Source organism: Litorivivens lipolytica, from assembly GCF_014191715.1.
Classification (GTDB): domain Bacteria; phylum Pseudomonadota; class Gammaproteobacteria; order Pseudomonadales; family Spongiibacteraceae; genus Litorivivens; species Litorivivens lipolytica.
This window is the reverse complement of sequence record NZ_JACHWY010000001.1, coordinates 1,037,101-1,267,786: the sequence shown is the minus strand read 5'-3', so window position 1 is coordinate 1,267,786 and position 230,686 is coordinate 1,037,101. Positions and strand designations below refer to the sequence as shown.

Sequence of the window (230,686 nt, the reverse complement as noted above, 5' to 3'; positions counted from 1 at the left end):
CCGCAGCTGATGGCGCGCACAGGCAAAGTCTGGGTCGGTGCGGAATTGGCTGAGGAATACGGGGTGGTGGATATTGACGGCAAGCAACCGCCGTCACATCGTCCTATGCTGGGAGATGTAACGACCTTCAGTGATGCCGTCATTGAATAGGAGGGCCGTATGGCTGCCTTGACCTTTACCAGTGAATCCATTTCATCAGCCGCCGCCTTGAGGCTTATCGAAACGGCGCTCGCCAAAGCCAGCGACATGGAGGTGGCGGTGGCCATTGCCGTGGTCGATACCGACGGTATTCTCAAGGCCTTTCACCGCATGGACCACACACCGGTCATTGCTGTGGAAGCGGTTCCTGCCAAAGCTCGGGCGGCCCTGATGGGGCTGAGCACCGAAGAGCTGGCCGAAGCCCTGAGCAGCAATCAGGCCAACCTGTTATCGATGGTGACCATGAAAGATGTGACGCTGCTCGGCGGCGGTTTGCCCATTCGTCACGGCGACAAGATCATTGGCGCTATAGGAGTCGGTGGCGCGCTGACCGAGCAAGATGTCGCTATTGCAGAAGCGGCGTTGGCGTCACTGCAGTAGCCTGCACAAAACGTAAATCTCAGGTCAGGCAGCCCGGCGCAATCGACGCGGCTTTGCTGGCGCGGTCGGCTGAGGGCGTGACTCCCGCTGCAGTAAATCCAGAATCGCCTCCCGTAAACGGGCATCGCCACCGGGAATGCCCTGATTGCCGAACAGGCGATTAAATTCCAGTACATAGGGATGGTTGCCGACCATCGCGATATCAAAGCCCGCGTGATTGATGTTCAGTGAGCGCGCCAGATGCAGAGCCAGTTCCACCGCCTGCGCCGGAACCGGGCTGTAATCCACTTCGCCGCCCTTGGCCACGTTGTTGTAAAACCCTCGCGGCGCCTGTTTGCGCCAGTAGGCGGCGAGGACCGTGTCGCCGACGATGACGACGCGAATATCACGATCAATCGGCAGGTATTCCTGCACATACAGCGTGTCGGTTTTCTCGCGATAAGTGCGCCAGTCAGCGGCACTTTCAATCAGCCACACACCTTCGCCCATTGAGGCCTTGGGTTGTTTAGCGACAAAGGGCAGGGTCATTGTCGACCACAGGCGTTCGGCCTCATCGTCGGTATTGGCGGCGATCAGGGTGAGCGGTGTGTTGGCCGGTGCAACCACTTCGAAGGCGCGGGTCATTTCCACCTTGTTGTGACCAAGCCGATAGCTGGCTTCACTCGGAAAAGTTTTGGCGTTAAGACCGTATAGCAGCGAATTAAGCTGCCAATAGGGCGGGAATAGCACCCATTCAGCGGCGCTAATGTCCTGCTTGTGGCGGAACAGCTGTTCCGCTTTGAGAGTCACTGTGTCCGGAAAGCCGAGAGTGCGAAAAACGTCGAAGGAGATCCATGCCATACAAAATTGCATGCCAAAAAAAGATCGCGCTTTTTACGCCGGCCTTCGAATTTGGTCAAGCAAAATGTTGGGGCCAGGAGGGGAAAGTTTAAAGGCGGCAATCGCGCCAGCGCAGGCGGCCGTCGGCAAAGGCAGAACCCTCATCGATCAGGTGATTCAACTGGCGTTGATAGCCCGAGCTGCCGACGGGGAAACTGATTTTGCCGGCGGCATTGACCACCCGAAACCAGGGCAGGCGAGTATCCGCCGGAAGCTGGCTCAGCACCCGGCCGACCCTGCGTGCCTGCCTAGGTAAGCCGGCCAGCTCGGCCACCTGACCGTAGCTGGCCAGCTGGCCGGGAGGAATGCTGGCAACCACGCGGTAAATGGCTTCTGCCGCGCTTTCACCATTGCTCTTTTGGTTGCCGTCGCGCTTACCAGTAGGCACTGCTGTTTTTGCCCGTGTTCTGCTCCAGCCACTGCTCGTCTGACTCGTCGGAGATGCCTTCGAACAGGAAGGTCGACATATAGCGCTCACCAGTATCGGGCAGCATGGCTAGAATCACGCTGCCTTTATCGGCTTTTTCGGCAACTTTCATGGCGGCCGCGACCGTGCCACCGGCAGAAATGCCGCAAAAGATGCCTTCTTCCTGAGAGAGGCGTCGAGCGGTGTCGCGGGCTTCCTGGTCGGTAACGGGCAGGATCTGGTCAGCGACCGATTTATCCAAGACCTTGGGTAGAAAGTCCGGCGTCCAGCCCTGAATCATGTGTGGCGCCCAGTCCTTGCCGCCCATTAGTTGCGCGCCCTCGGGTTCGGTAGCGATGATTTTCAGGTCAGGCCGGGCCAGCTTGAGCATCTGGCCGGCGCCGGTCATGGTGCCGCCGGTGCCCCAGCCGGTCACCCAGTAATCCAGCCGCTTGCCGGCAAAATCCCGCAGGATCTCGGGGCCAGTGGTGTTGCGGTGATAGGTGGGGTTGGCTTCGTTTTCGAACTGGCTTGCCCAGAACCAGCCGTTGTCTTCGGCCAGCTTTTTCGCCAGCTCGACCATGCCGGTACCGCGTTTTTCCTTCGGAGTCAGAATGACTTTGGCACCAAGAGCTTTCATGATTTTGCGACGTTCTACCGAAAAGGTTTCCACCATGGTCGCCACAAAGGGGTAACCCTTGGCCGCACAGACCATCGCCAGCGCGATGCCGGTGTTGCCGGAGGTGGCCTCGACCACGGTCTGGCCGGGTTTGAGCACGCCGCGCTTTTCCGCGTCTTCGATAATACCGATGGCGAGTCGGTCCTTGACCGACGACAGCGGGTTAAAAAATTCGCACTTTACGTACATCGTCACATGGTCAGGGGCGATGCGGTTCAGTTTGACGACGGGGGTGTGGCCGATGGTGTCGAGGATGGAATCGTGAATCATGGTGCGCTCCAGTTTTGTGACATCGTGTCGGAAATCGCTAAAGACTACGCCTTTCATCGCCGGATTTCGACAGCCCTTTGCTACCATGAGCGATATCAAATCGAGACAACAGCTGGATGTATGGTCTTTACAAAAATCAATAACACCCCTTTCCCCGACGCATTGGAAGCGGAGGCGATTGGGCTCAAGTGGCTGCGCAAGTTGCTGCCGGCAGATGTGGTGTCAGTGCCTGAGGTTTACGCGGTAGACGACACGCAAATGAAGATGCAGCAAATAGACGCTGTCGGTCAGTGGAGTGATCAAAAGGCCAAGTTGTTAGCGGAAGGTCTTGCAGCCATGCACCGCATGCCGCAACCCTACTACGGCTTTGAAGAGAGCAACTACATTGGCTTGAACCCGCAATACAACCAGCGCCATTGCAGCTGGGGAGAGTTCTTTTTGGGTGAGCGGCTGCAGGTTCAAGTCAGCATGATCGAGGACAAGGAAAAGCATCGCTATTGTGAGATCAGCCTTGGGCATATGGGCCAGTGTCTGACTGACTACCTGAATGAACACTGTTCTCATCCGAGCTTGGTTCACGGCGATCTTTGGCGGGGAAACTGTCTGCTAGATGCCGAGCGCGTGTGGCTGATTGATCCCGCCGTCTACTTCGCGGATCGGGAAGTGGATATCGCCATGACGGAGTTTTTCGGTGGCTTTCCATCTGCATTCATAGAGGCCTACAATCGCCACTTCCCCTTGTCGTCGGAATATGAAAACAAGCGGGATATCTACAACCTCTATCACGCGCTCAATCACTACAACCTGTTTGGCGACAGTTATTGGGGAGAATGTGAGCGCGGTTTTGATGCAATCAACAGACTGTAGGAAAGCATAATGGCTCTGACACTGGATACCGAGAACAGCACCGCCACACTGACTATGGCAGAGGAGGGCAAGTTCAATCCGGATAGCCTTGCTGCGTTTAATGCTGCCCTGGATAAGGTTGTTGAAGATAGCTCTGTCACTCTTCTACTGATTACCGGGCGCGACAAGAACTTTTCCCAGGGGCTGGATCTCGAGTTTCTCGACAGTGCGGAGCCGGAAGCCGCCATTGGTTTTGTTAAAGATTGCATGCATATGGTGGCGCGTCTGCTGCAGTTCCCGGTTCCGGTTGTGTCGGTGATCAACGGCCACGCCTTTGGCTTGGGCTTTATGATTGCCATTGCCAGCGACTACAGCGTCATGTGCGCTGATAAAGGCTTTATGTGTCTGCCGGAAATCGATCTGGGCATGACGCTGGAAGCGGGCATGAATGCGCTGGTAACGGGCAAGCTGCAGGGGCGGGTATTGCGCGATGCCCTGCTGACCGGTAAGCGCTTTGGTGGCGACGAGGCAGCGCAAGCGGGAATCGTGGATGCCGCCACGACGGTCGATCAGTTGATGGCGCGGGCCGAGGAATTGGCCCAGCCCATGCGTGGTAAGGATCGCAAAACCCTGTCGGGGTTGAAGGCCGACATTCATCACCCGATACTGTCCGTAATCGAACAACCGGTCGCTCTCTAAACCGTTAGTGACCAAGCTTCCTGTAATAACTCGTGCTTCGGCCATTTTTCGCAAGAGGCTTGCCATTGATGCGAGCCCTTGGCATGGTGGCCGACCCAATTCCCTGAGCTAACTCATGCGTTTTCTGTTCCTGCTCTTTGTCGGTGTTCCGATTCTGGAAATGTGGCTACTGATCGAGGTTGGCAGTCGCATCGGTGCCTTGCCGACGATCGCTCTGGTGGCCCTGACGGCTTTTATTGGTGTCAATCTGCTGCGCCAACAGGGCTTTTCTACCTTAACCCGTGCCCAGACCCGGCTGAACGCGGGCGAGGTTCCGGCTACCGAAATTCTCGAAGGGCTCTTTCTGGCGGTGGGCGGCGCCCTGCTGCTGACGCCCGGTTTCTTTACTGACACGGTAGGCTTTTGCTGTCTGATCGGGCCTATTCGGCGCCGGATCATTGACCGGATGCTTAAATCCGGACTGGTGCACGCGCATACCCAGGGCGGATTTCAGGCCGGCGGTTTTAAGGCGGGTGAGTCAAAGCCCGAGCAATATCCCCCGCAAACCCGCGTCGATCGCGATGGTCACGTAACCATCGACGGCGAGTATAAGCGCGAAGAATAAAAAAATTGTCCTTGGACCCTTGAAAGCCCCGAAAGCGACCCCATTACCCTATCCGCAGGTGCTCCATCGTTTCTTCTTGACTGGGGGTGCTTGCGGCCTATTATTAGCACTCTCGCTGGTAGAGTGCTAAACCGGCTGCGCCGCAGGCCAAACGCAGGCCCGGCTGGTCATACTTTAATCTTAACACTAAGACCTTGATTTAAAGGGAGATTTGGCAAATGAAAATTCGTCCGTTATACGATCGCGTTGTCGTTCGTCGCAAGGAAGAAGAGCAGACATCGGCTGGCGGTATCGTGCTGCCGGGCTCCGCAAAAGAGAAGCCGAACCAAGGCGAGGTTGTCGCCGTGGGTGAAGGCAAGCTGCTGGAAAACGGCGAACTGCGCCCGGTTGGCGTAAAAGCGGGCGATCAGGTGATCTTCGGTCAGTACTCTGGCAGCACCGTTAAAGTTGACGGCGAAGAGCTGATCATCCTGAACGAATCTGAAATTTTCGGCATCGTCGAGTAATTCACGTTCACCCGAAATCGCATTAACGAATACGTAAAAGGACTAAGAAAATGGCTGCAAAAGACGTCAAATTCGGAGATAGCGCCCGCCAGAAAATGCTGAAAGGCGTAAACACCCTGGCCGACGCGGTTAAAGTGACTCTGGGCCCCAAAGGCCGCAACGTGGTACTGGACAAGTCTTTCGGTGCCCCCACCGTCACTAAAGACGGTGTGTCTGTTGCCAAAGAAATCGAGCTGAAAGACAAGCTGGAAAACATGGGCGCGCAGATGGTTAAGGAAGTTGCTTCCAAAGCCTCTGACGAAGCGGGTGACGGTACTACTACTGCAACCGTTCTGGCTCAATCCATCCTGAACGAAGGCCTCAAGTCTGTGGCTGCGGGCATGAACCCGATGGACCTAAAGCGCGGTATCGACAAAGCTGTTGCGGCGGCGGTTGAAGAAATCAAGAAAATGTCGATCCCCTGTTCCGACAACAAAGCGATCGCTCAGGTTGGCACCATCTCTGCCAACAGCGACGAGCAAGTGGGCAGCATCATCGCCGAAGCGATGGAAAAGGTTGGTAAAGAAGGTGTAATCACCGTTGAAGAAGGCCAGTCTCTGCACAACGAACTGGACGTCGTAGAAGGCATGCAGTTCGACCGCGGTTACCTGTCTCCTTACTTCGTGACCAACACCGACAACATGGCTGCCGAGCTGGATAACCCCTTCATCCTGCTGGTTGACAAGAAAATCTCCAACATCCGCGAAATGCTGCCCCTGCTGGAGCAGGTTGCCAAAGCCAGCCGTCCGCTGGTGATCATTGCTGAAGACGTTGAAGGCGAAGCCCTGGCGACTCTGGTTGTGAACAACATGCGCGGCATCGTTAAAGTGGCTGCCTGTAAAGCACCGGGCTTCGGCGACCGCCGCAAGGCCATGCTGGAAGACATCGCCATCCTGACTGGCGGTACCGTGATCTCTGAAGAGATCGGCATGGATCTGGAAAGCGCCACGCTGGATCACCTGGGTACTGCCAAGCGCGTAGCCATGGACAAAGAGAACACCACTATCGTTGACGGCGCTGGCGATGCCAAAGCCATCGAAGCGCGCGTGGGTGAAGTGCGTGTTCAAATCGAAAACACCTCTTCTGACTACGACCGTGAAAAACTGCAAGAGCGCGTAGCCAAACTGGCTGGCGGTGTTGCGGTTATCAAGGTTGGCGCTGCCACTGAAGTAGAAATGAAAGAGAAGAAAGCCCGCGTTGAAGACGCCCTGCACGCGACTCGTGCGGCTGTTGAAGAAGGCGTGGTACCTGGCGGCGGTGTTGCTCTGGTACGTGCGGTATCCAAGATCACTGGCCTGACCGGTGACAACGAAGACCAGAACGCCGGTATTGCTGCGCTGCTGCGTGCAATGGAAGGCCCGATGCGTCAGATCGTTGATAACGCCGGTGACGAAGCCTCTGTTGTCTTGGATAAAGTGCGCAACGGTGAAGGTAACTTCGGTTACAACGCTGGTACCGGCGAATACGGTGACATGATGGAAATGGGTATCCTCGACCCCGCCAAAGTAACTCGTACTGCGCTGCAGGCTGCTGGCTCTATCGCTGGCCTGATGATCACTACCGAGTGCATGGTAGCGGATGCCCCGGAAGACAACCCTGCACCTGCAATGCCTGATATGGGCGGCATGGGTGGTATGGGCGGCATGGGCGGCATGATGTAAGCCGGCCTGCTTCTCGCATCCGAAAACCCCGCCTAGTGCGGGGTTTTTTATTTTTCTCAGCGCTATTGCGCCGGTTTTCTCCCGGTTTCGGGGCCCAAATTCGGCAGCGGAGCTGTGCTAGACTCTTTTCCTTTTGCTACGGATATACCATGACCCTTCGCCCACGCCGTTCCGTTTTGTATATGCCCGGTTCCAATGCTCGCGCGCTGGAAAAAGCCCGCAGCCTTAATGCCGACAGTCTGGTTCTCGATCTTGAGGATGCGGTTGCACCGGATCAAAAGGCGGCGGCCCGCGAACAGGTGTTGGCGGCGGTGAACAAGGGCGGCTACGGTGATCGCGAGCTGGTGGTGCGGGTCAACGGTTTTGATACGCCGTGGGGTCGTGATGACATCGTCGCCTTCGCCAACGCTCCGATCGCAGCGCTCTGTCTGCCGAAAGTGGAGTCAGCCGGTGAAGTGAATGCCGTGGTTCAGCTGCTGAAGCAGGAAGGTTCGAACCTGAAATTGTGGCTGATGGCAGAAACCCCGCGTGGCGTTCTCAATATCGACGAAATCTGCGGTGCGGACAAGCGCAATGAAGTGATCGTGATGGGAACGTCGGATCTGGCCAAAGAGCTGCGGGTGCCCCATACACCGGATCGCTTGGGTATGCAGGTGTCACTGCAAATCTGCATGCTGGCTGCGCGGGCTCACGGACTGGATATTCTCGATGGGGTCTATCTTGATATCAAAGATGAAGCCGGCTATGCGGCGGCCTGTGAGCAGGGCGTGGTGCTTGGCTTTGATGGCAAGACTCTGATTCATCCAAGCCAGATCGAGCCGGCTAACAGGGCCTTTGCTCCCTCAGCGGAAACGGTAGATCGCGCCCGCAGAATTATCGAGGCTTGGGAAGCAGCCAAAGCCGAGAAAAAAGCCGTTGCGGTGGTGGATGGCAAGCTGGTCGAAGTGCTGCACTTCGAAGAGGCCAAAAGGCATCTTGCGATTCACGAGGCGATTCAATCCCGCGTTTAAGCCGTTCAGCTGAGGACTTCGAGGGTGCGCAGCAAAATCACCGGTATCTGGCGATTATGTTCAGCCTGCGCATTGTGCCAGTAGTGCACGATCCGCGGGTTGATTTCCGACATGGCATCCCAGTACTGCAGTCGCTCCTGCTCTGAAATCTGTTCAGCTCTTACGCGGCGTTTCTCGCGCTTGAACTGAATGTCGAATTCTGGGTGAGCCCGCATATTGTAATACCAGGCTGGCATTTTCGGACCGCCGTTGTTGGAGGCGAGTACCAGCAAGCCTTCAGGGTGGGGGTAGCAGGCAACCGGAATGCTACGGGTCTCTCCGCTTTTGGCGCCGATGGTGTGCATCATCACCATGGGTATGCCCATCAGGCTGCCGCCCAGTCGGCCATCCGTGGCCTTGAAAACGGCCTTATGTATTCGAGTTACCCATTGCCAGTCTGCCATCGTGGCCTCCGCTCAGGTCGGGTTAAACAGCTCCAGTAAACGCTGGTCAACCCAGCTATCCAGTTTGAAGTTACTGACATAGCCACAGTGCCCGCCAAAGGCGGTACTCTCGACCGTAAGATTAGAATGTTTTGCCAGATTCGGTAAATCTTCGGCGCCGCAAATGGGATCATCTTCTGCGGCAATGATATGGCAGGGAGCCTGTAGGTTGCTTAAGGCGTCGCCAATAATGGCGTAGGCGAGCAGGTAAGTTGGTGCGTCTTTGAACTGGGTGAAACGCGGCACGAAAAAGTGGTTCATTTCACGCAATGAGCGCAGCGTCAGAAGGTCTTTTTCGTAGCCCAGTTCGGGGAAGTGCTTGAGTTTGGTTTTCAGTGAGCGTTTCCATTTGCGCACGAAATATTTCTCATACACCCACCAACCGCTATCCAGTGCCTCCATGGTGTTAACCGGATTCAACACCGGGCAGACCGCCACGACCTGATCCAGAGAAATCTTGCGGTCTTCAATATTGGCCGCCACCCTCAAGGAAAAGTTGCCGCCCAGAGAGAATCCCGCCAGATAGTTGGTTTCATGGGGGAACTCGGCCTGAATCCATTCAATCGCGCCCAATACATCGCTGAGGCGCGTGGAATTAAACAGTTCGCGATTCAGATGATGGCTCGGCCCATGGTCGCGCTGATTCAGACGGAACACGCTGTAACCGGCCTGATACAGTGCGCTACCCGCCGACAGCATATAAGTTGATTGCGAACTGCCTTCCCAGCCGTGAATCAGGATCACCAGCCCTTTGCTTTCGCCCTGTGCCTCGGCGTATTCGCCCACCAGCCGGGTTCCGTCGGCGCATTCCACCAGCACTTCGCGGCTGGCCTGTTGCAGCAAACGGGCACGTGGGCCAATGCGCAGTTTGCGCAGTCGGGTTGAGGCCAAAATGGATTGGAGGTGGGCGTTTCGCAGCAGGCGGGGTGGATGGAACGAAGTCATGGGCTCTGAGAAGTCAGTACAATGCGGCTACCTTAGCCTAATCCAAGCGAGGTAGGAAGGCGGTGGATCGCTTGATTTGCCGGGGGTCTTTCAACAAAATTAGCCGATTTTTACACAATAGAATAATTGCAGGGAAAACTCATGGAGAAATTCACCAAGCTTGTGGCCATTGCCGGCGCCGTGGCGCTGACGCCGCACGTGTCGATGGCGCAGCAGCGCAGTACCCAGTTGGAGGAGGTCGTGGTTACGGCCCAGAAACGGGAAGAGTCACTGCAGGATACGCCGATTTCACTGGCCGCTTTCTCTGGAGATCAGCTAGACCAGTTCGGTATCGATGATCTGGGCGACATTACGGCCCGCACTCCGAACGTCGATATCACGCCTTTTCCGAACAGCCGCAGCTCGCTGGTGATCTTTATGCGCGGTGTGGGCAATAACGATTCCCAGACCACGCAGGATCCCGCAGTTGGTGTGTATATCGATGGGGTTTACGTTGGTCGCAGTGTGGGTTTGACCAGCGATGTCGCTGATTTGGCGCGGATCGAAGTCCTGCGCGGCCCACAGGGCACCCTGTACGGCCGCAACACCACCGGTGGTGCGATTAATATGATCAGCGCCCGCCCCGATGAAGAATTCGGTTTCAAATCCGTTCTGGCCACAGGCAATCGCGATTACCGAAAAGCTACCTTCCAGTTGGATACCGGCGCCATGGCCGGACTCAGCGCCAAGATCTCTTACTCAACGTCGGAAAAGGGCCCCTGGGTCGACAATATCAATGGCAGCAATGATTTTGTCGAGGAAGAGCGCGAAGCAGCGCGCTTTGTTTTGCGCTGGGACATCAGTGACAACCTGTCGCTGGATTACGCCTATGATATTTCCGAAATTGTTGGTCCCCAGCCTTACTACCAAGTGCTGCGAATCAACGAAGATCGCGCGGTGACTGCTCAGGATGTAACTGATGCGATTGCCGGCGGCGCGTCGCAGGATGACATCAACACCCTGCAGGCCGATCTGATCGTTACCAACCTGTTTACTCCCCAGTTCCGTGAACGCGCCAGCGAGAAGCGCCTGAGCAAAGGCGAGTGGGATGTGCCAGTTGAAGATTCTGAAACTGAAGTCAGTGGCCACGCACTGACCTTCACCTGGGATTTGCCCATCGGCACCCTGAAATCCATTACTGCTTACCGTGAAGTGTCAGAAGACGTGGTGATGGACTACGGTGCCGGTGTCGAGTGGTTTGATGTAGTGGTTAATATTGATCAGGATCAGACTTCACAGGAACTGCAGCTGGTCGGTGATATTGGCGATAACTTCAGCTACGTGTCAGGCCTGTATTACTTTGAAGAAACGGGCTACGAGCGCGAAGTGGATACCGTGGCCGGTTCCGTCGCTGAGAACCGTATCATCGACTCGGAAAACGAAGCCTGGGCTGTTTACGGTCAGTTGACCTGGGATGCAAGCAGCGACTTGAGCCTGACCTTCGGAGCACGTTATACCGAAGACGATCGCTGTGCGGAGAAGTTCAGTATCAATTTCAGCAACTCCCCCAATAATACCCAGCAGGCCTGTGACAGCTGGAGCAACTTTAACCCCAGCCTGACCGTGTCCTATGACATCAATGAGCAGGTGAACACCTACGCCAAGGTGGTTACCGGTTACAAGTCAGGCGGTTTTAACGTGCGCTCTACCGAAGCCGGTTTTCAGCCCGCCTTTGATGAGGAAGAAATGGTCAGCTATGAGCTGGGCATCAAGTCGACCCTGTTTGATAACCGCGTTCGTTTGAATGCTGCGACCTTCCAGAGCGACTACACCGATATGCAGATTCAGCAGATTCTGGATAACACGGTGGTGTTCCTGACCGACGTGTTTAACGCCGGTAAAGCGGAAATTCGCGGTTTTGAAGCGGATCTGACGGCTATTCTTTCCGAAGGCCTGACCCTGAATCTCGGTTACGGTTATACCGACGCCGACTTTGTTGAGGTGATTGAGAACAACCCCAATTCACCCAACTTCCAGCAGGACGTGAGCAGCAACTACATCATGCCCTACGCGCCGGAGCACACCTATAGCGTGGTGGTGGAGTATCAATTCCCCTATTTCGGGATCGGCAATCTGCGTGCGACCGTGGATTACACCTGGCGCGATGAGCGCTTCGGTACCGCCAGTAACGACGACATCGAAGGCTTCTTCCTCGACGATTACGGCCTGCTGGGCGCGCGCCTGAACTGGTCCGAGATTGATCTGGGCGGTGTTGAAGTGGCTGTGGCCCTGTGGGGTAAGAACATGGAAGACGAGGAATATCTGGTGCATGACATCAGTCAGGCCTACTTCCACAGTGGCTACTTCGGTGAGCCTGCGACTTACGGTCTTGACCTGACGGTTCAGTTCTAACTGATTATTCGGAACAAACAAAAAGCCCCGCACATTGGCGGGGCTTTTGCGTTTCTTAGGCCGGGCTTAGCGCTTCACAATCACCGACGAGCCATGCCCGAACAGGCCCTGATTCGCGGTAATGCCAACCTTGGCGCCTTCCACTTGTCGATCTCCTGCCTGACCGCGTAACTGCCAGGTCAGCTCGCAAACCTGAGCGAGTGCCTGCGCCGGAACGGCTTCGCCGAAGCAGGCCAGACCGCCGGAGGTATTTACCGGCAGTCTGCCACCCAGTTTGGTTACGCCTTCGCGAACCAGTTGAGCCGCTTCACCGCGGGCGCAGAATTGTAGATCCTCGTACCAATCCAGCTCCAGGGCAGATGACAGGTCGTAGACTTCCGCTACGCTGACATCTTCCGGACCAATGCCGGCTTCTTCATAGGCTTTGACCGGCAGCGAGGCGCGGAAGCGATGGGCTTCGACACCGGCGGCTGCGGCAGAGTCTGTCGCAATATCTGGCATCTCAACCACTTCGCTGGCGAAGGTCGGTGTGACTGTGGAAATAGCCGCTACTTTGACCGCATCGGCTTTGCCCATTTTCTTCGCGTAATCCATGCTGCAGACAATCATCGCCGCACCGCCATCGGAGGTGGCGCAGACGTTCAGAAGGCGCAGAGGATCGGCAACCATGGCCGATTGGGCGACGTCGTCGAGCGTGAACTTTTTCTTGTAGCGCGCGTTGGGATTGGTGAAACCGTGCTCACTGTTTTTCACCTTCACCAAACCGAAGTCTTCTTCGGTATCGCCGTAAACGTCCATGCGGCGACGGGCGTAGAGGGCAAAGTAGGTGGGGTTGGTGATACCCAGATAAAAACGCACCCAGTCCGGGTCTTCCGGGCGGTAGCCTTTGGCTGGCGCCAGAAAGCCCTTGGGTGTGGTATCGGCTCCTACAACGAGTGCCACTTCGCACTCACCGCTGAGAATTTTGGCGCGTGCAGCGGCAAGCGCCTGTGAACCGGAAGCACAGGCGGCGTAGGAGGTATTCACTTCCGCGCCTTGCCAGCCCAGCGCCTGGGCAAAGGTGGCGCCGGCCACGTAGCCGGGGTAGCCGCAACGCATAGTGGCTGCGCCGGACACAAAGCCCACGTCTTTCCAGTCGATGCCCGCGTCGGCGATTGCAGCGCGCGCGGCGGCCACGCCGTATTCCACAAAGTTATGACCCCACTTGCCCCAGGGGTGCATGCCGACGCCGAGAATGGCGATATCGTTACTCATAATCTGTTTGCTCCCTTACGCAACGGGTTTCCACTTCCACGTGACCTTGGTGTCTTCCTCGGTCTCGTGCAGGGTTTCCAGCACCAGCTCAACGTCCATGCCCACTTTCAGCTGGTCCACATCAATACCTTTGACGACCTGACCGAGCACGATCATCTGCTCTTCGGCCAGCTCTACCGCCGCAATGGCATAGGGCACGAAAGGATCGTCGGCCACAAAGGGCTCCGGCGGCTTGTAGCACGCGTTGGTGTAAGACCAGATCTTGCCGGTGCGGCTTAAGGGGACTTCGCTGAAATCCGAGCTGTCGCAGCCGGGGTTGCGGCAGTACTTCAGCATTTTCGGGAAATAATAGGTGCCACAGCTGTCGCAGCGGCTGCCCAGCAATTGGGGCTTGTCAGTGTCGAGAGTATGCCAGCCTTCAATGGCGGCATTTACGGGTTTTGCACTCATTCAGAGGGTCTCCGGGCGAGTTTTTAGCAATAGGCGACCATACTAGCCCACGGTACTCGTGGAACAACAGCGAATCCGGCCAGTTTACTGGCCCAATACGCCGTTTGGGTGAAAGCTTTGGCCAATTCGCCTTGATTGGATATGTCAGTGCTTTGAAAGGATTCGTTATTGTGCTGGTCTGGCCAAGGCCTATGATGGTGCTTTCTCTGGCTCACGAGGACAAGCAATGAAGGTCGAATTTACGCCGGAACAGGAGGCGCTGCGCACAGAGCTGCGGGCTTACTTCAAAGAATTGATGACGCCGGAGCTGACGGCGGAATGTAACCGCGATATGGGCGAGGGTGGTGGCCCCCTGTGGCGCGAAGCCCTGTTGAAAATGGGCAAGGACGGCTGGATCGGCGTGGGCTGGCCCAAGGAACTGGGCGGTAAGGGCTTGAGCCCAATCGAACAGTTTATTTTCGTGGAAGAGATTATGCGCGCCGGCTACCCCTTCCCCTTCCTGACCACGGAATCCGTAGGACCGCAGTTGGCCGAGCACGGCAACGCGTGGCAGAAAGCCAATATCGTTCCCAAAATTCTTTCCGGTGAATGCCTGATTGCGATTGGTTATTCCGAGCCGGGCGCCGGTACGGATCTGGCTCGCCTCAAAACCACTGCCGTAAAAGAGGGCGATGAGTGGGTGATCAACGGTCAGAAAATGTGGACCTCGCTGGCCCATTTCTGTGACTACGTATGGCTGGCCTGTCGCACCGATCAGAACGCGGAAAAACCTCATAAGGGGATTTCCATGTTTCTGGTGCCGACCTCTGATCCGGGCTGGAGCAGCACGCCTGTCGTGACCCTCGGCGGTGTGCGTACCAACGCCACCTACTACGACAATATTCGCGTCAATGACGATGCCTTGGTCGGCGAGCTGAACAAGGGCTGGAAGCTGATTACCGGCCAGCTGAACCGCGAGCGACTGAGCCTTGTGAACTGTGGTCCGACTCAGCAGCTGTTTAACGGGGTGGTGAAATGGGCGCAGGAAACCGAACTGCCGGAAGGTGGCAAGCTGATCGACCAGCCCTGGGTACAGATGAATCTAGCCAAGGTGCGCGCCGGTGTCGAAGCCCTGAAACTGGTTTGCTACAAACAGGCCTGGGCCATGACCGAAGGCAATCTGGAAATGGCCGATGCGTCGGCGGCGAAAGTCTACGGTTCTGAATTCTTTATCGAGGTATATCGCGCACTGGGTGAAGTGATGGAACAGATGTCACTGGTCAGCGAGCACTCGCCTCAGGCGCAGGAACATGCGGCTCGAGTCGAGCGTCTATACCGCACCGCTTCCATCATCACGTTTGGTGGTGGCACCAACGAGATTCAGCGCGACATTATTTCGGCAGCGGGCCTGTGGATGCCCCGCGCGGCACGCTAAGCGAGGACTGTGATATGAATTTTGGATTCAGCGAAGAACAACGCGAAGTACAGAACCTGGCGCGGCAGATTTTTACCGATCTGGTATCGCCCGAAAAACTGAAAGCCAGCGACGATTACGCAGGTGAGCGTTTTGACGAAGCCTTGTGGGGAAAATTGGCAGAAGCTGGTCTGCTGGGCGTGGCCCTCGAAGAACAATACGCTGGCATGGGCTTTGGTTTTACCGAGCTGGCCTTGCTGGTGGAAGAGGTTGGCCGCAGCATTGCCCCGGCTCCTGTGATTCCCAATCTGGTGTCCGGCGCCTTGCCGGTACAGCGGTTTGGCACCGATGAACAGAAGCAGCGCCTGTTGCCCGGCGTCGCCGAAGGCAAGCTGATGCTGACCGCGGCTTTAATGGAAAAGCACAATGAAAACCCCGCCAGCCCGCGGCTAACCACAGCAGTGGCGAAAGATGGTGGTTACAGCGTGAGTGGCACCAAGCTGTGTGTGCCCTTTGCCCATCGCGCCGAGCGCATGATTGTGTCCGCCAAGACTGACAATGGTGTTATAGCGCTTTTGGTCGATCCGAAAGCTGACGGGGTGACGTTGAATGAAATGAAAGTCACCACTTACGAACCTCAATACGAAGTCGCACTGAAGGATGTATCGGTTGCGGCTGAGGACGTGTTGGCGGGTGCCGACAAGGGTGCTGAGGTAATGCAGTGGCTGACCGAACACACGACCGCAGCATTGTGCGCCCATCAGGTAGGTGTGACCGATTGCGCCATGCGTATGACGGCCAGCTACACCGCCGAGCGCAAACAGTTTGGTGTGCCGGTGGCGACCTTCCAGGCCGTGGGCCATCGAGCAGCGAACTGCTTTATCGACGTGGAGTGTCTGCGACTGAATACCTATCAGGCGGTTAGCCGTTTGGCAGGTGGTCACAACGCTACCAACGAAGTTCAGATTGCCAAGATCTGGGCTGGCGATGTAGGACATCGCGTCAGTTATGCCTCGCAGCATCTCCACGGTGGAATGGGGATCGATCGTGACTACCCGCTGTGGCGCTACTGCACCTGGATGCGTCATAACGAGATGATGCTGGGCAGTTCTGCAAAGAACCTTGCCGCACTCGGCAAGCGCATCGCCGCAGGTGAGGCCTACTGTCAGTAGGTCATTGCGAGGAGGAACGACGAAGCAATCTCATCACGCTTGCGCCACAAGCCAAAAGATTGCTTCGCTACCACAATCATCCATGATGCGGCTGTTCCGTTGAGCAGGCAGTTATGACGTGAGTCGCACAGCCCTGTGAACCTCGCCGCATTACCAAACTCCTTCCTTGCTCCTGTTGTGCTCTGTGTGCTTCCATCACGGTTTTCACACTGAGCCGTAACTATCTCATGATGCGAAATTTCAGCGCTGCCTTTTTTCGGGGCTTGATGGTCCTGTTACCGGTTGTTATCTCCATTCAGATCACGATCTGGGTTTTCCGCACGATGGAAACCTGGATGGCGCCGCCCCTTAAAGCGGTGTTGGGTGGTATTTACTTCCCCGGCATGGCGATCATTCTGGTGGTCGTGCTGACAGCCGTGATTGGTTACAGTTCGCGCTGGCCGGCAGCAGATTTCTTCTGGGGCTTGCCGGGCCGCTTGCTTGAGCGCTTGCCGGTTCTGAAACAGATATACGGTGCCCTGAAAGAAGTGATGGATATCATGGGCGGCAAGAAGTTTGAGGAAGAGTCGGTAGTGATGGTGGAGCTGCCGGGAACCGACAGCAGTCTGATTGGGATTGTGACTGTCAATAAAAAAGGCAATGGCAATACCATCGCCAGTGAGCTGAAAGATGATCAGATCGCTGTGTTTTTGCCGATGAGTTATCAGGTCGGCGGCTACACATTGATCGTCCCGAAAAAATATACCCGCCCATTGGATCTATCACCGGCCGATGCCCTGCAGCTGGTGTTGAGTGGCGGCGTGCTGTCCGAAGATGATGAGAAACGCTCCAGTCGGAACAAGGATTAATTCGACTTCAATTTCTGTTCGATAATATTCTGGTAATTGCGAATCCGCTGCACATAGAGCACCGGCTCAATGCCCCGGGCGTAGCCATATTTCAGTTTGCGGTAGTACTTCTTCTCCGACATCAGCGGTAACACGCTTTCTATATCTGCCCAGCTATAGGGATTTTTGTTCAGCTGCCGTGCCAGCGTCTGTGCATCGTGCATGTGCGCGCGCCCCAGATTGTAGGCGGCCAGAGCAAGGTAGGTGCGATCCGGCTCAGGAATGTCTTCTTTGAAGCGCGAGCGCATTTTGGCAAGGTAGGCTGCGCCAGCGGGAATCGCCTGTTCCGGATTGAGCCGGTTCTTTACCCCAAGAGATTTCGCCGTATTGCGGGTTAGCATCATGATACCTTTTACCCCGGTGGGGCTGGAGGCTTTGGGATTCCAGTGCGATTCCTGATAAGCCTGCGCCATCAACAGGGTCGGTGACAGTTTGTGTTTTTGGGCGGCGGCTTCGAACAGTGCGCGGTATTTGGGCAGGCGACTATCGATACGCCTCACTAAAGCTCGGGTATCGACAAAATCAAAGGTATCGATGTAGCTGTAGTAGCGGTCTTCGATCTTTTGCAGGCGGCTGAGCCCGGCATCGCTATTCAACCACGAATTGACGGAACGCTTAAGCCCGGTGAGTTCCTTGGGCATGGCCCATACCAGCTGGTCATCTTTTGTCAGATCAAACATCACCAATAGCTCGGGTAAGTAGCGACGGTTCACTGCAACGATGTGGGAATCAGCGACGGTGCAATCGATCTTTTTCTTCCACACCCGGTGCAGCAGGGTTTCGCTATCGGAATCGACGCTCTCCCAAGTAAGTTCTTTGTGTTTCTGCTGGAGTGCCAGCAGTCGTTGTTCGTAACTGCTGTTTTTGACGACGGCTAGCTTGATGTTCTTTAGCTCGCTGACGGAGCGCGCCTTCTTGCCTCCGCGACGGCAAACAACCTGCTGTTGGGTGCTGCGATAACTGCGTGACAAGAGAAAGCGTTGCTCGCGTTCTTCGGTCTTGCTTAAGCCGGCGGCGGCCAGGTCAGCCTTGCCGTTTTCCAGCGCGTCGAAAACCTCCGTTAGCGTGTCCACAACCAGAAACTCAATGTCACGATCCTGTGCTTTGGCAAACGCCGTGGCTAAATCGTGCTCGGGGCCGGTCGCTTTTCCATCCTGACTGAAAAAATAGGTAGTGGGCGAATTGAGGGTGACAACCCGCAAGGTACGATCGCTTTCCTCCGGCGCATCGCTGCAGGCTGTGAGCAGAATCAGGCTGCACAGTAGGGCCCACCGGTGCATCTTAGCTGCCCTCGCCATGCCGACCGGCACCGCCAACAAATCGCGCGACACCGTCTGCAAACCCCCTAGATTGCAGGTAGTCCCAGCCGAGCTTGCCTTCTATCGCCATCGCATCATTAAAAGGCTGGCCGGCGGCTTTCTGCACACAGCGTCGATCAGACAGCATGCAGGCCTGAGGACTTGATGCAATCTGTTCCGCCATGGCAAGGGCTGTACTCAGGGCTGTGCCATCAGCGCAGCGCCGATTGGCAAGCCCGATACTGAAGGCTTCCTCCGCGTCCACACTGCGCCCGGTCAAAATCATATCCATGGCGCGGCTTTCGCCAATCAGGCGCGGCAGGCGCACGGTGCCGCCATCAATCAGTGGTACACCCCAGCGGCGGCAAAAGACACCAAATACGGCGCTGTCTGCGGCGACCCTCAAGTCGCACCACAGTGCCAGTTCCAGACCGCCCGCGACGGCGTAGCCTTCGACAGCGGCAATAACGGGTTTGGAGGGGGTATGCCAAGTCGGGCCGAGTGGGCCGTGGCCGAAGTCTGGGTTCCAGCTGACGTCGTTGTTCAGGGCTTTGAGATCGGCGCCAGCGCAGAAATGACCACCGGCGCCGGTAAGCACGGCAACCCTCAGGGCGTCATCTGATTCGAAGCGTTGTACTGCCTCGAAGAGAGCGACGCCGGTTTCTGTATCGATGGCATTGCGAAAGTCCGGGCGATTGAGCGTGATAATCGCCACGTCGTTATGTGTTTCGTAGTCAACCATGCGCTTACTCCAGCCAGTGATCAATAAAAGCGGCAATGCGCTCGCAGCCCACCGAGCATTCGGGTGCCAGTGCGCTAAGACCGTGATAACCGTGAATCATATGAGGGGCGAGATCGAGCTCGCTGTGCACACCGTGCGACAAAGCCTTGCGATGCGCACGGCGCGAATCATCGCGGGTAATATCCTCGCTGCCGGTGGCGAAGAAAAGGGGCGGCAGCCCGCTGAAATCTGCATGCAGCGGAGACAAGCGCGGGTCGCCCGGTTCAGCGCTGCCCGCATAATCGAGGCCGCGTTGGCGAATCCAGGGCGCGCACACAAAAGGGTCTTCGCCGCGGTCCTGCATGGCGGCATCTCCGGTCATTTCCAGATCGAGCCAGGGGCTGAGGCCGGCGTATGCTGCGGGCAAGGGTAAGTCGCTATCGCGCAACCGGCACAGCAGGCTTAGCGCGATACCGCCTCCACAGGAATCACCGATGATGGCGAGGCGCGATGGGGTAAAGGTCTCTAACAGCGAGCGGTAGACCGCTTCACTGTCGTCCAGCGCGGCGGGAAACGGATGTTCCGGTGCGAGCCGGTAATCGAAGATGATGACCTGACGTTTGAAATAGCGCGACAGCGCAGTGGCGTAGGGGATGTAGTGAGGGATTTGCGTGGAGACAAAGGCGCCACCGTGAACCATCATTACCGCACTGTCACGATTCGTCACGGCGGGGGTTTGTACGCTGACTGTACTGACCGGGTAATCGTGAAGGGTCTCTACCGTCGCATCATCGGGGATCTCGGTAGGATGAATAGCGTGCATTTTCTGGCGCACTTCCTCGAGGCTGTCGTCAGGATTGGCCAGTCCCGGTGTCAGCGCGGCGCGCAATTGTTGGTAATTTTCGCTGAGCGTCATTCGCAATTCTGGGCTATTTTTTTATAACGATAATAGGTGAGTACAGCACAATGGGGTCGAATCTGAAAGGTCAGTACGGGCCGTGGGCGCTGATCGCCGGCGCGGCGCAGGGTATCGGTCGCGCTTGGGCCGCGGGTCTGGGCGCGCAGGGGCTAAATCTGGTGTTGATTGATCGCAATCGTGAATTGCTGGATCAGGCATGCCTCGAGCTTGAGCGAGAAACTGGCGCAAGTTGCCACCCGATCGTTGCCGATCTGGGCAGTGCCGAGAGTCTTGGAACGATTGTCGAAGGCGTTGGCGCCCGCGAGATTGGGATGCTGGTTTACAACGCTGCGCTGGCCGATGTCGGGCCCTTTTTCAAAGCCGATCTCGGGCTGGACTACGAACTCACCAAAGCACAGGTCAATATGCTGTCGCCACTGGTGCTGGTGCATCACTTTGCGCAACCGATGCTGGCCCGCAAACGCGGAGGTATTGTGCTGATGTCCTCCGGCTCCGGCTTGCAGGGCGCGCCTTTCTATTCTCACTACGCGGCGACCAAGGCCTACAACATTGTGTTGGCCGAATCGCTCTGGCATGAATTCAAACCCTATAACGTTGATGTCATGGCGTGTATCGCCGGGATGACCTTGTCACCCGGGGTGGCGTCGGCGGTAGAGCGGGGCGAGGGGCAGCACAGTATCTACCAGACGCCGGAAGAGGTTGTTGCTGAAGGGCTGCAAGCCCTGGGCAGCGAGCCCAGCCATATCTGCGGTGTGCACAATCGCGACAATCAGGCGGCACTCAACGGCCTGCCGCGAGGGCAGGCGGTAGCAGCCATCGCCCAGCATGCTATTCGGAATTTTCTTGATAACCAGATTCCTGAACAGCAGCTGGATTTAAACGAGAAGGAAAGTGCCTGAACACGGCGATGAGATTGAACAACCCTGCGTGCGCAACTGCTGTCTTGATGAAGCGGATGTGTGTATGGGCTGTTTTCGCACGCTGAAAGAAATACTCGCGTGGCATGGCGCAACGGCAGAAGAAAAACGAGAAATCCTTCGGCGCTGCGAACAGCGCCGCAGCGCTGAGCAGTCCTAGCGGAAGGCTAGACGCTCTTCACAACGCTTGCCCTTAGGCGCCCGTTTGTACCAGTCGGCGCCGCGCCCATTGGCGTATTCCTCAAAGCGGTTTTCGCCGTTTTCGTCGTCCACCACAAACCCCCAGGGCTGAACACGGGGGATGGTGTGCCAAAACACCGTCCAGGTCTCCGGTTTGGCTTCAACGATGCGGTGCAGGCAATCGGCGTCAATGCGATTGAGGTGGCCGGCCTTGAGCTGGCGCGATTCGATGCTCAATTGGCGATAGTCATCGGTGCCCCGACGACGAGAAATACATTCGCGATAGCCGCCGGTGAGCAGGAACGAATTCGATTTTTTCCAGGGATGGTTATGCAGGGCCTCATCCACGTCGCCGCCGAGAAAGCGGTGCAAATAAAAGCGCCGCCCCAGCACGGAGCAGAGGTAATAGCGTTCCAGATAAGGGTGTTCCTTATCACCGCGAATGATTTTGCAGGGCAGGTGATCACTCACAAAATACAGAAGTCTCGTGAATTTCAGCATGCCGTCCTTTCAGTGGTTTTTGGTGATCAGATTTCCAGCCCAGCGTTTTGCCGCCGGGTAATGAGCGCTGTCGAGGACAAATTCCTGACCTCGGGCCGCCGCTTGCAGCTCGCACCAGCGGGGTTTTAACTGCCAGCGCTCAGGGCGCCGATGATAGCTCAAAGGCGGCTTGTCTTGCGAGGGATAAAACCAGCGCGGCAGGCGCCATTGGGATACGGTGCGGGCCTTCGGCGCAGTCAGTTTCAGGGTTGGCTTGAACCGGGGAAAACAGCCTGCCCCCGGCAGCGCGTCGGTCAGCCCCGGCAGTTCCAGTTGACGGCGGGCCACATAGAGAGTGTTCCCCGGCAGGTCGGAGCGGCCAGCGTGGGGATGATTTTGGGCCCAGACGGGGAGAGTCTCTGCAGGTGTCAGCGGCCACACCTCATCTATCTGGAACCAGCCCCACAGCACGTGGCGGGCTGGTGTGGCCTCCCATTGCCAGCGGCCGTCAGCGAATGCCACCTGCCGGAACAGGCCAAAAAATAAAAACAGGTCGCCCGGGCCGACGTTGTGGTTGCGCAGGTGGCTCTGGGCCGCGCCGAACTGCCCGAACAGTGGGCGCCAGCCTCGTTTACGCTTTATCGCGCCAGCGTCGATATCCGGGTCGAGATGAGCTCCGTTCTGATCACCTAGCCGTTCGCGGGTAAGGTCCCGGATTAGCCCGTTTGGCAGATTGATAGCACCGTAGGTGGTCGTTGAGTGTGCATCGGGAATGGGCAGAGACAACAGGCGACCATCGGGCAATATCGGGCTGGGGCAACCGCCGGCACTGGAATCAAAGCCTTTTCGGCTGAGGACAATCTTCACGGAAACAGTTTGGCTAACAGGGTAGGCACGGCGCTTTCGACGCGCAGGATACGCTCGCCCAGCGACATGGTCTGCATGCCCGCGAGCAGGAGTTTTTCAACTTCGTAGGGAATAAATCCGCCTTCCGGGCCGACGGCCAGAACCGTGGGCTCGGTGATGGCCTCAGTAGGGATCGCGTCGCCATAGGGGTGGGCCAGCAGGGCTCGCTTGCCCTCAAGCAGAGCGGGCAACCGGTCCTCAACGAAGGGTTTGAAGCGGTTTTCTACAATGAGTTCCGGCAGCACGGTATCGCCGGCCTGTTCAAGACCTTCCAGAAAATAGGAGGCGATGCGTTCGGTCTGAACCAGCGGGCTCTGCCAGTAAGACTTCTCGACCCGATAACTGTTCAGCAGAATCAGTTTTTCAATGCCCAGCTCGGCGGCGGTGCGGCAAATACGGCGCGCGGCTTTGGGGCGAGGCAGGGCGAGGATGAGTGTCAGCGGGAGTTTGGCAGGGGGCGGCCGAGTGCAGACTAGATCGCTCAGTATGGAGCGCTCGGGAGTCGTTTCTTTTAGTGTGGCCGAACCGATGTTACCACCGAGCATGCCTACCTTCAGGGTATCGCCGGGCGCGCTGTTGAGTACCGTGCGCAGGTGGTGGTGGCGGCGATCTGCCAGGGTAACGCAGCCCTCCGCTGTGACTTCCTGTGGCTCAAGCAGCAGCAGGTTCATACTCAGGCCGCGCTGGGTACGCCCCAGAGGTCGTATTCGTCGGCGCCGACAATATCGACCAGCAGGGCGTCGCCCGGTTGCAGGTCGGTGATGCCGTCGAGGTAGACCTTGCCGTCGATTTCGGGGGCATCGGCGTAGCAGCGGCCGATGGCGCCTTCTTCATCCACCACGTCGATCAGGACTTCCAGCTGCTGACCAATGCGCTCCTGCAGGCGGGCGGCGGAGATGCGTTGCTGGGTTTCCATAAAGCGCTCCCAACGCTCCTGCTTGATCTCGTCAGGTACCGGGTCCGGCAGGTCATTGGCCGTCGCGCCGTCAACGGGCGAGTACTGGAAACAGCCGACCCGATCGAGTTGGGCTTCTTCGAGCCAGTCGAGCAGCATTTGAAAATCGTCTTCGGTTTCGCCGGGAAAGCCCACGATAAAGGTCGAGCGAATCACGAGGTCCGGGCAGATTTCACGCCAGGCTTTAATCCGCTCCAGGGTTTTTTCCTGATTGCCGGGGCGCTTCATCAGCTTCAGTACGCGGGGGCTGGCGTGCTGAAAGGGAATGTCGAGGTAGGGCAGAATCTTGCCTTCCGCCATCAGCGGAATGACCTTGTCCACGTGGGGGTAGGGGTAAACATAGTGCAGGCGGACCCACACGCCCAGTTCACCCAAGGCCACCGCCAGATCCTGCATGCGGGTTTCCAGCGCATTGCCGTCGACAAAATCGAGTTTGTATTTCAGATCCACGCCGTAGGCGCTGGTGTCCTGTGAAATAACCAGCAACTCGCGGGTTCCGTTTTCAACCAGCTGTTTTGCTTCGGCAACCACATCGGCGATGGGGCGGGATACCAGGTCGCCGCGCATGGACGGAATAATGCAGAAACTGCAGCGGTGGTTACAGCCTTCAGAAATCTTAAGGTAGGAGTAGTGCCGCGGCGTGAGCTTGATGTTAGGTACCAGATCGATATGCGGGTTGTACTCGGTTTTCTTCTCGCTAGGCACATACTGATGCACCGCGCCGACCACCTGCTGATAGTCTGCTGGGCCGCTAACGCTGAGCACGCCGGGGTGGGCCTGTTGGATGGTTTCCGCATCCTTGCCCTTGCCCATACAGCCCGTCACAATCACTTTGCCGTTTTCGGTCATTGCCTCGTTGATGGCGTCGAGGGATTCCTGTTTGGCGCTGTCGATAAAGCCGCAGGTGTTGACCACAACAACGTCGGCGTCTTCGTAACTGGGCACTATGTCATAGCCGTCGAGGCGCAGTTGAGTAAGAATGCGCTCGGAGTCGACCAGGGCTTTGGGGCAGCCCAGACTGACAAAGCCGACTTTGGAATTGGACATAAAAACCTCGGGTTGAGCAAAATGCGTAGCGCGCCAGCGGCGTGGGGCCGCCATTCTACCTGAGCGGAACCGCGACAGCCACGGTACCGCTCCCCGAGCCACGCAGGAGAACCTTCGTGTTCCGAACCTTACAACACCTTCTTTTCGCAAGCACCGTGCTGCTGGTGTCCGCCTGCAGCAACTTGGTAATACAGGACGATCCCGGCCGTGAGCCGCCCAAAGGGCCCTTTCAGGCGCCGTACTTAAGTGTGACGGCCGAGCAGGCCATTACCCTGGAGACGGCGTATCGGCATCAACGCCGTGCGGTGCTGGAAGCCCTTGATGGTCGCTCGCCCGTTGGCTTCAAAGCCGGTTTGACCAGTGTCGCGGGGCAGCAGCGCTTTAACCTGCGTGAACCCGTTGCCGGGGTGCTGTGGCCTGATTCGGCCTTGCGTTTTGATGGCGATAAGGCTGTGATCAAACGTGCTGATTTCCGCAAACCCATGCTGGAGATGGAGTTGGCCTTCCGTGTGAATACGCTGATTCCCGAACCGCTGGCTGATGTGTCTGAAGTGCAGTATGTGGTGGCTGAAGTGATGCCGGCGTTGGAAATTCCCGATCTCGGTTTTGACAGTACAGTGGGTATGACCGGCGAGGCGATTGTGGCGGCAAACGCCGGCGCTCGCGCTTTTCTGCTGGGCCCCGCGCTGGATCCGGAGTCCGTGGATATTAATGCGGTTCGCGCGCGTCTGCGCCTTGATGGCAGCACCCTGCAGCGCGGGGACGCCACTCAGGTCATGGGTAATCAGTGGAAGGCGCTGTTCTGGTTAATCAACACGCTGGTGGAGCAGGGGTGGGTGATTCAGCCGGGACAGGTGCTCCTCACCGGCGCGATGGGCAATATGATTCCGCTGGAAACAGGCGTTTACGAAGCCCATTTCAATGGGCTCGGTTATCTTCGTCTGCAGGTGGAATAAGGGCGTCAGGCCTGCCAGCTGTCATGATGGCTGTAACCGCGGGTCGCCAGTCCCAGGGTTCGCAGTGTCGAGATTAGTTGCTGACTATCTTCCCGGGTCAGAAATTCCCCGATTTCCACCTGGCTGCTACCCTGGCACAGACTGATACACAGCGGGCTACTCAGGTCGTCATCGGATACGTGAAGGGCGACTTCCTCCACCGGCCATTGCCAGCTTTGGCTGGGCCAACGGTAGCCTTTTTCTATGCGCAGTAAGCCCTGTTCCAGCCACAGGATGTGACGGTGATGCTGGTGCCGGTTAACCCAGTATAGAGCGCTGCCAAGGGCCAGCATTTCCAAGCCCGCAAAGGGCAGGATCAGCCATGCACCGATGGCCGCAAAACCCAGCGCAACCACGGCGCTGACCAGCCCGACGGCCAGAATAATCTGCCGGTTCATCTGCCAGTCTGCCGAGCAGTTGGGTTGGAGAATAAGACAGTAGCCCTTATTGTTTTTCTTTAGCTCAATCACAGAGGAATGCCTCCACTGTCAGGTTGATTGTCTTTTGTCGTAATCGCTCGGCCGGCTAACCCGAGATGGCCAACCGGCTGATGATCAGGCCAAAGAAACTGTCCTGATCGTGATTTTCGTAATACCAGCCCATATGTTCGTGACATTCGCTGCAGGTGGCGTACTGCCAGTAAAAGGTACGGAACCAGCTGAAAGCGGGGGTGGGAGGACCGCTGATAGTGCAACCCGGTGCGACCTCAAAACAGGCCAGCTGAAAAGTGATGTTGTGGGGGTTAACGACGCGGTGTTCGTGGGCGCCCTGTACGCTGAGGCGCGCCTGCTTGTGGGTAATAGGCGACAGACAGAGGCTGCAGAGGATGTAGTCCTCCGGTCGGCGCTCTTCCTGCTGGAGGCACTGGTCCAGCCAGCCGGGCAGTATCGTGTCTTCAGTGGCCATTGTCGTTACAATGCTCCGCTGCTCAGGGTGAGCCTTGTCACCCGGTCTACGATACTCAGTATAGGATGAGTGTAATTGTCCCGCCAATATCAGAACACGGAATTAACCCGGTGTGTGGAGCGCTCGGTGCGCGGAGCCCGTATTGAGGCCACACCGCTGCCGCTGGTGCCGGAAATTTCACTGTTTCTGCTAAACGAAGATTATCCCCAGCATGGCCTCACCGATGAGGAGGTTCGCTGGCTTATGGACAACCCCGCCTACTGGTGCTTCTGCTGGGCCAGTGGCCAGGTGCTGGCGCGTTTTGTGCTGGATAACCCTCAGTGGGTGGCGGGCAAAACGGTGATGGACTTTGGCTGTGGTTCCGGGGTGGTGGCCATTGCCGCGGCGATGGCGGGTGCTAGGCGGGTAATCGCCTGCGACCTCGACGGCGATGCTCTCCGTGCCACTGAGTTAAATGCCGAGCTGAATGGCGTAGTGCTCGAATGTATCGATGATGCGGATCATTTCAGCGAGCACTGCGATCTTTTGATCGTGGCGGACGTGCTCTACGATCGGGCCAATCTGCCCTTGCTGAAAACCTTTCTTGAGCGCGCCGATGATGTGCTGTTGGCGGACTCCCGGATTCGGGATTTCTCCGAGCCGGGCTATATTCGCCTTGGCGGAGAGCGAGCCTTCACGGTGCCGGATCTGGCTGAGTCCGAAGAATTTTCCCATGTCAGTCTGTATCATGGCGGGCTCACGGTGCAGCAGGCAGGCTCAGGATGAAGCCTTTTAACACAACGACAGAAAATCACGGTTGGGCAAAAGCAGATGAATGACATCACGCCGGAGGGAACCCGCGAACGCCTGATACTGACGGCGGAACAGCTGTTTGCGAGCAAGGGGATTGAATCTGTCTCCCTGCGCGAAATTGCCCGCACCGCGGGTCAGAAAAACGTCGCGGCGATGCAATATCACTTTGGTGATCGCGAGGGCTTGTTCAGCGCGATTCTCGAATATCGCATGCGGAATATTGACGCCTTCCGCACTCAGCTGCTGCAGGCCTGTGATGAGGCCGGTGAGGGCGAGCAGTTGCCCGCATTGCTGCGCTGTCTGGTGGTGCCGTTTGTGGAGCATATTCGACAGGCGGGGCTGGATAGCCACTACATTGAATACCTCGCTCGGCTTCAGGTGAGCTATCCGGAATTTCTTGCAGAGGCGAGCCTGACGCGACCTTGGCAGGCGAGTGTGAAAGCGATCAGTCAGCGTATTCACCACCTGATTCCCGGCCCGGAATCCCTGCGCAACCAGCGTCAGCTAATGATCGGCATTTGCATGATTCACAGCGTAGCCGCCTTTGAGCGCGGCTTGCGGGAAGGGCGATACCAGTTGAGCGAGCTGGAGGCCTTTACCGACAACCTGATCGATGCCCTGTGCGGGATCGTGCTTCCTCCACAGGGCTAAGCCAATTTATTCTTCAAACCCCTGTTCATAGAGGGTTGAGTAGTAACCTTTCTGTTCGAGCAGCTCGGCGTGGGTGCCGCGCTCGACAATTTCACCACCGTCCATAACCAGAATCTGATCCGCGTTGACGATGGTCGACAGCCGGTGAGCAATGACCAGTGTGGTGCGATTCTTCATAAACTCGGTCAGGGCCGTCTGAATAGCGCGTTCGGACTCGTTATCGAGCGCCGAGGTGGCTTCGTCGAGTACCAGCAGTGGTGTGTTTTTCAGCAGGGTGCGTGCAATGGCGATGCGTTGGCGTTGGCCGCCGGACAGCTTCACGCCGCTTTCGCCGACCATCGTTTCAAAACCTTCCGGGAGGCTTTCGATAAAGCCGGTGGCGTGGGCGGCATCGGCGGCGCGGCGGATGGCTTCCATGTCACCGAAAGCGGCATTGCAGCCATAGGCGATATTGTTGGCGATGGTGTCATTAAACAGCACCACGTTCTGGGTGACGATACCTAGCTGGGAGCGATAGTCGTAGAGGTCGTAGTCGCGAATATCGACGCCATCCACTCGTATCTCCCCGACTTCATAGTCATAGAAGCGGGCAATCAGTGACGCCAACGTTGATTTTCCGCTGCCGGAACGGCCGACCAAGGCGGTGACCTGACCTGGTTTGGCAGAGAAATTGATGTCGCGCAAGGCGGGCGTTTCCGGGTTGTAGCCAAAGCTCAGGCCACTTACCTCGATTTCGCCGCGCAGGCTTTCAACGCGCTTGGTCCCGGTGTTTCGCTCAGTCGGTAGATCCAGCATGGCGAAGATATTGATGGCGGCGGCAATGCCTTTCTGGATCATGGCATTCACACCGGAAAGCTGGCGCACCGGTTTGGGTATCAGGCCAATGGTGGTGATATAGGCGACATACTGACCGGTGGTCATCTCTGACAGGAATTCCGGAGCGAGAATCAGAAACACGATCACGCCCATCGCAGCGACAATGATCAGCTGCATCACCGGCGTATTGAGCGCCTGGATTTTGACCATTTTCATCTGTTGCTTGTAGTTTTTCTCGTTCACATTTACGAAGCGCTCGGTTTCACGCTCCTCACCGAGAAAGGTCTTCACCATGCGGTTGCCGACAATGGCTTCCGAGCAGACCTGGGTGATTTCGGCGACGGAGTCCTGAACCTTGGTAGAAAGCTTGCGCAATCGCTTGCCAACATTAACTACGATAAGGCCGATAAAGGGCGCCACCGCAAAAAAAATCAGCGACATTTTCCAATTCAGGTAAAAGGCGTAAGCGAGCAGGCCGATGACCGTAAAACCTTCGCGAATCAGGGTGCGAATGGCGTCGGTCGCCGCGCCGGTGACCATGCCGGTATTGAATACCGTACGGGCAATAATCTGGCCGCTGTTCTGTTCGTCGTAGTAATTGACCGGCAGTCGCATCAAGTGGCTGAAAATTTCAGTGCGCAGGGTGGTGACAATGCGCGTACCCACCATCGCCATAAAGTAACTGCCGAGAAAGGTACCGACGCCGCGAATCAGATACAGGCCGGCAATGGCCGGTGGAATCCAGTAGCGCGCGTTGTGATCCTTGTTTTCAATCGCGTCGACCAGCAATTCCAGCAATTTAGCCTGACCCGGTGTGGTGGCGGCGAAAATCATGAAACCGACGATACTAATGGCGAAGGCCGGCAGCAGGGGTTTCAGGTATTTCAGCAGGCGGAGGTAAATCTGCCAGCCCGTTTCCTGCTGTTCTTGCGTAGTAGCCAATTGACGTCTCCACTGGCTTGCGACCGCCGCGACGGGCTGTCTGAAAATGTGGTGCCCCGATCAGGATTCGAACCTGAGACCTGTCCCTTAGGAGGGGACCGCGCTATCCAGCTGTGCCACCGGGGCAGGCAAAGGCGGCTATTCTAGCTTGTGTGCCCTGCGGGGCCAACCGCGGACTTGGCAAACCACTCATGGGCCGCAATACTGCGCCAATCTGAAGTCATTTCCACGTTGCAGTATGTAAATCACAGGGAGACATTGTGCCGCCTACCTTGTCCATTGTTATGCCGGTTTTAAATGAGGCGCAGCAGCTCGCGTCGATGAGGCCGTGGAGCAAAGGCGCCGGTGATGTTGAGTGGATTGTGGTCGACGGGGGGAGTCGCGATAACAGTGTTGCTCTGGCCATGAAAACCGGAGCAAAAGTGATCGAATCCGTGGCGGGCAGGGCCCGGCAGATGAATGCCGGCGCAGCGGTGGCAATGGGTGACTATCTGCTTTTTCTGCACGCGGATACGGTATTGCCCGATAATCTGGATCAGTTTTTAGCGACATTAAAAGCAAAAAAGCCTACGTGGGGATTTTTCCGGGTGTGTCTGCAGCCGTCTGGCGGTCTGTTGAACATTGTTGCGGGCGCTATGAACCTGCGTAGTCGCCTGACGCGGGTTGCGACCGGTGATCAGGCGCAGTTTATTCGTCGTGCCGACTTTGAGCGTATGAAAGGCTTTGCAGATATTCCATTGATGGAAGATGTGGAAATCAGCAAGCGACTGCGCCGTCAGGTCCGGCCGATGATTTGGGCGCAGCCGGTAATAACCTCGAGTCGCCGCTGGCAAAAGCACGGTGTGCTGAAAACCATCTTGCTGATGTGGAGCCTGCGGCTGCAGTACGTGCTCGGCGTATCCCCCGAGATATTGCACAAACGTTATAGCGGAGAATCTGTTGACGCTCAGTGACAAGGTAGCGGTCTGCCTGTTCGCCAAGGCCCCGCAGTTGGGGCGGGTGAAGACCCGGATGCAGCCGCATCTGACGGAACAAGAAAGTCTGGCTCTGCACTGCGATTTGCTGGACCTATGCTGTAGCCAGCTGGCGGCACTGGATCGTGGCGCTTTTCAGGTTGAGCTGCATGTGACCGAGCAACATGCGTTTCTGGATCAGTTGGGAAAGAAATACCACTTGCCGATTCAGCTGCAAAACGGCGCGAATCTGGGGGCGCGCATGAGTCATGCGGTTAGACAGGCCTTGCAGCGGTATCGGAACGTCATATTGGTTGGGGCTGATTGTCCGTCGATGAATGCGAGGGAAATCGAACGCTTGCGTCATGCGCTAAGTCACCATCAGGCTGTCATGGTGCCGGCATTGGACGGGGGGTATGTGGCGTTGGCGCTCAAGCAGCACGCGCCGGAGTTGTTTTGCAATATGCCATGGGGTGGCGACACGGTTGCGGCTGAAACGCTTGAGCGGCTTGAAGCGCTACAGTGGTCTTTTGATTGTATGCCTGCACAGACGGATATCGATCGGCCGGAAGATTTGAAAACGTTGGCAGGGCAGCTCCGTCAGTGGGCTGAAAAATCGCTCTAACGTGAACGATCAGGCGACGGCCAGTTCCGCCCGATATTGATTCAGCCAGCCGCTGAACTGGCGTTCACGTTGGCGTTGGCTTTGGTCCTTGGCGAAGCATTTGAACCACAGTTGACCCAGTTGTGCGGCATCGCAGAGTTGCGGCAGCACGATTTCCTCACGCTGGTATATCAGCCAGGCAATGGCCGTGGCATAGCTTAAATTCCAGCTCAATTCACTGTCGGGGTCTTCGAGAAAGCGGTGTTGGCTCGCCAGTCCGCGAACCTTGCTTGCGAGGTCAGGTTTAAAGGCGAGGTAGGTGTCCCAGATTTGCCGATGTTGTTCAGGTGTAATCTGATAGATGCCGAGGCCGGCATCGTCTTTGTGCAAGGGGTTGAGTTCGGACTCCAAAGCGGCAGTTCCCAGCAGCAATTCCTCAGCGACGCTGGATTCAACCCCGAGATAACGCAGGGTGGGGCCGATGATCTGATCTCTAAGCTCGAATGCGTTCATCATTGCTCGGACTCTCCGCGCCAGAAGCCTTTTGTGCGAGGCCACTCTCGCAATTGGAGGGCGCTCTTGTAATTATTGACTTCAGCAATCGCACGTTTACTGCAACCGGAGAACGTAACTTCTCCGCTCTCTTGAGTGTACAGATAGCCCAATTTTTAACCAAAGTCAAAAAGTTTCGTATTTTTAGTGGATTAGATCACTTTATTTAGGGTAAATAGCGAAAGTCTAGCTAAGTGATTCTACGTATTGATCTTGTGAGATTTTCGCCTTAATCGCTAAGTTATTGTTTTTTAATCATAAGTCGCTATTCTAGGGCGATAGCTGATAATTGGCTTGCGGTGTTCTATGGCGATTCAGGAGAGGGGAAAGGCATGACAGAAACGGGAGTGGTTTTGCCTTGGTGGCTGCTGAGCCTGTTCGCCGGTGTCCTCCTGACCGTTGGGGTATGGCGCCAGGAAAGTCTTCGGCGCTGGTGTGCACAGCGCCTCTCCGGTGCTGCCGAACAGCTGCATCGCTGGTGCAATCGGCTGGAATTACATTTGGCGCGCCTGCACATTCGAACCGATGATGCGTTTGCCTCGTTTGCGACTTATCTTGCCGCCATGCGTTATCAGATGGCCGTAATAGACTTTAATCGTTTGCTGACAACCCGCTGGCAGCGCACCGAAAATCTCTGCACCGATAGTGATGGGCTTATTGCCCAAGCCGCGCAGGAGCTTGAAAACGCCAAGCTGGAACGACCCGATGCGCCGGAATGGGTGGTGGCAGCTGACGCGATTGGTAAATTACCCGCAGGGAATAGCCAGCCCGCCACATCCAAAATACTGGAAGCCATGTTATCCGCGGCCAATACTCAGCATGAGGAAGCCTTGCGGGAGTTCCGCTGGGCTGCCGCAGTGCGGGCTCGAGCTTTGCTTGCCAGCGCAGCTTACTGGCGAAAACTCAATGCGCGACTGGAAGCGATAGAGGCGTATTGGTGTGATATCCGTAATTCTAGCCAGCATCTAGCAAAAGCCGGCGCCTATGCCGAACAGTCAGAGCGTGAGTCTCGCCGCCGTCGTTTGGTGCGGGGTGTGGGCAATGGGCTGGTGGCGACGGCATTGCTGGCGGTGTCTGCCTGGGTGACTGTGTTTCTGCTCGGACATTTTCGTGAATCCCTGAGCGCTGCGGGCAGTCAATGGCCGGGCGCATGGTCTGCGTTGTACCTGATCGGCCTATTGTTGCTGGGATCGCTGGTGATTTGCGCGCTTCGCTGTTCCGATGTATTTCCCGGTGTCGCCGAGCTGCCGGCCCGTTGGCGGCGAAGTCTCGTCGCGCTCGGGCTGGCCTTGCTGGTCGCCACAAGTATGTCGAGCATGGAGCTGGTCGCGGCTGACCTGTTTACCGTACAGGTGGCTGCCGGGTGGAGTGAAGGCAGCGCTCGCTGGTTGTCCGGATTGCTGTATCTGATGCCGCTGCTGTTGGCCAGTCAGCTCTGCTTGCTGGCACACTGGTTGCGTTCAACCAAGCCGCTGTCCTTGCTGGCACTGGAATCGGTCATCCGCATGCTGACGCTGCTCCTGAAAGGTGTGGAGTGGCTGGCGAGAGCGGCTTATCGCGTGGTCGCCCTAAAAGGGCAGATGACCCTGCCAGCAGGGGCTGAACCTATTAAGCTGGTGGCAGACAACTCAGGCAAACGGGCGAACAGTTAACCGCCCGCGAGCTTCACGGTAAAACCTTCTTTCTCCAGCAGGGGTTTGAGTGCGACGCGCTGATCCCCCTGGAATTCCAGGACATGATCCTTCACGCTGCCGCCGGTGCTGAGCTTTTGGCGCAGGGTTTTGGCGAGCACCTTAAGTTCTTTCTCCGCCAGCGGAATACCGGTGACCAGCGTCACGCCCTTGCCCTTGCGGCCCTTGGTTTCCCGCTGGATGCGGACAATGCCGTCGCCGGCCGGCGCTGCCCGATCAGAGCTGCAGCGGCATTGATCGATGGCCTGGTCACAGCCCGGGCAAATGCGGCCTTGGTCGGTTGAATATACGCGGCTCATATTCCTGACTCCCGCGGGTCAGTATAATGCCCGCCACTGTGGAGGAATGATTGTTGAAGACACTGGAAATGGAGGAGTTGCTGCAGGATCTGCAGACCCGTTACGCCTATCAGGAGGATCTTTTGAACAGCCTGAATGCGGTAGTGGTGGCGCAGGGTCGGCAGATAGAGCAGTTGGAGCGGCAGTGTCAGCACCTGCAGCAGGTCATCCGCGATATGGCGGATGACGTGGAACAGATGCGACCGGCTAGTAATGAACGCCCTCCGCACTACTGATCAGACGGCCCGCACGTCCTCGGCTTGCGCGCCTTTTTCGCCTTGGGTCAGCACGAATTCCACCTGCTGACCTTCCTGCAGGCTGCGACGGCCCTTGCCGCGAATCGAGCGGAAGTGCACGAATACATCATCACCATTATCGCGGGTGATAAAGCCAAAGCCCTTGTTCGCGTTAAACCATTTTACTTTGCCGGTTTCGCGCTGCGGGGTCATCTTTTCCATCATTACCGGCAGCCAGGGGCTGACCAGGAACGAGACCAGACTCACCAGAAAAAAACCGCCGAAGGTGTTGAGCAGGGTCGCATCAAAGGCCGGGGTGTCACTGCCCAGCAAGGAGATGGCTGTGGCAATACCGCCAAGAGCAAGGGCGGCCAGAAGTTTTGTAATAAATACCATGGGTCTCTCTATAAATACACGTTAAATCAGGGTGTTAGCGCGCGACCGCAGGAATGTAGGCGGCGCGCGGCGCAAAAGTTTACCACGTCAACGAGAGAGGCTCTAATCCGATTAGAGTTTCGTGAGACCGAAGCGTTTGCTGAGGATGCGATCCAGCACCCGATGCGGCAGGCGACTCAGGTTATAAAGCTGGCGGGCGCCCGATGCGACCTTGATATAGGGTTGTTGGGGGCGCTGGATAGCGGCGTTCACAATCTGATCGGCCACCTCCTCGGCAGGGCTGCCATTTTTCTGGGACAGCTCCGCCCGCTCCTGAATATGGCTGAGAATTTTGCGATAGCGGGATTGCTCCGAAAAGGTTCTGTCCAGCTGCTCACGGGCGGTCTTTCCAAAATCACTGCGGATACCACCGGCCATCACGCACTGAACCTTGACGCCAAAGGGCGCCAGTTCTCTGCGGATGGCGTCGTTCAGACTGTGCAGTGCACTTTTCGAGGCGCAGTAGCCACCGGCAAAGGGCGTGGTCAGGTGGGCGGACACACTGCCGATATTGACGATGGTGCCACCGGTTTCAATCAGTTGCGGTAGGAGCGCCTGGGCGAGTGCCAGTGGCGCGACAGTGTTGGTATGCAATTGCTGCTGGAGTACCTTCCAGTCCAGTTCGATGGCAGGACCCATCTGGCCGTAGCCGGCGTTGTTGAACAGTAGTGAAACAGGGCCGGCTAGCACCTGCCAGCGCTCGGCTTCTGCGGGGAAGCTGTCCGGGTCGTCGAGGTCCAACGCGACTTTATGCAGGTTGGGGTGGTGCAGTGGAATGCGTGAAGGTTCGCGGGAAGTGGCGATTACTCGGAAATCGCGTTGCAGCAAAGCGTCGGTCAACGCAAGGCCCAGCCCGGCGCTGGCGCCGGTTACCAATGCAGTTCGTGTCATCCGTCCCTCGGTAGGCAGCCTGAAAGCCGATTACCTTAACGCGATGTGAGGCGTGGGTGAATACGCCTTACACTTTGAGGACGTCTTCCGCCTGAAACCCCTTTGGGCCTTCAACCAGATTGAACTCGACCGTCTGGCCTTCATCCAGCGTTTTGTAGCCATCGCCTCGGATGGAGCGAAAATGCACGAAGACATCATCGCCGCCTTCCTGGGTGATAAAGCCAAAACCCTTGGCATTGTTAAACCATTTGACGGTACCGGTCATACGGTCACTCATGGGACTTCTCCAGATAGCATTCCCGCAACCGCACAAACGCAACGCGACCGTGGCCGCATAGTGCAGATTGAAAAGCAGCGGGAGTTTGGAGGCAGAAGGTACTGCCTACTTCAGAAAGCCGATATAAGGCGTCGTTATTTTTATATGTTGGCACTGGATCACAGACTAATGCTTCAGTTACTTGTCCATACTATAACCAGTGCCTGTGGCTGTCTACTACCTGAAAAATCTTTCTGAAACAGATGCTTACAGTTTTTTTAATAGTGTAAACTTGGCGGCCGCCGGGAGCCGGCGGCCTTTTGCACCTCACAGAGCGGCGATGCGGTCTTTCTGCTCACGCATTTTTTGCAGTGATTGTTCCTGTGCCGCGAGCTTTTCCTTCTCTTTGTTTACGACCTCTGCAGGTGCCTTGGCAACAAAACCCTCATTGCCCAGTTTACCGGCCAGACGCTGCACTTCTTTTTCCAGCTTGCCGATTTCCTTTTCCAGACGTGCTAGTTCGGCATCCTTGTCGATCAGGTCGGCCATCGGTACCAGCAGTTCCATCTCGCCAATCAGTTGGGTTGCTGACATGGGCTTGTCGGCCTCGCTGCTCAGCACAGTAATGCTTTCGAGTTTGGCCAGTGTGGTCAGGAACTGGCGATTCTCGTCGATGCGTCGCAAGTCGTCTGCGGAGCCGTTGTTGAACAGCACGGGAATTTGCTTGCCGGGTGGAATATTCATTTCACCGCGAATGGTGCGGATGGCAACAATCACGTCTTTCAGCCACTCAACGTCGGCGTTAGCTTCCGGGTTGAGTTTGCTCTGATCGGCTTCGGGGTAGGGCTGCTGCATAATGCTGTCGCCTTCAACACCCGCTATTGGCGCTACCTTTTGCCAGATTTCCTCAGTGATAAAGGGCATAAAGGGGTGGGCCAGTCGCAGCACCGCTTCCAACACTTTGATCAAAGTGCGGCGGGTGCCGCGTTTAGCGTCGAGGCTGGCGTTGTCGTCCCAGAGCACAGGCTTGGACAGCTCAAGATACCAGTCACAGTATTCATTCCAGACAAACTCGTAAATTGCCTGGGATGCCAGATCAAAGCGGTACTGAGCCAGCGCTTTTTCAACGGCGGCTTCGGTTTCCTGCAGCTGGGAGATAATCCAGCGATCGGCGAGGCTCAGGGTGACTTCGTCATTGAGTCCGCAATCCTCGCCTTCGGTGTTCATCAGCACATAGCGCGCCGCATTCCACAGTTTGTTGCAGAAGTTGCGGTAGCCTTCCAGACGCTTCATGTCCCAATTGATATCGCGACCGGTCGAGGCCAGCGAGTACAGGGTAAAACGGAGGGCGTCGGTGCCGTGGGCGCTGATGCCTTCCGGGAAGGCCTTGCGGGTGCGCTTACCGATTTTCTCGGCGAGCTGGGGCTGCATCATATTGCCGGTGCGCTTTTCAACCAGATCGTCCAGTTCGATGCCGTCGATCATATCCAGCGGGTCGAGCACATTGCCCTTGGACTTCGACATTTTCTGGCCGCTTTCGTCCCGGATCAGGCCGGTCACGTAAACGGTTTTGAAGGGCACATGAGGTGTGCCGTCTTCGTCTTTCATAAAGTGCATGGTCATCATCGCCATGCGCGCCACCCAGAAGAAAATAATGTCGAAGCCGGTCACCAGCACATCGGTGGGGTGGAAGGTTTTTAGGCGTTCGGTCTGCTCAGGCCAGCCGAGGGTGCCGAAGGTCCACAGGGCAGAGCTGAACCAGGTGTCGAGTACGTCTTCATCCTGATTCAGTGCCACGTCGTCTGACAGCTTATATTTGCTGCGCGCTTCCGCTTCATTGCGGGCCACGTAGACATTGCCCTCATTGTCGTACCAGGCGGGAATGCGGTGGCCCCACCACAGCTGGCGGGAAATACACCAGTCCTGAATGTCTCGCATCCAGGAGAAATACATGTTTTCGTACTGCTTGGGTACGAACTCAATACGGCCATCTTCAACGGCTTCAATGGCGGGCTTGGCCAGGGTTTTGGCGTCGACAAACCATTGATCGGTCAGCAGGGGTTCGATAACGAGGCCGGAGCGATCACCGCGGGGTACTTTCAAGGCGTGGTCGTCGATCTTCTCCAGCAGACCGGCACTTTCAAAATCGGCAACGATCTGCTTGCGCGCTTCATAGCGATCAAGCCCGGCATAGGCAGCAGGCAGGCTGGCTTCGAGCTCGGTGTTTTCGCTGCCATCGCTGTTAAACACTTCGGCAGTGTCGCGAATCGCCGCGTCGATGGTCATGATATTGATCATCGGCAGCTTGTGGCGCTGACCAACCGCGTAGTCGTTAAAGTCGTGGGCCGGGGTGATTTTTACGCAGCCGCTGCCGAATTCGCGATCTACGTAATCGTCGGCAATTACCGGGATGCGGCGGTTGACCAGTGGCAGAATGACGAACTTGCCGATCAGGTCCGCATAGCGTTCGTCTTTCGGGTTTACCGCAACGGCGGTATCACCCAGCATGGTTTCCGGGCGCGTGGTGGCGACCACCAGATAGTCTTTGCCGTCGGCGGTTTTGGCGCCGTCAGCCAGCGGATAGCGGAAGTTCCACAGATGGCCCTGTTCTTCGGTGTTTTCCACTTCCAGATCGGAAATGGCGGTGTGCAGTTTCGGATCCCAGTTGACCAGTCGCTTGCCGCGATAGATCAGTTTGTCGTCGTAGAGGCGAACAAATACTTCCTGTACGGCTTTGTAAAAGCCGTCGTCCATGGTGAAGCGTTCGTTGTCCCAGTCTACCGAGGCGCCGAGGCGGCGCAGCTGACGGGTGATGGTTCCACCGGATTCGGCCTTCCAGTCCCAGACCTTTTCCAGAAATTTCTCGCGGCCCAGATCGTGGCGGGTCTTGTTTTCCTCGTGGGCCAGTTTGCGTTCCACCACCATTTGGGTGGCGATGCCGGCGTGGTCGGTGCCCACCTGCCACAGGGTGTTGCGGCCCTTCATCCGCTGGTAGCGGGTGAGGGCATCCATGATGGAATCCTGAAAGGCGTGACCCATATGCAGGCTGCCGGTGACATTCGGCGGCGGGATCATGATGCAGTAGGAATCGCCCTCACCAGAGGGGCGAAAGTAACCCTTGTCTTCCCATGCTTTGCCCCAGTGGGCCTCGATCTTGCCTGGTTGAAATGTCTTGTCCATAAATCCAATCGTTACAACGTGAGGGGAACGGCGGCAACCGTGCGTAAAAGGCGGTCAATTATACTGGAATTGCCTGGTGAGGCCACCGGCGATGCCTGTGTAATCAGGCGATCTTGTGGGTATTGAGCGGGTAGCCGCGATCTTTGTAAAAGCGGTAGCGGTCACGACTGGGTGCGAGCCAGTCATTGGCCTGACAGACAATCTCTCCGAGCCTTGCAAAACGGCTGAAAAAGTCCGGGATTTCGGGGGCGAAATTGATAAACAGGTCGCCGCCCTGAGGCGCTTCCTTGTCCCAGGCAATCACCATGCTGTCGTCAGTGCCTGCGGATTTCAGGGCGTGAGGCACAAAACTCTGGGGCGAAAAACTCCAGAGAAGGTCATCGACCATCCGTCCCTGCGCCTCGTCGGCGCAGTGCAGGTAGATCGACATGCCGCGTTTGTGGGCCTTTTCCGCCAGCCGGCAGCCGTAGAGCAGGGCATCTTGCGGCTGGGCCGACTGGAGAATGTAGAAATCGACCTGCGTCATATCAGCTCGCGCAATCGAGCAGGTATTGCATCAACAGGCCAACCGGGCGACCTGTGGCGCCTTTCGGGGCGGACAGCCAGGCAGTGCCGGCAATGTCGAGGTGGGCCCAGGTCATATTCTTGGTGAAGCGCGACAGGAAGCAGGCGGCAGTGACGCTGCCCGCTTCCGGGCCGCCGATATTGGCGATATCGGCAAAATTGGAATCCAGCTGGCCCTGGTATTCGTCCCACAGTGGCATATGCCAGGCACGATCGCCGCTGCGCTCGCCCGCATCCAGCAGTTTTTCCGCAAAGGCATCGTCGTTGCTGTAGAGGCCGCTGGCGTGTTTGCCCAGCGCCACAACGCAGGCGCCAGTGAGCGTGGCGATATCGATCACCGCTGCGGGTTTGAAACGCTCGGAATAGGTCAGGGCGTCACACAGCACAAGACGGCCCTCGGCGTCGGTGTTAAGCACTTCAATGGTCTGGCCTGACATGCTGGTCACAACGTCACCGGGTTTAGTGGCGCGCCCGCTGGGTAGATTTTCGGCGGCGGCGATGATGCCGACCACATTTATCGGCAGGCCCAGCTCGGTGACGGCAGTCATGGCGCCCATCACGCTGGCAGCGCCGCACATGTCGAACTTCATTTCATCCATTTTGGCGCCCGGTTTGATGCTGATGCCGCCGCTGTCAAAGGTAATGCCCTTGCCGACCAGTACCTGGGGCTTGTCGGATTTTTTGCCACCCTGATATTCCATCACAATCAGCTTGGCGGGCTCTTCGGAACCAGCAGTAACCGACAGTAGCGAGCCCATGCCCAGCTCGCGCATTTTCTTTTCTTCCAGCACGCTGACTTTCAGCTTGTCGCTTTTCCGGCCCAACGCTTTGGCTTCTTTTGCCAGAAAGCTCGGTGTGCAGTAGTTGCCGGGCAGGTTGCCCAGCTGGCGAGCGACGTTGATGCCCTTGCCGACAGCCTGACCTTGGGCCAGTGCTTTTTTGGCAGAGGCATTGTTGGCGGTCAGCAGGTTCAGTTTTTTCAAGCCGGGGTCGGCTTTCTTGCTTAGAGAGGTTGTGTATTGGTAAGCACTGGTTTCAGCCAGTCGCGCCAGCGCGCTGATTTGAGCTTCGCTGCCTAATACGCGGCTGTTGATTACTACCGCAGCGTCGCTGAGTTTGTGCGCCTTGAGGGCGTTGAACAGCGCGCTTGCCGTCTTGTCATAGCTTTTCGCATCGACGCTATCGGCTTCGCCCAGGCCCACCAGCAATATCCGCTCCGCGCTGACACCGTCGCACCAAGGCAACATCAGGGTCTGGGCTAGCTTGGCTGCAAAGTCACCGCGTTGAGTAACCCGTTCGATCGCACTGTTCAGCGCCGCATCGCCGGGCAGGGCCTTGAGATCATCTGCTGTAAGCGGCAGAACAAGGCAGGCGCTCTTCTGGCGACTAAGGGTCGAAGGGGCTTTCAGGCTGATTTGCATGTTTGGCCTCGCGAAGTGGGTGCAAAGTAAGGATAATGATGCGTTTTACTGGGCACACAGTGTACTGCGTGCCCCATCATCAGGAAAGTTTCACAGGGTTAAGCTGTCTTGATTCTTTACCGCTACATTGCCAGTGAATTGCTCAAGTCGATGTTTGCCGTCACCTTCATTCTGTTGGTGATCATTATGAGCGGTCGTCTGATCAAATATCTGGCCGATGTGGCCGCCGGTGAACTGGCGCCAGATTTTCTGTTTTTGATCATGCTCTATCGTCTGCCAAACTTTCTTGAGGTGATACTGCCGCTGGGCATGTTTATTGGCATTTTGCTCAGTTACGGCCGGCTGTACGTCGATTCGGAAGTGGCGGTGATGAATGCCTGTGGTATCAGCCGGCTACAGCTGCTGAAGTTGGCAGCGGCGCCCATCCTGCTGGTCACCGTCGGTGTCGGCCTGCTCAGTACCGTGATTACCCCCGCCGGGATTCGCGCCTATGAAGCCTTGATTGTCGAGAGTAAAGCCTCAGAGGGCTTGCGCGCAGCGGTTGAAGCGCGGTTTCGACTCGACGAGCGCAGTGGCCGGGTCACCTATATAGAAAAGCTCAATCGCGACAACGATGGTATGTCAGGGGTGTTTATTGCCCAGCCTATGGAAACCGACAAGGGGCGGGACCTGATTGCGGTTATCGGTGCGGACCAGGGCTTTTTTGAACTCGATGAGCGCAGCGGCCAGCGCTATCTGGTTCTGGATAACGGCGTTCGCTACGTGGGCGAACCGGGCGAGCTGGACTATCAGGTGGCGCGCTTCGAGCGCTACGGGCAATGGCTGCAGGATAAAACCCAGAGCCGGGGGCGAAAGGCTGCTGATGGTAAAAGTACTGGCGAATTGTGGGCTTCGGATCGACTTGAAGATCGCGCCGCTTTGCAGTGGCGCCTGTCGCTGGCGCTGCTGGTGCCGGTGGTGGCGCTGCTGGCGGTGGCCTTGAGTAAAACCGATCATCGCAGCGGCCGTTATTCAAAAATGTTTCCGGCCTTTATGCTTTACATGCTGTATCTGATTGCCTTGAATGCCGGGCGTGAAGGTTTGGCTAAGGGTGATCTGCCGGTATTGCCCGGACTTTGGGGTATTCACGTCGGCTTTCTGTTGTTTGGCTTGCTGTTGCTGCTGGGCCCTGACTGGTTGCGACGCTGGCGAGCGAGGGCAGCCACATGATCAAGCTGGATGCCTATGTTGGACGAACGGTCACAGCTGCCATTCTGCTGGTGCTGCTGGTCATTGTCGGTATTGATTTGCTCACGGCTTTAATCGATGAACTCGAAGATGTCAGTGAAGACTACACCTTCCTTCGCGTCGCCAAGTATGTCTTGCTGACCACGCCTTCCAGTCTCTACGAATATCTACCCTTTGCGGCACTGGTTGGCTGTCTGGCGGGCTTGGGTTCGCTGGCGGGGACGAGCGAACTGGTCGTTATGCGCGCGGCGGGTATCAGCACCCGGCGCTTGGTCTGGTCGGTGATCAAGCCGGCGCTGATGCTGACTCTGTTGGGTTTGTGTATTGCCGAGTTTGTGGCACCCCGCTTTCAGCAGATCGCGGAAAGCGGTCGCGCCATTGCGCTGCAGGAAGAGGGTAAGGTGCATTCCGAATATGGTATGTGGCACCGCGAGGGCGACAGCTATATGCACTTTAACGCCGTAGAGGCGGGCGGTATTCTCCACGGCGTGGTGGTATATCAGTTTGGCGAGGGACGGGAACTACAGCAGGTGCTCTACGCCGAACGCGCCAGTTTCAGTGCCGGCAAATGGCTGCTGGAAGAAGGTTCGGTGTCCTATTTCTCGTCAGAGGGCGCTACCAAAGAGCTGTATTCCCAGCGCGCCTGGGATACCGAATTGACACCTGAATTGCTGAATATACTGGTGCTGGAACCGAGTGATCTGTCCATCAGCGGTATTTGGCGCTACGCAAATTACCTGCAGGAGCAGGGGGTAAGCGCGGCGGAATACGAGCTCGCCTTTTGGCAGAAAATCCTGCAGCCGCTGGCCATACTGGCCTTGGTGCTGGTGGCGATTTCGTTTGTGTTTGGGCCCTTGCGTCAGGTGACGATGGGCTTTCGCGTGTTCACCGGGGTGATGGTGGGAATTGTCTTTCGCACCATGCAGGACATGCTTGGCCCCGCCAGTCTGGTGTTTGGCTTCGAGCCCTTGGTGGCCACCCTCATTCCCATCGGTCTGTGCCTACTGTTTGGGGCGGCCATGATGATGCGCCGGGTCTAGCCCTTTTTCGCTTTTTTGGGCAGGCGCATTACGCGTGTACCCGTCAGTCGGTCGTGCCAACTGCAGTTTTCCCTGTCGATCCAGATCCAGAAATAGCCGAGAAAACCCGGAGCAATGGAAATCACCGCCGCCAGACAGCGAGCGATACAGCGCAGCCAGCCGGGCTTGTCACCGTGTTGGGTCTGCACCTGAATACGCCATGCCTGCATTCCCAGTGTCTGACCATTCTTACGCCAGAACAGGCAGTAGAAGCCAATAACCACGGCCACCAGATAAAGCTGGAAACCCAGTCCGGCCAATAGCGGGTCAGCTTCGTGCATGACCTTGCTGCTGGCTTCCGGAATGTTCGGGTCCAGTTTGCCCATCACCATTACCGCCAGCAGGGTCGCCATGCAGAGCAGGGCGAACAGCAGCATGGCATCGTAAAGCATGGCCATCAGTCGGGGCAGAACACCGGCAGGCACCAGAGGCTGTTCGGTAGTGGCATTGGTCATGGCGAAGGGCTGATCTCGTGTCTGAATTTGCGGCGCGCATTGTAGCATGATCCACCGTCAGGCTTACGATCGTGTAATGGCGGTGGGCGAGCGCTGACACCGACTGCGGTTTAGTGCTAATCTCGCTTCAAATCGCGCCGTCACTGTGAGTTTTCGCCCTCGTGATGGTGGCTATTCCAATAAGACCCAACAGGATCTGCGCATGCGTGTTCTGGTAATTGAAGATGACGCCACGGTGGCGGACTACATTGTCAAAGGCCTCAAGGAAAGTGGATTTAATGTAGACCATGCCGCCGACGGTAAAGTCGGCCTGGTAAAAGCGACCACAGAAAACTACGACGTAGCTATCGTCGATCGCATGCTGCCCCATGTGGATGGTCTCACCATTATTCAGACGCTTCGCGCCTCAAATAACACCACGCCGGTGCTTATTCTCAGCGCACTCGGTGATGTGGACGACCGGGTGAAAGGTCTCAAGGCGGGCGGCGACGACTATCTGGTCAAACCCTTTGCCTTTGCCGAGCTGCTGGCGCGCATTGAGGCGGTGCTGCGACGTCAGGAATCCACGGCGACCCAGACACGGCTCAAGGTGGGCGATCTGGAGATGGACCTATTGGCTCATAAAGTGACGCGAGCCGGTGAGGTATTTAATCTCCAGCCGCGTGAATACAAGCTGCTTGAATACCTGATGCGTCATGCCGGTCAGGTTGTGACCCGCACTATGTTGCTGGAAAATGTCTGGGACTATCACTTTGATCCGCAGACTAACGTCATTGATGTGCATATCAGTCGTCTGCGCCAGAAGATTGATAAAGGCTTCGAAAAGCAATTGCTGACTACCGTACGCGGCGCCGGATACATGCTGGATGATCCTCAGTAAAATATTCAGCAGTTTCACCTTCCGCTTTATGTCCGGCTATGTGGCCGGGCTAAGTATTACGGTCTTTCTCGTTCTCGCGGCGATCTACACGCTGATTTCCCGTGACTATTTCACTCAGGTACACAACACGATTCAGCAGGAACTGGATGCACTCACCGAAACCTATCAGGAAGGTGGTGCCAGCGCCGTTGAAAAGTTTGTGGATGTCCACGCCGGGCCGGATCGCCTGATCCGCTTTTTCTTTCTGGTTGTCGACGAAAATTATGAACCTATCGCGGGTAACCTTGATCGTTGGCCTGATCCGAAACAGTACCGCGACGGTTGGTTGGGTTTTGATCTGAAACTCTTATCAGGAGAATGGGACGAAGTCGGTACCGAGTTTGTGGCGCGCTCACGCACGCTGCCTACCGGCGAAACCGTGATGGTGGCGCGACATTATGCTGACGTTATTAACAGCGCGAAGCTGGTCAGTGGTGCGCTTACCCGATCATTGGTCGCGACCATCATTCTCGGGATTATTGGTGGTGCGATTGTTGCCGGCCGTCTGGTGCGGCGTATCGATGACATGAACCAGAGCCTTAACCGCATTATGTCGGGCGATCTGACAGAACGCGTGGAGTTGCACGACAGTCACGGTGATTTTCGGCGGATGGCGGTCAACCTGAATAAGATGCTCGACAAGATTGAGCAATTAATGCTCGGTATGCGTCAGGTATCCGACAATATCGCCCATGATTTGCGCACACCGCTGACGCGGTTGCGCAATAAACTCTCAGACCTCCAGCAGTCGTCTAACGAGCCGGAAAAGGTTCAGGCCCTGATTGATGAAGCCGACGGTTTGCTCGCAACGTTCAGTGCCCTGCTGAGGATTGCGCAGGTGGAGTCGGGCAATCCGCGCTCTGGCTTCACTGAGATCGATATCAAAACCATTCTGCTGGATGTGATTGAGCTCTACGAACCGCTGGCACTCGAAAAAGAGCAGCAGGTCGAGACCGATCTGGCGACTGTGCCCGCAACCCGCGGAGACAAAAACCTGCTGTTTCAAGCGATCGCCAATCTGGTCGACAACGCCATCAAGTACACTCCAGACGGTGGCAGGGTCATGGTGCGGTTGTGGGCGCAGCAGAACCAGATCGTTATTGAAGTCTCAGACTCCGGGCCCGGTGTGTCGCCGGCGGAGCGCGAAAAGGTCTTGCAGCGTTTCTACCGGGTGGAAGCCAGTCGCAGCCAACAGCCCGGCAATGGTCTGGGGCTGAGTCTGGTGAATGCGGTGGTGAAGCTGCATGGCGGCAGTGTGCAGCTGGCCGACAATTTCCCCGGTCTGCGCGTCAGCCTGCGCATGCCCGTTCAATAATAAGCTCGCCTATAAGAAGGGATTCCGTTTTTCCAGCTTGATGTGATCGGTATCGGGTGCCGGTGGAGCGGGTTTTGGTTTGGCGCCTAGACGTGCGCCGGGCTCATCCAGCGACAGAGCGCTGGTGTCTGGGTTCAGTTTTTCGCGAGTATCCGGCAGGGTGTCGATCACGGCGCCGGCTTCGGCGAGCCCAAAATCCGGCGGATCGAGCTCCGGCATTGCTGGCCGTTCTTCGCCCTCCCAGGGTTCCATTTCAGCCAGACTATAAGAGGATAGATCCAGCGCCGGGGCGACTACGTTTTCACGTTCACCCTCGGTTAAAACCGGTGTTCCTTCGGGGGCGAGTGAAATCGCGTTGCTGGCTTGATCGGGCGGCGGAGTGCTGGCGCTTGCCGCAGGCGCATCCACATCCACGCGTTTAGCGACGGTCTGCAGACCGGCTTTGGTCAGTGCGCCCTTGAACTTTCGGGCTACGTCTTCCGACACGGCCTTTTTGATCCGGTGGGCTTTACCGTCAACCAGCTGGGCGGCATGGTTCGGACTGGTGTTAAACAGCTTGGCCAGTCGCAATGACGCCTGATTCTGGCTGGTCCCGTCGAGCAGTTTGCCGGTTATTATGATGTCGTAACGTGCATCACTCATTTTAGTCACCTGAGCTTTTCCCCAACTTAGCAGAGAACGCGGGGCAATGTTAAGATACCGGCTTCTTTCCCTTGCGAAATTGACGACCAGACCACTGAATGGACGCCGACACGCTTCCCACGAAATTTGCGAAATCCCTGCTCAGCCTCGCTGAAGAGCGGGGATACGACTATCGCCCCATTCTCGACGTCGCGGGAATTGATTTTAATCCGATGGAGCCTCGATCGCCCGGTTACCAGCCACAGATCTCTGCGATCCAGTATACCCGCCTGTATCAGCAGGTGCTGAGCCTGCTGCAGGATGAAACCTTCGGTCTGATGAAGGGGAGTGGTGTAACCCCCGGGGCTTTCCGGATGATGTGCTACTGCATTTTGAGCTGTGAGAATCTCGGTAAGGCAGTAAAACGCGCCTGCGAGTTCTACCGAACCTTTTTCAGCAGTGAGGCGCAGATCGTTTTTAATCTGGAAGGCGAGATGGCCTCGGTAGGCTATTCCGGTGCCCGCGATCGCTCGTTAGCCGAGACAGAGGTGGAAGCCGCGGACATCTATGGACTCTCGATTTGGCACCGTTTCTATTGTTGGCTGGTCGGTACGCCCATTGAGTTGAGCGAAGTGCATTTTGCGCGCCTGGCGCCTGAAAATAAGGAACGGCGTGGCAAGTATGAGCGCCTGTTTGGCTGCACGGTGCTGTTCGGACAGCATCGGGATGAAATTCTGTTTCACCGTCGTTTCCTCGACTACCCGTTGGTGCAATCAGAGGAATCCCTGAAAAAGTTCCTCAAGACCGCGCCCTATCCGTTGATGGTGCTTTCCAACGGGCGCAAGGACAATGGCCTGGTGGCTCGGGTGCGTGCGCTGATCGGCCATGATTTCAGTCAGGGCTCGCCCAGTTTCGATCGCATTACGCAGGCTCTCCATATGTCGGCACCCACCCTGCGTCGTCGCCTGAAAAAAGAAGGCACCAGCTTTCAGATTTTGAAAGATGAATGCCGCCGCGACGCGGCAATCAACTACCTCAGCAATTCTGAACTCTCTATCAACGCCATTGCTGCGTTGATGGGCTTTACTGACCCCAGCGCGTTTCATCGCTGTTTCAAGAAGTGGACGGGCTCCACGCCGGGGGAATTCCGGCAGCGAGAGCAGCGAGCCGCTGATTGATATAACCCTCTGTTTTTAAAGGATTTAAAGAGTCTTTGTCAGTCTGATTGACCGCAATTGTTATTGTGTTTCCAGCGCGCAGAGTTAGATTGTGCACGTTTAATACGCGGGCCTTAAGCCCGCTGCTGTCTAACGTACACAGGAATCACTATGGCTACCGAAGCATTTATCTACGAAGCGATTCGTACGCCGCGGGGTAAGGGCAAGAAAGGCGCGGGTTCACTCTATGAAGTGAAGCCGATTGATCTGGTTACCAATCTGCTGGAAACCCTGAAAACCCGTCTGGATCTGGATACCACTCAGGTTGAGGATTTCATTCTGGCGACCGGCGAGCCGGTGGGTGAGCAGGGTCAGGATCTGGCCAAGGCAGCTCTGGTGTATTCCAGCTGGGATGATGTGACCACAGGCGCCCAGCTTCACCGTTTCTGCGCGGGCGGTCTGGATGCGGTCAACATGGCAGCGGCCAAGGTTGCGTCCGGCTTTGAAGATCTGGTTGCCGCCGGTGGTGTGGAATCCATGTCGCGCCTCGGTATTGGTGCCTCTGGTGGCGCCACCGGTGACCCCTGGGTTGCCATGAAAAGCTACTTTATTTCACAAGGTCTGGGCGCTGACATGCTGGCGACACTCGACGGCTTCACCCGCGAAGACGTGGATGCCTACGCCGTGCGTTCACAGCAGCGCGCCGCTCACGCTCGCGACAATGGTTACTTCAAATCGCTGGTGCCGGTGAAAGATCTGAATGGAGTAACCATTCTCGATCACGACGAATTTATCCGCCCCGATACTACGATGGAGGGGCTGGCCAAGCTTAAGCCCTCATTCCAGATGTTTAACGATTTCGGTCACGGCGGCGTTGCCAAGCTGAAATACCCGCAGCTGGAAAACATCAACTGTGTACACACCCCGGGTAACTCCTCCGGCATCGTCGATGGTGCGGGTCTGGTGCTGATCGGTAACGAGAAAGCCGGCAAGGATCAGGGACTGAAGCCGCGTGCACGGATTGTCTCCTGCGCATTGGTAGGTACTGAGCCGACCATCATGCTGGCTGGCCCTGCGCCCGCGACTGAAAAAGCCCTGAAAAAAGCCGGTCTCACGGTAGATGATATCGATCTGTTCGAACTGAACGAGGCGTTTGCCTCGGTGGTACTGCGCTACCAGAAATTACTGGGTATTCCCGACGAGAAGATTAATGTGAACGGCGGCGCAATCGCGATGGGTCACCCCATTGGCGCGACCGGTTCCATGATCCTTGGCACCCTGCTGGATGAGCTGGAGCGCCGCGATCTCAAGCGCGGTGTCTGCACCCTGTGTGCGGGTGGCGGTATTGGCATCGCGACAGTTATTGAGCGCGTGTAATTCGAAGCCCCTCACCCTGTCCCTCTCCCAATGGGAGAGGGAACCGAGTAGCCGAATCTGGCGCCCCCTCTACCTGAGGGCGAGGGCCGGGGTGAGGGGGAAAGCAACAGAATTTGAGAGAGCAGAACAATGGGATATATCCGTTTAGAAAAAGACAGTGACGGCATTGTCGACCTGATTTTTGACCAGCCCGGTAAAACCGTAAACACGATGGGCGCTGAGTACGACGAGGCCATGCGTGCCGCCGTCACCGAGCTGAAAGACATGGTGGAAAAGGGCGAGTGCAAAGGCATCTATATTCGCAGTGGCAAACCCGGCCAGTTTTTCGCCGGCGGCGATATAAAAGAGTTGCTGGAGATGGACCTCAAACCCAGCGATGAAAAGAAAGCCGAGATGTACAACGGCGTCATGCAGACCAAGGCACCGCTGCGTGAACTGGAAACCCTAGGTGTACCGGTTGCGGTGGGCATCAACGGCGCCTGCCTCGGTGGTGGTTTTGAAATTTCGTTGGCTTGTCACTATCGCGTTGCGATGAACGGCGTGCAGGTGGGTTTGCCCGAAGCCATGATTGGCCTGATGCCCGGCGCTGGTGGTGTGGTTCGCATGACCTATCTGTTGGGTATGCAGGAAGCGATTGGTTTGATCAGTCAGGGCAAGCGTCTGGCCGCAGAGAAAGCGCAGGCCAAGGGTTTGATTCATGAGCTGGCCGAGTCTGAAGAAGAGCTGGCCGCGAAAGCCAAAGCCTGGATCAAGGCTAACCCGGAAGCAAAACAGCCTTGGGATACCGAAGGTTACAAAATCCCCGGTGGTTACCCCGCTGACGAAGCTAATCAGGGTCTGACCTTCTTTGGCCCATCCAATGTGATGGTGCAAACCAAAAACCTGATGCCGGCGCAGAATGCAATTTTTGCTTGCGTGGTGGATTGTGCGCGGGTTGATTTCGATACAGCCCAGAAGATCGAAGGCCGCTACTTCATGCACCTGTTGCTGAACCAGATTTCGCGCAACATGATGACCGCCTTCTTTGTGCAGATGGAAGCGCTGAACAAAGGTGCGAGCCGCCCGGACGGCATCGACAAAACCAGTGTTAAGAAGCTGGGCATTCTCGGCGCTGGCCAAATGGGTGCGGGTATTGCGACCGTTGCAGCTCAGAAAGGTATCGAGGTTGTTTTGAAGGATATTTCGCTGGCCAATGCCGAAAAGGGCAAGGCCTATGCCGAGAACTTCTACAACAAGCGCATTGAGAAAAAGCGCCTGACCGAAGAAGCCAAAAGCGAGTATTTGGCGCGCATCAAGGCCACCGAAGATTACGCGGATATGGCTGACTGTGATCTGGTGATTGAAGCCGTGTTCGAAGATCGCAAAATCAAGGCTGCGGTGACCAAAGACACCGAAGCGGTTCTTAAGGCAGACGGTGTTTTTGCCTCTAACACTTCGGCACTGCCCATCACTGAGCTGGCTGAAGCCTCTTCACGTCAGGCCAACTTTATCGGTATGCACTTTTTCTCGCCCGCTGAAAAAATGCCACTGGTGGAAATCATTCGCGGTGCCAACACCTCGGACGAAACCCTGGCGCGCGCCTTTGATCTGGCCCAGCAGTTGGGTAAAACCCCGATTGTGGTGAACGATGCGCCCGGCTTCTTCACCACCCGCGTTATCGGCAAGACCGTCTCTCAAGGCGCGATCATGCTGGAAGAGGGAATCAACCCCGTGCTGATCGAATCGGCTGCCCGCGACAATGGCTCGCCCATTGGCCCGCTCGGTGCCATCGACGAAATCAGCCAGGAAACGGCCTATAAAAATGGTCAGCAAGCCAAGGCCGATGCCGAAGCCCAGGGCCAGAAGTGGGAAGATAATGCAGCCTCACGAGTTCTCGATCGTATGGTCAACGAGTTTGGCCGCAAGGGCAAAGTGCATGGCGCCGGTTACTACGAGTATCCGGAAAATGGTCAGAAGCACATGTGGCCCGGCCTGAAAGATGCTTTTGCTCCGAACGGTTATAAGGAAATCCCCTACGAGGATATCAAGGATCGTCTGGTCTACTCCCAGTGTCTTGAGGCAGTTCGTGCGATGGAAGAAGGCGTGATCGAGAATGTGGGTGACGGCAATATCGGTTCCATTATGGGTATCGGTTTCCCGGCTCAGACGGGCGGCGTATTCCAGGCTATTAATGCCATCGGCCTGCAGGCGTTTGTTGAGCGTGCCGAGTATCTGCACCAGCAGTACGGTGACGACTTTGCCGTGCCGCAGTTGCTGAAGGATCGCGCAGCGAAGAATGAACTCTTCCTGTAAGGGCTAATCTTCAAGCCTGTGCAGGCTGTTGAATAGAAACCGGCGTATACACAGTGTGCGCCGGTTTTTTTCTATCTGCGATCCAGTTCAGCCAGTCTGCCATCCCTTCGCCGGTCGTTGCTGACAGCACGAGAATGGGGCAACGGGCGTTGATTTCCGCGACATTCCGTTTCAGCAATTCCACATCAAACTGCAAATGCGGCAGTAGATCGGCTTTATTGATGATTACCAGATCCGCCGAGTGAAACATATGCGGGTATTTCAGGGGTTTGTCCTCGCCCTCGGTCACTGAGGCGATGACCACTCTGGCATGTTCGCCCAGATCAAATAGCGCCGGGCACACCAGATTGCCGACGTTCTCGATAAATACGGTGGCGCCTTTCACGGGCTGTAATTGCGCCAGCGCCTGCTCGACCATATCGGCTTCAAGGTGGCAGCCGGTGCCGGTGTTCACTTGCAGGGAGCTGGCACCAGTGGCGCGGATTCTATCGGCATCGTTTGTTGTCGCCTGATCGCCTTCGATCACATAACTTTGACCGGAGAGTTGGCGCAGCGTTTTCTCCAGCAAGGTGGTTTTACCCGCCCCGGGTGAACTGAGCAGGTTCAGGGCGAGGATGGTGTTTTGCTGAAAATAGCGGCGGTTGGCCTGTGCCAGATCCAAATTTTTTTGCAGTATCTGCACTTCCAGCTGACGAGTTTCCGGGCTTTGCTCGCTGTGCAGAGTAGAGGTGAACTCCACGGGCTTGTGAAGTTGTTGTGGGGGCGTCAGAGAAAATTTACCGCCACCATCGCAGCCACAGGTTATACACATGTTTGACTCCTCTCAATATTCTCTAATCAGGCGAGTTCGAGCTCGCTGACGGTCAATTCATCACCACTGACACAGATCAGCTGGCGTGCGCCGCAGTCGCAACTTGCGCGTGGTGTGCTGCTGCGCAGTCGCTGATTGCAGGCACTGCACAGGAACTCGCCGGGGACGCACTGTATATCCAGTGTCGCCCCTTCCGCAGCGGTGCCTTGGGTGCAGCTGTCGAAACAGAAACGCAAGGCGTCGGGCATCACACAGGACAGCTCACCGACCTTAACTTGTATTCGCAGCACGCGACGGCCTTCGCACTGCTGTTCAGCAATGGCCACGATATTGCGACTGATGCTCAGTTCGTGCATAACAGCTACAGTTTCCACAGGCGGCAGTACCAGTGAGCTTCCACTGGCAAGGGTAACTCCGGTAAATCGCACCATTTGCGGCGTGGCAGGTAATAAATACATTCCTGGCAGCGCAGGACCATCTGGCCGTCTTCCATTTCGCCGCTCTCTCCAAGCGACTGGTCGGCGAAGCCACTCAGTTCCAGCAAGGGGAGCAGATCATTGCTCGGCGCTGCTTTCAGGGCATCTACAATGATTTGCCATTCACGATCTGTGTTCGGGAGACTGGTGTCAGTTTGAATGCCTTGCTTAAGGATCTGTCCGATTACCTCGCGCAGGATATCTTCGCCCAGGTCGCGTAGTACTTTGGTAACTTTGCTTAAAGCGTTTGCTGTACATGGGCCGGCTCCGGTCAGGACACTGGCGGGCATATAGGGTATATGCAAAGCGCAGATAAACAGGTCGCCTGAGTTGCCAGATAGTCGCGATGTGGCATTCTCCAGTAGGGCTTTCTCTGAGGAAAAAACAAGAAGGTCTTCGTCGGGCAGGAATTGAATTGCCCATCGCGCCTCGGCGATATCCGTTTTTTTCTGCAGGTTTTTTGCCAGCGATTCGACTTCAGAGTGCGCGCTTTCTCCCTCAACGAGGCAGGTATCGGATTGCAGTGACAGTGTGAGTCCAACCGCCGTTAGATCGCTGTGGTCAGCCACGGCCGTAGACAACAGATTGCTCAGCCAATTGTGATCTAGCTGAACCTGTTTGAGTCTGTTGTCCGTCATGGTTGCCTCCTAACAGATTCTCGGCAGCAGCTCACCGCGCGGCATATCCAATAGTCGCGTTGCACCAAAGGCGCTTTCCAGTTCGACCTTGCCGGGGCGACGGTCGGTTATTTCGCCTATCGCGGTGGCGTGCAAACCGTGTGGGTGACGCCGTAGTTCTTCCAGTGCGGAACCTGCGGTATCGGCTGCCAATACCGCGACAAAGGTGCCTTCGTTGGCCAGGCTTAAGGGATCAAAACCCAACAACTCGCAGGTGCTGCGCACCGCAGGGCGTACCGGGATAGCGGTTTCTCTTACCCGCACGCCCTGTTGACTGCTTGAGGCTATTTCATTTAATACGGCGGCGAGCCCGCCGCGCGTAGCGTCCCGTACGAAGCGCACACCTCCGTGGGCAAACAATAATTCGGTGAGCGGTGTTATCGCCTTGCAGTCGCTGGTCACATCGATGTCTAGTTGCAGATCGCTGCGCGCGCCGAGAATGGCGGTACCGTGATCGCCGATAAAACCGCTGACGATAACCGTGTCACCGGTTTTCAGGCGATCAATGCCGGGCTGACGGTCTGACGGAATTACTCCGAGGCCGCTGGTATTGATGACCAGTCCATCAATGGCACCACGTGGCATGACTTTGGTATCCCCGGTGACGATGGTGACCTCAGCTGAGTGTGCTGCTTGTTGCAGTGACTGTAGATAAAAGCGCAGCTCTTCAAGCGCAAAACCTTCTTCGATAATCAGGCTGAGAGACAAGAAGCGGGGAATGGCACCGGAGCAGGCCAGATCGTTCACGGTGCCGTTCACTGCCAGAGCACCAATGTCGCCACCGCGAAAGCGCAGTGGCGAAACGGTATAGGTATCGGTGGTAAAGGCCAGTCGGTCCCCACTTTGGGCGAGGCTGTTCAGGGCAAAGGTCGCCGCGTCGTCCCGTTGCAGGCTTAAGGGGTCGAGGTACTGATAAATAACATCATCCAGCAGGCGTTGCATGTCGCGGCCACCGGCACCCTGCGACAGGGTGATATGCTCAGGCACACTGATCACGAGGCACTCCGTAATTGTAATAGGCGGCGCAGGCGCCTTCTGACGATACCATCAAAGCGCCCTGAGGTTGCTCGGGGGTACACTGGTTGCTATAGAGTTTGCATTGAGAAGGTTTCAATACGCCCTTGAGTACTTCGCCACATTGACAGTGAGACGGGTCAGGAATTTTCTGCTGGCCAAGGTCAAAGCAGTGCTCGGCGTCAAAGGCCCGATAGGCCGCTCGCAGCCGCAGGCCGGATTGATCTATCGCACCCAGCCCGCGCCATTCAAAAGACTCGCGGACTTCAAATACCTCGGTAATCGCCTGCAGTGCGACTGCATTGCCGTGATCGCGTACCACTCGGGTGTATTGGTTCTCCAGCGCAGGTGCGCGGTTGAGGTGCTGATTCACAATCATCGTGATCGACTGGAGGATATCCAGCGGTTCAAAGCCGGCGACCACAAAGGGAATGCCGAAGCGTTCCGGTACAAAGCGAAACACCTCAGTACCGATAATCATGCAGGCATGACCGGGGCCGAGAAAGCCATCCAGTCGCATGTCTGGCGACTGTAGGATGGCGCGAATGGTAGCGAGAATGGTGATGTGGTTGCTGTAGACCAGAAAGTTATCAACCGAAGATGCGCGTGCCTGTTGCAAGGCCAGCGCGGTCGCGGGCAGGGTGGTTTCAAAACCCAGCGCAAAAAATACGACGGTTTTATCCGGGTGCTGACGGGCAAGGTTCAAGGCATCGAGCGGCGAGTAAACCACGCGCACATCGGCGCCTTCAGCGCGGGCCTGCAGCAAACTTTTTTTGGCGCCGGGTACGCGCAGAGCGTCGCCAAAGCTGGCCAGAATGGTATCGGGCGCAGTGGCAATACGCAGGCAATCGTCGATCACTCCCTTGGGTAAAACGCAGACCGGGCAGCCGGGTCCGTGCACCAGTTCGATGCTGTCGGGCAGCAAGTCGTGCAGACCATAGCGGAAAATACTGTGCGTATGGCCGCCACAGACTTCCATAATTTGCAGGGGTTTCTGGCGCTGTTGGCTAAGCCGATCGCACTGATCGTGAAGCGTTTCAAGTAGCTGCCTGGCCAGCGCCGGATCGCGAAATTCATCGAGGTAGCGAAGCCCTTCTTCAGTATTTGAGATTGTGCTCATAAGCGCTTTGCCAATAGGCTATGTACCACATCCCACAGGCAGTGGTAGGCCAGTACATGGCTTTCCTGAATACGGTGAATATTGTTGCCGGGCACGCAGAGAATATGGTCGACGCCCAGCGCTCGCAGCTTGCTGCCGTCACCCCCGATAAAGGCCACGGTTGTCAGCCCCATATTTTTGGCGGCGGTAAACGCCTGGCAGAGATTTTCTGATTCACCGCTGGTCGATAATCCCACCAAGGTATCGCCCGCCCGTCCCAGCGCCATAACCTGACGCTGAAAAGCGAGTGCATAGCCTACGTCGTTGCTGGTAGCGGTGAGCATAGCGGTGTCGGCGGCGAGGTTCACGGCAGGCAAAGGTGGGCGCCCGACAGAGACCGGATGATTAAATTCCACCGCCAGATGGGAGGCATCGCAGCTGGAACCACCATTGCCCATGCAAAGCAGTTTGCCGCCGGCGGCAAAGGTTTTGGCCATTGCTTGAGCTGCGTCGATTAGTGTCTGTCCGTTTTGTTCGATAAAGGCCAGCTTGGTTTGTGCGCTGTGCTCGGCTTTTTCCGTCAGGGCTTGAAGTAAACTTTCATTGTCAGGCGACTTGTCTGTCGCGCCTGAGTCTTCCGAGAGAAACGGGTAGAGCTGTTTCAATGCATCCTTCGTCATAGCCGCGCTCCTTGCGTCTCTGCTTGCAATTCACCCAGCTCATTAAGCAGGGTGAGGGTTAGTTCCGCCTCTGCTTCATCAATCAAGGCCATGGCAAAACCGACGTGAACCAGCACCCAGCAACCCACCAGCTCGGTGGGAGACTGCGCGTCTTTGCAGACACAGGCCAGATTGATTTCACGGCGCACGCCGGCGATCTCCACGATGCCGAGTTTTGCAGCCTCGTTGCTGATAGTCTTAACCTGTGCGGGAATGCCTAGGCACATCAGTGTGGCCCTCCCAGTGCGGTGGCCGCCGCAATGCAGGCCTGACCCAGTGCCAGCCCGCCATCGTTGGCAGGGATGTCTTGGTGAGTCAGTACCGTGATGTTGTGGACATTCAATACCGTTTCGCACAGACCGCTCAGTAAAGCATTTTGGAATACGCCGCCGCTGAGTACGACGCAGCGATCCAGTGTCGGGTTTTGTGCGAGCAAGCGCACGGCATTGTCGGTAATCAGGGCCGCGAGGCTGTGATGAAACTTGAGAGCGATGTGTTCGCGAGATTGGCCCTCGTTTAGCTCAAGCAGTATGTCTTGCCAGAGTGTAGGGAAATACAAGATGCTCTGGTTTGTTTGCCAGCCATAACGCTCTGTTATGGTGTCTGCGCACTGTTCCGCAAGGGCTTGTAGCTCAATGGCTGGTGCTGCGTCATAGGCGGCCTGTTCGCAGCCCAAGGTGGCGGCAACCGCATCAAACAAACGTCCGGCGGCGCTACTGATGGGGCTGTTGATGCTGCGATCGATCATGCGGCTGACCGTCTCGCAGGGTTTTTCGCGAAGCACCGCAAAGCCGCGCATCTGTTCCGCTTCCCAGCCAGACTTATGGAGGGCGGAGAGCAAGCAGCGCCAGGGTTCACGCATCGCATTTTCGCCACCGGGCAGGGCCATTGCCGGCAGGTGGGCCAGACGTTTGAAATGGCGGTAGTCGGCCTGCAGAAACTCACCGCCCCACAAGGTGCCATCAGGGCCAAGACCGTTGCCATCAAAGCAGATTGCCAGCACTGGCTTTGCCGACAAGGGGCGGCCGTGGCCGGCAAGACAACTGGCAGCGTGAGCGTGGTGATGCCAGATGGGTTCTGTCGGACGGCCATCGGCAAGGGCATTTGCGATTTGTGTGCTTGCATAATCGGGGTGGGCGTCGTGACAAATTTGCTGTGGTGCGATCCCTGTGAGTGTTTGGAAGCGGGATACTTCGCGCTGGAAGGCCTCTTGTGCTTCGAGGCTATCCAGATCCCCTAACCACGGTGAGAGAAATGCTTCCCCTTGCGCGGTCAAACAAAACGCTGCTTTTTGGTGGGCACCGAGGGCCAAAATCGATGGCGCCTTTTCCAGCCCTGCCGGCAGGGGAAGGGCGGCGGGTGCATAGCCTCTGGCACGGCGCAAACTGTGTGTAGTCGCTCCCATACATTGCACCACGGAATCATCGATACGCCGAACGATGCGACGGTTGTGATCCAGTATCGGCAGATTGCGGCTAAGGTTTTCCGGGAGTTCTCGGCAATCGGTGGGTGAAGGCTGGCCGGGTGCGTTGGCGCTGGTCACAACGAGGGCCGGTACCGACAGGGCGTGCAGCAGGTGTTGAAGCGGTGTATTGGCCAGCATGATGCCCAGACGGCCGGTGCCCGGCGCCAGTCGATTCGCCAGCACCTGATCACGTGCTTTCAACAAAACAATCGGCGCCGAACTAGACTTCAGAGTTTCGCACTCGGTGGTTGATAGATCAGCCAGTGCCTCGGCAATATCAATCGAAGCTACGGCCACAGCCAGCGGTTTGTGCGGGCGATGCTTCAGGGCGCGCAGTGTGGCAACTGCGTCGTCAGAGTTGGCATTGCACACTAACTGGAAACAGCCGTTTCCCTTTTTGACGATGACTTCCCCCTGCAGGAGTTTTTGCGCTGCACCCAGTAGCGCGTCGCGACCCGACAATACCGGCTGGTGAGGTGGAGATAAGGTCAGGTGCGGACCGCAGTCTGGGCAGGCACTGGCCTCTGCATGAAAACGCCGATTGGTGTGGTCGTGATATTCCGTTTCGCAGCTCGGACAAAATGGGAAGTCTCTCAGGCTGGTATTGGCCCGATCCCACGCTGTGTGCTCAATGACGCTGTAGCGTGGCCCACACTCGGCGCAGTGAGTGAAGGGGTAGTGAAAACGCACGTTGCTTTTGTCGAAGAGCTCTTTGCGACACTGATCACATAGTGCCCGGTCCGGGGAAACATGTTGTGGCCCGGGGGCGGTATGGCTTTCACTAATCTTGAAATCACGACGTGCGGTTGCAGCAATGGTTTGCCGCTGAATCTGTTCAATGCGGGCACTGGCAGGCCCCTGAGTTGTTAGGCGGTGAAGCGCCTGCGAAATGGTTTGTGCGGAGCCGCACCATTCAATCGTCACATCGCCACCGCTGTTAAATACTTCACCGCCCAGCTGCAGTTCGGCGGAAAGATTGGCGAGAAAGGGGCGCATGCCGACCCCCTGCACCAGACCGCGCAGGGATATCCGCTCGCAGTGGACAGTCAATGGGCCTCCTGCTGCCGCGGATCGACAATCTGTACAATCTGCACCTGATGTTCCTGAGATAGGGGGCTATTGCTGAAGCGCACAGTTTTAAGCCAGCGACAGGCGCTCTTCAGTGTGCTTTCTATCTGGCTAAGTTGTGCCGCTGAGGCAGGCTCACCCTGCCAGGTGAGTTCTACGCTATCTGGCAGGACAATATGTTGCAGGGCGATATCGCTGCCCCGCGCGGCCAGTTCGGGGCGCAGTGTTTCCAGCGCGTCGAGCACGCTCTCCTGCGCTGAGGGCTTGACCAGATTATGCCGGCGCAGCATGGCGTACACCTCGGGTTTGGCCATCGCTTCGCGCAGTCTGCTTGCGCAGTGAGGGTCTTCAGCAAGGCTTTGCAGCAGACTGCTCAGCCCTTTGTGGTGAAAGTTTTCAATATCGTTTACCAGAGCCTCTGCCGTTTTACGCTCGCTTTCAGGCAGCGCGGCGATGTCTGTCAGCAGCTGGTCTATGCTGGCCGCGAGCGTTTCGGGACTGACTGAGGGTGTTGAGGACAGATCAGGCATGGATACCTTCCTTTGCTGCAAGTTCAGTAAGCAACTGCTGAATCAAATGGTCCGCCGTTTGTCTGACGGGATCGCTCAAACTCAGCCCGAGCTGTAATTGCAGGGCTTCAATCAGGTACACGTCGACAAAACGCGGGAAGTGCTCACGATATATTTTCTGTCCTGCATACAAAGCGTTTTGCCAGCGAAAACCGTGCAGATTCAGGCCGGGATCAGGCAGGCACGCCAGCTCTTCACCTGGCACTCGATACAAAGCGCCGGGTCGCCCCGTGGGGGTGCAGGCATCGATCACAATCAGCCGGTCGCAACCGCGCGCCTTGAACATGACTTCCATGCCGTTGGTGCCGGTATCGTGGCATTCAACGTTCGCCTCATCTTTTAGCGCATGGTGTAGAGCGTTAACGACATAACTGCCGACGCCATCATCACTCCGATTGGCATTGCCGCAGCCGATAATGGCAGTTTTCATAAGCGTATCCATCAGGCCACCCGGAAGCGGGACAATTCCTTGCCGCTTTTTGCGTCGTGGGCGTGGACGGTGCAGACCATGCAGGAATCAAAGGAGCGTGCCACATGGCCGACTTCAACCGGATCGCGAGGGTTAGCGATGGGGGTGCCGATTAAGGCCTGTTCCAGCGGACCGCGATTGCCTTCGCTGTCCCGGGGCCCAATATTCCAGGTGGTTGGTGAAACGATCTGGTAGTTGTCGATCTTGCCATCGCGCACACGAATCCAGTGCGATAGGGCACCTCGCGCCGCTTCAGTGGCGCCAAAACCTTCGCCATCTTTCTCGCGCGGTTTGAGATACCACTCGTCTTGCAGGCGGAATTCACGCAGGCAGTGCTCCGCTTCCCGGTATAGTTTGACCGTTTCATGCATGCGCGCGAAATGCCGCAACAAAAGGCTGGGGCCGCCGAGTGAGCGCATCATATTGAGTACCAAGGGGTCGTGAATTTGCCAGTCTTCGCCTGCCTCGGCGTAGGCCATACTGCGCGCCAACGCACCGGTTTCCAGTCGGCCAAGGCCTTCATATAACACCGCACTGCTCCAGGAATAGCGGTCTTCGTGATCCACGCTGTTGTCCTGACTCGGCCGAGTTTCCCGATCGAGTGGATAGACATCCGCATCGCCTTCGTCGTACCAGGCATAGCGGGTATTTTCCCTGACATTTTTTTCGTTGACGCCATGGCGCGCGTTCGTGTGAAAGTCATAGATTCCAGAGCGCAAGCGCAGACTGTCGCTGCGCGTTTCGACCGTGGGCTTTTGATAGCGATCTTCGTGGGGCAGGCAGCCCCAGGCCAGATAGCGACCATTGCCCTTGCCGAAGGTGTGCAGACCAATATCTTGTCCCATTCGCCAGTAAAGCCCCAGATCGGAGTTGGCGTGTGCGGGGGATTCATCGAGCCAGGCGAGAAAATCGTCATAGCTGCGAATTTGCTCGTAGCGCTCCAGCGAACAGCCGAGCCAAACCGGTTCCAGCCAATCGCGCCGAAAGTTTTCCAGAATGGCCCATGCACGTGTAACGTCGGTTAGTGCCGGCGCGCACATCACACCGCCGGGCACCATGTAACTGGAGTGAGGCCACTGGCCACCGAACAGGGCGTAGATTTCGACGGGCCGGCCGGAGATCGTGATACCCAACTCATAGTGGGTGCCGGTGTAGGCCGACCAGCGTTTTACAGCCTCGTCGTAGAAGGGGCTGTTTTTATAGTTTTCATGGGTGAAGTCAATTTGAAAAAGGCCGTAGTGGTGACGCACAAAGCTTTGAATGCTCTCGGCCAATAGGCCGAGATTGCGGGCGAGGATCGCGTTGCGCGGCACTTCGGTCTGCCAGGCAGTGTCCAGTGCCCATGCAGCGCAGGTGAGGTGGGAGGCACCGCAGATGCCACAGGCGCGGGGAGTGATAATCAATCCCGCTTGTGGGTCTTTGTCCCGCAGAATGACCTCGAGTCCGCGGAACAGTTCGGCGGTAGTCCAGGCGTTAACCACCTGACCATCCTGAATATCCACCCGCACATCCAGATCGCCTTCTACGCGGCCAACGGGTGAGATATCGAGTCGTTTGATATCGCTCATACTGCTCCTTAGATCAGGAAAATGTCTTCTTCTGCCCACTCTGGTGCAGCGATTTTTGCCGCGGCCGTCAGTCTCATATAGCCCATTTTGTCTATGCCTTCCGGTAAGTCTTTGGGAAAGCCCATTTCGGTCTGACTTTTAAAGACCGTGCCCGGCGCCAGCTCATAAAAGGGAAACTCGGGTTCGGTGCAGCCAATGCAGGGCATGCCGGCACGGGTTTTTGACGAGTGTCGGTTCCACAAAATGCGGTTACAGGATGAGCGGGTAACCGGGCCGCGACAGCCAAGATCGTAGTAGAGGCAACCCTTGCGCTGTGCGAATTCGGTGGAGGCGATCTTGTAGGTAAAGTGCATGTTGCGGGTGCAACCGGTTTGGGTGAAGGTCGAGAAAAAAGTCTGTGGCCTTTGCAGCTCGTCCAGGCCGATATCGTTACCCCGGCCGGTAGCGATCGCGACGAGAACCTGGGTAATCCAGTCCGGATGGGCAGGGCAGCCGGAAATATTGATAACGGGAAGGCCAGAGCGGGTCACAAAGTCCGGGCCCAGTGCGCCGCCGCGTTTTTTCTTCAGGTATTGCAAGCCCTCACTGTCAGTCGGGTTGGGGGCGGTGGCCGGGATGCCGCCCCAGGCTGCGCAATCACCTACTGCAACAATGTATTTTGCAACATCGGCGAGATCGTTCACCCAGTCTTTCATGGGTTTGCCGGCAAATCGGTTCCAGCGGCCGCTGCCGTCAGGGCCATTGATTACGGTCCCTTCAAACACCAGCACATCCAGTGGAATTTTCTCGTCACAGCAATCGTTGAGCATCGATTGCACCGCATCCCCGAGCTCCGGGCTGAGGGACGGATGCCAGAGAATGTTGATATCAAATTCGCGCACTAATTCCACAAAGCTCGGTTGCTGAGCATTGAGAAACGACATGGTATTACCGGAGCAGGCGCCACCCTGCAGCCACAACAGGTTGATCATGTGCTCTCCCGATACTGAAGAGGAATAGACAAGGTAAACGTGCTGCCCTGTTCGGGTTGACTGCTGACTGCGATAGAGCCGTGCAGTGCCTGCCGGACAAGGTTGTACGCAAGGTGTAAACCGAGGCCGGTAAATCCCTCGCCGCGCCGCGTGGTAAAAAAGGGATCAAAGACCTTGTTTACTGGATCGGTCGAAATGCCACAGCCTTGATCGGATACGGCCACGTTTAGGTTATCGTCCTGCGCGCTCAGGCTGAGTTGAATATCGCCACCTTTACCCGCATAGCCATGTACCGCGGCATTCATGATCAAAATCCTCAGAACTTGATACAGAGAAACCCGATTCATCTCTAGCTCACCGCTGAAGACTTGGTCGAGCGTCAAGGTGCAGTGATACTTCTGGAGTTCCAGCCCAACCGAAAATACAAGATCATCCAGAAACGAATCGACATCAAATGTGACGGTCTCCTGCTTGTCCTGACTGATCGCCAGTGCTTTAAAACGGCCTATTAGTTCGGTTGCGCGATCGACGTTGCGGGTAAGCAGGTCCGTGAATTCTGTGGTGCGTTGAAAAAAGGCTGTCAGTTGGCTGCCGGTGAGTTTGCTTTCCTGATAAGCCTGTTTGGTTTCGAGGGTGGAGCGAGTCAGACCCGAAGCGGCAGTGACGCAGATGCCCAGTGGCGTATTGATTTCGTGGGCGACGCCCGCAACCATGCTGCCGAGGGCCGCGAGTTTTTCTGATTCAATCAGCTCGGCTTGAGTAGATTCAAGAACCTTCAATGCTTGCGTCAATTTTCGGTTGGACTGTTTTACCAGTTCGTGTTGTTCGGCAATTTCCTGTTCCTGCTTCTTGCGCTCCGTGATGTCGTGAACGACTCCTACAAAGGCATCTTGGCCGTCAATTTTGAGGCTGTTGACGGCCAGCTCCATCGGGAATTCCGAACCGTCTTTGCGCAAGCCGACAACCTCTCGACCGATACCGATAATTTTGGCCTGACGCGTATTAAGATAATTTTTAAGGTAGCTGTCGTGGTGCTCACGATAGGGAGAGGGCATCAGAATATTGACGTTACGGCCAATCATTTCGTGGGCGTGGTAGCCAAACTGCTTCTCCGCCATCGGGTTGACTGCATTGATATTTCCCTCTGCATCAATGGATATGATGCCATCCAGCGCGGTATCGATTACCGCTCCCAGTTTGCTGGTGCTTTCCTCCAGCTTTTTGAAATTCTGTTTTTCGGCGGTGATATTGGTCGAGATCACGACCGAGCCTACGTTATCCCGCGCATTGCCGTCCATTTTTATGGGGTGAACCGAAAGGTATACATCAAGCAGTTCCCCATTGCGGGTTACACGCTTGCTTTCGTAGGGCGATACACTGCGACCGCGCGCCAGTTTGGTCAGTACCTTGTTTTCGGTGCCGCGTAAATTTTCTGGAATCAGTTTGTTCCAGTTTTCACTCAGCATTTGCTCGCGTTCGTGACCAAACAGGACTTCGGCGCCGCGATTCCAGCTGAGAATGTCGCCGTGGATATCCATCGCATAGACAGCTACTCCAGTTGTCAAATGCAACGCCTGAAGGATGTGCTCGTCGAGCACAGGATGTACGCTCAGGCTGTTCTGATCGTTGGGAGCTGAAGGCATAGTGTGGTGCCATAAGGTGAGTTTGGTTGCGCCCAGATGCTGCCGCCGTGCAATTGCATGATGCGTTTGCAAACCGCAAGGCCGATGCCATAGCCTTCTATGTTGTTGGTTCGCTCATCGCGTTTGAATGGCAGAAAAATTTTCTCAATATTTTCCTCGCTGATCCCCTTGCCATTATCCGAGATCGTCAGTGTGACCGTTGGATGCTGGTGAATGGAGGCGATATTTATCGCTAGGGGGCGATCCTCCGATTGATACTTGCTGGCATTTTCCAGCACATTTAAAAGGACATGTTGTATCAGCGCTGGATCGCAGAACACCGGTTGGTCGGTATGCTGTTCCTCGCTCACAACCACTTCTGGGTGGTTGGCCATAAAGGTACTCACCGCATCGCGAATCAGACTGCTCGTTTTGCAGGCGCGTACATCAAGCGTCTGCGCGCCCGCCCGAGCCAGTTCCAGCAAACTGTTGATCAGGCTGTTGAGTTCGCTGCTGGCTTTTTTCATGGCACCAATCAGTTCTTCCGCATCATTGCTGACCGTGGAGCATTCGTCGTGCAGTAAATCAACCAGCGTAGAGATACCTCGTGCAGGGGATTTGATGTCGTGGGCAATCGCATCGGTAAACAGGCGGTTGTCGGCGTTGACCAATTCCAGTGTGCTGTAGGCTTGCTTTAACTCGCGGATGAGCCGGTAGCTATCGACTGCCATGCAGACAATGGCAAACAGCCGGTCGCTGGTCAGCGCCGCCTTCGGTTCGTAGTAGTTGATGCTGCCGTGCATCGCCACGGCACTTTCGGAGTGGTTTCCGGGGTGACCGGTGCGGATTATCAGACGGGTATCCGAATTCTTCAGTTCGTGGCGGATATAATCGGCGACCCGGAGGCCCGCATCGTCAGTTTCCATGACAACGTCGAGCAGAACCACCGCAATGTCGGAGCGGCTCGCCATAATGTCCATGGCTTCGCGGGCAGAATAGGCGTCCAGCAACTCAAAGGTCTTTCCCTGAAAGAGCTGGTTGTCGAGCACAACACGGCTGACGCTGTGCACATCCGGTTCATCATCGACAACCAGAATCGTCCAGCGTTCTTCTACCGCTACCGACTCTATGGAGTCAGTTGCTAGATTTAAGGGTTCATCGCCTGAGTCTGTCATCGTCCATGCTACATACCGTGATCCGTGTTAGTGAAGCAAAGGTCGAGAAGTAGGCATTTATACATACTATCGGTTCACCCCATTCGGCCTATACGTAGTTGCCGCAATTGTGATCGACCCGGAGGATATCGGCTTATTTAGCTAAATACTTGAAAATCAAGGCTTATAGTCGGTAAAGCTGTGTTGACGGCCCTGTTCTAGGTCTTTAAAGTTCTGCCTCGCTAGAGGTCACCTGATTCAGTATAGGTGGTAAACGGGAAGTCGGTAGTCAATACCAAGCCGACGCTGCCCCCGCAACGGTAGGTGAGAGTCGCTGAATCGCTGATCAAGGAATCGGTGATGGGTCGAATAACAATACTCACGAGCCCGGAGACCGGCCTATAGCGAACCGCGAAAACGTTGCGGAGGGCAGCGCGTGGAAAGGCCGTTGCGCCCTTTCTTCGAAGCTATCCTGCGTTTTATCAGGCTACACACTGACAGGGATAGCACGTTGACTGCCAAGCTCATGATTCTCGCCTCGCCGGGTAGTAACCACGGCAAAACACTCCTTAGCGCCGGATTTGCAAAAGCCCTGTTGGATCGGGGTGACAGCGTAACCTTGTTCAAAATGGGGCCGGATTATCTGGACCCGAAATTTCTGCAGAAGGCCACCGGCCTTGACGTGCGTCAGATCGATTACTGGATGTTGGGTGCCGACGGAATTGCCGCTGAACTGCAGCGGGCTGCACAGCACTCGGAGTATATCCTGATCGAGGGGGTGATGGGGCTGTTCGACGGCAGCTTTCCTGTGTCAAAGCTGGCCGTGGAATATGGCATCCCGGTGACACTGACGGTAGAGGCTGCGGCGATGGCGCAGACCTTTGGCGCGGTTGTGCATGGTCTGGCGACGTATGACCCGCAGGTGAATGTCAGTGCGGTGCTGGCGAACCGGGTTGGCAGCGACAATCACGGCGCCATGCTGAAAGACAGCGTACGTGCGCCGGTCAAATACCTAGGCTGGTTGAAGCGCGACCCGCGTTTGCAGGTGGAAGAGCGTCATCTGGGCATCAGCAGTAGTGAAGAGCAGGCGCAAGACTGTGCCGAACTCGTGGCGGAAGTCGTCGCTCCAATGCTCGATGATATTGAGTGGGGGCAATTGGAAAGCCTGCCACAGGCTGAAATCGTTCCCGCTAAAAAAGCCCTTCAGGGCCTGAAAATTGCGGTTGCCAATGATGTTGCCTTTAATTTTCTCTATCACGCCAACATCGATTTTCTGCGTGAGCAGGGTGCGGAGCTTATCTTTTTCTCGCCTCTGAATAACAGTCAGCTACCCTCCTGTGACGCACTGTATTTACCCGGCGGGTATCCTGAGCTCCATCTGGAGAGGCTCTGTGATAATGAAACCATGGCTGACCATATCCGCGAGCATATTCTTTCGGGTAAGCCCTGCGTTGCGGAGTGCGGTGGTATGCTGTACTTGCAATCGTCGCTGACCTACGAGGGGAATCAGCATACGCTGCTGGGGTTGCTGCCGGGTAACGCGGTGGTGGGTGAGCGCTTGGCCGCCATTGGTTATCAACAGGCGCCCAATGAAAAATTAAAGGGGCACACCTTTCACTATGCGGCTATTCCCGATGCACGGACCGACGAGCGGGCCCGTTTTCACGATGGTCGCGAGGGCGAGTTTATCTGGCGTCGCGATGCGCTTGTCGCCTCTTTTGTGCACTGGTATTTCCGCTCTGATCCGGACACGGTTTGTGCCTGGTTTCGGGGCGAGCCCGCCTGATGCCATGCTGAGGCGCATTGCTCGATGATGGAAGCCTTGCTGGTGATTGTTATTGCCGTGTTGCTGGACGCCCGTTTCGGTGAAGTGCGTCGTTGGCATCCGCTGATCGCTTTTGGCAACTTGGCCAAAGCTCTCGAAAAGCGTTTGAACGGCGGTCGGATGAGACTTTTGAAAGGGCTGTTGGCCTTGTCACTGGCGCTAACTGTCCCACTGCTGTTGCTGTGGCTTTTGCATGGACTCTTCGCTTTCTCGATCGTGCTGTTATTTCTGCTGGATGGTGTGGTGCTGTATTTCGCTATTGGCAGGCGCAGCTTGCGCGAACATGCGCTGGCGGTGCGTGACCCTTTGCTGACCGGTGATCTTGCTGCCGCGCGTCTGGTAACGGGGCGTATTGTCAGCCGCGATACTGAACAGGCCAACGAACAGGAACTAGTTACCGCGGTGGTGGAAACCAGCCTGGAAAATACCAACGACGCGCTAGTCGCCTCGCTGGTCTGGTACGCGCTGGGCGGTAGCTTTGGTGTGGTATTGCATCGCTGCAGTAATACGCTGGATGCGATGTGGGGATATCGCACCGAGCGTTTTAACCACTTTGGTCGTGGCGCGGCCCGGCTCGACGACGCGCTGGCTTTTATTCCGGCGCAGCTCCTGAGCGCGCTGTATGTCATTTGTGCCCAGGCGGGGCAGCGCGTGGCAGCCGCGCGAATGTGGTTTATACAGGGCTGGCGTTGGAAAAGTGTAAATGCCGGTTCGGTCATGGCGAGTGGCGCAGCCGCCTTGGGTATACGCCTGGGTGGCAGCGCCTGTTATAGCGGCCAGCACAGCGAACGCCCCGTGCTGGGAGAGGGGCGAGAGCCCTCGCTGGCTGATATCGATGCCTGTTTTGCACTGCAAAACCGCGTACTCTGTGTGTTTTTGTTCACGCTGTTTATTCTTGGAGTGGCGTAGTGCTGGACGCTCAGCGGGCCCTGAAACTTCTGACCACTCATGGTGGCAATAAACCGGCCCTGTGCGAACTGCTGGGCATAGACGAAGGCGACCTGCTGGATCTCAGTTCGGCGGTCAGCCACAAAGCCTATCGCTTGCCTGAACTGCCGCAAAAATTGCTGACCGAACTTCCCTATGAGAGCGCCGAGCTACGAAACATAGCGGCGGACTATTACGGTGTTCTCCCCGCTCAAGTGCTTGCCTGCGCTGGTTCTCAGGCCGCGATTCAGGCCTTGCCGCGTTTGCGGGCAAAGTCCAAAGTCTTGTTGCCGGAGGTGGGTTACGCCGAGCATCGCCAATGTTGGGAGGCCGTGGGGCATGAAATCTGCTTTTACGATGGCGCAAGCCGTGACGCAGTTAGCGAGGCGCTAACCAAACATCAGCCAGAGGTGCTGGTGTTGATTCATCCCAATAATCCGACGGCGGACATTGTTGCGGCGGAGGATCTTAAGTACTGGCATTCCCTGTTGCCCTCCGATGGACAGATTGTGGTCGACGAAGCCTTTATCGACCCTACGCCCGGACACTCTCTGACGTCCTGTCTGCATCTGCCCGGTCTGGTGATCCTTCGCTCCGTGGGAAAGTTTTTTGGACTGCCGGGGCTCAGGCTGGGTTTTGTACTCGCTGAGCCTGCCTTGCTAAGACCATTGCGGGAGGCCTTCGGGCCGTGGCCGGTTTCCTCGCTGGCGCAATGGGCGGGTTGCCAGATGTTGGCAGACCGCGTCTGGCAGCAATCTATGATCCGGGAACTTCAGGTGCAGAGTGAGCGGCAGGATAGTCTGCTGCGGGCCACAGGGCTATCTCCTCGATCGACTCCCTTGTTTACCAGTCTTTGTCTGCCCCACGAACAGGCCGAGAACCTTGCACTGGCGCTGCTGGAGCGGGGTATTGCGCCGCGTTACTACCATCAACACCCCGAGTGGGCCTGGCTGAGGTTAGGGCTGGCACCCGCAGAATCCATGGGCAGGCTCGAGCAGGCACTGAAAGATATTCAAGAGGGTTTACCAAGGCGAGCAATTTGATACTCGCTTGAGCAGGATCACCAATTGCCTAGTCTGGCGTTGGTGTCTATAAAAGCGCCTACACTATAAATATCTTTTATTTTGGGGGAGCGGCATGACAAAGCGCGTCTTGCTGACCGGGGCCTTTGGCAACATTGGTACCTACACCATCGACTACCTGTTGGAACGCGGCCACGAGGTGGTTTGTGTGGATCGCAAACTGCCGGGTACGGAGGCCGTCGCCCGGCGCTATGATCAGCGCATTAAAGCGGTGTGGGGTGATATTACTCAGCCGGCCTTGTGGGAGGAGGCCCTTGTTGGCGTCGATGTGGTGATTCATCTTGCCGCCGTTATTCCACCGGTGACTGAAACCAATCACGCTCTCGCTAACAAGGTGAACGTTGAAGCGACCAAAAACCTGATTGCGGCGATGGAAAAGCAGGGCGTCAAACGCTTTATCTTTGCGTCCAGTGTTGCCGTCTACGGCAAATTACAGGATCGTGAGCCGCCGCTGACGGCCGATAGCCCTTATCGGCCCGATGATCACTACGGCGAAACCAAGCTGGCCTGTGAAAAAGCCATCCACGCCTCGTCGCTCGACTGGAGTATTCTGCGGATCAGCGTTGCGCCGCCGATCGAAATAAAATTTGTGGGCGGCAATCATGATTTTGAAATGATCTTTGATATTGCCGTTGATACCCGTATTGAATACGTGCACCCGGCGGACTGTGCGCTGGCTTTTGCGAACGCGGTCGGCTGTGATGAAGCCATCGGCAAGCATCTGTTGCTGGGTGGCGGACCAAGCTGTCAGTGCACGGGCAAGGAATTCAACGACGCTATTCTTGGTGCCTATGGCATTCCGCCGCTGCCCAATCATATTTTCAAAAAGGGTACACCGGCATTCTACGGAGATTTTCTCGATACGGAAGAAAGTCAGCGTCTGCTGAAGTTTCAGCGTCACAGCCTTGAAGAGAGCCTGTCGCACAGCCGCAAGAGTGTTGGTGTGCTGTACTACGTTATCAAACTGTTCGGCCCGCTGATTCGGCCGATTATGGCCTCGCGTTCACCGTACCGGTAACACCTACGGCAAAAAAAGAGCCCGCGGGGGGCGGGCTTACAGGCTGGATGGGGAAAACAGGCATCCACTATTGATGGATGCCATTTTTCATTGTGCCCAGTTTACGTCGGACGCCCTTTTCACAATACGCCTTAAACCACCGATCTTATTGTCCTAATCGACCGATTCGGCGCCATCTGCGCCGAAAATGTTTATGAATTCTGGCGTTTTTGTGGTTTCTGCAAGCGGATTCCCTTCCTACTATGCTTTGCAAAACAAGGGAGATATTCCATATGGGAACCTACGCTATGACCGGTGGTGCCACAGGTATCGGCGCCGCTATCCGCAAACACCTCGAAAATGCCGGCCATCGCCTGATTGTGGTGGACCTGAAAGATGCGGATATCAATGCCGATCTTTCAAGCGAAGCCGGTCGCGCTGAAGCCCTGAACGGAATTAAATCCCAAGCCGGCGAGGGACTGGATGGTTTTATCGCCTGTGCCGGTGTGTCCGGTTCGGTGCCGGTAAAGCCGCTGATTCCGTCAGTGAATTACTTTGGCGCGGTTGAACTGGTCGAGGGGCTTCGCGAATTGCTCGCTGCCCGTCGTGGCTCGGTCGTTTTGATCTCTTCAAATTCAGCGCCAATGGACACCCGCGCCGACTACGTCGATACCTTATTGGCCGGCGACGAAGCGGCTGCGCGCACCGTGGCCGAGGACACCGACGGCCACGCGCTTTACAGCGGTTCCAAGCAGGCACTGGCGCGCTGGATGCGGCGCAATACCCAGGCCTATGCCGCTGAAGGAATCCGTTTAAATGCGGTGGCGCCCGGTTATACCCGTACGCCGATGACGGAAGCTGTCGCCAAAGACCCGGCCTACGCCGATGCAATCCAACAGTTTCTCGACAGCATTCCCCTGAAACGTGCGGGCGAACCTGAGGATATGGCAAAGGCAGTCAGCTATTTGTTGAGCGACGACGCCAGTTTTGTGTGTGGTTCTGTTTTATTCGTGGATGGCGGTCACGACGCCATGCTGCGCCCGGATTCATTCTGAACAGGCAAACACTCATGACGCAAACACGCCGAAACTTTTTAAAGCGCTCTTCTCTATTGGCTGCGGCATCGTCATTGTCTGGCTGCGCATCTCTCGATTCATCGGGTAGCTATGAGGATTGGGATGCCACGCAAATGGCTTACCTGGTTCGCACCGGTCAGGTCACACCGACTGACTTGCTGAATGAGGCTCTGCAACGCACGCGGCAATGGACCCCCTTGCTGAATGCGATAGTGATGGAGCACACGGAGTTTGCGCGCCGCGAAATTGCGGGTGGCGTCAGCGGCCCGCTGGCAGGTGTGCCCTTTCTGCTAAAAGATCTGAATACCTATCTCGAAGGCACGGTGACCACCGAGGGCAGTCGCTTCTTTGCGGAGGCCGTGGCGGCGCGTGACAGCTATCTGGTAGAGCGTTATCGGCGAGCGGGTCTGGTGATATTTGGTAAAACCGCCACGCCGGAGTTTGGCAAAAACACGACCACGGAAACCCTGTTGTGGGGCGAAACCCGCAATCCGTGGAATCCGGATTACATTGTCGGTGGCTCTTCCGGTGGCTCGGCAGCCGCCGTGGCGGCCGGTATTCTGCCTGTGGCGCACGGCAACGACGGCGGTGGTTCGCTGCGTATTCCCGCCTCGGTCTGCGGCCTGTTTGGTTTGAAGCCGAGCCGTTTTCGCACACCACTCGGCCCGGCCGGGGGTGACGGCAACGGCATGTCGACCCAGCATGTGATGAGTCGCAGCGTTCGCGACAGTGCCTTGCTGTTGGATGTTAGTCGGGGGCCGGAACCCGGTGGTTATGGTTCGATTCGCGCCCCCGAGCGGCCCTATTTTGAGGAAGTTGGCCGCGCTCCCGGAAAGTTGCGCATCGGCCTGATGAAAACCCCGGTGATTGACGTACCGGTGGACCCGGAATGCATCGTGGCGCTGGAAAAAACAGCGCGACTCTGCGAATCGCTCGGCCATCATGTTGAAGAGGTTGAGCTACCAATTAACGGGATGGAAGCCTATCTGGCGGCAGGCAAGCTTTTGTCGCTCAGCAGTAACCTAGCTATTCAGGCGCGTGAGAAAGTGCTTGGACGCAAGGTCACTGAGCAGGATATCGAGCCGATAAACTGGGTACGCTATCACCAGTACAAAAAAGTAAGTGGCGAAGAGGTTCTTGCCGCGCGCAGTCTGCAGGTGAAAGTACACTGGCAGATGGCCGAATTCATGAAGAACTACGACGTGATTCTGTCGCCAACGCTGCCAGTGCTGCCGGCAAAGATTGGTCAGATGGGGCCGAAGCAGCCTATGAAGCAGGTCGAACAACTGGCCTCGATGTACAGCCTGTTTACGCTCCTATACAACTTTACCGGTCAGCCGGCGATGAGTGTTCCATTGCACTGGAGTGCGAATGGCCTGCCTGTTGGGGTGCAGTTTGCCGGGCGGTATGCGGACGAAGATGTGCTGCTGCGCTTGGCGGCTCAACTGGAGCAGGCTGCTCCCTGGAAGGATCGACGGCCGGTCTTGCCGGTCTGACTTATTCGGCATCCCCGTGACTTCGAAACTGTTTCGGCGTCATTCCGGTCCAGCCTTTGAACGAGCGAATAAATGAGCTGGGCTCCAAAAAGCCCAACATTTCCCCGATCTCGTGAATCTTCAGTTTTTCATCGCGCAGGTAGCGAATCGCCAGATCGCGGCGGTAGCGATCTTTCAGCTCCTGATAGCTGGTTCCCTCTTTTTGTAGGCGACGACGCAGGCTCGAGGGCGAGAGGTGCAGGTAATCGGCCATCGCCTCAAAGGTGGGTGGCGCGCCAGTTGGCGATTTGGCCAGCAACGATTTGATCGCCGCACCGGTGCTGGCCGGTCGACTGTCCTGCACAATCAGGGTATACACCGCATTGTCGAGGAATTCATCCAGCGACTCCGGGGTATGCACCATGTGGTTGTCCAGTTGCTCGGCGGAGAAATACAGCGCGGTAAGTTCTGCGTCGAAATCCACATTGACCTGGAATACATTGCGCAAGCTGTCGGCATAGGGCTCGGAAATATTGGGTGCGGAGATGGTGGCTCGGTCCAGATCGATATTGCGGCCAATCAGCCAACCCATAAACACGTACCAGATTCGCAGACCGGAGGCCTTGGCGACGGTATCAATGTAGGCCGTGCGGTCCCATTCTTCCGGGGCGTAGGTGCGGTTGGCCGCGTCACTGTTGATAAGGTAGTGGAGGGCGGCCATGTCCCCTTCTTCAATCAGTTCCACCTGGTGCCCAGTTTGGGGCTGCATCATGCGCTCAAAGCGGGCCGCCCGGTGCAGGGCTTCGCGCAGGGTGTGGCAGGTAATCACGCTGTAGCACATAAAGCGGAAAACATCGGTGCCGATACCGGCGCCCCAGGGCAGTGACATATCCATGCGCTGCATGTCTTGGGCAGCGCTCTCATACAAACGGGAGTAGCGGTAGCTGGATAGCTCGGCATGCTTGTCGAGGGCGTCGACTTCTGCCCGGTTGAGGCCGGCGGACTGGGCCAGCGCCTCCGCATTCAGGCCAATCTTTTCCAGATAATCGAGCAGGCGCTGAAATTTGCCTGCCGGTGTTACATGTTCCTTGCCGTTGCTCATGCCAGCCTTTTTTCCAGTGTTATGAATGACTTGCCGCAGCGAACTTAAATGCCGGTGAAAATGCGCCAATTTGTGCTATTGGGTAAATGTGCCTCTACTACACTGTGTGCTATGACAATAACTTGCCGAAAGGGGCTGACACAATGAGCACACAGTTTGCTGCGCAGGTGCGCCACGAGGCCGTGACTAATGGTATCACCAATTGCTTTTTTAATGGCGTGATTGCCTGGTTGCTCGTCCGTGCGAAGGAGGCAATTCCGGTCTGGGGTGGCCACGGTCTATTGGTGGATTTTTTTGCCACCGGCCTGATTCTGCTGTTCATCGTGACCCTGATTGTTGTGCCGCTGTCCCGCCGCAAGGTGCGACAGGGCAAGCTGGAGCCGGTAGCGCTGTCTGACAACAGTTATGGCCAGCTGATCCGGTTTCTTGCCCGCCGTCATCTGGCCTTGAGTGCCTTGCTGCTGGGCTTGTTGGGCGCGGCTCTGTTTGTTCCCCCCACAGCTGCTGTCTTTGCGCTCATGCACATAGAGAACCTGTCTCCTCTGCAGTTTGCGCTTACCAAAGGGGTTTGGGCGGGACTCGTTGCCGGCTGCATGGTGCCGCCTATGGTGCATATGGCCGTGTGTGTTGATGTGAACGACTATCAAGTACAAGAGAGTTAAAGCATGTCCGGATTACTGGAGAACAAAGTGGCCTTGGTGACGGGCGGCGGTTCGGGGATTGGCCGCGCCATCAGTCAAACGCTGGCCCGTGAAGGCGCCAAAGTTGCCGTTGCTGATTTTAATGAAGCCTTCGGTCAGGAATGTGTTGAACTGATTAAGGCCAGTGGTGGCGAAGCCGTCTTTCTGAAGGTGGATGTGACCCAGGAAGATCAGGTCAAACAGATGGTAGAAGGTACCGTCAGTGCGTTTGGCAAACTCGATGTCGCTTGCAACAACGCCGCGGTCAGTCGTGGCAGTGGCCCGATCCATCAGTTCACCAAAGACGTTTTTGATCAGACACTGGAAATGTGCCTGACCAATACCTGGCTTTGTATGAAACACGAGATCGAAGCCATGCTGGCGCAAGGTGGTGGCGCGATCGTGAATATCTCCTCCAACGCCTCGCTGCGCGGCCAGGCCTATAACACGGCCTATGCTAGTGCCAAGGGTGGCGTGAATATTCTGACCAAGAGTTCTGCCGCTGAGTACGGCAGTCAGGGCATTCGTATTAATGCCATATCGCCCGGTGTGATTCGCACCCCGGGTTTGGAAAAGTATTTTGAAGAACAGCCAAAAATGGCCGAAGGCTTGAAAAAAGTTGCGGTGATGAATCGACTGGGTGAGCCGGAAGAAATCGCGGAAGCCGTCGCCTTTCTGGCATCGGATCGAGCGTCATTTATCACAGGCCAACTGCTGTCGGTAGACGGTGGTGGTGCGGTACGAGGTTAAACCATGACAACACGTGTTCCCCTGCCCATGCCTTATGGCTGGTTTCAAGTGCTTTATTCCCATGAGTTGGCTGTCGGTGAATCCAAGCCTTTGGAATACTTTGATACCGAATTGGTGATCTTCCGAACGGAATCCGGTGAGGCCAAAGTACTAGATGCCTATTGCCCACATATGGGAGCGCATCTGGGTTATGGCATTCGCGATCAGGCGGGCGGCGGTTCGCAAGTGAATGGCGAGAGTATTGTCTGCCCCTTTCACGGCTGGGAATACAATGGCGATGGCGAGTGCACCAAGGTACCTTACGCAAAAAACCTGCCCCCCAAAGTCGCGCGCTGCGAGAAGGTGATTAAAAACTGGCAGGTGCGCGAACTGAACCAGTGCATCTACGTGTGGTATCACCCCGAGGATATTGCGCCGACCTTTGAACCGGAGCCTATTCCCGAAGCCGCCGCCGATAACGCCGACTGGGGCGAAATGAAAACCTACCAGTGGGAGATCAATACCCACATGCAGGAGATTGGCGAAAACGCCGTCGATCCCGCCCACTTTTTCTTTGTGCATGGCACTGCTGATGTTCCTACACCGACGGAGATGTCGTTTGACGAGCACAAGCGTTATGGCTTTCTGAAAACGGAAATGCATACGCCCAAGGGCACCGTGCACGGCAGTATTGAAAACAGCAGCATTGGCCCGGGCATCGCTCTGGTGAAGTTCAGCGGTATCTGCGACACGGTTCTGATGGCCAATATCTCGCCCATCGGCCCGGAAAAGTCGGTCGCAAAATATGCCTTTATTCAACGCGCTGATGCGGGAAAAACCGCCAGTCGGGTAGGGCAGGCAATCATCGATGATATTCGCAAGCAGATGGATGAAGACCGGATTATCTGGGCTCACAAACGCTATCTGGAAAAGCCCATGCTGTGTGATGGCGATGGCCCCTTTAACCGCTTTCGTAAGTGGTATGGCCAGTTTTTAACAGCCTCTCCCTCTGGGAGAGGGCAGGGGTGAGGGGGTAGTCGTCACGATGTTCAAAAACTACAACTACCTGCTGCAGCCCGGCCGCATTGGTTCATTGAACCTGAAAAACCGTATGTTCGTCACGGCGATGGGGGTGAACCTTGCGGAAGCTGATGGGCATTGCGGCGAACGTATTCGCGCCTTTCACGAAGAGCAGGCCAAGGGCGGTGCGGCGCTGGTGACTCTGGGCGTGGCCGGTGTGGCCTGGCCTCACGGCGGCAATATGCCACGTCAGGTCGCGATCTCTGACGATAAATTTATTCCGGGTTTGCGTGACCTTGCCGATGCGGTACATCGTCACGATGCCAAAATCATTTCCCAGCTCCACTTTGGTGGTTTGGTCGGCGTTGAAGATATGAAGCATGGCCGGCCGGTGTGGATTCCGTCGATGCCAGTCTTCAAGCAGAGTGACCTCGAAGCGGGCATGCTCAAGGACGAAATCGCCCGCTCGGCAACCTCACAAAAACTCGACGTGAAACTGCACCCGATGACGAAAGAGGACATCGAGGTACTGGTGCAGAAGTTTGCCGATGGCGCACGCCGTGTGCGTGAAGCGGGCATGGATGGCTTGGAAATCCACGGAGGCCACGGTTACCTGATCTCTGAATTTCTGTCGCCGCTGACCAATCAGCGTGATGATGAATACGGTGGCTCGGTTGAAAACCGTGCGCGCCTGTTGATGGACATTATTGCGGCGGTGCGCAAAGAAGTCGGTCGCGACTTTCCGATCTGGTGCAAGCTGGATTCTGAAGAGTTCGGGCAGGCCGATGGCATCTCACTGGAAGATGCCAAAATCGTAGCGCGCATGGCGCAAGATGCCGGCATGGACGCGATTACCGTGAGCGCCTATCACGACACCTCGCGCGGCGCTCTGCACTCGGAATCCAATATTCCCCATACGCCGGAGCGTTTGGTTGCCAACGCCACGGCGATTAAACAGGTATTGGATATCCCGGTTATTACTTCCGGTCGTATTGAACCGGAACACGCCAGTAAACATATTGGTGAAGGTCACTTCGATTTCTTCGGTATGGGCCGCAAATTGCTGGCCGATCCCCATCTGCCGCGCAAGCTCGCAGAGAACCGCGCCAAGGATATTCGACCCTGTGTTTACTGCTATTGCTGCGTGAGTCAGATTTATCTGGAGTCGCCGGTGAAATGTGCGGTCAATCCGGATACGGCGTTTGAAACCGATAACCTGCTTGCGCCAGCGGACAAGCCCCGTCGTATTGCGGTGATTGGTGGCGGCCCCGGCGGAATGGAAGCTGCGCGCAGGTTGACGCTGCGCGGGCACGATGTGGTTCTGCTTGAAAAAAGCCACGTGCTGGGCGGTACTCTGCAATTCGCTGCAATTGCCTATGAGCCCAATGGCAAATTACTCGACTGGCTGAAAGGGCAGATTCGGCAGCTGCCGATAAATGTTCATTTGAACACCGAAGCGACGCCAGAGTTACTCAAGCGCCTTGGTATCGAGGAGGTTGTGGTCGCAACCGGCGCTACGCGCTCCATGCCGGCCATACCCGGAGCCGATAAAGACTTTGTGTTCAGCGGCGATGAAATGCGAGCGATGGTGCTCGGTGAAAAACTGGGCTCCCTGCGCGACAAACTCGACGGCTTTTCCCGCTTTATGCTGTCAGCCGGTTCACTGACCGGCGCCAGCCAGCGTCGTTCTCTGGTGAATCTCGCAACCCGTCACTGGATGCCGCTGGGCGATAAGGTGGTCATTATTGGTGGTGAACTGGTCGGCCTGGAGCTGGCAGAATACCTCGCCCATCGCGGCAAGCAGGTTACCGTACTGGAGGAAAGTTCACGTCCCGGCGCTGGCTTGTATCTGGTGCGTCGTCTGCGCCTGCTGGACGAACTGCGCGAAGAAGGTGTAACGCTAATCAGCAAGGCCAGTGAAATTGCCATCGGCGATCAACAGGTGGCTTATCGCAACTACCGCGGTCAGATTCGTCATCTTGGCGCTGACCATGTTGTGGTCGCAAAAGGCGCCGAAGGCAACCTGAGTTTGGCTGACAAGCTGAGCCATCAGGGCTTTTCCGTGCATACTGTAGGGGACTGCAGTGGTGTGACCTACATTGAAGGCGCCATGCACGACGCCGCAAGGGTGGCGGCGACTATTTAGCGCCGCCCGGCTGTGGTAATTTAGCGCGCCTCGAACCTAGGGGGCATTACTGTGCTCAGCTACCAACATCACTACCATGCCGGAAATTACGCCGATGTGCTCAAGCACTGGTTGCTATTGGAGTGCGTTGCCCACCTGCAGAAGAAAGATAAACCCTTCGACTATATCGATACCCATGCCGGGGCGGGTTTGTACCGGCTGGATTCCGATGCGGCGCGCAAGACCGGTGAAGCGGTAAAGGGTGTGTTAAAACTCGATTGGGATGCCATGCCGGAGCTTTCGCTTCTGCAGGATAATCTACGGGATGATTTAAAAAACCAGCGCTATCCCGGCTCCCCCTTACTGGTTTCCCGTTTGTTGCGACCGGGCGATAAAGCCTGGTTGTGCGACCTCCACCCCTCAACGCTGCGCGAACTCGAGCAGCACTGCGGCCAGCGCAAGGGTAACTACGTGCGTAAAGAGGATGGCTTTAAAGCGCTGCCGGGGCTCTTGCCTACAGCTAGCCGCCGGGCTCTGGTCTTGATTGATCCCTCCTACGAAGTCAAAAGCGATTACCAGACGGTGGTCAAAGTCGCCACTAGTGCGCTGCATAAAATGGCCCAGACCCAGGTGCTGATCTGGTATCCGGTGGTGGATCGCGAGCGCATAAATCAACTGGAAAAGGACGTAAAACGCGCCGGACTGCGCAATAGTCATCTCTTTGAAATAGGCGTTGCCGACGATGATAAGCCGGGAATGACGTCATCGGGCTTAATTGCCGTCAACCCATCGTGGACGGCGCCGGAGCGTTTCAAAACGCTTGCGCCAAAACTCTCCTCTACTCTTACCGAAGATGGCAAAGCCCGCTGGCGCTATCAGGTGCTGGTGCCAGAATAAGCAGAGGATCGTAGTTCAGATGATGTCGCTTGGGATCTAACGACGTAAACCGGTATTTTTGCGCCAAGCCTTCGGCATCACTGTTCACTGACAGATAGGCTGTGTTAGAACTTCGTTAAATCGCTTGGTCAGGATAGGTGACGATGAAATCGACTACGGCTCTAATGCGGCTCTTGTTATCCACGCTACTAGTTGGCCTGCTGAGTGCCTGCAACAACGCAACGGCAGATTTTCGCGCCGAGTTGGTAACGGATGGCGTTCGCTCGCCCTGGGGTGTGGCCTGGTTGCCCTCCGGTGACATGCTGATCACCAGTCGTCGGGGCGAATTCTATCGCTTGACCGCCCATGGAAAACTTCAGGCAATCGCCGGTTTGCCAGAGGTAGATGTGAATGGACAAGGCGGCTTATTGGATGTGGCGGTGCATCCGGACTATGCCGACAACGGCTGGATTTACCTCTCCTACTCCAGTCCAGCCGGCGAAGGGCGGGGCAGCAATACAGCCGTACTTCGGGGCCGCTTACAGGATAAAACTCTGGTCGACAGCAAGGTGTTGTACAAGGGCGAGCCGAACTCCGGGCGGGGCCAACACTACGGCAGTCGTATCGTTCTGGACGGCAAGGGTCACCTGTATTTTTCCATTGGTGATCGCGGCGCGCGGGATGAAAACCCCCAGGATCTTTCCAAAGATGGCGGCAAGATTTACCGGCTTACGGACGACGGTCAGGTACCTGATGACAATCCTTTTGTGGTGCAGAAGAATGCGCTCCCAGCGATATATTCACTGGGCCACCGCAACCCTCAAGGTATGGCGTTGAATCCGAAAACGGGTGAGCTATGGTTGCACGAACACGGCCCGCGTGGCGGCGATGAAATCAATATCGTCAAAGCTGGTGCCAACTATGGCTGGCCGATTCTGAGCTATGGTGTCAATTACAGTGGCACCCGGTTTGCCGAAGGCCAGACCCGAGAGGGTTACGAATCGCCCATCCACTATTGGGTGCCATCGATTGCCCCCTCTGGTATGACCTTTGTCACCAGCGAGCATTACCCCGAGTGGCAGGGGCATTTGCTGGTGGGCTCATTGAAATTTGGCTATGTGGTGCTCTGTCGCCTAGACGGTGATCGGGTGGTCCGCACCGAGCAGGTGCTGGAAGGTATTGGTCGCGTTCGCGATATCAAGCAGGGGCCGACCGGCTTGATTTACGTAGTGACTGAGAATAATGGCATCTTCAGGATTCCTTCCCGCAAGGGCTAGAAGGCGCTTTTGCCGGTTGCCAGTATCTGATAGCTGTCGATGTTGTAGCGTTCACGCAAGGGCACGGCAATATCGAGGTGCACTACTTTGTCCTTGCCGGCCTTGCTTGAACTGAAGCGAAGACCAAAGCCTACGTTCGCGAGGTTGGTGGTATTGTTTATCTGGGGCGTTTCCGTGTCCCGCGTGCGGCCCACATCGATATAGGCGACTGCGCCGACCCTGAACAGATTAAAGATATGCCAGTCGGTAAAATGGCGCCGCTCCACCGTGAGCAGCCAGCGCTGGTTCCCGCGCTGGGTATCATTGGGGTAGCCCCTCAGGTTGTCGTTGCCGCCACTGGTCAGTTGTTCGTTTTGCTCAATATTGCGGCCCGCATCCAATCGCAGGCGCGCGTACCAGCGGTTTTTCTGATCAATAAAATGAAAATATCGGGTTTCAAAGTTTGCAAAGGTGCTTTTGGCCTTATCCGTATTGGTGTTGTAGCGACCATCAATGCCCGCATAAAACTGCATGATGTGATGCCTGCCCACACTGAGTGTGTATTGGTGTTGAAGGCTGTATAACACCGCATCTTCGCTGCTCCCCCAATTTTCACTGGCGTAGCCCATGCGAGTAGACCAGTAAGCGCCCAGACGAATGTCCTCCTGCCGGCCAATCTGATTGATATTGGTCGTCGTCCAGAAACGGTCTTCAATGTATTCCCAACCCATCCACGGGTAGCGCAATTGCCTATCTTCGGGCGGGTCAATAGCGCTGTCCGGGAGATCTGTGTACACGGTAGAGGATTCGGTAATGCCGACCGTCCAGCGCTGGCTCACATTGTCGATCAATCCACGTGACCAGCCGCCGTAGACCTCATAGAGCTCAATCTCAGTTTTGAAGGTATTTAGCCGTTCCTGAGCCGTATCAATATCGTCGATGCGATCTTCCTGCAGTGCATACACACCGTAGGACCAGGGCGTATTGAGAGAGTAGAAGGGGCGGGCAATGCCGGCCTCTTTAACCGAGCCATCAGACGTTTCGGAGTAGGTCAGATCGAGTTCGGTATGGTTGCTAAACAATTGGTCGTGTCCGTAGCTGACACTGTAGCCACTGCGGTCATCATTGCGGAAATAACCTAGCGCCAGCGACTGCCCGGTACCCAGCAGGTTAGATTCGCTGATACCGACGCTGCTTTTGTTCTCGCCACCGGTGCGGGAAAACGACGTCGATGGCGTCAGCGTCCAGATATCTCGCACCACCGCCAACAGATCGACTTCATCGCCGCAAGCCCGGCGAGGTACCAGCATGGCATCAGCCAGGTAATCATTCTCCCGTAGCAGGCGTTCGTTCTCGGCTACCAGCTTTGCCTTAAGAGGTTTGCCACTTTCAAGAGTAAGCTGGCGCGAGATTGTAAACGGGCGAGTATCGATGTGAAGGGTATTGATCAGTCGGTAAAGCCGGTTAGATTCGTCCGGATCGTTCTCATTGAAAATAGGTAGCACGACCGGCTCGATCTCACCGATAGTCATACCATCAAAGGCGGAGTAATCAATCGATTTGCGAGTATCCACAAAATCGAATAAGCGCGGATCATTGCGGGTGTAGAAGGCCTGACACCCTGAGTCTGCTTCTGCTGCCGCTAATCCAGACAGAGTCAGCAGCAGAAAAGAGGTTGCCCACTGGGTCCTCATACACTGATTGTATCCCCGTTGTTCCTCCGATCAGGTTAAGGGTACGGAGTGTAAAAAAGGCGGGCAATGGAAAAGGGAATATTTGGGTAAGGTTTCACCTAGAAGAGAGAGCTTCCTTTGAGGCTCAAGAGATGCCTTGTCTTCATGCGACGTATGATAAGCACAGGGCGACGAGCCTTCGTAATCTAGTCTCCGTCACTTAAGTCCACGGCATAGTACAGCAGTCAGTATAAGTAAAAACCACAATAGCTCTTGCTTTGCATAATGAGCAATAGTTAGCGCTAACCTGTCCGCGGAGTGGTTATGACCGTTGTTACTGCACTAGACAGCGAGTTGGCCGCGGAGTCTCAAAGTGGTCGCAAGCGCTATCTCACAGTCGCGACTCGACTCGCGTTTATGCTTGTATTTGCGGCGCTGTGGATGGGTGGAAGTCTATATCTTGCTATTCCATGGATTAACGCACTCGCCAACGATATCGGGCTCGTGGCAGCGTGGCTGGTTGTCGCCGGTATCGCGCTGATTCCCGGTTATATCAACGCTTTTCTCATCGCTGGTTTGCTTTTCGACTGGCGTCCCAAGTTCAAACCGTTAGAACAAGCGCCGGGTTTAAGTATCCTGATTGCTGCCTATAATGAAGAAGATTCTATCTATGGCACACTTGGGTCAATTTATAGTCAGAATTACCCCGGTCCTCTCCAGATTGTTGTTATCAACGATGGCTCACAGGATCGCACAGCTGAGATCGTCAGGGAGTTTCAGGTCTTGGTTGAGCGCTTGCAGGTGCATTACACGCTTGAGCTAATCGATTGTCCAAAGAATGCGGGTAAAGCGGCGGCCTTGAATCAAGGCTTAATGCAAGCAAAATACGATCTCGTTGCTACAGTTGATGCGGATTCCATGCTTTTTGGTGAAGCACTTCTGAATATCGTAACCAATCATGTTCGTAGCCCAAGTCGGACGGCTTCTACCGCAGGGTGTGTTCTTGTCCGTAACTCTCGAAAGAATATGCTCGCAAAGTTGCAGGAGTGGGACTATTTTCTGGGCATTTCCGTCGTCAAACGCATTCAGTCACTATTGCAGGGGACGTTAGTCGCGCAAGGCGCATTTTCGGTTTACAACAAATCTGCGCTCGAAGAAATTGATGGTTGGCGGGATACGGTTGGGGAAGATATTGTCCTTACATGGAAGATTATCGAAAAAGGATATAGGGTCGGGTTCGCCGAAAATGCTTTTGCGTTTACTAATGTGCCCGAAGATTACAGGACATTCTACAATCAGAGAAAGCGTTGGTCGCGCGGCTTGATTGAGGCTTTTAAACGCTCTCCTCGTGTACTGATTCAGCTGCGTTTGAATACGCCGTTTGTTTGGCTTAATGTTCTTTTCCCCTATCTGGATTGTATTTATCTTTTTATTTTCCTGCCCGGTGTTCTGGGCGCGATTTTCTTTAAATACTACGCCGTGGCTAGTATCGTGACATTGCTCTTACTGCCATTGATACTTATCCTGAATTTGCTGATGTACGTGAAACAAGTGTCAGTATTTAACCAATATGGACTCAAAGTGCGTCGAAATATACTGGGAGCGTTAGTTTTCATGCTTGGGTATCAGGCAATCCTAGCTCCCGCTTGCATCGTTGGTTATGCATCTGAAATGTTTAACCTGAGGAAAAGTTGGTGAGGTTTTGCATCGCCGTCTTTCTCGGTGCTGTGTTGGTCGTGCCGAATTTTTCTGTTGCTCGTGAGCGCCTGACTATAGATACAAATATTGCTCGCGATTCAGATCGTGCAAAACATGATAGCTACTACTTGAAGTATCGTTATGACAGGGGGACGCGAGAAAGCCCGAGCTATTGGGGTTTCGGTGTTGGGAGCCGCCAGATACGGGATCGTCAGGGTGAATCTACTTACAGTGGCGTGGCTGTAGAGATGCAGCAGCCACTCAATCAGGCAGTCGTCTTGCGTGCACAGGCTGCCAAGCTGTTAGACACCGATTGGTCGCCGTGGACCGGAAGCACTGCTTTAGTTATTACACCCAACCCCAGGCTTTACGCGGAAGTGTTTGCTGAGCGAGATATCGTCGATACCACGCGAGCAATTGAGCAAAATCTTTGGGTTAAAACTTTCGGTATATCGTCTGACTATAAATTGCATCCCGAGCTGACATTGGTAGGCGCATTCTTCGGTCAGCGATTCAGTGACCATAACTCGCGAACAGGCAAAGTAGCACGCATGCTTTGGGAGGTTACTTCCGTACCTTGGTTTATGGCGGAATTACGCTACAAGGTTCTAACGGCTGAATTTAATGGTGATGGTTATTTCAGTCCGGATAGGCTCACAGAGTCACTTGCATTGGTGACTTTTCGAGGTACTATTTTCGAGGAAAGTCATGCGCTGAGTTTGCAGCTAGGGGCAGGGAAGCAGGAGGTAAACCGAGAATTTTCTCAGGACCTGTATTTGGCTGAATTTAAGGCGCGTGGTTGGTTTACCGACAGCGTCGGACACGAATTGACGCTGGGCTGTAAAAACACCGGCGATGTCAGCTTTGCCGCTCAAGCCAGTGACTACCGATATTGCTACTCCAGACTGCAACTGCACAAAGTATGGTAGCTTTTGTTTAAAAGCTCTGGGCATTGCGTCATTACGGTGTGTGCCTTTCTAGGAAATCCGCCAGATGCCCCAAATATGCCCCCAGGTGTACCGAATTCCCTCGGAATATGGGGGCTTATTAAAGCAAAAACCCCGCATTTGGCGGGGGTTTCGGTCTTCTTCGGAATGTCCTGGAAGGGTAATTGGTGGAGCCGGGGGGATTTGAACCCCCGTCCGTCAGCACTCTGCCGAGAGCTCTACATGCTTAGTTTCCGTTTATTGATTTAGCCTCACACAGCCCAACGGTCAGGACGTGGTCGGCGAGCCTGCTTAAAGTTTAACAGCTCCGTGACAGGCACACTTTGCTGCGATCCCATTCTATATGACAGTCAATAACGCGGTATGGGCACCTTGCTATCGACCGCTAGCGGGGTTTAGGCCGCTAGAGCGTAGTTGTCGTCGTTGGCAACTATAAGATAACAGCTTTGGATTAACGTGATTCGCTGTCATCACGGCATGCACTCACGGTTTTGTTACCGGCGTCGAATCCAAATCGGCCCCAAAACCTGAACCCGTATTGTAACTGACTGTTGCTGTGGCGTCATGGTTTATACGGCTTCTATGTTGAGTTGGACGCCTGCGAGGGCGATGAGTTCCTGTTCGTCGTCCAAATCGGCGCGAGTTAGGGGGTTTTGATTCAGCCAGCTTTCCGGGGCAGTGAGGGTCAGAGCTTTCTTGCCGGTGGCGTTTAGCGTCACTTCTTTCGGGATGCTGCGGCTCTGGCGGCGACGGTGAAGGATGCAGGCGAGACGAAACAGGGCGACCAGCAGCCAGTCGGGTTTCAGGCTGGAGGGGGCGTCGCTGATTTTCGGTTTACGGCGGTGATTGAGTACAAGAAAGGCCAGCCGCGCCTGCTCCTGTCGGGAGAAGCCGGGCATGTCGGCGTTGTTTAAAATATAGGCGCCGTGCTTGTGGTAGCCGCCGTGGGCAATGGCGAGGCCAATCTCATGGAGGGCAGACGCCCAGCGCAGCTGAAGCTCTGCCTCAGTCGGTTCGGTTTTGAGCTCTTTTTTTACACCCGGCAACCAGCGAAGTGCTAGCTTGCAAATGCGCTGGGCCTGCGAGGTGTCTACATGATATTGCCCGACCAAGTGGTTGATGGTGCTTTCGCGGGTGTCGTGGTGGTGCAGGCGGCCGGCGAGGTCGTGAATAATGCCTTCGCGAATGGCGTAATCGGAGGTCTGCATCTGGTTGATGTCGAGTTCCTCAAACAGGGCAAGCAGAATCGATAGCCCTCCAGGTAGCACGCTCTGGCGTTCGTTGCTAAGGCCTTTGAGGTCGACGTCTTCGCAGGATTTAAACTCGAGCAGGGTATCGCGAAGGGCGGTAAGGCTTTTGCGGGTGATAACGCTGCTGTCGCCGAGGGCATTATCTCGCACAATGCGGCCAATGGTGCGAATGGTGCCGGAGGCACCAACCGCTTCGTCCCAGGTGCCGCGAAAGGCTTCTATGTATGGGGCGAGTTCGCGGGCTGCTGCGTTGTGGGCTTTTTTGAAGGCGGACTCACTGAGCTTGCCGTCCGGAAAGTAGCGGCGGCTGAAGCTGACGCAGCCCATATCCAGACTTTCCATCAGTTGCGGTTTCTGTGCCCCAACCACGAGCTCGGTGGAGCCGCCGCCGATATCGACTACCAGTCTCCGCGAATCGCCGGGTGAAAAATCATTCGCCACTCCCAGGTAAATCAGACGGGCCTCTTCCGTACCCGAGATAATATTGATCGGGGAGGGCAGAATGTTCTCTGCCTGTGAAATGAAGCTCTCTGCATTGATGGCACTGCGCAGCGTGTTGGTGCCTACAATACGGATGTGGTCTGCAGGCACTCCGCACAGGCGCTCGGCCATTTTTTTCAGGCTGGCGAGGGCGCGTTCAATGGCCTCGTCCGACAAGGTATTGTGTTTATCCAAGCCGGCCGCAAAGCGAACCATGTCTTTGTGAGTGTCAATAATGATCAGTTTGCTTTGGTCGAAGCGAGCAATCAGCAGGTGAAAGCTGTTGGAGCCCAGATCCAGGGCGGCATAGACTTCCGGCTTGTCGTCAGATGGCATGGGGTTCCGCAAACTCCGGTTAAGCGGCAGGGCAAAGGCTTTTCTGCAGTGTAGCGGCAGCCTTTAGGGATTGCGACCGCCCTTGGAAGCTATCGCAGGAAATATGTCGCAAGACCTCTTTTCGGCAATCTGCATTGCTGTCATAAAGTCGACATAAACGTACTATAGGCTGGTGCTGGACACTGTGTTTTGTGGATGGAGTATTGAATGACTGACTCAGGTGTGCGGGATAACTGGATCCCGAAGGAGTTGAGTTGGCTATCATTTAATGAGCGCGTACTGCAGGAGGCTGCAGACGCGTCGGTACCCATTATTCAGCGGGTGCGCTATCTCGGCATCTTCTCCAATAACATGGATGAATTCTTTCGGGTTCGCGTGGCTGATGTGCGCCGACTGGCGGCCTTTTCTACGCCCTCCAAGCAGGAAGAATTCAAACAACTACTGGAAAAAATCCAACTCAGAGTGGTCGAATTGCAGCGCCGCTTCGATCAGATTTATCTCGCCACGCTGAAAGACCTGCGCAAGCGCGGTATTTATCTCGTTAGCGAGCGCCAACTGGACGATCACCAGCGCGAGTTTGCCCGCAATTACTTTTTCGAGCACATTCAGCCGGAGTTGGTGCCTATCATTCTGGATGATAACTACCCGTTGCCTGAGCTCAATGACGCGTCTATTTATCTGGCCATCAAGTTGGTATCGGCAGATCAGGTGCGCTATGCCATTCTCGAAGTGCCCACGAATCGCCTGAGCCGTTTTATCAGTATCCCGTCGCGCAAGGGCAAGCGTGGCAAGGTCATGATGGCGCTAGAGAACCTGATTCGGGTTTGTCTGCACGATGTATTTCGCGGCATTTTCCAGTTGGATAGCGTTGAGGCCTACACCATTAAGCTGACTCGAGATGCGGAGCTGGAGCTGGGTGAGGAGGTCACAGAAAGCTTTTTTGAGCGGATGGAGCGCAGCCTAAAGCGACGCCGTAAAGCCGACCCAGTGCGTTTTGTGTACGACAGTGATATGCCCGAAGACCTGCGCGACTATCTGGCGCGCCGCCTTGGCCTCGGTCGTCTCGACTCCGTGTTGCCGGGCGGGCGTTACCACAATTCAAAGGATTTTATGGGCTTCCCTAACCTCGGGCCAGCCTATCTGGAATTGAAGCCATTGCCGAAAATTCCGGTGCCGGCAATTGATGCTCACGACAATATTTTTGATGCCATTGCCCAGCAGGATGTGCTGCTCTACTACCCTTACCACAGTTTTACCTACGTAATTAACCTGCTGCGTACGGCGGCGATTGATCCAGCGGTGCGTTCGATTTCTGTGAGTCTGTATCGGGTGGCGTCGAACTCTCATGTGGTAGATGCACTGATTAACGCCGTGGCCAATCACAAAGACGTGACGGTGGTGGTTGAGTTGCAGGCGCGTTTCGATGAGGAGGCCAATCTGGCGTTGTCCCATCGCCTGCAGGAGGGTGGGGTAAACGTGATTTTCGGCGTGCCGGGGCTGAAAGTGCACGGCAAGCTCATCTCCATTACCCGCCAGGAAAATAACACGGCCCGTTATTACACCCATATTGGCACCGGAAATTTCAATGAAAAGACCGCGGAGGTCTATACGGATTTCAGTCTGCTGACCTACGATCAGGAAATTGGTGAAGAGGCCGCCAAGACCTTCGAGTTTATTCGCTACAACTATCGTCGTCCGGACTACAAACATCTGGTTGTGTCGCCGATCAACAGCCGTGAACGCCTGTTGGGCATGATTGATCAGGAAGTCGAAGCCGCGAAGGGGGGCGAGGACTCCGGTTTGACCTTTAAGTGCAACAACCTTGTGGATTCTGACTTGATCGATAAGCTCTACGAAGCGAGTCAGGCAGGTGTGCCGATCCGGCTGATTGTGCGTGGCATGTGCTCACTGGTGCCCGGTATCAAAGGCGTTAGCGACAATATTGAAGCGATCAGTATCGTCGATCGTTTTCTGGAGCACCCGCGCGTGTACATGTTTTATAACGGCGGTGACCCCCGATACTTTTTGTCATCGGCGGATTTGATGACGCGCAATATTGATTACCGGGTAGAAGTGATGTGCCCGGTCTACGACCCGGTGGCGAAGAAAACCCTGCAGGATATTCTCGATATTCAGTGGGCAGATAACGTAAAGGCGCGGGTGCTGGAGTCGAATCTGGTCAATCGCTTGCGTTTGCCGCGCAAAAAGAAAACCAAGCGTATTCGTTCGCAAGAGGCTATTCACCGCTACCTGAGCAAGGGCCGCCTACCGCGTCTGCGCAAGCTTAGCTATCGCCCGCCAAACGGTGACTAGGTTTTTACGACAAGCAGATTGCCGGTGACCTTGCGCGGCTTGCTGATGTCGCCGTCAAGCAGTTCGCCACCGAAGTCTTTAGCGCAGCGTTTGGCGAGCTCCAGAAAGGGTGGGCGACCGGGGTCTGCAATAATAATCGTGCCGACTTTGGCTTTAACGGACCTTTTTACCAGGCTGTAGAGTGGCTCGATCAATTCATCCCAGAAACAGATATCGCCGCCCAGCACATAATCAAAGCCTTTCAGGTCTTTGACTTTCAATTCTTCATAACGCGCAACGACGGTTTCCACTTCGACATCATTGAGCAGACTATGAGTTTCCAAAAACGGGAACACGTGTGGGTCGGCGTCGGTCGCCGTGACGTTTGCTTCAAAGTGTTTGGCGCAAAATATCGAAAGCAAACCCCAACCGGCGCCGACTTCAAGCATGTCCGCGCCCAGTTCCGGCTCGTTTTTCTTCAGATAGTCCATGATCATAAAGCTGGAGCCCCAGACTTTGGTGCCGTGAATCTCAGGTGTCGGCAGCTCGTCGGTGATGTGCTTGATCAGGTGGTGCTTTTTTTTGAGGATGATTAGATCGTTGAGGTAGTAATAATCTTCAGTAGCCATGCGCACTCGTATTATTCAGTCTGCCTGAACCCCAGTGTGCCAGCGTTAGATGACAGTTTCAGGCGGGTAGATCTTTGGGCGAATCGAAGTGTATCAGGTCGGCGCAGCCCGCGCGTATTTGATCCCAGTATTCCACTTTAAGCTGCAGCTCGGCAAAGCCGGCGGTGGGGAAGTGGCGGTGACCCTGGCCTGTCAGCACTTCCAGCAGATCTTCCAGTGCCGGATTGTGGCCAACCAGCAGAATACATTGCAGGCGTGTGTCGCGGTCTTTTAACCAGTTCAGCAAATCATTGTGATCGAAGCTATAGAGCGCGTCGTCGAGCGTGAGCTCGCCCGAGGGGGCATCGAGTGCGTTACGTACACGTTTGATGGTGCTGCGACAGCGCTTGGCTGGGCTGCTGAAAATATGTTCAACCGCGCTACAGTGCTTCTCGATAACGCTGGCCACCGCGACTGCGTCGCGCTTGCCGCGTTTCGACAGCGGACGGTCGAAATCATCGAGAGAATCGTCGTCGTGGCTGGATTTAGCGTGTCGTAGTAAGTAAAGCGTCTTCACTTGTTGTGTTCGCGCAGTACGCGCTGCTTCTGCCGATCCCAATCGCGCTCTTTTTCGGTATCGCGTTTGTCGTGCTGCTGTTTGCCCTTTGCCAAGCAAATCTCGGCTTTGATCAAATGCTTTTTCCAGTAGAGCGCAGTACACACACAGGTATAGCCTTTTTGCTGTGTGGCTTCAAGCAATCGGCTTAGCTCCTTGCTGTGCAGCAAGAGCTTGCGGGTGCGGGTCGGGTCCGTCACATAGTGAGTGGACACCGTTTGCAGCGGAGTGAACTGGGCTCCAATCAGCCAGGCCTCGCCATCCCGAAGAAAGACGTAGCTCTCGGTGATCTGTGCCTTGCCGGCGCGGGCGCTTTTCACTTCCCAGCCCTGCAGGGAGACACCGGCCTCGAACTTGTCGGTGAGATGATAGTCGTGACGCGCACGTTTGTTCAGTGCGATCGTCGAACTCGGTTGTTTGGGTTTCTTGGCAGCCATGGGCGCGCATTATAGGGCTTCTCACTGGTAAAGCCTACGGAGCTGAGCCAAAATGCCAGCAGATCAGCTATTTATGGGGAACAGCATTGCAACGAGACACCCTGCAGGGAGTTTGGGTCAGTCGCTGGACATTTGTGGCGGCGGCTTCAGGGCTGGCTATTGGCCTCGGCAATTTCTGGCGCTTTCCCCATGAGGTTGGCCACCACGGCGGCCTGCTCTACATCCTCGCGTATTTGGCCTTTCTTTTGATATTGGCAACCCCCGTTATGCTGGCCGAAGTGGTGATGGGCTCGCGCGGTCGCGCCAACCCCGAAACCGCTATTCAATTTCTTAATCTCGAATCTGGCAGTCGCCCTGAATGGCGGCTGGTGCCGGTATTGGCAATGGTCACGGGCTTGCTGATTCTGGTGCATATGTCAGTGATCGCGGGGTGGGTTAGCAGTTATGCCTATTATTTGGGTGATCACAAATTGGGCGCTATCAGTATTGAGTTTGCCGCTGAATATTTCGGCGATTACGTTCAGTCGAAAGAGGAAATGCTGAAGGGTTTCACGGGTTTCATACTGATTCTGCTGCCTTTGGCGATGATGCGAATGACGCTCGCGACGGGGCAGATTCTGCGTCTGCTGGTCCCCATCATTCTGATTGCCCTGCTGTGTATGGCCTATGCCGCGTCCCAGATGGGGAATTTCCCGGCAGGCCTGTCCTGGATGCTGGCAGTGCGGCCCGAGGATTTCGGGCCTGACGCGATTGTTTCGGCGCTGGGGCAGGCTTTCTACTCGCTGGGTATTGGGGTGGGGGCGATGATGATTTACGGGGCCTATTTCCCCGACGGTCGCTCGATTTCCCGCCAGGTAGGTGCGGTTGCGATCATTGATACGGTGGTGGCGCTGGTAGCGGGGATCAGCATCTATGCGCTGGTGTTGGATTACAATATCGAACCGGGCAACAGTGTGCCTCTGCTCTTTATCAGTCTGCCCTATGTATTTGGCAATCTGCCCTTCGGGGATCTATTGGGCGGAGCATTTTTTATTCTGGTAGGGCTGGTAATGCTTTGCAGTGCGCTGGCACTGCTCGAGCCGGCACTGGCCTGGGCGGTGGAGAAAACACCGCTGCCGCGCTGGGCTGCGGCCTTGGGATTAGTGTTTGCTGTATGGCTTGCGGGTGTTTGGCTCATTGATGATGTAGCGGCGCCAGGCGCTGCAACCCGGCTGTTTTTTCTCAATCGCCTGACCTCGGAACTGCTGTTGCCGCTCAGTGCGCTCGGCCTTGCGCTGTATGCGGGCTGGGTGCTGCGCGATGTGCAGGCTCGGGACGAGCTCTACTACTGTAAACCGCGCACATTTTGGATTTGGCGAATACTTTTGCGGTATATTGCGCCCCCCGCCATTGTGGCGGTTTTGATACTGGCCAATTTTCCCCAGCTGTGAACGTGCCATGACAACTATCAGTCGCAGTGCCTTGCTGCCATATTCCGCTGATCAGGTTTTTGAACTGATCAATGATGTCAGTGCCTATCCGCAATTTATGGATGGCTGCGTTGGTGCCGAAGTCCTTTCAGAAAGCGCGGACTCGATGGTGGCTCGTCTGGATCTGTCTCGCGCAGGTGTGCGGCAGAGTTTCACGACGCGCAATGCCTTACAGCGTCCCACGGAAATCAAGCTGGAGCTGGTGGATGGTCCCTTTGAGGCGTTTACCGGGCGCTGGACGCTGCTGGTATTAAATGAACAGGCCTGCAAGGTCTCATTGTTTTTGAGTTTCACGCTAAATAGCAGTGTATTGAGTGCTGCGGCGAAGCAGCTGTTTAATGGCGCCGCTAACTCGCTAGTGGATGCTGTGGTGAAACGAGCGAAATCCGTTTACGGCTGATTGTGCCGGGGTTGTGGAAAGATGAGTGAACAGATGATTCATGTGGAAGTGGTATATGCCACGCCGAAAAAACAGCAGATCGTTGAGCTTGAGCTGCCTGCCGGCACCAGTGTTCGCGAGGCTGCGTTAAAGTCCGGGCTCGACGCTCAGTTTGACGGATTGGATCTGGCGAAGGCGGATCTGGGAATCTTCGGTAAGGCGGTACCCAAGGCCGACAGCACTGAGCTAAAGGACGGCGATCGCGTTGAAATTTACCGTCCGCTGATTGCGGATCCGAAAGAAGTGCGCAAGCAGCGAGCGGCTAAGGTGAAAGCGCGTCAGGAAGCAGAAGGTCGCCGCTGAGTTACTGAAGTTGTTCTTCTTCGGGCTCAAACTGGCCGGGCTCGGCTGGCTCGAGGGGTTCCACGGGTGGGTTTTGTTCGGTCTTGGCAACGACTGTGCTCTCATAATGACTGAGTAGCCCATTGTCGAAGTAAACGGTCAGGCGCTGCTTCTCAACCGTGTCGTCTGGCTTGCGCAACACGTAAACGTAGTCCCAGCGATTACTGGAAAAACTGTCGCGAATGAGCGGCGTCCCCAACACAAATTCAACCTGTCCGGTCGACATGCCGGGTTCGAGCTGCTGAACCATTTCTTCGGTGACGATATTGCCCTGTTCAATCGGCAGCTTGTACACGCCGGGGAATTCCAGATTGCTGCAGGCGGCGAGCGGCAGAAGGACAAAAAGCAGGGCTAGAGTTTTACGCATCTTCGGGTACTTAACTTTCATCAGCGGTAAAGGCGTGGGATAATAGCGCATTACGTAAACCAACGCTAAGGGATAAGCCATGTCCTCCGAAAATCAGGAACTCAAGAAGGCTGGGCTGAAAATCACCCTGCCGCGCGTAAAGATTCTTGAGCTGCTGGAAACCGCCGAAAGCAACAATCAGCACCTTAGCGCAGAAGACGTGTATCGCACGCTGATGGAATCCGGTGAAGATGTGGGTCTTGCCACGGTCTACCGGGTTCTGACGCAGTTTGAATCGGCAGGCTTGGTCACTCGGCATAACTTCGAAGGCGGTCACTCGGTTTTTGAATTGGCTAAGGGCGAGCACCATGACCACATGGTTCGCTTGGACAATGGCGAGGTCATTGAGTTCTGTGACGAGGTGATTGAAAAGCGCCAGCGCCAGATCGCCGACGAAATGGGCTTTGAGCTGATCGATCACAGCCTGGTGCTGTACGTGAAACCGAAGAAAAAATAATCTGTTTTGATTGCAGAAAAGCCGGCCTCAGCGCCGGCTTTTCTGTTTCTGGCGGGCTGGCAGCAACAATCAGTGAGCGGTTGCTACCATCTCGCGGGCATGGGCCAGTGTGTTGTCGGTTATGGCTACGCCGCCCAGCATCCGCGCAATTTCCTCGACTTTTTCGTTGTCGTTCAGGGCCACCAGCTGGGTTTTGACTGACTTCTTGTCTGACTGCTTGCTGACCTTGATGTGATGATCTGCTTGACTGGCGACCTGAGGCTGGTGGGTGACACACAGTACCTGTGTGGTTTGGCCGAGCTGCTGCAGCAGGGTGCCGACGATCTCGGCGGTGGCGCCGCCAATGCCCACATCCACTTCGTCAAAGATAATGGTTGGTACAGTGACCGCTTGTGCGTTAACCACGTGAATGGCGAGGCTGATGCGGGACAATTCACCACCGGAGGCGATCTTGTTCAGCGGACCCGGCTTGCTGCCGGGATTGGTGCTGATCAGAAATTCGACGTCTTCCTGACCTTGATTACCGAGCGTGCCTGCCTCAACCGGCTCCAGATGGATCTGGAAGCGGCAGTTGGCCATGGACAGGTCAGCCAGATGGGCTTCTACCTTCTTGCTGATAGAGGTCGCTGCTTTCTGCCGTTTTTTGCTCAGGCTGTCTGCCGCTTTGCGATAGTCCTTTTCCAGCCTTACCAGCTCGGCGCTCAAGCCTTCAATGCTGCCGGCACCGCCCTGCAGGCCATCGAGCTCCTGTTGCAGGCGCTCCTGAACCTCCAGCAGTTCGTCGCCACGGCAGTGGTGTTTGCGCGCGATTTGATAAATCACATCGAGGCGTTCTTCCACCTGATGCAGGCGTTCCGGGTCCAGTTCGGCGCGATCCAGATGATGCTGCAGCTCGCGGCTGGCTTCTTCCACTTGAATCAAAGCGGTTTGCAGCATGTCTTCGGCGCTGCTCTGCTGCTCAGCCTTAACCGGGCTGCCCCGAAGCGATGACAGGGCCTGATGCAGAATGCCGAGGGCGTTGACTTCGCCTTCCTTACACAGGTTTAGCGCGTGATTGCTGGCGTTGAGAATGTGTTCGGCATTGGCAAGCGCCTGCTGCTCTTCTTCCAGTGCCTTCACTTCGCCGGGCTGAAGTGCCAGAGCCAGCAGTTCATCAAGCTGGTACTGGAGCAGCTGGGCACGGGCGGTGCGCTCGTCACTTTGCTCGGTGAGGGATTTCAGTTGCTGGCTGGTCTTGTGGTGCTGGCGGGCGAGGACGGCCACATCGCTGGCAAGATCCGTCGCCCCGGCGCAGATATCGAGCAGCTCGCGTTGGTAGTCTTTTTTCAGCAGGGATTGGTGTTCGTGCTGGCTGTGAATGTCGACCAGATACTCGCCGAGGGCGCGCACATCCTGCAGGGTTGAGGGCTGGCCGTTGATGTAGGCGCGAGAGCGCCCTTCGGCAGTGATTACTCGGCGCAGCATCAATTCGTCGCCGTCCAGCAGATCGCGACTGTCGAGCCAGCTTTTGGCGGCGGGCAGGGCGGTAATATCAAACAGTGCGTGGACTTCAGCTTTGTCGGTGCCGTGGCGCACGATACCGGCGTCGGCCCGATCACCGAGGGTTAGGCCGAGGGCGTCGAGCATGATGGATTTACCGGCACCGGTTTCTCCGGTGAGGGCTGTCATGCCGGACTGGAGGTCGATATCCAGATTTTCTGCAATAGCATAGTTGCGAATACAGAGATGGGTCAGCATACCGGGCACCTGTTTAAGCTTGTGGTCTGTAACTGGTTAATTGTATAGGTGTGGCTATTTATACAGTATAGGGCTGGCGGCCGGCAAGCCCCTGTTCACGCGGTGGTGTAAAAATATTCGGGGGCTGGCTAGAATGCTCGCGGGGTAGTTGTATTGGTAACAACAATAATGGTCGCAGACGGTTTGAATGAGCGCGCGCAAACGCTGCTCAAAGTGCTTGTAGAGCGGTATATCCGGGAAGGTCAGCCGGTAGGGTCCCAGACACTGCTGCAGGACAGCGGCTTGCCGGTCAGTGCGGCTACCGTGCGCAATATCATGGCCGAGCTTGAGGATCGCGGCTACGTGGCCTCTCCCCACACTTCTGCCGGGCGGGTGCCGACCCAGCAGGGCTACCGCTTGTTTGTGGATTCCCTGATTACTGTATCGCCGCTGGAAGGGCGAATTCTCAAAAATCTGAAATCCGAGCTTGATGCCGAGAAGCCCTCGGATGAGCTGATTGCCTCAGCGTCTCAACTGCTGTCATCGCTGACCCGTCAGGCCGGGCTGGTGACCTTGCCCAGTCGTCATCGCCTCAACCTCCGGCAAGTCGAGTTTTTACCGCTATCGGATAACCGTATTCTTGTGATTCTGGTGGTAAATCAGCGCGAGGTGCAGAATCGCGTTATTCGCACAGATAGGCCTTTTGATGAAGCAGAGCTGAAACAGGCGGCCAACTATATCAACCGCCATTTCGCGGGCAAGGATCTGGATACGATTCGCGATAACCTGCTGGCGGCAATGCGCTCGGATAAAGATGATATCGACCGCTATATGGAGGCATCTCTCGATCTTGCGGCCCGGGCACTGGACGTGGGGGAGGGCGATGACAGGCCTTCGGAGTACGTGCTGGCCGGCGAAAAGCAGCTGTTGGATGCGGCAACCCCGGATAACCTCGACAAAATGCGCGAGCTGTTCAGTGCCTTTGAGCGCAAAAAAGACATCTTGGATCTGGTGGATCGCTGTCTGCTGGCCGATGGTGTGCAGATCTTTATCGGCGAGGAATCCGGCTACAAGGCCTTCGGCGATTTCTCCGTGATTACCGCACCCTATCAGCTCGGTGACGGTCGCCCCCTGGGCGTGCTCGGGGTGATTGGTCCGACTCGCATGGCCTATGAAAAGGTCATTCCGATGGTGGATGTGACCGCCCGTATGCTCAGTGTGGCGCTGCGTTCAGGTTAGCCCCAAGCCTCTGTTTTTACTGGTTATTTAATAAAATTCCCGGTCTGCCCTTGAATTCGGCCGGTGTGGCCCCATTGTTTGGCTGCACGGGGTTGGTCTCGTGCCGGATAAAACGATGGAGTAGCAAAGCGTGGCTGAGGAAAAACAGAACGACCAGCAGGAAGCCGCAGAAGCAGCGCAGGCCGAGAGCCAGCCCGAGGCGGTAGAAACCCAATCCGCTGAGGCGGGTGCGAGCGATGCCCTGCAGGCCGAGATTGAGGCTCTGAAACAGGAGCTGGCTGATACCAAGGATCAGGCGCTGCGTACCGCCGCAGAAGCCCAGAATATTCGTCGTCGAGCGGAAATTGACGCCGACAATGCCCGCAAGTTTGCGGTTGAGCGCTTTGCCAAAGACCTGCTGCCAGTGGTGGATAACCTCGAGCGCGCGCTTGAGTCGGCGCCTAAAGATAGCACCGATGACGCCGTCAAGGCCGTGCTGGAAGGTGTCGAGCTGACCTACCGCAGCTTTGCCGACATGCTGGAAAAGCACAACCTCAAAGCCATTAACCCCGAAGGCGAGCCCTTTGACCCGCAGTTGCACGAGGCCATGTCCATGGTTGAGGCGCCGGGTGCCGAGCCGAATTCGGTGATTCAGGTGGTGCAGAAGGGTTACACCCTGAACGAGCGCCTGCTGCGCGCGGCGATGGTCGTCGTTTCAAAGTAATTGTTTCTAGGTAAAAGTTTCCAAGTAACTGATTTTTTAAGTGCCGGCCTTGAAATCAACACAACCGGGCCAATATAGAAAACAGAACGCATTGTAAGTGACCCGCAAGTCGGGCCAAGTGGAGAGATAGACATGGGTAAAATCATTGGTATTGACCTCGGTACCACCAACTCCTGTGTTGCCATCCGGGATGGTGACAAGGTCAAAGTCATTGAGAACGCCGAAGGCGCGCGTACCACGCCTTCTATCGTTGCCTACACCGAAGACGGTGAGGTGCTGGTCGGTCAGAGCGCCAAGCGTCAGGCCGTTACCAACCCTCACAACACCCTCTACGCGGTTAAGCGCCTGATCGGTCGCCGCTTTGAGGACGATGTTGTTCAGAAAGACATCAAGATGGTGCCTTACAAGATCGTCAAAGCCGACAATGGCGACGCCTGGGTTGAAGCCCGTGGCGAGAAAATGGCACCGCCGCAGGTGTCTGCCGACGTTCTGAAAAAGATGAAGAAGACCGCCGAAGACTATCTCGGTGAAGAAGTGACCGAAGCGGTTATTACCGTACCGGCTTACTTTAACGACTCCCAGCGTCAGGCGACCAAAGATGCCGGCCGCATTGCCGGTCTGGACGTCAAGCGCATCATCAACGAGCCGACGGCGGCTGCGCTGGCTTACGGTATGGACAACCTCGAAGGTGATCGCACCATCGCGGTTTACGACCTGGGTGGTGGTACCTTCGATATCTCCATCATCGAGATCGCCGAAGTCGATGGCGAGCACCAGTTTGAAGTACTGGCCACCAACGGTGACACCTTCCTCGGTGGTGAGGACTTCGACCTGCGCCTGATCGATTATCTGGCGAGCGAGTTCAAGAAAGACAACAGCATCGACCTGAAAGGCGATCCGCTGGCGATGCAGCGTCTGAAAGAGGCCGCAGAGAAAGCCAAGATCGAGCTGTCTTCCAGCCAGCAGACTGAAGTGAACCTGCCCTATATCACTGCAGACGCTTCCGGTCCGAAACACTTGGTCGTGAAACTGACTCGCGCCAAACTGGAGTCGCTGGTAGAGGATCTGGTCGAGCGTTCACTGGAGCCCATGAAAGTGGCTTTGAAAGATGCCGGTCTGTCGGCTTCTGAAATTGGCGACGTGATTCTGGTCGGCGGTCAGACCCGTATGCCAATGGTTCAGAAGAAAGTGGCCGAGTTCTTCGGCAAGGAAGCGCGCAAGGACGTGAACCCCGACGAAGCGGTGGCCATGGGTGCTGCGATTCAGGGCGCGGTTCTGGCCGGTGACGTAAAAGACGTACTGCTGCTGGACGTTACTCCGCTGACCCTGGGTATCGAAACCATGGGCGGTGTTGCGACGCCGCTGATCGAGAAGAACACCACGATTCCGACCAAGAAGTCGCAGATCTTCTCAACGGCTGAAGACAACCAGACCGCGGTAACCATTCACGTGGTGCAGGGTGAGCGTAAGCAAGCTGCCCAGAACAAGTCTCTGGGCCGTTTCGATCTGACCGACATTCCGCCGGCACAGCGCGGTATGCCTCAGATTGAAGTGACCTTCGATATCGATGCCAACGGTATCCTGCACGTGTCTGCCAAAGACAAGGCGACCGGCAAGGAGCAGTCCATCGTGATCAAGGCCTCTGGCGGCTTGAGCGATGAAGACATCGACAAGATGGTGCAGGAAGCGGAAGCCCACGCCGACGAAGACAAAAAGTTCGAAGAGCTGGTAACCGCACGCAATATGGCCGAAGGTTTGGCCCACGCCACTCGCAAGACGCTGGCAGATGCCGGCGACAAGGCGAGCGACGAAGAGAAGGCCGCCATTGAAGCCGCGCTGGCCGAAGTGGACGAAGCGGTGAAAGGCGATGACAAGGAAGCCATCGACGCCGCTGCCCAAAAACTGGGTGAGGCCTCCAACTCTCTGGCCCAGAAGATGTACGCCGAGCAGGCGGCTCAAGCTGAGGGCGGGGAACAGCCCGATGGCGATGCCTCCAGTGCCGACGACGTCGTGGATGCAGAGTTTGAAGAAGTTAAGGACGACGACAAGAAGTAATAGAGCGTCTAACGTCGGGCTCCGTATGACGGGGCCTGATGCATGACGGAAGACGCCGGGCCTTAGTGTCCGGCGTTTTGGCTTAAGCTGGTGGTACGGACAACAACATGTCAAAACGCGATTATTACGAAGTATTGGGTGTCGAAAAGGGCGCTTCGGATCAGGAAATCAAGAAGGCCTATCGACGTCTGGCCATGAAGTTTCACCCGGATAGAAACCCGGATGATGAAACGGCCAAGGCGCGTTTTCAGGAAGCCAGTGAAGCCTACGAAGTGCTGTCTGATGAAGAGAAGCGCAGCGCCTACGACCGCTTTGGCCATCAGGGTGTTGATGGTATGGGCGGCATGGGTGGCGGTGCCGGTGGTGGTTTCGGCGGCGGCAGCTTCAGCGATATCTTCGGTGACGTGTTCGGCGATATCTTTGGTGGTGGTGGCGGTGGCCGCGGCCGGGGTGGCCCGCAGCGCGGCTCAGATCTGCGCTACACCCTGGAAATCGATTTGGAGCAGGCTGTTCGCGGCACCACTGCCAAGATCAAGATTCCGACGCTAGTCGCCTGTGAGCCCTGTGACGGTTCCGGTGCCAAGCCTGGCAGCAAGCCAGTGACCTGTGCCACCTGTGGTGGTGTGGGTCAGGTGCGCATGCAACAGGGCTTTTTCTCGGTGCAGCAGACCTGCCCGGCCTGTCATGGCAAGGGCAAGACCATTTCAGATCCCTGTAGCAGCTGTCATGGTCAGGGTCGGGTCGAAGAAACCAAAACCCTGTCGGTTAAAGTGCCGCCCGGTGTCGATACCGGTGACCGCATTCGTCTGGCCGGTGAAGGTGAAGCCGGTGCTGATGGCGGTCCGGCGGGCGACCTTTACGTGCAGATGGCTGTTAAGGCGCACCCGATTTTCGAGCGCGATGGCAAGCATCTGTATTGCGAAGTGCCTATTTCCATTGCCGATGCGGCCTTGGGTGGTGAGCTGGAAGTACCGACCCTGGATGGGCGCGTAAAACTCAAGATCCCTGCTGAGACGCAAACCGGCAAACTGTTCCGTCTGCGTGGCAAGGGCATCAAACCCGTTCGCGGTGGCGCGGTCGGCGACTTGTTGTGCCGTGTGGTGGTGGAAACTCCGGTCAACCTCAACAAGAAACAGAAAGAGTTGCTGGAAGAGTTTCAGCGTTCGCTGGAAGGGGATTCCCATTCCCCCCGCCGCAAAAGCTGGTTTGACGGCGTTAAAGATTTCTTTGACGATCTGAAAATCTGACAACCTGACTGATAACGGACAAAACAATGACCACCCGAATTGCAGTAACCGGCGCCGCTGGCCGCATGGGCAAAACCCTGATTGAAGCGATAAATCTGGCTGAAGGCTGCGAGCTCACAGCGGCACTTGAGCGCCCGGATAGCTCGCTTGTTGGTGCCGACGCGGGCGAATTGTCTGGCCTTGGCAAAAATGGCGTGAAGGTCTCGGGCAGTATCGATGAGGTCATCAATGACTTTGATGTGCTGATCGATTTCACCGTACCCGCAGCCACGCTGGCTAACGCCAAAGCCTGTGGTGCCGCCGGCAAAAAAATCGTGATCGGAACCACAGGTTTCAGCGTAGAGCAAAAGGCTGAACTGGATGCGGCCGTTGCCGAGATTGCGGTTTGTCAGGCATCCAATTTCAGTACGGGCGTGAATCTCTGTTTCAAGCTTTTGGAAATGGCTGCTGGCGTGCTGGGTGACGATGTCGATATCGAAATCGTTGAAGCTCATCATCGTCATAAAATCGACGCGCCGTCTGGTACCGCGCTGAGCATGGGGCAAGTGGTTGCCGACACCCTGGGTCGTAATCTGCAGAAGGTTGCGGTCTACGGTCGTGAAGGTCAGACCGGCGCCCGTGAGCGCGAAACCATCGGCTTTGCTACCGTCCGCGGCGGCGACGTGGTCGGTGATCACACGGTCAGCTTCTTTGCCGAAGGCGAACGAGTAGAAATCACGCACAAGGCCAGTTCTCGTATGTCCTTTGCCCGCGGTGCGGTCAGGGCGGCGAAGTGGTTGGCGGATCAGGGCGCGGGTCGTTACGACATGCGCGACGTATTAGGTTTTAACTAGGCGGTATCAACAACCGCCTCAGGGAGGGGCGGTTGGATATTATCGATCTTTGCGAGCGGGGCTTTATTCCCGACGCGTTGGCGCGTGCTGGCATGCGCCGCTTGATTGCTCAGCGATTGGTTGACGAAGCCAACGGCGACGGCGAAGCGCGCAGTGAGCGCTTCAATCACTTCATCGATGAGCTGCGCAACAGCCCCATCGCGATCAATACCGACGATGCCAATGAGCAGCACTATGAAGTGCCGGCAGAGTTCTTTCACGGCCATCTCGGTTCCCATCTCAAATATTCCTGTTGTCTTTATCCGCGCGGCGATGAAAGTTTGGATGAGGCAGAGCGCTTGATGCTGGAGTTATATGCTGAGCGGGCAAAACTTCAGGACGGCATGCGCATTCTCGATTTGGGCTGCGGCTGGGGTTCCTTGTCGCTTTGGCTGGCTCAGCGCTATCCCAACGCGGAGATTGTCGGTTTGTCCAACTCCCACGGGCAGCGCGAATTTATTCTCAATCAAGCGAAAGCGCGTGGTATTGATAATCTGACCATCTATACCGGTAGTATTGTCGAATTCGAAATGCCCGCCGACGAAGCTCCTTTTGATCGCGCCCTGTCGATCGAAATGTTTGAACATATGAAAAACTACGGCGCGCTGTTGGAGAAACTGCGGCCCTGGTTGAAAGACGATGGTCGCCTGTTTGTGCATATTTTCATCCACAAGCTGCTGGCCTACCACTTCGAAGACAAGAGTCGCGATGACTGGATGACTCGCTACTTCTTTTCTGGCGGCACCATGCCCTCGGAGCATTTGCTTTATCATTTTCAGCGGGATTTCACGGTTGAGCGACACTGGTGGGTGAGCGGGCAGCACTATGAAAAAACCGCTAACCAATGGCTGGAAAAGCTTGATAGTCGCCGTCGGGAGCTAATGCCCGTGCTGGAGGCTTGCTACGGTGCCGATGCTGCGATCTGGTTTCAGCGCTGGCGGATGTTCTACATGGCCGTGGCTGAGATGTTTGGGTTTGATGGTGGCAATGAGTGGGGGGTTGGTCACTATTTATTGGCTCCAAGTTAAATAGCACCAAGGCAAATAGATTTCGCTGCGCTTGCCCGCCCGGGGCGTGCTCACTATCATGAGGCGCCTCTGATCGGCCGTCGCCGATAGCTGCCAGGAAGTCCCTACGTGTCACGAGTCTCAATCGCCCTGCCCGAAACCTTTCAATACACCACCGAGCTCCCTGTACTGATCAGTCAGGTTAATAGTGGCCGTCACTTGGGTAATGATGCGGTGGTCAGTGTTTTGAATGAGGTTCGGGCGCGCTTTACTCGCCAGCAAGGGTTGCTGGAAAATGACCCGGAGCGGGGCCTCATGATGGTTAATGCCGATCTCGCGGTGGTCTATCAGTCGGAAGCCCACTACGGGGATATACTTATTGCCTCAATCGCCGCGGTGGACTTTCATCGGTGTGGATACGATTTCGTTTACCGGCTGACGGACAAGGCGAGCGGGCGCGGTATCGCTGTGGCGAAAACCGCCCATATCCTGTTGGATCAGACAACGGGCAAGCCGCTATCCGAACCTGCTGGCTATTTCGACTGTCTGCGCTGAGCTTTTTCTCCGCATACGCCGCTGAACGTTGATTCTCAACCATCTGGCAGGGAGGGCTTTGCGATGGCTTGGAAAATACTGGTGGCACTGTTTGGTGCTGTGCTGCTCGGCCTTGAATTAGCGGGGCGTACGCTTGCTTCGAATTCGGCGGGCGGCATCCCGGCTGTGCTGCATGCTGCTGGCGATGCACAACTTTCTCTTCCTGTTCTCTTAGTTGCCTTATGCCTCATCGTGGTTTTGGTCGCTGCGGCGCTCTATGCCGCGCTGGTCAAGCCGATCAAAGATATCGCTGAGGGTGTTGGCCGAGTCCATCCGGGTCGCGCCGATGTCTCATTGCCACATCAGGGGAGCAGCGGTGTGCTGGGCGCGCTGGCGAATGCTGTGGCTGAGCTTGTCGAGCGGCAGTCTCGAGAATTGGCGGAAGCGCAGACCGCTGGACAGCAGGCGGCTAGGCAGGTTGAGACTCTGGAGTTGCGGCTTGCGGACAGGGAGCGTGAATTAGAGGCCCTTAGGGAGCACTGTGCGACATTGCAGGGGGTCGATGAAGCGACGGATTTGCCGAATCGGGCCGCCTTTGATGCCGAGTTGGATCAAGAGCTGTTGCGGATAAAAAGAAACGGCAATCCACTGGCAATTGCCCTGTTTCAAGTGTCTCAGCTGGAATTGCTGAATTCCCGCATGGGAGCCAATCAGGCGAATATGATCATGCGGAATATTGGTCAGACTATCCGTCAGTCTGTGCGCATTACTGACTACGTGGCTCGCTATGACGACCATACCTTCGTGCTTATGCTGCCTGAGACACCGGCTCGCAGTGCCGCCACGGTTGTAGAAGACATTCATCGTTTGCTGGGGAGTGGGGAATACACCTTGCCGGTAGGAGTGGGGCCGCTGAAAATTGCGGCTGGACTGGCTTCAACTGACGTTGATCCTAACGTCCTTGAGGCAATTCCCACCCGGCTGGCGCAAGCAGTATCGCGTTCACTGGAAAATGAAGGACGGCAAGTTGAAGTTGCCTGAAAGCTTTTTCGCGACTTGGGTGGACAAATTTAGGTAAGTTCGCGTAAAATCGCGCGCCAGAATCCTGTGGCCGGTGAAGCCGGTGAGCCGATTACGGTATACCGAAAGCGAGATGGGGCCCTCATCTCGCTTTTTTGCGCGCGCCCACTTTATCCGTCCGTGTTCTGGCCCTTTCAGGGGGCTTTGTAACACGGCAGTCTGTTACCCAAGGAGGTTTGCTTGACGGTTCCAGCTATACTCGCCCTCGCCGATGGCAGCATATTCAGGGGTATCGCAATAGGGGCCGAAGGCCACTCCGTCGGCGAGGTGGTGTTCAACACTGCCATGACCGGTTATCAGGAGATCCTGACCGACCCCTCCTATGCGAAGCAACTGGTTACCCTGACTTACCCGCACATCGGGAATACCGGGGTCAATGAGGAAGACGAAGAGGCCGCAGAAATCTGGGCTTCCGGTCTGATCATTCGCGATCTACCGATGTTGGCGAGCAATTTCCGCAGCCAGCAGAGTCTGTCGGACTACCTCAAGGCCAGAAATATCTGCGGCATAGCCGATATCGATACCCGTCGTTTAACCCGTATTCTGCGCGACAAGGGCGCTCAGAACGGTTGCCTGATGGCGGGCGAGATTGACGAAACTAAGGCCCTTGAGTTGGCAAAAGGCTTTGCCGGGCTCAAAGGTATGGATCTGGCGCAAGAAGTCACCACTCAGAGCAGCTACGCCTGGCGTGAAGGCTCCTGGGAGCTGGGTAACGGACACCCGACCCGCGACGAAAGCGAGCTGCCCTACAACGTTGTGGCCTACGACTTTGGTGTGAAGCGCAACATTCTGCGCATGCTGACCGATCGCGGTTGTCGCCTGACGGTGGTGCCGGCCAAAACCCCGGCGGCCGACGTGTTGGCGATGAAGCCCGGCGGTGTCTTCCTTTCCAATGGTCCTGGCGATCCGGAACCCTGTGACTACGCGATTGAAGCGATCCGCGAGATCGTCGATACCGGCATCCCGGTATTCGGCATCTGTCTCGGCCACCAGCTGTTGTCGTTGGCCTCTGGCGCCAAGACTATGAAAATGAAGTTTGGTCACCACGGTGCCAACCACCCGGTGCAGGACCTGAGCACGGGCGTGGTACATATCACCAGCCAGAACCACGGTTTCGCGGTAGATGAAGACACGCTGCCAGCTAACCTAAAAGCGACCCACAAATCGCTGTTTGATGGCAGCCTGCAAGGCGTGCACCGCACCGACAAGCCGGCCTTCAGCTTTCAGGGGCACCCGGAAGCGAGCCCCGGCCCGCACGATATTGCGCCGCTGTTTGATCACTTTATCGAGCTGATGCAGGCCCACAAGGGCGAGTAATCGCCCGCACGCATCACTGCACGGGGCAGCCTGCGGGCCGCCCCAGAACTCAAGAACACTGGATTCGGACGGTTACGATAACGCCATGCCAAAACGCACAGACATACAATCCATTCTTATCCTCGGTGCCGGCCCCATTGTGATCGGGCAGGCCTGTGAGTTTGACTACTCCGGTGCCCAGGCCTGTAAGGCGCTGAAGGAAGAAGGCTTCCGCGTCATTCTGGTGAACTCCAACCCAGCCACCATCATGACCGACCCGGCCATGGCCGATGCAACCTACATTGAGCCCGTACAGTGGACCACGGTTGCCAAGATTATTGAGAAAGAGCGCCCCGATGCGGTGCTGCCTACCATGGGCGGTCAAACAGCGCTGAACTGTGCGCTGGATCTGGAGCGTGAAGGTGTCCTGGAAAAATACGGCGTTGAGCTGATTGGTGCGACCGCCGAGGCCATCGACAAGGCGGAAGACCGCCAACTGTTCGACCAGGCCATGAAGCGCATCGGTCTTGAAACGCCGCGCGCGGCGCTGGCACACAGCATGGAAGAGGCGCTACAGGTGCTCGACTCCATCGGTTTCCCGGCCATTATTCGTCCCTCCTTCACCATGGGTGGCAGCGGTGGTGGTATCGCCTATAACCGGGAAGAATTCGTTGAGATCTGTGAGCGCGGTCTGGATCTGTCGCCCACCAACGAGCTGTTGATCGACGAATCCCTGATCGGCTGGAAAGAGTACGAGATGGAGGTTGTCCGTGACAAAAATGACAACTGCATCATCGTTTGTGCCATCGAAAACTTTGACCCGATGGGCGTACATACGGGTGACTCCATTACCGTCGCCCCGGCTCAGACCCTGACCGACAAGGAATACCAGATCATGCGCAACGCCTCCTGTGCGGTGTTGCGTGAGATTGGCGTTGAAACCGGCGGTTCGAACGTACAGTTCGGTATCGATCCTAAAACCGGCCGGATGGTGATTATCGAGATGAACCCGCGGGTGAGCCGCTCTTCGGCGCTGGCGTCGAAAGCCACCGGTTTCCCGATCGCCAAAGTCGCTGCCAAGCTGGCAGTGGGTTACACCCTCGACGAGCTGCAGAACGACATTACCGGCGGTGCAACACCGGCCTCCTTTGAGCCGGCCATCGATTACGTGGTCACCAAGATTCCGCGCTTTACCTTTGAGAAATTTGGCGAAGCCCAGCCGCGCCTGCACACCCAGATGAAGTCGGTGGGTGAGGTGATGGCGATTGGCCGCTCTTTCCAAGAGTCCGTACAGAAAGCCCTGCGCGGTCTGGAAGTCGGCTCCTCCGGTTTTGAACACAAGATTGATACCGATCGCAGCGATGCCCGCGAAACGCTGGTGGGCGAGCTGACTAACCCCGGTCCCGAACGTATCTGGTACGTGGGTGATGCCTTCCGTATGGGGATGAGCGTGGATGAAGTCTACGATTACTCCGGCATTGATCCCTGGTTCCTGGTGCAGATCGAAGACATCATTAAAACCGAAAACAGCCTGAAAACTGTGAAGCTGGAAGAGATTGATGCTGCGCATATGTTCCAGCTGAAGCGCAAGGGCTTTTCCGATCAGCGGCTGGCGGTCTTGCTGGGCGTTGGCAAAACTGCCGTGCGTGAGCATCGCCATGCGCTCAACGTGCGCCCGGTATTCAAGCGCGTTGATACATGTGCTGCCGAATTCGCCACCTCTACGGCGTATATGTACTCCACCTACGAGGAAGAGTGCGAAGCGAACCCGTCTGACAAAGACAAGATTCTGGTTATAGGCGGCGGCCCCAACCGCATTGGTCAGGGCATCGAGTTTGACTACTGCTGTGTGCACGCGGCACTGGCCATGCGCGAAGACGGTTACGAGACCATTATGGTCAACTGTAACCCCGAAACAGTTTCTACGGATTACGACACGTCTGACCGCCTGTACTTCGAGCCGGTAACGCTGGAAGACGTGTTGGAAATTGTCGACAAGGAAAAACCCAAGGGCGTTATCGTTCAGTTTGGTGGTCAGACGCCATTGAAACTGGCCCGCGCGCTGGAAGCGGCTGGTGTGCCGATTATCGGTACCACGCCGGATGCGATTGACCGCGCTGAAGACCGCGAGCGCTTCCAGCAAATGATCAACAAGCTGGGCCTGCTGCAGCCGCCGAATGCGATTGTGCGCTCAGTTGAAGAGGCGATGAAAGTTGCCGAGCAGATTGGCTACCCGCTGGTGGTTCGCCCGTCTTATGTGCTGGGTGGCCGCGCCATGGAGATCGTCTACAAGGAAGACGAGCTTGAGCGTTACATGGTGCAGGCGGTTCATGTCTCCGAAGATTCACCGGTACTGCTGGATCACTTCCTGAATGCCGCCGTTGAGGTGGATATCGATGCGGTATCTGACGGCAAAGACGTGGTCATCGGCGCCATCATGCAGCATATCGAGCAGGCGGGGGTTCACTCGGGTGACTCGGCCTGTTCACTGCCGCCTTACTCGCTGCCGGCCGATGTGCAGAACGAAATGCGCGAACAGGTCAAGGCGATGGCCGTTGAGCTGGGCGTAAAAGGTCTGATGAACGTGCAGCTGGCCTGGCAGGACGGCAAGATATACGTGATTGAGGTGAACCCGCGTGCCTCGCGTACCGTGCCCTTTGTGTCCAAGTGTATCGGTGTGTCTCTGGCTAAAGTGGCGGCGCGCTGTATGGCCGGCACCACATTGGCCGAGCAGCAGTTCACCGAAGAGGTTGTACCGAGCTATTTCAGCGTGAAAGAAGCGGTCTTCCCCTTCAATAAATTCCCCGGTGTTGACCCGATCCTCGGCCCGGAAATGAAATCTACCGGTGAGGTTATGGGGCTGGGCGAAAGCTTTGCAGAAGCCTTCTCCAAAGCTCAGCGCGGTGCGGGCGAGAAGCCGCCCAAACCCGGTCTTGCCTTTATCAGTGTGCGCAATCCTGACAAACCTGGCGCCATTGAGGTGGCCCGTAAGCTGGTAAGCTTCGGCTTCACCCTTTGCGCGACTCGCGGCACGCACCAAGTGTTGACTGAAGCCGGTCTTGAGTGCAAGCGCGTTAACAAGGTGAAAGAAGGCCGCCCCCATATCGTAGATATGGTGAAAAACGGCGAGATCAAACTCATCATCAACACCACTGAAGGTAAGCAGGCGATCGCGGACTCGTCCACCATTCGCCGCTCGGCACTGGCGGGCAAAATTCCCTACACCACAACGCTGGCAGGTGCAGAAGCGATTTGCATGGCCATTGAATTTGGTGAGGAGAAAGTGGTTCGCCGCCTGCAGGACGTACATAGAGGGATTTTGCAATGAGCCAGGTGCCGATGACCGTAGAAGGCGAGGCCAAGCTACGGGAAGAACTGAAGCGACTGAAAACCGAAGAGCGTCCGCGCATTATTCAGGCCATTGCCGAGGCTCGCGAGCACGGCGACCTGAAAGAAAATGCGGAATACCATGCGGCGCGCGAGCAGCAGGGTTTTTGTGAAGGTCGTATCAAGGAGCTGGAAGGCAAACTGTCGGAAGCGCGCGTTATCGACGTCAAGCAGTTGCCCAATACCGGTAAGGTGATCTTCGGTGTAACCGTTAGCCTTGTGAATTGCGAAACCGACGAAGAAGTGCGCTATCGCATTGTCGGAGAAGATGAAGCCGACGTAAAAGCAGGCAAAATCTCGGTCACTTCACCCATTGCCCGTGCTCTGATCGGCAAGGTAGAGGGTGACGTGGTGGTCGTTCGCGCCCCCGGCGGGGAAGTGGAGTACGAAATCGACAAGGTTGAGCACCTCTGAGGTGCTCTTACCGTAGCTGATCTGATCGTGTGACTTAGCGCAGCGCGTTTAACGTAACAGATTCGACAGTCGCGGATTCGGCTTTTTCGCGGCGCGATAAAGCAACAGCACTTTGCCGATGGCTTGCACCAGTTCCGCTTTATGAGTCTCACAGAGGTGCTTGGCAACCAGTTTGCGGTCTTCGGGCTCCGGGATCGCCAGTTTCACCTTGATCAGTTCATGATCTTCCAGCGCACGTTCCAGCTCGGCCTCAACCCCTTCGGTGACACCGCGTCCCGCAATCATCACCACTGGCTTGAGTTTGTGGCCAATAGCGCGCAGCTGTTTGCGTTTTGCTGTATCCATCTGGTCTTGATCCGAGTGCTGAAAAGGGCGCGTATTGTACTCAAAAGGTATACTGTGCGCGACCAGATTGACCAACCAACCTTTAATCAGGGCAAGTTTCTTGGCTAAAAAACGATCGGCGTCCAGTGGTGCCTGGCTCAGAGAGCATTTTGATGACCACTACGTAAAACAGGCCAAACGCGAGGGTTACCGCTCGCGTGCCTGCTATAAGTTGCTGGAAATACAGGAAAAAGACCGGCTTTTAAAGCCGGGGATGAGTGTGCTCGACCTGGGCGCAGCGCCCGGTGGCTGGTCGCAGGTGGCGGCGGAGATCGTCGGTGAAAAGGGCCGGGTAATCGCCACCGATATCCTGGAAATGGATACGCTGGCCGATGTGGAGTTTCTGCAGGGGGATTTCACTGAAGATTCGGTATTTGAGGAACTGCTGAGAATTATCGGTGACCAACCGCTAGACCTTGTAATTTCCGATATGGCCCCCAATATGAGTGGTATGAGTGCCGTTGATCAGCCGCGTTCCATGTATCTGGTCGAATTGGCTCTCGATATGGCCCGTCGGGTTTTGCGTCCCGGCGGGGTCTTTCTCAGCAAGGCCTTTCACGGTGAAGGTTATGAGGAATTTTACCGTGACATGAAGGGCAGCTTTGAGTCTTCTGTTACCCGCAAACCCAAGGCCTCGCGGCCCCGCTCCAGAGAGGTTTATGTGCTGGGTAAGGGCTTTAAGGGCTAGGTCAGTTTTCATGGCCGCTCCATCGGTTCTGTAGTAGAGTGGATGGTTGAAATAGTGAGGGAAAGGCGTGTTTTCAGCGCCCGAACCAGAGAGGTTTCCTTTTGAACGATATGGCAAAAAACCTGTTGTTGTGGCTGATCATCGCGGCCGTTCTGCTGTCGGTGTTCAACAACTTCAGTGTTAAACCCAATCCCGATACGCTGACCTATTCCCAGTTTATCCAGGAAGTTCGCAACGACCGCATCGAGAAGGTGACGGTTGATGGTCTCGTGATCCGCGGTCTGCGCCGCGACAATTCCGATTTCGAAACCGTGCGCCCGATGATTGAAGATCCCAAACTCATGGATGATCTCTACAATCACAATGTTGAGGTGCGCGGTACCAAGCCGGCTGAACAAAGCATCTGGTCGCAATTGCTGATCGCCAGCTTCCCCATTCTTATCATCATCGCGGTGTTCATGTTTTTCATGCGCCAGATGCAGGGTGGTGCCGGCGGCGGTGGTCGCGGCGGCCCCATGGCCTTTGGCAAGAGCAAGGCGCGCCTGCTGAGCGAGGATCAGATCAAAACCACCTTTGCCGATGTGGCGGGTGTGGATGAAGCCAAAGAAGACGTGCAGGAACTGGTTGAGTTTCTGCGCGATCCGGGCAAATTTCAGCGCCTCGGTGGCCGAATCCCGCGCGGTGTGCTGATGGTGGGTTCACCCGGTACCGGTAAAACCCTGTTGGCGAAAGCCATTGCCGGTGAGGCCAAGGTGCCGTTTTTCTCGATCTCGGGCTCTGACTTTGTCGAAATGTTTGTGGGCGTGGGTGCTTCCCGGGTGCGCGACATGTTCGAACAGGCCAAGAAGCAATCGCCCTGCATTATCTTTATCGATGAGATCGACGCGGTCGGTCGTCATCGTGGCGCCGGTTTGGGCGGTGGTCACGACGAGCGTGAGCAGACCCTGAACCAGCTGCTGGTTGAAATGGACGGTTTTGAAGGCAACGAAGGCGTTATCGTTATCGCTGCCACCAACCGCCCTGACGTGCTGGACCCTGCGCTGCTTCGCCCCGGTCGTTTTGACCGCCAGGTTGTGGTCGGACTGCCGGATATTCGCGGTCGCGAACAGATTCTGAAAGTGCATATGCGCAAGGTGCCATTGGCGGACGACGTGAATCCGTCACTGATTGCGCGCGGTACGCCCGGTTTCTCCGGTGCGGATCTGGCTAATCTGGTTAACGAAGCTGCCCTGTTTGCAGCGCGAGCCAACTCTCGGGTTGTCGGGATGGATCAGTTTGATCTGGCCAAAGACAAGATCATGATGGGCGCCGAGCGCAAATCCATGGTTATGTCCGACAAGGAAAAGCTCAATACCGCCTACCACGAAGCGGGTCACGCCATTGTGGGGCGCATCGTGCCCGAGCATGATCCGGTCTACAAGGTCAGCATCATTCCGCGCGGTCGTGCGCTGGGTGTGACCATGTTCCTGCCGGAAGAAGATCGCTACAGCCACAGCCGCCGCCATATTGTGAGCCAAATCTGCTCGCTGTTCGGTGGCCGGATAGCGGAAGAAATGACGCTGGGGCGTGATGGCATTACCACGGGTGCGTCCAACGATATCAAGCGAGCCACCGAGCTGGCGCGCAGCATGGTGACCAAGTGGGGCCTGTCCGAGAAGATGGGGCCACTTTTGTACGATGAGGGCGAAGAGGAGGTCTTCCTCGGTCGCTCGGCCACTCAGCACCATAAGAGCGTGTCTGAGGAAACCGCGCGCGAAATCGACGAGGAAGTGCGCAGCATCATCAACGAGTGCTACGCCCGCGCCGAAAGCATTCTGAAGGAGCACCGCGACAAGCTGGATGTGATGGCTGATGCCCTGATGAAGTACGAAACCATCGACTCGCACCAGATTGATGACATCATGGCGGGTCGTCCGCCGCGTGAACCTTCGGATTGGGGCAACAACAACCCGCCCAAGGGTGGCGACGGTGTGAAAGCCGACAGCGATAAAAAGGATGATCCGAAGGAAGGCCCGATTGGCGGTCCGGCGAGTAATCATTAAGTCGCAACACAAAACCATTTTTCATGTCAGATAAACGATTGGCTTCCGCGCAGTCTCTGGACTGCGCGGGACGCCTGATAGACCTGTCCTTTCCCCATGTCATGGGGGTTCTGAACGTTACTCCCGACTCCTTTTCCGATGGCGGCCAATTCAACGCCAGCCTTGACGATGCCCTGCGTCGCGCCGAGGCCATGGTAGCCGAAGGTGCCAGTTTTATTGATGTAGGCGGGGAGTCCACCCGGCCGGGCGCTGTCGAAGTTAGCGTTTCCGAAGAGCTGGATCGAGTGATTCCGGTCGTTGAGGCCTTGTCGCAGCGAGTAGATGCCGTGATTTCGGTGGATACGTCAAAGGCTGCAGTCATCGAGGAGTCGGTTCGCGCGGGTGCCGGGTTGATCAATGACGTCCGCGCCCTGCAGGAACCGGGTGCGCTGGACGCTGCCGCAGAGTCCTCCGTCCCAGTCTGCTTGATGCATATGCAAGGCAAGCCAAAGGATATGCAGAAGGCTCCTCAGTATGAGCGCGTTATTGATGAGGTTTTGGCATTTTTACAGGCGCGGATCGCGGCCTGTGAAACTGCAGGCATTGAACGCAGTCGTATCGTCGTAGACCCGGGCTTCGGTTTTGGTAAGTCGCCTGGGCACAATTTAACCCTGTTGAATTGTCTGGATGAGTTTCAGGGCCTCGGCTTGCCGATTCTGGCGGGACTGTCCCGTAAATCGCTGTTGGGGCAAATTACCGGGCGCCCGGTAGACCAACGGCTCATTGCCAGTGTGGCAGCGGCCACCCTCGCAGTTTATCGAGGGGCGCGTATAATTCGCGCCCATGATGTTGCGGCGACACTGGACGCCGTGAAAGTCGCCCAGGCAACGATAAGAGAGACACTGGATGAGTAGAAAATATTTTGGCACCGATGGCATTCGTGGCCGCGTTGGGGAAGGCAATATCACGCCAGAGTTTGTACTGCGGCTCGGTTGGGCGGTAGGCAAGGTGCTGGCCAAGGCGCCGGGCGATAAGGTTTTAATTGGTAAAGACACCCGTATCTCAGGCTACATGTTTGAATCTGCGCTCGAGGCCGGATTGGTAGCCGCGGGCGTGGATGTCCGTTTGCTCGGCCCCATGCCGACACCGGCAATTGCCTATCTGACGCGTACGATGAAAGCCGATGCGGGCATCGTCATTAGCGCCAGTCACAACCCTTTTGAAGACAACGGTATTAAGTTCTTCTCTGGCAACGGCTGCAAGCTTCCCGATGAAGTTGAGTTGGCGATTGAGGCACAGCTGGAAAAACCCATGGAGACCGTGGACTCGGCTCGCTTGGGTAAGGTTTCCCGAATTAATGATGCGCCGGGTCGTTATATTGAATTTTGTAAGCGCGCTATGCCCATTGGTTGTTCGCTGGATGGTCTTTCCATCGTTGTTGACTGCGCCCACGGTGCAACCTATCAGGTCGGGCCGCAGACGCTGAGCGAGTTGGACGCGCGTGTTATCGCTATGGGCGTCTCTCCTGATGGATTGAATATCAATAAAGGCGTTGGCTCGACCGCACCGCAGGCGCTTGCACAGCGCGTCGTAGATGAGGGAGCGGATTTAGGTATAGCCTTCGATGGTGATGGTGATCGGGTTGTCTTTGTCGATCATACGGGCGAAGTCGTGGATGGCGACGAATTGCTGTTTATCATCGCCCAGCATGAAATGCAGCGTAGCGGTACCGTTAGCGGTGTTGTCGGCACGCTGATGAGCAATATGGGCTTTGAGCTCGCGCTGAAAGATCTGGAGATTCCGTTTGCCCGCGCCAAAGTTGGCGATCGCTATGTGAAAGAGTTGATGGAGTCGCGTGGCTGGCAGCTGGGTGGCGAAAATTCCGGCCACATTATCTGCTCTGATATCACCAGCACCGGCGATGGCATAATTGCCGCACTCAAGGTGCTTCATGCGGTTGTCGATTCGGGTAAATCACTCGCTGACCTGAAATCCGGCATGAGCAAGTTCCCGCAGATTATGGAGAATGTGCGGATCAAGCCCGGTTGTTCGGTGATGGAAAATGACGATCTCAAGGCTGCTATAGCGCAAGTCGAAGAAGAATTGGGCTCGCGTGGCCGGGTTCTGTTGCGCCCTTCAGGCACGGAGCCTGTGATCCGTGTGATGGTGGAAGGCGAGTGTCGCGATACAGTGACCCGCCTCTGCAAAGGTCTATCGGAAAAGGTGCAACAGCTCGCGGTATAACACACGATTCGTTCTTGTGTACCCTCAGCACTTTCTGTAACATTGGCGCCCGTTCTGGGGGTAGGGAATAACGATGCGGCAGAAGCTGGTTGCAGGGAACTGGAAGATGCATGGCGACAGCCAGAGTATCCGAGAGTTGCTGACTGCGCTGAAGCCGGCCGTAGCAGAAAGTGCTGCGGAGATCGCGGTGATTCCCCCTCTGGTGTACGTTCCACTGTGTGCAGACTTGCTGGCTGGCTCCTCGATTGCGTTGGGTGCTCAGACTGTCAGCGAGCAGCGAAACCCCGGTGCATTTACCGGTGAAGTTTGTGCTGACATGCTGGCAGACAGTGGTTGTCGCTACACCTTGGTTGGCCACTCCGAGCGCCGTTCACTCTACGGTGAAAACGATGCGCTGGTAGCCGCCAAAACGGAAGCTGCACTCGCTGCCAATGTGCTCCCCATTGTGTGTGTCGGGGAGACCAAAGAGCAGCGCGAAGCGGGCGCGACCCTGGATGTGGTTGGTCAGCAGATTGATGTGGTGCTGTCGACACTGAACAGCGGCCACGACAAAATCACCGTTGCTTACGAGCCGGTGTGGGCTATTGGTACGGGGCTGACTGCATCGCCTGAACAGGCTCAGGAAGTACACGCGTTTATTAGAACGCGCTTGGCGGCGCACAGCGCCGAACTGGCTGACACCGTGCGTATTCTTTACGGTGGTAGCGTAAAAGCGGCAAATGCCGCAGAATTGTTCGCCCAGCCGGATATCGACGGCGGTCTGGTGGGTGGTGCATCTCTGGATGCTGAAGAGTTTGCAGCAATCTGCAACGCCATTGGTTAGGTTATGGAACAGCTGATACTTATTTTTCATGTGCTGGCAGCGATCTGCATCGTCGGCCTGATCCTGATGCAACAGGGCAAGGGTGCCGATATGGGTGCTTCTTTTGGCAGCGGCGCGTCGCAGACATTGTTTGGCGCCGGTGGCAGCGGTAATGCCCTGACACGTGCAACAGCGATTCTTGCAACACTGTTTTTCTGCACCAGTCTTGGTCTGGCCTATGTCGCCAAGCAAAAGGCGGGTGGCGATGATCTGGGCTTCGAGGAGCAGATTCCTGCACTCGAAGAGAGCCGCGATGTGGCGCCGGTCAACGAAGAAATTCCCGAGTTTTCCAGCGACGAGAACACGGCAGACGAAATACCTCAGTAAGACCTCTTTAGCCGAAGTGGTGGAATTGGTAGACACGCCATCTTGAGGGGGTGGTGAGCATAGCTCGTGGGGGTTCAAGTCCCCCCTTCGGCACCAAATAAAGGAAGCGCCCAATCGGGCGCTTTTTTTATATGTGCCTTCGGGGGGACTGCGTCCCCCGTTGGCTCGCGTGTTGCGCTCGGGGCTTTGCCCCTGCGGCTTGTTGCCGCAGCCCAAACGATGAGGCTGTTTGTCGGCACCAATAAAGGAAGCGCTCAATCAGGCGCTTTTTTTATATGTGCCTTCGGTGGGACTGCGTCCCCCGTTGGCTCCTCTCCGATTTGACCTTCCTTACCAATCAGCGTTTCATCCCGGTTTCCCTTTCTTGTTTTGGGAGTAGCTTGCATGTGTGGGGCGTTTGAACAGCATCATCGTTCGGTGGTTGCGTTGACGCGATTGTTGAAGGAGTGGCCCAGCGATGCGGAGCGACGGCGTAATATTCGGCCGACGATGATGGCTGGTACGGTGGATGCTGAGGGTTATCGGGAGCGTTCCTGGTCGTTAATCCCTCGCTGGGCGAAGGAGCCCAAACTCAAATACAGCACATTTAATGCCCGGGCCGAATCCCTTTCAGAAAAAGCGACTTTTCGTGATCCCTGGCGGCGGTCACAGCGTTGTGTGGTGCCGGCTTCCGCCTATTTTGAATGGCCGGTGCTGGAGGGTAAAAAGCAGGCTTTTCGTTTGCGCCGTGCGGATGGAGAAGTTTGGTTAATGGCGGGCTTGTGGGAGAGTTGGGAGCAGGGCGATGAGAAAAGGGAAACCTTTACCGTGATTACCACGACTCCGGCTCAGCAGATAGAATGGGTTCACAACCGTATGCCGTTGATGATTGATCCCAAGGATCTGAATTGCTGGCTGACGGGCTCCCCAGAAGAAGCAAAACAGTTGTTGGATAAAAAGCCGTCCGTCGATATTGAGGCGGTGCCGGGTCATCCAACTGATCCCGTCGACGACGATTGAAGGTGGCGTTTCCTATGATGCGGGCAGGTAGCGCTTGCGATAGTCTGCGAACAGGGCGCCATCATTATCCTGATCCAGGCCGTAATCATCGGCCTGGTAGTCGTGACGGCCGTGTTTATCGCGTGGTCGGTTGTCCAGATAGTTCTGCATTTTCTGTTTCAGTTCATCGCTGAATTCAAAGCCAAAGTAGCGGTACATCGATTCGATCACAGCGAGCGGGCGCTCCAGAATATCTTCAAATCGAATATCAAAAAACTGCTGGGAATGTTTGTCCGCGAGTCGTGTGCGAGCCTCCATGCCACGTTGCAGATAAAGCTGCCAGTTCTCGACTTCGTCGCGACCGATAGCCACCGGATCGATATGGTCACTAGCCAGCGAGCGCAGTGAGGCCGTCAGGCTCGACAGGGACGCGAGTACCTGCATTGGATCGCGATGGGTTTGAATTATGCAGGCATCCGGATACACCTTCAGAATGGTTTCCAGATAGCCAACATGCGGGGGTGTTTTCAGCAGCCAGCGCTTGCCCTCGCCAAAACCTGATTGCATCAGTTGAAGGCAGCGTTTGTGCCATTTGTAGGCACCGGTGAAATCCTGCTGCATCAACCAGCGGCGAAATTCCGGCATGTTATAGGAAACGATCCACTGCTCGCTCATAAAATGCGAGGCGAGAATGGCAACGCATTCCTGAGGCAGAGTCGCTCCCATTTCGTGAATGGCTTTGAAACCCGGTACCAGCTTTTCGACCTGGTCGAACTGGTCGTTGACCTGCTCTATAAGCGGATCGTTGAAACGCTGTTCTTCAGTGGCAGGAGGCACCGGGCATTCAACTTCCCAGCTGATGGGGAAGCGGTGATTGCTGTCCTGCGACAACAATTCAAACAATATCGTCGTGCCGGTACGTGGCATGCCCGCAATAAACACGGGCCTAACAATTTTCTGATGCTGAACCTCCGGGTGCTGCTTGCCGTAGTCAACGATATCCAGGCGCCGCTGCAACAGGTTGAGCAGACTGCTGCGAGCGATTACACGACCAAAAGTATTTAGCTCCGCTTCATTTTCCAGAGAGTTGCAAAGATGTTCCAGTGCCGGAATAAAGTCGGTGCCGCCAAAATCATGCAGACCGCGTTTCTGCATGGCCAGTTGCATCAGCTCGTCGGCGCGGAGTTCTCGCTTGAAACCCAGTTTGCGTAGGAGCTTGCCGGCGGTATTAAACGCGGCGATGGGGAAGGGTCTCTTTATACTGGATTGGGGCATGCTCGGTCCGGGTTTATTTTTCTATCGAGTGTAGGCCGCGCGGAGTCGGCATGGTTTATACACTTCTGTCATGATCGGCCATCCATTTGGGTGGTGCTGCCGAATTGAGGCTATCCTAGCATGTGACCACAATAATGCATGAGTCAGCAGAACACAGGAGCGGGCATGTTACTTAAAGACAAGGTGGTGATTGTTTCGGGTATTGGACCAGGGTTGGGTCATGAGCTCGCGCTTGAGGCGGCCCAGCAGGGAGCGAAGTTGGCGATCTGTGCGCGCACGGCCAGTAAGCTGGATGCGGCCGAACAGGAGATTCGTGACGCCAGCCTTGATACTCCGATTCTCAAAGTGCCCACCGACATTGCCGACAAAAGCCAGTGCCAGAATCTGGTTGCCAAAACCATCGAAGCCTATGGCCGCATAGACGCTCTGATCAATAGTGCCTACAACCCGGGCGCCTTTGATCTGGTCGAAAATGCGGATCTGGATGGCTGGCGTGCGGCAATGGAGGTCAATCTATACGGCACGATGGCTCTCACGCTCGAGGTCGTCCCACATATGAAGAAGCAGGGCGGTGGTGCCATTGTGATGATCAATACCATGGTAACCCGGCGCCCGCTGCAGACGCAGGCGGGATATGGTGCTTCCAAGGCAGCGCTGGCCAGTGCGACTCAGCATCTTGCACTTGAGTTGGGGCCCTACAACATTCGGGTGAACTCGACCTACATGGGCTGGATGTGGGGGCCGCCGGTAGAGGGCTACATGCAGCAGCAGGCTGAAGCCACCGGTGTTTCTGTGGAAGATCAGAAAGCGGCTGTCGCACAGAATATTCCCCTGCGCGTTATCCCGGAAGACGGTGACTGCGCCAAGGCGGCGATTTTTCTGGCCTCGGACTATGCGCGCGCTATTACAGGCGCTGCGCTCGACGTCAATGGCGGTGAATACCTGCCCCACTGAAGTGGGGCAATTTCCCTTCTCTAGCCCCGTAAAATTCGTTACGCTCACCCTTATATTACTTAAGGGGGTGAGTGGATGCGTGTATGGCCATTATTGGCGCTGCTACTGCTGGTCGGCTGTTCCGGCTCCAATGAAAGCCAATCGGAGGCGCAGGTGCAGAGCCGGCAGTGCGAAAATCCACGCCCGCAATTCTGTACTCGCGAATACCGACCCGTTTGCGGCCAGCGTGATACGGGTGTGCGCTGTGTGACTGAGCCCTGTCCTAGCCTTGAATTGAACACCTATGGCAATGCCTGTGATGCCTGTAGCGATGAGACCGTCGTGGCATACACCGAAGGGGCTTGCTCATCGGAGGGTGACGTCGATGGTTGACTCTCCTGATGGCGCTCAACGGCGTCGGCATTTTCGCTTGCCTTACCCAACGTCCGATCAGCCGGTACTGGAAGCTGGCGACGTGCAGCATCGGGTGATTGAAATTGCCGAAGGCGGTATCCGGGTCATACTGAAACCCAGTACGCAACTGCAGCTCGATGAAGAGATCAGTGGCGTGATCCAGTTTCGAGGTGAACACGCCGAAAACGTCAGCGGGCATGTGCTGCGGATCGATATCCAGCATGTTGTAGTGCAGCTGGACAAAGGCATCAGTCAGCAGCGAGTGATGCAGGAACAGGCCTACCTGCGCAAAAAATACCCGAACTTTCTGAGAAATCCCCGAACTTGAAGCGTCAGGCAATATGCTTCAGCGTGGTTCGGCAAACAATAATAAGGAGAGTGTAATGTCTGAAAACACGATGCCTAAAGACGCGATGCCTAAAGACTATGAGCGCTTTATGCAGGAGTTTGTAGCGGCCTGGTGCAACAAGGACCTTGAAGCTCTCATGGGCTGCTTTACCGACGATGCGGAATACAACAACGTGCCCATGCCGCCCATCAACAAGGGCAAGGATGAAATCCGCGCCTTTATCGAAGGTTTTCTCGGCAGCATGGACTCGATTGAGTTTGTTGTGCACCGACAGGTGGTCAACGGCGATACGGTGATGAACGAGCGTACGGACCACATCGTACTGAATGGTAAAAAAATCGCCCTGCCAGTTATGGGCGTGTTCGAGTTCCGCGAAGGCAAGATTGCCCGCTGGTGGGATTACTTCGATATGGGGCCCTTTAGCGGCTGAGCCTGATACAATCGGATCATCGCCAGAGCAGTAGAACACCAGTAGGCCATGTCTTGAGTCGCAGCAAATACCAGATTTCCCCGGAATTGGATGCCCTTATCCGTGCCGCCTATCGTGGCCCATTGGAGGAAACCCCTTGGCAGAGTTTTCTCAATGACTTTCGCGAGGCGGTAAATGGCAACTATGCGACGCTGATCCTGCGCCCACCGCGCGAAGGCGATGCGGGGGTTGTGCTCAACGCCATTGTCATGTCGCCGCATATTTTCAATTCCTACAACGACACCTATTTTTCGATGGACCCCTTCGTCAATCTGCCGTCCGGCGAGGTGTTTACGGTTTCTGAGTTTGTCGGTGAAGAAGAGTTTTTCAACTCCGACTATTACCGCGAGTACATCACCCCTTCCGATGTGCGTCACATTATGGGAGCCGATCTGGTTGGCCCCGACGGTCTGACCGCCCGATTGCGTATCACCCGGCCCAAGGCGCGGGAAAACTTTGGTGAAGCCGACAAAGCCCTTTGCCGTCAGCTGCTGCCGCATCTTGAGCAGGCGATCGAGCTGCATTCGCGCATACTGCGGACGGAAAGTGAGCGTGCGTTCTACGAGGACGCGATCGACAAGCTGTCGATGGGCGTTGTCATCCTCGATCGCAAGGCCAAGGTGCTGCGGAAAAATCAGGCCGCTGATCGACTGCTGCAGGAAAAGCGCGGTTTACAGCAGGTTGCCGGCACACTGCAGGTCGGCGACAGTCAGGAAAACCGAGCCTTTCGTGCCTGCCTGGAAGAGGTGATGGAAGCCCACCGTCAATTCAAGCCGGGCTTCGTGCGCGCCTTTCGGGTCGCTGATAGTGGTTCCATGACCGGGCTGGGTTTGCTGGTGCGACCTTTGCCCCCGATCGAGGGTTCGGACGGCAGCAGTAATCCGACGGCGGCGATTCTGGTAAGTGATCCTTACCAGCCCCGACAAGCACCGAGCGATATTTTGATTGAGTTGTTCGGCTTTACGCCGGCCGAGTCAAAACTGGCCCTGCGTCTGGTCAATGGTCTGACGCTTGATGAAGCATCAGAAGAATTGGGCATTTCCCGCAACACCGCCAAATCCCATCTTAGCTCGGTTTTCTCCAAAACCGGGGTGGCGCGTCAGACGCAACTGATTCAGCTGATACTCAATTCGGTCGCGACCTTCGGCGGCGACAGCTGAATCGTCGTTTACAGTCTCACCAGTGTACCGTTCAGGTGCGGGCGATTGCCTTGGGCATTGCGCAGTGAAAACACGATTCCTCCATCGCTCTCACCGTACTGCAGCGAAACGTTCGCCGGCAGAAACAGCGGTGTTTTGAAATCCACGTCAATGGCAAAGGCCTCGCTGCCCAGCTGTGGCTGCAGGGCGGCCAGACAGCGCGCCTTGCTCCACATGCCGTGAGCGATATGACGCTTGAAACCGAGCAGTTTCGCGCTGGCCGGGAACAGGTGGATGGGGTTGTAGTCTCCTGACACCGAGGCATAGCGGCGACCCAGATTGGCGTCCAGCTCCCAGGCTTCGCTGTGCTCAAATTCCTGAAGCGGGGCGCGCTTGCGGCCGCCAGCACCGCCATTGCTCTTTCCGCGTTTGAGTACAGTGGTGAGGTCGGTCCATACGGTTTCATCGCCTGAACGGGCCTCGGTGATGATGTCGACTTCCAGGCCGGCCGCCACCTCGCGGCTGTCACTGATGGATGCGTGCAGGCTCAGGGGCTCATCGGCTCGCAACGCGCGGCGTTGCTCGATGCGGTTACGGGTATGCACAATGCCCATCGGCGAAAAGGGGAATGCCTTGTGCAGGAGCATTTCCATATGCAGGCTGAAAGCTGCGATGTGGGGGTAGGTGGCGGGCAGCGTGTCGGTGTTAGCCGAGAAGCCGCAGACTTCATTGTAGCGGCGCAGTTTGCCGGGGTTGATCGTTAGCTTGGCAAGGCTGGCAGAGATCTCCGGAACCGCGGTGATATCACCGGATTTGCGAGCGACCGCCGCGCGCAGCAGCAGTGAGGGCATGGCTGGAGTGCGATCAAAGTGCAATTCTGTCGACATGGCTATCTTCCTTATCTGCAACAGCTCGGCAACGCAAAACTATAGGGCGAGACTCCGGGCGGGTCATTTGCCGTGTCGGCAGCTTAGCACGGCGTTCCGGTCAATGGCGCGTTGAAGGGGAGCGTTTAGTCATTGGCTTGCCGGGGCCAGACTGGCACAATTCACGTCAAATCTGGCGAATAATGAGAATGACTGACACCGCCCTTGATCTGCAGGATTCCTCCTTTGTTGTGCAGCTGGTCTACCCTGCGCTGATTGCGCTTGGGCTGGATATTGATCAGATTGCCGAGCGCTGCAATATCACCCCTGATCTCCTCCAGACCAGTCAGGCGCGCTATCCGCACGCCGCCCAGCAGCGCTTTTGGCAGGTAGTGGAAGAGATTAGTGGCGATCCGCTCATCGGGCTACATTTGGCGGAAGTCATGTCGCTGCATAAGGGGCAGGTTTGGGAATATCTCTTTCTCAGCAGCCCGACCTTCGGTGATGGCCTGCAACGTGCGCTGAATTATCAGCGGCTGGTGTCTGATGCCTCGCGCTGGGAGTTGCGCCTTGAAGGCGATACGGCGTGTCTCGATTTTACCTTTAATCACGAACCCACCCCGGAGCAGCGCCACTTTGTTGAGGCGTCTGCGCTTTATCTGATTCGCTACTTTCGCGCGCTCACTCACGATAGTTTCGCGCCGAGGCATCTCGCCTTCAGTCACGAGGCGGCAGCGTCTATAGACGATTATCGGGCGGTAATGGGCTGCGACGTCGCCTTTGCGCAGCCATCGACCACGCTGACCTTCGATGCAAAGGTCATGGAGTTGCCCTCAAGCCGGGCTGAGCCGGAGCTGCTGAAATTGCATGAGCAGCTTGCGAATGAGCGATTGGCCCGCCTGCAGAAACAGGACATTGTGGTCGCCGTGCGAACCGCGATTGCCGAAACCCTGGAGCAGGGGCAGCCGGAACTGAATGAGGTGGCACAGCGTTTGGGGCTGAGTGTGCGGGTGCTGCGGGCGCGTTTGACCGAGGCGGAAACCAGCTTTAATCAGGTGCTGGCAGATTACCGCTGCTATCTGGCCAAGCGCCTGTTGTCGCGTACCGAAGAACCCATAGCCGATATCGTCTATCTCACGGGGTTTTCCGAGCCGAGCACGTTTTATCGGGCCTTTAAGCGTTGGACGGGGATGACCCCTGTAGAGTACCGCGACTACAAGCGGACGCAGCTCAAGGCTGCGCCCTGATCCGCTTACGCGCCGAGCCAGCTCTGGCCACAAACCCGGATAATATTCCCAGTGATGCCGGCGGCCTGCGGGCTGGCAAAGAAGGCGATGGTTTCTGCCACGTCCTCCGGTTGCCCACCCTGTGACAGGGAGTTCAGGCGCCGACCCACTTCCCGGGTCATCACCGGAATGGCTGCGGTCATCTGGGTTTCGATAAAGCCCGGAGCCACCGCATTGATGGTGATTCCCCGTTCCTTCAGCTGTGGTGCCATCTGCTCCACGTAGCCAATCACACCCGCTTTGGACGCGGCATAGTTGGACTGTCCACGCTGACCGGCAATGCCGTTCATGGAGGACACGCCCACGATACGGCCGCCACGATTCAGCGCCTCCGCTTCAAACAGGGCGCTGTTCAGACGCAGCGCCGCCCCCAGATTGATGTCGAGGGTGAGATCCCACCAGTGTTCGGGCATATTGGCCAGCGTTTTATCGCGGGTGATACCGGCGTTGTGCACCACAATATCCAAGCCGCCGCGGGCCTTGGCGATTTCCAGCACCTTCGCGGGAGTGTCATCAGCGGTAATATCCGCGATCAGTGACTGCCCGCCCAGCTTGCTCATCAGGGCCTCAAGATCAGTCTTAAGGGGTTCCACATCCAGTCCGATAATGGTGGCACCATCGCGAGCCAGGGTGCTGGCAATAGCAGCGCCGATACCGCGACTGGCACCGGTCACCAACGCGGTCTTGCCGGCGAGGGGTGAGGCGGTATCGGTCGCAGGCAGGTCGGCGTTACTGACCCGGAAAACCTGCGCATTGACGTAGGCTGAGCGGTTTGACAGTAAAAACCCCAAAGGACCTTCCAACGCGCCTTCGGCGCCGGCCTCTACCGTCACGATCTGGGCTGTAGTGCCGCGCTTTCCGGATTCCTTGGCCAGTGATCGGGCCAGACCTTCCAGTGCTCGCTGGCAGGCTGCGGCTTCGGGTGTGGCTTGATCGCGGTGAGGGCGAGACAGGATGATAATACGCCCGCAGCTGGACAAGGATTTCAATGCCGGCTTGAAAAAGTCATAGGCCAGATTCAGATCGCGGGTGTCTTCGATGCCAGTGCCATCAAAGACGAGCGCCTGGAGTTTGTCACCGGGCTGATCCTCGCTGGTGGCCCAGGTGCCGATACCTTCAATCGCTTCCGCGCTGGCGCCGGAGGCGCTGACCGGGCGGCAGAGGCTTAGATTCTGACGGCGGCAGAACGCCGCGACCGTCGGCAAGCAGTCGGCATTGGCACCGCCACCCAGCAAAACTGTGCCGGTAAACGGTGTATTGGCGCGCTTCAGTTCTGCGGGTTTGCCCAGCCCGAGGTTGATCAGGGTCTCTACTATCTGGCTCATTCTCGCGTATCCTGCATCAGTCTTTAGATTTCGGTGTATTTCTAAATTCCGGTGTATTGTAGTCAGCCTTGGCCGCGCGTGAATTGACGGCAAAGCCGGGGCCTCGCGGCAGCTCAGCCAATGCTGCCAGATTCTGCCGGATTATACTGCCCGCAACTTAATGGAGGTTGCCATGACTCAGACTGTTCGCCGCGTTGCCATTATTGGCGGTAATCGCATTCCCTTTGCCCGCTCCAACACGGCCCTGTTCGGTGCCAGCAATCAGGATATGCTGAGCGCTGCGATAGAGGGTCTGGTACAGCGCTACAATCTGCAGGGCAAGCGTATCGGAGAGGTCACCGCCGGTGCCGTCATGAAGCATGCCCGGGATTTTAATCTGGTGCGTGAATCGGTGCTCAGTACCAGCCTTGATCCAAGTACACCCTGTGTCGATGTTCAACAGGCCTGTGGTACCGGCCTGCAGGCGCTGAATATTGTGGCCAATAAAATCGCCTTGGGTCAGATTGACTGCGGTATCGCCGGCGGCACGGACACTACGTCTGATGCTCCTATCGCGGTTAATGAAGGTTTCCGCAAAGTGCTGCTGGAAATCAATCGATCCAAAACCTTGGGTCAACGCCTCAAGCAAGTGTTCCGCCTGCGCCCGAGTCATCTCGTACCCGCTATCCCGCAAAACGCTGAGCCGCGCACCGGCTTGTCGATGGGCGGCCATACGGAAGTTACTGCCAAGGCGTGGAATATTGCCCGCGAAGATCAGGATGCGCTGGCCTTGAGCAGTCATCAAAAGCTGGCGGCTGCTTACGATCGCGGCTTTTTTGACGATCTGATTACGCCGTACAAAGGGCTGGAGCGCGACAACAACCTGCGCGGTGATACCACGCTGGAAAAGCTCGCCAGTCTGAAGCCGGCGTTTGATCGCGAGAACGGCACGCTTACAGCCGGGAACTCTTCAACCTTGACCGATGGTGCCTCGTGCGTGCTGTTGGCCAGTGAAGAATGGGCGTCTGCCAATGACCTGCCGGTGCGTGCCTATCTGACGATGGTTGAGGCGGCGGCCGTGGATTTCACCGGTCAGGCCGGTGAGAAGGAGGGCCTGTTGCTGGCACCGGTGTACGCGGTACCGCGCATGCTCGATCGCGCCGGATTGTCGCTGCAGGATTTCGACTTCTATGAAATTCACGAAGCCTTCGCGGCGCAGGTGCTGGCGACACTCAAGGCCTGGGAAGACGATGACTATTGCCGCACCAAGCTCGGCCGCGACGGCGCGCTGGGCAGTATTGATCGCAGTAAGCTCAATATTAATGGCTCTTCCATTGCCACGGGGCATCCCTTTGCGGCAACCGGTGGGCGGGTGGTCGCAACACTGGCCAAAATACTGGAAGAAAAGGGCAGTGGTCGTGGACTGATCTCAATCTGTGCTGCGGGCGGCCAGGGTATTACGGCCATTCTAGAGCGTTGAGTCTTTTTACAGCGCGGAGGGGTCTTACCGAGAGCTGAGGGCTCTTACTCAGCGCTGAAGGCTCCTCTCTAACGTTGAGCTGATGGATTTACGATTGGGTGATTCCCTCGTCATTTGATAGGCTAGGTATCTATTATTCATGGCAAATGGAGCCTGGCCTTGAAAACCATCACCCTGCGAACCCCGTCCGGCAATATGCCAGTCTACCTCTATGAAAAAACGCAGTGCGCGCCGCTGGTTATTCTGCTGATGGACGCTATCGGGGTGCGCGACGAGCTGCGAAACCTTGCTCGAGATCTTGTTCGTGAAGGCTACTCCGTGGTCCTTCCCAACCTGTATTACCGGGATGGTCACCATGAAGATATGGATTTTAGTAACCCGAAAATCCATGAAACGGTGATGCGGCTCTACAGTAGCTACAGCCACGCCAAAGCCAAAGAGGATATTGGCGCCGTATTGGAGAGTTTTTCTGAGCGCCCGGTGGGGCTGCTGGGTTTTTGCATGGGTGGCGCTAATGCGCTGTATCTGGCGGGCACCTTTCCAGACGATATCGCCGCAGCAGCAGCGATTCATCCGGGGGGGATTGCGACAGACGCTGAAGATTCGCCCCATCGCGTAGTAGTGAAGGCGAAGGCCGAGCTCTATATAGCCATTGCCGACGAAGATCCTTATGCCGATACCGAGCAGGTGGCAGAACTACAGTCTGCGCTGGAAGGTGCACAGATCAGTCATCAACTCGAGGTGTACGAAGGCGCCCATCACGGCTTCGCCTTTGCGTCGCTGCCATCGTTCAATTACGACGCGCAGCAACGCTACTGGAAAGCCAGTAAAGCCCTGTTTAAACGCTGCCTGCGTGATCAGCTATAGCGTTTAATCCAATCCTCGTAAAACGCCGGCATATCCTTGCTGGCGCTGCTACTGAAATTGGCGTCACGTTTTTCCAGAAAGGCGCTGATGCCTTCCTTGCCATCTTTCTGTGACGCGTAGAATACGGCCAGTGAATCGATCTTATGTGCCGCCAGCGGATGTGGCTCAGCGGCATTGCGGTAGAGCATCTGTCGGGTCAGGGCGATGGCCAGCGGAGACTTCTTCGCGAGTTTTCGGGCAATGCGGTAGGCTTCTTCCAGTAGCTGATCTGCGGGTACGATCGCTTTGACCAAGCCACCCTTTTTGGCTTCTTCCGCGTCAAATACCTCGGCGGAGTAAGTCCATTCCAGCGCCTGGCTCAAACCCACCACCCGCGGCAGAAACCAGCTGGAACAGGCTTCCGGCACAATCCCAATGCGATTGAAGACAAAGCCTATGCGCGCCTTGTCGGATGCCAGACGGATATCCATGGCCAGTGTCATCGTGATACCGATGCCGACAGCGGCACCGTTAATGGCGGCGATAACGGGTTTTTTGCATTCAAAAATGGCCAGGGTAACGCGACCACCGGTGTCGCGCAGGCCGTGAAGGATTTCGGGGTCGTCCAGTCGTTCCATATCCTCCAGCCCTGGCTGTAATGATTCATTGAGACCAAACACGTTGCCTTCAGCTTTGAGGTCCATGCCGGCACAAAATGCCTTGCCGGCACCGGTGACGACAATCGCTCGTACCTCATCGTCTTCGCTGGCGCGATTGAAAGCGTCAATCAGCTCATTGGCCATCGTGACGGTAAAGGCATTCATCTGCTCTGGGCGATTGAGGGTCAGAGTGAGGATGTGATCTTGAATCTGGTAGTCGAGGGTGGAGTAGGTCATGTTGTAGCTCGTTGGCAATGTTATGTAGCCACCGAGTGTAGCAAAGTCAGTTTTTGCTAGTAGGTCTATAAGTCCGAAAGTAGCTGCACTGGTCAGCACAATCATGTCGTTTATGGGATAAAGTTGAAAATTCATAGTTCGTGGCGGAAAGTTGCCGACTAGGATTCCAATAGGAGAGTGGAGTCAAACCCATGGTTTCGATAAATTTCTCTAGGATGAAACGCCTTGTGCTAGTAGCGCTTGTCATTCAGACTCCTTCGACACTAGCGCTCGCGACCGGCGATACTCTTCCCGATTTCACCCGTCCCGGACTGATCGCCAGCGGCGAGCTCAGTAGTCGACAGTTTATCGGGCGCGTGGTCTATCTGGATTTTTGGGCTTCCTGGTGTGGTCCCTGTCGGTTGTCTCTGCCCGCGCTGAATGAGTTCTACCATGAGTTTTCTGATCAGGGCTTTGTGGTGGTAGCCATTAATCTCGACGAGGATGCCGCCGAGGGCCGTCGCTTTCTAAAACGATTCCCGGTGAGTTATCCGGTGCTAAAAGATGATGGTAGCCTGCCCGAAGCACTGGGAGTGAAGGGCATGCCAACGGGATTTCTTTTAGATCGGCAAGGGCGGGTAAGGGCAATTCACCGAGGCTTCAAGCCGGGCGATCAGACCAAATTGCGGCGCGAGATTAAGCTTTTGCTGGCAGAGGATTGAGTCGTATCCCTTATTTTTGAGGTATCCATTATGGCTGTCGCTATTGGACGACAGGACATGTGATGTCCGTACGTAGTGGCCACACTGACGTGAGTAGCTTCTCGAATTATAGATCAAGGTTACAGATCTTTAAAATATGCATCCTTGGTTCTTTGTTCGCTACTCAAGAGGAAATGGCGTGCCGCCCGACATCAGAAGCTGTTTTTCCGCTGACAACTCACAGCCGTCTTTCGTACTTACCAAGCTGCCGTACCTAGCTTTTTGTGTTTTCGGTATCAGCTGGATTCTGCTCTCCGATATCTTTCTCCTACTGCTACAGGTTCCCGATACGCTGCTGGAAATGACGTCGCTGCAGATCGCCAAGGGCATTCTCTTTGTACTGATTTCAGCCATGATGTTCTACTTTCTTAGCGCCCGGTTGGGCCATCGATTAACACGGGCTGAGCGGAATGCGGAAGTACTTAGCATGATCAGTCGTGGGGCTTACGACCTGATCTGGCGGTGCGATGCGGATGCCAGGGATTTTGGCATAGTTCACTGTAAAGAACTGGACCCTGCGATGGTGGAATATGCGCTGAATAACCACCTGATTCACCCCGGTGACCTGAAGACGGAAACTCGTCTGTGGATGACTGCTTTGGAAAAGAGCCAGTCCTTCACTAGTGTGTCGCGTTTAAACCTGACGGGAGAATTTCGCCATTACCGGAATGATATCTTTCCAGTAACAGATGAGTCTGGTGCGGTTGTCGAGTGGGTGGGTGCATGCCGGGATATTCATGAGCAGACTGTCGCCAGAGAATCTTTGGCGCGGAGTGAAGAGATGCTTCGTCTTGCCGCGGAGGCCGGATCCGTAGGGATATGGGAGTGGGATCAAGGTCTGGATGTCTTGACCGTGTCCGAGGAAATGGAACGACAGGTGGGCAGTAAACTGAAACGTCCCGGAGATTTAAGGCAGTTTATTCATAAGGATGACTACCCGGCCGTCCGGTGGACAATGCTGGAAGCCAAACGTTATTCAACTCCCTTCGAAATTGAATATCGAGTGGAGTCAGCGGATGGTGATACTCGCTGGATTCTAAACAAGGGAACCACCTTGTGCCGCACCACGGAGAGCAGTCGGCATATGGTAGGTGTTTCGATCGATATTTCGCGAACCAAGCGGTCAGAAGAAAAGTATCGTCATCTTGCCCATCACGATCCGCTGACGTCTTTGCCCAACCGTAGGAAGATGAAGCAATGGCTTCGTCAATTTTCGGATAGCAAGCAAGCGGGCGATGCCCTGCTCGGAATTGTCAGTATTGATTACTTTGCTCGTATTAACGACGTTTACGGGCAAGCTGTGGGTAATTCGTTGCTTAAACAGGTCGCTAACAGGCTGGCAGAGCATGTGCAGGCCGCAGATTTTGTCTGCCGCTACGGGGCCGATACTTTCCTGATCGTGCATTCAATTGAGGATGTTGATTGTCCGCAAAAACGATTCTCCCAACTGCTGTATTCCATTTCGAAGTCCTATGACATTGATGGCTTGCAGCTCAAAGCTGGTTTTTCGTCGGGGCTTATTACCCTGAATGCATTTGGTTTTGACTGGCAGGAGAGCATAAATGGCGCAGAAATCGCGTTGGCTCGTTCGAAATCGTCTCGCCGCGGCAGTATTACCGTGTATGAAGAGTCCATGGCTAAGATTTCTGCACGTTTTGAAACCGTCAGAAATGAATTGCACCATGCAATTGAGCGCAATGAGCTTTTCGTGGTATTTCAGCCGCTCATGGAAATTTCCAATAGCGGCGTTGCCGGGTTTGAGGCGCTGGTCCGCTGGGATTCGCCGCGCCTGGGTTCTGTTTCTCCCGTCGAGTTTATTCCTTTAGCCGAGAAAACAGGTTTAATAGATGCAGTCAGCACCGTTGTTTTGAAACACATTTCCAGTCAAATTAGGGATTGGAAGCGTCGTGGTTATTGTGTACCGCCGATTAGTTTTAATCTGTCTCCCTCGACGCTGGAAAACGTAGACGGAGCGGAAAAGTTCCTGATTCAGTTAGAGACCTATGGCTTGTGTCCGGGTGATTTGGTGTTGGAGTTCACCGAAACGGCGGTCATTCACAATGAGGAAGTCGTTGCAGAAAATATTCGTGTGCTTGCGCGCCACGGTTTTCGCATAGCATTGGATGATTTTGGCACCGGCTACAGCAGTCTCGAAAACCTGTACAAGCTGCATATCAGCAAACTGAAAATTGATAAGAGCTTTGTATTCAAGATTAAAGGTTCCGTGAAGCACGCCAATATCGTTCGCGGATTGATCTCGATGGCCCGTTCAATTGATCTCAATGTGATTGCCGAGGGGGTTGAATCTGAGGATCAGCTCGAGATGTTGCGAGAGTGGGGCTGTGATATGGCGCAGGGCTATATCTTCGCCAAGCCCATGCTGCCCGCTGATGCGGAGCGCTATCTCGAGGCTGCTTGACGCCTGATGGGTTGAGAGGGGTTAGGCAAGCAGCTGAGCGCGTTTCGACGCGTCAGCTGCTTGGGTTTGCCGGAGAGATTAGCGGACGTCGAAATGTGTTAGTGGCATGTCCATCATGCTACCTACCGAACCACGCATGGCTTCGGCATGGCCAATGGCACGAGGCAGCAGTCGTTCGAAAAAGAACTCCGCGGTTTCCAGTTTGGCTTCGTAGAAGTCTTTTTCATCGCTACCTTCTGCCAGTTTGCGTTGGGCGGTTTCTGCCATGCGCGCCCAGAAAAAGGCCATGCTGACGTAACCGCTGTACATCAGAAAATCGTAAGAGGCTGCCCCGACCGCATCGCGATTGCGCGAAGCGCGTAGCAATATGCCCAGACACAGACGGTTCCAGAGGAAGGTGTGTGACAGCAGTTTGCGGCCGTATTTGCTCATTCCGGGTTTGAACAGAATGCTGAAGGCGTATTTATACAGGCGCTTGCTGAAACTACGGTAGAGCTTGAGCCCATCCAGAATCACCTTGCGGCCCAGAAGGTCCATCGCCTGAATGCCGGTGGTGCCTTCGTAAAGGGTGGCAATCCGGGCGTCGCGGACAATCTGTTCCATGCCATGCTCGGCGATATAGCCGTGGCCACCGTAAACCTGCATGCCGTAGTTGGCGCACTCCAGTCCTGTTTCGGTCAGGAAAGCTTTCAGAATCGGCGTGACGAAGCCGAGCATGTCATCGGCTTTGGCGCGGGCTTGTTCCGTTTCCGCGAACATCATCAGGTCGCCCTGACGCGCGGCGTCGTAGAGCATGGCGCGACCACCCTCAGCAAAGGCTTTCTGGGTCAGAATCATGCGGCGCACATCCGGGTGGTGAATGATGGCATCACCGGGCTTGTCCGGGTTTTTGTGGCCGGACAGAGAGCGCATCGAATAGCGATCCATCGCATAGGGGTAGCTGTTCTGGTAGGCCAGCTCGGCGGCGGCTAAGCCCTGAATAGCGGTGCCGACGCGGGCGGTGTTCATAAAGGTAAACATGCAGGCCAGGCCTTCGTTTTTCGGGCCGAGCATATAGCCTTTGGCGCCGTCGAAGTTAATAACGGCTGTCGCGTTGCCGTGAATACCCATCTTGTGTTCGATGGAACCGCAGCTGACCTTATTGAATTCCCCCATCTCGCCGCTTTCATCCACATGGAATTTCGGCACGATAAACAGGGAAATACCTTTGGTGCCTTCGGGTGCATCGGGGGTGCGGGCCAGAACAATATGCACGATGTTGTCGGTCAGGTCGTGTTCGCCGGCGGAGATGAAAATCTTGGTGCCGGTAATGGCAAAGCTGCCATCCTCATTGGGTTCAGCGCGGGTGCGCATCTGGCCGAGGTCCGAACCGCAGTGGGATTCGGTCAGGCACATGGTGCCGGTCCACTCGGCGCTGGTCAGTTTAGGAAGGTAGCGTTGTTTCTGTTCCTCGGTGCCGTGCACGTACAGTGTGTTCATAGCGCCGAGACTGAGGCCGGGATACATGCCCCAGGCCCAGTTAGCCGTGCCTACCAGCTCGGATTTCAACAGGCCCAGTGACAGGGGTAAGCCCTGCCCCCCGTACTCGATCGGGTGCGACAGTCCCTGCCAGCCACCTTCAATCCACTGTTGGTAGGCTTCCTTGAAGCCGTCTGGCGTGGTGACCTTGCCATCGTCGAACTGGCAACCTTGTTGGTCGCCCACCGCATTGAGAGGCGACAGCACTTCTTCACAAAACTTCGCACATTCACTGAGAATCGCGTCGATCATGTCGGGGGTAGCGTCTTCGCCGCAGGGCAGCCCCGCATAGTGCGTCGGGAAGTCGAGCACCTCGTTGATGACAAACTTGATATCACGGGTAGGGGCTTTGAACACGGCCATGGTAGAACCTCGAAGTCATTCGAATTGCACGAGACTATAGACAAAGGCAGTGGCGGGGAAATTGGCCGCAGTGGGGCCGGTCCGGGTGAATGCGGTCAATGCCCCTCATGCCTATGACGTAGGGCACTAGGAATCCCGGGGGCGATTTGCTGTAATCGAAGGATCATAACAAGCGGGGAATCCCTATGGATCTGCAGCAATTGGAACAGCGCATTCAGCGCCTTGAAGCGATCGAGGCGATCAAGCAGCTCAAGTACCAGTACTTTTATCACTGCGATCAGAAACAGCCGGACAAAGTGCGGGCCTGTTTCGCCGATGGTCCGGTCAAGATTGAGTATGGTCGGGTTGGCAACTTTGAAACTGCCGACGAGATGGTGGCGGTATTCTCCCGTCTGGCGTGTGAGCCCCATATCGTCGAAATGCATCACGCCCAGAATCCACAGATTCACATTCAATCGGATTCCGAAGCCAGTGCGATTTGGGGTATCTTCTATTATCTAATTGACACCCGGCAGCAGATAGCGACGCAGCTAGGCGGTTTTTATGAAGACCGTTACGTCTGTGTGAACGGTGAGTGGAAGATCTCCGCGACCCGCTTTGATGTGAAATCGACCCAGATCCTGTCGTTGGGTGATGACCGTGTACAGGCGGTGTTTGCCGGCGCGCAAGCCCCCGCAGAACTGGATGATCCGGAGAGTCAGGCCGGGTAGGAGTGCCCTATGAGCAAGGCTGTACAACTGACCTGTCACCCGCTGGCTGTGGGTGGCTACCTTGCTCAAATAACCCTGAATGCGCCACAGAAACGCAACGCCCTGTGTGAGCCGATGTTGCTCGCGCTCGGAGACCTTCTGAGCAATGTGGCAGCCGACGATGAAGCGGTTGCCGTCTTGCTGGATAGTGGCAGCAGCCATGCCTTTTGCGCTGGCGCCGATGCCCGACAGATCCAAACGCTTACACTCAGCGGCACGGAAAACGCGCGGCAGATCGATGACTTCTTTGCCCGCTGTTACCGGCTGCTCTACGAACTTCACCAATTTCCCAAGCCGGTGGTTTGCTGGGCCAGCGGCGCGGTAATGGGGTTGGGGCTTGGTCTGTTGGCCGCAGCCAGCCACCGTATTGCCACCCCCAAAAGCTTGCTGGCGATGCCGGAGATCGCCATCGGCTTTTATCCGGATGCAGGCGCCACCTGGTTTCTTCACCACATGCCCGGCCACAGTGGGCTGTTCTGCGCTCTGACCGGCGTGCAACTAAACGCGGGTGATGCGCTCTACAGCGGCCTGGCAGACTATGTTCTGCCCGATACCCGCAAGCCGCAGCTGATCCAACAGCTAACCCGGCTTGACTGGCAGTTTGAGCTGGAAGCCGATGCCGAAATGCTGACGATTGAACTGACGGATTTTGAGGCGGAAGCCAATACCCGTTTGCCTCCGTCTCACCTGAAACAGCGCGCCGATCTGATTGAGTCCCTTTGTGAGGATAAATCTCCTGCAGCCATTGATAAGGCTTTCCATGGTCTGCTTGGTGACGACGTCTGGCTGAATGAAGCTGGTCGCACCTTTGCCGGCGGCGCGGCATCGACTGCCTGTATTGTGCTGGAGCAGTACCAGCGGGGCGAGGGGCTGTTGTTGGCAGAAGCCTTGCAGCTGGAAATGGTGATTTCAGCCAATCGCGCCCGTGATCTTGAATTTATTGAAGGGGTGCGCGCGCGTCTGTTCGATAAAGACGATCGCCCGCAGTGGGCCTTCCGCAGTTTGAGCGAGGTGCCACCGGAGCTGATTAGCGGATTTTTCACGGCGCCCTGGCAGCAGCACCCTCTGGCTGATTTGGGTACTTGATCCGACAGATTGGAATAAGCCCTGAGGCCGGTTTGCTTTCAGTTTCACAGCGTAAGGCGCAAGCATTGCGATTGCGGCAGTGTGCGGTTACCTTAGCGCCTCGCTAAGGTTGGTCAGGATCGAGCTCGTGAAAAGTTTTCCGCTTAAACCCCGTTTCAGTGAAACGGATGCCATGGGTCATATCAATAACACTTCGATTGCCGTGTGGTTTGAAACCGCGCGTCTAGAGTTTCTGACCGATGTGTTTATTGATAAGGGTGACGGACAGCCGAACTGGTTTATGGCTTCTCAGACCATTGATTACCTGAGCGAAAACCTTTTCGGTATCGAGGTGCGAATGGATCTGTCCGTGATTCACATCGGCAATACCTCATTTAAAGTCGGCTGCAAAATGTATCAGAATGACAAGCAGACCGTGCGTGCGTCGGCGGTACTCGTTCACGTGGATCTGGCGACGAAAAAGCCGACGCCGATCCACGATCGGATGCGAGCTATTCTTGAGCAGGAATTAGATGCCGACTGGCTCTAAGCGTCAGTCAAAGGCTCGCGGCATTTTCATATTCAGGGCATTCAGCCCGCCGTTTACACCAATGATATCCCCGGTCAGGTAACTCGCCGCCGGGGATGCCAGATACACCGCACAGGTGGCGATATCTTCCACCTCACCCAGCCGGCCCATCGGCGTCAGGTCGACCATGGCCTGCTCGATTTCATCGTTGAGAACGGTTTTCAGTGCTTCAGTTCGGGTTGAGCCGACCGCGATGGCATTGACCCGGACTTTGGGGGCAAATTCCTGTGCCATTTCGCGCGTCAGGAAGGAGAGGGCGCTTTTGGCGGTGCCGTAAGCGGTGAAAAGCGAAGACGTTTCTTGCCCGGCAATGGATGAAATATTCAGAATGCTGCCGCCGCCCGCGCTGTCCACCATCTTGGGAATCACCAGCTTGGACAGGGCAAACGCTGTCGTAACGTTAAATTGAAAGGCGCCATTGAATTCCTCAATCGAGGTTTTCAGCATGGGCTTGGGTGGGAAGCCGCCGGCATTATTGACCAGAATGTCGATGCGGCCAAAGGTCTCCATGGTCTTGTCGACCAAAGCTTCCAGTTGATCCTGCTGCATAACATCGGTGACCACGATCAGTGCCTTTTGCCCGAAAGCTTCAACCGCTGCGGCGGTTTCTTTCAGTTGTTCTTCGGTGCGCGCCGCCAGCACGACATCGGCGCCGACCTCGGCATAGGCTTTGGCGATGGCGGCGCCGATACCCCGGCCAGCGCCAGTAATCAGTGCGACCTTATTGTCCAGTCGGAATTGGTCCAGAATGCCCATAAAGCCCTCTCTTTGTGTTATCAGTAACTGTGAAATTTCAGCTTTGTATTCAACACCTTAGGGATTCAAAACAGATCATCCGATTGGGTGATACTTGGCCTTGGAGTGCTGTGCAAGAATTTTGCCCCATACTGGCAGAAAGCTATACACCCTTTTTGAATAAGAGCGAACAGCGCAAGGAGATTGCCATGAGTCAGGTATCACAGGTGCCGCGCAAGCCGCACCGAATCGAGGCAAAGGAAATTCCCGAGCGCTACGCCCGTGGCTGGTACTGCTTGGGCTTGGCGGATGAATACACCGAAAAACCCGTCCGGCTCGACTACTTCGGTACCCGTCTGGTGGCTTATCGCGGCGAAGACGGTCAGGTGCATGTGCTGGATGGTTATTGCCCGCATATGGGTGCCGACCTGAGCGAAGGCTGTGTGGAAGGCAATTCGCTGCGCTGCCCCTTTCACGACTGGCGCTGGGGCGCCGACGGTGTCTGCGACGATATTCCCTATGCGCGCCGCATTCCACCCAAGGCTGTGATCAATGCCTACCCGACCTGTGAGGAGAACCACCTGCTGTTTGTGTGGTATGACCCGGAGGGCAACCCACCGATTGAAGAGCAGGCAATTCCCAAAATCGACGATCTGTTCAGCGGCGACTGGACGATCTGGCAGATGGACAAGATGACCATCAACACCAACTCCCGCGAGCTGGTGGACAATATGGCAGACGTGGCTCACTTTGGCCCCATTCACGGGGCGCCGATCAAGACCTTCAAAAACATTGTGCACAAGCACACCTATCAGCAGGTGCTGACCGGTGGCAGCGAACTGCTGGCGGAAGAGGGTGAGTTGACCTCGGTGGCGACCTACTACGGCCCCGCCTACATGAACACCTATATGACCGGGCAGATTGAAGGCCAGCTGGTGGAAAGCCGTCTGCTGGTAACTCACGTGCCGATCGACACTGAAAGCTTTGATCTCCGCTTTGGGGTTTCGGTGCGCAAGATGCCGGGGCTGAGCGAGGAGCAGAATAACGAAATCGCCCAGCAATACACGGAGCAGAACCGCACGGCGTTTTTCCAGGATGTGCACGTATGGCACACCAAAACCCGCGTTGATAACCCGGTTTTGTGCGATGGTGACGGACCGATCCACAAACTCCGTCAGTGGTACGATCAGTTCTACGTGGATGTAAAGGACGTGCCCGAGCAGTTTAACGAGAAGAAGGAATATGTCGTCGATATTAAGTAGGCGGCTGAGTCATTAGCGTAAACAGGCCCGGTATAGCTGCTTCGCGGCTGTACTGGGTTTTCTGTTTTTGGTATTACATGCAGATCACACGTTATCTGCCACTCACACCAATAAGGAATTCATCATGGATGTACGTAGCTTGGGCTATGTTGTTATCGAATCGACCGATCCCGCCAAGTGGCTGGATTACGGTACCAATATTCTCGGCCTGATGGTCGCCCCGATGATGCCGGACGACGGCAATGTCTACCTGAAAATGGATGAGCGTCCCTTTCGCTTTGTGATTACCAAAGGCGAGCAGGATCGACTCCAGCTGTGTGGTTGGGAGCTGGCGGATCAGGAAACCTTTGAAGCCACCAAGGACAGCCTGAAAAGCGTCGGTGTTGAATTTACCGAAGGCAGCGCCGAGTTGGCTCAGGCGCGTCAGGTGCGCGGCCTGATCAGTTTGAAAGATCCGGCGGGCAATGGTCTGGAGCTCTACTGGGGCGCCTCACTGGACTACGCCAAGTTTGTCTCGCCCAAAGGTATTGCCGAATTCGAAACCGGCTTTAACGGCGATATGGGCTTTGGCCACGCGGTGCTGCCCGCGCCGAACCTGCAGGAAACCCACGCCTTCTATCGCGATGTGCTGGGCTTTGGCGATACCGACTACATGCACTTCAAATTCAGCGAAGACCCGAATGATCCGGGCATGGGTTTGAACTTTATGCACGTGAACAATCCGCGTCATCACAGTTTGGCCCTGTATCAGGATCAGAGCCCGGTCGGTTGTATTCACCTGATGGTTGAGGTGCGCGAAGATGTCGATGAAGTTGGCTACTGTCTGGACCGCGTCAACGAGGCTGGCATTCCGGTGGTTTCTACCCTGGGCCGCCACACTAACGATCGCATGCTGTCTTTTTACATGGCCACGCCTACGGGCTTTGCCATGGAGTTTGGTACCGGTGGCCTGCAAATGGATTGGGAGGGCTACACGCCGACGGTCAGCACCCTGCCCAGCCTCTGGGGCCATAAGTTTCAGGCACCCGACGGCGGCCACTGAGACCCCCATCGCTTAACCCGATTGCGCAGATAACAAGAGGACAGTTCGATGTCAGAAAAAGCACAACTTCAGCAGCAGGTCCGTGCCGCAGCACGCGAACTGGTTCCTGTGCTGCGCGAGCGGGCTGAAGCCTGCGAGCAGGCGCGTCAGGTGCCTGCCGAAACCATCAAGGATTTTGCCGAGGCCGGATTTTTCCGCATCCTGCAGCCGAAAAAGTGGGGCGGTTATGAACTCGATCCCCATGATTTCTACGATGTGCAGATGACGGTGGCCGAAGGTTGTATGTCCAGTGCCTGGTGTCTGGGCGTTATCGCCATTCACAACTGGCAGCTGGCCCTGTTCGATGACCGTGCGGCACAGGATGTGTGGGGTGAGGACGACAGCGTCCTGATTTCATCTTCCTACATGCCCGTGGGCAAGGTCGAGCATGTGGATGGCGGCTTGAAGTTGAGCGGTAAATGGGGTTTCTCGTCAGGTAGCGATCACTGCGACTGGGTGTTTCTCGGCGCCATGGTGCCGCCGAAAGACGGTGACAGCGCCGGTGGCCCACCGGATATGCGAACCTTTCTGGTGCCGCGAAGCGATTATGAAATTGTCGATGACTGGCATGTTATGGGCCTCAAGGGCACCGGTTCCAAAACCATTGTGGTGAAAGATGCCTTTGTGCCGGAATATCGCACCCACAAGGCCATAGACGGCTTTACCTGCAACAGTCCCGGCAACGCGGTGAACACCGCGCCGCTATTTAAAATTCCTTTTGGTCAGATGTTTGTGCGCGCAGTTTCCACGGCGGCCATTGGCGCCTTAAAGGGAGCCTGTGACACCTTTATCGAGACTACCGCCAAGCGCGTCGGTAAGAACGATGGTAAATCTGCTGGCGAAGATCCCCATGCTCGCTATGCGCTGGCGCAGGCAGAATCCATTGTCGATGAGCTGAAGCTGGTGCTGTTCCGCAATTTTGATCGACTCAAAGAGGCGGCTGAGGGTGGTCCTGAGCTGACGATCGAAGAACGCATCAAGTTTCGCTGGGAATCGGCGGCCGTTCCCCAGCGCTGTATCGAGGGGGTAGATCCGCTGTTTGCCTTTGCCGGGGGCTCCGGCATCTATCAGGGCAATGCGTTGATGCGCACCTTTGTCGATATTCATGCCTCTCGTGCTCATACCGCCAACAATCCGCAGAAGTTCGGCGGTAACTGGGGGGCTGTGCAGCTCGGAGCACCCAACACGGATTTTTTCCTTTGATATCAGTCCGGGAGTGCAGTTGATCGGTTATAAGCATAGTTCTATATGTTATAACTAGTTGTTTTAACTGCACTTTTTCTTCTATTCGCGGTTTTGCTGTGCTAAGGTTGCCAGCCTGTTACAAACCATTGAGCTGGAACCGTGAAAGATCTCGACCTAAGCAAAATCAGTGCTGAACTTGCTGAGCAGTCGCCGCAGGATATTATCCGCTGGGCACTGGCTCTGGGTGAGCCGGTCATGTCGAGCACCAGCTTTTCCCAGAATGCAGCGGTGATGCTGCATCTGGTCACGTCTGTGGATCGTGACATCCCCGTGGTATGGGTCGACAGCGGTTACAACGTGCCCGATGCCTACCGGGTGGCCGAGCGCTTGATGAAAGACCTCAAGCCCAATATGAAAATCTTCACGCCGGAGATGACCGCTGAGCGTCGCAACGCGATTATGGGTGGCATTCCCCATCCGGACGACACACCGGAGCTGTTCAAGGAATTTACCCGTCAGGTCAAGCTGGAGCCTTTCAGCCGTGCGCTTGACGAGATCAAGCCCAAGATCTGGATTACCGGTATCCGCAAGGAAGAAACCGATTTCCGCAAGGGCTTGGATATTCTGTCCTGGGATGCGCGCGGTCTGTTGAAGGTGGCGCCAATCTTCCATTGGACGGCTGATGATGTGCAGCGCTACATGGAAGAGCACGAACTGCCTAGCTGCAAACACTACTTCGACCCGACCAAAGTGGCTGAAAACGCCGAGTGTGGACTACATACGGCGGCCTGATTATCTTCAGGCCGCAATTCTTACCGCTTGGTAATCAACACTGTTTACTTGCCTGACTTGACGTAAACTCATCGCATCCTGATCTTTCCGCAAGGACTGCTCGCCAATGCGATTTGCTACACGTCTTCTCTTCCCGTTTTTGTTAGTTGCGCTTACGGCGTGCGAACAGCCGTCACCGCCTTCACAGAAAGCTGTTGCCGATAAGGAACTGGTGGTGTCAACGGCGACACTGCAGCCCCGCGACTGGCAGTTGGCGTTTACCGCCTATGGGCATTTTGAAACCACCGAAGAAATTGCGATTGCGGTGGATTTTTCCGGCACGGTGGAGAAGGTGTACTTCCGAGATGGCCAGAATGTGGCGGCGGGTGATCTGCTTATTGAGCTGGATGATCAGAAGCAGCAGCTGCGCGTGCGTCAATCCAAGGCCAATCTTGTCAGCGCGCGCGCCGAACTGGAAAAATCCCGCGAAACGCATTTTCGTTACCGCGACCTTATGGGCAAAGGTGCGCTATCGCGCGAGCAGTTAAATGACAGTCAGGCAAGCTACGAGCGCTCTAGAGCAAAAGTGGAAGAAGCCGAAGCGGCACTGGCGTTAGCAGAAAAAGATCTCCGCGAAACCCGCATTATCAGCCCGGTTGATGGCGTGGTGGCGGAAAAGCGGGTGGAGCCCGGTCAGACCGTCCTGGCCGGTAACTCGCTGGCCTTGCTGCATGTGGCGGATACGCTGCGCGTTGTAACCTTTGTCAGCGAGCGGGAAGTGAATCAATTGCGTTTAGGTGACGAGGCAACGGTGACAACACCCGCCGTGCCTGGCCGCACTTTCGATGCGCGGGTGGAGCTGGTGGGTTCGGAGGCCGATGCCAACACTGGCAATTTCACCGTCAAACTGACTGTGAATAATCGCGACCGTCTGTTGCGCCCGGGTATGTCCGCTCTGGTAGAGCTGAGGGGTATTGTGCGCAGCGATATGTTGGTGCTGGACAAGGGTTTTCTGGTCGATCGGAATCGCCGCCGGGTAGTGTTTATTGTTGAAGACGGCAAAGCGCGTGAAGTGGAACCCAGCTTTGCCGCCAGTGCGGGTGATGAATTGCCGGTACTCGCTGGCTTGAAACCGGGTGATCAACTCATCACCAGTCAACTGGATTTACTGGCCGACGGTAAAGCGGTCACGCTGGCGAGCGAGCAGCCATGAGCGGATTAATTGGTTTTTTTGCCCGGCGCCCGCTGCTGGTCAATCTGCTGCTGGTCATGGTGTTGCTCAGCGGTTTTGTGGTGCTGCGCAGTCTCGTTGTTAGCAGTTACCCTTCATTGGATACCGGCGTTTTTCATGTCACTACCCTATGGCCCGGCGCGGCGGCAACGGATGTCGAACTGTCGCTCACTGTGCCGCTCGAAGAAGAAATACTTGAAATTGAAGGTTTGGATAAATTGCGCTCTGCCAGTATGGAGGGCCAATCCAGCATTCTGATTCAGTCTAATCCCGATCACTCGCGCGCACAGAACCGTCAGTTCCGTGACGATCTACAGCGGGCCATTGATCGGGCTTATCCACGTATGCCCGACGATGTGCCGGAAAAGCCCATATTGGTGGCGGAAGATCCCGACCGAACACCGATTATGGAAATTCTGATTCACGGCAACGTGGATGAGGATGTGCTCCGTCGCGTGGCGCGTCGTCTGCAAGTAGATCTGCGGCAGGTAAAAGGTGTGGCGGGCACCGAGCGACTCGGCTACCGACGCAAGGAAGTCCGGATTCTGTTGAATCCCCAGCGCCTGCAGCAATTGGGTATTGATGCCGGCGAAATCAGCCGCGCCATTGCAGCGCGGAATGTGCGCGATTCTGGCGGTGCGCTGGAGTCCACTACATCCGAGCGCGATGTGGTGACAGTGGGGCAATTTCAGCACCCGAAGGAGGTCGAGGAAGTTATTGTCCGGGCGTCCGGGCGCGACAACTTTACCCGCATAAAAGATATCGCCGAAGTCGTCGTTGATTATGAGGACTGGATGACCCAGCCACTGGCCAATGGTGTTCCGGGTATCAGTCTGTTGGTAAAGAAAACCGCAAGTGCTAACGGTGTCGCTGTGGCGGCGGACGTGCGCGACTTTATCCGTCAACAGCAAGCGCTGATGCCGCCGGGTGTGACGCTGGATATTTTCAATGACACCACGCGCTACGCCCGCAACATGCTGGAAATGCTCAGCAGCAACGCGCTGTTTGGGATGTTGCTGGTGTTTATTACCTTGATGGCCTTCTTTCCCTTCCGGTTTACGGTGTGGGTGGTAGTGGGTATTCCCACGGCGATGATGCTCACCTTTATTTTCATGCCGAGTTTTAACATTACGGTCAATCAGCTCAGCCTGTCCGGCATCATCCTGATGCTGGGGGTGCTAGTGGATGATGCCATTGTTATCGCCGAAAGTATTTTTCGCGAAGCCGAGCGGGGTAAGCCACCCTTGCAGGCGGCCATTGACGGAACCACGGTGATGGCGGCGCCGGTTCTGACCAGCTCTGCAACCACGGTGTTGGCCTTTTTGCCCTTGGTTTTCCTGTCAGGTATTGAAGGCAAGTACCTGTGGATGTTGCCGGCGGTGGTGGTGATGGTGCTGCTGTCGTCTTTGATTGAATGCAAACTGATGTTGCCAGCCCACATTGCCCATGCCTTGCAGGGGCGGCACCGGGATGGACGGAGTCTGTCGCGTGGTTGGTTCAATCCGGTCGAGCGCGGATACATCTGGATCATGCGCCATATGTTCCGGCATCGGGTGATCAGTTTTCTGGTAATTCTGATGGTGGCGGCAGGCGCCGCGGTCTTCAGTCAACAAAAGCTGGCCTTTGATCTTTATCCTGAAGGTGATACCGACGCGATCACGGTGCAGCTGGAACTCCCGCTGGGAACCTCCTTTGCCACCATGCGCGAGCGACTGGCACAGCTGGAGCGTGATATCAGTGCCCAGCTTAAACCCGAGGACCTGTTGGCGACCAAAGTCACCGTGGGGCATCACGACCTGCCCAATATGGCCAACGTAACGGAGGGGCGACAGAACTCCTGGGGATTGGTGCAGATTTACCTCGAGCGACAATCGGTGCGCACCAGCACTTCCAGCGAGGTCGTACGAGAGCTGGAAGACTTTATGGCCGGTCAGACGGATTTTACTCTGGCTCGGGTGGTCCCTCAGGAAAATACGCCGCCCACCGGTGAAGCGGTTGAGCTGGATATTGTCGGCAATTCCGATGCGCGCTTTCTGGCGGCTGATGAGATAAGCAATTTTCTTGAGGGGGTTCCCGGTGTAACGCGTGTCTGGACATCCTATAAGCCGGGTAAGGATATTATTGATCTTCAGCTTAAGCACGAACTGCTCGCCAACTACGGTTTGACCGTTCAGGACGTAACACGCGCGGTACGTATCGCCTTTGATGGTCTGCTGGTTGAAGAGATGCAAACGATCGACGAGCGGGTACGGTTTCGATTGCAGTATCGGCAGCCGGAACAGGGGCAGCTTTCCTCGCTGTACGGTCTGACATTGATCAACAATCGCGGTGAGCCGGTCTTGCTGCGCAGTGTGGCGGATTTTGAAACCAAGAGCGCACAGGCCACCGTATTCCACTATTTCGGAGAGCGCACCCTGACGCTGTTTGCGGATATCGACAAGGCGGTGTTGTCCGTTGCCGATATTAATTCACGCCTGGAGAACTATCTTCACGATAGCAATCTTCGAAGCCGCCACTCCCAACTCAATTTTGTCTTGGGCGGCGAAGCGGACCGGCAACAGGATGCGATGGGCAATATCGGCAGTGCGGCCCTGCTCAGTCTTGCGGGTATTTTGGTGCTGCTGGTGCTGCTCTTTAACTCGGTGTCGCAGCCGCTATTGGTGCTTTTGGTGATTCCCCTGGGGATACTCGGGGTACTCGTGGCCTTTGCGCTGCAGGGCATGGTGTTGAGTATGTCGGCGCTGGCGGGGGTGACGGGGCTTGCCGGGATTTTGGTCAACGACGCCTTAATCATGATTGATCAGCTCAATCGGGTCCGAGGGGCGGATGGCAAGATCGAGGCAGAAGCGCTGGTGCAAACCGCCAGCACGCGCCTTCGACCAATCTTTATTACCACGCTGACGACGGTCGCCGGTTTGTATCCAGTGGCCTATGGGGTGTTCGGTCTGAATATTGTGGTCGCGCCATTGGCCATGGTGATGCTGTGGGGTGTGGTGTTCGGTAGTATAATCACGCTCTTCTACCTGCCGAGCCTTTATGCGCTGGAGCAGGATGTTAGCCGCCTGTTCCGGCGGCAGTAACGTATTGGACGATCGCTACCGCATGTATTCCCTGATTCAGAAAGCCCTGTTTTCGCTGCCCACGGAGACTTCCCACAACCTTGGTATGAGTGGTATTTCACTCGCTGACAAACTCTGCCTGTCGCGCTTGGTCGCACCGAAGGCCATCAGTGCACCGGTGGAAGTGATGGGGATCCGTTTTGACAACCCGGTAGGGCTGGCGGCGGGGCTGGATAAGGATGCCCGCCATATTGACGGTTTGGCGGCGCTGGGATTCGGCTTTATTGAAGTGGGGACGGTGACGCCCAAACCCCAGCTTGGCAACCCCATGCCGCGCCTGTTTCGGTTGCCGGAAGCCAACGCCATTATCAATCGCATGGGTTTCAACAACCTTGGCGTGGATCACCTGGTAGAACAGGTCAAAAAAGCCCGTTACAAGGGTGTACTGGGGATCAATATCGGCAAGAACAAGGATACGCCGGCAGAACAGGCGGTCGACGATTACCTGATCTGTATGCGCAAGGTCTACGCCCACGCGTCCTATATCACCGTGAATTTGTCATCGCCTAATACGCCCGGGCTGCGTGATCTGCAATTCGGTGAACCGTTAAAACAGCTCCTGTCTCAGCTCAAAACTGCGCAAACAGAGCTGGCGAAAGAGCATGGCCGTTATGTGCCGCTGGCTGTCAAAATCGCGCCTGATATGGCAGACGACGATATAGCCGATGTGGCTGGTGCCTTGCAGGAAAATGGCATCGACGGCGTGATTGCCACCAACACGACTATCGAGCGCGATGCGGTCAAACATCTTCAGCACGGCGAGGAGACCGGTGGCCTCAGCGGCGCACCGGTGCGTGATAAGTCCACCGCCGTTATTCGCAAACTGGCCGAGCATCTGAAAGGGGACATTCCCATCATCGGCGTGGGTGGAATCATGTGTGGCGAAGATGCCGCCGAGAAAATCCGCGCTGGCGCATCGCTCGTTCAAATCTACAGTGGTTTTATCTACGCAGGCCCCGCGTTGATTCGCGACGCGGTTACCGCCATCCAGCAATGATTACGCTGCGCGCGTTTCGGTCAGACGACGAGAAGCAGCTCGTTAGTCTGGCCAACAATCCGCGCGTAACGCGCTTCCTGCGCGATCAGTTTCCTCGCCCCTATACCCGCCGCGACGCCCAGTACTGGATTGATGAGGGCTCCAGCAGTCGCGAAGGTCAGCATTTCTGTATCAGCCTGCACGGTGAATGCATTGGCAGCATCGGGGTGTTTTGGGGCAAGCGGGAGTATCGCTATAGCGGCGAGGTCGGTTATTGGCTGGGCGAGCCTTTCTGGGGTATGGGCTACGCCAGTGAAGCCCTAAGCCAGTTTACGGACTGGCTTGAGCAGGATTCTTTGCTTGAGCGTTTTTACGCCATGGTGGTTCCCGAGAATGTGAGCTCATGCCGGGTGCTGGAAAAATGCGGTTATGAATGTGAAGGCCGTGCCCGGCGGTCGATCTACCGGGACGGTCAATGGCAGGACGAATTGATCTACGCCAAGCTTAGGGCTGCGGAACGCCGAAAGCCCATGGACTAAAAGGTTGGCTGAGATTGGTGCTGCCGTACACGGCGTTGCAAAACCTCGGTTGGTAATTGCAGACGAAGTTCTTGCTGAGTCGCGCCCAGTTGCTCCATCTCGTTGTCTGTCAGCGCTCGCCCGGAAAAGAGCAGGGCATTGAGGTAGCCATCTTCGGTTTCATAGTTGTTATCTGTCAGCAATAACAAGGCGTCACTGATCGCCCAGCGCTCGCCAATCTGACCGGGGCGTTTGCTCCCCACCAGCTTGCCGTCGATATAAACCTTGAACAGCCCGTGCTCTTCGTGGGTATAGAACACAATCCCTACCCGGTGCCAGGTATCTGTAAAGGCATCGCCAAAGTAGCCGGACCGCGATGTGGATATCCCCACTCCGCCATTTTCGACCCCTTCAAAAAATCCATCGGCGTCGTCGCTGTTGTCGACGGAGGTTTGCAGAAAGGCGCGATAGGTTTGCTCTGCTGCCTTGGGCCAATAGATGTCCATGACCACGCTGTATTCCGCCAGTTTGTCGATACCGTTAAAGCTGCCATTAGTCGGTACGTTTGGTGTCAGCTTGAGGCCTTCTCGGGGGGAGTAATCGGGAAAGGCCATAATGCCCGAATCAACGCCCTCCGGCAGGGGGACGCCAAGGTTGCTGGCGCTTTCAAAGCGGGTCTCGTTTTCGGGTGAGGCAGAAGACGAACCGCGATAGTAACCCAGCCCGGAGGGGCCACTGTCTGCGAGGAAGGGCTGTAAGGCATTATTGAACTGCCAAGTGGTTGTAACCGTGTCAGGCGTGCAGGAACTCAGTGTTCTGTCGGAGTCCAGATAGAGGCAGTTGGTGGTCCGATGTCGGGCGTATTGATCCAGACTTTCCCAGACTTCTGACAAAAATGTGTATTCGGGCTGAGCCAAATTGTTGAAGAAAAGCGGAATGTTCCAGGCCGGTCCTTTCTGCACAATCAGCGTCAGCGGATCGGGAAGTGCTCCGTCACGGGTTTCTACAACCCAGGTTGGTTGGGCCGCTTGCATGGCCGCGAAGTCTGCCTGCGATACGCTTATGCGGTAAAAGGCCTTGAAGCCCGGTGTGTCTGAAGGCTGCCGCTCGACAGGATAGGCGCGCACAAAATGGGTTTGATTGACGCTCCCTTGAACCCAGGGTTTGACCACTTGCTCGGGGTCGAGCAAGGCCGCATCAGCGCCGTGATGAAAGAGAGCGGCTTTGGCCGCTAGCTGCGCCAATTCGGTTTTGGACAGCGGGGCGTCGGCCAGCGCGATTTCTGTGTAGGCCTCACCCGCATACTCGGTCATGATATCGGCGATGAACTGTTCCACCTCTGCGTCAGTGTCTCTCAGTTCAAAAACATCGACGTGTTCCACCGTCGCAGATGAGAGGCTGCGATCAGTGAGTGAGTAGGTCAACTTGAGATCGCTGAGGCCCTGAGCAAAAAAGTCCGGTTGCAGTACGATATTGCCACTGCTCAGTTGAGTGAAGTCTGTGCCGCCGTGGGTATGGCCGCCCAGCGCGATATCAATTTCGGGAAAGCTTCTGAGCAAGTCCTCGTCAGAGCCGACTCCCAGATGACTGAGCATAACCAGCATGTCGACTTGATCGCTGTACTGATCCACCACACCGCGCGCTATCTGCTCCCAGTGCCAGTTCATGCGGATTTCAGGCACAAAATCCGGGATCGGGCTCTGGTAAATAGGCTCATCCAGTTCATTCCAGGGTGGGGAGCTCATCCCGAAGAAACCAACTTTCAGGCAGCCCACTTGAATAACGGAAAATGCATTGGCGTTAAATGGGGTTTCGCCTTCTCTGTCGTGGTGATGGCTGTTACTGGCGATAACCTGAGCGTGATCGTCATTGGCATAATCAATCAGTGTATCGGCGCCCCAGGCAAACTCGTGATTGCCCACCACGCGCACATCAAATTTCATGGCCTTGGTAACGGCCACCGAGGCCGTGCCCTCGGAGCGTAATTCCGCGACGCTGCCCTTTTCAAAATCGTCACCGCCGTTGGTAAACAGGGTGTAGGGCTGCTCCTGAACTGCGCGATTGTGGTAAGCCTTGATGCGGCTAAACAGTTTGTCCGGGCTACCGTAGCGAGCGTGAAGGTCGGCAACGTGGACAAAACGCAGCTCTTGCTCGGTGGCATCGGGGTTGCAAGCCGGGCCGATCTGACGGCTTACCTGCGCCACAGGGCGTTCCACCAGCAGGTAGTCACCGCTTTCGATTAAGCTGGCGACAGCCTGAGTTTGTTCGAGCACTGAGCTGAGCAGAGGCGTTAGAGTGCCGTTCTCACGTTGAGCAATAACAGTTTTTTTGCCACTGACGGGTAGGGTGAGCTGCGCGGGACTGCGAAAAGGTAGCCCTTCAGGAAGTATGCGATATGAGCGCCCACTCTCAGAGTCAATAATGTCGAGCGTGAGGGTCTGGTTCTGGGATAGTGCTGTGCGGGGAATTTTCAGTGTGGCACCGTCAGCGAAGTTCAAAGTGACCTGCTGGTTGGCGACTACGGAATAAACCCGGCTAAGATCCTCTTGATCTGCCGGTAGTTCGGGCTCGAGCGTAGTTTCAGGAATGTCTTCCATCGAGGCGGGGCTTGGGGGCGCGTCATCACTGCCACCGCCGCCGCCATTACAGGCGCTAATCAGCACAATAACACTATAAAGACACCAAGTTCGGATCGAAGGCATATTTTCTCCACGCACTGCGCAATTGATTACCCGAACAACCGATCTGAGCAGGGGAGGCCTTATAGATCATCGGACGCGACTACGATCCAATTATTAGATATTTGTGAATTGGGTGGGATAGCGGCTTATACGTATCGAAAGCGGCGCATAAAGCGCCGCGGCAGGAAGCGTGCTTAATAAAGGTCTAGGGAGATGACTGCTGTTGATGCTGTCTAACCCGGCGATTAAGAGCAAGAGTCGATAGCGTATAGTCGAGTGTGGCACTCGGGCCACCGATACGCTTAAGGTCGTTGTCGGTGAATGCGCGCCCGGAAAAGAGCAGGGCATTTACATAGCCCTCTGCGGCGTCAAAACCACCATCCGCAATAATCAGGGCGGCTTGGTCAATTGCCCAGCGTTCGCCAATAATCCCCGGCGTTTTCTGGCCGACGGGTTCGCCGTTAATATAAACCTTGATGGTTCCTTCGGTGTCATCAGCATATAGCACAAAGCCAACGCGCACCCAGGTATCCGTTGGAACAAAACCAAAATAGGCGCCCACGCCTTGGGGGCCTATGCCTTGCTCCGGTGCATTTTCGAAATAAAGCTCCGCGTCGTTGGTGTTGGCCACGTTGGTTTGCAATATCCCTCGAAAATCATCTGCGGTGAAGCTCGGCCAGTAAAAGTCGGCGATTAATGTATATTCGCCGAGCTTGTCCACCCCGCCAAAGCGTTTGTTGGGCGGTGCGGTCGTATCCATTCTCAGTATGGCGGTTTGGTTGAAATCCGGAAACGAAAGCACGACCGAATCCCCACCGGGAAGCGGCGAAATATTGAAGGCGCTGGTCGTGTTAAATTTGGAGCTGCTTTCCACCTCGGCGTTAAAAAAGCTAAGCGTAGACACGGGTGAGGTGCTGTCTGCCCGCAAGGGGTTTCCGTCACTATGAAATTGCCAGGTCGTGGTGACGTCATCTTCATTACAGCCTTCGGCCACTAGTCGTCTGTCACTGTCGAGATAGAGGCATTGGGTCGTGCGATGTCGAGCGTAGGCGTCCAGGCTTTCCCAGGTCTCTGAAAGGAGGTTGTCCCGCACGTCAACGTCTGCCTGAACGCCATTAAAAAACGTGGGCATATTTAGGGCTGGTGCCTTGTGCAAGGCGACGACCACGGTTTGTTTGCTGTCGATGCCATCCGCCTCTTCATTCACCCAAGTGGGTTGCGCGGCCTTCATGGCTTGATAGTCGGACTTGCTGACCTCAACGCGGTACAGCGCGTTGAAGCCGGGGGTGTCGGCAACCTGTCGTTCAACCTGATAGGCGAAATGGAAGTCATTGGCGTCAACGCCGCCTGGTAGCCAAAGGTTATCGACCAGATTCGGGGCGATCAGTACAGCATCTACGTTGTGATGATAAATGGCTGCGCGTGCTGCGATTTGAGCTAGCTCTTCTTTGGTAGGGTAACTATCCACAACAGCGACATCGGTAAAGGCCTCGGGCGCATATTTTGCCATGATGGCGTCAATAGCGTTCTGAGTGTCTGCGTCAAATGTGTCGAGGTCTTCCACCTCGATATTGACGACATTGGGAGGGGCGCTGCGTTTCTTACCGGGCAGGGAATAGGTGAGGGTAAGGTCACTTAAGCCATCGCCGTAGAAGTCAGGCTGGAGTACCAAGTTGCCTGAACGGGTTTCTTCAAAGTTTACACCGCCGTGGGTGTGGCCGCCGAGGGCAAGATCTACTTCAGGAAATTCTTCCAGAAACCGTGTGTCTTTCCCGACACCAAGATGACTGACCATGACCAGCACATCTACTTGGTCGCGGTACTGACTGATGGCGCCGCGAATGATGGATTGCCACTCCCAGTTCATACGGACTTCAGAGACAAAGTTGGGAATAGGGGCAGTATCCAATTGTTCGTCGAATTCATTCCAGGGAACTGAACTCATGCCGAAGAAGCCGACCGTTAGGCAGCCGACCTCGAGCGCAACAAAATCTTTGGCATTAAAGGGGAGCGGGGGATCACCCTGGTAGTGGCTGTTGCTCGCCAACACTTGCGCGTGTTCGTCGGTAACGTAATCCAGCAAAGTGTCAGCGCCCCAGGCGAAATCATGATTTCCCACAACGCGCACATCAAATTCCATCGCCCGGGTGGCTTCAACGGTCGCCGCCCCTTCAGATTTAAGCTCGGCGATGCTGCCTTTCTCAAAATCATCGCCACCATTGGTAAACAGGGTGTAGGGGTTATTTGCCACCGCCTGTTTGTGATAGTGCTTGATTCGGCTGTAGTTTTTTTCCGGGCTGCCGTAGCGCGCGTGCAGGTCGGCAACATGAATAAAGCGAAGCGTTTGTTCTGTGGCCGTTTCATCACAGGCTGGACCAACCTTCGCGGCGGGGGTGGCTTCCGGTCGCGGGACTAACACATAGTCACCCAGCTCGGTAATGACGGCAGACACAGTGCCGTCAGCGCTGTTGTCGACTGAGCTAAGCAGTATTCGCGTGCGGTCTTCAGAATCTTGCCGGGCGATGACCCAGCGGCCCACGTCCCCTGCGGGTAAGGTGAGTTTGGCCGGTGTTAGCGTACTGAGATCCGCGGGGCCAAATCGATAAATGATTTTATCGCCTTCGGAAACTCGCTCGTAGGTCAGCGTGCGCTCTTCGGCAAAGGTGGTGTCAGTTAGTTGCAGTACAACATTTTCGGCAAATGTCACCGTTGTCGCATCGCGGGCGGCAACGGTCACAGAATCAATTTGCGGTACAGGGGCCGCGCCATCGCTGCCGCCACCGCCACCACCGCAGGCGCTCAGGAGCAGGGCGCATGTGAGTAGGGCAGTGTTTTTGGGGCTTTGAAGGGAACGCGACTTAAACCACGCGTTGGGTCTGGAAACTAAGCTTTTGATAATAAAACGACGATCCACGATTGCTCCGGGCGGTACACGAGTTATTAGTGTACGCCAATCGTTTGGGATCAGTTTTCAGCGATATCCAGTGTATTTAATTGTTGCCAACTATTACCGTTTCCTATGGCTTTTATTGCGCGTTCCACTGCAACCCGGTCTGCTCGCGGCTTTCGTCGCTCATCAGGTAGAGATAAAGCGGCATAATCTCTTGCGGTGAGGGGTTAGTCTGCGGGTCTTCGCCAGGATAAGCGGCGCGGCGCATGCCGGTGTTGGTGGCACCGGGGTTAAGGCTGTTAACGCGAATACCGCTGGTGTTGGCCAATTCATCTGCCAGCACCTGCACCAATCCTTCCGTGGCGAACTTGGAAACCGCGTAAGCCCCCCAGTACGCGCGCCCGGTGCGGCCGACGCTGGACGAGGTGAAAATAATAGAGGCGGTGTCGGGAATTTCCATGATCGGTAGCAGGGCATGGGTCAGCATAAACTGGGCGTTGACGTTGACCTGCATTACCTCGCTCCAGCTGTCAATCGATGTCTGGGCTATGGCCTTGCGCTCGCCCAGCACGCTGGCGTTGTGGAGCAGGCCGTGCAAAACACCGAATTCCTTGGCCAGCGTGTTGCGCAAATCTTCATAATCCTTGAACACGGCGCCATTGAGATGCATCGGATAGATCGCAGGTTGAGCGCCGCCGACTGCCTCAATCTCGTCGTAAACGGATTCCAGCTTTTCGACGGTTTTGCCCAGCAGAATAACCGTCGCCCCGTGAGCGGCGTAAGTCAGGGCAGCGGCTCGGCCAATGCCATCGCCGGCACCGGTTACCAGAATGTTTTTGCCCTTGAGGCAATCAGCTTCAGGTTGAAAGTTTTCGGGAAGCGTATGAATCACAGCGTCTCCAGTAATGCAGTCAGCTCGTTGGCCTTATCGACAGTATAGTCAGCGCCCCAGCTCTCTGCTGGGTCGCTGTCGTGAACGTAGCCGTAACGGCAGGCGATGGTGGTGCAGCCTGCGTTTTTGCCCGCCTCAATATCGCGGCGGTGGTCGCCCACATACACCGCTGAGCGCGCGTCGACGCCAATGCGGGCGCAGGCCAAGAGGATGGGTTCGGGGTGAGGTTTGCGCTGTTTAACGTGATCCGGGCAGATCAGACTGGCGCAGCGCGCGTCGAGCTCGAGATCACGCAGCAGGGGCTCGGCGTACAGCGAGGGCTTATTGGTGACAACGCCCCAAGGGATCTCGCGGCTTTCGGCCCAGCTCAGCACGTCGTCCATGCCGGGGTAGAGGCGAGAATGCACCGACAGGCTTTTTAAATAGTGGTCCAGCAGTTCCTGTCGCAGCGCCTCAAATCCTTCTTCTCCTTCACTTAAATCAAAGCCCAGCTCAACTAGTGCCCGGGCGCCGTCGGATACGGTGGCGTGGATATCCGCAAAAGGAATATCCGGCAGTTCGCGACGACGACGCATGCCGTTCAACACCTCGGCAAAATCCGGCGCGGTATCGATCAGCGTGCCGTCGAGATCAAATAATAGGGCTGAAATCATGCGGGCTTGCTGGCGTGAACGATGTAGTTAACGTCGGTATCGCCGCCCAGCTTGTAGCGTTTGGTGAAGGGGTTGTAGGTCATGCCGGTAACGTCGTTCAACACCAGACCCGCTTCGCGAATATAAGTGGCCAGTTCCGAGGGGCGAATAAATTTGGCGTATTCGTGAGTGCCTTTCGGCAGCAGGCGCAGTACGTATTCGGCGCCAACCACGGCAAAGGCAAAGGATTTGGGGTTGCGGTTAATCGTGGAGAAAAATAGCTCACCACCGGGCTTGCACAGGGCAGCGCAGGCTTTGATAACGGAAGCCGGTTCCGGCACGTGTTCCAGCATTTCCAGGCAGGTGACCCGGTCAAAGGCTTCCGGGTGCTCCAAGGCCATCTCTTCGGCGGTGGTCTGTTGATAGTCCACCTCGACGCCGGATTCTAGTTGATGCAGGCGGGCAACGCTCAGCGGCGCCTCCCCCATATCAATGCCGGTTACGTTCGCGCCGCGCTGCGCCATGGCCTCACTGAGAATGCCGCCGCCGCAACCCACGTCGATTACCAATTTGCCCGCCAGCGGCGCGCGTTCGTCAATGTAGTTGACGCGCAGTGGGTTGATATCGTGTAGCGGTTTGAACTCGCTTTCTCTGTCCCACCAGCGGTGGGCGAGCTCTTCAAATTTGGCGATTTCCGCCGGGTCGACATTTTTTTGAGTGTCTTGCTGAGACATGGATAGCTACCTCGTCTTTTATTCAGGCCTTCTCGTTTATGAGGTTTTGGCGATCTGCTGACGCCAGGCCTGTGCGCGTTCGCGAATGTCGTCGATATTCAGGGTGGTCAGGAGGCGGTTGTCCATGACCAGCTTGCCGTTGATCCAGCTGTGGCTGACCGCTGAGCCCGCTTGGGTATAAACCAGCTGGGAGATCGGCTCGTAGACCGGTTGTTGTTCTACGGCGGAAAGATCGACGGCGATGACATCGGCCAGCTTGCCGATTTCCAGCGAGCCCAGATCGTTATCCAGCCCCATAGCGCGGGCGCCGTTCAGGGTGGCCATTTGCAGGGCGAGACTATCGGGCACTGCGCAGGCATCGCCGCTGAGGCCCTTGGCGAGGAGGGCGGCGGCGCGCATTTCATTGAACAGGTTCAGGGTGTTGTTGCTGGCGGCACCATCGGTGCCCAGTGCGACATTGATGCCGGCGTCCAGCATCTTCTTCACTGGTGAAAAGCCGCTAGCCAGTTTCATATTGGATTCGGGGCAGTGCACCGCGTGACAGTTGTGGTCGGCCAATGTCTGGATGTCGTCATCGTTCAGACTGACCAAGTGCACGCACTGGGTTCGAGGGCCCAACAAGCCGCGTTCGGCCAGACGCTGGATCGGGCGCATGCCGTGATCCTTGATTGACTGCTCGACCTCAAAGTCGGTCTCGTGAGTGTGGATCTGGATATTGAATTCACCGTCGTGCAGCTCAGCCGCAAGCGTGGCTACCCGGCTCATGGTGTCGTCGCCCACGGTATAGGGGGCGTGCGGACCAAAGGCCACAGTGATCAGCGGGTTGTGCTTGTTATCGTCGTGAACCTGCAGGCCCTTGTGAATATATTCGTCCGGGGTCTGCCCCCAATTACTGGGAAATTCGAAAACCGGAAAGGCCAGTTGGGCGCGCATGCCCGCTTTGGTAATGGTTTTGGCTGCGATATTCGGGAAGAAGTACATATCCGAAAAGGTGGTGGTGCCGCTGCGGATCATTTCCGCCATGGCCAGCTCTACCCCATCGCGCACAAACTCTTCGCTGACCCATTGGCCTTCGGCGGGCCATATATGCTCGTTCAGCCAGGTATCCAGCGGCAGGTCGTCGGCCATGCCCCGGAACAGACTCATGGCGGCGTGGCCGTGGCTGTTGATCAGGCCCGGCATCAGGGCGTGGTTGGGCAGCTCGACAATCTTGTCAGCGGCTAGTTTGCGCGCCTCAACGGTGGGCAGAATCGCGCTGATGCGGTCGCCAGCGATGGCCAGTGCGTGGTCCGTGAGAACCGGCTTGGCAGGGTCGAGGGTGATGATCCATTGTGCAAAAATCAGGCAATTTGCGGGCTGCTGCATGGCGACTTTCGGGCTGTAAGGGTTAAAGGCCGTGAGTATAACCGCAATGTCGCTGAATGTGCTGCCAAATCTGAGCTAAGGGTCTGTATCTGCCTGCAATTTACTGTGAGAAACGGGGCCGCCTGTGCTATTCTAGCCGACTTGATTTCGGTGTCTGGCGCCCGCTGCGGTGTCAGCTCCTGAGGGGATTTCCCCGGTCGTTACCCTGCGCCATTGCGACGCCTTCGGCGAATCGCACGCCGGTTCTGTTTATTTCAATTTCAGAGCCTGTCGATGCACAGTCTTTGTCAGGCGTGGGTGGCAACCAATGAAAGCTATAACAATTCGATCGACTGAGGACACCGTTGTAGATGGGTGAGTTAGCGAAGGAAATATTGCCGGTCAATATCGAGGACGAACTGAAAAAGTCCTACCTCGATTATGCCATGAGCGTTATTGTCGGGCGCGCCCTGCCGGACGTGCGCGACGGCCTGAAGCCAGTGCACCGCCGTGTGCTGTTCGCCATGAGCGAACTGAACAACGACTGGAACAAGCCCTACAAGAAGTCGGCCCGTGTGGTCGGTGACGTTATCGGTAAATACCACCCCCACGGCGACTCGGCGGTGTACGACACCATCGTACGTATGGCTCAGCCTTTCTCGCTGCGCTACATGCTAGTGGATGGTCAGGGTAACTTCGGTTCGATCGACGGTGACTCTGCGGCGGCGATGCGTTACACCGAAATCCGCATGCAGAAAATTTCACACGAAATCCTCGCCGATCTGGACAAGGAAACCGTGGACTGGGTGCCTAACTACGACGGCACCGAGCAGATTCCGGCGGTTATGCCGACCAAGATCCCCAACCTGCTGGTAAACGGTTCATCCGGCATCGCGGTCGGTATGGCGACCAATATTCCGCCGCATAATCTGAGTGAGGTTGTGGGCGGCTGTCTTGCCCTGCTGGACAACGAAGACATTACCGTGGATGAACTGATGGAGTTTATTCCGGGCCCGGATTTCCCCACCGCGGGCATCATCAACGGCCGTGCGGGCATCCTGCAGGCCTACCGCACCGGCCGTGGCCGCATTTATGTGCGTTCGCGCGCCGAAGTGATCACCAACGAGAAAACCAACAAGGACACCATCATCATTACGGAACTGCCGTATATGGTGAACAAGGCGCGGCTGATCGAAAAGATTGCCGAGCTGGTTAAAGAAAAGAAAATCGAAGGCATTTCCGAGCTGCGCGACGAGTCGGACAAGGACGGTCTGCGGGTTGTTATCGAGATGAAGCGCGGCGAAAGCGGCGAGGTCATTCTTAATAACCTTTACACCCAGACTCAGCTGCAGACGGTATTTGGTATCAATATCGTCGCGCTGGTCGATGAGCAGCCCAAGCAGATTAACCTGAAAGGCCTGCTGGAATACTTCCTGCGTCACCGCCGTGAAGTCGTTACCCGTCGCACCATTTACTTGCTGCGTAAGGCGCGCGAGCGCGGTCATATTCTTGAAGGTCTGGCGGTCGCGATTGCCAATATCGATGAGGTTATCGCTCTGATCAAAGCCTCAGCCACCGCTCAGGACGCAAAAGATGCGTTGCTGGCGAAAGGCTGGGAGCCGGGCTCGGTAATGGCCATGCTGGAGCGCGCCGGTGAAGAAGCCTGTCGCCCGGATGAGCTGGAACCCCAGTACGGTATGCACGACGGCAACTATCACTTGTCGCCGGCTCAGGTGCAGGCGATTCTGGAACTGCGTCTGCAGAAGCTGACTGGTCTGGAACATGAAAAGCTGCTCGGCGAATATCAGGAAAAACTGGCGGAAATTGCCGAGTACCTGACCATTCTGGGTGATCCGGAAAAACTGAAAACGGTTATTCGCGAAGAGCTGGAAGCGGTTAAAGCCGAATACGGCGATGAACGCCGCACTGAAATCATCGAATCGATGATGGATCTGACCGTTGAAGACCTGATTAATGAAGAAGACCGGGTGGTGACGATTTCTCACTCCGGTTACGCCAAAACCCAGCCACTGGACGATTATCAGGCCCAGAAGCGCGGCGGTATGGGCAAGAGCGCGACCCAGGTAAAAGATGAGGATTTCATCGAACACCTGATGATCGCCAATACCCACGATACCCTGATGTGTTTCTCCAATTTGGGTAAGGTCTACTGGATCAAGGTGTATCAGATTCCGGTGGCGGGCCGTAATTCACGCGGTCGCCCCATCGTCAATCTGCTGCCGCTGGATGAAAGCGAAAAGATCACCTCGATTCTCAAAATCGACGAGTACCTAGAAGATCACTACCTGTTCTTTGCCACCGCCAATGGCACCGTGAAGAAAACCCCGCTGGTGGATTTCTCTCGTCAGCGCAGCGTGGGCCTGCGTGCGATTGAGCTGGAAGAGGGTGATCGTCTGGTGGGCACTGCCGTTACTGGCGCCGACAGCGATGTCATGCTGTTCAGCAGCTCCGGCAAGGCGGTTCGCTTTAAAGGTGAAGACGTTCGCTCAATGGGCCGTACCGCAAAAGGTGTTCGCGGTATCCGCATGGCGGAAGGTCATAGCATGATTTCGCTGATCATCCCGAAAGAGGGTGGCCGTGTGTTGACCGTTTCTGAAAATGGTTACGGCAAGCGCACCGAGCTGGACGAGTTCCCCACCAAAGGTCGTGGTACCCAGGGTGTTATCGCCATGGCGGCCAGCGAGCGCAACGGCCCGCTGGTTGGCGCCGTGCAGGTGTTTGAAGGCGACGAGCTGATGCTGATCTCTGATCAGGGCACGCTGGTTCGTACTCGTACCGATGAAGTTTCGGTGTTGAGCCGTAATACGCAGGGTGTGCGTCTGATTCGCCTGAAGTCCGGTGAGCATCTTGTGGGTGTTGAGCGGATCGAAGAAAGTGATGAAGAGGTTGAAGGCGAAGTCATCGCCGAGCCTGAAGCCTAAAAAACTACCCTCACCCCGGCCCTCTCCCTCTGGGAGAGGGCTAGGGTGAGGGGGTAAGCAATGCAAAAATGTTCAAAGCCTATTAATTTAGAGAGCAAAATGACCCGTAAATACAATTTCTGTGCAGGCCCGGCGGCGCTTCCGCTGGAAGTATTGGAAGAAGCCCAGCGTGATCTGGTGAATTGGCAGGGCAGTGGCCTGTCGGTGATGGAAATGAGCCATCGCTCTTCTGAAATTGTGGGTATCGCTACTGAGGCGGAAAAAGACCTGCGCGAGCTGATGGGGATTTCCGACGACTACGCCGTGCTGTTTATGCAAGGTGGTGCGACCGGTCAGTTCTCTGCGATTCCGCTAAACCTGCTGGGTGATAACAGAGCGGCTGACTACGTGAACACCGGGCAGTGGTCGAAGAAAGCTATTAAAGAAGCCAAACGCTACGGCGAAGTGAATGTTGTTGCCTCTTCCGAAGACGACAACTTCGCCAGCATTCCGGCCTTTGACACCTGGAAACTGAATAAAGACGCGGCTTACCTGCACTACACCCCGAACGAAACCATCGGTGGTGTAGAGTTTTTCTGGGAGCCGGATGTGAATGTACCGCTGGTAGCGGATATGTCCTCCACCATCCTGTCGCGCCCGATTGATGTGAGTAAGTTCGGCTTGATCTATGCCGGTGCTCAGAAAAACATCGGTCCGGCCGGTCTGACCATCGTGATTGTGCGCAAGGACCTGTTGGGTAAGGCCCACCCCTTGTGCCCGGTCGGCATGGACTATCAGGTGGCGGCTGAAAACGAGTCCATGTACAACACGCCCCCGACCATGGCGATTTATCTCGCGGGGCTGGTCTTCAAGTGGCTGAAAAAGTTGGGCGGTCTGGAAGCGATGGAAGCTATCAACCGTCGTAAGGCTGAAAAGCTCTACAGCTACATTGACGGCAGCGGCTTTTACGCCAACCCGGTTGAAGTGGCCAGCCGCAGTTTGATGAATGTGCCGTTTACTCTCAAAGATGAAAGCCTCGACAAGGCCTTTTTGGCTGGTGCCGAAGAAGCGGGTCTGCTGAACCTCAAGGGCCATCGTAGTGTCGGTGGTATGCGCGCCAGCATCTATAACGCCGTCCCGGAAGAAGCCGTCGATGCGCTGATCGCCTATATGAAAGCCTTTGCCGAGAAAAACGGGTAACGGTTTATGGATGAACAGTCCGAACTGAATAAACTGCGCCAGCAGATCGACAGTATCGATTCCCAGATTCACGAGCTGCTGAACAAGCGTGCCAGTTGTGCTCAGGAAGTGGCGCGGGTGAAAACCCAGGCCTTCGAGCAGGCGCAGCAGTTCGAATCGGATGCGGATAAGAGCAGCACCCAACAGCTTTTGTTTTACCGCCCGGAGCGTGAAGCGCAGGTCTTGGCCCGCATTCGCGAGGCCAATCAGGGGCCACTGGCGGATGATGCGGTGGCCTATATCTTCCGCGAAATCATGTCGGCCTGTCTGGCGCTGGAAAAGCCGATGGAAGTGGCCTATCTCGGCCCGGAAGGTACCTTTACCCAGGCCGCTGCGCTGAAGCATTTCGGACATGCAGTGATCGGTGTTACCCAGCCTACCATCGAGGCGGTGTTCTCGGCGGTGGAGTCCGAACAGTGCAACTATGGGGTTGTGCCGGTGGAAAATTCCACCGAGGGTATGGTCGCCCATACCTTGGATAACTTTATCAATTCACCGCTGAAAATCTGTGGTGAAGTGGAGCTGCGTATTCGCCTGCATCTTTTAGTGGGCGAGGGCACCTCCAGCGACAATATCAAAAGCATTTGTGCTCACCAGCAGGCGCTGGCCCAGAGTCGCAATTGGCTGGATCAGAACTTCCCCAAAGTTGAGCGCATTGCGGTTAGCAGTAATGCCGAAGCGGCGCGCATGGCCGCCGCGGAGCCGGGTATTGTGGCGGTGGCCGGTGATATGGCAGCGCAGCAGTATTCCCTGTCCAAGCTGGCCTCCAATATTGAAGATCGCGCCGACAATACTACGCGCTTTCTGATTATCGGTCGGGAAAGTGTGCCCCCCAGCGGCAATGACAAAACCTCGATTGTGGTGTCTACCCGCAACAAACCCGGCGCGCTGTTTGGTCTGCTGGAGCCCTTCCACCGTAATGGGGTGATGCTGACCCGCATTGATACCCGGCCGTCGCGCACGGAAACCTGGGCTTACGTCTTCTTTATTGAATTTGAAGGCCACGCGGAAGATGCCGTGGTCAGCACCATTCTGAAAGAAATTGAAGAACATTCCATTTTGTTGAAAGTGCTGGGCTCCTATCCGCGCGCGGCACTGTAATGGGTAGTTGAACGATGTCGTGTGATTTTATTGCGCTGGCTAACGCCGGCGTCCAGGCGCTGCAGCCCTACCAGCCCGGCAAGCCGATTGAAGAGCTGGAGCGCGAGCTGGGTCTGAAAAATGTGGTCAAACTCGCCAGTAACGAAAACCCGCTGGGCGCCAGTGAGATGGCCGTCGAGGCTTGTCGCCAGGCGGCAGAGGGTATGTATCTGTATCCGGACAGCAGCGGTTTCGAGCTGAAAAACAAGCTGTCTGATCGCCTCAAGGTATCTCCCAAGCAGATTACGCTGGGCAATGGCTCCAACGATGTGCTCGACCTGATCGCCCGTGCATTTCTCCAGCCGGGTAGAAGTGCGGTCTTTTCCCAACATGCCTTTGTGGTTTACCCCATTGCGGTTCAGGCCTGTGGCGCCCGCGCCATTGTCACGCCGGCAAAAGACTGGGGGCATGATCTGGATGTGATGGCCGCAGCCATCGAAGACGATACCCGCGTGGTGTTTATCGCCAACCCCAATAACCCCACCGGCACCTGGATCAAAAAGGCCGAACTCGAGGCCTTTCTCGCCAAAGTGCCTGAGAACGTGGTGGTGGTCTTGGACGAGGCCTACGTCGAGTATGTCGACGAGCCTGAATACCCGAACGGCCTCGACTATCTGGCCGGTTACCCAAATGTGATTGTGACCCGCACCTTTTCCAAGGCTTATGGCTTGGCGGGTTTGCGAGTTGGCTATGCGATCTCGTCACCGGAAATCTGTGATCTGCTGAATCGTGTGCGCGCGCCGTTTAATGTGAGCACTCAGGCGCTGGCAGCGGCGGTGGCCGTGCTGGACGATGCGGATTACTTGCAAAAAAGCCGCGAAGTAAACGCAGCGGGCCTCAAGCAACTGGGCGAGGGTTTCGACCAGCTTGGCATTGAGTGGATTCCTTCGGTCGGCAATTTTATCTCTTTCCGGACCAGTAAAAACGGCGAGCCGGTTGATGCTGGCAAGGTCTATCAGGGCCTGCTGCACAAGGGCGTCATCGTGCGACCGGTGGGTGTTTATGACATGCCCAACTTCCTGCGCGTGTCCGTAGGGCTTGAATCGGAGAATGCCCGTTTTCTTGAGGTTCTCCCGCAAGTCTTGGAAGCGTTGTGATTGATCGTCTGGTAATTGTCGGCCTTGGCCTGATCGGAGGTTCGCTGGCGCGGGCCCTGAAAAAGCAGGGCGCGGTCGGCGAGGTCGTTGGAACCGGTCGCCGTGAGGCCTCCCTGATTCGCGGTCAGGAATTGGGGGTGATTGATCGCTGGACGCTGGATCTGGGCGAAGCGGTCAAGGATGCTGATATGGTCGTGATCGCCGCACCGACATTGGCCGCAGAAAAAGTCCTTGAATCCCTTAAGCCCCATATGCGCCCCGATTTGATTGTGACGGATGTTGCCAGCGTTAAAGGTAGTCTGGTCGCGGCTGCCGAGCGCATTTTCGGTGAAGTGCCGCCCCAGTTTGTGCCGGGCCATCCCATTGCCGGTTCCGAGCAGAGTGGGGTGGAAGCGGCTAAAGACGATTTATACGTGGGTCATCGGGTGATTCTGACTCCGCTGCCCAATACCGACGCCAAGGCCTGTGAGAAAGTGCGCACCATGTGGGAAGCCACTGGCGCTGAAGTCGTGGATATGGATGTGGCCGAGCACGATGTGGTGCTGGCGGCGACCAGTCATTTGCCTCACGTGCTGGCCTATGGATTGGTAGATGCGCTGGCCCAGAGCGGTTCGGCGCAGGCGATATTTCGCTTTGCGGCCGGTGGTTTTCGGGACTTTACCCGCATTGCTTCCAGCGACCCGGTGATGTGGCATGACATTGTGCGCGCCAACCGCAATGCGGTGCTGGAATCCATGGATACCTTCACCGAGCATCTGGCGGAACTGCGCAAGGCTATTGAATCTGACGACAGCGGCGCTATTCTGGCCACCTTTGAGCGGGCCAAGAAGGCGCGCGATGAGCAGTTTCTGACGCAATATCAGGTGAAGGGTAAGGGGCAGTAACTTCTATCCCCGTCATTGCGAGGAGAGAAACGACGAAGCAATCTCCAGCTACATGTGCCACACGTGGGGAGATTGCTTCGCTACGCTCGCAATGACGAAAGATATCAGACGGTTTAGTCATTGAACCTATCCCCCGCTAGCAGGCGAGGGCCCACAATTTTCGGAGAGTTACCTTGGATTTTATGGCCAATCCGGGCGGTGCTGTAAATGGCAGTATTCGCGTACCCGGCGACAAATCAATTTCTCACCGCTCCATCATGCTGGGCGCCATTGCCGATGGCACCACCACGGTGGATGGCTTTCTGGAAGGCGAAGACGCACTGGCGACCCTGAATGCGTTCAAAGCCATGGGTGTGAATATCGAAGGGCCTGAAAATGGCCGGGTCAAGATTCACGGCGTGGGTCGCGAAGGTCTGAAAGCACCGAAGGGCGAACTCTATGTGGGCAACAGCGGCACCACGATCCGCCTGCTGTCTGGACTGATGGCAGGCCAGAAGTTCTCGGTCACCATGAGCGGTGATGTGTCTTTGAACAAGCGCCCGATGGAGCGTGTGGCAAAGCCCCTGCGTGAAATGGGTGTGACCGTGGAAACTGCTGAAGGTGGCCGTCCGCCCCTGAAAATTACCGGCAGCAATGCGCTCAAGGCGATTCACTACGATATGCCCATGGCCAGTGCTCAGGTAAAATCCTGTGTCTTGCTGGCAGGTCTGTATTCCACCGGTGAAACCTCGGTCTCTGAGCCGGCGCCGACGCGCGATCACACCGAGCGGATGCTGCGCGGTTTTGGATATCCGGTGATTCGCAAGGGCAATACCGCCAGTCTGGTGGGCGGTCAGCGTTTGCAGGGTATGCATATCGATGTGCCAGCAGATATTTCCTCCGCTGCCTTCTTTATGGTCGCCGCCAGCATCGCGCCAGACTCTGAACTGGTATTGCAGCACGTGGGCATCAACCCCACCCGTATTGGCGTGATCAACATTCTCAAGGCCATGGGGGGCGATCTCACTATCGAAAACAAGCGTGAAGTCGGCGGTGAGCCGGTCGCGGATATCCGTGTGCGTTCGGCCCAGTTAAACGGTATCGAAATTCCTGAAGATCAGGTCCCGCTGGCCATCGACGAATTCCCTGTGTTGTTTGTGGCCGCAGCCTGCGCCGAAGGTAAAACCATTCTGCGCGGTGCCGAAGAGCTGCGGGTTAAAGAAAGCGACCGGATTCAGGTGATGGCCGATGGCCTGCAGGCGCTGGGTATTAGAGCCGAGCCTACCGAAGATGGTATTGAGATCGAAGGCGGCCAGATTGGCGGCGGCGAGATTGAATGCCACCACGATCACCGTATTGCTATGTCTTTTTCGGTGGCCTCACTCCGGGCCAACGCCCCCATCCATATCCGCGGCGCTGATAACGTGGCGACCTCCTTCCCCAACTTTATCGAGCTGGCGGAGCAGGTGGGTATGCGCGTCGAGGTCGCAAAATGAGTGCCCCTTCAAAAGGAGATCCGTCTAAAAGCCCGGTGATTGCTGTCGACGGGCCGAGTGGTTCCGGCAAGGGAACCCTCTGTCAGAAACTGGCCCAGCATCTGGGCTGGTCGCTGCTGGATAGTGGCGCGCTGTACCGGCTGGTGGGGTTGGCCGGCGTCAAGCACGGCATTGCGCTGGATCAGGAAGCGCCGCTGACGGAGTTGGCCAGGGATCTGGATGTGCGTTTTGAGCCGGGTGCTGAAGGCGAACCCACGGCTGTCATATTAGAAGGCGAAGATGTCAGTGACGTGGTGCGCAGCGAGTCCACTGGCGAGCTGGCCTCGCAAGTGGCTGTTTTACCTGAAGTTCGAAAGGCCTTATTGGGCCGTCAGCGGGCTTTTGCTCAGGCGCCAGGACTGGTGGCTGACGGGCGGGATATGGGTACGGTGGTCTTCACCGATGCCGATCTGAAAATCTTCCTCACCGCCAGCGCCGAAGAGCGCGCGGATCGGCGCTATAACCAGTTGATTAATAAAGGTGAAAGTGTTAGCCTTGCCGCCCTTTTGGAGGACATCCGCGCCCGGGACAAGCGAGATTCGGAGCGCAAAGTGGCCCCCCTGAAGCCTGCCGACGACGCTGTAATCATTGATAGCAGCGGCCTTGGCATAGATGACGTTTTCGACCGTGTTCTCGCCGTAGTGCGCGAACGCGGTTTAGTTTAGTGGTCGGCCTGAAAGCCGCCACTTAGGGTTGAAGATTGTGTGATTCCAGCTGGCACCTTTCTTTAGCCGAACCCATTGACCCGCATAAGCTGGATGTGCGGCGAAGAAACGGCAGATTGTCTGCCCCATAGGTATACAACACATGAGCGAAAGCTTTGCAGAACTTTTTGAAGAAAGTTTAAAAACCATCGACATGCAGCCCGGTTCAATCGTTACCGGTGTTGTTATCGATATCGACAGTGACTGGGTCACTGTACACGCCGGCCTGAAGTCTGAAGGCGTGATCCCCCGCTCGCAGTTCCTGAGCGATTCCGGTGAGTTCTCCCTGGAAATCGGCGACGAAGTACAGGTTGCCCTGGAAAGCGTTGAAGACGGTTTCGGTGAAACCCGTCTGTCCCGCGAAAAAGCCAAGCGTGCTGAGGCCTGGAAAGATCTGGAATCTGCCTTCGCTCATGAAGAATCCGTTACCGGTGTTATCAACGGTAAGGTTAAAGGCGGTTTCACCGTCGACATCAACTCTATCCGCGCCTTCCTGCCCGGTTCACTGGTAGACGTTCGCCCCGTTCGCGACACGGCTCACCTGGAAGGTAAAGAGCTGGAGTTCAAAGTTATCAAGCTGGACCAGAAACGTAACAACGTGGTGGTTTCTCGCCGCGCGGTTATGGAGAGCGTAAACAGCGAAGAGCGCGAAGCGCTGCTGGCCTCTCTGCAAGAAGGTCTGGTTGTGAAGGGTATCGTCAAGAACCTGACCGACTACGGTGCATTCGTAGATCTGGGCGGTATCGACGGCCTGCTGCACATCACAGACATGGCCTGGAAGCGTATCAAGCACCCCAGCGAAATCATCAATGTTGGCGATGAAATCGAAGTTCGCATCCTGAAGTTCGACCGCGAGCGCAACCGCGTTTCTCTGGGTCTGAAGCAACTGGGTGAAGATCCTTGGGTTGAAATCACTTCCCGTTACCCGGAAGGCACCAAGACCAACGCCCGTGTTACCAACCTCACCGACTACGGCTGCTTTGCTGAAATCGAAGAAGGTGTTGAAGGTCTGGTACACGTATCCGAGATGGATTGGACCAACAAGAACATTCACCCCTCCAAGGTTGTACAGGTAGGCGATGAAGTTCAGGTGATGGTTCTCGATATCGACGAAGAGCGTCGTCGTATCTCTCTGGGTATCAAGCAGTGTCAACAGAACCCCTGGGATGCGTTTGCTGCCACTTACAGCAAAGGCGACAAGATCAGCGGTGCGATCAAGTCCATCACTGACTTCGGTATCTTCATTGGTCTGGAAGGCAACATCGACGGTCTGGTTCACCTGTCAGACATCTCCTGGCACGAGACTGGCGAAGAAGCGGTACGCAACTTCAAAAAAGGTGACGAGATCGAGACCGTTATCCTGTCTATCGATCCCGAGCGCGAGCGTATCTCTCTGGGTGTGAAGCAGCTGGAAGACGATCCGTTCTCCAACTACGTCAACCTGAACGACAAGGGCAGCATTGTTAAAGGCACTGTGAAAGAAGTGGATGCCAAAGCTGCTGTGATCACGCTGGCCGAAGAGATCGAAGGTGTACTGAAAGCCTCCGAAATAAGCCGTGACCGTGTTGAAGATGCCCGTAACGCGCTGAAAGAAGGCGATGAGGTTGAGGTCAAGATTATCAATGTTGACCGTAAGAACCGCATCATCAACCTGTCTATCAAAGCGAAGGACATTGCCGACGAGAAAGAGGCTGTGAAGAACCTGCGCGAGCAGAGTACTGAATCAGCTAGCCCCGGCACTATCGGTGACCTGATCAAGGCACAGATGGACAACAAGGACTGATATCCTTCGTTCCAGACAAAAGGGCGCTTCGGCGCCCTTTTTCGTTTCTGGGACCTGTTTACACTAAAAACCTTGAGAAATCGGGCAGTTACTACTAATCTTGTAGCGACTTAATGGAAGATCGCTATGACCAAATCAGAATTGATTGACCTGATTGCCGGGATGCAGACCCAGCTTTCACATAAGGACATCGAACTGGCGGTGAAGACAATGCTGGAGCATATGTCGGAAACTCTGGCCACTGGTGAGCGTATCGAGATTCGTGGTTTTGGCAGTTTCTCGCTGCATTACCGGGCGCCGCGTCAGGGGCGCAACCCGAAAACCGGTGAAACGGTTCAATTGCCGGGTAAGCATGTGCCGCATTTCAAGCCTGGCAAGGAAATGCGGGAACGTGTGAATATGGGCCTCCAGAAGAACTGATGCTGGTGAACTCTCTACATAAGCGGTATGGTCATTTGGCCATGCCGTTTTTTTTGGGTGTATGTGATGGGGCTGCTTAAAAAAATCCTCTTTGTTCTGTTCCTGCTGGCGCTGGTGGTATTTGGCTCTGTTTTTGCTATCGAGAATGACGCCAAAGTGCCGCTGGATCTCCTGTTTATGCAGTTGCCCGAGTTGCGGGTTTCAGTCTGGCTGGTGCTGTCGTTTATCGTTGGCGGCGTCGCCGGGCTGGTAGTCTGCGGTCTGAAGTTGCTGAAGCTCCAGACCCAATATCAGGGGGTATGCCGCAAACTCGCCAAGACCGAAAAAGAGCTTACCCAGCTCAAAACCGGTTAATTCTTCCCACTTATGCCTGAATTCGGACAGGTGCTGCTGCTTGTCGTGGCGATCGCCATTGGCTGGTTTCTGGGTCGTCGGCAGCGTCCAAAGTCACCCGCCAGAGACGAGGATGCGACATCCGCGGCGGCCGCCCATTATTATCAGGGGCTCAACTTCCTTCTGCACGAGCAGCCTGATGTCGCTATCGACAGCTTTGTCAGCTCCCTCGAAGTCAATCGCGACACCCTCGAAACCCACCTTGCCGTAGGCAGTCTGCTGCGCCGCAAGGGTGAGGTGGATCGCGCGATTCGTATTCATCAGAATCTCCTGGCACGGCCGAATCTCGGTGGCGATCAGCTGCATCAGGTGCATATGGAGCTCGCCCAGGACTATATTCGCGCCGGGCTGCTGGATCGCGCCGAGCGCATGCTGAAAGATCTTGTGCAGCAGTCTCCGGCGTGGCGTCGAAGTGCACTGCGTCACTTGCTGGCGATCTATCAGGACGAGCGCGAGTGGGATAACGCCATCGATGTTGCCAAAGAGCTGATGCCGAAAAAGGGCTGGCTGCGCGCCGGTGCTCCCGCCGAGGATGATACCCATCGCTGCCTGGCACATTTTTACTGTGAAAAAGCAGAGTTGGCTTACGCCGCCAAGGATCTGCATTCCGCGCGTACTGATCTGAAATTGGCCATGCATTACGATCGCCAGTGCGTGCGTGCCTCCATGCTACTTGGCGAGATCGAACTGGATTGCGGCCATCCTCAGGCAGCGATCAAAGCCCTGAAGCGGGTCTTTACCCAGAATCGCTTGTATATCGGCGAAGTTTTGGAGCTGATGCATCAGGCCTACCGAAAACGGGGCGAAGAGGCGGAGTTTGTTGATTATCTGAAAGCCTGCTACGAGGAATATCCGAGCAGTGCTGTGCTGCTGAAACTGGTAGAATTGCTCGATACCTTGCAGCCCGGTGATCAGGCAGAGTTGTTTCTGGCTCAGCAGTTGAAACGACGTCCGACCCTGAAAGGTCTGCTGCAGGTGATTAATTATCAGGCGCCCAAAGCCAGCGACAGCAACCGTGAAAACCTGACTGTTCTGCAGCGAATGCTTACGGAGCTGTTGCAGGATAAGCCTAGCTACCAGTGTGATCACTGCGGTTTTTCCGGTCACCAGCTGCACTGGCACTGCCCAACCTGCAAACACTGGGGTTGTATCGCCCCCATTCGCGGGGCCGAAGGCGACTGATTACATTGAATAAGTCCCAGAGTTTCGGAGTTCCGCTTGTCTGACATGTCCCCCATTATCGTCGCCCTGGATTTTCCCGATTCAGCTCAGGCCTTAAGCCTGGCAGAGCAACTCGACCCTAAGCTATGTCGAGTGAAGGTCGGGAAGGAATTGTTTACCCGCGAAGGTCCCGTGTTGGTGAAGGCGCTGGTCAATTCCGGTTTTGAGGTCTTTCTGGATCTCAAATTTCACGATATTCCCAATACGGTCGCCGCTGCGGTTGCTGCGGCTGCGGAGTTAGGCGTGTGGATGGTGAACGTCCATGCCAGTGGCGGCCCGCGCATGATGGACGCGGCGCGCAAGGCGCTGGACCCGATGGGTAGCGCAGCTCCCTTACTGACGGCGGTTACCGTACTGACCAGTATGGAGCAGTCCGAGCTGGATCAGATCGGTGTGAATCGCGCGTTGGATGAGCAGGTTTGCGAGCTGGCACTGCTGGCCGAACGCAGTGGTATGGATGGTGTTGTCTGTTCTGCGCGCGAAACCAGTATGCTGCGCGAGCGAGTCGCGAAGGACTTCTGGCTGGTAACGCCCGGCATCCGACCAGCCAACAGCGAGCAGGGCGATCAGCGACGGGTGGCGACACCGGCGGAAGCCGTCAGTAAGGGCAGTGACTACCTGGTTATTGGCCGGCCGATTACCCGCGCAGATTCGCCTTTGGAAGCCCTCAAACAGATTGCGGCAGAGCTTCAGCAGAGCTAGACTGTCAGTGCCGTTGTTCGCAGCGGCGCGCTGCGACGTAGCGATACGTTCAGCAATAACTAAAACAACACAAAGGAGTGTGTTATGAACCCTTCTATCTGGCTGAAACGCCTGTTTCTCTCTTTTATCCTGATCAGCAGCTTTGCCTTTGCTGATATACCCGCCACTGTCAATATCAACACTGCAGACGCCGCTACGCTGGCTGAAGTACTCAGCGGTATTGGCGAAGTCAGGGCTCAGGAAATTGTGAAATGGCGGAGCACTCACGGAAACTTCACGTCTATTGAGCAGTTGGCAGAAGTCAAAGGGGTTGGTGCGCGTGTGATTGAAAAAAATCGCGAACGGATCGTGCTTCAGTAGTTCGCTACGCTCCGTAACAAGCACCAGAAAAAGTCGCCTCCGGGCGGCTTTTTCCGTTCTTTCTGAGCGGCATTTTTGTCTCACCCATTCGGGTTTTGGGCGGTCACAGGCGCTATGCTATTCTGTGCCGACTTTTGATTATCGGCAGGAATAATAATGGCGGTCTGGGATGTTTTTAATGGCGATGCAGATGGTATCTGCTCTCTGGTTCAAATGCGCAATGCCAACCCGTGTGAGAGCACACTGGTTACCGGCGTGAAGCGCGATATCGCTTTGCTATCGCAAGTTGAAGCCACCGCCGGCGACCAGATTACCGTGTTGGACGTGTCGATGGACAAGAATAAAGAGGCCTTGCTCAAGGTTTTAGAGCAGGGCGCTGAGGTGTTCTACTCTGACCACCATTTTGCCGGCGATATTCCTGAGCACAAAAATCTGACCTCGCTCATCAATACCGCGTCGGATGTGTGCACCAGTCTGTTGATCAATGGTCACCTGCAAGGCCAGTACGCGGAATGGGCGGTTACCGGCGCCTTTGGCGACAACCTGAAAAAAAGCGCCATTGCCGCCGCAAAACCTCTGAACCTCACGCAGAGTCAGCTGGATCAGTTAGAAAATCTCGGGATTTACATTAACTACAACGGCTATGGCTCCAATCTGGAAGATCTGCATTTCCATCCAGCCGAGCTGTATCGACAGGTGGCCAATTACGCTTCGCCTTTTGCCTTTATTGAGGATAATCGCGAAGCCTTTGAAAAACTGGAGCAGGGGTATCACGCGGATATGTCATCGGCCGCGAATATTGGCCCGCAGTCAGCCACCGACGCTGCGGCTGTTTTTGTGCTGCCGAATGAGGCTTGGGCCCGACGAGTGAGCGGCGTCTATAGCAATGATCTGGCCAATAGCAGCCCTGACCGAGCCCATGCGGTGCTGACCATCAAGGATAACGGGAACTACCTGATCAGCGTGCGTGCACCTTTGAACAATAAAACTGGTGCAGATGAATTATGTCGACAGTTCCCCACCGGGGGCGGCCGAGCGGCGGCAGCCGGTGTGAATGATTTGCCCGCGGATCAGCTCAGCCAGTTTATCGGGCAGTTTACGGATTTTTTTACTCATCGAAACTGAACGATAACTGGAACTAGACTTTGCTGACTCCTGACGCCATTACCACGCTGCTGGTTATCGCCACCTGCTTCGCCATGCTGAGCTTTACCCGCTGGCCGGTCGATATGATTTTGCTCGGCGGAGCGGCGGTGTTGGTTTTTCTCGGCATTCTGACGCCGGAAGAAGCGCTGGCGGGCGCAGCCAGTGAAGGTTTGGCAACAGTGGCGGTGCTGTTTGTTGTGGCGCAAGCCTTGTCGGATACCGGCGTGGTCAATTGGATTTCCTATAACCTGCTCGGCCGCCCGAAATCCACAGCTGCCGCGCAGCTGCGCTTGATGTTGCCGGTGGCGGCCTTCAGCTCTGTACTCAACAACACGCCGGTGGTGGCCATGATGGTGCCGGCGGTGAGAGATTGGGCGCGGCGCAATGGCTTCTCCAATTCCCAGCTGATGATACCTCTCAGCTATGCCGCCATTATTGGTGGAACCTGTACGATCGTTGGCACCAGCACCAATCTGGTCGTAAACGATATGCTCAAAACCCAGCCGGGTGTTGAGGGTCTTGCGCTGTTTGATCTCGCCTGGGTTGGTGTTCCCTGCGTTCTGGTTGTGATTTTGCTGACCGTGGCGACCAGCCGCTGGTTGTTGCCCGATCGTGGTGGGCAAGTACAGCGTTTTGAGGATGCGCGGCAATACGTTGTGGAAATGTTAGTCGATGCAGGCAGCCCGCTGTGTGGAAAAAGCATTGAAGCGGCGGGGCTGCGGCAATTACCCGGTATGTTCCTGGTGGAAATTGATCGCGACGGACGGGTTCTTACGGCAGTATCACCGCGCGAAGTGCTGCAGGCCAATGACCGGCTGATATTTGCCGGTGATGTGCGCTCAGTGGTCGACCTGAAAAATATTCACGGCTTGCGCGTTGCCGACGATCAGGTATTCAAACTCGATGCCCGTCAGTCAGCGCGAAGCCTGGTTGAGGTCGTAATCTCTCCGAATTTTCCTCACCTCGGGAAAACAGTAAGAGATATGGGCTTTCGCAATCACTACGGTGCAGCGATTATTGCAATTTCCCGCGACGGTCAGCATCTGAAAGTGAAAATCGGTGATGTTGCCCTGCGTCCGGGCGACACGCTGCTGCTCGAAACCCATGAAGACTTTGTTGAAAATCAGCGTTACTCCCGCGATTTTTTGCTTGTCAGTCAGATTGAAAACTCGCGACCAGTGCGTCACGAGCAGCGCGGCACAGCAGCCTTTATTCTGCTCGGCATGGTCGCCGTAGTGGGTACCGGCTTGATGACGATGTTCAAGGCGGTGGTACTTGCGGCCGGTTTGTTGATTCTGACCCGTTGTGTGCGGGTGCGCGATGCCCGGCGCAGTATTGACTGGGAGATCGTGCTGGTCATCGCCGCCTCGATAGCACTCGGTGCCGCCATGGAAAAAAGCGGCGCTGCTCGATCCATAGCGGAAATGATTATAGGTTTGTCCGCCGGCTCACCGGTCGCCTTGCTGGCTGCGTTGTTTGCGCTCACAGCGGCGTTTTCTGCGGTGATTTCGAATATGGCTGCGGCGGTTATTCTCTTTCCGGTAGCCATCGCGGCGAGTCAGGGGCTGGGTATTGCACCTGAGCCGCTGGCGGTAACCCTGATGATTGGCGCTTCAACCTGTTTTATGACTCCCATCGGCTACCAGACTAACCTGATGGTCTACGGCCCAGGCAACTATCAGTTTCAGGACTTTATCAAAATGGGAGTGCCGCTGACGTTAGCAGTGGGGGCCGTTACGGTCGCCGTTGTGCCCCTGATTTGGCCTTTCTAAGCCCCAAAGATAATCGCTTATCCCGTGCGCCCAAGCGCCATGATTGCCTGTAGCTGATTGCGCAAGGTCTCGTGGTTTTTGTAGGGAGCAATGCGAATAGTGATGATCATGGCGCCGATAAACCCCTTCAGGCTTTCGAGGTCCACGACATTACTGGTTTTTTCACGGTATTTTCGATAGGGTTCATCCAGCATCATGCTGAAGTGGTCATCCGTCTGGTTACCGGAAAAATAGGCGGACATGCGGCCAATGTTGGGCCCGGAAACAAGATCTGAGGTGGGGTTCTGGGCATTGAAATTGAGTGCAAAGCACAGCATTTCTTCGACCAGACGGGGGAAATCATTGCGGTAGGGTAGGGTGGCCTCGTACATTCCCTCGAAAAAATCCCCCTGACGCTTATTCATCAGGTTCTGGATAATATCGTCGCGACTATCGAAGTAACGGTAAATAGTCGGGCGAGAGACTTTCGCCTGTTTGGCAATCTCTGAAATGGTGGTCTTGTCGACACCCTTGCGCGTTACGACTTTATAGGTAGCCGAGAGAATATGATTTCTCGCCTGATCTGGGTCGTCGTGACGACTGCGCTTTCCCCAGCGTGTTTCGCCAGCCATGGCCTGCCTCTTGATGAGAGTCTGAGGGGATTATAAGTGAAATTTATTAACTCGGTAAGGCGGCAAGCCCGGATATGCACTTTTATAACGCAAAAACTTTGCCGCGGTTTACGATGCTCGACTTCGGCCTCGCTAGAACCCCAAAAACTTCGCTAAAAAGGGTTATGGGGTTATAACCTGTGCCGGGCCGGCAGCGCCGGGCCCGGCATGATCGATCAGCGATTGAGGCGATTAGCTATCAGCTCGTCCACCACAGAAGGGTCGGCGAGCGTAGAGGTGTCCCCAAGGTTTTCCAGCTCATTGGCGGCGACTTTGCGCAGAATGCGGCGCATGATCTTGCCCGAGCGGGTTTTCGGCAACCCCGGCGCCCATTGAATCAGGTCCGGTTTGGCGATGGGGCCAATTTCCTTCACGCAGAGCTGAATCAGCTCTTTCTTGAGTTCATCGCTGGGTTCATGGCCAGCAATTAGGGTCACATAGCAGTAAATGCCCTGGCCTTTTACATCGTGGGGATAGCCCACCACGGCGGCTTCGGCGACGTCTTTGTGCAATACCAGCGCGCTCTCTACCTCCGCGGTGCCCATGCGATGGCCGGAGACATTCAGGACGTCGTCCACCCGACCGGTAATCCAGTAATAGCCATCTTCATCGCGACGGGCGCCGTCACCGGTAAAGTAATAGCCCGGGTACTGACTGAAGTAAGTGTCGATCAGCCGCTGATGATCACCGTACACGGTGCGAATCTGGCTGGGCCAGCTGGCTTTAATGGCCAGATAGCCTTCACCGGCGCCTTCGATTTCGTTGCCTTCCTGATCGAGCAGGGCCGGCTGTACACCGAAAAAGGGCTTGGTTGCAGAACCGGGTTTGGTGGCTATAGCGCCGGGCAGGGGCGTCAGCATTTGGCCACCGGTTTCGGTCTGCCACCAGGTATCCACGATCGGACAGCGTTCTTCACCGACGACCCGGTGATACCACTCCCAGGCTTCGGGATTAATCGGCTCGCCGACGGTGCCCAGCAATTTCAGGCTTTTGCGGCTGGTATTGGTGACGAAGTCATCCCCGGCGCCCATCAGTGAGCGAATGGCGGTGGGGGCGGTGTAGTAGATGTTCACCTGGTGTTTGTCGATCACCTGCCAGTGGCGCGATGCATCCGGGTAAGTCGGGATGCCTTCGAACATCAAAGAGATGGCGCCATTAGCCAGTGGGCCATAGACGATATAGCTGTGTCCGGTAACCCAACCTACATCGGCAGTACACCAGTACACGTCACCGTCGTGGTAATCAAAGGTGTATTTGTGGGTCATGGCCGCCTGCAGCAGGTAGCCGGCCGTGGAGTGCAATACGCCCTTGGGCTTGCCGGTGGAGCCAGAGGTATAGAGGATAAAGAGCGGGTCTTCCGCGTCCATCCATTTCGGCTCGCACTCTGCTGAGGCCGCATCGACGGCTTCGTGATACCAGAGGTCGCGACCTTCGCTCCAGTCAATCGCACCGCCCGTGCGTTTCACTACGAGGCAGGTTTCGATCGAAGGGCAGTTGGCCAGTGCCTCATCGGTATTGGCCTTCAGGGGGATCTTCTTGCCGCCGCGCACACCCTCATCTGCGGTAATCACCAGCTTGCACTCGGAGTCGTTTATCCGGTCTTTCAGAGCGTCGGGTGAAAAGCCACCAAATACGACGGAGTGAATCGCACCTATGCGGGTACAGGCCAGCATGGCGTAGGCGGCCTCTGGAATCATGGGCATATAGATGCACACCCGATCGCCCTTGGTCACACCGCGGGCTTTCATGGCATTTGCCAAGCGGCAGACCTGTTCATGCAGTTCGCGATAGGTGATCGTCTTGTCTTCGCCGGGGTCATCGCCTTCCCAGATGAAGGACGCTTGATCGCCGCGCTCGGCCAGATGACGGTCAATACAGTTATAAGCCACATTCAGTTTGCCACCCTCAAACCAGGTGGCTTCGCCCTTGGCCAGATCAAAGCGTGAAACCGTTGTCCATTCCTGCTGCCAGCTTAAAAATTTTCGAGCCTGCTCGGCCCAGAAAATCTCGGGCTGCTCAACCGATTGGCGATAGAGCTGCTCATAGCGGTCGGCGTCGATATGGGCTTGTGCGGCGAAGGCTTGCGGCACGGGATAGGTTTTGGCTTGCATGGGGAATACTCGTCCTTTATCGGTTTTTTAAGGGCTTTCACGCATCAGATGGCCTGAGCATAGCGAGTATGAAATGGCTCGTGAAGGGGGGAATCGTTTATTTGGTCTAAATGGCAAAGTTCGCCTTACAGCACGATTTTGTTCAGTTCTTCTAACAGATAATCAATAAACAAGCGCACTTTAATCGGCAGGTGGCGCTGCTGGGGGTACATGATCCACACCGGCTGCGGATATTGGTTCCACTGGGGCAAGACCTGCTTTAAGGCGCCTTGGGAAATATCTTCCATCACGGAGAAAAAGGGCAGGCTGGCGATGCCGAGGCCACAGCGTGCTGCACTTAGAAGGGCAGCGCCGTTATCACTGCGCCAATTGCCATCGGGGTTGATCTGCACGGTTTCATTGCCGTCGCTGAGATACCAAAGCGTGTCGATACCCACCAGGCAGTTGTGCTGGGGGAGTTCATCAAGTGATTCCGGCTCGCCGTAAGTGGCCAGATAATCCGGGCTGGCTACCAGATAATTGAAGTTATCCGCCAGCTTTCGGGCAACAAGCGTCGAGTTCTTGAGTTCTCCGTAGCAAACCGAAAGATCGTAACCTTCCTTCACCAAATCCGGCTGCTTGTCGGTAAAGTCGAGCTGCACGTTGAGGCGGGGGTACTGTTTGGTGAAATTGGCCAGTATCGGCACCAGAAAGCGTTCCTGAAAAACGCCGGAGATGTTTACCTTGAGATTGCCGCGGGGCTCATTGCGCGACAGGGCGAGATCTTCCTCGGCTTTTTCAAAGGTGTCGATGGCGAGCTTGCTGCGCCGGTAGAACTGCTGGCCCTCATCGGTCAGGGCCAGACTGCGGGTTGTACGCAGCAAAAGGCGGGTGCCGAGGCGGTCTTCCAGTCGCGAGATCAGCTTGCTGACCTGAGACGTCGACATATCCAGCGCCTTGGCAGCCTCGGTAAAGCTGTGGTGCTCGACCACCTGCACAAATTCGTAGATTCCGTCCCAGCGGGCCATGATCACTCCCGATTAGCGCCTGATTGTTTCTTCATAGGCAATAATGTTTTGCAGCATCCTAGCTTAATGATGCCGGCCCCACAATCTAGACTTGTGGAGTGAACAACGCTTTCGGGAGGCCCCATGTACGATCTGATTATAAAAAATGGCACGGTAGTGGACGGTACCGGCAGCGCTGCGCGCAGCGCCGATATTGCCATTCAGGATGGCGTTATTGTGTCTGTTGGCAAGGTGCAGGGTGAGGCCCGCCAGACGATTGACGCCGAGGGCAAGCTGGTCACGCCCGGCTGGGTCGATACCCATTCCCATATGGACGGGCAGGCGAGTTGGGATGCCTACTGCAGCCCGGCCTCCAATCACGGCATTACTACCCTCATCATGGGCAACTGCGGTGTGGGCTTTGCACCCTGTAAACCTGATGAAGCGTCCCGTCAGCAGATGATCGAGGTGATGGAAGACGTTGAAGATATTCCCGGCGCCGCCCTCCATGAAGGGATCGACTGGCAGTGGGAGACCTTCCCGGAATACCTGAATGCGCTGGATAAAATGCCGCGCGCGATCGATATCGGAGCGCAGGTGCCGCACTGCGCCGTGCGCACCTACGTGATGGGTGATCGCGGAACCAACAACGAGCCGGCGACGGATGAAGACGTCAGCAAGATGATTGAAATAGTGCGTGAAGGCATCGACGCTGGTGCCATTGGCTTCACGACCTCTCGAACCGAGCTTCACACCACGCGTCACGGTCAGGTGATGCCGGGCACCTACGCCGATCACAAAGAGTTGCTGGGTATCGGCAAGGCGATTGGCGAAATTGGAAAGGGCATCTACGGGCTGGTGTCGGATTTTCATAACTGGCGCGAGGAGATGGAGTGGATGAAAAAACTCTCCATCGACAACAACTGCCAGGTGAACTTCGTATTGTTTTTCCGCGAAGAAAAAGATTGGGAGCGAGTCGAGCAACAACTGGCTTATGTAAGAGAGGCGGCCAAAGAGGGTGCGCGCCTGATTCCTCACGTGGGTGCCCGCCCGGTCAATATTCTGATGGCTTGGGACGGAACCGTTCACCCATTCATGTTCTCGGCAACCTATGCCGAGCTGGCCGGCTTGCCGCGCGAAGAGCGTTTGGAAAAACTGCGTGATCCTGCGGTGCGTCAGGCGATTATCGATGAGCCGCCGATGGAAACCGGCGGCGATTTTTTCCTCGAGGCTATTACCAACGGCTACGACAACCTCTACGTGATGGATGACGTTCCCAATTACGAACCTGCTTACGAAGATAGCATCGAGTACAAAGCCAAGGCCGCAGGTGTATCACCGCAAGCCTACGCGTTTGATGCACTGATGGAAAAAGACGGCCGGCAGATGATTTACTGCCCGCTGTTTGGCTACGGTGCGCGCGATCTGCGACGCCAGATTGCCATGCTGCAAGATGAAAGCACGGTCATCAGTCTGGCCGACACTGGTGCCCACTGCGGCGTACTGTCAGATGCCAGTGTGCCCACCTATCTGCTTAGCTATCTGGTGCGGGACCGTCAGCGCGGCGAGCGCTTCACGCTGGAGCGCGCGGTACAGATGCACACGCAGGAAACCGCACGTTGCATGGGGCTGGAGGATCGCGGAACTCTGGAAGTCGGTATGAAGGCCGATATCAACGTGATCGACTTTGCGCGCCTGCAGGTTCAGCCACCGGAAATTATTTTCGACTTGCCCGCTGGCGGTCGCAGAGTATTTCAGGGCGCGGAAGGGTATCTCTATACCATCGTCAGCGGCGAAGTGATTATGGATCACGGCAAGCCTACCGGCGCCTTACCGGGCAAGCTGATTCGCGGTGCTCAGGAAAAACCCAAGCAAACTGCAGCTGCATGATTTTGCATTAATAGTGCAGCATTGTCGCCAAGCCTGTTCTAAGCTAACGCCTGTATACAAGCGCATAAGAGGTTGTCTTGAAAGGGTGTTGGTTAGCGGGCTTGGTTGCTGTTCTGGCAGTGTTTTCGCCATCGGTGATGGCAGGGTGGTACGGCTATCTGGACATTGGCCCTCGCTACAGCGAGGCGCGATCCGGTGATAGTGATGTCTTTATGGATAGTCGCGGTTCTTTTCTGGGCTTTGCCGTCGAGCAAGCCCTGACTGAGCAGATTGATCTGCTGATACAGGCAGAGTACGAAATCGACGCCGATGCCGACAGCGATAAGGATTTCGGTCAGAACGATACCTTTGTCGGACTGGCAACGCCGCTCGGTAGTCTGCGCGCAGGCAATCTCGAAACACCTCTTCGCCACCTTGCCGATCCCGTAGACCGCTTTCCCGATACGATTGCTGACCCTTCCGAACTATGGAATGGCGACATTCAGGCGACGGATTCGCTCTACTACCAGAGCCCCACGTGGGGAGGCTTTCGCGGTGAAGTCGCCCTCATTCGACACGATGCAGATAATCGTCACAATGGCGTTTCCAGCGCACTCTGGTTTGAGTCTGAAACCGGTGGAATTGCGCTGGCCTCCGAGAAGCATGTCACGGGAGATCATGTCCGCCGACACCGAGTGACCCTGTTCAGATCACTGGGCGCGTTTGCATTGGGTTTCACCGCAGAACGTGAATCGCAGCCGGATCAGCCCGATACCCTCGCTCGCCTGTTCAGTCTTGCTCACAGCTCGGATAAAAGAATCTTCAAATTGCAGTACGGTAAATCAGACCTGGAACAGTTTGAGGAATACCTCCTCAGTGTTGGAATCGACTTTTTGCACTCCAATGCTTTCGGTTCTTATCTTTACCTGCATCGCCATGAGCAAGAAGAGGGCGCTGACTTTCACCACGCCGAACTCGGGTTACGCTTTTCTTTCTGAAAGGTGTTGCCTTTCGCAAACGCCTGCTGTCGTGGCTTACCAACAGTCGCAGACAAGTCTTAGTGTTAACCATGACGTGGCTCACAGGCTGGTTTTTTCACTGTTTTTCTCGCTTTCTAACGATTGCCACCGCACGTAGTATGCGCGCGAATCTGGCGGCGAGTTTAAATAATAATTTTAAAAGCGAAGAAATGTATTTCCTCTCGAAAGTTTTTCTGAATGCCCGCAAGGGCTAGTACGTTTTTGTTATTACGACTTCAACGCGCCAACAGCAACACATCAACACCAAGGCGAGAACTCACTTCATGCACCACGCAAGCTCTTTTTCCTCGGCGGCCTCTGTTCGCCCTCTGTTCCATTTTTTTCTGTTTTTGATTATTGCCCTTAGTGCCTTGCCCAAGGCCTACGCCGAAAGGCTGGAATCCATGCGATCAAATCGCGTCGAAATCGTTGCTGCCGGTCCATCTGGTCCGACAGAGCAGGTATATTATTCAGTGCGCGCCTACGGCAGCGGCGCTCACGACGCCATTCATGATCTGACTCCATCTCAGCGTGGCTCGGGTTATCGCATTGTGTCGGCACAACTGAAAGATACCGGCACGCGCTGGACCTACCTCGCCACGCGCCATGAGGGAGGCGACATTCGCCGTACCTATTTCGACCTTGCGACTGGCAGTGTCGGGACGCGTGCAGCTGGGCACGAAGTCGGTTTCAGCCCACAGGGCGGTGGCTGGTATCGTGCGTCGCTGGGCTTTGATGTTGCAGGTGTAACAACGGTTTATGTTGGACTAGCAGCGGCGGATGGCGTGCCTTTTTTTGAGGCCAATCACGGCACCGATCGCATTTTCCTGTCGGACGTAAAACTGGAAGCGCCTGCGGCGACGGCAAGCCACTCGGCACAGCCAGCCAATGCTGCGGCAACCCGTGCATTGTGGGTGTGGAAGGCGGATACGGTGCTGAACCCCAGAAAACGGCAGGAGTTGTTTACCTTCGCGGCCAATCGCGAACTGAATACGCTGTACATCGACGCACGCACACCTGTGCTGCATAACCAGCCGGCCTTGGCAGAGTTTATCCGCCTTGCACAAGATCGCGGCTTAGCCGTAGAACTGCTGTTTGGCAAACCGGAGTGGGCGCTTTATGGCAATCACCATGAAGTGCTGACGCTGGTAGATCAGGCGATCGAATTTACCCGTCGTTATCCGGAGGCCCGTCCCACAGCCGTTCATCTGGATATCGAGGCCCACCTCATCCATCAGTGGCAGAACGACCGCAACAGCGTGGCCAATCAGCTGATTAATCTCTACGAGGAGGTTGATCGTCGACTGGCGGCTGTTTCACTGCCGTTGATGGTCGACATGCCGGTTTGGTACGACATATACACCCTGCCACGATATGGCCAGTCACGCGCCATGCACGAGTGGATTATTGATGCGACGGATAGCGTAGCTCTGATGGACTACCGTGATACCGAAGCGCGTATTCTCAACGACGCGGACACTGAGCTGCGCTACGCCAACGCCACTGGCAAGGCCATGGTTGTGGGTGTGGAAACCATGTGTATTGAGCCTCAGCAGATTACTTTTTGCGAAGAGGGCGATCGATTCATGCAATCGGTTCTGCGCAGTGTCAATACGAAATTGCGTGGGCAATATTCCGCCTATCGAGGCATTGCGATCCATCACTATGAAGACTATGTTCGATTGAAACCCTGAGTTCGCTTGAAACCCGGAAACGGAGCGCGTTATGGAGGCCCTACAGGAAAAGTCAGCCATGTGCCCCTACTGCGGTGAGACCATCAGCCTGCTGTTGGACTGCATGCAGGCGGGCGACAGTTATGTTGAAGACTGCTTTGTCTGCTGTCAGCCGATTGTGGTGAGCCTGTATGCGGGAGTGGGGGGCGAGCTGGAGTGTCAGCTCCGCGCGGAAAATGCCTGAGCTGACTTTCGAGAATTTGCCAGGGAGGGCAGCTTAGGTGCTGCACTCCGCGTGGTTTTCCCACAGGGCTTGCAGGATATTGCCGCGTGTAAGGAGGCCGATCAGTTTCCCCTCGGCAACCACAGGGTAGGATTTGGGTTTTTCCTTGCCCATACGTTGTGCCACATCAATGATGGATTCATTCGGCCCCACCGTCAGCACTTGATGACTCATGATGTCATCCACCGAGCGGGATTCCTCACAGTGATAGCTGCTGATCAGCATGGTATGGATGCAGTCCTGCTCTGACAGAAACCCGACCACCTGCTTTTTGTCGTCGATTACCGGCAGGCCAAGCAGTTTGTGCTTGATCAGTTTGTCGACCGCAGAATCCAATGCCTCGCCGCACTTCACGGCGGGTGGATTGTCGATCATTACGTCTTTAACCAGTATCTGGGTCATGTAGCGAACTCCTGCACTGTTAGCTATGGAAATACTATACGCCCACTGCGGCAAAATCGTTATGGAAAAATCCCGCAGTTTCACAAACCTCAAACTCGTGATCGGGCATAATGGCGCCCATAAAAATCAGGAATAATTCAGATATGGATTGGCTCACCGTTTCGGTCTCACTAAATCTGCTGCTGACGCTGGCAGTTATTGTGCTCGTCTGGAAATTGCGAACTCACCCCCAGCATGAGGATGAGCGCGATGCAGAGCTGGCCGCCGAATTGGAGGGGCCGGCGGACCAGAATGGCAAACGGCAACGCTTGGTAATTGCACTGGAGATACTGAATCCGCTGGAACTGGTAGCCGAGCGCTCCTGGATTGGTGGCAAATTCAGTAACCTATCGCCTGGGCTGATGCATCGCATTGTTGTGAATCAGACTCGGGATCAGTTGACCACAGGTATGAAGGAAAATGGTGTAGAGGTTGATGTTCGCGTTATTCGTTTAAATCCTTAAGGCCATCATATCGACGTAACACTGAACGCTAAGCACCTCGCTTTAAAAGTGTCATAAAGTCACGGTATCCTTCCGCGGGTCTAATCACTCTAACGATAATAATTTGAGGGCCCAGTAATGCATCCACTTTCCAGGCGCCGTTTTCTCGAACTGACTGGAGCACTTGCCGGCAGTGTTACGCTGTCTACGGCGATGTCGGGTTGCAGCCTATTGGCGGGAGGCCGGCCTTTGTCGGCTGCGCGTTTTGAGCACGGTGTTGCAAGCGGCGACCCCACAGGCGATGGGCTGATTATCTGGACACGTGCGACGCCAATAGAGGGTGACGCAACCCAGCCGGTCACTCTGAATTGGGAGCTTGCGCTCGATCGGGAATTTACAAAACTCGTTCGCAGTGGTCAGGTTGATTGCTCTGCCAGCAATGATTTTACCGTCAAGATTGATGTGCGCGAGTTGTCGTCAGGGCGGGACTATTTCTATCGGTTTCAGGCAAAGGATGAATACAGCCCTGTTGGCAAGGGCAAAACACTACCCGCAGGCTCGGTAGATCGCGTTAAGTTTGCTGTCTTTTCCTGCTCGAATTATCCGGCAGGTTACTTCAATGTGTATGAGCATGCCTCAGGATTTACTGATATCGACTATGCCTTGCATCTCGGCGACTTCATTTATGAATATTCTGATACCGGTTATGCCTCTGAAAACGCGCAGCGCATCGGTCGCACGCTGGCGGATGACAATCGCGGGGAGCTCTTTACGGTCAACGATTACCGCAAGCGTTACGCCCATTATTACACCGATCGAGGCTTGCAGGCTTTGAATGCCGCAGTGCCTGTTATCGCAGTTTGGGATGATCACGAAATCTGCAATGATACCTGGAACAGCGGTGGAGAAAACCATAATCCGGGTGAGGGTGATTTTGAGGCCAGAAAGCTGGCAGCAATACAGGCCTACTATGAGTGGGTGCCCATTCGCCCGCCGATGGGTGAGCAGAGCGAGCGTATTTATCGCAGCTTTGAATTCGGTGATCTGGTCGGCCTGCACATGCTGGATACCCGGATTATCGGTCGTAGCAAGCAGCTCGCTATGGCTGACTTTGTGGATTCAAACACTGGCCAGTTTGACCAGAAAGGCTTTCAGCAGGCCCTGTTTGACCCGCAGCGCTCCCTGCTTGGTGAAGAGCAGCTTGGCTGGCTGAATCAGCAAGTGAAACAGTCTAAAGCCCGATGGCAGCTGCTGGGACAGCAGGTGCTGATGGGTAAAATGTGGTTCCCCGCTGCGGCAATGGCTGGCAAGGATCGCAGCAAGGCCGGTGAAACCATTGGGCATTTGGCAACGCTCAAGCAGAAATCTCTCCGCGGTCAAAAGTTAGCAGAGCAGGAACAGCAGATGCTGCAACGCAAGCTGCCCTACAATCTGGATGCTTGGGATGGCTACCCGGTCGAGCGCGAAATGCTGTATCGGACTTTGGCGGAAAAGCAGGGCAACGTTGTTGTTGTGGCCGGCGATACGCACAATGCTTGGCACAGCAAACTTATCGACAAGGACGGGCACTATGTGGGAGTGGAGTTTGCGACACCGTCCGTTTCCTCTCCGGGCATGGAACACTATTTATCCTTGGAGCCGCAGACCGCAGAGCAACTGGCAAAAGCGCTGCCCCTGTTGGTAGATGATCTGGAGTACTGCAACCTGAAAGACCGGGGGCATTTGCAGCTGACATTTAGTCGGGAAGAAGTCGTAGCCGAGTGGCTGTACGTCGACAATATCGAGTCGCCAGAATACCGCTTGTCGGGACGTCATCAGCACGTTTTATCCCGAGCCTGATCCTCGGCGAAGATGGATAGGATTCCGTCTGGCGTCCTATCCAGATTTTCCACCACGATTTTCCTACCAAAGTGTAATGACGCCTTTATTGAAAAAAGTAGAACGCTGTGTAAATTTGTAGCCTGAAGCCTAACAATAACGACAGACCTCGGCCCCGGCCGGCGTAACCGCAGGAGTGTTTTATGGATCGTTACATCGTTATTTCATCAGACTGCCACGCAGGCCTTCCCCCGGAAAAATACCGCGACTACCTCGACCCGCAATATCGCGAAATGTTTGATATGGCGCTGCCAATTCAGATTGAAATGACGGAGAAGGCGGAGCAGGCCTTTCTGATTAAGGAAATCAACGACGAGTGGCGCGAGGGCGTGGAGCATGGGCTGCACGGTGCCTGGGATCACGATCAGCGTATTCGCATGCTGGATGAAGACGGCATTGCGGGTGAGGTGGTATTCGTCGATGGGATCACCGAGCGCAACAGTCCGCCTTTTGGTGCCGGGCTGGGTTTGCCCTCAGACGAAACCATCGTGCCGGAGCTGCAGTGGGCTGGTGCCCGAGCTCATAACCGCTGGCTGGCGGAGTTCTGTTCGAAAGCGCCAGAGCGCCATGCAGGTGTCGCTTCAATTCCGCTGCTGTGGGATATCGAAGAAGCGGTAAAAGAAGTTCGCTGGGTGAAGGAAAGCGGCCTGAAGGCAGTGTTGATTCCTCTGTCGACCGGCCCCTTTGAGCCCTACCACCACGTTAAATACGATCCCTTCTGGCGTGCCTGTGAGGACCTCGGCATTGTGGTGAACTTCCACTCCGGTGGTGCCATGACCAAGGAATACTTCGGCAAGAACTTCCCGGAAGAGGCGCCGGACGATTATCCCGGTGCCATGGGCGTTTACGTGTCCGAGGTCTTCTTCTGGACCTACCGCCCGCTGACTTTCATGATCTGGGGTGGGGTGTTTGAGCGCTTTCCGAAACTGAAAGTCGCGGTCACTGAAACCGGCACCAGCTGGATGTTGCCGCCGTATCTGCAGTTGCTGGATCACAACTACCACGATGTGCACTTCTCGGCCAAGCTGGGTGACTTCCGTTCGCACCTGTCCATGTCACCCACCGACTACTTCAAACGCAATGTCGGTATTGGTGCCTCGTGTATCCCGCGCGGTGATATGAAGTACCGCCATGATATGGGCATTGATCAGGTGATGTGGGGCAGTGATTACCCGCACCCGGAAGGCACCTGGCCGAGCACCCGCGATGCGATGGTAGATACCTTCCACGATCTGCCGCACGAGGAAGTGGCCAAGATGCTGGGCGAGAATGCCATCAAGTTCTATGGTTTTGATCGCGACAAGCTGGTGCCGATTGCGGAGCGCATCGGGCCGACTCGTTCTGAGATCAAACCGGCTGCGTAAGGTACCCCTCACCCCGGCCCGCTCCCAAAGGGAGAGGGAATTGTTCCGAGTCCCCCTCTCCCTTTGGGAGAGGGTTAGGGTGAGGGTATCCCACTCTTGTCTTCCCCCACCTTCTTCCCGATAATACGCCCCCTCAAATCCGTTTAAATTCACGCTGTTATTCATCGCGCTGGCGATGTTCAAACGGCCTTGCACGTGGCCTTTGGTAGGGGCCACCACTGGTAAAAGGACGCACAATGCCTGTTATTACCCTCCCTGACGGAAGTCAACGTTCCTTTGATGGCCCGGTATCGGTTTACGATGTGGCCGCAGATATCGGCCCCGGTCTGGCCAAAGCCACTTTGGGTGGCCGCGTTAACGGTGTGCGGGTGGATGCCTGCGATCTGATCACCGAAGACGCCCAACTGACCCTGTTCACGCCGAAGGACGAAGACGGTCTGGAAATCATCCGTCACTCCTGTGCTCACCTTCTGGGGCATGCCCTGAAGCAACTCTGGCCCGAAGCCAAAATGGCGATTGGTCCGACTATTGAGAGCGGCTTTTACTACGATATCGATCTCGACCATATGTTGACCGATGAGGATATCGCCAAGCTGGAAGAGCGCATGAAGGCGCTGGCCAAGACCGGCTATCAGGTGGTGAAGAAGAAGGTCAGCTGGGATGAGGCTCACGCGGCCTTTGAACAGCGCGGCGAACCCTACAAAATGGAGATTCTGGAGCGCGACATCGCCCGCGATGACCAGCCCGGCCTCTACCACCACGAAGAATACGTGGATATGTGTCGCGGCCCCCACGTGCCCAATATGAGTTTCTGCAAGCACTTTAAGCTGTTGCGGGTTAGCGGCGCCTATTGGCGTGGCGACTCCAACAACAAGATGCTGCAGCGGGTTTACGGCACCGCCTTTGCCGACAAGAAACAGCTGGCTGAGCACCTGCGGGTGATGGAAGAGGCCGCCAAGCGCGATCACCGCAAGATCGGCAAGAAGCTGGGCCTCTTTCATATGCAGGAAGAAGCGCCCGGTATGGTGTTCTGGCACAGCAAGGGCTGGTCCGTTTACAAAACCATCGAGCGCTACATGGCCGAGCAGCAGCAGTGGCATGGCTATGAAGAGATCCGCACGCCGCAGGTGGTGGATCTGTCGCTGTGGGAGAAATCCGGTCACGCCGACAAATTCGGCGACGATATGTTTATGTTAAAGGCAGAAGAGCGCGAGTTTGCGGTCAAGCCCATGAACTGCCCCTGTCATGTGCAGGTGTTTAATCAGGGCCTGCGCAGCTATCGCGATCTGCCTCTGCGTCTGGCGGAGTTCGGTTCCTGTCACCGCAACGAGCCGTCCGGCTCTCTGCACGGCATTATGCGGGTGCGCGGCTTTACTCAGGACGACGCCCATATTTTCTGTACTGAAGAGCAGATTCAGCCTGAAGTTGCTGATTTTATTGATTTTCTGCATAGCGTATACGATGACTTCGGTTTTACCGAAGTGATCTATCGTCTGTCGACTCGCCCGGAAAAACGGGTTGGCTCGGATGAAGACTGGGATCGTGCTGAAAAAGCGCTGGCAGACGCGCTGGATGCCAAAAACCTGCCCTGGGAAGAATTGCCGGGCGAGGGCGCCTTTTACGGGCCCAAGATCGAATTCTCCCTGAAAGACTGTATCGGCCGGGTCTGGCAGCTGGGCACCATTCAGGTGGATTTCTCCATGCCGGGCCGTCTGGGCGCGCAATATGTCTCGGAGGGTGGCGAGCGTAAGACGCCGGTTATGCTGCACCGTGCCATTTTGGGGTCCTTCGAACGCTTTATCGGCATTTTGATCGAGCATTACGAGGGCGCTTTCCCCACTTGGCTAGCGCCGACGCAGGCGGTTATCTGCAATATCACCGATAATCAGGCCGAGTCGGTCAAAAAGCTCGAAAATTTCTTGGCCCACAAGGGTTTCCGGGTTAATGCGGACTTGAGAAATGAGAAGATCGGCTTTAAAATCCGCGAGCACACTATTCAGAAGGCTCCTTACATCCTCGTGATGGGTGATAAGGAGGTCGAGAATCAAACCGTGGCCGTGCGAGCACGTCAGGGCGAAGATCTTGGAACCATGACTTGGGACGAGATCGCTGAACACCTCGCCGCAGACGTCGCCCGACGCGGCCGCGTTGCATTGGAGAGTTAACGATCAGACGAGATAACAGTAAGGGCCGCGATAAAAAGCCGCCACTGAACGATGAAATTATGGCGCGCGAAGTGCGCTTGATTGGTGCCGATGGTGAGCAGGTTGGCATTGTACCCATTGATCAGGCAAGGCAGGTCGCAACCGAGGCCGGACTGGATCTGGTTCAGATTGCCGACGCAGACCCGATTGTCTGCAAGGTGATGGACTACGGTAAGCACATTTTCGAGGCGAAGAAGGAAAAGGCCGCCCAGAAAAAGAAACAAGTGCGTACCCAGGTGAAAGAAGTCAAGTTCCGTCCAGGAACTGAAGAAGGGGACTATCAGGTAAAACTGCGCAACCTGACACGTTTCCTTGAGCACGGGGACAAAGCCAAGGTAACCCTGCGTTACCGCGGCCGCGAGATGGCCCACCAGGAAATTGGCATGGAACTGTTGAAGCGGGTTGAAAATGACCTTGCTGAACTGGGCCAGGTAGAACAGTTTCCAAAAATGGAAGGCCGCCAGTTGACTATGGTAATCGCTCCCAGAAAACGTAAGCAGTGAGCTCGTAGGGCCTGCTTTAATTGATTACTTTGCTTTCGGGCAAAGACAAATGCGGAGTATCGAAAGATGCCAAAACAGAAAGTTCACAGTGGGGCTGCAAAACGCTTCAAGAAGTCGGCTGCCGGCTACAAGCGTAAAAGCGCACATAAAAGTCACATCCTGACCAAAATGACCACCAAACGTAAGCGTCAGCTGCGCGGCACCTCTGAAGTTCACGCTTCAGATAAAGTGCTGATCGATCGCATGATGCGCGCTAAATAAGGTAAGGAGTAGACTATGCCCCGCGTAAAACGTGGTGTGACTGCACACCGTCGCCACAAGAAAATCCTGAAACAAGCCAAAGGTTACTACGGTGCGCGTTCGCGTGTATTCCGCGTAGCCAAGCAAGCGGTCATCAAAGCAGGTCAATATGCTTACCGTGACCGTCGTCAGAAGAAGCGTCAGTTCCGCGCACTGTGGATCACCCGCATCAATGCGGCGTCTCGTGCGAACGGCCTGAGCTACAGCCGTCTGATTGCTGGCCTTAAAAAGGCAGAGATTGGTCTGGACCGTCGCGTTCTGGCAGATCTGGCAGTACACGACAAAGACACTTTTGCGAGCATCGTAGAGCAAGCAAAAGCAGCCTTGGCGTAATGCCCTGGCGGCTCGCAGTGCCGCCAGTAGAAGTTTACAGATAGGGAAAGGGCTGCCGCTCTTTCCCTATTTTTTTGTATCGTGACCCGCGCGGACAGCGGGACCAAGCAGAGGCAAAAGCATGGAAAACCTCGAAGCATTGGCTGACGAGGCAAGTCAAAAGATTCAGGCCGCCAGTGACGCGCGCGCACTCGATGATGTGCGTGTGGAGTATCTGGGTAAAAAGGGTTCCATTACGGCGCTGCTGAAAGGCCTCGGTGGTCTGTCGGCAGAAGAGCGACCCAAGGCCGGCGCCGAGATCAATCGCGTCAAAGCGCTGCTATCTGATCAGATTCAGGCGCGCAAAACCGATCTGGAAAATGCCGCTGTCGCCGAAAAACTGGCGAAAGAAACCATCGATGTTACCTTGCCCGGTCGCGGTGTCGACAGCGGCGGTCTGCACCCGGTGACGCGCACCATCGAGCGCATCGAAGCCTTCTTTGGTAGCATCGGTTTTGAATCGGTGGAAGGGCCCGAGATCGAAGACGACTACCACAACTTCGAAGCCCTCAATATTCCTGCCCACCACCCGGCGCGTGCCATGCACGATACCTTTTATGTATCGGACAATACGGTATTGCGAACCCACACCTCGCCGGTGCAGGTGCGGGTGATGGAAAACCGCGAGCCGCCGCTGAAAGTGATCTGCCCCGGCCGCGTTTACCGCTGCGACTCGGATTTGACCCATACGCCGATGTTTCATCAGGTAGAAGGCTTGCTGATTTCAGAAGACAGCAGCTTTGCCGACCTGAAAGGCCTGATCGAATCTTTCCTGCGCGCCTTCTTTGAAAAAGAACTGGCCGTGCGTTTCCGCCCGTCTTACTTCCCCTTTACCGAACCTTCAGCGGAAGTGGATATTCAGTGCGTTATCTGTGGCGGTGAGGGTTGCCGCGTGTGTAGCCAGACCGGTTGGATCGAGATCATGGGTTGCGGCATGGTGCATCCCAAGGTGTTTGAGTATTCCAATATCGACCCGGACAAATACAGCGGTTTTGCCTTTGGTATGGGGGTAGAGCGCCTGTCGATGCTGCGTTATGGCGTGAATGATCTGCGCCTGTTCTTTGAGAACGACCTGCAGTTTTTACGGCAGTTTGCTTAAAACGCCCGTCATTGCGTACCCAAAGCGGTTCACGGGGCATGCAAAGCGCAGCGAAGCAATCTCCGAACATGTGGCACCGTTCATTGAGATTGCTTCGTCTTTGCGCTCCTCGCAATGACGACGGATGCTAGATTGAAAACTTTCGCCCGTTAAACGCGGGCACAGCGATTGGAACAGCGATGAAATTCAGTGAACAGTGGCTCCGCGAGTGGGTAAACCCGGAGCTGAACACACAGCAACTGGCCGACCAGATCACCATGGCCGGCCTGGAAGTCGATGCCATTGAAGCCGTGGCCGGCGATTTCAGCGGCGTGATTGTCGGCGAAATTCTGGTTGCTGAGCAGCACCCGGATGCGGACAAGCTGCGAGTCTGCAAAGTCAGCGACGGCAAAGACGAGTTTCAGGTGGTGTGTGGTGCGCCGAATGCACGTGCCGGGATCAAAGTACCGTTTGCCACGGTGGGCGCCGTTCTGCCCGGTAACTTCAAAATCAAGAAAGCCAAGCTGCGCGGTGTGGAATCCTTCGGCATGCTCTGCGGCCCGGATGAGCTGGAGCTGGGTGAATCCACCGGCGGCCTGATGGAGTTAAGCCCCGAAGCTCAGACCGGTCAGGATCTACGCGATGCCCTGGGTCTGAATGACAAACTGATTGAATTGGGCCTGACGCCAAACCGCTCTGACTGCTTGAGTCTGCGCGGCATAGCGCGCGACGTGGCGGTTCTCAACGGGCTGGCGATCAAGGAGCCCGATTGCTCGCCCGTCCCTGCGGTTAATGACGAGCAGCGCGAAATCAACATCGAGGCAGAAGAAGACTGCCCGCGCTATTGCGGTCGGGTGATTCGCAATATCGATATCTCCCAGCCTTCACCCCTGTGGCTGCAGGAAAAACTGCGCCGCGCTGGTCTGCGTTCCATCGACGCGGTGGTGGATGTCACCAACTACATTCTGCTGGAGCTGGGTCAGCCCCTGCACGGCTTTGATCTGGCCAGGCTCGACGGCGGCATTCGTGTGCGCCTGGCAGAGCAGGGGGAGAAACTGACTTTGCTGGACGGTCAGGAGCTGGAGTTGCGCAATGATTCCATGGTCATTGCCGATGAGAAAAAGGCCTTGGCGCTGGCGGGTATTATGGGCGGCAAGGAAAGTGCGGTTAGTGAATCCACTAAAGATATCTTCCTAGAATCCGCCTTCTTCGCCCCGGAAAAACTCGCGGGCAGAGCCCGTTCCTATGGCCTCCATACAGATTCCTCGCACCGCTTTGAGCGCGGCGTGGACTACGAGCTGCCCATGCAGGCTATTGAGCGCGCTACTCGCCTGATTACCGAGATTGTCGGTGGCGAGCCGGGCCCGGTGGTAGAACGCACCACCGCCCATTTGCCCGAGCCCCAGCACATCAGCCTGCGCGAAGAACGCATCGAAAAAATGCTGGCCATGCCGGTGCCCGCCGAGCGCGTGGAAACCATCCTCAGCGGGCTGGGCCTGATCGTCGAGCAAGCCGATGGTGGCTGGGCTGTGACCACGCCGAGCTGGCGCTTTGACCTCGCTATTGAGGTCGATCTGCTGGAAGAGCTGGCTCGCATCGTGGGTTATAACAACCTGCCGGTGAAACCGATTACCGACTCACTGGAAATCATTGCCAAGCCGGAAAGCCAGATTGGCGTGAGTGATGTGCGCCGTCGCATGACCGCGCTGGGTTATCAGGAAGCGATTACCTACAGCTTCGTCGACCCCGCATGGCAGAAAGCCATGTTCCCGGAGGCCAAAGCCGTACCGCTGATCAACCCGATTTCCGCTGATCTGGCAGATATGCGCCTCAGCCATTGGCCGGGTCTGCTCAAGGCGGTGGCTCACAACCTGAACCGCCAGCAATCCCGCGTGCGTCTGTTTGAAACCGGCCTGTGCTTTGTACCGGAGCAAGACGGCAGTCTGACTCAGGAAGCGACCCTGTCAGCCGTGCTGACTGGTGATCGCCTGCCCGAAAACTGGCACGCGAAAGGCGAGAAGGTTGATTTCTATGACGCCAAAGGGGATCTGGAGTCGCTCCTGAAACTGGTGGCAGGCCGGGATTTCCGCTTCCAGAGCGGCGAGCATCCGGCCCTGCACCCCGGACAGACCGCAGAAATCCTGCTGAATGACAAGGTCGTTGGTCGTATCGGCGCGCTCCATCCCTCGTTGGCCAAACAGTTCGATCTGGGGCAGGGTGTCTACCTGTTTGAGATCAAGCTGGCCGCCGTCACCGAGCGTCAGGTGCCAAGCTTCAAAACGCCTTCACGCTACCCGGAGGTGCGTCGTGATCTGGCCGTTGTGGTTGATCGCAAAACGCCGGCCCAGAGCGTGCTGGATGCCGCCAGAGCGGCGGCGGGTGAGCACCTGGTTAACCTGAACCTGTTTGATATTTATGAAGGTGAAGGTATTGATCCACAACGAAAAAGTTTGGCTATCGGCTTGACGTACCGGGATTCTTCGCGCACTCTTAACGAAGAAGAAGTGAACGAATCCGTAGGTCACGTAATCCGCGCTCTGGAAGAGGGGTTTGGCGCGACACTGAGGAACTAAGAGTCATGGCAGCGCTTACCAAAGCCGAAATGGCAGAACACCTTTACGAACAGCTGGGCTTCAACAAACGTGAAGCCAAAGAGCTGGTGGAGATGTTCTTCGAGCAGATCAGAAATTGTCTTGAAAACAACGAGCAGGTAAAACTGTCCGGCTTTGGCAACTTTGATCTGCGCGACAAAAGCCAGCGGCCTGGGCGCAACCCCAAGACCGGTGAAGAAATCCCCATATCGGCACGCCGCGTGGTCACTTTCCGCCCGGGACAAAAATTAAAAGCACGAGTAGAACAGTATGCTGGAACCGAGTCATAACGACGAATTGCCGGCAATTCCCGGCAAGCGGTACTTCACCATCGGCGAAGTCAGCGATCTGTGTCTGGTCAAGCCGCATGTGCTGCGTTATTGGGAGCAGGAGTTTCCCCAGCTCAAGCCGGTAAAGCGTCGGGGCAATCGTCGCTATTACCAGCGCCAAGACGTGATCATGATCCGTCAGATCCGCAGCCTGCTGTACGATCAGGGTTATACCATCGGCGGTGCCCGTCAGCGTCTGTCCGGCGATGAAGCCAAAGATGACGAGACTCAATACAAGCAGCTGATCCGTCAGATGATCGTTGAGCTGGAAGATCTGCTGAAAGAACTGAAAGTCTGAAGTCTTTGCCCCCGCGAATGGCTGGGGGCAGCTCTCTAAATCCCCAAATAAAATTATCCGACTCCTGATCAAGCTCCGTTAGAATGTTTCGTCAGAACGGAGAATTTCATGCTCGATAACGTCGATCTCACCCAAGAACAGGTTGCGCTGCTGGCACCGCTGGCCCAGTTGATGATCAGCACTGTGCTGCTGGTGCTGGCGATTCTGGTGCTGCGCTCGGTCAGCGCCCGCTTCATCCTCAAAAATGTCACCACCACCGAGCTGCGCACCAAGTGGCTGGTGCAGTCCCGGAATGCTCTGGCGCTCCTGTTGATATTGGGCTTGATCCTGATCTGGGGAGAAGAGTTGCGTACAGTGGCCCTGTCGGTCGTCGCCATTGCGGTGGCGCTGGTGGTTGCCACCAAAGAGCTGATTCTGTGCCTGATCGGCTCCATGCTGAAAGCGGGTACCAGCTCCTTTGATATCGGCGATCGCATTCAGATCAAGGAATACCGGGGCGACGTGATCGACCACAACCCCCTGACTACGACGCTACTGGAAGTCGGGCCGGGCAAAGTCTCCAACCAGCTTACCGGGCGGGTGCTCACGATTCCCAACGCCCTGTTTGTGTCCGATGCGGTCGTCAACGAAACGCCCAACGCGAAGTATCTCTTCCACGTGATCAGTATCCCCTTCAGGCGTGACCACGACTGGCAGGGCGCGAAAGCGGCCATGCTGGAGGCTGCCAAACGGGAAGTCAGCGCCTTTGCCGAAGAAGCCCGGCGCTATCTCGTGCGCTTTAGCACCCAGCGCGGCCTTGAGCCACCATCTGTCGAACCGAGGGTAACGATACAGGTCCCGGCACCGGAAGAAATTCATCTAATCATGCGTTTACCCGTGCCCAGCACGCGGCGGGTAGCCATCGAGCAAGCCATACTCAGCGCAGTGATGGAGGGTAATTTCTCGGTAAGAAAAGAGCTGCCGGTGAATGGTCAGCCGAAGCCGTAAAATGGTCGAAAATCAAACAGTAAGGCCAGTTTTTGGCAAAACCCTATTTCATTGCCAAAAGGTCTGCTGTATTATGCCACCCCTCAAATCGGGGCGTAGCGCAGTCTGGTAGCGCACCACACTGGGGGTGTGGTGGTCGTAGGTTCAAATCCTGCCGTCCCGACCAAATTAAACGAAAAAGGGCCGCTCGATGAGCGGCCCTTTTTCGTTTAATTTCCAGCAAACGCGGCAGGACCTTGTTCTTTAGTGAGCCCAAAGTGCGGGGGCTCTGCCCCATTAACGGGGGATGGGCATTCATCTCACCCTGTTGATTATCCCGTCCGATCCACAATGGGCCATAGCCAGTTGTGATGCAATCCTGCCTGCGAGCTTCCAGCATACCGATAATTTGACGGTACATGTGACGGTATCAAAAGGCTTCTACGAACGGTATCTTGCTTTACTCAACTGCCTAGGATTCCTTAGCAGTTCGCCTCCAGAATTACCTGGCCCGAACCCGCTCCAACGCCTTATTCTCAGAAACCCGCTCCTTAATCATCTCCAGCGACTCCACCAGAATATCCTCAGCCACCTGATCCAGCCCCGAGGTTTCCTGCATTAACAATTCCATCAGCGCCTCAACTACGGTCTCCACCAGCTGCTGGTTATCAATATGCACCAGATCATCCGCCGTCTGTTTGAGTATGTTGTAAACAATATCGCTGATGGTGCGCTCGAGAAGATCGAGGGTGTAGTCGCCGACGAGGGGCACTTTCTCCAGTTTGCCAATGTCTTCGCTGGCTTCCATAGCCTCGCGGATTCGGTGCAGCAGGTAAGCGCGTACATCCTCGTCGTGACGGTTTAACTGAACTTCCAGTCCTCGCGTTATGGGCTCTGCCAAGGCTTTGGCGATGTCCTGTTTGCGAGGCAGGATGACGCGCTGAATGAGGTCGCGCATTACCGGCTGACCGTGCTGGACTTCGTCTGTGATGCCATCGAGTACGTTGATTACCACCCGGTCGGCTACGTGCTCCATCAACACGTTGTAGTTGTCTTCGGTAAATCGGCCGAGTCGCGTTTCACGGAGATTGATAATGCCGAGTCGTTGCAGGCGATAGACCATGGAAATGATCCGCAACAAGCGCAGCAGACGAAAGCCTGTGAGGGGGATGCAGCCGAGGACTTCGTACCAGTGAATAAAGGGGTACCAGTACCAGCGGGTGTAGCGCTGGTGCCGAATGGCGTTGATCCAGCGAACCAGCAGTTCTGCGATAAAGATGGAAACAAAAACGAGGTCGTAGCGGAGATAGTTGGGGTGAATTTGCTCGCCGTAATATTTATGAAAGGCCGGCGTGAGGTTTTCCAATGTTGAGGAAACCATGTCGATAGTGAACAGCCAGTCGAAGCTCAGCCAGATCAGATTGATCATCAGTAGGCCGAGCATGATCAAGTCGACATAGAACCAGGTGGCTTCCTGATTCTCTCGCAGTTTTTGCAGATTCAGCTTAGGCATGCCTCCGAATCCTAAATGGCTGGAGGGTTACGACAAGGCTGTGGTGAAAAACTACCGGTTTCCGATGGATGCCGATGTCTGAGGACTACCGAACACAATGAGCAGGCATGCGGCAGAGCATATCGCCTGTGTAGCAATGACCAGTGGTACGGATTCTGGCAGCAGCGAGGAAAACCCGACAATCAGACCGGCAATGAAAAACTGGCAGGCGCCGAGCAGGGCCGCCGCTGTTCCGCCGTGCTGGGGGAAGTATTCCATGTAACAGGCCTGGGTGTTGGGAGATATTGCCCCCATTGCCCCTACAGTCATCATCATAGCTGGCAGGAATAGCCACCACACCGGCAGGAATAGTGAGATCAAGAGCAGTAGCAAAATCCCCACGGCTTGAATACTGAGTCCCCAGCGCAGAATGGTCACCGAAGAAAAGCGTAGCAACAGCCGGCGATTGCACAGATTGATGACCATCATCGCCAGTACATTGGCGCCAAACAGTAAGGCAAACTGGGTGGGGCCGGCGCCGAAGTAATCCTGATAGATAAATGAGGAATGGGAAATAAACAGCAACATGATGGCGAAGGCCAGAGCCTGCAACAGCAGAAAACGGCGCGCGGGTTTCACCTTGGATACCCCCGCATAGCGCTGCCGAAAGGTCACCGCTTGGATTGGAGCCCGATGCGGGCTGAGGCTTGGGAATACGATCTGCTGCAGCAAGCCCATCAGTAGCAGGGTGTAGCCTGCCAGAAACAGAAATATGCCATTCCAGCCCCAGAAGGCCAGTATCAGGCTGCCAAGACTGGGGGCGATTGCCGGGGCCAGAATCATGATCAGGCCGATAAGACTGAAAAAACGTGCGGCTTCAGTCCCGCTCAAACGATCGCGAACGATAGCGGGCACGCAGACTGTTGCCCAGCCGCCACCAAAGGCCTGCACGGCGCGCAGTATCAGGAGGGCCTCAAGAGTTTCGCTGCGATAGATCAGAAAACTTGCTACCCCGAATAGAGTGAGGCCAATTAGCATGATACGGCGGCGGCCGAAACGGTCGGACAGTGGGCCGCCAATGAGTTGGCCGAAGGCCAGTACGAAGACATATACGGCGATCGTTAATGAGATGTCGTGCACCCGAACACCCAGACTGCTTGCCATGGCGGGGAAGGCCGGCAGATAGGTATCCAGCGCCAGCGGCGCCAGTGCGGTGGTCATGGCCAGCACAATGGCGATGCCGATATGAAAGTGATTGTTGCTCGTCACCCGAATGTCTAAGCCCGAATTCTGGTAAGGTTTTGGCTGCAATATTTGCGTCGAATCGGGCGCTATTGAAACACGTTTGATCCCCTGAGTGAGACTTGATGACACGATTTGCCGTACTCGATCTTTGTTCTATTCGCGAAGGCGGCTCCATCGCCGAATCCTTCGCCAATTCGGTTGCGCTGGCGCAACATGCCGAGGGCTTGGGTTTCAGTCGCTTCTGGCTGGCGGAACACCATAACTTTGCGGGTATCGCCAGTGCCGCAACCTCCTTGGTGATTGGCCATGTAGCTGCGGCCACGCAAACGATTCGGGTGGGTGCGGGAGGTATCATGCTCCCCAACCATGCGCCGCTGGTGATAGCGGAGCAGTTCGGCACACTGGAGGCCCTACATCCCGGGCGAATTGACCTGGGTTTGGGCCGGGCGCCGGGCACGGACCAGCTCACTATTAATGCGTTGCGCCGAAACCTGGACGGCGACGTGAGTCAGTTCCCAAGGGATGTGGTGGAGTTGCTTCGCTTTCTAGATGAGCCCAAGCCCGGTCAGGCGGTGGTGGCGACGCCGGGAGCTGGCAGTCGGGTGCCGGTCTGGATTCTCGGCTCCAGCCTGTTTGGCGCACAATTGGCAGCATCGCTTGGTTTGCCGTTTGGCTTTGCCTCCCACTTCGCGCCGGCACAGTTGTACGAAGCGATTCAGCTGTACCGCGAGCGTTTTAAACCCTCGGAGTTTCTGGAAGAGCCTTATGTGATGGCGGGTTTCAATGTGATTGCCGCCGACAGTTTCGACGAAGCCGATCTTTTGGCCAGCTCTATGCGTCGGGCCTTTGTCAATCTGCGCCGGGGTCAGCCCGGTAAATTGCAGCCGCCGAGTGCGGAATTTAACCGCTCACTGGGCGGGGCCGATCAAATGCTGCTTTCGCAGATCATGGCTTGCTCGGCGGTGGGTGATAAGGACGTTGTTGCTGAAAAGCTCGCTGCGTTTATTGATGATACTGGCGTTGATGAAATTATTTTTGCCGGTCAGGTTTTTGATCTGGATGCACGGCTGCGATCCTTTGAAATTGTATCCGAGGTAATGTCTTCGCTTTGAGGCATTGCAGATAACAAAATGTTAAAGGTTTTTCGCCGGGTGGCGGTGCATCGTCAGGTAACGCACGGTTTTGTGAAGAATTGGGGAGAGCAGGTATGAGTTTCAGTGAGCTGCACGGCAAGGTTGCGATTATTACCGGTGGCAGCCGCGGCCTTGGCAAGGCCATGGCACTCGGTTTGGCAAAAGTGGGCATTAAGGTTGTGGTGGCCAGTCGCAAGCAGGAAAACTGCGAAACGGTTTGTGACGCAATACAGCAAGCGGGCGGTGAGGCTCTGGCGGTTGCAACGCATACCGGGCAAACCGAAAGTCTCGACAATCTGATCACCCAGACGCTGGCGCATTTTGGCGGCATCGATATTGTGATCAACAACGCCGGTATTAACCCGGCAGTGGGTGGCCTAACTGATGTGGAACCCTCACTGTTTCAGAAAATGTTCGATGTGAACCTGATGGGCCCTTGGTATCTGGCCTCGCGTGCAGCACCGCATATGGCCAAGCGCGGTGGGGGCAATGTTATTAATGTGGTGTCGGTTTCGGGTTTGAAACCGCCGGCCTACCAGGGCTTTTATGCCTCGTTAAAGGCTGGGTTGAATGCCATGACCAAGGTGATGGCCGCAGAATGGGCGGGTGACAATATTCGCGTAAATGCGCTAGCTCCCGGCAGCTATCACTCGGATTTGTTCGATACCAGCGCGTCTGTGATTCCCGGCTTTGAAGAGGGAGCCAAGGCCGCCTGTCTGCAGAAGCGGATTGCCGAGACCGAAGAGATTGTCGGCCCCGTGCTGTACCTGCTCAGCGATATGTCCAGCTACACCACGGGCTCGACGCTGCTTACCGACGGCGGTTTCTGCGTACTGTAATTATTCTTTGCGCAGATCAAGAATCGGCACGCTGCTGTTACCAGTGTACTTGGGCAGCACGCCGTTCCAGCGCTCAACTTCTTTCAGACGAATATAGTTGGGTGATTTAGCCAGTTGCTGGTTGATCACCTGAATCTGATAGGCCTCTGCATCCGCCAGTGCGCGAATTTTTTCCGCTTCCAGCTTGGCTGCCTGTAATTCAGATTCTGCCTGTTTGACCTTCTGGTTCTGCTCTGTAGCAAAGCGCTCCAGTTCGGCCTGTTGTTTCAAGACTTCCTGTTCGCGTTTTTTGGTCTCGGTGATCGCATTGCGAATAACCGCGGGCAACACCACATCGCGAATCAGTACCGATTCAATCTGAAGACCTTTGGGGGCGAGAAATTCACTCAGGGAAATCTGCAGGGTTGTTTGCAGCTGGGCCTGTACCGATTCTAGAAAGAAGTCCTGCGCCTGAGCCACACCTTTGCCCTGTTCACGCAGAATGGAGCGGAGCTTCGGGATCATATGCACATTGATGATGTCTTTGGTCTGACCGGTGTTGCGCAGAATATCCGGCGCCATGCTGCCAATGGTGCGGTACTGTACCGAGACATCCATTTCGGTGATCAGTTTGTCTTCAGACGGTACGCCGGCAGTTTCCTTGTGTGTTTTCTGGCGCAGGTCGAATTCGGTCCAGGAATAAAGCGGATTGACGGGAAAATGCAGGCCTTCATCGAAGGGGGTGGGCTGCACCTTGCCGAACAGACTCGCCACTTTGACATGACCAGCTGGTACGGTGGTATAACTCGCCATCGCTAAGGTGATCAGCGCTGCAATATAACAGCCGATACTAACGGTGCTGAAGGTGCGCTTTTGAGCGGGGTTGTTGGTAGATTGCGCGACAAAGGTAAAAACGATCCCCGCAAGTAGAACAATGAGAATAATAACGATGGTGCCCATGATGTGGTCTCCCAGAAGGCTTTGTTGTTATGCGGCGCTATCCACTACGCCGCTTGTTAGTCTGGTAATAGTAAGTCAGCCCGTGGTCCAGCGGAACCATTGACTGGTGGAAGATTGGCGCGGTGAGTATAGTCCGGGTTCATGACATCAAAATGTACCGTTAAAAGGAGACGCTGACGGAATGGTTCGCTGGTTCGCTATTATCGTGTTCCTGCAGGGTGTTGCGGCCTGCGCCTCTCCCGCCAGACCCTTTCCCCAGTCCCTGGATTATGGCACTGATGTCGTTCAGCCTAACCGCTATACCCAGGCGCAGCTCAATGCCCATATTGTTGACTACTACCTTCAGTGGAAATCGGATTACCTGATATCCGCTGGGCGCGACGATCAAGGCCGCGCGCTTTATCGGGTCGCATTTGGCAAGGATTCAAAAGCGACGGTATCGGAAGGTCAGGGCTACGGCATGATGATCGTCGCGCTCATGGCGGGCCATGATCCTGATGCTCAAATGGTCTTCGACGGGCTTTGGCGTTACAGCCGCCGTTACCCCAGTGGAATCGACGGACGCTTGATGAGCTGGAAGGTCGATGATGGCGAGACTGTTGGCGGCAATACGGCGGCCTTCGACGGGGATGCGGATATCGCCTACGGTCTGCTGTTGGCCAGCGCTCAATGGGGCAATAACGGCGATATAGATTACGGAGAAGTGGCGAATACCGTATTGGCGGGGTTGATGGAATCGGTTGTCGGCCCGGACAGTCGCTTGCCGATGATGGGCGATTGGGTAAAGCCGGATGGCGAGACCTACAACCAATTCACCCTACGCACGAGCGACTGTATGCCGGGTCATTTTGCGGCCTTTGCCCGGCACAGCGGCAGTTTGGCCTGGCACAGTGTTTCTGCAGCCTGTGAGAGCCGCCTGAAGCATTTACAGGCGCGCTCCAGCGCGGGATTGCTGCCGGACTTTGCCAAAGACTGCAGAACCCCCGAATCCTGTATTCCCGCCCCGGATGGCTATCTGGAGGATGAAACCGACGGTGACTACGACTACAACGCGGGCCGTCTGCCCTGGCGGCTGGCGGTAGATGCGATTCTCAATGGCCGCGAAGACTCTAGGGCAATGGCCCGCCGCATGCAGGCGTTCTTTGCCGAGGCGACGGCAGGCGACCCGGATCGTATTGCGGCGGGTTATACCCTGGATGGGGAACCCATTCGCAACTACTTCACCACGCTGTTTGCGGCGCCGGTGGCCGTGGCCGCCATGCTCGACCGCGAGCAACAGGACTTTCTGAATGCCCTCTATCAACGCCTCTATCGCGAGCACGGGGGCTACTACGAGGATTCCGTCAATCTGTTGTCGTTACTGGCGCTAAGCGGCAACTTCTGGGATCCGACCCAAGTTCCTCTGCCCGCGCGTAAAACCGCCTCGACCACAGGCCTTCCCGCTCTGGTGCTCAGCCTGAAACGGACATCGGAATGGAGGGATGGTTATTGCAGTGAAGCAACGGTGTATAACCCGGCAGAGGTGGCCGTGGATTGGGAAGTGGAATTCACTGCCCCGGAGTCTATCTACAAAATCTGGAATGCGCGCTACACACAGTCTGGTGAAACGGTGACTGTTCAGGGGGTGGACTGGAACAAGCGACTGGATTCAAAAGCCTCTGTAAGCTTCGGTTTCTGCGCCGATGAAGACGCAGAGACGGTCGAAGCGGAAGAAGCTGGCGAGCCAAACGAAAAAGAAACCTGAATAAGGGTTGACAGGTACTGCTCATTTCGCAAATGACAATCATTATCAATTGTCGAGGAGAGCTTTCGTGCACGTTCAATTTCTTTGCAGCAAACACCGCGCCCTACTCAGCGAGCGCCTGGAGGCAAGCGCACCCATCTGGTCGAGCTGGATGCGCAAGGGGCAGGCCTGTCGAACTCGGGGCAGCGTAGACGAGAGTATTCAGTTTTTTGGCTGCGCCTTCGATCTTTCAATTCTGCTGATCCAGCGTTTTACCGCCCACGGCAAACTCGATGGTCAGCGTCATATGGATCGTCTGATTGACTCCGGAATGGCCTTGGCGCGAGCCTTGGCGGAATGCGGCCACCTATCACTGCGACGCGAGTTTCTAAACAGGATAGGGGACATTCATTATCAGGAGCAGTTGCGTACGCCATTGCTGGCAACGCGACTGCCGAGCTGGCACAGCCAGGCCGCACTCGCGCTTGATGGCTATTCCGGCAGAGACGGCGCGTCGGCTGTCGCTGAAGTGCTGGGCATGAGCACGGATATGAGTGTGAACTAATGTCGGTGAGAGGGGCGACGCACGTTCACCTCACTATTCCGGCCGAGGTGTTGGAGCGTTTGATCGCAAGTGGGTTGCTGTGTGCCGCGGACGTTTGCTGCGACAGCCTTCGCGACAAAGCACAATTAACAGAGATCTGTAAGCGCTGTTGTATGAGCGGCACCGCTTCGGATAAGTGCGGGGCCGACTACAACATCAGCTCGCTGCGGCCTTCTTCCACATCCAGAATCTGAACCCGAACTTCTCCGACTCCAATACCGAGGGCTTCGAGTACCGGATCGAGAGTCAGCTCGGCGACACCACCGAGAATCGGCGCCAGCGCAATTAACAGATTGTTGGTTAGTGTGGCCTCATCTGTAGCGGATAGGGTAACGGGAAAGCCCAGCACAGTGGTGGAGATATTGCTGACCAGCGAGCTGCCGGCGGTGGCAACGCCGTTGCTGACGGCGCTGGAAACACTGGTGCTGGCCGAGCCTTCTTCGCTCGGCAGCGCGTCGGGCTGAGACAGATCCAGAGCAAAGGGAACGGTGCTATCACTTCCGCTGGCGATAGGTAGACTACCTTCAACCTCCAGCGTTGTGTTTATCAAGCCCAGGCCACCCAACGTGAGGTCCACTGACAGGTTGGCTGGATCACCGGGATTTGCGCCACGAATTTCCAGATCGAGCGCGCCGGGCGAGGTGCCCACGGTGAAATCGAACAGCCTCGACAGTAGGCGAGGGCACTGACTAATCTGATCCAGCCAAGCTTCTGACTCGGCGGTCGACATGGCTACTGTGATATCGCCACTGACGGTCAGGAGCGTGCCTAGCAAGGCACTGAGGGAGCCGCTGGAGCCGGGGCCAAAGTTGAGACTAATATTTGTTGCGAGATCCAGTGCAGCGGCGCGGGCAAGGGTACGGGGGGCACCGAGGGTATCGTAGCCAAAGCGACCGACCGCGATAGTCGGCCCGCTGCCGATGGTCAGGGCCATGGTCTGGTTCAGCGTGTTGCCAAACAAGTCTTGAATGATCGGTAGCGACGAGGTATCGGCGGCAACATTAAAGTTCACGGTGTCGCCGAGGTTGATATCCAGCAAAGCCGCCGTAATCAATTGCAGAGGTGACACTTCACTGTCGTCGGACTGATCACTACCGACATAGTCATCATCAACTTCCAAGATATTGCCGAGATCGACTGTCTCCGCACCGCTGCCTGCGGCAATCGCGGCATTGGTAATATCGGTGACGGGTGCAGCGCTACCCCCACTGACAGTTATGGTATTGCCGATGGCGGTCAACAGCTCGGTCAGGGTCAAATCAAGATTGCTCAGGTCATCCACGCCAGCGGTGGCTGCCAACAGCCCGGCGCTGGAAAGCTCAACAATCAGGTCGCTGAAGGTAATGGCGCTGTCGACCAGTCCCTGATAGCTGGCTGCAGAAAGGTTGATAGAGCCGCCCAGCAGGCCGCCGAGTACAGAATTGAGAACGGGTGACTGATCGCTGTCGACACTGATCAAGGCATTCCCGGCAGACAGGGTTGCCGTGAGGTCGCGCTCCGCGACGCCACTGGCGGTCAGCGTAATATCGTTGAAAATGCTGCCGGCAAATAAGGCCGAGGGAATGGTGCGTGACAGTACTACTTGAACCGATTGAAATTCCGCGCTGCTGGTGAACTCTCGACGGTTGTTGTTTACCGCCAGGGTGCCGAGGTTTACGGTCAGGGAATTTTCGGTGTCATCGGGATTAAAACCGTGATCAATCAGTGTGTCGCGGATGCCACTGGCTACGGTGTCCGCATCATCAAATCCGCTACAGTAGAGCTGCGATGCCTGAATTGCCGCGAGATCGGCCTGCTGTTGAAGAATCCGTTTTTCGTAGTACAGCCTTCCCGTGTCTACCGCCAGAGCCACAAACAGCAAGAGGGCACCGAGCAGAACGGCGGTACTGACGACGATCGCACCGCGCTGGTTCGACAGACTTGTCAGACTGATACGGCTACCCATACGGTCTACTCGGTGAATGTATCGCTAATGTAGGTTTCCGGAATGGGGTGACCAAAACTGTTGATGTAGCGATCGTAGATCTTGGTCTGAGCCTTACCCGGTAACTGCTGTTCTTTGCGCGAGGCCAACTTGCCCGAGCGTTGCAATTGCAACAGCTGGCCCGTTGGTGTGGCCTGTTGCCCCTTTAGCAGGGCCTGCGTCGGATCGGGTTCGTCTGCGTGCACCGGAAAAGAAAGCAACAGCGCTACGGAACCTGCAACTAAAAGTGATTTCACAGTGTTTCTCCTGTGCGAATAAGAATGGGTTGTTCCAGCCCGGAATCGGGCATGGCGACGGGGACATTTGCCACCGCGTTTTTACCGTTGCGCACTGAGGCTTTGCGGAACTGGGCAGCGCGCACCATCAGGTTCTGAAAGGATTCCGGTGTCATTTTGTGGTGTTCGGCCACAGCCCAGGCAGCTTTGGCGTCGCGATCAAGAATCAGGGCCAGCACCAAATTTTTAATGGCGATAGGATGTTCGTTCTGTAGCTGAATCGCGGTCAGAAATTCCTGTTGTGCCTGTGGGTATTGGCCATTGGCAAGCAGGGCGAAGCCGTAATCGTTTCGGATATTGGCATCCGTTGGCAGCAAGTCGCGTGCAACTTTCAGTTCGGCTAGCGCTTTTTGAAGGTTGCCGGTTATTGCGTGTATTTTTCCGGCGCCGAGAAAGCCCAGTGCGTGCAGACACCCACTTTTGAGTTCCTCATACTGTTCCAGAGCCTTGTGGGGCTGACCGCTTTTACGCAGGGATTCGGCCATCAAAAAGCGCGCACCATCGGAGGTAAAACGTTCGCGCTCCAGATGGGCTATCGCGGAATAGTACTGGCCTTCGGCTACGGTTTGCCGGATAAGATCGAGCCGCACACTCATTTCGCGGGATTTTTCTTCATAGCACTGCTGACCGCTGTTGACTGGCACCTTTGTCATTTTTGGTTGGCTGCTGCAGGCGCTAAGCAGCGCAGCAGACAGGACAACCGCTAGTTGAATTCGCATGACCTAACCCCCGTTTAATGTAGAAAGCGCCCGTGAGATCGCGATGAAACCGGGGCCGCCGATCACAATGATCAGTGCCGGAAACATCATCAACATCATCACCACAGACATATTCGCCGACGTTTTACTGACTTTTTCCTGCAGGTTGGTTTTGCGGCGACTCTGTAATACTTCATAAAGTTCCTGCAGGGATTTATCAACACCGCCACCGGTGCTCGATTCCTGGCGCAGAATAATCAAATATTCTCGAAAGCCTTCGGCGTGAGTGTTATTACACAACTCCTGTAGCGCTTCATCCTGAGCCTGGCCGGCGTCAATCCGTTTAACCGCAATTTTGAGTTCGGTTGCAGTGTTGGGTGTAAGGTGGCGAAGTTCGTCACAGAGAATGCCCAGCGTTTTGGGGAGTGACAAACCCACCCGCCACAACATGCGGGTAGTTTGGATCAGCATTAACGCTTCGTCTTCCAGTGCTTTCTGTCGCTTGTCGGCCTTGCCTTTAAGGCCGCGCTTCATGACCAGCAAGGTCACGACAAAGGCGATCACTGCATAAGCGAAGGCCTCAATTGCGGAGTATTTGCCAGCACCGAGTACCACTCCCAATAACAGGCTGAAAATTGCCGCAGCGGCCACCCCGTAAATCAGATAACGCATCTGATCAGCGGCAGAGCTCACTCCAGATTGGCGGAACAGACGCGCGACTTCGTCAATGGATTCGTAGCGGCTACGTAATTGACGCCAGGGCTCGAGCTGAAAGCTCCGCCGGTTCTTTTTGCGGGTCTCGCGCGTATCAATACTTGTCGTTGTAGATTGCTTGTGCGGCGCTTCTGGCACTATGCGCGGCTGAGCTTCAATACGAGCGAGCAACAGTAATGCCGGTGCCGCCATTAGCAGCACGATGCAGGCGAGAAACAGGAGGTGGTAGGATTCCATCATTGCCTCGCTATATGGCGCGCACCATGCGCCAGAGAGAAACCGCTCCCAGCACTTGCAGGGAAGCGGCGATGATCAAAAGGTTCTTGCCAAGGCTGTCGTGCCACATCTGCAGGATAAAATCCGGATTCATACTGGTCAGAAGCGTGATCATGGATAGTGGCAGTAGGGTGAGCACCAGCGCTGTAATGCGGGTTTCACCGGTCTGCGCCTTAAGTTCGCGCTTGCCGAGATCGTCAAGCCGGAGAATGTGCACAATGTCATCGAGAATGGCGCGGATGCTGCCGCCGAACTGCTCGTTAATATGCAGTGCCGTAGAAACGATCAGCAACTCTTTTGATCCGTTGGCGCGTGCTTCACGTTCAAAGGCTTGATGCAGCTCCAAACCGAGGCCGACACGCTGCATGACACGTCGCATGGAAAGCTCCAGTGGACCTTCAATATTTTCCATTGAGTCGGTGAAAGCGTGTTCTACAGACACACCTGCAGACAGCCGCCGGGATACCTGATTCAGAAAGGACGGCAGGGATTGCAGCAGCTTCTGCTTCTGATGGTTGCCAAGGGCTTGCAGCCCCACGTGGGTAATCAGCAGTAGTCCGAGTGCAGCAAGCAGGGCGACTGAAAATTCCAGCATAAGCCACAGCAGCGCGACCAGAACGAGTTCGCCTACCATTAATACCATAATGGTCGACGGTTGAAGGTTCAGACCTAGTCGGTTGAGATAGTTAACAATGAATTCCGGTATCCAGCGTGAACGCTTTGACGCCAGAGGGTCGAAGTCTTCGTCCTCTTTTTTGCCGGCGGCAGCGGGCCGTTCCTCTTTTTTTCCTGCGAGTAGCAGTACAGCGCCTGCGGCCGCTATCAGCAAACTGATCAGTATCCAGATCATGTCAGGACTCCGTGATTTGCTGCGCTAAGCTTGGCGCTATTGCCGCTACCGACACGTTCCATCTCTCCCGTGTGGGTATTGAACAGGAAGATGGGCGTCAGTGCGCAGTTTTTGCTGTTCACTTCGACAATTTCCTGTACCACGCGGCGACCATCAGCCAGCCGGCCGACATGGACAATATAATCGAGTGCGCTGCCGATCATGCGCTGGCAAAGTGTGTCTGAGCCTTTGAATTCCGCCAGACCAACCATCATTTCAAGACGGGTAATGGCATCTTCAGCGGAGTTGGCGTGGACGGTACTCATCGACCCGCTGTGACCAGTGTTCATAGCCTGTAGCATATCGAGCACCTCAGCACCGCGGGTTTCACCAACGATAATGCGGTCTGGACGCATCCGCAGAGAATTACGCAGCAGTTCGCGGGCAGTCACTTCGCCGATACCCTCGTTATTGGGAGGGCGGGTTTCCAGTCTGACGACGTGACTGTGCTGCAATTGAAGTTCCGCTGCGTCTTCGATAGTCACTACGCGTTGGCCATCAAAAATATACTGACTCAGAGCATTCAGTATCGTTGTTTTTCCCGAGCCGGTGGCACCACTGATCAGGATGTTGGAGCGGTTGTTGACCGCCTGTTTCAAAAACTCCATGGCATCACGGCTAATAGAGCCGCCGTCCACCAGGTCATGTTCGGTGAGGGCTTCCTGTCGGAATTTACGAATGGACAGGCAGGGGCCTTCCAGTGATAGCGGCGGCACGATGGCGTTGATACGGCTGCCGTCGGGCAGTCGGCCATCCACCAGTGGGCTCGATTCATCGATGCGACGGCCGAGCGGTGAAATCATGCGGCGAATCACTCGCAGTACGTGACGGTCGTCAAGAAAGCGCAGCCGGGTTTTCTCGAGAACACCTCTGCGCTCTACAAAGATGGAGGTGGGGCCATTGATCAGAATGTCGTTGACTTCCGGGTCTTCCAGAAGACTCTGCAGTGGTCCGTAGCCGGCGATCTCGTCCAGCAGTTCTTTCTCCAGAACAGCTTGCTCGTCCTCGGCAATCGGAAATTCGTAAATGCGGCAGTACTGGCGAATATAGCCGGAAATGGAACGCGCCAGACGTTTTGTATCGCCATCGTAAAAGGCTTCCTCGTCTTCAATGCGTTCGATCACAAATCGGTGCAAAGCCGCCTTGAGGCGCTCGTACTCGTCACCGCTGTTCAGATCTTCTGTCACATTAAGGTCGGACACAGTGTTCTCCTGTCATCCTTGGTCGTTAAGCCACACTCAGTCCGAGAACCCGACGCCGGGTGAACTCCAGGTTTTACCGCTGTATTCGGGTTGCGCGTCGCCGAATAGAATGTCGCCAAAGCTTGGCTGATGGCGGCGATAAATTTCGCCGGGCAGTTCCGGCAGTCGTGCCTGCGCTGCCATGGGTCTCACCAGATGCGGAGTCACGATCATGATCAGCTCTTTATCTTCGCGCTCAAAACGGGTTGAGCGGAAGAACGCGCCGAGTATGGGGATATCGCCTAACCCTGGAAATTTATCTGCGTTGCTGGCGGTACGCGTGCTGATCAAGCCGCTGATAATAAAGCTCTCGCCGGACGCCAGTTGTACGGCAGTATCGGTACGGCGCACACGCAATGACGGGACTGCCACGCCGCCGGTTTGAATGCCACTCACAAAATCCAGTTCGCTCACTTCCGGTGCTACCTTGAGCATGATGTTCTGATTGTCCAGCACGGTGGGTGTCAGTTTCAGGCGCACACCAAACTCGCGGTACTCTATTTCAATCTCACCATTCTGGTTGCTGGCAGGGTAGGGGAACTCGCCACCGGCCAGAAAACTGGCGGTATGACCAGACAGCGCGACTAATGAGGGCTCGGCCAGCGTGTAAGCATAGCCGTTGTTTTGCAGCGCGCTGATTACCCCGAGCAGGCCGCGCTGGGCCTTGCCAATCAGCAGTGAATAACTGTCGGTGTTGGGAAGAAAGCCACTTTGGGTGAGCAAGTTGAAGCCGCCGTTGGTGCCTTCGACGCCGCTAAAACTGCCGGGCGTTCCGACCGCAGCGGTGGTATTAAGCGTATTCTTGGCCAATAGCGAGCCCACAGATTTCAATTCATTGCGACTGATCTCCACAATACGGATATCCGTCTGCACTTGAATGGGGCCGGTAGAGTGAGTGCTGTCGACGGCAGACTTGCCTGCGGCAGCCATAGCGCTGTCATGCTCTGCCAATGAAGCCACGGCACCGCTAACCATGATGCCGCCCTGAATCGCCTGTACGCGCGTTGTCGGTGCAAACTTGCCGATGTCCGGAGTGATGTCTACCTGATAGCGCAGGGGGTTGCGGTAACCCTGTTTCCAGACCATCAGCGAAGTTTTGCCGTCTGCTTTCGCGGTCAGCAGAATTTCCCGGCTATTGATGACCTTTACGCTCAGTACTTCGGGATTGCCGACAGCAGTTCTCACTATCGGTTCGGGTGCGCGCATCTGGTACTGTTCGCCGGAGATCATTTTCAGATCGATATTGTCGAGTGCGTTGACCAAGGCAGAAGACAGCAGGCCAATCGCAAGTAAAATCATTTTTACCTTGTTCACGGATTAGTCCTCACTGTTTCAACGCTGTCGCCGTGGTAGACATAGACTTTAGGGCGGGGTTTATAGACCTGCTTTGGTTTGCCGATCACGTCGGCCATGTCGGCCTTGATTTCCGCCCGTTCAGCTGGCGTTGTTTCAAGTTCCATTTGTTCCAGTTCGCGGTCGCCTACTGCAGCCAATCGCAGAGAACCAGCCGTTTCGGCCAGAAGCAATTTGCTGATGTCGGCTTCCGGCACCTCGAGTACTGCCGTGCGGCTCCGCTTTCCGGTGGCTTCGTCAGCCGGAGGGGTTCCCTGCAAGACGTTGCCAAAGGCAAGCACAGTGATATCGGTGAGGATGCGGCGAGACAGGCTGCTGTTGCCGGATTCGCGACTGGCGCGCGTGGCAAACAGAATGTCGACTTTATCGCCCGGCATCAGATAGCCGCCGGTGCCGATGGTCTCGTCGACTGCAACGGCCATTGCGCGATAGCCGGGCTTAACCTGTTCCGCCAATACGCTGCTAATTTCAAAGTGCTGTTCGCGCAGAACTTCACCCTGGGGCAGGGCAACGTAAACTTCCTTGCCAACAACCGCAGAGGTTTCGGTAAACGTGCCGCCGGTGCTGAGCGGGTAGGGAATGCTCTGCACATCGTCGGCGCTAAGCACCGTATTGGGTTCAATGGCGCGCTTGGTGACGACCACTTTATAGGCAGATTCGGGGGCCAGGACCGTGGATTTGACTTCCGGCTGGCTGCTGAGGCGAATGCCGACGATGGCGAGAATCAGCGAGAAGCCGATCAGGCCGAAGGCCAGTATCTTTAGCGTTTTGGGCTGCATGGTCGCTTCCTTGTGCAAACGTGCGTATCCAACTTTCAACTGCGCCCTAGTTCTGAGGCCTTGTTACTGCATAAAGAATCAGACCCTAAGGCTTGCGCGTCCAATCAAATGCTGTGGAATGCGCGGAATTGTGCCAATGGCGGGCAGGGTGACTGCGGGAATCAGTGGATTCGTATCGTAGTTGTCGTAGCGCACTTCAACCGTGCAAGTATCGCCACTGCAATTTACGACAACCTCCTCTCCTGATGTGCCAAGCACAATGCTTTTTACTGAGGGCGGAAGCCAGTCCAGCGAAGCCACCACCTGTGAGCGAATCGCCGGTGTGATTCGATCATCAATACACTCCTGCGATGTCAGTCCTTCACAGTCCACCGCGACGGCAGCACGCAAGGCATCTTCAGACGCGTAGGTAAAACTCTGTATCAACAGAAACACAGTCGCGTAGGTGACAATGCCATAGAGCAAGGCCATAAAGACGGGTAGCACAATCGAGAACTCGATAGCGGACGCGCCTTTTTCATTACGACGAACCGATAGACCGCTTTTTATGTTGCGCGTTTGCTTAGGCATGATTGCCCTCACAGTAGTGTCGTTAACCAGCCAAGTGAAACGGCAGTCCCGAGGGGAATGCCACGCTCGCGCAGCTGGTTCATCAATTCATTGGGCCGCACTTGCGCGCAACCCTGACAGGCTTCAAGCGGAAACCTGCGCAATGCCTGATCGGCCAGAAGACAAGCGCCAACCAGTATCACCAGACCAAAACTGAAGGCCTGGAAGTAGGCATCGGTCGTTAACAGCGGAGCCAATGCAAACAGCATCTTTACATCACCAGCACCCAGCACAGCCCGCATCAAACCGGGTACTGAAATCAACGAGGCTATAATTAAGTTGAAGATCAACTCATAACCGTTGGGTGATTCCGTTATCCAGCGCACGACCGCGCAAGCCAACAAGGCCAGTACCGCGCCGTTAGCGATGCGGCGCTGCGTCCAGTCTTGCCAGGCAATAAACGCTAGCGTGGCAGAGAAAACGATGGTGAGGGCCGAATCTGTGAAAGCCACAATATCCATGTTGGCCCCTGCCGCCGAAAATCTCGCTTAGGCGCAGGTGCCGCCCAGTGCGGTACAGATCGATGTAAAATAGCTGGATACGCTGCCGCCAATACCGGTCACCGCAATAATAATCAGTGCGCCGATCAGGCCCGCAATCAGTCCATACTCAATGGCGCTGGCGCCATCTTCACTGGTTGCGAAGCGAGCGATTTTGGCTTTAAGGTTGTTGTACATTTCTACGATCTCCTCGAGCTGTAGTCTAAATGTAGCTCATAAGTCCGTGCCATGTGGCGACGTCTTGGGAGGGATTGTCACGCTGGCAGACAATTTGAGAAATAAGTATTTTCCGAAGTGATGTCAAAAAAATGGCAATACAGTTAACAGATTGATGTTGTGGGGTATATGGACGGCAAATCCACCTTGGTTGAAGTGCGTGTCGCGGCGATGGATCTGCTGGCCCGTCGCGAGCATAGTCGGCGCGAATTACATAACAAGTTAGAGCGCCGATTTTCCGAAGATCAGGTGGCTCAAGCGCTGCAAACCCTTGCGGCTGAAGGGCTGCAGAGCGACAGCCGGTTCGCGGAGGCGTTTGTGCGCCAGCGCAGTCAGCGCGGCTATGGCCCGCTGCGGATTCGACAAGAATTGCGGCAGCGGGGCATCAGCGACGCATTGGTTGCTGAAACTCTGGAGTCCTGTGATGTGGACTGGTATGAGGCTCTTGAAGGAGTGGTCGAGCGCAAATACGGCGGTCATCCTGCGACCGATCTCAAGGAAAAGGCCCGTCGACAGCGTTTTCTGCTATATCGCGGGTTCGCCGGAGAGCAGATTCGTGAGGTGCTCGATTAAAGCTGCTTCTCAGTCGTAACCTGTTGGTAAGGCAACAGTTTTTGGCTGGGCTCTACAATCCGGACGTCTGCTACAAATCATAACCTATAAAAGGAAGCCTCCGTGTCTGCGAATGAGACCTTTCAACAAGCCTGTGCTGCGGCCCCGGTCGGGATGGAAATCGCCGCCATTGCCCGTATGGCGCCAGAGCGGGTGGCTATCCGCTCCGAGCACGGTGACCGGGATTTTCAAACCCTGAATCAGCGGGCCAATCAGATCGCGCATTGCCTGCGGACGGCGGGACTCAAGCCCGGTGATCCGGTTGCGCTGGTATGCGGCAACCGCCCCGAGTTTGTGGAAGTGGTAATGGCCACTCACCGCTTAGGGCTGCGCCTCACGCCGGTGAACTGGCACCTGAAAGCTGAGGAAATCGCCTATATCGTTGACGATTGTGAGGCGAAGGCCCTGTTTGCGGATATTCGGGTGGCAGAGGCTGCAATCTCTGCTGCGCAGGCAAGTAGCAATCTGCGACTGAGTCTTGCCATCGGCGGTGAGATTTCAGGCTTTGAAGGGCTCGATGCGGCCATTGCCGAGTTGCCGGGTGAGGATATCGAGGCTCCCGCGCGCGGGAGTGTCATGCAGTACACCTCCGGCACCACCGGGCGACCCAAGGGGGTTCTGCGCAAACAGGCAGACCCGGCCAAGGCCGCAGAAATGCAGCAGCTGATCACGGCGGTGTTTCAGTACCAGCCGGAAAGTGGCAGCGATTGCAGCCTTGCCACTGGACCGCTATATCACGCAGGCCCGTTTAATCTGTGCATGCTGACGCCATTGACGGCAGGTATTGGCATCGTATTGATGGATAAATGGGAGCCAGAGCAAACGCTTTCCCTGATTGCAGAGCACCGGGTTACCCACAGTTTTTTCGTGCCGACCATGTTCAGTCGCCTGCTACAACTACCGGAATCAACACGATCTCGCTACGACCTCTCTTCGCTGCGCTTTGTTATTCATGGCGCCGCACCGTGCCCACCCAGTGTAAAACAGCAGATGATGGACTGGTTTGGGCCCATCATCTGGGAGCTGTTTGCCGGCACGGAAGGGCCGGGCACCTTTGTCAGTCCGCAGGAGTGGCTGGCCAAGCCCGGCACCGTGGGCAAGCCTGGCCCGGATCAGGTGCGTATTCTGGATGAGTTGGGTAATCCGGTTGCGTCGGGAGAAGAAGGCGAGATCTGGATGATCAACCCGCCCGATAGCCAGTTTGAGTATTTCAAAGCGCCGGAGAAAACCGCGGCCGCCCAGCGCGACGGGTACTATACCGCCGGTGATATAGGCTACCTCGACGAGGATGGTTATCTGTTCCTGACCGGACGGAGCGCCGAAACCATTATCAGCGGTGGGGTGAATATCTACCCTCAGGAAATTGATGACGTGCTGACTCAGCACCCTGCCGTAGCGGATGTCGCCTGTGTCGGGGTACCCAGCGAAGAGTGGGGTGAAGAAGTCAAAGCGCTGGTGCAGCTTAACCCGGGTACGGTGGCGGATGAGTCGCTGTCAGAAGCGCTACGCGACTTTTGCGCCCAACACCTCTCCCGCCAGAAAGTGCCCCGCAGTGTGGACTATCTCGACGAGATTCCCCGCAGTGAAGCAGGCAAGGTTTACCGCAAGGCGCTGCGCGATCGCTATTGGGGAGATCGCAAGATCTGACAGTACTATGCTGGCGCGCTTATCCGTTAAGCGCGCCGGTATGTCAAATCAGCCCTTAGACCCGATTCAGCGAAAGCTCCATTTCGTTATAGCGAGACTGATCTTCGTTGTAGCGCGCCTGATTGGTCAGCACAGCGATGCTGGCCTGTTCCGGTTTCAGGTAGGTGTCGGCAACCCGGCGCAAATCGTCCAGACTCACATCGATAATTGACTGACGCAGGGCATCGCGCATGGCCTTGCTACGGCCAAATAGCCGATTCTGAAAATCACGCTTCGCTTCACCGGCCGGTGAGCCCGGTTTATCGAGGCTGCTGATTACCCCGAGAATCGCCTGTTCCAGCTGTTCTTCCGTATGTTGGTTTGTCTGCAGCCAATGCAGGGCCTTGTCGAAATCGTCCAGCGTTCCGACGGTACGCGGATCGCGGTAGGAGTAGAAGCGGAAGGCCGCGATATTGGAATCCTGCGAGGCTCCGCCGCCGTAGGCGCCGCCCTGTTCACGAATGGCCCGGTGCAAATAACCGTTGCGCAGAAAACCGCCGAGCACGGTAAGGGCCGGTGCGTCCGGATGCGTCAGGGGAACCGTGGCGTAAGCCTTGGCGCAGAAGTTCACATCCGCTGAAGTGACCCACACCTGACGAACGGCCTGACGCACACTGGGTAGCGCAAGCGGTTTGGCTTCTCCGCGTGCGACCGCAGCCCATACCTCACTGTTACTCTTTAGCAGCTCGTCACGCAGTTCCGCTTCGCCAATGCTGAGCAGCTGCTTGTCGGATTGCTTAAACAGTTCGTGAAGGCGTTTGAGCTGTTCGGCATGCTGGGCGATGCCCTCGTCGCTTTGCGCGGCATCGTGGCGTTTCTTAAGGGACTGAATGCCTGCCAGCCCCGACAGACGATGTGACAAGGCGGCGAGAGGGCTCATCTCACTGCAAGCGGCCTGCATGGCAAACATGTGGCCATTACCGGTAATGCTGTTTTCCGCGTGGGCGCGCTGCTGCGCCAGCAGTTCGCGGAGGCGTTCGTGTTCGTCAAAGCGCGCGTTCTCAAAGGTGTCGTACAGGAGTTCACTCTGCTGGCGGTGAAAACGCTGCAGCGCTTTGCTGCTCAATACGCTGTAGCCCAGCAGTTGCTGTTCGTTATCAACCGCTGCGCGGTAACTGGGGAAGGACGCAATCGATCCGCACACGGCAGCCTGTCGGGCTTGGGTTTCCAGATAGCTGGCTTCGCCAACGCCCACTTCCGTGAGTGCCGTGTGGTAATTATTAATCAATGGCAGCAGATCGTCGGGAATGGAAGGCAGGGCGGTAATCAACTGCTGATAGACCAAGCCATTGGTACCGCGGCTGTACCAGGTCAGAGACAGATTGGCGCAGGTGCTATCCTCTGACGGAATGTCGGGCAGGCCTTCGGAAATATCCTCTAGTCCGACCTTGGGCAAAATGGACTCGTCCTCCACCATCTGCTGTCGTGCTTCAAGGGCGGCTGCCTGCTCGATGATGGCGGTTTTTTCTTCCTCACTCAGCGTACTTTTAATCTCGGCCAGACGCGCTTTCTCGGCTTGCTGGCGTTTTTCCGGCAGGCTGGTGTCTGGCGCCATGTGCAGGGTGACGCGGTGAGGATTGTCCAGCAGCAGGGTTTTGGCCAGCCCTTTGATGTAATCAGGATCGCTGATTTTCTTGCGAATGGCGGCGATGGCCGGCTCCATATCGAGCAGGGCAATGGGGTCGCCGCGATGGGTCGCACTGCCGAGTGAATTCAACAGCAACTGCAGACCGTAGGGGTAACTGTCACCGGAGATTTCACGCTGTTGCAGTTCCAGCTGGTTGAGCATGGCCTCCAGTTGTTCTTGCGCAACACCTTCAGTCGCCACTTTTTCAAGCGTCGACAGAATCAGGGTTTCGACACCGTCAACGGCATCCTTACCACAGCCTTCGAGGCCACAGACAAAGACCATTTCCTTCATGGAATCTTCGAGGCCGCAGAGGGGCGAGGGCGAGGTGCCCAACTTGCTGGTTTCCAGCGCATGGAGTAGGGGAGAGGCGCTGTTGTCCAGCAGCACGTTGTTAAGCAGCTGCGCTTCCAATGCCGCTTCGAGATCGGTAGAGGGGCCGAGCAGCCAGCCCATGACCACATGGTGGCGCTTGTCCTGCTCACCGCTTTCCTGCTCGGTGAAGGGATAGAATTCCTGTACTCGCTGCGGTTCGCTGTAGCGTTGCTCATTGGGTACACCAATGGTTTCTGGCAGCGCGTCAAATTCCTTGAGCGCGAGCGCTTCAAAATTGGCCTGATGCTCTGCGGCTGGAATATCGCCGAAGGTCATGAAAATAGCGTTACTGGGGTGATAGTGCTTCTGGTAAAACGCCTTGAGCTCGTTGTAGCTGAGGTCCGGGATGTTTTCCGGTTCGCCACCACTGTTGTGGTGGTAGGTGACCGTTGGGAACAGATGACTGCAGATGCTCTGCCACAGCTGGCTGGGCACTGAACTCATGGCGCCCTTCATTTCATTGAAGACGACTCCCTTGAATTGCAACTCGCTGTTTGGGTTTTGGGGATCGCTGAATTCCAGGCGGTGGCCTTCCTGGGCAAAGTCCAAAGGGTCGAGTCGAGAAAAGAACACCGCGTCGAGGTAGACCTCCAGCAGGTTCTGAAAATCTTTACGGTTCTGGCTGGCAAAGGGGTAGGCGGTCCAGTCAGAACTAGTCAGGGCGTTCATAAAGGTATTCAGAGAGCGCCGGATCATCATGAAAAACGGGTCGCGCACCGGAAAGCGGCGGCTACCGCACAGTGCGGTGTGCTCTAGGATGTGAGCGACGCCGGTGGAATCTTGAGGAATGGTGCGCAAGGCCACCATAAAGACATTTTCCGGATGATCAGCCGCCAGATGGTAGTGCACGGCACCGGTGCGCTGGTGTTGGTACTCCTCAACGGTCAGGTTCAGGGCGTTGATGGTCTGCTGGCGCTGAAGGGTAAAAGCCGGGTGCGCGGGTTGTGGCATAAAGCTGCGAAACTCCTGTTCTGGCTGCCTTGCCGCAGCCCTAATGAGATCGAAAACAAGAGCGCAAGCTTAGCGGAAATCAGGGCAGCTGGCGAACCGCTGCGGGTGAAGGTAAGTCAAATTTCACACGATATATCCACGGCCATAACTTACCGGTTACCAACCAGCTGTCGCTATCCGGATCGTAGGCAATGCCGTTCAGTACATCGGTGCCGGGCGCGCGTACGGTCGGCGGATAGAGCCCCGTCAAATCGAGCAGCTTCAGTACCTCACCACTGGCTTCATCGATTACCAGAATGCGGTTGGTTTGCCACTGATTGGCCAGAATCAGGCCCTTGTGCCATTCCAATTCATTCAAAAGTTTCATGGGTTTGCCGCGATAGGTGACCTGAATCCGGCGACGTTCGGAGAAATTTAGCGGGTCGATAAAGCGCAGCTCGTGGCTGCCGTCACTCATAATCAGTTCCTGGCCATTGTCGGTAAGTCCCCAGCCCTCACCTGGATAATGATAGCGCTCGATAAAACCGAGCGTTACCGGGTCAAAGACCAGAGCGGTACCGCGCTTCCAGGTCAGTACGAAAAGCTTGTTGTTGAGGATCGTCATACCTTCGGCAAAGTACTCAGCGGGCAGTGCCAACTGCCGGTGCCCACCGCGCAGATCACCGTAGATCAGAAAGGATTTGCCGTAGCCGCCGCTGCTTTCATAGAGCTGTTTATCGTGCAGGAGCAAACCCTGGGTAAAGGCGCGACTGTAGTGGGGGTAGCTTTCAATCAGCGTATAGTCGGCCCTGCTGATCGGCAGGGCGGTGAGCAGGCAGAATAGCAGCAATAAAAAAAGCGGCGAGACTTTCAGTGGAATGCTCCGAGTTTATATCGGAAAAACCGGCTTAGTTTAGCTCAGCGAGAGGGCTTGCGAAAGTTGACACCTGACGCTGAGGTATTGCCTTGCAGAATGTTGAATTGTTAACACTGTAGCTGAGACATGATTCCTTGAGCGGCCGGCTCAGTTGCTATTTGATGTACCCCATAAGCAGTGGCACGTTGTAGGGGGTACTGAATGCTGCACAGCTTGAACGAGGTCGATTTTACCGAGCGGGTACTGCAGTTGATACCGGGCGCGGATCGGGTGCAACTGAGACGTATGTTTGGTGGTGTCGGACTGTTCGAACACAACGCGATGTTTGCCATCGCGGTCAATGACCAACTCTATCTGAAGGCCGATGCGACAACCCGCACAGAATTTGAGCGGCGCGGACTGGAGCGCTTTCACTACGACACCAACGATCAATCACTGACACTGGATTTCTATCACGCGCCGGCGGAAGTATTTCGCCACAACCGCGATATGGCCCTGTGGGTCAACAGGGCGCGCGCCGCGGCCTTTCGAGGCAAGACCAACGCGGCTAATCATTAACGCTTTCGGCTGACCGCCTCAGGTGGTCAGCTCTTCCTCTGTTTCCTCTTCCCGGCGACCGCTAAATAGACGCAGTATATCCTCGAGAATCAGATAGCTTGCCGGCACCATCAGCAGGTTTACCGCAGACGCAATCAATACGCCAAAGGCCAGCGATACCGCCAGTGGCACAAACATAAAGGTAGTCAGGGTGTGGTTGGTAATCAGCGGAATCAAGCCCACGAAGGTCGTCAGGCTGGTCAAGATAATCGGCCGGAACCTTACCACGCCGGCTTCAATTGCCGCGTCGCGCACGTTCATGCCTTCGCTGCGGCGCTGGTTGATATAGTCCACCAGAACCAGCCCCGAGTTCACCACCACGCCGGCCATCGCAACGATGCCCAGAAGTGACCAGAAAATCAGGTCATAGCCGAGAAGGTAGTGCCCGAGCAGCGAACCGATCAAGCCGAAGGGGATCACCCCCATAATGATGAAGGGTTGAAAATAAGACTTCAGTGGAATGGCCAGCAAGCTGTAAATCACAAACAAGGCGATCAGCATATTGCGCAGCAGGCTGGCCAGTGATGAGGCGCGTTCTTCCGCTTCGCCAGCCAGTGAGTATTCAACCGCAGGAAAGTCGCGAACGATTTGCGGGAGAATGTCAGCCACCGCATGTTCGATAATCGCTTCGGGCGTATTAACGGTGCGATCAATATTTGCCTGCACCGAGACAACCTGTTTGCCGTCTACCCGCTGGATAGACGAAAAGCCGCGCCCCATGGAAACCTTGGCCACACTGTTGAACGGCACTTCAGCACCGCTGTCGGTGCGGATCATCATGTCTTCGATATCACCGATTGAGCGCCGCTCGCTTTCGGGGAACCTGACCATCACGCGCACGTCGTCAGGCCCGCGCTGAATGCGCTGTACCTCGAGGCCGTAAAACGCTTCGCGAACCTGATTGGCCAGCGCGGCCGTGGTGAGGCCGAGGGTGCGTGCTTCGGGTTTCAGGTCCAACTGGATTTCAAGTTTGCCCGGCCGGAAGGTGTCGGTGATATCGAATACGCCCGGCAGTTCTGCCAGCGCATTCTTCAGGATGGCGGCAGCCTGTCTGAGGTCTTCGGTTGAATCGCCACGCAATTGCAGATCAAGTGCTTTCCCGACCGAGAAAGCGGATGCGGTAAAGGTCATTTCCAGCGCGCCGGGAATAACACCGCTGAGTTCTCGCCAACGCGCAACGATGGCATTCGGATCGAGGTCGTAGTCATCCGGGTTCAGAATTTCCAGAGCCACTTCGGCAAAATGGCCACCGGCAAAGGTATCGTCGCCAATGGAACCTTTGATTAGCGGGGCGCCGATAGACGACAGTACATGTTTTACCCGACTTGGTTCACCCGCCGCAAGCTCGGCGTCGAGCTCTTCTTTAAGCTGATAAGCGGCTTGCTCGATCTGCTGGACTTTAGCCAGCATGGTTGCTTTCTCGGTGCCGGCGGGCATGGTCAGGGTGGCGTAGAGACGTTCACCCACGACGTTGGGGAAATACTGAAGCGTCAGTCGGCCACTGGCGACCAAGCCGCTGACTGCGATCAGGCCGGCAATGCCAACCGCCAGTGCCAGGTAGCGCCAGCGCAGGGTAAATTGCAGTATCGGCTTGTAGATATGATCGGCCAGCGCCTGCAGTTGTCGAGGCAGCCAGGATTCGCGGTTGTGACGTCGGCTGTGGGTAAGGATGCGGTGTGATAAATGCACCGGCAAAATCAGCTGGGATTCAACAATGCTGAAAAACAGGGCGGCGATAACCACGACGCCCAATACCGCAAACCAGGCGCCCATCGTCACATCAATAAACAAAAAGGGCATAAAGGCGACCATGCTGGTTAGTACGCCGAAAATCACGGGCAGTGAGACTTCCTGCGTGCCAGCGACCGCCGCTTCCTTCGGTCCGAGGCCTTTCAGCTGGTGGGCGTAGATGCGCTCGGCAACGACCACCGCATCATCCACCAGAATACCGAGGACGAGGATAAAGGCGAGAATCGACATCGTCGAGATAGCGATTTCAGCGAAGGGGAATATCAGCAGGCTCCCCGCCAGCGCAACCGGAATCCCGACAGCAACCCAAAAGGCCAAGTTGGGTTTCAAAAACAGTGACAGTACCAGCAAGACGAGCAGTAGACCGGAGCCGGCATTGGTGCGCAGCAGTTCCAGTCGGTCCACCAGATCCTGTGATTCGTCCTTCCACAGCGTCATGGTGATACCCTCGGGCAGGTCCGCTTCGGCCTGTTCCAGATAGGTCTTTACTCGTTCCGCCAGATTGATCACGTCTTCCCGGCCAATCCGTTTGACCTGAATCATCACCGCCGGGCTGCCGTCAAAGCGTACCCGCAGATCCTGATCCTTGAAGCCATCAACCACATCGGCAATATCGCCGAGGGTAACGACGCTGCCGTCATCTCGGGTCAGTACGATGATTTCTTCAAAATCACGCGCGCTGTAAGCCTGTGCTTTGGTGCGCAGCAAGACTTCGCCACTTTCTGTTTTAACAGCACCACCCGGTAGATCCAGTGAGCTGGCACGAATAGCGTCGGCTACCCGTTCCAGTGTCAGGCCATAGCGGCGCAAAGTATGTTCAGAGACTTCGATCGACATCTCGTAGGGGCGAACATAGGTCACCTCGGCCTGCGAAACACCGGGCAGTTCGACGATGTCATCGCGAATCTGGTAGGCCAGTTCCTTCAGACTGCGTTCGTCGGCCTTGCCTGACAGGAGGATGTGTAACACGTGGGTGAGGATGTCCTCTTCCTTGACCTGAGGCTCCTCCGCGTCTTCCGGGAAGGAGTCAATGCCATCGACACGGCTTTTAATGTCATCGACGACCTTGCCCTTGTCGGCACCGCCCTCGAGTTCTACACGGGTGACACAGGCGCCTTCTTGCGCTGTGGTCAATATCTTTTTGATATTGGGGGTGCCTTCGATGGCTTCTTCAACCCGAATGCAGACGGATTCTTCCACTTCAGCCGGGGACGCGCCCAGATAGGGTACGGTCACGCGCACCACATCAGTGGCGAGGTTGGGAAATTCTTCGCGGTAGGTGTTGGTGAGTGTCAGCCCGCCGGCAATCAGCAGCACCCACATCATCAGGTTGGCTGCGACGGGGTTATGGACGAACCAGCGAATAAGCGCGTGCACGGTTACACTCCCTTGGCGGGACTGATATTAACGCGCATGCCTTCAACGGCCACCGTCAAGGGCGAAATGCAGACTGCTTCACCGGGCTTCAGCCCGGACTGAATCAGTACCTCATCGCCTTGTACGCGGAGCACAATGACCTGCCTGAAATGCAGGCGATTATTTTCATCGACCACAAGAACCTGATTATTATCGCGCAGCGCGTTGCGCGGCAGAGTCACGACGTCAGGGAACACCTTGCCCTGAATGGCTGCTTTTACGAACATGCCGACCAACAGTGGCGGGTGATTCGGCAACACTTTATTTTCAACAGTCACAACGCCATAAACCAGGCGGGTGGCGGCATCGATCTCGCCCTCCGTCCGCTGCAGTTCACCGCTCCAGTAAAATTCGCGTGTGCCAATATTGCCGGCAATGGTCACCGGCAGCGTGCTGTCGGGTGGCAGAACGCCCTGAGTGCCGGGAGGAATATCGAGGTAGACAAATTGCTCAATACCGATAGGCAGGTGGACTTCGTAGAAATCGGTGGCGTAGAGCGTGGCGATATTTTCGCCCTGTGTCAGGTACTGCCCAAAATCGACCGATTCCTTGCGCACCCGCCCGGCAAAGGGGGCTTTGATCACCGTGCGTTCCAAATTGGTCTGTGCCTGCTGTTGTTGGATGCGCGATTCATTTAGTGTTGCTTCGGCAAGGCGGAAGCTGCGACGGGCCTGATCCAGCTGAGTTTCGCTGGCGAGGTTGCGGCGGTGCAGTGATTCGATGCGCTTTAATTCCCGATTCGCGTGGTCAAACTCTACTTCCGCTCGCACGTGAGCCGTTTTGCTGGAAGCCAGCGCGGTGCGGTAGTCGGTGTCGTCGATTTCCAGGAGTTTTTCGCCCTCGGCGAACAAGCCACCGTTGACCAGTTGCGGTGATATCCAGACGACACGCCCTGAAACTTCCGGCTTCAATACGGTTTCGCTGCGGGGGCGGACTGTACCCTGCGAATACACTTCGACTTCGGTGTCTTTCGGTTCCGCGATAACGACTTCGACGGTGGGATAGTGGGCTTCAAGCGGTTTCTTCTCGATCAGGGGGGGATTGCTGATCTGATACTGGTAAGCCATAACGCCCACCGCGAGCGCGACAAGGGGAAGTAGCGTTTTGAAAAACAGGGAACTGCGCTTGGTTGGCTCTGGCATGGGCATACAATTCTTGGTGTTGATGTAATTTCAGGCGGGATGACTGCAAGCTGCAGTCAATCCGAGGCCAGCGGAACTATACGCAACTGCGCCCGCCAGCGCCATTCTGTGAAGGTTTCCCCTTACTCAACCTGCATGGATGGCTGGCTATTCACGAGCTTGAATACCCAGCGGGGCGGCAGCAGGTTCATCATCCAGCGAACGACCTTGCCCTCGCCGATCCAAATTTCATCCTCATCCCGCTCCAGACCTTTGAGTATGGCCTGAACACAGCCCTCGATGCCGACTTTTTTCCGCCGAAGATTGCGCGTCATATGGGTTTCGACAGTCGGGGGAAAGACCTCAATGACTCTGACGCTATTGTTCAGGTGAAGTCGCAGTACCTGAGTAAAGGCGTGTAGACCGGCCTTGCTGGCGCTGTAGAGCGGCGACGGGGAAATAGCGACAATGCCGCCGGGTGAGCCAACGTTGATGATGCTGGGGTTGGCGAACTTTTTCAGCAGGGGAAGTAGGGCCATAGACAGTGTAATCGGCGCCTGCAAGTTGGTGCGTATCTCAATGTCGGCCTGATGCCGGTCAAACTGCTCCGGCTTGCCGAAGTGGTATTCATTCAGCACGGCCGCGTTATTGATCAGCATATTGACCGGGTGGCCATCGCTTTCGATCTGGCTGACCAGATCCTGAAGGGCCTTGTCGTCGCTGAGGTCGCAGGCATAGGCGTGAATACGATCGCTCAGCGCTTGCGTTTCCGACAGCGCACTCTGGCGACGACCACAGATGATGACCGTGTTGCCGCGGTCGGCCAGTGCCAGCGCCAGTCCGCGCCCGATGCCACTACCGCCGCCGGTTATCAGTATCGTATTGCCACTCAGTTGCATGGGTGGTCTCCCGATTATCTTGCTTTTGCGTTCGATCCTATTGGATCAGAGAGCATGCAGCGAGAGGCTTAATTTCTCTTCATGCGCAGGTTAGTGCGGGAGTGCGAGCTTTCCTCGGATTAGATCGCGAATCAGGAAGCGGCTGGGAGATAGTGCCCGCACCAGATCGTGGGGTAGAGGCAATATCTCCCCACAGATCTGGCTGGCCAGCAGTTCCGCGCAAAGCGGGGTGGAGGTCAAGCCTCGCGAGCCGTGTGCGACATTCACGTAGAGCCCGGGTAGATTAGCGGGGGTGGCATGGATCAGGGTTTTTGCGTTTTTTGCCAGCAGGGCAAAACGTTCGAGGGTTTCCTCCTGTGCGGGCAGTGGGCCCACAAGGGGCAGGTAGTCGGGGCTGGCGCAGCGCAGAGCGGCGCGACCACCAATGATCTGCTCCGGTGCAATGGTTTTGAACGCGTCTGGCAGCGTGCCTTGCAGACGCTGAAGATTGTCGGCGTGCTCGCTATCGCGCAAGCTGAGATCCTTGCTGTCGACTTCGTAACTGGCGCCGAGAATGGTTTTTCCATCGACGACCGGCGCCACATAGCCTTCATCGCACACCACGGCTTTGAGGGGAGGTGAAATCGCATCGGCGGGCAGATAGCTCAGTTGGCCTCGAATACTGCGCAGCGGTAGAAATTTAGCGAAGGCGAAATGTGCGGCTGCTTGCCCCGTGGCCACAACGACGGCATCGGCATGAAAGGTTTGATTGGCCGCATTCAGTTGCCATTCGGAGGCTTCGCGTTTTACTTCGCTAACGAGATGGCTGGTTTTTATCGTGATCAGGGGATGGTTCAGTCGCTGCCGACAGACCTCTGCGGGTTTTAGCCAGCCAGACTGTGGATACCAGACACCGTCAGAGCCCACCTCGGCACCGACGCGCTCGCGAGCCTGTTCCCGCGTCAGAAATTGGCACCAGTCTGACTGCTGTGAAAACGCGATCTGAAGTTGCGCCCAGTGTTCTACTCCCAGCAGCTGAAACACACCACAAAACTCGCCGGGCAAGGGCTTCATTGCGCGGTATGTGCGCAAGGCATGGTGAAAGCTGCTGAGTGCGAAGCGATTTAGCTGGCCGTCGCGGTGAGAGAGTTTGGTAAACAAAATCCCCTGCGGATTGCCTGAGGCTGCGGCGGCAATGTCGGCTTCGCCTTCAAACACGGTCACACGAATACCGCGATCCGCCAGCGCCCGCGCCGTGTGGGCACCGGCCAGCCCGCCACCGATAACGGCAACGTGCCGGGGGCGGGCTTGGGAATGACCGATGATATGCCAGGCTGCGGTGTCGGGTTTGTCTGCCAGTGCCCGCTCACTTTGTTCATCGAGCATTTCGCCGCGCAGCATATCGCGCTTGCGACCGTAGCCGGCTACCTTGTCGATGCGAAAACCGCGCGCTTTCAAGGCTCGCTTTACAAATCCGGCGGCGGTAAAGGTGGCAAAGGTCGTACCAGGTCGGCTGTGGGCGGCGACCAGATCAAACAGTCGGTCATTCCACATGCCAGGGTTGCTGCCCGGTGCAAAGCCGTCCAGAAACCAGGCATCGACGCCCGGTGCGAGCCGGTGAAGGGTTTGATGTGTCGTCGAGAGGGCACTGCGCAGACCGGTTTCCGCATCCTCAAAAATCAAATCGAGAATGACTGTGTGAACACCGCTGGCAAAGCGAAGACGGTGGTGGCCGCGCAGCAAGGGTGGGTACTGATCAATCAGGGCCTGAGCTTCGCTTTCCAGCTCTGGCCAGTTGGCAAGCGCGCGGGTCAGGTCTTCTCGTGACAGAGGGTGCTTTTCGACGCTGATAAACTGCAAGGTGCGGGCTTGGCTCTCCGCCTGCATGCAGGATTTCCAGAGCTGCCAGCAGGCGAGAAAATTAAGCCCCGTGCCAAAGCCAGTTTCCGCGATGCGGAAAACGGGATCTGTCAGACCTCGCCAGCGCGCCTCAAGGTGGTTGTGAGAAAGGAATACGTACCGGGTTTCTTCAAGACCGTGATCGCGTGAATAGTAGACATCGCCGTAGTCGGACGATACTGGTACATTATCGCTTCCCCAGTCGATGCGGGCGGCGTCTAGTTGATAGGGCACGGTATTGGGCTGTCGCGTATCGGTTTAGGTTGGTTTGTAGGGTTGTCGGCTGCTGTTGTTAAATGGCTTGCTTGCCAAACGCGCATTGTAGCAATTTCAGCTGTGTAAGCGGCAGTACAATAATCGTAGCAACCTTCGTAGCTATTAATGCAATAGTGCCACTACCATATTTGTAGCAAGGCTGAGACCACGATTCACCCATGCGAAAATGTATTGTCGCCACCGTCGTTATTTGCCTGCTGTTTCCCACTTTCGTTCTGGCTGGCGCGGTAAACGCTCAGGAGCAGCGTATTACGCTTAGCTTGGCGACGGAGCCGCCGAGTCTCGATACTGCTTTGGCGACGGACCAGATCAGCAGTTTTCTGCTGGCTCACCTGATGGAAGGGCTGGTTCAGTACGGGCCTGCGGGTGAGCTGGTGCCGGCCATGGCCGAGCGCTGGGAGGTCAGGGAAGGCGGTGCTACTTTCTGGTTGCGCAAGAACGCGGTATGGAGTGATGGCAAGCCGGTCACGGCGGAGCATTTTGTCTACGCCTGGCGTCGTGCCCTTGATCCCGCGACTGCGTCTCAGTATGCCTTTATTCTTTTTCCGATAAAAAATGCAGAGGCCGTAAATCGCGGTGAGTTACCGGTAGAGAAGTTGGGTGTTGAAGCGCTAGGAAACTATCGCTTGGAAGTCCGCTTCGATAAACCCTGCCCGTACTTTGCAAAACTCACGGCCTTTATGACCTTTTTTCCCGCTAGGCAGGACGTGGTTGAGCGCTGGGGGCGGGCACACGCCGCCGACGCCGACAAGATGATTTTCAATGGCCCCTTTATCCTGACCCGATGGATTCACGGTGCGCGCCTGACCTTGACCCGCAACCCGCGTTATTGGAACGCCGACGCTATTCGCCTGCAGGAAATTGACCTGCCTTACATCACGACCGATCCGGGTACCCATTACAACCTCTATAAAGACAACCGCATAGCACTGGCGCCACTGGATGCGAGCACCCTGAGCGACGCGCTCTCAAAGGGCTATGAAACCCACCTGTTTGATTTCGGCACGCTGTATTTTCTGGAAATGAATTTTCGGGAAGATCGGCCAACCCGAAATCTGGCCCTGCGCAAGGCGATTCAGAGTGTGCTGAACCCGTCGTTATTGGTGTACAAGGTGCTGGGATTGCCCGGTGTGAAACCGGCGTACAGTCTGTTTCCGTCGAGCATGCGCGCCGGAGAAGGAGTGGTATTTTCCGAACACTATCCGCCTCCGGTCGTTAACTATGATATTGCCCAAGCGCAGCGCTATCTGGCGCAGGCCAAGCGCGAGCTGGGCGACATTCCGCCCTTGACCCTATTGGTAGGTGACAGCCCGCGCGCGGTCAATGAAGCCGAGTTTTATCAGTATGTGTTAAAGCAGTCCCTCGGTTTGGAAACCCGGCTGGACCAACAAACCTTCAAACAGCGTATCTCAAAAATGCGCCGTGGCGAGTTTGATATCGCCGCCGCAGGGTGGGGGCCTGACTTTGATGACCCGATTACCTTCGGTGATTTATTTGCGTCCTGGAATGAAAACAATCGCGGCCGTTTTGCCGATGACGACTATGACGCAGCGGTCAGGCAAGCCCAGCGTTCGTTAGACCCGGCTGTGCGCCTTAAGGCCTTTGACAGGATGCAGCAGATCATCAGCGAGCAGGTGGTGATTATTCCGACCTATGAAAATGTCGGCTTGTATGTGCAGCACCCGCAGCTCATGGGCGTGCGCCGCTCGATTTTTGGCGGTGATCCCAACTACCGCTATGCCTGGGTGAAACCCTGATGCTGCGCTATATCATCAAACGTCTTGCGTATGGGCTGCTCACCATCTGGTTTATCGCCACTGCGACTTTCTTTGCCATGCACGCGGTGCCTGGCGACCCCTTTAACAGTGCCAAGGCGGCGACGCCGCAACTGCGGGAAAATCTGCGCGCCCGCTACGGCCTCGACAAGCCGGTCGGAGAACAGTACCTGTTGTATCTGGGCAATATGTTGCAGGGAGATTTCGGGATTTCCTTCACTCAGGAAAACCGCCGGGTTAACGATATTATCCGCGAGCATTTTCCTGTCTCTGCAATTCTCGGCGTGGTCGCACTGTTGATCGCCAGTGTGGGTGGCATTGCCGGCGGCGCGGTAGCGGCCTATTGGCACAATCGGCTGCCGGACCGACTATTAATGATGGCGGTGGTGCTGGCGATCTCGATACCCAGTTTTGTGATTGCGGCGCTGGCCCAACTGCTGATTGTGCAGGCTAATGATCTGTCCGGTCGCAGCCTGCTGCCGGTGGCGGGTTGGGGCAGTCTGTCTCATCTGTGGGTGCCAGCGCTGGTGCTGGGGCTGGGGACAATGGCCTATCTGGCGCGCTTGATGCGCTCCTCAATGCTCGATGTGATGAACACGGACTACGTGCTGACGGCCAGAGCCAAAGGCTTGGGAACCTGGCAGATATTCTGGCGCCACCAATTGCGCAATGCCTTGCTGCCGGTGGTGACTGAACTCGGCCCGACCATTGCCGCCATTACCACCGGTGGATTTGTGGTGGAGCTGATTTTCGCGATTCCCGGTTTAGGGCGCTATTTTGTGCAGGCGGTGCAGCAGCTGGACTACACCGTGATTATGGGGACCACGGTTTTTTATGGTGCCTTTCTGGTGTTAATTGTGGTGCTGGTCGATCTGCTCTATGGGGTGATTGACCCGCGCATACGTCTGCACGGGGGCCAACGCTGATGGCCTATTTGCCCGCCGATTTTGACAGGCTGCCGCCACAAGCCCCCGAAGCGGCCGAAACCCTCGCGCCGAGCCCGCCTCTGTGGCAACTCTTGTTGCAAGATATGCGCGCGTGTCTTGCGGCGGGAGTGGTACTGCTGGTGTTGGTGATGGCCTTCATTGGGCCTTGGCTGTGGCCGCAGGATCCTGCCACACAATGGCTGTCTCAGGTTTCGAGCGGTCCCTCCGCAGCGCGCCGAGTTGATGTGGTGTCCGATGAGTTTTGGCATGGCCCCCGGCAAAACGTGTCTGCGCTGACAGCACTGCAGGCGACCACGACGCAGGTAAAACTGGCATGGCCCGACAGGGCCGACGCGATGTCCTATCGGGTTTATCGCAATGCCGGTGGCGTGGGGCTTGGTATGCCGCTAATCGAAACCGTGAAGACTCACTACGCCGACCGCCTGCAATTATCAGAACAGCGCTATCGCTACAGTGTCGTAGCGGTTAGGGCGGATGGCAGTACCTCCGACCCCGAGTGGATCGAGGTGAAGCCTGAACTAACGCTGGGTACGTTTGAAGCCCAGTTGCTTGGGCTGGATGTGATGGATGGCAAGGTGTCTTTGCCTTCCCACCCCTTGGGGACTGATGCGCTGGGCCGGGATATGCTCAGTCGCATTCTTCACGGTGCGCAAACGTCCATGTTAGTGGGGCTCTCAGCGCCGCTCTTATTTATTACTCTCGGTGCTTTTTATGGCGCGCTGGCCGGTTTGCTGGGGGGCTGGGTCGACAATGTGCTGATGCGGATTGCCGACTTTGTTGTGGCCTTGCCCTTCCTGCTGTTTATGATTCTGTTTCGGGTTGCATTGGGTATCGAGTCCGGGGAGAGCGGGCTGTTTCCGATGGTGATGGCCATGGTGCTGTTGAGTTGGCCCTCGGCGGCGCGCCTGGTGCGGGGGCAGGTTCTTCAGCTTCGCGAGAGTGCCTTTGTCATGTCGGCGCGATTAGCTGGCGCCGGCAACTTCTATCTGATCCGTCGTCATCTGCTGCCTAACGTTTTACCGCTGTTGCTGGTCTCTCTCAGTTTTGCCATTCCCCAGGCGATTTTCACCGAAGCGCTGCTGTCCTTTATCGGGATGGGGGTAGTACCGCCAACGCCGTCCTGGGGCACCCTGTGTAATGAGGGCATCCGCAGTATGCTGACTCATCCCCACGAGCTGATTATTCCTGCGCTGGCGATCAGCATCACCGTCCTGTCTTTCAATGTGCTGGGGGATGCCCTGCGCGATGCCATGGATGTGAAAGTGCGAAGGAGTCTGCGATGAGTCTCCTGTCCGTACGTGATTTGCATATCCACATCGGTGACAACCACCTGGTGCGCGGCGTCGATTTGGCGGTGGAGCGGGGTGAGTGCCTGGCGCTGGTCGGTGAATCTGGCTCCGGTAAAAGTCTGACGGCCTTGTCGCTTATGCAGCTATTGCCCTCGCACGCCCGGCTCGAACATGGGGAGTGGCTATTTGACGGGCAGGACATGCGCAGCCTTGACGAAAAGGCGTGGCGCAAAGTGCGCGCAAGGCGGATCGCCATGGTATTTCAGAATCCGATGACGGCCTTGAACCCGACCATGACCATCGGCCAGCAGATTGCCGAGGTGATCTGCCTGCATACCTCGATGAGTCGGCGAGAGGCGCGTCAGCGCGCCATCGACTTGCTGGAGCGGCTTGGGATTGTGAACGCGCCGCGTCGGGCCAAGCAGTATCCCTTTGAATTATCAGGCGGCATGTTGCAGCGCGCGGTTATCGCCATGGCGGTCGCCTGCGGGCCATCCATGCTGATTGCGGATGAGCCGACTACAGCGCTTGATGTCACCGTTCAGGCCGAAGTGCTGGCGCTACTTCAGGAGTTGTGTCGGGACGAAGGGCTCGGGCTGCTCCTGATCACGCACGATCTTGGCGTGGTTGAAGCGATGGCGAAACATCTGGCGGTGATGTATGCGGGGCGGATTGTCGAGTCCGGCGAGTGCGCTCGCGTACTGAGTCAGCCCGCTCACCCTTACACTCGCGCCCTGCAAGCGGCCATGCCGAGTCTCGGCGAGGCGCGCGAATCCCTGCAGGGGATTGCCGGAACACCGCCGGATCTATCCCGCCAGATTCCGGGCTGTGCCTTTGCACCGCGTTGTCCCCAGGCCATGAATATCTGTGTCCGCGAGCTCCCGCAGACGCGGCTCATTGAGACGGGGCAGTGCACCGAGTGCTGGCTGTGGGAGAAACCGGAATGAGTCTGCTGACCATTGATCAGTTGAGCATTCGGTTTGGCGATGTGCGGGCTGTCGACAAGGTCAGTCTCTCCGTCGCCGAGGGTGAAGTGCTTGGTCTCGTCGGCGAAAGCGGTTCCGGTAAGTCGACGCTGGGGCGTGCGGTGTGCGGGCTGGAAAGCCCTGCTGCCGGCCAGAT

The 230,686-nt window shown here is 56.0% G+C and carries 214 protein-coding genes, 3 tRNA genes, 1 other RNA gene, 1 pseudogene and 1 riboswitch (2 of these 220 running past the window's edge); of the genes and pseudogenes, 131 read left to right on the top strand and 88 right to left on the bottom strand.

From position 1 onward, the window contains the following. A protein-coding gene (locus FHR99_RS05865; protein ID WP_183409579.1) for an SDR family NAD(P)-dependent oxidoreductase crosses the window boundary here: on the top strand, window positions 1-150 show its 3' portion. 714 nt of this gene lie to the left of the window's left edge; the window shows 150 of its 864 coding nt (coding positions 715-864); the start codon falls outside the window, past its left edge; the stop codon is at window positions 148-150. Window positions 151-159: 9 nt separating this feature from the next. Beyond that, complete coding sequence (locus FHR99_RS05860) at window positions 160-579, top strand: GlcG/HbpS family heme-binding protein (RefSeq protein ID WP_183409578.1); 420 nt, start codon at window positions 160-162, stop codon at window positions 577-579. Window positions 580-603: 24 nt separating this feature from the next. On the opposite strand, the gene FHR99_RS05855 is transcribed toward FHR99_RS05860, so the two are convergent. The 3 genes from FHR99_RS05855 to cysK all read right to left on the bottom strand — a co-directional run bounded on the left by FHR99_RS05855 (window position 604) and on the right by cysK (window position 2,813). Next, entirely contained in the window at window positions 604-1,419 is an 816-nt protein-coding gene (locus FHR99_RS05855) for an ATP-grasp domain-containing protein (RefSeq protein WP_183409577.1), read from the bottom strand. 88 nt (window positions 1,420-1,507) lie between these two features. After that, entirely contained in the window at window positions 1,508-1,846 is a 339-nt protein-coding gene (locus FHR99_RS16315) for an MGMT family protein (RefSeq protein ID WP_183409576.1), read from the bottom strand. Then, window positions 1,833-2,813: a cysteine synthase A gene (gene cysK / locus FHR99_RS05845; protein WP_183409575.1), complete on the bottom strand. Its 981-nt coding sequence runs from the start codon at window positions 2,811-2,813 to the stop codon at window positions 1,833-1,835. The genes FHR99_RS16315 and cysK overlap by 14 nt, the downstream gene beginning before the upstream one ends. Here cysK and FHR99_RS05840 point away from each other — a divergent pair. From FHR99_RS05840 to FHR99_RS05815, 6 genes are all read left to right on the top strand, one after another. After that, on the top strand, window positions 2,739-3,680 hold the full coding sequence (locus FHR99_RS05840) for a fructosamine kinase family protein (RefSeq protein WP_183409574.1): 942 nt from the start codon (window positions 2,739-2,741) through the stop codon (window positions 3,678-3,680). The genes cysK and FHR99_RS05840 overlap by 75 nt on opposite strands. Before the next feature lie 9 nt (window positions 3,681-3,689). Beyond that, entirely contained in the window at window positions 3,690-4,358 is a 669-nt protein-coding gene (locus tag FHR99_RS05835) for an enoyl-CoA hydratase/isomerase family protein (protein WP_246386463.1), read from the top strand. A gap of 115 nt (window positions 4,359-4,473) precedes the next feature. Further along, a complete protein-coding gene (locus tag FHR99_RS05830; protein WP_183409573.1) occupies window positions 4,474-4,962 on the top strand; it encodes an FxsA family protein in 489 nt (162 codons plus the stop codon). 218 nt (window positions 4,963-5,180) lie between these two features. After that, window positions 5,181-5,468 (top strand): co-chaperone GroES, encoded by a 288-nt coding sequence (locus tag FHR99_RS05825; protein ID WP_183409572.1) that lies wholly within the window; start codon window positions 5,181-5,183, stop codon window positions 5,466-5,468. A 50-nt stretch (window positions 5,469-5,518) separates the two neighbouring features. Further along, entirely contained in the window at window positions 5,519-7,168 is a 1,650-nt protein-coding gene (groL, locus tag FHR99_RS05820; protein WP_183409571.1) for a chaperonin GroEL, read from the top strand. 149 nt (window positions 7,169-7,317) lie between these two features. Beyond that, complete coding sequence (locus FHR99_RS05815) at window positions 7,318-8,178, top strand: HpcH/HpaI aldolase/citrate lyase family protein (protein ID WP_183409570.1); 861 nt, start codon at window positions 7,318-7,320, stop codon at window positions 8,176-8,178. A 5-nt stretch (window positions 8,179-8,183) separates the two neighbouring features. On the opposite strand, the gene FHR99_RS05810 is transcribed toward FHR99_RS05815, so the two are convergent. Then, window positions 8,184-8,621, bottom strand: coding sequence for a nitroreductase family deazaflavin-dependent oxidoreductase (locus tag FHR99_RS05810; protein ID WP_183409569.1), 438 nt, complete (start codon window positions 8,619-8,621; stop codon window positions 8,184-8,186). Between the two features lie 12 nt (window positions 8,622-8,633). Further along, window positions 8,634-9,605, bottom strand: coding sequence for a YheT family hydrolase (locus tag FHR99_RS05805; protein WP_183409568.1), 972 nt, complete (start codon window positions 9,603-9,605; stop codon window positions 8,634-8,636). Window positions 9,606-9,746: 141 nt separating this feature from the next. Here FHR99_RS05805 and FHR99_RS05800 point away from each other — a divergent pair, with 141 nt between their 5' ends. Next, window positions 9,747-11,996, top strand: coding sequence for a TonB-dependent receptor (locus tag FHR99_RS05800; RefSeq protein WP_183409567.1), 2,250 nt, complete (start codon window positions 9,747-9,749; stop codon window positions 11,994-11,996). Window positions 11,997-12,062: 66 nt separating this feature from the next. Here the strand turns inward: FHR99_RS05800 and FHR99_RS05795 are convergent, their stop codons facing one another. Further along, window positions 12,063-13,250 (bottom strand): lipid-transfer protein, encoded by a 1,188-nt coding sequence (locus FHR99_RS05795; RefSeq protein WP_183409566.1) that lies wholly within the window; start codon window positions 13,248-13,250, stop codon window positions 12,063-12,065. A gap of 15 nt (window positions 13,251-13,265) precedes the next feature. Continuing rightward, window positions 13,266-13,700, bottom strand: coding sequence for a Zn-ribbon domain-containing OB-fold protein (locus tag FHR99_RS05790; RefSeq protein WP_183409565.1), 435 nt, complete (start codon window positions 13,698-13,700; stop codon window positions 13,266-13,268). A 226-nt stretch (window positions 13,701-13,926) separates the two neighbouring features. On the opposite strand from FHR99_RS05790, the gene FHR99_RS05785 reads away from it, so the two are divergent. The 3 genes from FHR99_RS05785 to FHR99_RS05775 all read left to right on the top strand — a co-directional run bounded on the left by FHR99_RS05785 (window position 13,927) and on the right by FHR99_RS05775 (window position 17,113). Further along, complete coding sequence (locus tag FHR99_RS05785; RefSeq protein WP_183409564.1) at window positions 13,927-15,114, top strand: acyl-CoA dehydrogenase family protein; 1,188 nt, start codon at window positions 13,927-13,929, stop codon at window positions 15,112-15,114. A gap of 14 nt (window positions 15,115-15,128) precedes the next feature. Further along, window positions 15,129-16,265 (top strand): acyl-CoA dehydrogenase family protein, encoded by a 1,137-nt coding sequence (locus tag FHR99_RS05780; protein WP_183409563.1) that lies wholly within the window; start codon window positions 15,129-15,131, stop codon window positions 16,263-16,265. Window positions 16,266-16,492: 227 nt separating this feature from the next. Continuing rightward, window positions 16,493-17,113: a DUF502 domain-containing protein gene (locus FHR99_RS05775; protein ID WP_183409562.1), complete on the top strand. Its 621-nt coding sequence runs from the start codon at window positions 16,493-16,495 to the stop codon at window positions 17,111-17,113. On the opposite strand, the gene mltF is transcribed toward FHR99_RS05775, so the two are convergent. The 3 genes from mltF to FHR99_RS05760 are packed head-to-tail and all read right to left on the bottom strand — an operon-like array spanning window position 17,110 to window position 20,087. Further along, window positions 17,110-18,483 (bottom strand): membrane-bound lytic murein transglycosylase MltF, encoded by a 1,374-nt coding sequence (gene mltF, locus FHR99_RS05770; protein ID WP_343067413.1) that lies wholly within the window; start codon window positions 18,481-18,483, stop codon window positions 17,110-17,112. The two genes, FHR99_RS05775 and mltF, sit on opposite strands and share 4 nt — an antisense overlap. Then, entirely contained in the window at window positions 18,434-19,192 is a 759-nt protein-coding gene (locus FHR99_RS05765) for a crotonase/enoyl-CoA hydratase family protein (protein ID WP_183409561.1), read from the bottom strand. Before FHR99_RS05765 ends, mltF begins: the two co-directional genes overlap by 50 nt. Window positions 19,193-19,196: 4 nt before the next feature. After that, the gene (locus FHR99_RS05760; RefSeq protein ID WP_183409560.1) at window positions 19,197-20,087 is read right to left on the bottom strand and encodes an alpha/beta hydrolase; all 891 of its coding nucleotides are present in this window, start codon (window positions 20,085-20,087) and stop codon (window positions 19,197-19,199) included. A gap of 50 nt (window positions 20,088-20,137) precedes the next feature. On the opposite strand from FHR99_RS05760, the gene FHR99_RS05755 reads away from it, so the two are divergent. Both FHR99_RS05755 and FHR99_RS16240 read left to right on the top strand, forming a co-directional pair. Beyond that, the gene (locus FHR99_RS05755) at window positions 20,138-20,989 is read left to right on the top strand and encodes an SDR family NAD(P)-dependent oxidoreductase (RefSeq protein WP_183409559.1); all 852 of its coding nucleotides are present in this window, start codon (window positions 20,138-20,140) and stop codon (window positions 20,987-20,989) included. After that, on the top strand, window positions 20,982-21,167 hold the full coding sequence (locus tag FHR99_RS16240; protein ID WP_183409558.1) for a DUF1289 domain-containing protein: 186 nt from the start codon (window positions 20,982-20,984) through the stop codon (window positions 21,165-21,167). The genes FHR99_RS05755 and FHR99_RS16240 overlap by 8 nt, the downstream gene beginning before the upstream one ends. Here the strand turns inward: FHR99_RS16240 and FHR99_RS05745 are convergent. From FHR99_RS05745 to rimO, 4 genes are read right to left on the bottom strand one after another with little or no spacing between them, the layout of a single operon-like run. Next, a complete protein-coding gene (locus FHR99_RS05745; protein WP_183409557.1) occupies window positions 21,164-21,658 on the bottom strand; it encodes a hypothetical protein in 495 nt (164 codons plus the stop codon). The two genes, FHR99_RS16240 and FHR99_RS05745, sit on opposite strands and share 4 nt — an antisense overlap. A 39-nt stretch (window positions 21,659-21,697) precedes the next feature. Continuing rightward, window positions 21,698-22,534, bottom strand: coding sequence for an Nmad3 family putative nucleotide modification protein (locus FHR99_RS05740; protein WP_183409556.1), 837 nt, complete (start codon window positions 22,532-22,534; stop codon window positions 21,698-21,700). Further along, window positions 22,531-23,244 (bottom strand): 16S rRNA (uracil(1498)-N(3))-methyltransferase, encoded by a 714-nt coding sequence (locus FHR99_RS05735; RefSeq protein ID WP_183409555.1) that lies wholly within the window; start codon window positions 23,242-23,244, stop codon window positions 22,531-22,533. The genes FHR99_RS05740 and FHR99_RS05735 overlap by 4 nt, the downstream gene beginning before the upstream one ends. A 2-nt stretch (window positions 23,245-23,246) precedes the next feature. Continuing rightward, window positions 23,247-24,575: a 30S ribosomal protein S12 methylthiotransferase RimO gene (gene rimO / locus FHR99_RS05730; protein ID WP_183409554.1), complete on the bottom strand. Its 1,329-nt coding sequence runs from the start codon at window positions 24,573-24,575 to the stop codon at window positions 23,247-23,249. Between the two features lie 116 nt (window positions 24,576-24,691). On the opposite strand from rimO, the gene FHR99_RS16310 reads away from it, so the two are divergent. After that, the gene (locus FHR99_RS16310) at window positions 24,692-25,531 is read left to right on the top strand and encodes a fumarylacetoacetate hydrolase family protein (protein ID WP_183409553.1); all 840 of its coding nucleotides are present in this window, start codon (window positions 24,692-24,694) and stop codon (window positions 25,529-25,531) included. A 5-nt stretch (window positions 25,532-25,536) separates the two neighbouring features. Here the strand turns inward: FHR99_RS16310 and FHR99_RS05720 are convergent, their stop codons facing one another. Together FHR99_RS05720 and FHR99_RS05715 are read right to left on the bottom strand one after the other, a co-directional pair. Then, window positions 25,537-26,040: a DUF2244 domain-containing protein gene (locus FHR99_RS05720; RefSeq protein WP_183409552.1), complete on the bottom strand. Its 504-nt coding sequence runs from the start codon at window positions 26,038-26,040 to the stop codon at window positions 25,537-25,539. Between the two features lie 55 nt (window positions 26,041-26,095). After that, window positions 26,096-26,476 carry a cereblon family protein gene (locus FHR99_RS05715; RefSeq protein WP_183409551.1) on the bottom strand — a complete coding sequence of 127 codons (381 nt, stop codon included), beginning with the start codon at window positions 26,474-26,476 and terminating at the stop codon, window positions 26,096-26,098. 126 nt (window positions 26,477-26,602) lie between these two features. Here FHR99_RS05715 and FHR99_RS05710 point away from each other — a divergent pair, with 126 nt between their 5' ends. After that, window positions 26,603-27,241 carry a class I SAM-dependent methyltransferase gene (locus tag FHR99_RS05710; RefSeq protein ID WP_343067412.1) on the top strand — a complete coding sequence of 213 codons (639 nt, stop codon included), beginning with the start codon at window positions 26,603-26,605 and terminating at the stop codon, window positions 27,239-27,241. Between the two features lie 45 nt (window positions 27,242-27,286). After that, a complete protein-coding gene (locus tag FHR99_RS05705; protein WP_183409550.1) occupies window positions 27,287-27,919 on the top strand; it encodes a TetR/AcrR family transcriptional regulator in 633 nt (210 codons plus the stop codon). A gap of 6 nt (window positions 27,920-27,925) precedes the next feature. Here the strand turns inward: FHR99_RS05705 and msbA are convergent, their stop codons facing one another. Continuing rightward, window positions 27,926-29,677, bottom strand: coding sequence for a lipid A export permease/ATP-binding protein MsbA (gene msbA, locus FHR99_RS05700; RefSeq protein WP_183409549.1), 1,752 nt, complete (start codon window positions 29,675-29,677; stop codon window positions 27,926-27,928). Window positions 29,678-29,726: 49 nt separating this feature from the next. Next, window positions 29,727-29,803 (bottom strand) — tRNA-Arg (locus tag FHR99_RS05695). A 134-nt stretch (window positions 29,804-29,937) separates the two neighbouring features. Here FHR99_RS05695 and FHR99_RS05690 point away from each other — a divergent pair. Beyond that, a complete protein-coding gene (locus tag FHR99_RS05690; RefSeq protein ID WP_343067411.1) occupies window positions 29,938-30,630 on the top strand; it encodes a TIGR04283 family arsenosugar biosynthesis glycosyltransferase in 693 nt (230 codons plus the stop codon). Next, complete coding sequence (locus tag FHR99_RS05685) at window positions 30,617-31,255, top strand: TIGR04282 family arsenosugar biosynthesis glycosyltransferase (RefSeq protein ID WP_183409548.1); 639 nt, start codon at window positions 30,617-30,619, stop codon at window positions 31,253-31,255. The genes FHR99_RS05690 and FHR99_RS05685 overlap by 14 nt, the downstream gene beginning before the upstream one ends. Window positions 31,256-31,264: 9 nt before the next feature. Here the strand turns inward: FHR99_RS05685 and FHR99_RS05680 are convergent, their stop codons facing one another. Further along, window positions 31,265-31,750 (bottom strand): hypothetical protein, encoded by a 486-nt coding sequence (locus FHR99_RS05680; RefSeq protein ID WP_183409547.1) that lies wholly within the window; start codon window positions 31,748-31,750, stop codon window positions 31,265-31,267. A 368-nt stretch (window positions 31,751-32,118) separates the two neighbouring features. Between FHR99_RS05680 and FHR99_RS05675 the strand changes: the two genes are divergently transcribed. Beyond that, a complete protein-coding gene (locus tag FHR99_RS05675; protein ID WP_183409546.1) occupies window positions 32,119-33,438 on the top strand; it encodes a hypothetical protein in 1,320 nt (439 codons plus the stop codon). On the opposite strand, the gene FHR99_RS05670 is transcribed toward FHR99_RS05675, so the two are convergent. After that, on the bottom strand, window positions 33,435-33,776 hold the full coding sequence (locus FHR99_RS05670) for an SUI1 family translation initiation factor (protein ID WP_183409545.1): 342 nt from the start codon (window positions 33,774-33,776) through the stop codon (window positions 33,435-33,437). The two genes, FHR99_RS05675 and FHR99_RS05670, sit on opposite strands and share 4 nt — an antisense overlap. A gap of 53 nt (window positions 33,777-33,829) precedes the next feature. Between FHR99_RS05670 and FHR99_RS05665 the strand changes: the two genes are divergently transcribed. Then, window positions 33,830-34,051, top strand: a complete 222-nt coding sequence (locus FHR99_RS05665; RefSeq protein ID WP_183409544.1) for a SlyX family protein — start codon at window positions 33,830-33,832, stop codon at window positions 34,049-34,051. Here the strand turns inward: FHR99_RS05665 and FHR99_RS16435 are convergent, their stop codons facing one another. The 6 genes from FHR99_RS16435 to FHR99_RS05635 form a co-directional block, all read right to left on the bottom strand. Further along, window positions 34,052-34,447 (bottom strand): cold-shock protein, encoded by a 396-nt coding sequence (locus FHR99_RS16435; protein ID WP_281388579.1) that lies wholly within the window; start codon window positions 34,445-34,447, stop codon window positions 34,052-34,054. 111 nt (window positions 34,448-34,558) lie between these two features. After that, a complete protein-coding gene (locus FHR99_RS05655; protein WP_183409543.1) occupies window positions 34,559-35,377 on the bottom strand; it encodes an SDR family NAD(P)-dependent oxidoreductase in 819 nt (272 codons plus the stop codon). Window positions 35,378-35,444: 67 nt separating this feature from the next. Then, window positions 35,445-35,654, bottom strand: coding sequence for a cold-shock protein (locus FHR99_RS05650; protein ID WP_281388577.1), 210 nt, complete (start codon window positions 35,652-35,654; stop codon window positions 35,445-35,447). 306 nt (window positions 35,655-35,960) lie between these two features. Next, window positions 35,961-38,813, bottom strand: coding sequence for a valine--tRNA ligase (locus tag FHR99_RS05645; protein WP_183409542.1), 2,853 nt, complete (start codon window positions 38,811-38,813; stop codon window positions 35,961-35,963). A 103-nt stretch (window positions 38,814-38,916) separates the two neighbouring features. Beyond that, the gene (locus tag FHR99_RS05640; RefSeq protein ID WP_183409541.1) at window positions 38,917-39,339 is read right to left on the bottom strand and encodes a DNA polymerase III subunit chi; all 423 of its coding nucleotides are present in this window, start codon (window positions 39,337-39,339) and stop codon (window positions 38,917-38,919) included. Between the two features lies 1 nt (window position 39,340). Next, window positions 39,341-40,798 (bottom strand): leucyl aminopeptidase, encoded by a 1,458-nt coding sequence (locus FHR99_RS05635; RefSeq protein ID WP_183409540.1) that lies wholly within the window; start codon window positions 40,796-40,798, stop codon window positions 39,341-39,343. 108 nt (window positions 40,799-40,906) lie between these two features. Here FHR99_RS05635 and lptF point away from each other — a divergent pair, with 108 nt between their 5' ends. Together lptF and lptG are read left to right on the top strand one after the other, a co-directional pair. Beyond that, on the top strand, window positions 40,907-42,007 hold the full coding sequence (lptF, locus tag FHR99_RS05630) for an LPS export ABC transporter permease LptF (protein ID WP_183409539.1): 1,101 nt from the start codon (window positions 40,907-40,909) through the stop codon (window positions 42,005-42,007). After that, on the top strand, window positions 42,004-43,065 hold the full coding sequence (gene lptG, locus FHR99_RS05625; RefSeq protein ID WP_183409538.1) for an LPS export ABC transporter permease LptG: 1,062 nt from the start codon (window positions 42,004-42,006) through the stop codon (window positions 43,063-43,065). The genes lptF and lptG overlap by 4 nt, the downstream gene beginning before the upstream one ends. On the opposite strand, the gene FHR99_RS05620 is transcribed toward lptG, so the two are convergent. After that, a complete protein-coding gene (locus tag FHR99_RS05620) occupies window positions 43,062-43,607 on the bottom strand; it encodes an RDD family protein (RefSeq protein ID WP_183409537.1) in 546 nt (181 codons plus the stop codon). The genes lptG and FHR99_RS05620 overlap by 4 nt on opposite strands. A 154-nt stretch (window positions 43,608-43,761) precedes the next feature. On the opposite strand from FHR99_RS05620, the gene FHR99_RS05615 reads away from it, so the two are divergent. Together FHR99_RS05615 and FHR99_RS05610 are read left to right on the top strand one after the other, a co-directional pair. Then, window positions 43,762-44,439 (top strand): response regulator transcription factor, encoded by a 678-nt coding sequence (locus FHR99_RS05615; protein ID WP_183409536.1) that lies wholly within the window; start codon window positions 43,762-43,764, stop codon window positions 44,437-44,439. Then, window positions 44,426-45,793, top strand: coding sequence for a sensor histidine kinase (locus tag FHR99_RS05610; protein WP_183409535.1), 1,368 nt, complete (start codon window positions 44,426-44,428; stop codon window positions 45,791-45,793). Before FHR99_RS05615 ends, FHR99_RS05610 begins: the two co-directional genes overlap by 14 nt. Window positions 45,794-45,802: 9 nt before the next feature. Here FHR99_RS05610 and FHR99_RS05605 read toward each other — a convergent pair whose 3' ends face one another. Continuing rightward, complete coding sequence (locus tag FHR99_RS05605; protein ID WP_183409534.1) at window positions 45,803-46,435, bottom strand: hypothetical protein; 633 nt, start codon at window positions 46,433-46,435, stop codon at window positions 45,803-45,805. 98 nt (window positions 46,436-46,533) lie between these two features. On the opposite strand from FHR99_RS05605, the gene FHR99_RS05600 reads away from it, so the two are divergent. The 3 genes from FHR99_RS05600 (at window position 46,534) to FHR99_RS05590 (ending at window position 51,240) form a co-directional block, all read left to right on the top strand. After that, window positions 46,534-47,592 (top strand): AraC family transcriptional regulator, encoded by a 1,059-nt coding sequence (locus FHR99_RS05600; RefSeq protein WP_183409533.1) that lies wholly within the window; start codon window positions 46,534-46,536, stop codon window positions 47,590-47,592. Between the two features lie 150 nt (window positions 47,593-47,742). Further along, the gene (locus FHR99_RS05595; RefSeq protein ID WP_183409532.1) at window positions 47,743-48,948 is read left to right on the top strand and encodes an acetyl-CoA C-acetyltransferase; all 1,206 of its coding nucleotides are present in this window, start codon (window positions 47,743-47,745) and stop codon (window positions 48,946-48,948) included. Window positions 48,949-49,077: 129 nt separating this feature from the next. Further along, a complete protein-coding gene (locus tag FHR99_RS05590; protein WP_183409531.1) occupies window positions 49,078-51,240 on the top strand; it encodes a 3-hydroxyacyl-CoA dehydrogenase NAD-binding domain-containing protein in 2,163 nt (720 codons plus the stop codon). A gap of 10 nt (window positions 51,241-51,250) precedes the next feature. On the opposite strand, the gene hypB is transcribed toward FHR99_RS05590, so the two are convergent. Genes hypB through FHR99_RS05520 form a run of 14 tightly spaced genes read right to left on the bottom strand, consistent with a single transcriptional unit; the run spans window position 51,251 to window position 64,943 of the window. Further along, a complete protein-coding gene (hypB, locus tag FHR99_RS05585; protein ID WP_183409530.1) occupies window positions 51,251-52,051 on the bottom strand; it encodes a hydrogenase nickel incorporation protein HypB in 801 nt (266 codons plus the stop codon). 26 nt (window positions 52,052-52,077) lie between these two features. Continuing rightward, on the bottom strand, window positions 52,078-52,407 hold the full coding sequence (locus FHR99_RS05580; protein WP_183409529.1) for a hydrogenase maturation nickel metallochaperone HypA/HybF: 330 nt from the start codon (window positions 52,405-52,407) through the stop codon (window positions 52,078-52,080). A 5-nt stretch (window positions 52,408-52,412) separates the two neighbouring features. Next, entirely contained in the window at window positions 52,413-53,165 is a 753-nt protein-coding gene (locus FHR99_RS05575) for a hypothetical protein (RefSeq protein WP_183409528.1), read from the bottom strand. A gap of 9 nt (window positions 53,166-53,174) precedes the next feature. After that, window positions 53,175-54,200: a hydrogenase expression/formation protein HypE gene (gene hypE, locus FHR99_RS05570; RefSeq protein ID WP_343067410.1), complete on the bottom strand. Its 1,026-nt coding sequence runs from the start codon at window positions 54,198-54,200 to the stop codon at window positions 53,175-53,177. Continuing rightward, window positions 54,184-55,338 carry a hydrogenase formation protein HypD gene (gene hypD / locus FHR99_RS05565; RefSeq protein WP_183409527.1) on the bottom strand — a complete coding sequence of 385 codons (1,155 nt, stop codon included), beginning with the start codon at window positions 55,336-55,338 and terminating at the stop codon, window positions 54,184-54,186. Before hypD ends, hypE begins: the two co-directional genes overlap by 17 nt. Then, the gene (locus FHR99_RS05560) at window positions 55,335-55,997 is read right to left on the bottom strand and encodes a D-sedoheptulose-7-phosphate isomerase (protein ID WP_183409526.1); all 663 of its coding nucleotides are present in this window, start codon (window positions 55,995-55,997) and stop codon (window positions 55,335-55,337) included. The genes hypD and FHR99_RS05560 overlap by 4 nt, the downstream gene beginning before the upstream one ends. Next, window positions 55,994-56,263 carry a HypC/HybG/HupF family hydrogenase formation chaperone gene (gene hypC / locus FHR99_RS05555; protein ID WP_183409525.1) on the bottom strand — a complete coding sequence of 90 codons (270 nt, stop codon included), beginning with the start codon at window positions 56,261-56,263 and terminating at the stop codon, window positions 55,994-55,996. The genes FHR99_RS05560 and hypC overlap by 4 nt, the downstream gene beginning before the upstream one ends. Further along, entirely contained in the window at window positions 56,263-58,551 is a 2,289-nt protein-coding gene (gene hypF / locus FHR99_RS05550; protein ID WP_183409524.1) for a carbamoyltransferase HypF, read from the bottom strand. The genes hypC and hypF overlap by 1 nt, the downstream gene beginning before the upstream one ends. Further along, a complete protein-coding gene (locus FHR99_RS05545) occupies window positions 58,548-59,099 on the bottom strand; it encodes a hypothetical protein (RefSeq protein ID WP_183409523.1) in 552 nt (183 codons plus the stop codon). Before FHR99_RS05545 ends, hypF begins: the two co-directional genes overlap by 4 nt. Further along, window positions 59,092-59,580 carry a hydrogenase maturation protease gene (locus FHR99_RS05540; RefSeq protein WP_246386462.1) on the bottom strand — a complete coding sequence of 163 codons (489 nt, stop codon included), beginning with the start codon at window positions 59,578-59,580 and terminating at the stop codon, window positions 59,092-59,094. The genes FHR99_RS05545 and FHR99_RS05540 overlap by 8 nt, the downstream gene beginning before the upstream one ends. Next, window positions 59,580-61,175 carry a nickel-dependent hydrogenase large subunit gene (locus FHR99_RS05535; RefSeq protein WP_183409522.1) on the bottom strand — a complete coding sequence of 532 codons (1,596 nt, stop codon included), beginning with the start codon at window positions 61,173-61,175 and terminating at the stop codon, window positions 59,580-59,582. Before FHR99_RS05535 ends, FHR99_RS05540 begins: the two co-directional genes overlap by 1 nt. 8 nt (window positions 61,176-61,183) lie before the next feature. Then, the gene (locus tag FHR99_RS05530) at window positions 61,184-62,146 is read right to left on the bottom strand and encodes an NADH-quinone oxidoreductase subunit B family protein (protein ID WP_183409521.1); all 963 of its coding nucleotides are present in this window, start codon (window positions 62,144-62,146) and stop codon (window positions 61,184-61,186) included. Beyond that, the gene (locus tag FHR99_RS05525; protein WP_183409520.1) at window positions 62,143-63,789 is read right to left on the bottom strand and encodes a PAS domain S-box protein; all 1,647 of its coding nucleotides are present in this window, start codon (window positions 63,787-63,789) and stop codon (window positions 62,143-62,145) included. The genes FHR99_RS05530 and FHR99_RS05525 overlap by 4 nt, the downstream gene beginning before the upstream one ends. Then, window positions 63,756-64,943, bottom strand: coding sequence for a hybrid sensor histidine kinase/response regulator (locus tag FHR99_RS05520; protein ID WP_183409519.1), 1,188 nt, complete (start codon window positions 64,941-64,943; stop codon window positions 63,756-63,758). Before FHR99_RS05520 ends, FHR99_RS05525 begins: the two co-directional genes overlap by 34 nt. 208 nt (window positions 64,944-65,151) lie before the next feature. Then, window positions 65,152-65,339: riboswitch (cobalamin riboswitch) on the top strand. 94 nt (window positions 65,340-65,433) lie between these two features. Here FHR99_RS05520 and FHR99_RS05515 point away from each other — a divergent pair. The 6 genes from FHR99_RS05515 (at window position 65,434) to FHR99_RS05490 (ending at window position 72,325) form a co-directional block, all read left to right on the top strand. Beyond that, complete coding sequence (locus FHR99_RS05515; protein ID WP_183409518.1) at window positions 65,434-66,708, top strand: cobyrinic acid a,c-diamide synthase CobB; 1,275 nt, start codon at window positions 65,434-65,436, stop codon at window positions 66,706-66,708. Window positions 66,709-66,732: 24 nt separating this feature from the next. Beyond that, the gene (locus FHR99_RS05510; RefSeq protein WP_183409517.1) at window positions 66,733-67,656 is read left to right on the top strand and encodes a CobD/CbiB family cobalamin biosynthesis protein; all 924 of its coding nucleotides are present in this window, start codon (window positions 66,733-66,735) and stop codon (window positions 67,654-67,656) included. After that, complete coding sequence (locus FHR99_RS05505; RefSeq protein ID WP_183409516.1) at window positions 67,656-68,717, top strand: aminotransferase class I/II-fold pyridoxal phosphate-dependent enzyme; 1,062 nt, start codon at window positions 67,656-67,658, stop codon at window positions 68,715-68,717. The genes FHR99_RS05510 and FHR99_RS05505 overlap by 1 nt, the downstream gene beginning before the upstream one ends. Before the next feature lie 94 nt (window positions 68,718-68,811). Continuing rightward, complete coding sequence (locus FHR99_RS05500; RefSeq protein ID WP_183409515.1) at window positions 68,812-69,774, top strand: NAD-dependent epimerase/dehydratase family protein; 963 nt, start codon at window positions 68,812-68,814, stop codon at window positions 69,772-69,774. 272 nt (window positions 69,775-70,046) lie between these two features. Next, entirely contained in the window at window positions 70,047-70,808 is a 762-nt protein-coding gene (locus tag FHR99_RS05495) for an SDR family oxidoreductase (protein ID WP_183409514.1), read from the top strand. A 134-nt stretch (window positions 70,809-70,942) separates the two neighbouring features. Next, window positions 70,943-72,325, top strand: coding sequence for an amidase (locus tag FHR99_RS05490; protein WP_183409513.1), 1,383 nt, complete (start codon window positions 70,943-70,945; stop codon window positions 72,323-72,325). 1 nt (window position 72,326) lies between these two features. Here the strand turns inward: FHR99_RS05490 and FHR99_RS05485 are convergent, their stop codons facing one another. Beyond that, a complete protein-coding gene (locus FHR99_RS05485; RefSeq protein WP_183409512.1) occupies window positions 72,327-73,406 on the bottom strand; it encodes an AraC family transcriptional regulator in 1,080 nt (359 codons plus the stop codon). Window positions 73,407-73,549: 143 nt separating this feature from the next. On the opposite strand from FHR99_RS05485, the gene FHR99_RS05480 reads away from it, so the two are divergent. From FHR99_RS05480 to FHR99_RS05455, 6 genes are all read left to right on the top strand, one after another. After that, window positions 73,550-74,068 carry a hypothetical protein gene (locus tag FHR99_RS05480; RefSeq protein ID WP_183409511.1) on the top strand — a complete coding sequence of 173 codons (519 nt, stop codon included), beginning with the start codon at window positions 73,550-73,552 and terminating at the stop codon, window positions 74,066-74,068. A 3-nt stretch (window positions 74,069-74,071) separates the two neighbouring features. Further along, the gene (locus FHR99_RS05475; protein ID WP_183409510.1) at window positions 74,072-74,836 is read left to right on the top strand and encodes an SDR family NAD(P)-dependent oxidoreductase; all 765 of its coding nucleotides are present in this window, start codon (window positions 74,072-74,074) and stop codon (window positions 74,834-74,836) included. A gap of 3 nt (window positions 74,837-74,839) precedes the next feature. Then, the gene (locus tag FHR99_RS05470) at window positions 74,840-75,844 is read left to right on the top strand and encodes an aromatic ring-hydroxylating dioxygenase subunit alpha (RefSeq protein ID WP_183409509.1); all 1,005 of its coding nucleotides are present in this window, start codon (window positions 74,840-74,842) and stop codon (window positions 75,842-75,844) included. A 16-nt stretch (window positions 75,845-75,860) separates the two neighbouring features. Next, the gene (locus FHR99_RS05465) at window positions 75,861-77,981 is read left to right on the top strand and encodes an oxidoreductase (RefSeq protein WP_183409508.1); all 2,121 of its coding nucleotides are present in this window, start codon (window positions 75,861-75,863) and stop codon (window positions 77,979-77,981) included. Between the two features lie 51 nt (window positions 77,982-78,032). After that, complete coding sequence (locus tag FHR99_RS05460; protein WP_183409507.1) at window positions 78,033-78,857, top strand: 23S rRNA (adenine(2030)-N(6))-methyltransferase RlmJ; 825 nt, start codon at window positions 78,033-78,035, stop codon at window positions 78,855-78,857. A gap of 143 nt (window positions 78,858-79,000) precedes the next feature. Next, complete coding sequence (locus FHR99_RS05455; RefSeq protein WP_183409506.1) at window positions 79,001-80,113, top strand: PQQ-dependent sugar dehydrogenase; 1,113 nt, start codon at window positions 79,001-79,003, stop codon at window positions 80,111-80,113. Here FHR99_RS05455 and FHR99_RS05450 read toward each other — a convergent pair. Beyond that, entirely contained in the window at window positions 80,110-81,786 is a 1,677-nt protein-coding gene (locus tag FHR99_RS05450) for a BamA/TamA family outer membrane protein (RefSeq protein ID WP_183409505.1), read from the bottom strand. The genes FHR99_RS05455 and FHR99_RS05450 overlap by 4 nt on opposite strands. A gap of 303 nt (window positions 81,787-82,089) precedes the next feature. Here FHR99_RS05450 and FHR99_RS05445 point away from each other — a divergent pair, with 303 nt between their 5' ends. Both FHR99_RS05445 and FHR99_RS05440 read left to right on the top strand, forming a co-directional pair. After that, the gene (locus FHR99_RS05445) at window positions 82,090-83,463 is read left to right on the top strand and encodes a glycosyltransferase family 2 protein (protein WP_246386461.1); all 1,374 of its coding nucleotides are present in this window, start codon (window positions 82,090-82,092) and stop codon (window positions 83,461-83,463) included. Next, on the top strand, window positions 83,460-84,392 hold the full coding sequence (locus FHR99_RS05440) for a hypothetical protein (RefSeq protein WP_183409504.1): 933 nt from the start codon (window positions 83,460-83,462) through the stop codon (window positions 84,390-84,392). Before FHR99_RS05445 ends, FHR99_RS05440 begins: the two co-directional genes overlap by 4 nt. Window positions 84,393-84,575: 183 nt before the next feature. Here FHR99_RS05440 and ssrA read toward each other — a convergent pair. Both ssrA and FHR99_RS05430 read right to left on the bottom strand, forming a co-directional pair. Further along, window positions 84,576-84,932, bottom strand: a transfer-messenger RNA (tmRNA) gene (gene ssrA, locus FHR99_RS05435). 47 nt (window positions 84,933-84,979) lie between these two features. After that, entirely contained in the window at window positions 84,980-86,476 is a 1,497-nt protein-coding gene (locus tag FHR99_RS05430; RefSeq protein WP_183409503.1) for a Ppx/GppA phosphatase family protein, read from the bottom strand. 207 nt (window positions 86,477-86,683) lie between these two features. Between FHR99_RS05430 and ppk1 the strand changes: the two genes are divergently transcribed. Beyond that, the gene (gene ppk1, locus FHR99_RS05425; protein ID WP_183409502.1) at window positions 86,684-88,789 is read left to right on the top strand and encodes a polyphosphate kinase 1; all 2,106 of its coding nucleotides are present in this window, start codon (window positions 86,684-86,686) and stop codon (window positions 88,787-88,789) included. Here ppk1 and FHR99_RS05420 read toward each other — a convergent pair. Genes FHR99_RS05420 through smpB form a run of 3 tightly spaced genes read right to left on the bottom strand, consistent with a single transcriptional unit; the run spans window position 88,786 to window position 90,429 of the window. Then, on the bottom strand, window positions 88,786-89,397 hold the full coding sequence (locus FHR99_RS05420) for a class I SAM-dependent methyltransferase (RefSeq protein ID WP_183409501.1): 612 nt from the start codon (window positions 89,395-89,397) through the stop codon (window positions 88,786-88,788). The two genes, ppk1 and FHR99_RS05420, sit on opposite strands and share 4 nt — an antisense overlap. A gap of 58 nt (window positions 89,398-89,455) precedes the next feature. Then, window positions 89,456-89,953, bottom strand: coding sequence for a histidine phosphatase family protein (locus FHR99_RS05415; RefSeq protein WP_183409500.1), 498 nt, complete (start codon window positions 89,951-89,953; stop codon window positions 89,456-89,458). Then, on the bottom strand, window positions 89,950-90,429 hold the full coding sequence (gene smpB, locus FHR99_RS05410; protein WP_183409499.1) for an SsrA-binding protein SmpB: 480 nt from the start codon (window positions 90,427-90,429) through the stop codon (window positions 89,950-89,952). The genes FHR99_RS05415 and smpB overlap by 4 nt, the downstream gene beginning before the upstream one ends. Before the next feature lie 86 nt (window positions 90,430-90,515). Between smpB and FHR99_RS05405 the strand changes: the two genes are divergently transcribed. The 3 genes from FHR99_RS05405 to FHR99_RS05395 are packed head-to-tail and all read left to right on the top strand — an operon-like array spanning window position 90,516 to window position 92,640. Further along, complete coding sequence (locus tag FHR99_RS05405) at window positions 90,516-91,859, top strand: sodium-dependent transporter (RefSeq protein WP_183409498.1); 1,344 nt, start codon at window positions 90,516-90,518, stop codon at window positions 91,857-91,859. Between the two features lie 7 nt (window positions 91,860-91,866). Beyond that, entirely contained in the window at window positions 91,867-92,298 is a 432-nt protein-coding gene (locus FHR99_RS05400; protein ID WP_183409497.1) for a type II toxin-antitoxin system RatA family toxin, read from the top strand. A gap of 21 nt (window positions 92,299-92,319) precedes the next feature. After that, window positions 92,320-92,640, top strand: a complete 321-nt coding sequence (locus FHR99_RS05395) for an RnfH family protein (protein WP_183409496.1) — start codon at window positions 92,320-92,322, stop codon at window positions 92,638-92,640. A gap of 1 nt (window position 92,641) precedes the next feature. Here FHR99_RS05395 and FHR99_RS05390 read toward each other — a convergent pair whose 3' ends face one another. After that, window positions 92,642-93,127, bottom strand: coding sequence for an outer membrane protein assembly factor BamE (locus FHR99_RS05390; RefSeq protein WP_246386459.1), 486 nt, complete (start codon window positions 93,125-93,127; stop codon window positions 92,642-92,644). Between FHR99_RS05390 and fur the strand changes: the two genes are divergently transcribed. Next, the gene (gene fur / locus FHR99_RS05385; RefSeq protein ID WP_183409495.1) at window positions 93,126-93,542 is read left to right on the top strand and encodes a ferric iron uptake transcriptional regulator; all 417 of its coding nucleotides are present in this window, start codon (window positions 93,126-93,128) and stop codon (window positions 93,540-93,542) included. The two genes, FHR99_RS05390 and fur, sit on opposite strands and share 2 nt — an antisense overlap. 69 nt (window positions 93,543-93,611) lie before the next feature. Here fur and recN read toward each other — a convergent pair whose 3' ends face one another. Continuing rightward, the gene (gene recN, locus FHR99_RS05380) at window positions 93,612-95,279 is read right to left on the bottom strand and encodes a DNA repair protein RecN (protein ID WP_183409494.1); all 1,668 of its coding nucleotides are present in this window, start codon (window positions 95,277-95,279) and stop codon (window positions 93,612-93,614) included. A gap of 153 nt (window positions 95,280-95,432) precedes the next feature. Between recN and hrcA the strand changes: the two genes are divergently transcribed. The 11 genes from hrcA to greA all read left to right on the top strand — a co-directional run bounded on the left by hrcA (window position 95,433) and on the right by greA (window position 109,092). Continuing rightward, the gene (gene hrcA, locus FHR99_RS05375) at window positions 95,433-96,497 is read left to right on the top strand and encodes a heat-inducible transcriptional repressor HrcA (protein ID WP_343067407.1); all 1,065 of its coding nucleotides are present in this window, start codon (window positions 95,433-95,435) and stop codon (window positions 96,495-96,497) included. Between the two features lie 130 nt (window positions 96,498-96,627). Beyond that, window positions 96,628-97,200, top strand: a complete 573-nt coding sequence (gene grpE / locus FHR99_RS05370; RefSeq protein WP_183409493.1) for a nucleotide exchange factor GrpE — start codon at window positions 96,628-96,630, stop codon at window positions 97,198-97,200. A 132-nt stretch (window positions 97,201-97,332) separates the two neighbouring features. Then, entirely contained in the window at window positions 97,333-99,255 is a 1,923-nt protein-coding gene (gene dnaK, locus FHR99_RS05365; protein ID WP_183409492.1) for a molecular chaperone DnaK, read from the top strand. A 107-nt stretch (window positions 99,256-99,362) separates the two neighbouring features. Further along, window positions 99,363-100,502 carry a molecular chaperone DnaJ gene (gene dnaJ, locus FHR99_RS05360; RefSeq protein ID WP_183409491.1) on the top strand — a complete coding sequence of 380 codons (1,140 nt, stop codon included), beginning with the start codon at window positions 99,363-99,365 and terminating at the stop codon, window positions 100,500-100,502. Between the two features lie 26 nt (window positions 100,503-100,528). Further along, window positions 100,529-101,335 (top strand): 4-hydroxy-tetrahydrodipicolinate reductase, encoded by an 807-nt coding sequence (gene dapB, locus FHR99_RS05355; RefSeq protein WP_183409490.1) that lies wholly within the window; start codon window positions 100,529-100,531, stop codon window positions 101,333-101,335. Between the two features lie 32 nt (window positions 101,336-101,367). Next, window positions 101,368-102,402, top strand: coding sequence for an SAM-dependent methyltransferase (locus tag FHR99_RS05350; RefSeq protein WP_246386458.1), 1,035 nt, complete (start codon window positions 101,368-101,370; stop codon window positions 102,400-102,402). 108 nt (window positions 102,403-102,510) lie between these two features. After that, window positions 102,511-102,936: a thioesterase family protein gene (locus FHR99_RS05345; RefSeq protein WP_183409489.1), complete on the top strand. Its 426-nt coding sequence runs from the start codon at window positions 102,511-102,513 to the stop codon at window positions 102,934-102,936. Window positions 102,937-102,999: 63 nt separating this feature from the next. After that, window positions 103,000-103,956 carry a GGDEF domain-containing protein gene (locus FHR99_RS05340; protein WP_183409488.1) on the top strand — a complete coding sequence of 319 codons (957 nt, stop codon included), beginning with the start codon at window positions 103,000-103,002 and terminating at the stop codon, window positions 103,954-103,956. 219 nt (window positions 103,957-104,175) lie between these two features. Continuing rightward, complete coding sequence (gene carA, locus FHR99_RS05335) at window positions 104,176-105,312, top strand: glutamine-hydrolyzing carbamoyl-phosphate synthase small subunit (protein ID WP_183409487.1); 1,137 nt, start codon at window positions 104,176-104,178, stop codon at window positions 105,310-105,312. Between the two features lie 85 nt (window positions 105,313-105,397). Continuing rightward, on the top strand, window positions 105,398-108,619 hold the full coding sequence (gene carB, locus FHR99_RS05330; RefSeq protein ID WP_183409486.1) for a carbamoyl-phosphate synthase large subunit: 3,222 nt from the start codon (window positions 105,398-105,400) through the stop codon (window positions 108,617-108,619). Continuing rightward, window positions 108,616-109,092 (top strand): transcription elongation factor GreA, encoded by a 477-nt coding sequence (gene greA, locus FHR99_RS05325; protein ID WP_183409485.1) that lies wholly within the window; start codon window positions 108,616-108,618, stop codon window positions 109,090-109,092. Before carB ends, greA begins: the two co-directional genes overlap by 4 nt. A gap of 48 nt (window positions 109,093-109,140) precedes the next feature. Here the strand turns inward: greA and yhbY are convergent, their stop codons facing one another. Beyond that, window positions 109,141-109,437, bottom strand: coding sequence for a ribosome assembly RNA-binding protein YhbY (gene yhbY / locus FHR99_RS05320; RefSeq protein ID WP_183409484.1), 297 nt, complete (start codon window positions 109,435-109,437; stop codon window positions 109,141-109,143). 100 nt (window positions 109,438-109,537) lie between these two features. On the opposite strand from yhbY, the gene rlmE reads away from it, so the two are divergent. The 8 genes from rlmE to FHR99_RS05280 all read left to right on the top strand — a co-directional run bounded on the left by rlmE (window position 109,538) and on the right by FHR99_RS05280 (window position 116,617). Then, window positions 109,538-110,164: a 23S rRNA (uridine(2552)-2'-O)-methyltransferase RlmE gene (gene rlmE / locus FHR99_RS05315; protein ID WP_183409483.1), complete on the top strand. Its 627-nt coding sequence runs from the start codon at window positions 109,538-109,540 to the stop codon at window positions 110,162-110,164. A 110-nt stretch (window positions 110,165-110,274) separates the two neighbouring features. After that, complete coding sequence (gene ftsH, locus FHR99_RS05310) at window positions 110,275-112,206, top strand: ATP-dependent zinc metalloprotease FtsH (RefSeq protein ID WP_183410177.1); 1,932 nt, start codon at window positions 110,275-110,277, stop codon at window positions 112,204-112,206. Window positions 112,207-112,229: 23 nt separating this feature from the next. Further along, a complete protein-coding gene (folP, locus tag FHR99_RS05305) occupies window positions 112,230-113,099 on the top strand; it encodes a dihydropteroate synthase (protein WP_183409482.1) in 870 nt (289 codons plus the stop codon). Further along, a complete protein-coding gene (glmM, locus tag FHR99_RS05300; protein WP_183409481.1) occupies window positions 113,092-114,429 on the top strand; it encodes a phosphoglucosamine mutase in 1,338 nt (445 codons plus the stop codon). The genes folP and glmM overlap by 8 nt, the downstream gene beginning before the upstream one ends. A 73-nt stretch (window positions 114,430-114,502) precedes the next feature. Further along, window positions 114,503-115,252, top strand: a complete 750-nt coding sequence (tpiA, locus tag FHR99_RS05295; protein ID WP_183409480.1) for a triose-phosphate isomerase — start codon at window positions 114,503-114,505, stop codon at window positions 115,250-115,252. Between the two features lie 3 nt (window positions 115,253-115,255). Continuing rightward, window positions 115,256-115,618, top strand: coding sequence for a preprotein translocase subunit SecG (gene secG / locus FHR99_RS05290; RefSeq protein WP_183409479.1), 363 nt, complete (start codon window positions 115,256-115,258; stop codon window positions 115,616-115,618). Between the two features lie 10 nt (window positions 115,619-115,628). Further along, a tRNA-Leu gene (locus FHR99_RS05285) sits at window positions 115,629-115,714 on the top strand. A 288-nt stretch (window positions 115,715-116,002) separates the two neighbouring features. Beyond that, window positions 116,003-116,617, top strand: coding sequence for an SOS response-associated peptidase (locus FHR99_RS05280; RefSeq protein WP_183409478.1), 615 nt, complete (start codon window positions 116,003-116,005; stop codon window positions 116,615-116,617). A gap of 12 nt (window positions 116,618-116,629) precedes the next feature. Here FHR99_RS05280 and FHR99_RS05275 read toward each other — a convergent pair whose 3' ends face one another. Continuing rightward, the gene (locus FHR99_RS05275) at window positions 116,630-117,871 is read right to left on the bottom strand and encodes a sulfotransferase family protein (RefSeq protein WP_183409477.1); all 1,242 of its coding nucleotides are present in this window, start codon (window positions 117,869-117,871) and stop codon (window positions 116,630-116,632) included. A gap of 165 nt (window positions 117,872-118,036) precedes the next feature. Between FHR99_RS05275 and FHR99_RS05270 the strand changes: the two genes are divergently transcribed. The 5 genes from FHR99_RS05270 (at window position 118,037) to FHR99_RS05250 (ending at window position 121,196) form a co-directional block, all read left to right on the top strand. Next, window positions 118,037-118,825, top strand: a complete 789-nt coding sequence (locus FHR99_RS05270) for an SDR family oxidoreductase (protein WP_183409476.1) — start codon at window positions 118,037-118,039, stop codon at window positions 118,823-118,825. Between the two features lie 75 nt (window positions 118,826-118,900). Continuing rightward, window positions 118,901-119,197 (top strand): hypothetical protein, encoded by a 297-nt coding sequence (locus FHR99_RS05265; protein ID WP_183409475.1) that lies wholly within the window; start codon window positions 118,901-118,903, stop codon window positions 119,195-119,197. Next, entirely contained in the window at window positions 119,190-119,546 is a 357-nt protein-coding gene (locus tag FHR99_RS05260) for a PilZ domain-containing protein (RefSeq protein ID WP_183409474.1), read from the top strand. Before FHR99_RS05265 ends, FHR99_RS05260 begins: the two co-directional genes overlap by 8 nt. A 55-nt stretch (window positions 119,547-119,601) precedes the next feature. Continuing rightward, window positions 119,602-119,997, top strand: coding sequence for a nuclear transport factor 2 family protein (locus FHR99_RS05255; RefSeq protein WP_246386457.1), 396 nt, complete (start codon window positions 119,602-119,604; stop codon window positions 119,995-119,997). A gap of 53 nt (window positions 119,998-120,050) precedes the next feature. Next, on the top strand, window positions 120,051-121,196 hold the full coding sequence (locus tag FHR99_RS05250) for a helix-turn-helix transcriptional regulator (protein WP_183409473.1): 1,146 nt from the start codon (window positions 120,051-120,053) through the stop codon (window positions 121,194-121,196). Between the two features lie 8 nt (window positions 121,197-121,204). On the opposite strand, the gene FHR99_RS05245 is transcribed toward FHR99_RS05250, so the two are convergent. Continuing rightward, complete coding sequence (locus tag FHR99_RS05245) at window positions 121,205-122,062, bottom strand: MaoC family dehydratase (RefSeq protein ID WP_183409472.1); 858 nt, start codon at window positions 122,060-122,062, stop codon at window positions 121,205-121,207. Window positions 122,063-122,250: 188 nt separating this feature from the next. Between FHR99_RS05245 and FHR99_RS05240 the strand changes: the two genes are divergently transcribed. After that, window positions 122,251-123,288, top strand: coding sequence for an AraC family transcriptional regulator (locus FHR99_RS05240; protein ID WP_183409471.1), 1,038 nt, complete (start codon window positions 122,251-122,253; stop codon window positions 123,286-123,288). 5 nt (window positions 123,289-123,293) lie between these two features. Here the strand turns inward: FHR99_RS05240 and FHR99_RS05235 are convergent, their stop codons facing one another. Then, window positions 123,294-124,652: a 3-oxoacyl-ACP reductase gene (locus FHR99_RS05235; protein ID WP_183409470.1), complete on the bottom strand. Its 1,359-nt coding sequence runs from the start codon at window positions 124,650-124,652 to the stop codon at window positions 123,294-123,296. Window positions 124,653-124,824: 172 nt separating this feature from the next. On the opposite strand from FHR99_RS05235, the gene FHR99_RS05230 reads away from it, so the two are divergent. Next, on the top strand, window positions 124,825-126,111 hold the full coding sequence (locus FHR99_RS05230) for an acetyl-CoA C-acetyltransferase (RefSeq protein WP_183409469.1): 1,287 nt from the start codon (window positions 124,825-124,827) through the stop codon (window positions 126,109-126,111). A 159-nt stretch (window positions 126,112-126,270) separates the two neighbouring features. Next, entirely contained in the window at window positions 126,271-126,978 is a 708-nt protein-coding gene (locus FHR99_RS05225) for a dienelactone hydrolase family protein (protein ID WP_183409468.1), read from the top strand. Here FHR99_RS05225 and FHR99_RS05220 read toward each other — a convergent pair. After that, window positions 126,969-127,853, bottom strand: a complete 885-nt coding sequence (locus FHR99_RS05220; RefSeq protein ID WP_183409467.1) for a crotonase/enoyl-CoA hydratase family protein — start codon at window positions 127,851-127,853, stop codon at window positions 126,969-126,971. The genes FHR99_RS05225 and FHR99_RS05220 overlap by 10 nt on opposite strands. A gap of 227 nt (window positions 127,854-128,080) precedes the next feature. Between FHR99_RS05220 and FHR99_RS05215 the strand changes: the two genes are divergently transcribed. Beyond that, window positions 128,081-128,554 carry a TlpA family protein disulfide reductase gene (locus FHR99_RS05215; RefSeq protein ID WP_343067403.1) on the top strand — a complete coding sequence of 158 codons (474 nt, stop codon included), beginning with the start codon at window positions 128,081-128,083 and terminating at the stop codon, window positions 128,552-128,554. Between the two features lie 178 nt (window positions 128,555-128,732). After that, on the top strand, window positions 128,733-131,012 hold the full coding sequence (locus tag FHR99_RS05210) for an EAL domain-containing protein (protein WP_183409466.1): 2,280 nt from the start codon (window positions 128,733-128,735) through the stop codon (window positions 131,010-131,012). 78 nt (window positions 131,013-131,090) lie between these two features. Here FHR99_RS05210 and FHR99_RS05205 read toward each other — a convergent pair whose 3' ends face one another. Next, the gene (locus tag FHR99_RS05205) at window positions 131,091-132,893 is read right to left on the bottom strand and encodes an acyl-CoA dehydrogenase C-terminal domain-containing protein (protein ID WP_183409465.1); all 1,803 of its coding nucleotides are present in this window, start codon (window positions 132,891-132,893) and stop codon (window positions 131,091-131,093) included. A 185-nt stretch (window positions 132,894-133,078) separates the two neighbouring features. Between FHR99_RS05205 and FHR99_RS05200 the strand changes: the two genes are divergently transcribed. From FHR99_RS05200 to FHR99_RS05190, 3 genes are all read left to right on the top strand, one after another. Then, the gene (locus FHR99_RS05200) at window positions 133,079-133,603 is read left to right on the top strand and encodes a nuclear transport factor 2 family protein (protein ID WP_183409464.1); all 525 of its coding nucleotides are present in this window, start codon (window positions 133,079-133,081) and stop codon (window positions 133,601-133,603) included. Between the two features lie 9 nt (window positions 133,604-133,612). Further along, entirely contained in the window at window positions 133,613-134,728 is a 1,116-nt protein-coding gene (locus FHR99_RS05195; protein ID WP_183409463.1) for an enoyl-CoA hydratase/isomerase family protein, read from the top strand. A gap of 127 nt (window positions 134,729-134,855) precedes the next feature. Further along, a complete protein-coding gene (locus FHR99_RS05190; RefSeq protein WP_183409462.1) occupies window positions 134,856-135,257 on the top strand; it encodes a thioesterase family protein in 402 nt (133 codons plus the stop codon). Window positions 135,258-135,260: 3 nt separating this feature from the next. On the opposite strand, the gene FHR99_RS05185 is transcribed toward FHR99_RS05190, so the two are convergent. Next, window positions 135,261-136,052 carry an SDR family oxidoreductase gene (locus FHR99_RS05185; RefSeq protein ID WP_183409461.1) on the bottom strand — a complete coding sequence of 264 codons (792 nt, stop codon included), beginning with the start codon at window positions 136,050-136,052 and terminating at the stop codon, window positions 135,261-135,263. Between the two features lie 188 nt (window positions 136,053-136,240). Between FHR99_RS05185 and FHR99_RS05180 the strand changes: the two genes are divergently transcribed. The 8 genes from FHR99_RS05180 (at window position 136,241) to FHR99_RS05145 (ending at window position 146,195) form a co-directional block, all read left to right on the top strand. Continuing rightward, window positions 136,241-137,293 carry a 3-ketosteroid-9-alpha-monooxygenase, oxygenase component gene (locus tag FHR99_RS05180; protein WP_183409460.1) on the top strand — a complete coding sequence of 351 codons (1,053 nt, stop codon included), beginning with the start codon at window positions 136,241-136,243 and terminating at the stop codon, window positions 137,291-137,293. Between the two features lie 124 nt (window positions 137,294-137,417). Beyond that, complete coding sequence (locus FHR99_RS05175) at window positions 137,418-138,335, top strand: VOC family protein (RefSeq protein WP_183409459.1); 918 nt, start codon at window positions 137,418-137,420, stop codon at window positions 138,333-138,335. Window positions 138,336-138,383: 48 nt separating this feature from the next. Continuing rightward, window positions 138,384-139,577 (top strand): flavin-dependent monooxygenase, encoded by a 1,194-nt coding sequence (locus FHR99_RS05170; protein WP_183409458.1) that lies wholly within the window; start codon window positions 138,384-138,386, stop codon window positions 139,575-139,577. A 141-nt stretch (window positions 139,578-139,718) separates the two neighbouring features. After that, entirely contained in the window at window positions 139,719-140,351 is a 633-nt protein-coding gene (locus FHR99_RS05165) for a phosphoadenosine phosphosulfate reductase domain-containing protein (protein ID WP_343067402.1), read from the top strand. Between the two features lie 106 nt (window positions 140,352-140,457). Continuing rightward, the gene (locus tag FHR99_RS05160) at window positions 140,458-141,543 is read left to right on the top strand and encodes an efflux RND transporter periplasmic adaptor subunit (protein ID WP_183409457.1); all 1,086 of its coding nucleotides are present in this window, start codon (window positions 140,458-140,460) and stop codon (window positions 141,541-141,543) included. Beyond that, a complete protein-coding gene (locus tag FHR99_RS05155; RefSeq protein ID WP_183409456.1) occupies window positions 141,540-144,641 on the top strand; it encodes an efflux RND transporter permease subunit in 3,102 nt (1,033 codons plus the stop codon). The genes FHR99_RS05160 and FHR99_RS05155 overlap by 4 nt, the downstream gene beginning before the upstream one ends. Window positions 144,642-144,663: 22 nt before the next feature. Then, complete coding sequence (locus tag FHR99_RS05150; protein WP_183410170.1) at window positions 144,664-145,677, top strand: quinone-dependent dihydroorotate dehydrogenase; 1,014 nt, start codon at window positions 144,664-144,666, stop codon at window positions 145,675-145,677. Further along, the gene (locus FHR99_RS05145; protein WP_183409455.1) at window positions 145,674-146,195 is read left to right on the top strand and encodes a GNAT family N-acetyltransferase; all 522 of its coding nucleotides are present in this window, start codon (window positions 145,674-145,676) and stop codon (window positions 146,193-146,195) included. The genes FHR99_RS05150 and FHR99_RS05145 overlap by 4 nt, the downstream gene beginning before the upstream one ends. Here FHR99_RS05145 and FHR99_RS05140 read toward each other — a convergent pair. The 6 genes from FHR99_RS05140 to FHR99_RS05115 form a co-directional block, all read right to left on the bottom strand. Continuing rightward, entirely contained in the window at window positions 146,192-148,876 is a 2,685-nt protein-coding gene (locus tag FHR99_RS05140; RefSeq protein WP_183409454.1) for a metallophosphoesterase, read from the bottom strand. The genes FHR99_RS05145 and FHR99_RS05140 overlap by 4 nt on opposite strands. A 184-nt stretch (window positions 148,877-149,060) precedes the next feature. Further along, entirely contained in the window at window positions 149,061-151,769 is a 2,709-nt protein-coding gene (locus FHR99_RS05135) for a metallophosphoesterase (protein WP_183409453.1), read from the bottom strand. Window positions 151,770-151,881: 112 nt separating this feature from the next. After that, window positions 151,882-152,637, bottom strand: coding sequence for a YciK family oxidoreductase (locus FHR99_RS05130; RefSeq protein WP_343067400.1), 756 nt, complete (start codon window positions 152,635-152,637; stop codon window positions 151,882-151,884). Beyond that, window positions 152,634-153,290, bottom strand: a complete 657-nt coding sequence (locus tag FHR99_RS05125) for an HAD family hydrolase (RefSeq protein WP_183409452.1) — start codon at window positions 153,288-153,290, stop codon at window positions 152,634-152,636. The genes FHR99_RS05130 and FHR99_RS05125 overlap by 4 nt, the downstream gene beginning before the upstream one ends. Next, on the bottom strand, window positions 153,287-154,003 hold the full coding sequence (gene ubiG / locus FHR99_RS05120; protein WP_183409451.1) for a bifunctional 2-polyprenyl-6-hydroxyphenol methylase/3-demethylubiquinol 3-O-methyltransferase UbiG: 717 nt from the start codon (window positions 154,001-154,003) through the stop codon (window positions 153,287-153,289). The genes FHR99_RS05125 and ubiG overlap by 4 nt, the downstream gene beginning before the upstream one ends. Window positions 154,004-154,039: 36 nt before the next feature. Next, window positions 154,040-155,368 (bottom strand): TRZ/ATZ family hydrolase, encoded by a 1,329-nt coding sequence (locus FHR99_RS05115; RefSeq protein ID WP_183409450.1) that lies wholly within the window; start codon window positions 155,366-155,368, stop codon window positions 154,040-154,042. A 350-nt stretch (window positions 155,369-155,718) separates the two neighbouring features. Between FHR99_RS05115 and gyrA the strand changes: the two genes are divergently transcribed. The 15 genes and pseudogenes from gyrA to FHR99_RS05040 all read left to right on the top strand — a co-directional run bounded on the left by gyrA (window position 155,719) and on the right by FHR99_RS05040 (window position 172,643). After that, the gene (gene gyrA, locus FHR99_RS05110; RefSeq protein WP_183409449.1) at window positions 155,719-158,289 is read left to right on the top strand and encodes a DNA gyrase subunit A; all 2,571 of its coding nucleotides are present in this window, start codon (window positions 155,719-155,721) and stop codon (window positions 158,287-158,289) included. Window positions 158,290-158,388: 99 nt separating this feature from the next. Next, window positions 158,389-159,468: a 3-phosphoserine/phosphohydroxythreonine transaminase gene (gene serC / locus FHR99_RS05105; protein ID WP_183409447.1), complete on the top strand. Its 1,080-nt coding sequence runs from the start codon at window positions 158,389-158,391 to the stop codon at window positions 159,466-159,468. A 6-nt stretch (window positions 159,469-159,474) separates the two neighbouring features. Further along, on the top strand, window positions 159,475-160,608 hold the full coding sequence (gene pheA, locus FHR99_RS05100) for a prephenate dehydratase (RefSeq protein ID WP_183409446.1): 1,134 nt from the start codon (window positions 159,475-159,477) through the stop codon (window positions 160,606-160,608). 14 nt (window positions 160,609-160,622) lie between these two features. Next, window positions 160,623-161,744 carry a histidinol-phosphate transaminase gene (hisC, locus tag FHR99_RS05095; protein ID WP_183409445.1) on the top strand — a complete coding sequence of 374 codons (1,122 nt, stop codon included), beginning with the start codon at window positions 160,623-160,625 and terminating at the stop codon, window positions 161,742-161,744. Beyond that, window positions 161,741-162,628 carry a prephenate dehydrogenase/arogenate dehydrogenase family protein gene (locus FHR99_RS05090; protein ID WP_183409443.1) on the top strand — a complete coding sequence of 296 codons (888 nt, stop codon included), beginning with the start codon at window positions 161,741-161,743 and terminating at the stop codon, window positions 162,626-162,628. The genes hisC and FHR99_RS05090 overlap by 4 nt, the downstream gene beginning before the upstream one ends. 60 nt (window positions 162,629-162,688) lie before the next feature. Further along, window positions 162,689-164,103: pseudogene (aroA, locus tag FHR99_RS05085) on the top strand (3-phosphoshikimate 1-carboxyvinyltransferase); the annotation flags it as partial. Next, window positions 164,100-164,807 carry a (d)CMP kinase gene (gene cmk / locus FHR99_RS05080; RefSeq protein WP_183409442.1) on the top strand — a complete coding sequence of 236 codons (708 nt, stop codon included), beginning with the start codon at window positions 164,100-164,102 and terminating at the stop codon, window positions 164,805-164,807. The pseudogene aroA and the gene cmk, both read left to right, overlap by 4 nt. Before the next feature lie 142 nt (window positions 164,808-164,949). Further along, window positions 164,950-166,629, top strand: a complete 1,680-nt coding sequence (rpsA, locus tag FHR99_RS05075; RefSeq protein WP_183409441.1) for a 30S ribosomal protein S1 — start codon at window positions 164,950-164,952, stop codon at window positions 166,627-166,629. Window positions 166,630-166,755: 126 nt separating this feature from the next. Beyond that, window positions 166,756-167,049, top strand: coding sequence for an integration host factor subunit beta (ihfB, locus tag FHR99_RS05070; RefSeq protein ID WP_183409440.1), 294 nt, complete (start codon window positions 166,756-166,758; stop codon window positions 167,047-167,049). A 66-nt stretch (window positions 167,050-167,115) separates the two neighbouring features. Beyond that, window positions 167,116-167,403, top strand: a complete 288-nt coding sequence (locus FHR99_RS05065) for a lipopolysaccharide assembly protein LapA domain-containing protein (RefSeq protein ID WP_183409439.1) — start codon at window positions 167,116-167,118, stop codon at window positions 167,401-167,403. Window positions 167,404-167,415: 12 nt separating this feature from the next. Then, window positions 167,416-168,624 carry a lipopolysaccharide assembly protein LapB gene (lapB, locus tag FHR99_RS05060; RefSeq protein WP_183409438.1) on the top strand — a complete coding sequence of 403 codons (1,209 nt, stop codon included), beginning with the start codon at window positions 167,416-167,418 and terminating at the stop codon, window positions 168,622-168,624. A 45-nt stretch (window positions 168,625-168,669) separates the two neighbouring features. Further along, the gene (pyrF, locus tag FHR99_RS05055) at window positions 168,670-169,365 is read left to right on the top strand and encodes an orotidine-5'-phosphate decarboxylase (protein ID WP_183410166.1); all 696 of its coding nucleotides are present in this window, start codon (window positions 168,670-168,672) and stop codon (window positions 169,363-169,365) included. Between the two features lie 84 nt (window positions 169,366-169,449). Then, a complete protein-coding gene (locus tag FHR99_RS05050; protein WP_183409437.1) occupies window positions 169,450-169,725 on the top strand; it encodes a ComEA family DNA-binding protein in 276 nt (91 codons plus the stop codon). A gap of 156 nt (window positions 169,726-169,881) precedes the next feature. Next, window positions 169,882-170,850, top strand: a complete 969-nt coding sequence (locus FHR99_RS05045; protein ID WP_183409436.1) for a DHH family phosphoesterase — start codon at window positions 169,882-169,884, stop codon at window positions 170,848-170,850. 20 nt (window positions 170,851-170,870) lie between these two features. Then, the gene (locus FHR99_RS05040; protein WP_343067399.1) at window positions 170,871-172,643 is read left to right on the top strand and encodes an SLC13 family permease; all 1,773 of its coding nucleotides are present in this window, start codon (window positions 170,871-170,873) and stop codon (window positions 172,641-172,643) included. 17 nt (window positions 172,644-172,660) lie between these two features. Here the strand turns inward: FHR99_RS05040 and FHR99_RS05035 are convergent, their stop codons facing one another. The 3 genes from FHR99_RS05035 to FHR99_RS05025 all read right to left on the bottom strand — a co-directional run bounded on the left by FHR99_RS05035 (window position 172,661) and on the right by FHR99_RS05025 (window position 176,411). Continuing rightward, a complete protein-coding gene (locus FHR99_RS05035; RefSeq protein ID WP_183409435.1) occupies window positions 172,661-173,254 on the bottom strand; it encodes a TetR/AcrR family transcriptional regulator in 594 nt (197 codons plus the stop codon). A 215-nt stretch (window positions 173,255-173,469) separates the two neighbouring features. Then, window positions 173,470-175,404: an acetate--CoA ligase gene (gene acs, locus FHR99_RS05030; RefSeq protein WP_183409434.1), complete on the bottom strand. Its 1,935-nt coding sequence runs from the start codon at window positions 175,402-175,404 to the stop codon at window positions 173,470-173,472. Window positions 175,405-175,529: 125 nt separating this feature from the next. Continuing rightward, window positions 175,530-176,411 (bottom strand): LysR family transcriptional regulator, encoded by an 882-nt coding sequence (locus FHR99_RS05025; protein ID WP_183409433.1) that lies wholly within the window; start codon window positions 176,409-176,411, stop codon window positions 175,530-175,532. A 123-nt stretch (window positions 176,412-176,534) separates the two neighbouring features. Between FHR99_RS05025 and FHR99_RS05020 the strand changes: the two genes are divergently transcribed. The 4 genes from FHR99_RS05020 (at window position 176,535) to FHR99_RS05005 (ending at window position 181,195) form a co-directional block, all read left to right on the top strand. Next, entirely contained in the window at window positions 176,535-178,280 is a 1,746-nt protein-coding gene (locus FHR99_RS05020; RefSeq protein WP_183409432.1) for an N-acyl-D-amino-acid deacylase family protein, read from the top strand. A 77-nt stretch (window positions 178,281-178,357) separates the two neighbouring features. Further along, a complete protein-coding gene (locus FHR99_RS05015; protein WP_183409431.1) occupies window positions 178,358-179,257 on the top strand; it encodes a porin in 900 nt (299 codons plus the stop codon). A 305-nt stretch (window positions 179,258-179,562) separates the two neighbouring features. After that, window positions 179,563-180,972 (top strand): hypothetical protein, encoded by a 1,410-nt coding sequence (locus FHR99_RS05010; RefSeq protein ID WP_183409430.1) that lies wholly within the window; start codon window positions 179,563-179,565, stop codon window positions 180,970-180,972. A gap of 31 nt (window positions 180,973-181,003) precedes the next feature. Then, a complete protein-coding gene (locus FHR99_RS05005; RefSeq protein WP_183409429.1) occupies window positions 181,004-181,195 on the top strand; it encodes a CPXCG motif-containing cysteine-rich protein in 192 nt (63 codons plus the stop codon). 33 nt (window positions 181,196-181,228) lie between these two features. Here FHR99_RS05005 and FHR99_RS05000 read toward each other — a convergent pair whose 3' ends face one another. Further along, complete coding sequence (locus tag FHR99_RS05000) at window positions 181,229-181,636, bottom strand: CBS domain-containing protein (protein WP_183409428.1); 408 nt, start codon at window positions 181,634-181,636, stop codon at window positions 181,229-181,231. 143 nt (window positions 181,637-181,779) lie between these two features. On the opposite strand from FHR99_RS05000, the gene FHR99_RS04995 reads away from it, so the two are divergent. The 13 genes from FHR99_RS04995 (at window position 181,780) to FHR99_RS04935 (ending at window position 194,188) form a co-directional block, all read left to right on the top strand. Beyond that, the gene (locus tag FHR99_RS04995; RefSeq protein ID WP_183409427.1) at window positions 181,780-182,139 is read left to right on the top strand and encodes a hypothetical protein; all 360 of its coding nucleotides are present in this window, start codon (window positions 181,780-181,782) and stop codon (window positions 182,137-182,139) included. A gap of 117 nt (window positions 182,140-182,256) precedes the next feature. After that, window positions 182,257-183,957: an alkaline phosphatase D family protein gene (locus FHR99_RS04990; protein WP_183409426.1), complete on the top strand. Its 1,701-nt coding sequence runs from the start codon at window positions 182,257-182,259 to the stop codon at window positions 183,955-183,957. A 182-nt stretch (window positions 183,958-184,139) separates the two neighbouring features. Then, the gene (locus FHR99_RS04985; protein WP_183409425.1) at window positions 184,140-185,360 is read left to right on the top strand and encodes an amidohydrolase family protein; all 1,221 of its coding nucleotides are present in this window, start codon (window positions 184,140-184,142) and stop codon (window positions 185,358-185,360) included. Window positions 185,361-185,596: 236 nt separating this feature from the next. Beyond that, window positions 185,597-187,525 (top strand): threonine--tRNA ligase, encoded by a 1,929-nt coding sequence (gene thrS, locus FHR99_RS04980; protein WP_183409424.1) that lies wholly within the window; start codon window positions 185,597-185,599, stop codon window positions 187,523-187,525. Between the two features lie 59 nt (window positions 187,526-187,584). After that, window positions 187,585-188,067 (top strand): translation initiation factor IF-3, encoded by a 483-nt coding sequence (gene infC, locus FHR99_RS04975; protein WP_221200388.1) that lies wholly within the window; start codon window positions 187,585-187,587, stop codon window positions 188,065-188,067. Between the two features lie 66 nt (window positions 188,068-188,133). Beyond that, window positions 188,134-188,328, top strand: coding sequence for a 50S ribosomal protein L35 (rpmI, locus tag FHR99_RS04970; RefSeq protein ID WP_183409423.1), 195 nt, complete (start codon window positions 188,134-188,136; stop codon window positions 188,326-188,328). A gap of 15 nt (window positions 188,329-188,343) precedes the next feature. Next, complete coding sequence (rplT, locus tag FHR99_RS04965; protein ID WP_183409422.1) at window positions 188,344-188,700, top strand: 50S ribosomal protein L20; 357 nt, start codon at window positions 188,344-188,346, stop codon at window positions 188,698-188,700. Between the two features lie 121 nt (window positions 188,701-188,821). Further along, window positions 188,822-189,838 carry a phenylalanine--tRNA ligase subunit alpha gene (gene pheS, locus FHR99_RS04960; protein WP_183409421.1) on the top strand — a complete coding sequence of 339 codons (1,017 nt, stop codon included), beginning with the start codon at window positions 188,822-188,824 and terminating at the stop codon, window positions 189,836-189,838. Between the two features lie 179 nt (window positions 189,839-190,017). Beyond that, complete coding sequence (gene pheT / locus FHR99_RS04955) at window positions 190,018-192,390, top strand: phenylalanine--tRNA ligase subunit beta (RefSeq protein ID WP_183409420.1); 2,373 nt, start codon at window positions 190,018-190,020, stop codon at window positions 192,388-192,390. A gap of 5 nt (window positions 192,391-192,395) precedes the next feature. Beyond that, complete coding sequence (ihfA, locus tag FHR99_RS04950) at window positions 192,396-192,698, top strand: integration host factor subunit alpha (protein WP_183409419.1); 303 nt, start codon at window positions 192,396-192,398, stop codon at window positions 192,696-192,698. After that, on the top strand, window positions 192,679-193,035 hold the full coding sequence (locus tag FHR99_RS04945; protein ID WP_183409418.1) for a MerR family transcriptional regulator: 357 nt from the start codon (window positions 192,679-192,681) through the stop codon (window positions 193,033-193,035). The genes ihfA and FHR99_RS04945 overlap by 20 nt, the downstream gene beginning before the upstream one ends. Window positions 193,036-193,143: 108 nt before the next feature. Next, window positions 193,144-194,022, top strand: a complete 879-nt coding sequence (locus FHR99_RS04940; RefSeq protein ID WP_183409417.1) for a mechanosensitive ion channel family protein — start codon at window positions 193,144-193,146, stop codon at window positions 194,020-194,022. Window positions 194,023-194,111: 89 nt separating this feature from the next. Then, window positions 194,112-194,188, top strand: a tRNA-Pro gene (locus tag FHR99_RS04935). A gap of 315 nt (window positions 194,189-194,503) precedes the next feature. Here FHR99_RS04935 and FHR99_RS04930 read toward each other — a convergent pair. Next, entirely contained in the window at window positions 194,504-195,514 is a 1,011-nt protein-coding gene (locus FHR99_RS04930; protein WP_183409416.1) for an ion transporter, read from the bottom strand. A 51-nt stretch (window positions 195,515-195,565) separates the two neighbouring features. Then, the gene (locus FHR99_RS04925) at window positions 195,566-196,762 is read right to left on the bottom strand and encodes a multidrug effflux MFS transporter (RefSeq protein ID WP_343067395.1); all 1,197 of its coding nucleotides are present in this window, start codon (window positions 196,760-196,762) and stop codon (window positions 195,566-195,568) included. Between the two features lie 98 nt (window positions 196,763-196,860). Between FHR99_RS04925 and FHR99_RS04920 the strand changes: the two genes are divergently transcribed. Together FHR99_RS04920 and FHR99_RS04915 are read left to right on the top strand one after the other, a co-directional pair. Next, window positions 196,861-197,850 (top strand): LLM class flavin-dependent oxidoreductase, encoded by a 990-nt coding sequence (locus tag FHR99_RS04920; protein ID WP_183409415.1) that lies wholly within the window; start codon window positions 196,861-196,863, stop codon window positions 197,848-197,850. A gap of 95 nt (window positions 197,851-197,945) precedes the next feature. Then, window positions 197,946-198,710, top strand: a complete 765-nt coding sequence (locus FHR99_RS04915; protein ID WP_183409414.1) for an SDR family NAD(P)-dependent oxidoreductase — start codon at window positions 197,946-197,948, stop codon at window positions 198,708-198,710. Here the strand turns inward: FHR99_RS04915 and FHR99_RS04910 are convergent, their stop codons facing one another. After that, entirely contained in the window at window positions 198,711-199,649 is a 939-nt protein-coding gene (locus tag FHR99_RS04910) for an SPFH domain-containing protein (RefSeq protein WP_183409413.1), read from the bottom strand. It abuts the gene before it with no gap. 181 nt (window positions 199,650-199,830) lie between these two features. On the opposite strand from FHR99_RS04910, the gene FHR99_RS04905 reads away from it, so the two are divergent. Beyond that, a complete protein-coding gene (locus FHR99_RS04905; protein ID WP_183409412.1) occupies window positions 199,831-201,393 on the top strand; it encodes a glycosyl hydrolase family 8 in 1,563 nt (520 codons plus the stop codon). Window positions 201,394-201,460: 67 nt separating this feature from the next. Further along, window positions 201,461-201,937 carry a hypothetical protein gene (locus FHR99_RS04900; protein ID WP_183409411.1) on the top strand — a complete coding sequence of 159 codons (477 nt, stop codon included), beginning with the start codon at window positions 201,461-201,463 and terminating at the stop codon, window positions 201,935-201,937. A 187-nt stretch (window positions 201,938-202,124) separates the two neighbouring features. On the opposite strand, the gene FHR99_RS04895 is transcribed toward FHR99_RS04900, so the two are convergent. From FHR99_RS04895 to FHR99_RS04845, 11 genes are all read right to left on the bottom strand, one after another. Beyond that, the gene (locus FHR99_RS04895) at window positions 202,125-203,921 is read right to left on the bottom strand and encodes a pilus assembly protein TadG-related protein (protein ID WP_183409410.1); all 1,797 of its coding nucleotides are present in this window, start codon (window positions 203,919-203,921) and stop codon (window positions 202,125-202,127) included. Between the two features lie 5 nt (window positions 203,922-203,926). Then, the gene (locus tag FHR99_RS16430) at window positions 203,927-204,196 is read right to left on the bottom strand and encodes a DUF3613 domain-containing protein (protein WP_183409409.1); all 270 of its coding nucleotides are present in this window, start codon (window positions 204,194-204,196) and stop codon (window positions 203,927-203,929) included. Continuing rightward, complete coding sequence (locus FHR99_RS04885; protein ID WP_183409408.1) at window positions 204,193-204,954, bottom strand: tetratricopeptide repeat protein; 762 nt, start codon at window positions 204,952-204,954, stop codon at window positions 204,193-204,195. Before FHR99_RS04885 ends, FHR99_RS16430 begins: the two co-directional genes overlap by 4 nt. 3 nt (window positions 204,955-204,957) lie before the next feature. Beyond that, complete coding sequence (locus FHR99_RS04880) at window positions 204,958-205,884, bottom strand: type II secretion system F family protein (RefSeq protein ID WP_183409407.1); 927 nt, start codon at window positions 205,882-205,884, stop codon at window positions 204,958-204,960. 10 nt (window positions 205,885-205,894) lie between these two features. Continuing rightward, window positions 205,895-206,773 carry a type II secretion system F family protein gene (locus FHR99_RS04875; protein ID WP_183409406.1) on the bottom strand — a complete coding sequence of 293 codons (879 nt, stop codon included), beginning with the start codon at window positions 206,771-206,773 and terminating at the stop codon, window positions 205,895-205,897. Then, on the bottom strand, window positions 206,770-208,014 hold the full coding sequence (locus FHR99_RS04870) for an ATPase, T2SS/T4P/T4SS family (protein ID WP_183409405.1): 1,245 nt from the start codon (window positions 208,012-208,014) through the stop codon (window positions 206,770-206,772). The genes FHR99_RS04875 and FHR99_RS04870 overlap by 4 nt, the downstream gene beginning before the upstream one ends. Before the next feature lie 36 nt (window positions 208,015-208,050). Further along, window positions 208,051-209,367, bottom strand: coding sequence for a type II and III secretion system protein family protein (locus FHR99_RS04865; RefSeq protein ID WP_343067393.1), 1,317 nt, complete (start codon window positions 209,365-209,367; stop codon window positions 208,051-208,053). Then, on the bottom strand, window positions 209,364-210,185 hold the full coding sequence (gene cpaB, locus FHR99_RS04860; protein WP_183409404.1) for a Flp pilus assembly protein CpaB: 822 nt from the start codon (window positions 210,183-210,185) through the stop codon (window positions 209,364-209,366). The genes FHR99_RS04865 and cpaB overlap by 4 nt, the downstream gene beginning before the upstream one ends. 78 nt (window positions 210,186-210,263) lie before the next feature. Next, window positions 210,264-210,755, bottom strand: coding sequence for a TadE/TadG family type IV pilus assembly protein (locus tag FHR99_RS04855; protein WP_183409403.1), 492 nt, complete (start codon window positions 210,753-210,755; stop codon window positions 210,264-210,266). Between the two features lie 8 nt (window positions 210,756-210,763). Next, entirely contained in the window at window positions 210,764-211,255 is a 492-nt protein-coding gene (locus FHR99_RS04850) for a prepilin peptidase (protein ID WP_183409402.1), read from the bottom strand. A 27-nt stretch (window positions 211,256-211,282) separates the two neighbouring features. Beyond that, the gene (locus FHR99_RS04845; protein WP_183409401.1) at window positions 211,283-211,471 is read right to left on the bottom strand and encodes a Flp family type IVb pilin; all 189 of its coding nucleotides are present in this window, start codon (window positions 211,469-211,471) and stop codon (window positions 211,283-211,285) included. Between the two features lie 168 nt (window positions 211,472-211,639). On the opposite strand from FHR99_RS04845, the gene FHR99_RS04840 reads away from it, so the two are divergent. Then, window positions 211,640-212,083, top strand: coding sequence for a regulatory protein RecX (locus FHR99_RS04840; RefSeq protein WP_183410156.1), 444 nt, complete (start codon window positions 211,640-211,642; stop codon window positions 212,081-212,083). 102 nt (window positions 212,084-212,185) lie between these two features. Further along, the gene (locus FHR99_RS04835) at window positions 212,186-213,769 is read left to right on the top strand and encodes an AMP-binding protein (RefSeq protein ID WP_343067390.1); all 1,584 of its coding nucleotides are present in this window, start codon (window positions 212,186-212,188) and stop codon (window positions 213,767-213,769) included. Window positions 213,770-213,824: 55 nt separating this feature from the next. On the opposite strand, the gene FHR99_RS04830 is transcribed toward FHR99_RS04835, so the two are convergent. After that, a complete protein-coding gene (locus FHR99_RS04830; protein ID WP_183409400.1) occupies window positions 213,825-216,761 on the bottom strand; it encodes an insulinase family protein in 2,937 nt (978 codons plus the stop codon). Window positions 216,762-216,840: 79 nt separating this feature from the next. Continuing rightward, the gene (locus tag FHR99_RS04825; protein WP_183409399.1) at window positions 216,841-217,590 is read right to left on the bottom strand and encodes a glutaminyl-peptide cyclotransferase; all 750 of its coding nucleotides are present in this window, start codon (window positions 217,588-217,590) and stop codon (window positions 216,841-216,843) included. Window positions 217,591-217,818: 228 nt separating this feature from the next. Between FHR99_RS04825 and FHR99_RS04820 the strand changes: the two genes are divergently transcribed. Then, on the top strand, window positions 217,819-218,175 hold the full coding sequence (locus tag FHR99_RS04820; protein WP_183409398.1) for a TfoX/Sxy family protein: 357 nt from the start codon (window positions 217,819-217,821) through the stop codon (window positions 218,173-218,175). A gap of 18 nt (window positions 218,176-218,193) precedes the next feature. Here the strand turns inward: FHR99_RS04820 and FHR99_RS04815 are convergent, their stop codons facing one another. The 4 genes from FHR99_RS04815 to mnmC all read right to left on the bottom strand — a co-directional run bounded on the left by FHR99_RS04815 (window position 218,194) and on the right by mnmC (window position 225,511). Then, window positions 218,194-221,340 carry an efflux RND transporter permease subunit gene (locus tag FHR99_RS04815; protein ID WP_183409397.1) on the bottom strand — a complete coding sequence of 1,049 codons (3,147 nt, stop codon included), beginning with the start codon at window positions 221,338-221,340 and terminating at the stop codon, window positions 218,194-218,196. Between the two features lie 2 nt (window positions 221,341-221,342). Then, window positions 221,343-222,521: an efflux RND transporter periplasmic adaptor subunit gene (locus tag FHR99_RS04810; protein WP_183409396.1), complete on the bottom strand. Its 1,179-nt coding sequence runs from the start codon at window positions 222,519-222,521 to the stop codon at window positions 221,343-221,345. A 122-nt stretch (window positions 222,522-222,643) separates the two neighbouring features. Then, entirely contained in the window at window positions 222,644-223,399 is a 756-nt protein-coding gene (locus FHR99_RS04805) for an SDR family NAD(P)-dependent oxidoreductase (RefSeq protein ID WP_183409395.1), read from the bottom strand. A gap of 90 nt (window positions 223,400-223,489) precedes the next feature. Then, window positions 223,490-225,511, bottom strand: coding sequence for a bifunctional tRNA (5-methylaminomethyl-2-thiouridine)(34)-methyltransferase MnmC2/FAD-dependent 5-carboxymethylaminomethyl-2-thiouridine(34) oxidoreductase MnmC1 (gene mnmC, locus FHR99_RS04800; protein WP_183409394.1), 2,022 nt, complete (start codon window positions 225,509-225,511; stop codon window positions 223,490-223,492). Between the two features lie 200 nt (window positions 225,512-225,711). On the opposite strand from mnmC, the gene FHR99_RS04795 reads away from it, so the two are divergent. The 5 genes in view from FHR99_RS04795 to FHR99_RS04775 are tightly spaced (each overlapping or abutting the next) and all read left to right on the top strand, a layout consistent with a single transcriptional unit that may run on beyond the window. Continuing rightward, window positions 225,712-227,310: a peptide ABC transporter substrate-binding protein gene (locus tag FHR99_RS04795; RefSeq protein ID WP_183409393.1), complete on the top strand. Its 1,599-nt coding sequence runs from the start codon at window positions 225,712-225,714 to the stop codon at window positions 227,308-227,310. Beyond that, entirely contained in the window at window positions 227,310-228,254 is a 945-nt protein-coding gene (locus tag FHR99_RS04790; RefSeq protein WP_183409392.1) for an ABC transporter permease, read from the top strand. The genes FHR99_RS04795 and FHR99_RS04790 overlap by 1 nt, the downstream gene beginning before the upstream one ends. Then, the gene (locus FHR99_RS04785; protein WP_183409391.1) at window positions 228,254-229,558 is read left to right on the top strand and encodes an ABC transporter permease; all 1,305 of its coding nucleotides are present in this window, start codon (window positions 228,254-228,256) and stop codon (window positions 229,556-229,558) included. The genes FHR99_RS04790 and FHR99_RS04785 overlap by 1 nt, the downstream gene beginning before the upstream one ends. Then, complete coding sequence (locus tag FHR99_RS04780; protein WP_183409390.1) at window positions 229,555-230,511, top strand: ABC transporter ATP-binding protein; 957 nt, start codon at window positions 229,555-229,557, stop codon at window positions 230,509-230,511. The genes FHR99_RS04785 and FHR99_RS04780 overlap by 4 nt, the downstream gene beginning before the upstream one ends. Then, on the top strand, window positions 230,508-230,686 hold the 5' portion of the coding sequence (locus tag FHR99_RS04775) for an oligopeptide/dipeptide ABC transporter ATP-binding protein (protein WP_183409389.1). The gene runs 742 nt beyond the window's last position; only the first 179 of its 921 coding nucleotides appear in the window; its start codon is at window positions 230,508-230,510; its stop codon lies off the right edge, out of view. The genes FHR99_RS04780 and FHR99_RS04775 overlap by 4 nt, the downstream gene beginning before the upstream one ends.

Coding starts and splice junctions, on each gene's coding strand:
- FHR99_RS05860 (WP_183409578.1), top strand. CDS start 160: ATGGCTGCCTTGACCTTTACCAGTGAATCCATTTCATCAGCCGCCGCC.
- FHR99_RS05855 (WP_183409577.1), bottom strand. CDS start 1,419: ATGGCATGGATCTCCTTCGACGTTTTTCGCACTCTCGGCTTTCCGGAC.
- FHR99_RS05840 (WP_183409574.1), top strand. CDS start 2,739: ATGGTCAGGGGCGATGCGGTTCAGTTTGACGACGGGGGTGTGGCCGAT.
- cysK (WP_183409575.1), bottom strand. CDS start 2,813: ATGATTCACGATTCCATCCTCGACACCATCGGCCACACCCCCGTCGTC.
- FHR99_RS05835 (WP_246386463.1), top strand. CDS start 3,690: ATGGCTCTGACACTGGATACCGAGAACAGCACCGCCACACTGACTATG.
- FHR99_RS05830 (WP_183409573.1), top strand. CDS start 4,474: ATGCGTTTTCTGTTCCTGCTCTTTGTCGGTGTTCCGATTCTGGAAATG.
- FHR99_RS05825 (WP_183409572.1), top strand. CDS start 5,181: ATGAAAATTCGTCCGTTATACGATCGCGTTGTCGTTCGTCGCAAGGAA.
- groL (WP_183409571.1), top strand. CDS start 5,519: ATGGCTGCAAAAGACGTCAAATTCGGAGATAGCGCCCGCCAGAAAATG.
- FHR99_RS05815 (WP_183409570.1), top strand. CDS start 7,318: ATGACCCTTCGCCCACGCCGTTCCGTTTTGTATATGCCCGGTTCCAAT.
- FHR99_RS05810 (WP_183409569.1), bottom strand. CDS start 8,621: ATGGCAGACTGGCAATGGGTAACTCGAATACATAAGGCCGTTTTCAAG.
- FHR99_RS05805 (WP_183409568.1), bottom strand. CDS start 9,605: ATGACTTCGTTCCATCCACCCCGCCTGCTGCGAAACGCCCACCTCCAA.
- FHR99_RS05800 (WP_183409567.1), top strand. CDS start 9,747: ATGGAGAAATTCACCAAGCTTGTGGCCATTGCCGGCGCCGTGGCGCTG.
- FHR99_RS05795 (WP_183409566.1), bottom strand. CDS start 13,250: ATGAGTAACGATATCGCCATTCTCGGCGTCGGCATGCACCCCTGGGGC.
- FHR99_RS05790 (WP_183409565.1), bottom strand. CDS start 13,700: ATGAGTGCAAAACCCGTAAATGCCGCCATTGAAGGCTGGCATACTCTC.
- FHR99_RS05785 (WP_183409564.1), top strand. CDS start 13,927: ATGAAGGTCGAATTTACGCCGGAACAGGAGGCGCTGCGCACAGAGCTG.
- FHR99_RS05780 (WP_183409563.1), top strand. CDS start 15,129: ATGAATTTTGGATTCAGCGAAGAACAACGCGAAGTACAGAACCTGGCG.
- FHR99_RS05775 (WP_183409562.1), top strand. CDS start 16,493: ATGATGCGAAATTTCAGCGCTGCCTTTTTTCGGGGCTTGATGGTCCTG.
- FHR99_RS05765 (WP_183409561.1), bottom strand. CDS start 19,192: ATGGTTGACTACGAAACACATAACGACGTGGCGATTATCACGCTCAAT.
- FHR99_RS05760 (WP_183409560.1), bottom strand. CDS start 20,087: ATGACGCTCAGCGAAAATTACCAACAATTGCGCGCCGCGCTGACACCG.
- FHR99_RS05755 (WP_183409559.1), top strand. CDS start 20,138: ATGGGGTCGAATCTGAAAGGTCAGTACGGGCCGTGGGCGCTGATCGCC.
- FHR99_RS05735 (WP_183409555.1), bottom strand. CDS start 23,244: ATGAACCTGCTGCTGCTTGAGCCACAGGAAGTCACAGCGGAGGGCTGC.
- rimO (WP_183409554.1), bottom strand. CDS start 24,575: ATGTCCAATTCCAAAGTCGGCTTTGTCAGTCTGGGCTGCCCCAAAGCC.
- FHR99_RS05715 (WP_183409551.1), bottom strand. CDS start 26,476: ATGGCCACTGAAGACACGATACTGCCCGGCTGGCTGGACCAGTGCCTC.
- FHR99_RS05705 (WP_183409550.1), top strand. CDS start 27,287: ATGAATGACATCACGCCGGAGGGAACCCGCGAACGCCTGATACTGACG.
- FHR99_RS05680 (WP_183409547.1), bottom strand. CDS start 31,750: ATGATGAACGCATTCGAGCTTAGAGATCAGATCATCGGCCCCACCCTG.
- FHR99_RS05675 (WP_183409546.1), top strand. CDS start 32,119: ATGACAGAAACGGGAGTGGTTTTGCCTTGGTGGCTGCTGAGCCTGTTC.
- FHR99_RS05670 (WP_183409545.1), bottom strand. CDS start 33,776: ATGAGCCGCGTATATTCAACCGACCAAGGCCGCATTTGCCCGGGCTGT.
- FHR99_RS16435 (WP_281388579.1), bottom strand. CDS start 34,447: ATGGTATTTATTACAAAACTTCTGGCCGCCCTTGCTCTTGGCGGTATT.
- FHR99_RS05655 (WP_183409543.1), bottom strand. CDS start 35,377: ATGACACGAACTGCATTGGTAACCGGCGCCAGCGCCGGGCTGGGCCTT.
- FHR99_RS05650 (WP_281388577.1), bottom strand. CDS start 35,654: ATGAGTGACCGTATGACCGGTACCGTCAAATGGTTTAACAATGCCAAG.
- FHR99_RS05645 (WP_183409542.1), bottom strand. CDS start 38,813: ATGGACAAGACATTTCAACCAGGCAAGATCGAGGCCCACTGGGGCAAA.
- FHR99_RS05640 (WP_183409541.1), bottom strand. CDS start 39,339: ATGACGCAGGTCGATTTCTACATTCTCCAGTCGGCCCAGCCGCAAGAT.
- FHR99_RS05635 (WP_183409540.1), bottom strand. CDS start 40,798: ATGCAAATCAGCCTGAAAGCCCCTTCGACCCTTAGTCGCCAGAAGAGC.
- lptG (WP_183409538.1), top strand. CDS start 42,004: ATGATCAAGCTGGATGCCTATGTTGGACGAACGGTCACAGCTGCCATT.
- FHR99_RS05620 (WP_183409537.1), bottom strand. CDS start 43,607: ATGCTACAATGCGCGCCGCAAATTCAGACACGAGATCAGCCCTTCGCC.
- FHR99_RS05615 (WP_183409536.1), top strand. CDS start 43,762: ATGCGTGTTCTGGTAATTGAAGATGACGCCACGGTGGCGGACTACATT.
- FHR99_RS05610 (WP_183409535.1), top strand. CDS start 44,426: ATGATCCTCAGTAAAATATTCAGCAGTTTCACCTTCCGCTTTATGTCC.
- FHR99_RS05605 (WP_183409534.1), bottom strand. CDS start 46,435: ATGAGTGATGCACGTTACGACATCATAATAACCGGCAAACTGCTCGAC.
- FHR99_RS05600 (WP_183409533.1), top strand. CDS start 46,534: ATGGACGCCGACACGCTTCCCACGAAATTTGCGAAATCCCTGCTCAGC.
- FHR99_RS05595 (WP_183409532.1), top strand. CDS start 47,743: ATGGCTACCGAAGCATTTATCTACGAAGCGATTCGTACGCCGCGGGGT.
- FHR99_RS05590 (WP_183409531.1), top strand. CDS start 49,078: ATGGGATATATCCGTTTAGAAAAAGACAGTGACGGCATTGTCGACCTG.
- hypB (WP_183409530.1), bottom strand. CDS start 52,051: ATGTGTATAACCTGTGGCTGCGATGGTGGCGGTAAATTTTCTCTGACG.
- FHR99_RS05580 (WP_183409529.1), bottom strand. CDS start 52,407: ATGCACGAACTGAGCATCAGTCGCAATATCGTGGCCATTGCTGAACAG.
- FHR99_RS05575 (WP_183409528.1), bottom strand. CDS start 53,165: ATGACGGACAACAGACTCAAACAGGTTCAGCTAGATCACAATTGGCTG.
- hypD (WP_183409527.1), bottom strand. CDS start 55,338: ATGAGCACAATCTCAAATACTGAAGAAGGGCTTCGCTACCTCGATGAA.
- FHR99_RS05560 (WP_183409526.1), bottom strand. CDS start 55,997: ATGACGAAGGATGCATTGAAACAGCTCTACCCGTTTCTCTCGGAAGAC.
- hypC (WP_183409525.1), bottom strand. CDS start 56,263: ATGTGCCTAGGCATTCCCGCACAGGTTAAGACTATCAGCAACGAGGCT.
- FHR99_RS05545 (WP_183409523.1), bottom strand. CDS start 59,099: ATGCCTGATCTGTCCTCAACACCCTCAGTCAGTCCCGAAACGCTCGCG.
- FHR99_RS05540 (WP_246386462.1), bottom strand. CDS start 59,580: ATGGATACGCTTATGAAAACTGCCATTATCGGCTGCGGCAATGCCAAT.
- FHR99_RS05535 (WP_183409522.1), bottom strand. CDS start 61,175: ATGAGCGATATCAAACGACTCGATATCTCACCCGTTGGCCGCGTAGAA.
- FHR99_RS05530 (WP_183409521.1), bottom strand. CDS start 62,146: ATGATCAACCTGTTGTGGCTGCAGGGTGGCGCCTGCTCCGGTAATACC.
- FHR99_RS05525 (WP_183409520.1), bottom strand. CDS start 63,789: ATGCCTTCAGCTCCCAACGATCAGAACAGCCTGAGCGTACATCCTGTG.
- FHR99_RS05520 (WP_183409519.1), bottom strand. CDS start 64,943: ATGACAGACTCAGGCGATGAACCCTTAAATCTAGCAACTGACTCCATA.
- FHR99_RS05510 (WP_183409517.1), top strand. CDS start 66,733: ATGATGGAAGCCTTGCTGGTGATTGTTATTGCCGTGTTGCTGGACGCC.
- FHR99_RS05500 (WP_183409515.1), top strand. CDS start 68,812: ATGACAAAGCGCGTCTTGCTGACCGGGGCCTTTGGCAACATTGGTACC.
- FHR99_RS05495 (WP_183409514.1), top strand. CDS start 70,047: ATGGGAACCTACGCTATGACCGGTGGTGCCACAGGTATCGGCGCCGCT.
- FHR99_RS05490 (WP_183409513.1), top strand. CDS start 70,943: ATGGCTTACCTGGTTCGCACCGGTCAGGTCACACCGACTGACTTGCTG.
- FHR99_RS05485 (WP_183409512.1), bottom strand. CDS start 73,406: ATGAGCAACGGCAAGGAACATGTAACACCGGCAGGCAAATTTCAGCGC.
- FHR99_RS05480 (WP_183409511.1), top strand. CDS start 73,550: ATGAGCACACAGTTTGCTGCGCAGGTGCGCCACGAGGCCGTGACTAAT.
- FHR99_RS05475 (WP_183409510.1), top strand. CDS start 74,072: ATGTCCGGATTACTGGAGAACAAAGTGGCCTTGGTGACGGGCGGCGGT.
- FHR99_RS05470 (WP_183409509.1), top strand. CDS start 74,840: ATGACAACACGTGTTCCCCTGCCCATGCCTTATGGCTGGTTTCAAGTG.
- FHR99_RS05465 (WP_183409508.1), top strand. CDS start 75,861: ATGTTCAAAAACTACAACTACCTGCTGCAGCCCGGCCGCATTGGTTCA.
- FHR99_RS05455 (WP_183409506.1), top strand. CDS start 79,001: ATGAAATCGACTACGGCTCTAATGCGGCTCTTGTTATCCACGCTACTA.
- FHR99_RS05450 (WP_183409505.1), bottom strand. CDS start 81,786: ATGAGGACCCAGTGGGCAACCTCTTTTCTGCTGCTGACTCTGTCTGGA.
- FHR99_RS05445 (WP_246386461.1), top strand. CDS start 82,090: ATGACCGTTGTTACTGCACTAGACAGCGAGTTGGCCGCGGAGTCTCAA.
- FHR99_RS05430 (WP_183409503.1), bottom strand. CDS start 86,476: ATGCCATCTGACGACAAGCCGGAAGTCTATGCCGCCCTGGATCTGGGC.
- ppk1 (WP_183409502.1), top strand. CDS start 86,684: ATGACTGACTCAGGTGTGCGGGATAACTGGATCCCGAAGGAGTTGAGT.
- FHR99_RS05420 (WP_183409501.1), bottom strand. CDS start 89,397: ATGGCTACTGAAGATTATTACTACCTCAACGATCTAATCATCCTCAAA.
- smpB (WP_183409499.1), bottom strand. CDS start 90,429: ATGGCTGCCAAGAAACCCAAACAACCGAGTTCGACGATCGCACTGAAC.
- FHR99_RS05400 (WP_183409497.1), top strand. CDS start 91,867: ATGACAACTATCAGTCGCAGTGCCTTGCTGCCATATTCCGCTGATCAG.
- FHR99_RS05395 (WP_183409496.1), top strand. CDS start 92,320: ATGAGTGAACAGATGATTCATGTGGAAGTGGTATATGCCACGCCGAAA.
- fur (WP_183409495.1), top strand. CDS start 93,126: ATGTCCTCCGAAAATCAGGAACTCAAGAAGGCTGGGCTGAAAATCACC.
- FHR99_RS05390 (WP_246386459.1), bottom strand. CDS start 93,127: ATGGCTTATCCCTTAGCGTTGGTTTACGTAATGCGCTATTATCCCACG.
- recN (WP_183409494.1), bottom strand. CDS start 95,279: ATGCTGACCCATCTCTGTATTCGCAACTATGCTATTGCAGAAAATCTG.
- dnaK (WP_183409492.1), top strand. CDS start 97,333: ATGGGTAAAATCATTGGTATTGACCTCGGTACCACCAACTCCTGTGTT.
- dnaJ (WP_183409491.1), top strand. CDS start 99,363: ATGTCAAAACGCGATTATTACGAAGTATTGGGTGTCGAAAAGGGCGCT.
- dapB (WP_183409490.1), top strand. CDS start 100,529: ATGACCACCCGAATTGCAGTAACCGGCGCCGCTGGCCGCATGGGCAAA.
- FHR99_RS05340 (WP_183409488.1), top strand. CDS start 103,000: ATGGCTTGGAAAATACTGGTGGCACTGTTTGGTGCTGTGCTGCTCGGC.
- carB (WP_183409486.1), top strand. CDS start 105,398: ATGCCAAAACGCACAGACATACAATCCATTCTTATCCTCGGTGCCGGC.
- greA (WP_183409485.1), top strand. CDS start 108,616: ATGAGCCAGGTGCCGATGACCGTAGAAGGCGAGGCCAAGCTACGGGAA.
- yhbY (WP_183409484.1), bottom strand. CDS start 109,437: ATGGATACAGCAAAACGCAAACAGCTGCGCGCTATTGGCCACAAACTC.
- ftsH (WP_183410177.1), top strand. CDS start 110,275: ATGGCAAAAAACCTGTTGTTGTGGCTGATCATCGCGGCCGTTCTGCTG.
- folP (WP_183409482.1), top strand. CDS start 112,230: ATGTCAGATAAACGATTGGCTTCCGCGCAGTCTCTGGACTGCGCGGGA.
- glmM (WP_183409481.1), top strand. CDS start 113,092: ATGAGTAGAAAATATTTTGGCACCGATGGCATTCGTGGCCGCGTTGGG.
- tpiA (WP_183409480.1), top strand. CDS start 114,503: ATGCGGCAGAAGCTGGTTGCAGGGAACTGGAAGATGCATGGCGACAGC.
- secG (WP_183409479.1), top strand. CDS start 115,256: ATGGAACAGCTGATACTTATTTTTCATGTGCTGGCAGCGATCTGCATC.
- FHR99_RS05280 (WP_183409478.1), top strand. CDS start 116,003: ATGTGTGGGGCGTTTGAACAGCATCATCGTTCGGTGGTTGCGTTGACG.
- FHR99_RS05275 (WP_183409477.1), bottom strand. CDS start 117,871: ATGCCCCAATCCAGTATAAAGAGACCCTTCCCCATCGCCGCGTTTAAT.
- FHR99_RS05270 (WP_183409476.1), top strand. CDS start 118,037: ATGTTACTTAAAGACAAGGTGGTGATTGTTTCGGGTATTGGACCAGGG.
- FHR99_RS05265 (WP_183409475.1), top strand. CDS start 118,901: ATGCGTGTATGGCCATTATTGGCGCTGCTACTGCTGGTCGGCTGTTCC.
- FHR99_RS05260 (WP_183409474.1), top strand. CDS start 119,190: ATGGTTGACTCTCCTGATGGCGCTCAACGGCGTCGGCATTTTCGCTTG.
- FHR99_RS05255 (WP_246386457.1), top strand. CDS start 119,602: ATGTCTGAAAACACGATGCCTAAAGACGCGATGCCTAAAGACTATGAG.
- FHR99_RS05245 (WP_183409472.1), bottom strand. CDS start 122,062: ATGTCGACAGAATTGCACTTTGATCGCACTCCAGCCATGCCCTCACTG.
- FHR99_RS05240 (WP_183409471.1), top strand. CDS start 122,251: ATGACTGACACCGCCCTTGATCTGCAGGATTCCTCCTTTGTTGTGCAG.
- FHR99_RS05235 (WP_183409470.1), bottom strand. CDS start 124,652: ATGAGCCAGATAGTAGAGACCCTGATCAACCTCGGGCTGGGCAAACCC.
- FHR99_RS05230 (WP_183409469.1), top strand. CDS start 124,825: ATGACTCAGACTGTTCGCCGCGTTGCCATTATTGGCGGTAATCGCATT.
- FHR99_RS05220 (WP_183409467.1), bottom strand. CDS start 127,853: ATGACCTACTCCACCCTCGACTACCAGATTCAAGATCACATCCTCACT.
- FHR99_RS05205 (WP_183409465.1), bottom strand. CDS start 132,893: ATGGCCGTGTTCAAAGCCCCTACCCGTGATATCAAGTTTGTCATCAAC.
- FHR99_RS05200 (WP_183409464.1), top strand. CDS start 133,079: ATGGATCTGCAGCAATTGGAACAGCGCATTCAGCGCCTTGAAGCGATC.
- FHR99_RS05195 (WP_183409463.1), top strand. CDS start 133,613: ATGAGCAAGGCTGTACAACTGACCTGTCACCCGCTGGCTGTGGGTGGC.
- FHR99_RS05185 (WP_183409461.1), bottom strand. CDS start 136,052: ATGGGCATTCTGGACCAATTCCGACTGGACAATAAGGTCGCACTGATT.
- FHR99_RS05180 (WP_183409460.1), top strand. CDS start 136,241: ATGAGTCAGGTATCACAGGTGCCGCGCAAGCCGCACCGAATCGAGGCA.
- FHR99_RS05175 (WP_183409459.1), top strand. CDS start 137,418: ATGGATGTACGTAGCTTGGGCTATGTTGTTATCGAATCGACCGATCCC.
- FHR99_RS05170 (WP_183409458.1), top strand. CDS start 138,384: ATGTCAGAAAAAGCACAACTTCAGCAGCAGGTCCGTGCCGCAGCACGC.
- FHR99_RS05160 (WP_183409457.1), top strand. CDS start 140,458: ATGCGATTTGCTACACGTCTTCTCTTCCCGTTTTTGTTAGTTGCGCTT.
- FHR99_RS05155 (WP_183409456.1), top strand. CDS start 141,540: ATGAGCGGATTAATTGGTTTTTTTGCCCGGCGCCCGCTGCTGGTCAAT.
- FHR99_RS05150 (WP_183410170.1), top strand. CDS start 144,664: ATGTATTCCCTGATTCAGAAAGCCCTGTTTTCGCTGCCCACGGAGACT.
- FHR99_RS05145 (WP_183409455.1), top strand. CDS start 145,674: ATGATTACGCTGCGCGCGTTTCGGTCAGACGACGAGAAGCAGCTCGTT.
- FHR99_RS05140 (WP_183409454.1), bottom strand. CDS start 148,876: ATGCCTTCGATCCGAACTTGGTGTCTTTATAGTGTTATTGTGCTGATT.
- FHR99_RS05125 (WP_183409452.1), bottom strand. CDS start 153,290: ATGATTTCAGCCCTATTATTTGATCTCGACGGCACGCTGATCGATACC.
- ubiG (WP_183409451.1), bottom strand. CDS start 154,003: ATGTCTCAGCAAGACACTCAAAAAAATGTCGACCCGGCGGAAATCGCC.
- FHR99_RS05115 (WP_183409450.1), bottom strand. CDS start 155,368: ATGCAGCAGCCCGCAAATTGCCTGATTTTTGCACAATGGATCATCACC.
- gyrA (WP_183409449.1), top strand. CDS start 155,719: ATGGGTGAGTTAGCGAAGGAAATATTGCCGGTCAATATCGAGGACGAA.
- serC (WP_183409447.1), top strand. CDS start 158,389: ATGACCCGTAAATACAATTTCTGTGCAGGCCCGGCGGCGCTTCCGCTG.
- pheA (WP_183409446.1), top strand. CDS start 159,475: ATGGATGAACAGTCCGAACTGAATAAACTGCGCCAGCAGATCGACAGT.
- hisC (WP_183409445.1), top strand. CDS start 160,623: ATGTCGTGTGATTTTATTGCGCTGGCTAACGCCGGCGTCCAGGCGCTG.
- cmk (WP_183409442.1), top strand. CDS start 164,100: ATGAGTGCCCCTTCAAAAGGAGATCCGTCTAAAAGCCCGGTGATTGCT.
- rpsA (WP_183409441.1), top strand. CDS start 164,950: ATGAGCGAAAGCTTTGCAGAACTTTTTGAAGAAAGTTTAAAAACCATC.
- ihfB (WP_183409440.1), top strand. CDS start 166,756: ATGACCAAATCAGAATTGATTGACCTGATTGCCGGGATGCAGACCCAG.
- FHR99_RS05065 (WP_183409439.1), top strand. CDS start 167,116: ATGGGGCTGCTTAAAAAAATCCTCTTTGTTCTGTTCCTGCTGGCGCTG.
- lapB (WP_183409438.1), top strand. CDS start 167,416: ATGCCTGAATTCGGACAGGTGCTGCTGCTTGTCGTGGCGATCGCCATT.
- pyrF (WP_183410166.1), top strand. CDS start 168,670: ATGTCCCCCATTATCGTCGCCCTGGATTTTCCCGATTCAGCTCAGGCC.
- FHR99_RS05050 (WP_183409437.1), top strand. CDS start 169,450: ATGAACCCTTCTATCTGGCTGAAACGCCTGTTTCTCTCTTTTATCCTG.
- FHR99_RS05045 (WP_183409436.1), top strand. CDS start 169,882: ATGGCGGTCTGGGATGTTTTTAATGGCGATGCAGATGGTATCTGCTCT.
- FHR99_RS05035 (WP_183409435.1), bottom strand. CDS start 173,254: ATGGCTGGCGAAACACGCTGGGGAAAGCGCAGTCGTCACGACGACCCA.
- acs (WP_183409434.1), bottom strand. CDS start 175,404: ATGCAAGCCAAAACCTATCCCGTGCCGCAAGCCTTCGCCGCACAAGCC.
- FHR99_RS05025 (WP_183409433.1), bottom strand. CDS start 176,411: ATGGCCCGCTGGGACGGAATCTACGAATTTGTGCAGGTGGTCGAGCAC.
- FHR99_RS05020 (WP_183409432.1), top strand. CDS start 176,535: ATGTACGATCTGATTATAAAAAATGGCACGGTAGTGGACGGTACCGGC.
- FHR99_RS05010 (WP_183409430.1), top strand. CDS start 179,563: ATGCACCACGCAAGCTCTTTTTCCTCGGCGGCCTCTGTTCGCCCTCTG.
- FHR99_RS05005 (WP_183409429.1), top strand. CDS start 181,004: ATGGAGGCCCTACAGGAAAAGTCAGCCATGTGCCCCTACTGCGGTGAG.
- FHR99_RS05000 (WP_183409428.1), bottom strand. CDS start 181,636: ATGACCCAGATACTGGTTAAAGACGTAATGATCGACAATCCACCCGCC.
- FHR99_RS04995 (WP_183409427.1), top strand. CDS start 181,780: ATGGATTGGCTCACCGTTTCGGTCTCACTAAATCTGCTGCTGACGCTG.
- FHR99_RS04990 (WP_183409426.1), top strand. CDS start 182,257: ATGCATCCACTTTCCAGGCGCCGTTTTCTCGAACTGACTGGAGCACTT.
- FHR99_RS04985 (WP_183409425.1), top strand. CDS start 184,140: ATGGATCGTTACATCGTTATTTCATCAGACTGCCACGCAGGCCTTCCC.
- thrS (WP_183409424.1), top strand. CDS start 185,597: ATGCCTGTTATTACCCTCCCTGACGGAAGTCAACGTTCCTTTGATGGC.
- infC (WP_221200388.1), top strand. CDS start 187,585: ATGGCGCGCGAAGTGCGCTTGATTGGTGCCGATGGTGAGCAGGTTGGC.
- rpmI (WP_183409423.1), top strand. CDS start 188,134: ATGCCAAAACAGAAAGTTCACAGTGGGGCTGCAAAACGCTTCAAGAAG.
- rplT (WP_183409422.1), top strand. CDS start 188,344: ATGCCCCGCGTAAAACGTGGTGTGACTGCACACCGTCGCCACAAGAAA.
- pheS (WP_183409421.1), top strand. CDS start 188,822: ATGGAAAACCTCGAAGCATTGGCTGACGAGGCAAGTCAAAAGATTCAG.
- pheT (WP_183409420.1), top strand. CDS start 190,018: ATGAAATTCAGTGAACAGTGGCTCCGCGAGTGGGTAAACCCGGAGCTG.
- ihfA (WP_183409419.1), top strand. CDS start 192,396: ATGGCAGCGCTTACCAAAGCCGAAATGGCAGAACACCTTTACGAACAG.
- FHR99_RS04945 (WP_183409418.1), top strand. CDS start 192,679: ATGCTGGAACCGAGTCATAACGACGAATTGCCGGCAATTCCCGGCAAG.
- FHR99_RS04940 (WP_183409417.1), top strand. CDS start 193,144: ATGCTCGATAACGTCGATCTCACCCAAGAACAGGTTGCGCTGCTGGCA.
- FHR99_RS04930 (WP_183409416.1), bottom strand. CDS start 195,514: ATGCCTAAGCTGAATCTGCAAAAACTGCGAGAGAATCAGGAAGCCACC.
- FHR99_RS04920 (WP_183409415.1), top strand. CDS start 196,861: ATGACACGATTTGCCGTACTCGATCTTTGTTCTATTCGCGAAGGCGGC.
- FHR99_RS04915 (WP_183409414.1), top strand. CDS start 197,946: ATGAGTTTCAGTGAGCTGCACGGCAAGGTTGCGATTATTACCGGTGGC.
- FHR99_RS04910 (WP_183409413.1), bottom strand. CDS start 199,649: ATGGGCACCATCGTTATTATTCTCATTGTTCTACTTGCGGGGATCGTT.
- FHR99_RS04905 (WP_183409412.1), top strand. CDS start 199,831: ATGGTTCGCTGGTTCGCTATTATCGTGTTCCTGCAGGGTGTTGCGGCC.
- FHR99_RS04895 (WP_183409410.1), bottom strand. CDS start 203,921: ATGGGTAGCCGTATCAGTCTGACAAGTCTGTCGAACCAGCGCGGTGCG.
- FHR99_RS04885 (WP_183409408.1), bottom strand. CDS start 204,954: ATGCGAATTCAACTAGCGGTTGTCCTGTCTGCTGCGCTGCTTAGCGCC.
- FHR99_RS04880 (WP_183409407.1), bottom strand. CDS start 205,884: ATGGAATCCTACCACCTCCTGTTTCTCGCCTGCATCGTGCTGCTAATG.
- FHR99_RS04875 (WP_183409406.1), bottom strand. CDS start 206,773: ATGATCTGGATACTGATCAGTTTGCTGATAGCGGCCGCAGGCGCTGTA.
- cpaB (WP_183409404.1), bottom strand. CDS start 210,185: ATGCAGCCCAAAACGCTAAAGATACTGGCCTTCGGCCTGATCGGCTTC.
- FHR99_RS04855 (WP_183409403.1), bottom strand. CDS start 210,755: ATGCCTAAGCAAACGCGCAACATAAAAAGCGGTCTATCGGTTCGTCGT.
- FHR99_RS04850 (WP_183409402.1), bottom strand. CDS start 211,255: ATGGATATTGTGGCTTTCACAGATTCGGCCCTCACCATCGTTTTCTCT.
- FHR99_RS04845 (WP_183409401.1), bottom strand. CDS start 211,471: ATGTACAACAACCTTAAAGCCAAAATCGCTCGCTTCGCAACCAGTGAA.
- FHR99_RS04840 (WP_183410156.1), top strand. CDS start 211,640: ATGGACGGCAAATCCACCTTGGTTGAAGTGCGTGTCGCGGCGATGGAT.
- FHR99_RS04830 (WP_183409400.1), bottom strand. CDS start 216,761: ATGCCACAACCCGCGCACCCGGCTTTTACCCTTCAGCGCCAGCAGACC.
- FHR99_RS04820 (WP_183409398.1), top strand. CDS start 217,819: ATGCTGCACAGCTTGAACGAGGTCGATTTTACCGAGCGGGTACTGCAG.
- FHR99_RS04810 (WP_183409396.1), bottom strand. CDS start 222,521: ATGCCAGAGCCAACCAAGCGCAGTTCCCTGTTTTTCAAAACGCTACTT.
- FHR99_RS04805 (WP_183409395.1), bottom strand. CDS start 223,399: ATGCAACTGAGTGGCAATACGATACTGATAACCGGCGGCGGTAGTGGC.
- FHR99_RS04795 (WP_183409393.1), top strand. CDS start 225,712: ATGCGAAAATGTATTGTCGCCACCGTCGTTATTTGCCTGCTGTTTCCC.
- FHR99_RS04790 (WP_183409392.1), top strand. CDS start 227,310: ATGCTGCGCTATATCATCAAACGTCTTGCGTATGGGCTGCTCACCATC.
- FHR99_RS04785 (WP_183409391.1), top strand. CDS start 228,254: ATGGCCTATTTGCCCGCCGATTTTGACAGGCTGCCGCCACAAGCCCCC.
- FHR99_RS04780 (WP_183409390.1), top strand. CDS start 229,555: ATGAGTCTCCTGTCCGTACGTGATTTGCATATCCACATCGGTGACAAC.